Raw genomic sequence first — 227,563 nt, 5'->3', positions numbered from 1 at the left:
CCGGGTGGCTGGTCGGCGTCCTGGACGCCCGCGACCGGCTGGCGGCGCTCCGGTTCCCCGTGCAGCTCGGCGGGGCCGGGGGGACGCTGTCCGGCCTGGTCGAGCTGGCCGGTCGGGCGGCGGGGGAGGACCCGGCCGCCCGAGCGCGGCTGGCCCGCGACGTCCGGCAGCGGTTCGCCGACGCGCTCGGGCTCGAGGCGGTCGCCCCCTGGCACACCACCCGCGGCCCGGTCACCGCCCTCGGCGACGCCGCGGTGGCGGCCACGGACGCCTGGGGCCGGATCGCCCGCGACGTCCTCGTGCTGACCCGGCCGGAGGTGGGCGAGCTCGCCCTCGCCGCGACCGGCGGCTCCTCGACGATGCCGCAGAAGGCCAACCCCACCCTCGCGGTGCTCGTGCGGCGCACGGCCCTCGTCGCCCCCGGGCTCGCCGCCACGCTGCACCTCGCCGCGGCCGACCAGGTCGACGAGCGCGCGGACGGCGCCTGGCACGCGGAGTGGGCCACCCTCGCCGACCTGCTGCGGCGCACCGTCGTCGCGGGCGCCGAGGCCACCGCGCTCCTCGAGGCCCTCGAGGTGCGCGCGGACGTGATGGCCGAGCGCGCCCTCGGCGCCGCCGACGCCCTCACCGCCGAGCAGCGCGGCCTGGCCGGCGTCGCCGGGCACGAGCCCGTCGGGCCCTACCTCGGCCTGGCCGAGGACCTCGTGGACGAGGTCCTGCGCCGGGCCCATCGCCCCACCCCCTGACCAGCAGCCCCCTGACCAGCAGCCCCGCACCCCGATCGAAGGAGCACCCGTGCCCGTCACCGCCGTCCGCCTCGGAGGCCGCCCCGACCTGCCGCTGATGGTCCTCGTGCCGTCGCTCGGCACCTCCGTGACCGCCCTGTGGGGGCAGGCCGCGCGCCTGCTCGCGGACGACTTCCAGCTGGTCGGCATCGACCTGCCGGGGCACGGGCACGACCGCAGCGCGCCGACCGGGCTCACGATGGCCGACCTGGCCGCCGACGTCCTGGCCACCGTCGACCGGGTGACCGACAGCCTCCAGCCGGTGCCCTTCCACTACGCGGGCGACTCCGTCGGCGGCGCGATCGGCCTCCAGCTGCTCCTCGACGCGCCCTCGCGGGTGCTGTCGGCCTCGCTGCTGTGCACCGGCGCCCGCATCGGCACCGAGGAGTCGTGGCGCGAGCGGATGGTCACGGTCACCGCGTCGGGCACCCCGGCCATGGTCGCCGGATCCTCGCAGCGCTGGTTCGGCCCCGGCTTCCTCGAGCGTGAGCCGGAGGTCGGCGGGGCGCTGCTGCACTCGCTCTCCGACGCCGGCGACGCCGGGTACGTCGCCGTGTGCGAGGCGCTGGCGACGTTCGACGTCCGCGACCGCCTCGACGAGATCGCCGCGCCGGTGCTGGCGGTGGCCGGCAGCGAGGACGTGGCGACGCCCGTGGCCGGGCTCGACCAGATCGCCGAGGGCGTGCAGGACGGTCGGCTCGTCGTCCTGGACGGCGTGGGCCACCTGGCCCCGGTCGAGGCCGTCGAGGAGACGGCCCGGCTCGTGCGGGCGCACGCGCTCGGCGAGCCGCTCGACGCCCCTGAGCCCGACGCCCCGGAGCCGGCCGCCCCGGCCGCGGGCGACGACCTCACCCGCGCCGACGTGCGCGCCGCCGGCATGCAGGTCCGGCGCGCGGTGCTCGGCGACGCCCACGTCGACCGGGCCGTGGCCGCCACCACCGACCTCACCGCGGACTTCCAGTCCCTCATCACCGAGTACGCCTGGGGCAGCATCTGGACCCGCCCGGGCCTGGACCGGCGCTCCCGCTCGCTCATCACGCTCACGGCCCTCGTCGCGCGGGGGCACCACGAGGAGCTCGCCATGCACGTGCGGGCCGCCCGCACCAACGGCCTGACCGTGGACGAGATCAAGGAGTGCCTGCTGCAGACGGCGATCTACTGCGGCGTCCCGGACGCGAACACGGCGTTCCGGATCGCCCAGCAGGTGCTCGCCGACGAGCTCGGCTGAGCCGGGCCCGGCAGGGCCCGGCAGGGCCGGTGACGCGAGCCGGCTGACGGTGGTGTGACGAGCCGGTCGTCGATCCACAGGGTCCGCTCGCCGTCCTCTCAGCGCGCGTGGCGGACGACTCCGCACGGTGGTCCCATGACCGATCGAGGAGACCGGCCGTCCGACGCCACCACGTCCCGCACGCCCCGCACGCCCCCCGCACCCGCCGCCCCGCCGGCGCGCCTGCTGCGCGCCCGCGCCGCCGTGGCGGTGGCGACCGCCCTCACGGCGGTGTCGCTCGCCCTGGCCTCCAGCCCGGCCGAGGCGGCGCCGGGGCCGACCTCCGGCCACTCCCAGTCCGCCGATGCCTCCGCGGCCGACGCGGGCGTCACCCTGTCGCCGCGCACCCCGTTGTCGCCCACCTCCCCGGCCTCGCCGGCGCACGTCACGGTCGCGGCGGTGCGGCTCGACGGGTCCTCCGAGGTGCTGACCGAGAGCGCCGCCGACGCCACCGAGGACGCTGCCCGCGCCGGTGGTCGAGGGGGGCGGGCCCGGCGCGCGGCCCGGCGGGCGGCCACCCTCGTGGGCACCTGGTGGCGGACGGCGGCCGACCACCTCGACCACGTGCTCCTGCTCGCGGCGCTCGAGACCCCGGCGCCCGTGACCGTCGCCCTCGACGCGGTGCACGTCGCGACCGCGCGGGCCTCCGTGCGGGCCGCCGGTCTGGTGGCGCGCCTGGCGGGGGTCAGGAGCGAGTCGGGCTCGTCGGCGCCGTCGTCGCCGTCGTCGTCGGGGCCGGGCCCGGGCCGACCAGGCCGGCCCACATGAGCTCGGCGCAGCCCTCGAGCAGCGCGGGTGGGGCCTCCCCGTGCCACAGGAGGGCCCCGAGGTACGAGCCGAGCAGCAGGGTGACGACGGCGTCGGGGTCGACGTCGGCGCGCACGGTCCCGTCCTCCCGGTCGGCGTCGACGAGCCGGCGCAGGGCGTCCGCCCACCCGACGAGGACGCCGCGGACGGCGGCGGTGTACGCCGGGTCCTCGTCTCGCAGCAGACCCGCGACCCCGCCCGGCCCGAGCACGTCGCGCAGCTGGCGCCAGCACTCCTCCAGCGCCGCGCGGACCCGCTGCCGCACGTCGCCCTCGGGGGAGGCGTCCCAGGCGACGATCGCCCGGCCCAGGGTCGAGGAGAGCAGGGCGGATCGGTCCGGGTGCCGGCGGTACAGCGTGGTCTTCGCGACGCCCGCGCGCGCAGCGACCGCCTCCATCGTCACCGCGGCGGGCCCCTGCTCGCGGAGCAGACCCAGCACGGCCTCGTCGATCCTGCGCTGCCGCTCGAGGCGCGCGGGCGTGGACGGGGCGGGGGCGGAACGAGCCCCCGGCGTGGTCGTGCTCACGGCCACCTCCGGAATCGATACGGCAATCGTAGCGTTTCTACCATCAACCGTGCCGCTCCGTCGGCACCACCCTCAGGAGGCTCCACCATGTCAGACGTCGTTACCTGGACGCTGTGGCTGACGCTCGTCACCGTCGTCATCGGCACGCTCCTCATCCTGGGCATGGGTCAGTCCGCTGACCTGCTGCCCTTCCACCCGCTCTACAAGCAGCGCCCCGACCACGAGGCCTGGCTCGAGCAGCGCGCGGCCCGCGTGTCGGCGGGCGAGGCGCACGACCGCGAGCTCGACGCGCGGATCGAGGGCTGGGCCCGCTCCCGGGCGGACCACGCCGACCGGAGCCGTGCGCACCATGCCTGACGGCAGCATCCTCGTCATCGGCGGCGCCTCCGGCTTCGGTCGGGCCGTCGCCCGCCACCTCGCCCGCGAGGGGCGTGCCGTGCACGTCACCAGTCGCGACGAGAAGAAGGCCGCGTCGGTCGCCGCCGACCTCGCCGAGGAGACCGGCACCTTCGTGGCCGGTCACGCGGTCGACGTCATGGACGCCGACGCCCTCGCCGACCTCCTCGGCACCGTGGCGGCGGAGGGCCCGCTGGCCCACGTCGTCTCCACCGCCGGCGGCGCGTCGGCCGGCGGCTTCCTCGACGGCTCCCTCGACGACGTCCTCGGGCCCGTGCGCGACAAGTTCGAGGCGGGCCTGCGGCTGGCGCGGGCCGCCGCACCCCTGCTCGCCGAGGGCGGGAGCCTCACCCTGACCGCCGGCGCAGGGGGCAAGCCGCACCAGGCGGCCGGGGCGGTCCTGGGCAACGCCGACCTGCGCATGCTCGTCCAGGGGCTCGCCGTCGAGCTGGCCCCGCGCGTCCGCGTCAACGCCGTCGCGCCCGGGTGGACCGTCACGCCGCTGTGGCGCGACCTCGACCCCGCGGACGTCGAGGCCACCCGCCGGGCGATCTCGGCGCAGGTGCCGCTCGGCCGCACCGCGACCGTCGAGGAGGTCGCCGCAGCGTTCCTCTTCCTCCTCGGCAACGGCTTCGTCACCGGCCAGACCCTCACCGTGGACGGTGGCTGGGAGCTGGTCTGAGCCGTCGTCCCCGGACGCCGCTCAGGAGCGCCGCGCGTGGCTCGCGCGGCGCTCCTGCGCGTCCGCGGCCAGGCTCGCGACGACGCCGACCAGTCGCTCGGGCCCGAACGGCTTGTGCAGGACGACGTCGGCCCCGGCGTCCCGGAAGCGCCCGGCGAGCCCCGGGTCGGTGTCGCCGGTGAGGGCCACCACCCCGGGGCGGGTCGGGCCGTGCAGCCCCGGGCAGGCGCCCAGCAGCGCGAGCCCGGTGGTGTCTGGCAGGCCCTGGTCGAGTATGACGACCGCCACCTCGGCGTCCTGCGCCAGCCGTGCCTGCGCCGCCGCGCCGGTGCCCGCCTCGAGCACCTCGAGCCCGTGGCGCTCGAGCAGGATCGCCAGGAGGTGCCGCAGCTGCACGTCGTCCTCGACGACGAGCACGCGCGCGGCACCCGGCGGGGGCTCCGGAACGCGTCCGGGGACACGGCCAGGGGCGCGATCGGGGGATCGACTCACGGGAGTGGCCTCGCAGGGGGGAGCGACGGTGGGGGGGAAGCGCGGCGCCAGAAGGTGGGGGCGGGGCGGGCGCGCGTGGGGCCCATGGTGCGTCTGCGGCCCGAGTAAAGTAAAGACGACGCGAGGGCGACGTCGTTCTCGGCGGACAGGACGGGTCCCGAATTCTGCGCGCAGAACCGCGGGGCGCGGCCTTCCCATCCGGTGAGACGATGACGTGGACCACACGTGCCCTGCGGGGTGTGATGTGAGGCACGAGGACCGGGCCGTGCCGTGCCCGGCTCGTGCACGTGTCGACCCGGGCCGAGCCCGGCGGGAAGTGAGGGGTGGCCCATGGCCAGCGACGAGGTCCGGAACGAGGCGGCGCAGGCGCTGCTGGAGGCGGAGTCCACCGGCAAGCCGGTCCCGCCGCTCACGGAGACCTACGAGGGGCTGACCCTCGACGACGCCTACGCGATCCAGCTCGCCCAGGTGCGCACCCGGCTCGACCGCGGCGAGCGCGTCCGCGGGCACAAGGTCGGGCTCACGTCCCTGGCGATGCAGCGGATGCTCGGCGTCGACCAGCCCGACTTCGGGCACCTGTGGGAGTCCATGTTCCACCTCGAGCACGCGGCGATCCCGGCGTCCACCTGGATCGCGCCCCGCGTCGAGCCGGAGATCGCCTTCGTGCTCAAGCGCCCGCTCGCCGGCCCCGGGGTCACCCTGGCCGAGGTCGTGGCGGCGGTCGACTACGTCGTGCCGGCGCTCGAGATCATCGACAGCCGGATCGAGGACTGGCGCATCGGCCTCCTCGACACCGTCGCCGACAACGCCTCCTCCGGGGGCGTGGTGCTCGGCTCCAAGCCCACGCGGCTCGAGGACGTCGACCTCCGGCTCGTCGGCTGCGTGCTGCGCAACCGCGGGGTCGTCCAGGCCAGCGGCACCGGTGCCGCCGTGCTGGGCTCCTCCATCAGCTCCCTGGTCTGGCTGGCGAACACCGTCGGCCGCTGGGGGACCGTGCTCGAGGCGGGCCACGTGATCCTGCCCGGCTCGGTGACCGCCGCCATCCCCGTGGCTCCCGGGGACACCGTGACCGCCCAGTTCGGCGGCCCCCTGGGCGGCGTGACCGCCCGCTTCACCGCCTGACCCATCGCACGCCGCTCGACCCGCTCGACCCGCACGCCGACACCCGCCGGCCCGGTCCCGCGCGCCCTCCTGCAGGGCTCGTGGCAACCGGGCAGGGGCGGGTCCGGGGCGTGCCCGGACACAGTCCGCTCGTGGCCGCCTCACAGTCCTGTGAGGAACGGATGAACGCTCCCACGAAGCGGGAAAGTGGCCTGGCACACAGTGCGGAGGTTCCAGTGTGATACCGGCCACAGACATCCCGACGCGACGGCGCGTCGGCTGATCAGAAGAGGACCGCGATGCCCTCCACCACCGCTTCCACCCGGGTCCGCCGCTCGCTGGCCCTGGCGCTGACGTTCGGCCTGGCCGCCTCCGCCGCCGCGTGCGGCGACCTCGGCGGGGCCGACACCGCCTCCGACAGCACGACCATCAAGGTCGGCTTCGTGACGCCCCTGACCGGCAACCTCGCCGCCTTCGGTGCCCCCGACGAGTGGGTCGTCGACCAGATGCAGTCCTACTTCGACGAGAACCCGATCTCGGCCGGCGGGACCGACTACGACGTCCAGATCATCGTCAAGGACTCCCAGTCCGACCCGACCCGCGCCGCCGAGGTCGCCGGCGAGCTGATCAACACCGACGGCGTCGACGTCGTCATGGCCCACGCCACGCCCGACACCACCGTCCCGGTCTCCGACCAGTGCGAGGCGAACTCCACGCCCTGCATCACCGACGACACCCCGTGGCAGCCCTGGTACTACGGCCGCGGCGGCACGGACGACCAGGGCTTCGACTGGACCTACCACTTCTTCTGGGGCCTCGAGGACGTCGCCTCGACCTACGAGAACATGTGGGACCAGGTCGACACGAACAAGAAGGTCGCGGCCCTGTGGCCGAACGACGCCGACGGCCAGGCCTGGTCCGCCGCGTTCCCCGACCTGGTCAAGGACGGCGGCTACACCCTGGACGACCCGGGCCTCTTCGAGTCCGGCACCCAGGACTACTCCGCGCAGATCGCCCAGTTCAAGAAGAACGGCGACGACATCCTCCTCGCCTGCGTGACCCCGCCGGACTTCGCCGCCTTCTGGCAGCAGGCCCAGCAGCAGGGCTACACCCCGAAGGTCGCCACGGTCGCCCGGGCCATCGAGTTCCCGGCCGCCGTCGACGCCCTCGGCGACGGCGCCGACGGCCTGGCCACCGAGGTCTGGTGGGCCCCGCAGTACGACACCACCTCGACCCTCCTCGGCCAGAGCTCGCAGGAGTTCGCCGACGCCTACGAGGCCGACACCGGCAACCAGTGGTCGATGCCGCTGGGCTTCTCCGAGGCCCTGTTCGAGGTCCTCGCCGCCGCCGTCGAGGAGGCCGGCAGCAACGACAAGCAGGCCATCGTGGACGCGCTCTCCACCCTGAGCACCGACACGCTCGTCGGCCCGGTCGACTTCACCTCGGGCCCCGTGCCGAACGTCGCCAAGACCCCGCTGGCCGGCGGCCAGTGGAGCCCGGCCACCGACGGTGACTTCACCAACCAGCTCACCATCGTGGCCAACAACGACGCCCCGCAGGTCGCCGTCGAGGCCCAGCTGGCGGCGCTGAAGTGAGCGCGCACCTGGAGGTCAACGGCCTCTCCAAGTCCTTCGGCTCCGTCGTCGTCGCCGACGGCCTCTCCTTCTCGGTCGCCCCGGGGGAGGCCCTGGGCATCGTCGGCCCCAACGGCGCCGGCAAGTCGACGCTGCTGTCGATGATCACCGGGGTGCTCGCCCCGGACGCGGGGGAGGTCGTCCTCGACGGGCACGACCTGACCCGCTCGTCGGCCGCGAGCCGGACCAAGCGCGGGGTGGCCCGCAGCTTCCAGGTGCCCCGCCCCTTCACGGACATGACGGTCTTCGAGAACGTCTACGCGGGGGCCGCCTTCGGTGGCGGCCTCCGCGGCCAGGCCGGCTACGACGCGGCCCGCTCCGCGCTGGAGCGCACCGGCCTGATCCACCTCTCCAACGAGCTCGCCGGCTCGCTGCGCCTGCTCGACCGCAAGCGCCTCGAGCTGGCCCGCGCGCTGGCCACCGGCCCGCGTCTGCTGCTGCTCGACGAGATCGCCGGTGGCCTCTCGGACTCCGAGCTGCCGCCGCTCATCGAGCTCATCGCCGCCCTCAAGGCCGAGGGCATCACGATCGTGTGGATCGAGCACATCGTCCACGCGCTCACCGCGGTCACCGACCGCCTGCTGTGCCTCGCCGGCGGTCACGTGCTCGCCGACGGTCCCGCCGAGGAGGTGCTGGCCCACCCCGACGTCGTCGAGGTCTACCTGGGCAGCACCGTGGAGATGGAGGAGGCGTCGTGAGCCTGCTCGAGATCACCGACCTGCGTGCCCGCTACGGCGAGTTCCAGGCCCTGTCCGGCGTCAGCCTCTCCATGGAGGAGGGCGGCGTCCTGGCCGTCGTCGGGGCCAACGGCGCCGGCAAGACCACGCTGCTCAAGACCATCGCCGGCATCGTGCCGGTCGCGGGCGGCTCGGTCGTCTTCGACGGCCACGACCTGGCCCCGCTCGCCGCGCACCAGCGGACGCGGCTGGGGATCGCGGTCACGCCCGAGGGCCGCCGCCTGTTCCCGAACATGACGGTCGAGGAGAACCTGCTCGTCGGCGGCCACACCCGCCGCCCGGGCGTGTGGGGCCTCGAGCGCCTCTACGACACCTTCGGCGTCGTCGGCGACATCCGGGCCCGACTCGGCCGGCACCTCTCGGGCGGTCAGCAGCAGGCGGTCGCCATCTGCCGGGCGCTCATGAGCAACCCGAAGCTGCTCATGCTCGACGAGGTCTCGCTCGGTCTCGCCCCGGTCGTGGTCGACCAGATCTACGCCACCCTGCCGACCATCACCGAGCAGGGCACCACCGTCCTCCTCGTCGAGCAGGACGCCGGCCACGCGCTGGCCGCCAGCGACCACGTCGTCTGCCTGCTCGAGGGCCGCACGGTGCTCTCCGGGCCCAGCGACCAGGTGTCGCGGGCCGACCTGGCCAGCGCCTACTTCGGTCTCGCGCCCAGCCACTGACCCGGCCACTGACCCGGCCACTGACCCAGGCACTGACCCGGCCACCGGGTCACCACGCCCCCGGCGCTCTCCCCGGCGCCCCGGGCCCACCACATCGTCCCCACCCGGCCCCGGCCGGACCCGTACCGCCAAGGAGACCACCACCATGGACTGGGTGAACGCCCTCGCGCAGGGCGCCCTGCTGGGAGGCTTCTACGCGCTCCTGGCCGCAGGCCTGTCGCTGATGTTCGGCGTCATGCGCATCGTCAACCTCGCCCACGGCCTCCTGGCGGTGGCGGGCGCCTACGTCGGCGTCGTCGTCGTCGAGGACGCCGGCCTCCCGCTGTGGGTGGCCCTCGTGGTCGCCCCGCTCGTGCTCGCGGGCTTCGGCTACCTGCTCCAGCGCGGCTTCCTCAACCGGGCCGTCGACCTGGGCGGCCTCGTGCCGGTGCTCGTCACCTTCGGCGTCGCGGTCATCCTCACCAACCTGCTGCAGGAGTGGTTCACGGCCGACTCGCAGTCGCTGCGCTCCGGCTCCTTCGGCACCGCGAGCGTGCAGCTGGCCGACGGGCTCTCGATCGGTCTGCTCCCGGCGGTGACCGGGCTGGCCGGCGTCCTCGTGGTGGCGGCGCTGCAGTGGTTCCTGGCCCGCACCCGCAGCGGCCGGGCGATGCGCGCGGCCTCCGACGACCCCGAGGTCGCGCGGCTCATGGGCATCAACGAGAAGCACGTCTACGCGCTGGCCACCGCCATCGCGCTGGCGACCGTCGGCCTGGCCGGCGTCTTCCTGGGGATGCGCACGCAGTTCACGCCGGGCTACGGCGACCTCGTCCTCATCTTCGCCTTCGAGGCGGTCATCATCGGCGGCCTCGGGTCGCTGTGGGGCACGCTGCTGGGCGGGCTCGTGCTGGGCGTGACCCAGTCGCTCGGGTCGCAGATCGACCCGGCCTACGGGTTCCTCATCGGCCACCTGGTCTTCCTCGCCGTCCTCGCCGTGCGCCCCGCCGGCCTGCTCCCGAAGGTGGCCGTGGCATGAGCGCGCAGACCCCCGCCCAGCAGTCCGCCACGGAGCCCACCCCGAAGCCCACCGCGGGGTCCACCGCGGCCGCGGCCCCCGAGAAGGGCGGCGCCCACGCGGCGCCGAGCGACACCCCGACCGTGCGCGCCCGCGTCCGCCGGGCCTCCCTGTCCAGCTGGATCGGCGCCGCGGTGATGCTCGCCGTCCTGGCCGTGCTCGCGATGGGGCCGTACGTCTTCGACCGCGGCCTCCAGCAGCGCCTGGTCCTGCTCTTCGCCCTCGTCGTGATGGGCACCGCCTGGAACCTGCTCGCCGGCTACGGCGGCATGGTCTCGATCGGCCAGCAGGCCTTCGTCGGCCTCGGCGCCTACGGCCTGGTCTACTTCGGCGACGTCCTGGGGCTGAGCCCGTTCGTCGCCATCGTGGTGGGCGTCCTCGTGGCCGGCCTGGTCTCGATCCCGATCAGCTGGCTCACCTTCCGGCTCGTCGGCGGGTACTTCGCGATCGGCACCTGGGTCGTGGCCGAGGTGCTGCGCCTGGTGGTCGCCCAGACCGACGCCGTGGGCGGCGGCGCGGGCTTCACCGTCCGCTCCTTCGGCGGCCTGGACGCCGTCTACCGCATCGCCTTCGTCTACTGGTTCGGCCTCGCCGGCGCCGTGGTGATGGTGGCGGCCACCTACCTCCTCATGCGTTCGCGCCTCGGCCTGGGCTTCACCGCGATCCGCGACGACGCGGTGGCCGCGGCCTCGCTCGGCGTGCGGGTCACGCTCTCCAAGCGGATCGTCTACGTGGTCGCGGCCATGGGCGCGGCGTTCGGCGGCGGCCTCACCGCCGCGAACACGCTGCGCGTGCAGCCGGACTCGGCGTTCTCGATCTCCTTCACCGTGGCGATGATCTTCGTGGTCGTCATCGGCGGCATCGGCAGCATCGAGGGCCCCATCGTCGGCGCGATCGTCTACTGGGTGCTCCAGGACCAGCTGGCCCAGCTCGGCTCCTGGTACCTGGTCATCCTCGGCGCCATCGTCATCGCGGTGACGCTCTACGCCCCGCGCGGCCTGTGGGGCCTCGTCTCGCGCGGCGGTCGCCTGCGCCCGTTCCCGGTCGGCTACCGGCTCCTGGACCTGCCCTCCGCACCCAGCCGCACCACCGCCGCGGCGGGTGCCGCTGCTCCCGACACCCCTGAGAGGAACTGACGTGAACGAGCTCTACGAGGCCCCCGAGGTCGCCAGCAAGATGCTGGTCGCGGTCATGGGCCTCATCGAGACCGCGGACCTGACCCAGCGCCAGCACCTGGTGCTGCCGATGGACGACCCGCACCGCTTCGACTGGGACATCATCCCGCGGCCGGAGCACACGGGCCTGTCGCTGCACGACCTGACCCGCAGCCAGAAGATCCTGGTCTGGGACATCATCGCCGCGGCCCTCCCGGTGCGGACCTTCACCCAGTCCACCCAGGTCCCGCAGCTCGAGCACGTGCTGCGCGACTACGAGGCGGACTTCCTCGGGCGCGCGCTGGGCGCCTGGCGCGACCCGCACAACTACTACGTGACGATCTTCGGCCGCCCCGGCTTCGAGGACACGTGGGCCTTCCGCTTCTACGGCCACCACCTGGGCATCAACCTCACGGTGGTCAAGGAGCGGTGGATCCTCGCCACCCCGTCGGCCATGGGCCAGCAGCCCGTCAACTACGACGGCACCAACAAGCCCCTGCACGACGAGGAGTCCGCGGCCTTCCGCGTGCTCGGCTCGCTCACCGAGGAGCAGCGCACCCGCGCCATCGTGCACCCGGTCGCGCCGGCCGACTTCGTCACCCGCTACGTGCCGCGCATCGGCTCGGTGGAGTACCCGGACGTCCGCGACCTCGGCATGCCGCAGTACCGGCTCACGGACAAGGACCGGCACGCGCTGCGCCTGGTCAAGGACAACCCCACCGGCATCACCGGCGACGAGCTGACGCCCGAGGCGCAGGCCGACCTGCTCTACGTCGTCGACAAGTTCCTCGAGCGCTTCCCGGCCCCCATCGCCAAGAAGCTCCAGGACGACGTCCGCGCCGCCGGCCTGGACACGGTCTGGTTCACGTGGGCCGGCGACGAGCACCCCGGCACCCCGCACTACTTCCGGGTGCAGACCCCGCGCTTCCTCATGGAGCTGGTCAACGCCATCGCGGACGGCGACCACATCCACTCCGTGCTGCGCGACTTCGAGAACGACCTGGGCGGGGAGATCCTGCTGGCCGAGCACCCGGACGCGATGCCCGACCGGCTGCCCTGGGAGTCGCAGGGGGACACCCGCAAGGTCTCCAGCGCCGACCTCGACCCGCAGCTCGAGCTCTGAGGCGGGTCGCTGCCCCGGCACCGCCCGTCCGCACGCGTCTCGTGGTGAGCGCGTGCTGACGGGCTTCCTCGACTCGGCGCCGCTCGTCCAGGGGACGGACGGCGGCGACGAGGCGCGCACCGGGCCCGCCGCGGCGGGCGACGCCGTGGGGACGGCGCTGGCGCGTGCCCTGGTGCGCGCCGAGCGCCTCGACGCCCTCGGCGCGCACCGGGTCTGGTTCACCGAGCTGCACGCCGGTCGACCCGGCGACGGCGACGCCGCCTCCAGCGACCCGCTGCTGCTGGCGGCGCTCGCCGCGCAGCGCACCACGCGGGTGCGGCTGGGGGCCGGCGGCGTGATGAGCCGCAACCACAGCCCCTTCCTGGTCGCCGAGCGGGCGCGGCTGGTGGCCGCGCTGGCCCCCGGCCGGGTCGACCTCGGCCTGGGCAGCGCCTCCGGCGGCGACGACCGCACCGACGCGTGGATCAGGCGCACCCCGGTGCCGTACGAGTCCTTCGCCGACGACGTCCGCGAGACGCTCGGCTTCCTCGACGCCTCCTCCGCCGGCGTCGCGGGGTCGGGGGTCGAGCCGGTGCTGCTCGTCGGCTCGCGGGCCGGCGGGGAGCTCGCCGGACGCCTCGGCCTCCCGGTCGCCCTGGCCGGGCACGTCGCGCCGGACGGCGTCCCGGCCGCCGTCCGGGCCTACCGCGAGTCCTTCCGGCCCCGACCCGGCGGGCCGGCCGCACCGCACGTCGTGGCGTGCCTGCCGGTGCTCGTCGCGGAGTGCGACGAGGCCGCCCGGCACCGCTTCCGCAGCGTGCAGCGGCGCGCGCTGGACCGGGTGCGGCACGGCGGACGCCCGCTCGTGGCCTGCGAGGACGCCGTGCTCGACTGGTCCGCGGCCGAGCGCTACCGGGCCGAGGGGCAGCTCGCGGCCGCCGTCACCGGCTCGCCGGCGACCGTGGCCGCGGCGCTGCGCGAGGTGCTCGCCGCGTGGGGCGCCGACGAGCTGCTCGCCGTCACCGACCTGCCGTGCGCGGAGCACGTGGACGAGTCCGACCGACTGCTCCTGGAGCTCACCGCGGGGTGGTGAGGCCCTGCTCCTCGGCGTCGCCCCGGACCTCGCTCCGTTCCTCGCTCCGGGTGTCCCGCTCCGGGGCCACGAGCCGCTGGCCGACGCCGGTCGCGGCCGCCCGCAGCTCCTGCACGAGGCCGCCGAGGCGCGCGTCCACCTCGCCCGTGGAGCCGGCGACGGAGATCGCGCACACGACGGGGCCGTTCTGCGCCCGCACGGGGACGGCCACGGACGAGAGGCCCTCGACGCTCTCGTCGCGCGCGCGGGCCCAGCCGTCGCGCCGGACCCTCTCCAGGCACGCGGCCCACTCCTCGGGCCCGGTCACGGAGGAGTCGGTCGCCGGGGCGAGGCCGGCGCGCTCGGCGGCCGCCGCGACCCTCGGGTCGAAGGCGGCCAGGGCCTTGCCGACCGCGGTGAGGTGGGCGGGCACCCGGCGGGCGCTCGCGCCGAGGATCGGGAGCGCGGACGCCCCGTGCAGCCGCTCCACGAAGACGACGTGGGCGCCGTCGGCGACCGCGAGGTGCACGGTGAGCCCGGTGCGGGCGTGCAGCCGCTCGAGCAGGGGGAGCGCGGCGCGGTGCAGGGGCTCCCGGTCCCGGGCGACCTGCCCGAGCTCGTACATGCGCAGCCCGAGCCGGTAGCGGCCGGTCACGCTCGAGCGGACCAGCAGGCCGGACTCGGCCAGCGTGCTCAGGGTGCGGTGCGCGGTCGACTTGGCCACCCCCAGCCGCCGGGCGACCTCGCTGACCCCGAGGTCCTCGGCGCCGAGGAACGCGACCAGGACCTCGGCGGCGGTGCTGACCGACTGGAGTGCGCCCGGGCGCACCCGGTCGGCGCGCTCGGTCGGCGGACTCGTCATGGCTCCAGTGTGACGCCCGACACGCGTCGGCGCCTCCCTCGATCCCATGAACCGGGAGACGACGAGGGCCCCGCGACGACGGTGTCGCGGGGCCCGTGGCCGGCCCGTCGCAGTGCGTGACTGCGGGCCGGGCTGGTGGGAGGCGGAGCCGGGGTACGGCTCAGGTGTAGACGGTGGTGAAGCGGTCGTTGATCTCGCGGGCGTGGTAGTAGATCCCGCGGGCGATGTGGTCCGGCGTCCAGGTGATGAGCGGACGGTCCGGGTAGGCCATGGCGCCGCCCGCGAAGACCTCGTTGCGGTTGCCGGCCGGGTCGAAGAAGTACACCGTCGAGCCGCGGGTGATGCCGTGCTTGGTGGGGCCCATGTCGATCGGCACGTCGTCCATCGTGAACAGGTCGGCGGCGTGGCCGATGGCGTTCCAGTCCTCCAGCTTGAAGGCGAAGTGGTGGAGCTTGCCCTCGGGGCCCTCGATGCAGGCGATCGAGTGGTACTGGTTGCCCGTCGTCATCCACGAGGCGATGGTCTTGGCGTCGTCGTCGAAGGACGAGGCGAAGCGCTCGGTCGTGTACATGTCGAAGACGTGGTGGAAGAACCGCTCCAGCAGGCCCGGGTCCTGGGTCGCGATGAGCGCGTGGTCGAGGCCGGGGACGCCGACGCCGCGCAGGTGCCGCGGGAAGCGCTCGGGGTTGTGGGTGCCGACCTCCATGCCGACCGCGGTCGCCTGGCTGTAGACCTCCATCACGTGGGTGGAGGGCGCGATGATCCGGATGCCGTCGCCGATCTCCGGGTTCTCGCCGCGCGACATCCGCTCGACGCTGCAGCCGAACTCCCAGGCCTTCTTCTCGATCTCCTCGATGTCCTCGTCGCGCTGCACCTTCCAGCCGAACTTCGCGGCGCCGACGCCGCCCTCCTCGAGCACGACCGAGTGGTGGTCCCACTCGTCCCAGCCCTTGTAGTAGACCTTCCCGGGCTCCTCGAGGACCGGGTACAGGCCGAGGGTCTCCTCGTAGTGCTGGCGGGCCGCCGCCAGGTCGGTGACCCGGGTGTGGACGTAACCCATGCGCATGATTCCCATGTCATGCCCCCTTCTGGTTGGTGCCGGCCCCGGCGTCCGCCGCGATCCGGGTCGAGCTCTGCTGGTGGTGCTGCTGCTGGTGGTGGTGCTCGTGGTGCTGGTGCGGTGCCGGCGGGCGCCGGCGGGCGTGCTCGTGCTCCTCGCGGAGCCGGAGGAGCCAGGACGCGGCGGGCGGCGCGTCGTCGCGCAGCGCGACGGTCGTGTCGCGCAGCGGCACCGCGCGGCAGGAGAGGCACACGCCGGCGTCCTTCTCCTCCTCGCTGAGGACGCTGGGGGCGACGACGGCCTCGTAGGCCACCTCGCCCTCGAGCAGGTCGACCTTGCAGATCCCGCAGCCGCCGCGGCGGCAGCCGACCCGCTGGGCCTGCCCCGCGCGGGCGAGGGCCCGCAGGATCGTCTCGCCCTCGCGCACCTCGACCGGCACGCCGTCAGGGCTCATCCGCACCGCGGTCATCGCGGCGTCCGGTCGATCTGCATGACCACGGCCTTGGGCTCGGTGAAGAACTCGCGGCTGAAGGTGCCGCCCTCGCGCCCGATGCCCGAGTCGCCGACGCCGCCGAACGGCGCCCGCAGGTCGCGGACGAAGAAGCAGTTGACCCAGACCGTCCCGACGTGGAGCCCGTCAGCGACGCGGTGGGCGCGACTGAGGTCCTCGGTGAAGACCTGGGCGTCCAGCCCGTAGCGGCTGGCGTTGGCGGTCTCGAGGACCTCCGCCTCGGAGTCGAACGGCTCGACGACGGCGACGGGGCCGAAGATCTCCTCGCACACGTGCGGGGCGGTCGGCGGCAGGTCGACCAGCACGGTCGGGCGCACGAACCAGCCCTCGCCGAGGCCGCCGGTGAGGAGCCGTCCGCCGTGCTCGCCGACGCTCTCCACGTAGCCCGCGACCTTGCTGAAGTGCTCCTGCGAGGCGACGGGCCCGAACTCGGTGGCGGGGTCGGCGGGGTCGCCGACGACGAGCGCCTCGGCGGCCGCCACGAAGCGCTCGAGGAACTCGTCGTAGACCTCGCGCTGGACCAGGATGCGGCTGCCGGAGAGGCAGATCTGCCCGGCGTTGCGGAAGATCGACTGCACCGACCAGGCCACCGCGTTGTCGAGGTCGGCGTCGGCGAAGACGATGTTGCAGTTCTTCCCGCCCAGCTCGAGGCTCACCGGGGTGAGGTTCGCCGAGGCGGCCCGGGCGATGGCGCGGCCGGTGCCGGTCTCGCCGGTGAAGGTGATCCGGTCGACGCGGGGGTCGGTGGTGAGGGCCTCGCCGACGGACGCCGGGCCGTAGCCGTGCACGACGTTGAGGACGCCCTGCGGGATGCCCGCCTCCAGCGCGAGCCGGGCGAGGATGGTGGCGGACGCCGGGGTGTCCTCGGCAGGCTTGAGGACGACCGTGTTGCCCCAGGCCAGCGCCGGGGCGACCTTCCAGGTCTCCAGCATGAGCGGGAAGTTCCAGGGCGCGATCGCGACGACGACGCCGGCGGGGCCGAAGGTCGTGTACGCGTGGTGGCCGGAGTCCATCGGCAGCGCCTCCGCCGCGGCGAGGCGGGCGTGGTCGGCGAAGAAGCGGAAGTTGTGGCCGGCGCGGGCCACGTCGTGCCGGGCCTGCTCGAGCGGCTTGCCCATGTCGTGGGAGTCGGCGAGCGCGAGCTCCTCCTCGTGCGCCTCCAGGAGGTCGGCGAGCCGGTGCAGGAGCCGCCCGCGCTCGACGTAGCCCATCCGCGGCCACGGCCCCTCGTCGAAGGCCCGGCGGGCGGCGGTCACGGCGTCGTGGGCGTCCTCGACCCCGCCGAGCGCCACCTCCGCCCACGGCTGCCGGCTGTAGGGGTCGACGGTGGTGAAGCGCGCGCCGTCGCGCGACTCCGTCTCCTTGCCGTCGATGACGTGGCCGAGGAACGGCAGCTCAGGGTGCTGCTGGGTGCTCATGAGGACTCCTGCCTGCGGGACGGCCCCGGACGGGCTGCCGGGTGGCCCGGTCTCACCGGGACAGCCAGAACGCTAGGAATCGTGTGAGCCCGGTCACCCGGATCGTTCCGTCACGAGGAACGCCGCAGGTGAGCCGATGACCTAGGTCCCGGGCGCGGGGGACGTCACGTCCGCGGGCGCCGGGCCGGGAGGGTCGGCGGCCTCTCGTGCGGTGGGAGGACACCGGGTCGTTGGTCCCGGGCGTGGGCGCGAGGGGAGCGGGGCCGCGGGGCGCCGTCGGGCCCCGGGAACGCCGCAGGGGAGGCCGGTCGGGACGGGCCCGACCGACCTCCCCTGCGGAGGTGGTGTCGCTGTGTGGTGCTGCTGGGTGGTGCGGCTCAGTCCTGCGGGTCGGACTTGAGCGTGGTGCCCACGGCCCAGCGGGTGGGCGGCACCTCGTGGACGCAGACGCGGACGCTGCTCAGCGGCGCGCCCAGGGTCTCCGAGACGGTCTTCGCGATCTCCCGGATGGCGTGCTGGACGGTCTCCTCGTCGCGTCCCTCGACGATCCGCAGCTCGACGAACGGCACGTCACACCCCCGCGATGGAGATCGAGCCGAGGGTGGTGAACTCGGCGGTGATGACGGAGCCGGGGTGCAGGAACTCCGCGTCGGTCATGCCGCCGGTGAGGACGACCTGGCCGGCCTCGATCGCGAGGCCGCGCTCGGCCAGCGCGTTGGCGGCCAGCGCCAGGGCGGCGGCCGGGTGGCCCTGGACGGCCGCGCCGGTCGCGGTGGCGGTGACGGCGCCGTCCACCGAGAGCGTGATGCCCTCGAGCACGAGGTCGAGCTCGTCGGGGCCGACCGAGTAGGGCGAGACGACGTACCGGGCGCTGGAGGCGTTGTCGGCGATGACGTCGGGCAGGGCGAAGGAGAAGTCCCGGTACCGGCTGTCGATCACCTCGAGGCCGGCGTGCACGCGGTCGACGGCCGCGAGGGCCTCGCGCACGGTCACGTTCGGGCCCTCGAGGCGCTTGCCCATGACGAAGACGATCTCGGGCTCCACGCGCGGGTGGATGAGCGAGTCGACCGGCAGGGGCTCCTCCGGGGCGATCTCCATGGCGTCGGTGAGCCAGGCGGTGAGCGGGGCGGTGATGCCCATGCGCTTCTGCTTGGCCGCCGAGGTGAGGCCCAGCTTCACGCCGACCAGTCGCTCCCCGGCGTCCTGCTTCTTCGCCAGGTAGAGGTCCTGCGCGGCGTACGCGAGCTCGATGTCGAGGCCCTCGCGCTCGTCGGTGAGGCGGCCGCCGTCGCGGCGCTCGGCCTCCCGGGCGAGCAGCTCGACGGCCACCGACTCGGTGTCCCAGGTGGTGGTGGTCATCAGCGGACCCCCGCCCCGGCCAGGTCTCCCATGTCCTTCTCCTCTGCCAGCTGCAGTGCGATGTCGATGATCATGTCCTCCTGGCCGCCCACGTAGCCGGCCTCGCCGACCCGCTCCAGGATCGCGTGCGCCGGGACGCCGTAGCGCTCCGAGGCCCGCTCGGCGTGGAGCAGGAAGCTGGAGTAGACGCCGGCGTAGCCCTGGGTGATCGACGAGCGGTCCATCCACGGCAGGCGCGGGATGAACGGCTTGACGACGTCCTGGGCTGCGGCGAGCACCCTGCTGGTGTCCACCCCGGTGTCGATGCCCATCTTCTCGAACGTCGCGGCGAGCACCTCGGTGGGGGAGTTGCCCGCGCCGGCGCCGAGGGCGCAGAGCGCGCCGTCGATCTGCCGGGCGCCCGCCTGGTATGCGAGGACGGAGTTGGCGACGCCGAGGGAGAGGTTCTGGTGGCCGTGGAAGCCGACCTGCGCCTCGGTGCCGATCTCGTCGATGACCGCCTGGATGCGCTGCTGGGCGTCGGTGAGCACCATGGCGCCGGCGGAGTCGACGACGTAGACGCACTGGGCGCCGGAGTCGACCATCGTGCGGGCCTGGGCGGCGAGCCCGGCGGGGTCGAGGCGGTGGCTCAGCATGAGGAAGCCGACCGTCTCCATGCCGAGGTCGCGGGCCGCCGCGAAGTGCTGCGCGGCGATGTCGGCCTCGGTGCAGTGCGTGGCGATGCGCGCGACCTGCGCGCCCGCGCCGTGGGCCTGCTTCAGGTCGTGGACCGTGCCCAGGCCGGGCAGCAGCAGGACGGCGATCCGCGCCTGCGTCGCCTCGTCGACCGCGGCCTTGATCAGGTCGATCTCGGAGACCCGGCTGAAGCCGTAGTTGAAGGACGAGCCGCCGAGGCCGTCGCCGTGGGCCACCTCGATGACCTGGACGCCGGCGGTGTCGAGCGCGCTGACGACCGCGCGCACCTGGCCCTCGGTGAACTGGTGCGCCATGGCGTGGGAGCCGTCGCGCAGGGTGGAGTCGGTGATCCGCAGGCCGGCGTCGGCGCCGACGGGCAGCTCGGTGGTGGTCTCGGGGCTGGTCTCGGGGCTGGTCATGCGATCGCTCCTTCGCTGACGGCGCCGAAGCGGGACTCGGCGATGAGCTCGCCGACGCGGACGGCGGCGGCGGTGATGATGTCGAGGTTGCCGGCGTAGTCGGGCAGGTAGTCGCCACGACCGCGGACCTCGAGGAAGACGGAGACGCGGCCGTTGCCGTGCCAGACGTCACGGGCGGTGTCGAACTGCGGGTCGGCCCGCAGGTGGTAGCCGGGCACGTACTCCTGGACGCGCGCGACCATCTCGTGGATGGCGGCGGTGACCCGGTCCTGCACGTCGCCGGCCTCGGCGGCCTCCGGCGGGACGGAGCAGAAGACGGTGTCGCGCATCATCATGGGCGGCTCGACCGGGTTGAGGATGATGATCGCCTTGCCCTGCTTGGCGCCGCCGACCTTCTCGATCGCCTCGGAGGTGGTCTCGGTGAACTCGTCGATGTTGGCGCGGGTGCCGGGGCCGGCGGAGCGGGAGGCGATGGAGGCGACGATCTCGGCGTAGTCGACGTCCACCACGGAGCTCACGGCGCTCACGATCGGGACGGTGGCCTGGCCGCCGCAGGTGATCATGTTGACGTTGTCCGCCGACTTGTTGAACTCGAGGTTCACCGGCGGGCACACGTAGGGGCCGATGGCGGCGGGGGTGAGGTCCACCGCGACGATGCCGGCGGCCGCGTACTTGGGGGCGTTGGCCGCGTGCGCCTTGGCCGAGGTGGCCTCGAAGACGATGGCGGGCTTCTCGTCCTGGGCGAGCAGCCAGTCGACGCCCTCGGCGCTCGACGCCAGGCCCATGCGGGCGGCGCGGGCCAGGCCGTCGCTCTTCGGGTCGACGCCCACCATGTAGCGCGGCTTCAGCACCTCGCTGCGGCGGATCATCTTGAACATCAGGTCCGTGCCGATGTTGCCGGGCCCGACGATGGCGACGGGGACCGGGCTGGTCGTGGTCATGGGAGTCCTCCTGCGGTGCGCGCAGGTGCTGCCGCACCCGCGCCGGTCCGCCCCGCCGGTGGCGGCCCGGGAGGGCACGCGCGGGGCTGGTTGCACTGTGTGGGTTCGGTCACGCATGCTTCAACGCATGTCTCCCGCAGCACGAGAAACCTCGGACGCCTACCTGGAGCGCTGCCTGGCGGTCCTCGAGGCCTTCGACGCCCGGCACCGCGAGCTCACGGTCGGTCAGCTCAGCGACCGCTCGGGCCTGCCGACGTCCACCACCTACCGGCTCGTGACGACGCTCGAGCGGATGGGCCTGGTCGAGCGGCGCGAGGGGTACGTCTCGCTGGGGATGCGGCTGTTCGAGCTCGGCCAGGTGGCGGCCCGGCGCAGCACGCTGCGCGACGTGGCGCTGCCCTACATCGCCGACCTGCGGGCGGCCACCCGGCAGACGGTCCACCTAGCCGTGCTCGACGGCTACGAGGTCGTCTACCTGGAGATCGTCCGCGCGGAGGACGGGCCGGTCATGCCGTCCCGCGTGGGTGGCCGCCTGCCCGCGTGGGCGACGGCGGTGGGCAAGTCCCTCCTGGCCACGATGACGGTGGACGAGGTGGACGCCCTGCTGCCCGACGAGCTCACGCCGGTGGGGCCCTCGACGATCACCGACCGTGACGAGCTGCACAAGCACCTGGCGCGCGTGCGGCGCAACGGGATCGCGCTGGAGGAGCAGGAGTCCGGCCGCGGGATCGTCTGTGCTGCCTCCGCCGTGGTGGGTCCGGACGGGCGCGCGGTGGGCGCCGTCTCGGCGTCGGGCTGGGTGCGGCGGATGGACCTGCGGCGCATCGCGCCGGCCGTCCACACGTGCGCGCTCGGCATCTCCCGGCAGGTGGGAAAGGTGCGACTGCCGAACTGACCTGTCCTCTCGCGGCCTGAGAGCGGGTTCTCGTCGGGCGAGAACCAATTCCGCCCCTGTGGGGGGCGAAGGTCGGTCGCGGGGTGGCTCAGGCGGCCAGCGCGGGGGCGCTCGCGGCGACCGTCACGGTGAGGGCCTCGCCGAGGTCGTCGACGGTCCAGAGCCGGACGCTCGGGTGGCCGGCGGCGTCGCGGTCGTCGAGGTCCTCGACGACGGCGGCGAGCAGGTCGAGGTCGACCTGGGAGGCGGCGGCCTCGTGCGGCTGGACGGCGGCGGGGCGGGCGGGCGAGGTGCTGGAACCGATGCTCATGACCTGTAGGTTTCCGCCGTTGCCTGGGAGCCGGGTGTGAGGCTGCACAGGGCTCGGGAAGAGTCGTGGCCCTCCGTCGCCGGGTCCGTGGGCAGGTCCGTCGGCCCGTCCGTCGGCGCGTGGCGCAGGGCCAGGACCGCGAGGGCGGCCGCCGCCAGCTGGAGCGCCAGCCGCTCCGGGGTCGCGAGCAGGACCCCGGTCACCGGCCCCAGGACGTCGGGCAGCCCGGTGGCCCGGGCGACGACCCAGCTCGCGGCGACCACGCCCACGACGACGGCGAGCGCCACCGTGGCGGCGCGGGAGCGCGCCAGGACGAGCAGCGGTCCGAGCACCAGCGCGAGCGCCAGGAGCTGGGCGGCCTCGAGGCCCAGGTTGAAGGTGAGGAGCGGGACGAGGAGGTCGGTGCCCCGCAGGTCCAGCTCGCCGAGCGCGCCCGCGAAGCCGAGGCCGTGCACGAGGCCGAAGGCAGCGGTGAGCGCGAGCTCCCAGCGCCAGGCGAGCACCGGCCGGACGGCGTGGACGGCGGTGAGCAGGATCGTGACGGCGATGGCCGTCTCGACCCAGCGGCTGGGCAGGTCGACGACGCCGGTGGCCGCGAGGGCGAGGCTGACCGAGTGGCCCAGGGTGAACGTGAGCGTGAGCAGGGCGAGTCGCCCGGCCGTCGTCCGCCAGGACGGGCGTCCGCCCGCCGCACCGGTGGCGCCGGTCCGCTGCCGGGCCACGCCGAGGGCGAGCAGGCAGAGCAGGAGGAGGTGGTCGGCGCCGCTGCGGAAGTGCGCGAAGCCGACGCCCAGCATGCTCGTGGACGTCGCCTCCGGGAGCGTGACGCTCAGGTCGGTGCTGGGGGAGGTCTGGGTGAGGGTGGCGACCAGGCTGGTGGTGCCGTCCGTGCCGACGGCCCCCACGTAGACGTCGTGGGTGACGATCACGTCGGTGATCAGGCCCCAGGTGAGCACCAGGTCGGTGAGCTCGTCTCCGCCGGCGCCGGTGCTGGGCCGGGCGACGAGGACGACGCGCGCGGCGTCCGAGCCCTCGACGGAGGCGCCGGTGACACCGGTGGCGCGCAGCGTCCAGGACACGCCGTCGGCGGCGCGCAGGGTGACGCGCGCCAGCAGCAGGTCGGTGATCGCGTCCCCGTCGAGGAGGAGCGCCCGGTCGAGGCCGTCGGCGGCCGCGGCCTGCGCGAAGGTCGTGCCGTAGGCGAGGTCCAGGCGGTCCAGCGGCACCCGCGCGACGAGCCGGACCACGGGCGCCGTCGCGGTGCTGGCCGCGCCCAGCCGGGCCACGACCATCGTCGGGGCGGCGCCGTGCGCGGAGGCGGCCGAGGTGCCTGCGAGACCGGGCCCCAGGGCGCCCAGGAGGGCCAGGAGCCCGGCGGTCAGGAGGCCGGCCGCCCACCGGGCGGTGCCGGCGCGCGGGGGCGCCGGCACCGCCGGGGTGGAGCTGCTGCTCGGGGCAGGGCTCACGAACCGGTGCCCGTCCCGTAGTCGATCTCCTTGTCGCGGTAGATCGTGTGCAGGTGGATGCCGGAGGAGCCCGGGTTGTCCACGTTCGCCCACTCGATCCAGACGCGGGGACCGTCGATGCGCAGGTAGGAGCCGCTCGTGTCGACGTCGGTGGAGGAGGCCCAGGCCACGTACGTCTCGTCGAGCTGCGACTCGTAGAGGTCGAGCAGCGGCTGGGCGAGCTCGTCGTCGTAGTCGGAGACGTAGCCCTCGATCACGGACCACACCAGTGCCTGCTGGTCGTCGGTGAGGTCGCCGTAGGCGACGCCCTCGGTGTCGGGGTAGCCGGTGTCGACCTGCGGACCCATCACGAGGCCGTCGTAGGTGCCGTCGAGCTCGGCGGCGGCGAGGGTGTCGTCGTCCATCGAGGTGAAGAGGCCGAAGAAGTCGTCGGACAGGTCGCCCATCGCCTCCACGGTGCTGCCGTCCTCGTCGGTGTACTCGATCGGCTGCACGCCCTTGAAGTACGGGGTGACCGAGAGGGCGCCGCCGCCCATGCTCACCATGACGCCCAGGTGGTGGCCGCCGAACTGGAGCGCCCAGGCGTCGTCGCTGGAGGGGTCGCCGTAGAAGGCGATGTGGTAGTTCTGGTCGCCGTAGGTGGTGTCGTCGTCACCCGAGGACAGGGTGTCCTCCGCGCCCTGCTGGGCGACGAAGTAGCTGACGCCCTGGTCGGACAGGACCGTCTCGAGGACCGCGATCGCGGCCGCCTGCTGCTCGTCGGTGAGGTCGCCCATGCGCAGGCCGACGCGGCCGTTGAAGAGGCCGTCGGGGAAGTTCGACCAGCTGCACTCCTTGGTGGAGAGGTCGGCGAAGTCCTGGGTCAGGCTGGTGACCTGGTCGTCGTCGAGGAGGGCCTCGAAGGCGGTGGCCGCGTCGACGGCGTCCGAGACGACCTGCGTGGTGTCGCCGTCCGGGGTCGAGGTGGAGACGGTGCCGTTGTCGTCGGCGTCGCAGCTGGTGCTGCCCATGCCGCCGCCCATGCCGCCGCCCATGCCGCCGTCGCCGCGGTCGTCGGGGCGCCCGTCGGTGGAGGAGGACGCGTCGGCGCTGGTGTCGTCGCTGCTGTCGGAGCCGCAGCCGGTGAGGGCCGCGAAGGCCAGCAGGCCGGCGGCGGCACCGGCTGCCACGCGGCTGTGGAGGGTGCTGCGGCGCAGCACCCGGGGGAACGTGTCGGCCATGGGAAGAGCTCTCCTGGTCACAGTGGGTCGAGGCCCGCTCAGGGAGCGGGTCGACGGCCCCGCGTTCCGGGGGTGCCCGCACCCTCACGGGCCGGGCTGTGCGAAACCTGTGAGAGACCCTGCTGGTCGCTCAGGAAACTCTTAGACAACATCTGTCGATGAGTGGTGGCCGCGCTGCCGTCTCCTCGTGGACAGGCTGCCGATCGGCCGGACCGGGCGTCGCGTGAGGGAACCGCGGCGTCCGGGGAAGGGGGCCCGGCCGCCCGGGGAGGGGCGGCCGGGCCGGGTCGTGCTGAGGAGGAAGGTTCAGTGCCGCGACACTGCGGCGAGGGCGAAGGCGTGCGCGACGCTGGTCTGCTGCGTCGTGTCGTCCTCGAGGAGGTTGCGAACGGTGCCGGGAGCCGAGGGCCGGCTGGACTGGTTGCTCATGTCAATGAGAGTGCCCACGCGACCTGAGAACACCCTGTGGGATCGCCGCGAAATCGGCTCAGGCGCCGAGCACGCCCGCCGCGGCCCGGTGCCCGCTCACGAGGGCCCCCTGGATCGACGGGGTGTCGCGGTGGTCCCCGCACCACCACAGGCCCGGGCCGGCCTCCACGGCCCGCGCCGCGGCCAGCGGCGGACGGTGCGCGGGCAGGGCGGCCGGGATGCGGTGCCGGCCCACCAGCACGAGGCGGTGGTGGTCGACGTCCAGGAGGCGGGCCGCGTGCCGACGCAGGTCGGCCTCGGCGGCGTCCAGGTCGAGGGAGGAGCCGGCGACGAGACCGGTGCCCGGTGGCGCGTAGGTCGGGGCCGCCGCGGAGACGAGGGCGGCGTTGACGAGCGGTCCCTCGGGTCGCGTGCGGCCGTCGACGTGCAGCAGCCGGGCCCGGCCGGCCGGCACGTCCGGCTCCGGCAGCGCCCACCACGCGGTCACGACGCCGCGGACCTCCGGGGCGGGCAGCCCCAGGAGCCGTGCGCTCGCCCCCGGCCCGGCGGCGAGGACGACGTCCCGGGCGCGCAGGGTGCCACCGGGGGTGCGGACGGCGCGCAGGCCGTCCGGTCCCGGGGCGTCCACCCGGTCCACCGGGCGGCCGAGCACGACCGGGCGGGCGAGCCGGGCGGCCAGCTGCTCGGGGAGCGCCTGCATGCCGGCGCGGGGGAGGCCCGGCGTCCCGGCCAGGAAGCTGGAGACGAGCAGTCGCGCCAGGTGGGCGGAGGACTCCCCGCGGTCGTCGAGCAGGACGCCGGCCAGGAACCGCTCGACGAGCGTGCGCCACGGGCCGCTCACGCCGGCGGCGTCGAGGGAGGCGGTCAGGGAGGCGTCGGGGCGTCGGTCGAGCCGTCGGCGCAGCGGCTCGTGCAGGCCGCCGGCGCCGCGTCCGGGCGAGGGCAGCGTGGGGGCCCACCAGCGGGCGAGCGCCGCGAGCGGGGGACGCCGGTGCACGGCCGCGGCGGCGGTGGCGCCCAGCAGCCCCGGCTCACGCCAGGGCAGGCCGATCCGGTGGCGCCCCTCGGCGTCCGCTGCGACCACCCCGGCCGCGAACGGCTGGAGCCCGAGGGCGTCGAGGTCGACCCAGCGGCGCACCGCGGGGTAGGCGGGGTTGAGCAGCTGGAAGCCACGGTCGAGGAGGAAGGCGTCCACGTGCTCGGTGCGGACCCGCCCGCCCACGGCGGACGCGGCCTCCAGGACGAGGACGTCGCGGCCCGCCGCCTCGAGCTCCCGGGCCGCCTGCAGGCAGGCCAGGCCGGCGCCGACGACCACGACGTCGTGCTCGTCCCCGTCGCTGGGCTGGTTCACCGGACCTCCTGGGCTCGTGGCACGACGTCGGCGCGGCGCGTCCGACCCCCATCGTGATCGGCCTCCCGGCCCGCCGGGACACCCCGCGGGTCGGCGGGCCGGCAGGGGAGGACCTGGGCGAGAGGGAGCGTCAGGCCGCGCGGACCCACGTGCCGGTGCGCAGCCGCCGGGTCACGAGGTGGGTGCCGACCCCGAGGAAGGACGCGACCACGATCGCCATGGTCAGCCCGGTCGTGTGCGCGGCCACCCACGGGACGTCCCCGAGGAAGTAGCCGACGGTCATGATCCCGCCGACCCAGACCACGCCGCCGACCACGTTCCAGGCCAGGAAGCGTCCGGACCCCATCCCCAGGGAGCCGGCCACGATCGGGACGAACGTTCGGGCGACGGGCACGAACCGGGCGAGCAGGACCGCGACGTGGCCGTGCCGCTCGAGCAGCAGCCGGGCCCGCTCGGTGTGGCCCGTCGACCACACCCGGCCCCGTGGCCGGAACACCATGGGACCCACGCGCCGCCCCAGCCGGAACCCCACCTGGTCGCCGGCGACGGCCGCGACGAGCGTGAGCACCAGGACCGGCACGAACGGCAGGGGGATGACCCCGCTGGACAGGTAGAGACCGCCCGCGAAGAGCATGGCCCCGCCCGGCAGGAAGAACGCCGGGGCCAGCCCCGTCTCCGCGAAGACGACCGCGACCAGCAGGGCCGCGCCCCACGCGCCCAGGCCGGCCATGAGCGGGACGAAGATCATCGTCATGTCTCGAACCTAGGTCGCGGGGCGGCGGTCCTCCAGGGACCTCGGGAGGGGAGGGGCAGCGGTCGACGTCAGGCCGTGGCCGCCCGCGGCAGGATCACGGGCTCGCCCGGCACCGCCGGCAGGTCGAGCAGGACGCGGGCGCCGGGTCCGCCCACCGCCAGACCCGGCTCGGGGGCCACCGGCGGCTCCGGCGCGAGGCTGCACCGCAGCGTCCCCCCGTGCCGCTCGACGACGGTGCGGCACACGGTGAGCGCCGGCGACGGCTCGCCGCCCTGGCCGGGGCCCGTCTGCCAGGACAGCGGCACGCCGGTGCCGTTGTCGGTCACGGTGAGGTGCACGCGGTCGCCGACGAACGTGCCGGCCACGCGGACCACCGGCCGCACGTCGGGCGCCACGTTGTCCGCGGCGGAGCGCAGGAGGTGGCGCAGGAGCTGCTGGAGCATGTCCGGGTCGGCGAGGACGGCGGGGACGTGCTCGTCCACGACCACGAGCGCCTCGGGCGCGTACCGCGCCGCGACCGCGGGGACGAGGCCCTCCTCGCCGCCGAGCTCGACGCGCCGCGGGGCCGGCACCCGGGCCATGGCCCCGGCGTCGGCGAGCAGGTCGTCGATCACCTGCTCCAGCCGCCCCAGCGCGTCCTCGGCGCGCACGAGCGAGCGGCGGGCGCGGGTCTCCGCCTCGCAGTCCTCCACGAGCTGGGTGCCGGCGACGTCCACCCAGCTGCGGGTCTCCGCGAGCGGACGCCGGAGCTCGCCGGCGGCGGTGCGCATGGCGCGCTCCCGGTCGGCGCACGCCCGGGACTGGTCGCTGAGGTCGGCGATCGCGACGACGAGCCGGCGCTCGGCGCCCCCGTCGACGCGGTGGGCGCGGACCCGGACCACCGAGGTGGTGCCGTCGGCGTGGTGGAGCAGGAGGTCGCTGGGCCCGGAGCTGCCCAGCTCCCACGCGCGCCGCAGCACGTCCTCGGAGGGGCGCAGGCGCCGGCCGTCGAGCTGGGTGAGGGCGGAGGAGAGGGCGCGGGCGTCGCGGTCGCAGTCGCGCAGCAGGGCCCGGGCGGCCTGGTTGGCCACGTCGATGCGGTGGTCGGCGTCCACGGTGAGGACGGCGTCGCGCAGCGAGGCGGTGGCGCCCAGGAACGCGGTGCGCAGGGCCCGCCGGTCGGCGGCCCACACGTGCTCGCGCAGGGCGAGGTCGCGCAGCCGCTGGCCGAGCAGGGCCGCGGCGACGGGACCGATGACGCACAGCATGACGAGGGCGTCGACGAGCCCGAAGCGTCCGGGCCCGGGGGCGCCGCCGAGGTCGGTGAGGCCGAGCCCCACCGTGCAGGCGGTCGCGCCCAGCGTCCCGATCGCGAGGCCCGCGCCGCGGCCGACGCCGAGCAGCGCGGCGCACACGGCCAGCGCCGGTGGGAGGACGACGAGGAGGACCGGCGCCGGCAGCAGGACCAGCAGGCAGCCGACGGTCGCCCCGGCGAGGGCCGCGACCGCGGCCGCGTCCAGGAGCTGACGCCTGGCCATCCGCCGGTCGCCGAGGCGGCCTGCGGCGCCGGCGAGCGCGATGCCGGGCGCCACGACGGCGGCGGTGGCGACGGCGTGGTGCAGGCTCCACAGCGCCGTGCCGGCCACGGCTGCCAGGAGACCGGGGCCGCCGTGGTCGCCCTGCGCCGGGGCGGTGGCGGCCGCGACGGCCAGGCTGGTGGCCGCACCCGCGACGGCCCCGCCGGTCACGGCGCGCAGGGCCCGCAGCACGGCCCCGATGTCCGCGCCGAGCAGACCGGGAGCTCCCGAGCGGCGCTCGAGGACCTCGAGCAGGGTGAGGGTGACCAGGAGCTGGACGAGCGCGCCCGGCAGGTACGCGAGGACCCAGAGCCAGGGGAGCCCGAAGCCCAGCGTCAGCGCGACCGTGGTGAGGGCCGTGCTCGCGAGCCCGAGGGGCAGGGCACCCGAGGGACGCAGCGCGAGCCAGAGGACGGCCAGGCCGGTACCGAGGGACGGCGCGACGACGGCCGCGTCGCGGTCCTGCGCAAGGAGGAACGGCAGCCCGACGACGATCGCCTGGGCGAGGACGAACCCGGCGTCCGCGGCCGGGCTCCAGCGGCTCGTCCGCGTGCCGGGTGCTCCGCCCGCCCCGGGAGGCCGGGGGGCTGCCGGGGACGGACGGGAGGCCTGGGGTGGCGGGGTGTGCGGCGGTGGGGTGCGCAGAGCAGTCATGGCGGGGGTGCTCCTGGGGGTGCGGAGCGGCCCGAGCAGCTCCGAGTGGGTGTGGGGTGGTGCGTCGCTCCGGACGGGGACCAGGGGGAGATCCTCGCCCGCGGGGGTGAGCAACGAACGTGGTTTTACTCTGCGGCGGCCTCCGTGAAAGAGGTCTGCGCGTTCCCGCCGCTGTCATGAAGATGCGATGAAGGTGGCCGCGGCTGGTCACGCGGGTCGGCGGACGTGGCACGGGCTGCCGCGGGCAGGTCGAGGACGAAGGTGGTGCCCGGTCCGCCGGTGCCGGCGAGCCCCGCCGCGGGGTCCGCCTCCTCGCAGCGGATGGTGCCGCCGTGGCGCTCGACGATGGTCCGGCAGATCGAGAGCCCGAGGCCGGAGCCGGTCACGCCCAGGTGCCCGTGGACCCGCGTGAGCCGGTCGAAGACGGTGTCGCGCAGGTCGGCGGGCACCCCGATGCCGTTGTCCGTGATCCGCACCAGCACGCGGTCGCCGTCCAGCGACCCGCTCACGTGCACCCGGGGCGCGCGGCCGGCGGCGGCGTACTTCACCGCGTTGCCCAGCAGGTTGCCGAACAGCTGGAGGAGCAGCTCGGGGTCGGCCTCGACGCACGGGAGCGGCCCCACGACGAGCTCGGCGTCGGGGGCCTGGAGCTCGTGGGCGCGCAGCAGCGGGCCGTCGGGGGCGGCGAGGTCGGTCGGGGTGCAGCGCAGCCGCCCGTCCTCGGCCGTCGCCTGCTCCAGGAGGCCGCTCACGAGGGCGATCATCCGGTCCAGGGCCGCGGCCGTGGCGTCGAGCGACTCCGAGACGTCCTGCGGGTCGACCGCCTCGCCGGCCTGGAGCTGGTGCTGGGTGAAGCCGATCCAGCTGCGCGCCGCGGCGACGGGGCTGCGCAGGTCGTGCGCGGCCCGGGCGGCGAAGTCGGTGAGGGCCTCGCGGCCGGCCCGCTCGTCGGTGACGTCGCGGAAGACGACGAGGACGCGTCGCCGGCCGCCCCAGGACTCGGAGGCGCGCAGCGGTGCGGCGGTGACGGCGAGCACGAGGTCGCGCGGTCGGCTGCCCGTCGTCCGCACCACCACGTCCTGGCTGTGGCGCCGGCCCTCGAGGGCGTCCGAGAGCGGGAGGCGGGTGGCGCAGCCGTCCTCGCAGCCGTCGAGGTCGGTCGTGGCGAGCAGGAGGGTGGCGACCTCGTTGGCGGTGACGAGCGTGCCGTCCTCCTCGAAGACGGCGAGGCCCTCGCTCATGGCGGCGGTGGTGCGGTCGAAGAGCTCGAGGCGCTCGGCCCGCTCGTGGTCGCGCTGGACGACCTCGTCGAGCAGGCCCGAGCGCTGCTCGTTGACCACCGCGGTGGAGAGCACCGAGCTGATGAGGGTGAGGAGGAAGATCTGGAGCCCCAGGACCACGGCGGCCGGGCTGTTGCTCGGCTCGGCCAGCGCCGAGGCGCCGGCCGCGGTGAGCCCGATGGCGGCGCCGGAGACGCCCAGGACGTGCAGGGCGCTGAACACCGAGGAGTACCGGGACGCCACCCAGATGGCCGGGGGGATCGCCAGGAAGATGTAGGCGTCCTCGGGCAGCAGCATGACGGCGTAGCTGATGACGGAGGCGATGACCAGCGGCAGCCGCTCCAGGGCCGGCCGTCGGTGGATCTTCAGCACCTCGCCCAGGAGCGTCCTGCCCTGCCGGTGCTCGACCCACAGGAAGACGCCGATGAAGCCGACGGTGCTGAGCCCGACGGCCTGCCGGCCCCACCAGGCGACGATCTCCAGCGGGGTGAACGAGGTGCCCAGCGCGGTCGCGCCGCCGGTGGCCAGGAGCGTGCCGACCGCGGAGCCGACGACGATGGCGAGGACGACGCGGCGCAGGTCGGTGCGCGCGTAGGGCAGCTGGACACCCCGACCCGTCGCGAGGAGGACGACGACGACGAGCTGGGTGGTGTCGGCGACGGCCATGAGGGCGGCGAAGGCGGGGTCGCCGGTGGCGAGCGCGCCGACCCCGAAGGTGACCAGTCCGGAGGTCGCGATCGCCGCGCGGGCGGCGGCGCGGCTGCGGCGGGTCAGGACCCAGAGCAGGGCCGCTCCTGCGGCCGGCCACGTCGCGGCGAGGTGCCCTCCGGCGGGGACGGAACGCAGCCCTGCGAGCACGAGCAGGCCCAGGACGGCGGCCGCCAGCACGAAGCCGGCGACGGCGCGGCCGCGCTGCGGTGCTCCGGTCACAGGGGTCCTCTCCTAGCCGCCCCCCGACAGGCCGCCAGTCAATCACGACGTGCGCTGCGCGCACAGGGTTTGTGCAGGCCTCCGGACGCCGGTTGTCAACGGTTGCGCTGCTCTGATCGGCTGGACGACAGGCGTCCTGAGGCGAGCGGTGCACGAGTGTTCCCGGGTCCGTGGTTCCTCCGCGACCGGGACCTTGGTCGCGACCCGACCCGGCCACCGTCCCCGTTCCGCCCCGACACCTGTCCCGAGTCGCCCGGAGCGAGGAATATCCGGGGTGGGGGATGGGTCGTCCCTCGTGCGGGCCGTCGTCCCGCGGCCACAGCGAGAGGGCGCCGGGCACAGGGCACCGGGCCGAGCAGGAGGAGAGCAGCCGTGAAGGTCGTCATCGTCGGGGGAGTCGCCGGGGGCATGTCCACGGCGGCGCGGCTGCGTCGGTTGCGGGAGGACGCCGAGATCGTCGTGCTCGAGCGCAGCGGCTACGTCTCGTTCGCCAACTGCGGCCTGCCCTACCACCTCTCCGGCACCATCGCCGACCGCGACGACCTCCTGCTGCAGACCCCGGAGACCCTCCGGGCCCGGTTCGGGATCGACGTCCGCGTCCGGCACGAGGTGACCGCCGTCGACACCGCCGCCCGCACGGTGACCGTCACCGACCTGAGCACCGGCGCGGTCGGCACCGAGACCTACGACCACCTGGTCCTCTCCCCGGGGGCGGCGCCGTTCGTGCCGGACGTCCCGGGCCGCGAGCGCGGCCACACGCTGCGCACCGTCGAGGACCTCGACGCCCTGGTCGAGGCCGTGGCGCACGCCCGCTCCGCCGTCGTCCTCGGCGCCGGGTTCATCGGGCTCGAGGCCGCGGAGAACCTCCGGGAGCGGGGGCTCGACGTCACGGTCGTCGAGCTCGCGGACCAGGTGATGGCGCCCCTCGACCCGGAGATGGCGCTCCGCGTCGCCGACGAGCTCGAGGCCCACGGCGTGCGCCTCGAGCTCGGCACCAGCCTGGCCTCCCTGGAGGAGTGCAGCGTGACCCTCGCCGACGGGCGCAGCGTGGACGCCGACCTCGTGCTGTTCGCGGTGGGCGTCCGCCCCGACACCACGCTGGCGCGGGCCGCGGGCCTCGCGATCGGCCCCCGTGGGGGCATCGCCGTGGACGACCAGCAGCGCACCTCCGACCGGCGCGTCTTCGCCGTCGGGGACGTCGCCGAGAAGACCGACGCCGTCGACGGCGGCGCCGCGCTCGTGCCGCTGGCCAACCTGGCCAACCGTCACGGCCGCCGGGTCGCCGACACCCTCGCGGGCCGCACGGTGCGCTCGGGCGCCAGCGTCTCGACCGCGATCGTCAGGGTCTTCGGGCTCACCGTCGCCATGAGCGGCTGGAGCGAGAAGCGGGCGCGGGCGGCCGGCGTCGACGTCGGCGTCGTGCACACCCACCCGGCCTCCCACGCCGGGTACTACCCGGGCGCGCAGCCGATGACGTTGAAGGTCGTCCACCGGCGCGACGGCCGGCTCCTCGGCGTCCAGGCCGTCGGTCACGAAGGCGTCGACAAGCGGGTGGACGTCATCGCCACCGCCCTGCAGGCCGGGCTGCACGTGGACGAGCTCGCCGACCTCGAGCTGGCCTACGCCCCGCCGTTCGGCTCCGCGAAGGACCCGGTCAACGTCGTCGGGTACGTCGCCGAGAACCGCCTCGCCGGCCTCGACGACGCGATCCAGTGGCACGAGGTCGCGGAGGCCGTCGGCGCCGGGGCCACCCTGCTCGACGTCCGCACCCCCGAGGAGTTCGCCGCCGGGCACCTGCCGGGCGCGCTCAACGTGCCGCTGGACGGGCTGCGCCGGCAGGTCGGGGCCCTGCCCGCGGGCGAGCTCGTCGTCTACTGCGGGGTCGGCCAGCGCGCGCACGTCGCCGACCGCCTCCTGCGCCAGCACGGGCGCCGGGTGCGCAACCTGGACGGCGGGTGGCAGACCTGGTCCACGTCGCCGGCGGGCCGGGCCGCCGCGGCCGGGGCGCCCGCCGTCGGGCGGGGCTGACGGGCCGGGTCAGGGCTCACCCGCACGGGGTGAGATCCCCGCGCGGCCCTGCCCCCTCGGGGTGCTGCGCCACTAGCGTCGCCGGTGTCGCGGGCGCGCTCGCGCCCGCGCGTGACCTCGAGGGGGAAGCGCCATGATCCGTCTGCTCATCCGTCTGGCCGTGTTCATCGGCTCGTCCGCGGTCGGCCTCGTGGTGGCCGCCCTGATCCTCGACCAGATGACCCTCGGGGTCGAGGGCTTCATCCTGGCCGTCCTGGTGTTCTCCGTGGCCCAGGCGCTGCTCAGCCCCTTCGTGAGCCGGCTCGCCGAGCGGAACGCCGAGGTGCTCATGGGCGGGGCGGGGATCATCTCCACGCTGCTGGCCCTCATCGTCACGACGATGCTCACCAGCTCGCTCTCGATCAGCGGCATCGGCACCTGGGTGGCCGCGATGGTGATCGTCTGGCTCGCCACCGCGCTCGCGACGCTGTTCCTGCCGATCCTGTTCCTCAAGGCCCGCCGCAGCGCCCGCCACCGCGACAGCGAGACCGCCGGTGACCGCGCGGGCCGCGCGGCCCTCGACGACGTCCAGCTGCCGGACCGCGACCGCGGCTGACGGCCCGGCGGCCGGACGCCCTGTCGAAGCCGCTCAGCCCAGGCGGGGGACGACGAGTCGCGCGCCGAGGCCGGGGCCGGTGTGGAGACGCGCCGAGCCCTCCTGGTGCGCGGCCCAGACGCGGCACTCCCCGCCCTCCCACTGCCCGGGCGTGGACCACGACTGGACGACCAGCCGCAGCGTCTCGCCGGCGCGGAACGTCGTCCCGGACGGCATCAGCGGGATGGTGACGTCGGTGATCTCGCCGGGCGTGAGCGGCGCGTCGGTGGACAGGTCGAGCACGGGCCGCCAGGCGGTCGAGCGGGCCTCGTCCAGTGTCCGCTTGGAGGCGCGGAGCCAGCCCCGCGTCACGGGTCCGTTCGCGTTGCCGCCGGAGGCGCTGTAGAAGTACACCTCGTCGCCCTGGGCGTCCAGCTTCTCCACACCCACGAACAGGTCGACGTCCGTGGTGCCCACCGCCTCGACGGCGAGGTGGAGGACCATGTGGCCCACGAGGTCGGTGTCCTCGGTGAAGGTCAGGTCGAAGACCGCGCGGTTGTCGGTGTCGTCGACCGGGGCGGGCGCGATGGTCACGGCGGCCGGGGTGCTCGGCTCGGCGGCGGCGAGCAGGCCCTCGCGGGCGTCCAGGTGCCAGGTCTCGTAGACCGTCTCGGGCAGCGGCCACTCCTGCGCGGTGAGGACCTTGTGCACGTCGCGGCTCTCGTTGACCTCCAGGCGGACCCGGGGCTGGTCGGTGAAGGCGGTCTCGTCGTCCTTGAGGAAGCGGTCCAGGAACGCCTTCTGCAGGGCCAGCTCGGGCGCGCCGTAGTAGGCGCCCCACTTCTGCCGGCGGTGGTTGTAGAGCCACTTGTGCTCGCTCTGCATCCGCCCGAACGCGTGGAAGGTGTCCCAGCTGTGCAGCTCCTGGTCGGAGAAGCTGGCGCAGACGAGGGCCGGCACCGAGATGCGCGAGACGTCGTAGGCCCAGTCGAACAGCGCCGGCTCCGGGCCCTGGGCCTCGGGGTTGACGTTGGGGCCGATCCACACGTGGCCGAGCCACTCGGGGAAGGCGACCTCGGGGATGCCGCCGTAGCCGCCCGCGGGGCCGCTCTCGTTGATGCCCTCCCACGGGATGATGGCCTTGAGCTGCGGCGGGGCGGGGTCCATGGCCGCCATCCACTGGACGGCGCACAGCGCCGAGACGCCGCTCATGCCGACCTTCCCGGTCGACCACTCCTGCTCCTCGACCCACGCCATCACGTCGCGCCAGCGCTCCTCGATGCCGAGGCCGGAGGACGGGTTGGAGTCGGAGCGGCCGAGGCCGGGGTGGTCCACCAGCAGCACCGCGTAGCCCTCGGGCACCCAGTAGCCCGGGTCCGGGGCCTCGAACGGCGTGTGGTCGGAGACGGTCACCTGGCCGAGGTAGAAGCCACCGCCGGGGACGTTGCCCTCGGGCGCGTCGCGGAAGTGGTCCCACTGCCCGTAGTCGTCCTTGCCGTAGGGGGTGGACGTCGCGAGGACCGGGACCACCGAGCCGTCGGCCGGGCGGAAGACCGTCGCGGCCAGCACCACGCCGTCGCGCATCGTGATGCGGGCCTCCTCGACCAGCACGCTCTCGGGCAGCGGCGTGCGCACCAGGTCGAACGGGTGGTCCTCGAGGAAGTGCGCCTCGCCCTCCGGCGGGAGCGGCGGGCGGCTCCAGCCGGGTGCCCGGGTGGAGGTCGTGTCCTGCGTCATCGGGTTCTCGCTTTCCGCTGTGTCGTGGGCGGCCCGGACGACGGGCCGGCCGGGTCGCCGCCGTCCTCCTCGGACGTGACGCGCGTCACCGACGAGGACACGGTGCAGGGTGAGCCGGGGCCGGGGCAGCCGGTCTGCGCAGGCCCCACAGACGGTGTGCGCAGACGGTGTGCGCAGGTGCCCGGGTCAGCCTCAGGGGCGGCGGCTCCGGCGCCCCGACTCCAGGGTGGCGGCTGGGTACTCCTTGAACCGCTCGCGGTAGGCCTGCGCGAACCGGCTCGGGTTGCTGAAGCCCCAGTAGGCGGCGATCTCCGAGACGGTGCCGGTGCCCTCGGCGAGGTCGTCGTGGACGCGGTCGAGGCGGACCTGCCGGACCAGCTGCATCGGCGAGAGGCCGAAGCGCTCCTGGAAGGCGTACTGGAGGCTCCGGGCGCTCGTCCCGGCGATCGCGGCGAGGTCGGCGACCGTGTAGGGACGGTCCGGCTCGTGCTCGATCTGCTCCACGACCCGGTCCAGCGCGCGGTGCGGTGCCGGCTGCGTCCTGCCTGCGTGGAGCTCGTCGGCGTAGGAGTGCGCCTGCGACAGCAGCAGCCCGGAGATGAGCGCCCGCTCGAGGAGCTCCACGTGGCGGCGCTCGGGCCCCTCGGCGGCCGAGCCCCCGATCGCGGCGAGCAGCGCGTTGAGCAGGCTGAGCCAGCGCGCGCCCGCGCCGGAGTCGACCGGCATCGCGAGCCGGAAGGAGATCGGGGTGACCACCGGGCGCCCCAGCATCGCGCCCAGCTCCTCCTCCACGCGGGTGCGGGCGAGCTTGATCGACAGCTGCGCGGCGTCGGCCTCCCAGTCGGGCAGCGAGGTGTGCCGGTCCGGGCTGAAGACGGTCGCGACCCGGGGCGAGGCCACCGCCGTCTGGTCGCCGCAGCGGGAGACGACGCGGCCGTCGAGCGCCACGTTCACGTGGTAGGCGGCCAGGTCCCCGGGGTCGACGCTCGCCCGCGTCCCGGGCCGCACGTAGCCGATCGTGGTCAGGGGCAGGTGGGCGGCGGCGATGCGCGGCCCCTTGGTGCCCGGGCGGGCCTCCAGGGCGGTGATCGTGGCCGGGTAGAAGTGGCCGTTGAGGGTGTCGCGGAACAGGTCGAAGTCCGGGCGGGCGACCTCGTTCGGCCCGTCCAGGAAGACGTTGCGGGGCAGGGTCAGGAGGGCCCCGGACTGCTCCGGGCCGGCCTCGTTCGTCACGTCCCCGCTCCTCTCGTGGTCGGGTGCCCGATCACCCCTCGGGACCGGCCGCCACCAGGGCCGTGTGTCCCACGTCACGCAGAACTATGCACCAGCCCCGCAAGTACTGCGCCCCTGTCCAGGGCCTGCGTGGTGCGTGTCGGACTGTGTGTGTGTCGGGCTGTGCGTGTTGTGGCTGCCCCGCTGCGTGAAGCGTCTCCTCGCCGGGGCGGGGGCTGCCTAGCGTCCCTGCCTGACGTGACGCCGGTCACGAGCGAGCGAGGATGTCGGATGGTGTCGACGGTGCAGGTGGAGCGGACGGACGCGGACGTGGTGGTCGTCGGGTACGGCCCGGTGGGACGCCTGCTGGCCCTCCTGCTCGGGCGGGCCGGGCGCTCCGTCGTGGTGGTCGAGCGACAGCCGGCCGCCTACCCGCTGCCCCGCGCCGTCCACTTCGACGACGAGGTGGGCCGCATCCTCCAGTCCGTCGGGCTGCCGCCCACGGCGCTCACCGACTGCGTCGGCGCCTACGACGACCTGTACGAGTGGCGGGCCGCCGACCACGAGCCGCTCCTGCGGCTGGACTGGCGCGGGCTCGGCCCCTCGGGCTGGCACGTCAGCCACTTCTTCCACCAGCCCGGCGTCGAGCGCGCGCTGGACGCCCAGGTCGAGGGCCTCGAGCCGGTGCAGGTGCTGCGCGGGTGGCGGGCCGTCTCCCACGTCCAGGACGACGAGGGGGTGACCGTGCGGCTGGAGTCCGCCGACGGGGGTGCCCGCGAGGTGCGGGCCGCCTACCTGGTCGGGGCGGACGGGGCCAACAGCGTCGTGCGCTCGTGGATCGGCTCGCAGGTCACCGACCTCGGGTACTTCCGCGAGTGGCTCGTGGTCGACCTCGTGCTGGACGCGGACGCCGACACGTCCCTGTTCACCCCGCCGGCGTGGCAGCTGTGCGACCCCGAGCGACCCACCACCCTCGTCCCCGGCGGCCCCGGGCGACGCCGCTTCGAGTTCATGCGCCGACCCGGCGAGGACCTCGACGAGCTCGCGCAGGAGGCCACGGCCTGGCGGCTGCTGGAGCCGTGGGGGGTCGGGCCGGAGCAGGCGGTCCTGGAGCGGCACGCCGTGTACACCTTCCAGGCCCGGTGGTGCGACACCTGGCGCGCCGGCCGGCTGCTCCTGGCGGGGGACTCCGCGCACCTCATGCCGCCCTTCGCGGGGCAGGGCATGTGCTCCGGCCTGCGGGACGCCGTCGCGCTGGCGTGGCGTCTCGACCTGGTGCTGGGTGGCCTCGCCGACGACCAGGTGCTCGACAGCTACGGGCCGGAGCGCTCGGAGCACGTGCGGCACTTCATTGAGGGCTCGATGGCGCTCGGCGAGGTCATCTGCCTCTCCGACGCCGACGCCGCGGCCGCCCGGGACGTCGCCATGCGCGCCGACCTCGCGGCCGGGGTCGAGCAGCCGCCCCGTCCGCTGCCCCGGCTCGGCCGCGGCCTGAGCCGCGCGGACGCGGGCGGTGGGCTCCTCTCCCTGCAGGCGGAGGTGGTCGGGATCGGCGCGGACGGGGCCGAGGTGAGCGGCCTCCTGGACGACGTCGTGGGGGCCGGCGGGCTGCTGCTCCTCGGCGACCCGGCCCTGCGCAGCGCGCTCGCCCCCGCCGACACGGCCCTGCTGGACTCGCTGGGCTGGCGCGTCGTGGCGCTCGGCGACGAGCCCGGCGAGGGCGTCGTCGTCGACAGCACAGGCACCTACCGCGACTGGTTCGCCGGCCTCGGGGCGGTCGCCGTGCTCGTCCGGCCCGACCTCTACGTCCTCGGCAGCGCCACGGACGCTGCCGACCTCACGGCCCTGCTCGAGCACCTGCGCTCGGCGCTGCGCGCGCCGGCGGTGTCGGCCCGGTGATGCCTGCCGCCGGCGTCGGGCCGGCCGCGCTGCGCCACGCCGCCGAGAACCTGCTCGTGGGCTACCTGCGCGCCGTCGACGAGGCCGACCTCGACGGGGTGCTCGCGGTCCTGGGCGACGCCCGCGTCGACTTCGCCGGGGAGGCGCTGACCGGGGCCGAGCGTATCGGGGAGGCCTACCGGACGGCGTTCGCCGCCAGTGGCCCGACCTGCCACCTGCTGCACCCGGGCGAGGTGCACCTGACCGCCGCCGGTGGCCCCGGCTCCGTCGCGTTCCGCTTCCTGGCGCCCTACCAGCGATGGTCGCTGGCGGGGGAGGCGCCGGTGCTGACCACGCTGGGCCGCTACCACGTCGAGCTGACCTGGGCGGACGGCGCGGCGCGCGTCGACTCGCTGCGGGTGGAGCGGCACTGGCCGCGCGGTTGAGGGCCTGCTCAGACCTCCCGCACCCGACCGTCCTCCACGTGACCGTCCTCCAGGTGGAGGCGGCGACGGGCGTACCCCTGAGGAGGGAGATCGAGGCTGGATTCTCGCGTTCGGCAGATCCTGACCCGGCCCCGGTGTCACGCTGCCCGGACCAGGAGGTGGGACCGGAGGTGGGACCGTGACGGAGTGGATCGTGCGGCGGTGGGCCCGTTACGGGCACGAACGCCTGTGCGCGGAGACGCCCGGCGGCACCGCGCTCGGCCACTACGACGTGAAGACGGGGCGCTTCCACTCCGACGACCTCACGCACCTGCCGCTGCTGGAGCGTGCCATCGCGGATCACCTCGCGGGTCGGGCGGTGAGCCTCGGGGGCACCGCGGCTCCGGAGGGTGAGATGCCGGGTCCGCAGCCCGTTACCGGATCGACGGAGGCCCCGCGCGCCGAGGCCCCGCGCGCGGAGGCCCCGCGCGCGGAGGAGTCGCGCGAGGAGGAGTCGCCGGAGTGGGTCGACCTCAGCGGTACGGCGCCGGGCAGTGCCGCTCGCGAGCAGGCCCTCGCGGCTCGCCGGGCCCAGGGACGGTTCGTCGGCTTCCTCGCGCGCCTGCTCGGCGTCCGCACCGAGGAGCGGGCGTGGCGGATCGGGACCCAGGGTGAGGAGGCCGTCGCCGCCCAGCTCGCGAGGCTCGGGCCCGAGTGGCGAGTCCTGCACGCGGTCAGGGTCGGAGACCGAGGCGCCGACATCGACCACGTCGTGATCGGTCCGGCCGGGGTGTTCACGATCAACGCCAAGCACCACCCGGACGCACGCGTGTGGGTGGGAGGCGAGGTGTTCATGGTGGACGGTCGGCGGGTGCCCTACGTCCGCAACAGCCGGCACGAGGCCCGCCGGGCTGCCCGTCTGCTGACCGAGCGGGTGGGCTTCCCCGTCGCCGCCGTCGGAGTCATCGCGGTGATGGGTGCTCGTAGGGGCTTCACCGTGAAGCGGCAGCCCGAGGACGGTCTCGTCGTCGTGGTGACCCGCAAGCGAGTGAGCCAGTACCTGCGCACCCTCCCGTCGACCCTCACCGCCCGCGAGGTCGAGGCGATCCACGAGGTGGCGCGGCGGTCGACGACCTGGCGGTAGCCGGAGCAGGCGTGTCAGCAGGCGGGTCGGGGGCGACGTCCGCCGATCGCGCTGTGGGCCGTGCTCAGACCTCCCGCACCGCCGGGGCCGGGTCAGGCGCCGGTCAGGTGCGTTCGGCGGCTCGGGCGCGAGCGCGCTGGACCAGAGCGTTGACCTTGCGACGAGCCTCCCGGGTCGCCTTCTCGATCGCAGCGCGGCGCTGCTGGCCGTCCCACGCCCACTTGGCCCACCACTCCGCGCGCTTCTCCGCCTTCCAGTGCGCCGCTCCGCGCGCGCGGTGCCGCGCGGAGTGGCGGGCCTCGCTCTTCGCGGTCTGCTCGGCGATGAGGTTGGCGTACTTCACCGCGTTCGCGTACGCGCACTCGTACGCGGCCTCCTGCACCGGGGCGTCGCACACCGCTGTCACGATCGCGGTCGACGACTTGGTCCGGGTCATGGTCGCCTTCGCCGACCGGGTCGCGGAGACGTACCAGATCTCCCACGAGTGCGCGACGAACACTCGTTCGCGGCCGTTGATCCGCACGACGCGCCGGACCCGCTCCTTGGCGACCCCGCGCTTGGAGGTCCTGGTGACCGCCACGGTCCGGGTGGCGGTGGCGGTGAACTTCTTCGTCGCGCCGATCGTGACCGCCACCGAGACGCTCGTGGTGTCGTCGGGGTCCAGCGGGTCGGTGCCGCCGTCGACCTCGACGCCGTCATCGGCGCCGTCGCCGTCGGTGTCGGCGACCAGCGGGTCGGTGCCGTAGAGGTAGACCTCGTCGCCGTCGGAGAGCCCGTCGCCGTCGGTGTCGGGGTCCAGCGGGTCGGTGCCGTACACGGCCTCGTCCTCATCGGAGAGCCCGTCGCCGTCGGTGTCATCCCCCGCCTCTGTCTCGCTCGCCTGCACGGCCGACTGGCTGGCACGAGCGCCGGTCCCACCGCCGGAGGAGGAGCCCGCGGCGGTGGTCCTCACCCGCAGCACCTCGACCCCCTCGTTGGTCTGCGACGACGCCGAGGTGGTCACCTTCACGTTCGCGATGTCGACCAGGTGACCCTCCACCGCCTTCGGCGAGCTCGTCGCCATCGCCGGAGAAGCCAGGAAGACCGACCCCGCGACAGCGAGGCCCAGCACGGCCAGCGGAGTGACGCGACGACGGACAGGAGCAGACAGCGCCGCGGGTCCTTCGAGCAGTTCCCCTGCAGGGAGATCGGGCGTTTCCTCCGCACAGTGGACGCAGAGCGCGGCGGCGGACGGCTTCACGGCACCGGTCCATCGAGCGCGCTGACTGGTGGGCTGGCTGCTGCGCCGAACGTGGAGGTCCATTTCGTGCTGCATCATCGCCGACATCGGCACCTCCCCGTGGGCGACTGAGCAAAGCCCGCCTGAAGCGGACTGGACCGCTCCGAGACCAATCTCGGAGGCATTCGGTAGAAGAATCGGATCGTCAGGGCCGAGCTGCGACGCGATTGGCGACACTCGGGCCGGGTTCGCCCGGCTGGCGGCTGGGACAGCTGGTGGGGCCAGGCCATTGGCACGCCTCGATTCGCTGGCGGCGGGCGAGGGGTCGTGTGCCCGGTCCTGCCCCTCGGGGCACGCGTGAGCGGCCGCAGCCGTCGAACGCGCTGCGGTCTTTGGGCGCTGAGGCTGAGTGCTCATGCATCCTCGGTGCCCGAAGTGCGCGCTAGCGCTCCCCGACCTCCCGCACCCGACCGTCCTCCACGTGGAGGCGGCGGTCGAGCCGGACGGAGGACAGCAGACGGCGGTCGTGGGAGACGAGCAGCAGTGCGCCGTCGTAGGCGGCCAGGGCCTCCTCGAGCTGCTCGATGGCGGGCAGGTCGAGGTGGTTGGTGGGCTCGTCGAGCACGAGCAGGTTGACGCCGCGGGCCTGGAGGAGCGCGAGGGCGGCTCGGGTGCGCTCGCCGGGGGAGAGCCGGCCGACGAGGCTGGCGACGTGGTCGGCCTTGAGCCCGAACTTGGCCAGGAGGGTGCGGCAGTCCGCGGGGGAGAGGTCGGGCAGGGCCAGCTCGACGGCGCGTCCCAGCGTCTCGTCGTCCGGGAGGCCGGTGCGGGCCTGGTCGACCTCGCCGATGGCCACCGAGGCACCCAGGGACGCCGTGCCGGAGGACGGTTCCTCACGGCCGAGCAGCAGCCGCAGGAGCGTGGTCTTGCCGGCGCCGTTGGGCCCGGTGATGCCCACCCGCTCGCGCGCGTCCACCTGCATCGACACGGGGCCGAGGGTGAAGTCCCCGTGCCGGACGACGGCCTCGTTGAGCGTGGCCACCACGGACGACGAGCGCGGGGCCGCGGCGATGGAGAACTGGAGCTGCCACTCCTTGCGCGGCTCGGCGACCTCGTCGAGGCGGGCGATCCGCGACTCCATCTGCCGGACCTTCTGCGCCTGCTTCTCGCTCGACTCCGACTGGGCACGGCGGCGGATCTTGTCGTTGTCGGGCGACTTCCTCATCGCGTTGCGCACGCCCTGGCTGCTCCACTCGCGCATGGTGCGGGAGCGTGAGACGAGCTCGGCCTTCTTCTCGGCGAACTCCTCGTAGGCCTCGCGGGCGTGCCGCTTGATCACGGCGCGCTCCTCGAGGAACGACTCGTAGCCGCCGTCGTAGACCCGGACCTCGTTCTGCGGCAGGTCGAGCTCGACGACCCGCGTCACGACGCGGGCGAGGAACTCGCGGTCGTGCGAGACCAGGACGACGCCCGTCCGCAGGCCCTGCACGAACGTCTCGAGCCGCTCGAGACCGCCGAGGTCGAGGTCGTTGGTCGGCTCGTCCAGCAGGACGACGTCGAAGCGGCTGAGCAGGAGGGACGCCAGCGCGGCCCGTGCCGCCTGGCCGCCGGACAGCGAGGTCATGAGGGCGTCGGCGCCCACGTCCAGACCGAGGTCGGCGAGCACCGGGCCGATCCGGTCGTCGAGGTCGGCCGCCCCCGTCGCCATCCAGTGGTCGAAGGCGACCGCGTACGCGTCCTCCGCCCCCTCCTCGCCGCTGCCCAGGGCGTTCGCGGTCTCCTCCATCGCGGTCGTGGCCGCGGCGGCCCCGGTGCGGCGGGCGACGTAGCCGGCGATCGTCTCGCCCGCGACGCGCTCGTGCTCCTGCGGCAGCCAGCCGACGAAGGCGTCGGACGGCGCGGTGCTCACGGTGCCGCCGAGCGGTCGGTCGACCCCCGCGAGCAGCCGCAGCAGCGTCGACTTGCCCGCCCCGTTGGCGCCCACCACGCCGACCACGTCACCCGGGGCGACCGTGAGGTCGAGCCCCTCGAAGAGCGTGCGGTGGTCGTGGCCACCGCTGAGGTCCTTGGCGACGAGGGTGGCGGACACGGTGTGATCGTACGGCGGTGCGGCGTGCTGGTTCGCAGCGCTGGTCTGCAGCGCGGGGCTGCGCACCGGGTCTCGGGTGGGGCTCTTGGCGGTTGCGGCTGGGCGGTCGCGGCTTGGTGGTTGCGGCTGGGCGGTTGCGGCTGGGTGGTTGCGGCTGGGTGTGGGAGAGCCGCGCAGCGTGCTCCAGGAGGACCGAAGACCTGCCAGCGGATGAGCCCGCGGCCGTTGCCGCTGGTCAGGGCGGTGGCCCCGGGCCAGCTGTTGCGTTCGGTCCTCGTGGGCACGAGGACCGAACGGCGGCGGCGGGGCGGGCGGCTCGGCCGGCGTGCCCCGCAGCGTGCTCCAGGAGGACCGAACAGCTGCCAGCGGGTGAGCTCGCAGTCGTCGCCGCAGGTCAGCGAGCTGCCCCCGGGCCGGCTGGTGCGTTCGGTCCTCGTGGGCGCGAGGACCGAACGGCGGAGGCAGGGCGGGCGTCCTGCCCGCGGGTCTGGTGGGACGGGTGGGGGTGGGCGGCGGTGCCGGCCCGGCTGGTGTGCCGCCGCAGCGTGCTCCAGGAGGACCGAACACCTGCCAGCGGATGAGCTCGCAGTCGTCGCCGCAGGTCAGTGAGCTCCCCCCTGGCCGGCCGGTGCGGTCGGTCCTCGTGGGCACGAGGACCGAAGCGCCACAGCCGCCTGAGGAACAACCACCCGCCAGGAGCACCGCACCGGCGCCAGCAACCACCAGCCACGCGCACCGAACCCGCTCAGCCACCAGCCACGAGAAACGCACACCCGGCCCGTACGGTGGCGGGCGTGCCGAACCGCCTCGCGAGCGCGACCAGCCCCTACCTCCTCCAGCACGCGGACAACCCCGTGGACTGGTGGGAGTGGGGCGAGGACGCGTTCGCTGAGGCGAGGCGCCTCAACAAACCGGTCCTGCTCAGCGTCGGGTACGCCGCGTGCCACTGGTGCCACGTCATGGCGCACGAGTCCTTCGAGGACGACGCGACGGCCGCCTACCTCAACGCCCACTACGTGGCGATCAAGGTCGACCGCGAGGAGCGGCCGGACGTCGACGCCGTCTACATGAACGCCACCACCGCCATGACCGGCCAGGGCGGGTGGCCGATGACCTGCGTCCTCGACCACGAGGGCAGCCCCTTCTTCGCCGGCACCTACTTCCCCGACGAGCCGCGGCACGGCATGCCGTCCTTCCGGCAGGTCCTCGAGGGCCTCGCGGACGCGTGGGAGAACCGGCGCGACGAGGTCGGCCGGGTCGCGGCGAACCTGCGCGAGCACCTGTCGGCCGAGGGCTCGCTGGCGTCCGCACCCCTGGGGGCCGCGGAGGTCGCGGCTGCGGTGCGCACCCTGTCGGGCCAGCACGACGACGTCCGCGGCGGCTTCGGCGGCGCCCCCAAGTTCCCGCCGTCGATGGTGCTCGAGCTGCTGCGGAGGGTCGCGCTCCAGGACACGCCGGAGTCGGCGCGCGCCGCGCAGATGCTCACCGCGTCCGTCGAGGCGATGGCCCGCGGCGGCATGTACGACCAGCTGGCGGGCGGTTTCGCCCGGTACTCCGTGGACGACGCGTGGGTCGTGCCGCACTTCGAGAAGATGCTCTACGACAACGCCCAGCTGCTCGGCCTCTACGCCCGCCTGGGCACCCCGCTGGGCGACCGCGTCGCCGCCGAGACCGCCGACTGGCTGCTCGCCGAACTGCGCACCCCCGAGGGCGGGTTCGCCTCCGCGCTCGACGCCGACACCGAGGGCGAGGAGGGTCGCTACTACGTCTGGACGCCCGCCCAGCTCGTCGAGGTCCTCGGCGAGGAAGACGGACGCTGGGCCGCCGGCGTCCTGGGCGTGACCGAGCGCGGCACGTTCGAGCACGGCGCCTCGGTCCTCCAGCGGCGCACGGACCCGACGGGACCCGACGACCCGGCACGGCTGGCCCGGGTCCGCTCGGCGCTGCGCGAGGCGCGGGAGCAGCGGGTCCGCCCCGCCCGCGACGACAAGGTCGTCGCCGCCTGGAACGGCCTGGCCATCGCCTCCCTCGTGGACGCGGCCTCCCTGCTGGGCCGCCCCGACCTGCTCGAGGCGGCGCTGGACGCCGGACGGCTGCTGGCCGACGTCCACCTGGCCGACGGGCGCCTGCTGCGCGTGAGCCGGGACGGCGTGGCCGGCCGCCACGCGGGCGTGCTGGAGGACCTGGGGTGCGTGGCGGGCGGGTTCCTCGCGCTGGCCGGGGCGACCGCCGACCCCGTGTGGCTGCGCCGCGCGCTCGGGCTGCTGGACGACGCGCTGGCCCGGTTCCGCGCGGAGGACGGTGGCTTCCTCGACACGCCGTCCGACGCGTCCGACCTGCTCACCCGCCCCCGCGACCCGTCGGACAACGCGAGCCCCTCGGGGCTGAGCGCGATCGTGCACGCGCTGCTGGCGGCGCACGCCCTCACCGGCGAGGAGCGGTGGCTGGGTGCGGCCCAGGAGGCGCTGGGCACGGTGGCCGGCCTGGCGGTGCGGTCCCCCCGGTTCGCCGGGTGGTCGCTGGCGGCCGCCGCGGCCGCGCGCCCGGGGCTGCCGGAGGTGGCCGTGGTCGGTCCGGCGGGGGAGGAGCGGGACGCGCTCGAGCGGGTGGCGCGCCGGCTGCCGGGCGCGGTCGTGGTCGTCGCCGACCCCGCCGAGGAGCGGACGACGGAGGCGGTGGGAGCCGGACTGATCCTGCTGGAGGGACGGGTGGCCCTGGACGGTCGGGCGACCGCCTACGCCTGCCGGGGCTTCGTCTGCCAGCGTCCTTCCAGTGATCCAGACCACCTGAGACAACTATTCAGCCTCATGTGACCGCCGTTACAAGATCGTTGCTGAGAAACCTTGACGTTTCCTGAGTGCAAGCGCTTGCCTACTCCTTACGCACAGCCATCTCGGCGGAGCAACGGAGCGCCGCCGGCTGACGACGAAGGGGACCAGCATGCGTTCACGGAAGGTGCGGCACGCTTCTGCCGCGGTCCTGGCGGTGGCAGCCCTGGCGCTCGCCTCCTGCGCCAGTGACGACACCTCCAGCAGCGAGAGCAACTCCGCCGGCGGCACCTGGCCGGGTGACGGCAACTCCGACTGCGCCGGCCTCGAGCAGCTCGCCGACTTCGGCGACCTGACCGGCACCACGGTCAGCATCTACACCTCGATCCTCCCGCCCGAGCAGGAGGCCCACGAGAAGTCCTACGAGCTCTTCACCGAGTGCACCGGTGCCGAGGTCGACTACGAGGGCTCGGACCAGTTCGAGACCCAGCTCGTCGTCCGCCTGAAGGCGGGCAACGCCCCCGACATCGCCTACATCCCGCAGCCCGGCCTCCTCAAGACGGTCGTCGGCAGCGGCCTGGCCGTGGCGGCCCCGCAGGCCGTCTCCGACAACGTCGACGAGTTCTTCGGCGAGGACTGGAAGGGCTACGGCACCGTCGACGGCACCTTCTACGCGGCCCCGCTGGGCGCGAACGTGAAGTCGTTCGTCTGGTACTCCCCGAAGATGTTCGCCAAGAACGGCTGGGAGGTCCCGGAGACCTGGGACGACATGCTCGCCCTCTCCGACGAGATCGCCGCCACCGGCATCAAGCCCTGGTGCGCCGGCATCGAGTCCGGCGAGGCCACCGGCTGGCCGGCCACCGACTGGCTCGAGGACGCCGTCCTGCGCGAGCAGGGTGCGGACTACTACGACCAGTGGGTCAACCACGAGGTGCCGTTCAACGACTCCGGCGTCGCGGACTCCCTCGACCTCGTCGGCAACATCCTCAAGAACGACAAGTACGTCAACGGTGGCTTCGGTGACGTCGACTCCATCGCCACCACCGCGTTCCAGGACGGCGGCCTGCCGATCCTCAAGGGCCAGTGCGCCATGCACCGCCAGGCCTCGTTCTACGCCGCGCAGTGGCCCGAGGGCACCGACGTGAGCGAGAACGGCGACGCCTTCGCCTTCTACCTGCCGACCACCAACGAGGACAACGGCAAGCCCGTCCTCGGCGGCGGCGAGTTCGTGGCGGCCTTCTCCGACCGCGCCGAGGTCCAGGCCTTCCAGACCTACCTCTCCACGGACGTCTGGGCGAACCAGAAGGCCATCGCCACGCCGGGCGGCGGCTGGGTCAGCGCCAACACCGGTCTCGACATCGACAACCTGACGAGCCCGATCGACCAGCTCTCCGCGTCGATCCTCCAGGACCCCGAGGCGGTCTTCCGCTTCGACGGTTCCGACCAGATGCCCAGCGCCGTCGGCGCCGGCACCTTCTGGAAGGAGATGACCGCCTGGATCACCGGCGAGAGCACCTCCGACGCGCTCGACAACATCGAGAGCTCCTGGCCGAGCTCCTGATCCTCCTCGTGGCGTCGGGGCGGGCGCGGACGCGTCCCGCCCCGGCGCCACGGCCGTTGGGCCGGGGGGACCCGGCACCACTCGTACGTGTGCCAACAGAACGGGGAGGACTGTGACAACACCCGAGAAGCTCATCCAGATGGTCATCGCCGTCGCGCTGTTCTTCGGCGTGATGGCCGTGATCCTGCTGCTCACCCAGGGGCTCCGCTCCCGCCGCGGCGAGCGCGTGCAGGCGGCCGCCTTCGTCGGCCCGGCCCTGCTGCTGATCTGCGTCGGCCTGCTCTACCCGGCGGTGCTGACGGTGTGGCAGTCGTTCCAGGGCGGCTCCACCTTCACCCAGGAGTTCGTGGGCCTGGACAACTACAAGACGCTCTTCACCAACAAGCAGGAGCTCCAGGTGCTCCGCAACACCCTGTTCTGGGTGGTGCTGACGCCGCTGGTCTCCACCGGCATCGGGCTGGTCTACGCCGTGCTCGTCGACCGGTCGCGGTTCGAGAAGTTCGCCAAGGCCCTGCTCTTCCTGCCGATGGCGATCTCGATGGTCGGCGCGTCGATCATCTGGAAGTTCGTCTACGACTACAAGCAGACGGCCCCGGGCGTCGACCAGCTCGGTCTCGCCAACCAGATGCTGGAGTGGATCGGCCTCGACGCCTACAACTTCCTGCTCAAGCAGCCGTGGAACACGTTCTTCCTGATCGTGATCCTCATCTGGATCCAGGCCGGGTTCGCGATGACGATCCTCTCGGCCTCGATCAAGGCCATCCCGGACGACATCGTCGAGGCCGCCAGGCTCGACGGGGTCGGGGGGATGAAGATGTTCCGCTACATCACCGTGCCGAGCATCCGGCCCTCGCTCATCGTGGTGCTGACGACGATCACCATCGCGACGCTGAAGGTCTTCGACATCGTCCAGACGGCGACCGGCGGCAACTTCGGGACCAGCGTGCTGGCTTATGAGTTCTACCGACAGAACTTCGTCTCCGGCAACCAGGGCCTGGCCACCGCCATCGCCGTGGTGATCTTCCTGCTGATCACGCCGGTGGTCGTCTACAACACCCGTCAGATGCGGAAGCTGGAGGCGCGATGACCGCCGTGCTGCCCGACGCCGAGAAGCCGGCCACGCCGGCCGGCCCGAAGCCCAAGTCGGCCTCCACCGCCGCGAAGGAGGGCCTCACCGGCCACGTCGCGTCGGCGGTCGCCCTCGTGATCGCGATCGTGTGGACCGTCCCCACGTTCGGTCTGCTGGTGAGCTCGTTCCGGCCCGAGGCCGACGTGAAGAGCAACGGGTGGTGGAACTTCTTCACCGACCCGAACGTCACGCTCGACAACTACCGCGAGGTGCTCAGCGGCGGTTCGGGCGGGACGGGGCTGGGCGAGAACCTGATCAACTCGATCGTCATCACCATCCCGGCGGTCCTCATCCCGATCAGCCTCGCGACCCTCGCCGCCTACGCCTTCGCGTGGATGGACTTCAAGGGTCGGGACACGATCTTCGTGGCGGTCTTCGCCCTGCAGATCGTGCCGATCCAGGTCACCCTGGTCCCGCTGCTCCAGCTCTACGTCGACCCGCCGTTCAACCTCATGCCTCTGGCCGGCAGGGACGCCCCGGCGGGCGGCCTCTACGAGCTGTGGCTCTCCCACACGATCTTCGCCCTGCCGCTGGCGATCTTCCTGCTGCACAACTTCATGCGGGAGATCCCGGGCGAGCTGATCGAGTCCGCGCGGGTGGACGGCGCGGGGCACGTCCAGATCTTCACCCGGATCATGCTGCCGCTGATGGCCCCGGCCATCGCCGCGTTCGGCATCTTCCAGTTCCTCTGGGTGTGGAACGACCTGCTGGTCGCGCTGGTCTTCAGCTCGCCCGAGGTCACCCCGCTGCCGCAGCGCCTCGTGCTGCTGGTCGGCGAGCGCGGTCAGGACTGGCAGCTGCTCGCCTCCGGCGCGTTCGTGTCGCTCATCATCCCGCTGATCGTGTTCATCGCGCTCCAGCGCTACTTCGTCCGCGGGCTGCTCGCGGGCAGCGTCAAGGGCTGAGCGGGGGCGCCGTCGGCGCCGCCCCAGCCACACGGCACCCGTGGTGCCGGACCGGAAGCCCCGGTCCGGCACCGACGGGTGGCCGTCAACCGCTCACGCGCGCAGCGCCGCGGCCTGCTCCGCCACCCAGTGGTAGGAGGCCTTCGGCGTGCGCGTCTGGTCCCGGGAGTCGATGTGGACGAGCCCGAAGGTCTTCGTGTACCCCTCAGCCCACTCGAAGTTGTCGAGCAGGGTCCACACCACGTACGCGCGCACGTCGGCGCCCGAGGCGCGCGCCGCCACGGTGGCGGCGAGGTGGTCGCGCAGGTAGCCGATGCGGTCCTGGTCGTCCACGCGTCCGTCGGTGACGGCGGTGTCGGCCATCGCGGCACCGTTCTCCATGACGAGCACGGGCAGCCCCGTCCGCTCGGCGGTCGTCACCAGCAGCTCCTCGAGACCGCTCGCGTCGATCTCCCAGCCGATGTCGGTGACGGGCTCGCGGACCACCAGGTCGAAGGGCGGGACGCCGGGGTAGGCGCCGCCCTCCGGGTGGCCACCCTCGTTGGCGGCGCCGGTGGCCGGGGTGGGGCGGACGGGCGTGTAGTAGTTGATCCCGATCCAGTCCGCGGAACCCAGGATGGCCGCCAGGTCGCCCTCGCGGACGAGCTCGGGGTCGCCCAGCTCCGGGGCCACCGCGAGCAGTCCCTCGTCGTACGCGCCGTCGACCAGCGGGTCGAGCCACACGCGGTTGCGCAGCGCGTCGACGCCGTCGGTCACCGCGTCGGCCTCGGGGGTGCCGGTGGTCTCCGGCCAGATCGGCGCCAGGTTGAGCACGATGCCGACGTCCGCGGGGCCGTTCGCGCGCACGCGCTCGGCGGCCAGGGCGTGGCCCAGCATGAGGTGGTGGGCGGCCCGGTGGGCGGCGCCGCCCTCGGAGCGTCCGGGAGCGTGGACGCCGGCGGCGTAGCCGAGGTAGCCGGCGCACCAGGGCTCGTTGAGGGTCGCCCAGGTGCCGACCCGGTCGCCCAGGCGTCCCGCCACGACCTCGGCGTAGTCGGCGAACGCCTCGGCGGTCTCGCGCACCAGCCAGCCGCCCGCGTCCTCGAGGGGCTGCGGGAGGTCCCAGTGGTAGAGGGTCGCGGTGGGCTTGAGGCCGCGCTCGAGGAGGGCGTCCACGAGCCGGTCGTAGTAGTCGAGGCCGCGCTGCTCGACGGCGCCGGTGCCCGCGGGGACGACGCGCGGCCAGGCGATCGAGAAGCGGTACCAGTCGACCCCGAGTCCGGCCACCAGGTCGGCGTCCTCGAGGTAGCGGTGGTAGCTGTCGCAGGCGACCTCGCCGGAGCTGCCGTCGCGGACGGCACCGGGCCTCGCGGTGAAGGTGTCCCAGATCGAGGGGCCCCGGCCGTCCTCGGCGATGGCGCCCTCCACCTGGTAGGAGGCGGTGGCGGTGCCGAGCTCGAGCCGCGAGCCGTCGGCCAGCCGCACGGGCAGGGAGAGGGGGGTCTGCGGAGTGCTCATGGTCACAACCTAGGTGTCCACGATGCGTCGGGTCACTCCTGCCGCGCCCGGGTGCCGTCACCATGCCGCCAACGGCAGGCGACGGGGCAGGCCACACGGCCGCGCCCACGTCGCGTCCGCGGAGCCGGGGACGCCGGGGGAGCCGGGAGGTGCGCGCGATGACGAGCATCGACGACGTCGCCCGCGAGTGCGGTGTCTCCACCGCCACGGTCTCCCGCGCACTGCGCGGCCTCCCGCGGGTCTCCGAGGACACCCGGGCGCGCGTCCTCGAGGCGGCCGTCAAGCTCGGCTACGTGCCCTCGCCGCACGCGGTGGGCCTGGCCAGCGGCGGCCGCACCCGCACCGTCGCCGTGGTCGTCCCGTTCGTGACCCGCTGGTACTTCTCCACCATCCTCCTCGGCGCCGAGCAGGAGCTGCGGCGCCACGACCACGACCTCGCCCTCTACAACCTCGGCGGCGACCCCCAGGCCCGCGAGCGGGTGCTGGGCTCCGAGCTGCTCACCAAGCGCGTGGACGCGCTGATCATCGTCGGCATCGAGCCCACCGCCACCGAGCAGCGCCGGCTCGCCCGCCCGGGGCGCACGGTGGTCACCGTCGGCCTGCGGGTGCCGCACTGGCCGAGCGTGAGCATCGACGACGAGGACGTCGCGGTGCAGGCCACGCGCCACCTGCTCGAGCTCGGGCACACCCGGATCGCCTACGTCGGCGGGCTCAAGGACGAGGGCCTCGACTTCACCACCCCGCGGCTGCGTCTGCGCGGCTACCGGCGGGCGCTGAGCGAGGCCGGGCTCGCCCACGACCCGCGGCTCGAGGTGGACGGTGGGTTCACCAGCGAGGGCGGCATCCACGCCTGGGACGAGCTGGCCGCGCTGGACGAGCCGCCGACGGCCGTGTTCGCGGCCTCCGACGAGATGGCCATCGGCGTGCTGCACCGGGCGCGGGAGCGCGGGCTGTCGGTGCCGGGGGACCTCTCGGTGATCGGTATCGACGACCACGAGATGTCCCGGTTCATGGACCTCACGACGCTGCGCCAGCCCGTCGTCCAGCAGGGCCGGATCGCAGCCCGGCAGGCGCTGCACCTGCTCTCCGCGAGCATCGACGACGACGTGCCCGAGCACGTGAGCGTGCCGACCGAGCTGGTCGTGCGCGGCACCACCGGCCCGCGGCGTCCCTGAGGGGGGCGTCAGGAGCCGCGGAGCAGCCGGTCGCCCAGGTCGGTGCGCTGGTAGAGGACGTGGCGCCCGTGCCGGGCGGAGGCGAGGAGCCCCGCGGCCCGCAGCGCGCGCAGGTGCTGGTTGACCGCCGAGGTCGTCACCCCGGAGCGCAGCGCCAGCTCCGAGGACGAGGCGGGCTCGGCGAGCGCGACGAGGAGCTCGGTCCGCGCGTGGCCCAGCAGCGCCGCCAGCTCGGGGTGCTCGCCCTCGTCCAGCTGGCGCGCCCGCTCGCCCTCCCACAGCGTCCCCACGCCCCGCGCGGGGTACATGATGAGCGGCTCCTCGTCCTTGCCGAGCGGGAAGGTGACCCGCACGAGGAACGTGCTGGGGGCGAGCGTCAGGCCGCGGCCGGACGTCGCGCGGGTCGCGTCGCGGCGCATGCTGAGCCGGACCTGCACGAGGTCGCCCTCGAGCCGGACCTGCGGGCTGAGGTCGTCGAACACCGCCGCGAGCCCGCCGTGCGCGAGCCTGCGGCCGCGGTGGACCACGTCGGCGTCGAGCACCGTGCGCAGGCGCGGCCACCAGGGCTCCAGGCAGACCCGGGCGTACTCGGCGAGGGCGGCCACGATGCGGTCGCGCACGACCCGGGGCTCGCCACGCAGCGCAGGCGGGAGTCCGTCGCGGTGGACCTCGGCGAGGTCCTCCGCGACCACCGCGGGGTCGACGTGGGCCAGCGCCTCGAGCTGCTCGTCGAGGCGGGTGAGCGGTGAGGCGGGGTGCGGGGTGATGAAGTCCGGCAGCGAGAGGCGCTCGTTGACCAGCCCGAGGAGCACCTCTTCGTCCAGGCCCTGGCGCAGCGGCGCCGTCCGCTGGAGCCACGGCAGGTGCAGCGGGTAGAGCCCGGGCTCGTGCCACGTGCGCAGCGACAGCGCGGCCTCGCCCAGCGGGGAGACCGCGAACCGGACCGAGGCCAGGTCGGTGCCGTCGAGCCGGTAGGTGAGCATGAAGCAGGACGCTACATCGGTGGCGGGTTCTCCGCGGTGCTGTCAGACAGGGAGCGTGAACCGACCTGCCCCCGCGCGGCTCCTCGCCGGGCCCCTCCACCGGCTGATGCCCGGCCTCGTCGGCGAGCCCGTGGAGCGCGCCCTCAGCCTGGCCACCGCCTCGTGGGCCCTGGCGAACGGGCTGTTCTACAGCGTCAGCGCCCTGTACTTCACCCAGGTCGTGGGCCTGTCCGCCGCGACGGTCGGGTGGGGCCTGTCGGTCGCGGGCGGTGTCGGCGTCCTGTGCTCGTTGGCGGGCGGACGGCTCGCCGACCGCGTCCCCGCCGACCGCATCCTCCAGGCCGCCGGCGTCGTCCAGGCGCTCGCGCTGCTGGCCTACGCCGCGGCCGACGGCCCCTGGTCCTTCGTGCTCATCGCCTGCCTGGTCTCGGGCGCGCGCAGCGTCCAGGGCTCGGCGAAGCAGGCGCTGCTCGCGCAGTGGTTCACCGGACGCGACCGGGTGGCCGTGCGCGCCCGGATGCACGTCGTCACCAACGTCGCCATCGGGCTCGGCACCGTGCTGGCGGGCGGGGCCCTCCTCGTCGGGACGCCGGCCGCCTACCGCGCCACGATCCTGCTGGTCGGGGCGCTGGCGCTGCTGGCCGTCGCCCCGCTCGTGGGCCTGCGGCGGCGCGAGCCCCGGCTGCTCGGGGTGCTCGGCGGGCGGGCCGCCGACGTGCCCGCCGAAGCCCCCGCCGCCCGGCGCGGTCCCTCGCCGCTGCGCGACCGCACCTACCTCGCGGTCGTGCTGCTGACCTCGCTCATGGCGCTGCAGTTCGGCCTGCAGAGCGTGGTCGTGCCGCTGTGGATCGCGGAGCGCACCAGCGCGCCGCACGTGATGGTCTCGGCGGTGCTGGTGGTCAACACCGTGCTCGTCGCGCTCACCCAGGTGCGCGTCTCGGCGGGCACCGAGGACGTCCGGGTCTCAGCCCGGGCCGTGCGCCGGGCCGGCTGGCTGCTGCTCGCCGCCTGCCTGGTGTTCCCGCTCTCCGGGATCGGCGACCTGCCGGTCACCGCGGTCGTGGCGGTGCTGCTGCTGGCCGCCGTCATCGCCACCCTCGGCGAGGTGTGGGGCGAGGCGGGTGCCTGGGGGCTCACCTTCGAGCTGGCCGACCCGCGTGCGGCCGGCGCCTACCAGGGTGTGAGCCAGACCGGCTACGCGCTGGCCTCGATGCTCGCGCCCGGCCTGCTCACCAGCGTGGTGCTGGGGCACGGCGCGCCCGGCTGGGCCGTCGTCGGGCTCGGGTTCGCGCTGGCGGGGTCGGCGGCCGTCGTCCTGGCGGACCGTGCGGCGCCGCGGGCACGACGCCTGCGCGAGGCGGTGACGGCCTCGTGATCCGGGTGCTCACCGACGAGTGGTGGATGCGCTGGGTGACCGGGGAGCTGGAGGTCTCGGCGCTCGGCCTGCGGGGTGGATCAGTGCAGGGTTCAGAGCAGGGTTCAGCGCAGGGCGTACGTGGCCAGGGAGACGCCGACGTAGTGGCTGACGAAGGCCAGCACGGTGAAGCTGTGGAAGACCTCGTGGAACCCGAACCAGCGGGGCGAGGGGTTCGGGCGCTTCACGCCGTAGACGACGCCGCCGATCGTGTAGAGCGCGCCGCCGGTGCAGATGAGCACGAAGACGGCGATGCCGATCCCCAGGCCGAGGTTCACCGCGCCGTTGAAGAAGCCGGGCAGGAAGAAGATCGCGGCCCAGCCCAGGGCGATGTAGATCGGCGTGTACAGCCAGCGCGGCGCGTGGCTCCAGAAGATGCGGAACGCCACGCCCAGCACGGCGCCGCCCCACACCACTGAGAGCAGGACGGTGCGCTGCGTGCCCTCCAGGAGGATGAGCGCGAAGGGCGTGTAGGTGCCCGCGATGAGCACGAAGATGTTGGAGTGGTCGAAGCGGCGCAGGAACGCCCAGACCCGGGGCGACCAGGTGCCCGTGTGGTAGATCGCCGACACGCTGAACAGGATCAGCGCCGAGCCGGTGAACACGGCGGAGCCGACCTTCGTGAGGGTGTCGGGGGAGAGCGCGATGAGCACGATGCCGGCCGCCAGGGTCAGCGGGGCGATGCCCAGGTGCAGCCAGCCGCGCAGGCGCGGCTTGATCTCGGCCTTGATGCCCGAGAGCGAGCCCTGGAGCGAGTCGACTCCGGCGCGGACGGACGGCAGGGGGGAGTTCATATTCCAAACGTAGCGGCCTGGTGCACGTCGTCCAGCGCCTTCGGCGCGTCTCCGGTCACATGAGTTACCCACGAGTAGGTATCCGGGACCGGCCTTCCTCGCACCGGGAGACGCGTGTGGCCCTACTCTTGCTGCTCGTGGGTCAGGTCAGGCGTGCGCTGCGACGGGTGCTCTACCCGATGTACGAGGCGCGGCTCGTGCGTCACCTCCCGGACAACCTCCCGCGCCACATCGGCGTGATGCTGGACGGCAACCGCCGCTGGGCCAAGGCCGTCGGCCAGTCCACGGCGCACGGCCACCGGGCCGGGGCGGCCAACATCGAGCCGCTGCTCGGCTGGTGCGACGAGGTCGGCATCGAGGTCGTCACGCTGTGGCTGCTGTCCACCGACAACCTCAACCGGCCGGCCGCCGAGCTCGAGCCGCTGCTGGAGATCATCGCCGACGCCGTCGACTCCCTCGCCGACACCGGCAGGTGGCGGCTCAACCCCGTGGGCGCCGTCGACCTGCTGCCCGACGCCCTGGCCGAGCGGCTCAAGGGCGCGGCCGAGGCGACCCGCGACGTCGACGGGATGCTCGTCAACGTCGCTGTCGGCTACGGCGGGCGCCAGGAGATCGCGGACGCCGTGCGCTCGCTGCTCGCCGAGGGCGCCCGGCGCGGCGCCAGCCTGGAGGACCTGGCGCGCGAGGTCGACATCGACGCCATCTCCTCCCACCTCTACACGCGCGGCCAGCCCGACCCGGACCTCGTGATCCGGACGTCGGGGGAGCAGCGCCTCGGCGGCTTCCTGCTGTGGCAGTCGGCGACCTCGGAGTTCTACTTCTGCGAGGCCTACTGGCCGGACTTCCGGCGGGTGGACTTCCTCCGGGCGATCCGCAGCTACGCGCTGCGCGAGCGCCGCTTCGGGTCCTGACGCCGGAGATCGTCCGTTCGTCGTCGCGGGCGTGTCTGCCGGGTCACGCGCGGCCCGGTCTCGTGTCGGGCGCGTAAACAATCGCGGAAGCGTCCGGTACCGGACCCGCGTGTCGCCACGGAGAAGGGCCTCGCGGGGCTAATTTCCCGGCATCGGCAGGTGGGGAAGCCTGCCGAACCTGGAGGCCCGATCGTGATCACTCGCGACTGCACCGCACGGCAGGCGGACACGCCCTGCCGCGCGATCGGAGGCGGGCACTCCCGCTTTCGGGCATCCCGGTCCAACCGTGTGAGCTAGGGCCGGGGCGGAGAGTGCCTGCGTCGGTCCACTGAGGGGTAAACCGTGCCGGACCAGGCCATGCAGTCGCAGCAGTCCCCCCGCCCGACCACCGCCACCGAGGCGGCCGACGGCACCGCGACGAGCACCCGCAGCACCCGACGACCTCGCCGGCGCAAGCCGAGCGTCCGCACCTACGTGCTGGACACGAGCGTGCTCCTCGCCGACCCGGCGGCCATCCGCCGGTTCGCCGAGCACGAGGTCGTCCTGCCCGTCGTCGTCATCACCGAGCTCGAGGGCAAGCGTCACCACCCCGAGCTGGGCTTCTTCGCCCGTGCCGCGCTGCGCATGCTCGACGAGCTGCGCGTGGAGCACGGCCGGCTGGACACCCCCGTGCCCGTCGGCGACGAGGGCGGCTCGGTCCGGGTCGAGCTCAACCACATCGACCCCACCTGCCTGCCGTCCGGCTTCCGCCTCGGCGACAACGACACCCGCATCCTGGCCGTCGCGAAGAACCTCGCCTCCGAGGGCGCGGACGTCACGCTGGTCTCCAAGGACATGCCGCTGCGCATCAAGGCCTCCGCCGTGGGCCTGGACGCGGAGGAGTACCGGGCCGAGGCGATCTCGGAGTCCGACACCGGCTACTCGGGCATGAGCGAGCTCGACGTCGCCGCCACCGTCCTCGACGACCTCTACGACTCCGGCGTGGCCGACCTGGACGAGGCGCGCGACCTGCCGTGCCACCAGGGCCTGCGGCTGATGTCGGACCGGGGCAGCGCGCTGGCCCGCGTCGGCGCGGACAAGCGGGTGCACCTGGTGCGGGGCGACCGGGAGGCGTTCGGCATCCACGGACGCAGCGCCGAGCAGCGGATCGCGCTGGAGCACCTGCTCGACCCCGAGATCGGCATCGTCTCCCTCGGCGGGCGCGCCGGCACCGGGAAGTCGGCGATGGCGCTGTGCGCCGGGCTCGAGGCGGTCCTCGAGCGTCGTCAGCACTCCAAGGTCGTCATCTTCCGCCCGCTGTTCGCCGTCGGTGGCCAGGAGCTCGGCTACCTGCCCGGCTCGGAGTCGGAGAAGATGTCGCCCTGGGCGCAGGCCGTCTTCGACACCCTCTCGGCCATGACCACCCCGGACGTCATCGACGAGATCGTCGACCGGGGGATGCTCGAGGTCCTGCCGCTCACCCACATCCGCGGGCGCTCGCTGCACGACGCGTTCGTGATCGTGGACGAGGCGCAGTCGCTGGAGCGCAACGTGCTGCTCACCGTCCTGTCCCGGATGGGGGCCAACTCGAAGGTCGTCCTCACCCATGACGTCGCCCAGCGTGACAACCTGCGCGTCGGCCGGCACGACGGCGTGGTGGCCGTCATCGACAAGCTCAAGGGGCACCCGCTGTTCGCCCACGTCACCCTCACCCGTTCCGAGCGCTCGCCCATCGCGGCGCTCGTCACGGAGATGCTGGAGAACGTCACGCTCTGAGCCGGCTCCGGCGCCACTGACCGGGAGCCCCCGCACCGCGACGACTTGCGCAGACGTCGTGGGCGGGGGCTCCTCGCTGTGTCTGGGGGCGGCTGTTGCGTTCGGTCCTCGTGGCGACGAGGACCGAACCCCGCCCGAGCTGCGGGTCTCGTTGTGTTTGCGCTGCTCAGGAGGCTGTCTTCGGGGCGGCTGCTGCGTTCGGTCCTCGTGGCGACGAGGACCGAATGATTCCGGCCGGCTGCGGGCGCGTGCTGGGCGGGCTGGGGGCGGCCGGGTGGGCGCTGTGTGCGGTCCGGCGTGCTCCGTGAGGACCGAACCCCGGCCCAGCTGCGGCTCTCGTTGTGTTTGCGCTGGTCAGGCGGCTGTGTGCGGTGCGGCTGCTGCGTTCGGTCCTCGTGGCGACGAGGACCGAACGCTCGCGGCCGGCTGTGGGCGCGTGCTGGGCGAGTTGCGGCCGACTATCGGGGTGCGCGTGCGGTCGGGCGTGCTCCGTGAGGACCGAACGCCGGCCCAGCTGCGGCTCGCCCCGCGTTTGCGCTGCTCAGGCGGCTGCCTCCACCCCGGCTGTTGCGTTCGGTCCTCGTGCCCACGAGGACCGAACGCCCCAGCCGGCACCGGGGCACTCGCAGCCCGCCGCAGCAACACCGGCCGAGCCGCGGCAGCACCACCGGCCGAGCCGCGGCAGCACCACCGGCCGAGCGCCGGCGGCACCACCGGCCGAGCGCCGGCGGCGCCCCGGCCGAGCGGCCGGGCGCCACCGGCCGCACCAACGACAGCGCCACTGCCAGAACCACCGCCGCGACGACACGTAGGCAGCAGGGGGAGGGTGAACAGGGTCGTGCCAGCGCGAGCAAGGTCGTGCCAGCACGACACCCGATCGGGGTGAAAGTCGGCATCGGGGGCAGTCTCGTGTGACGTGTGTGATTACTGAGGCGTATGGGTCGTTGAACGTGAAAGTTCTGCACAAGGAACCCGTGTTCGGTTTGTCTGGCCACCGGCCGTCATGCATGGTGGCTCACGGACGGGTCACGTCAACGCTTGCTCTGAGACCGCCCCCGACCGCATCCCTGTACTGCCCGAGCACGAGGTGGACGCCCCCGCGCCGCCCCTGACCCTTACCCGGACCCGCCCTTGTCTAAGCACCGCCAGCCCGGCCGCCGCCGTCGCACCCCCGACGCGCCGGCGACCCCGCAGCCCGTCGCCACCGCGAAGCACGCGGCCCGGCACGCTGCGCCGCGGACGCCGTCGCCGCTCGCCCAGGCGCCCAAGCTCGCCGTGCGGACCACCGTCGTGGTCTCCGCGCTGGCGGTGGGTGCCACCGGCACGGTCGTGGCGGGTGGCGTGGTCGTGGGCGAGGCCGCTCCGACGGCGGTCGCGGACTCGGCGGACTCGGCCATCTCGCTCACGGCGGCGGACCTGCTCACCGGGGTCGAGGCCACCACGGCGGCCGAGACCGACACCGACCGGGAGACCGTCTCGCGCAGCGCCGACCGACGCGACGCGACGGACCAGACGAAGGTGGCCCTGCTCTCCGCGGACGGCGAGGCCGTCACGAAGTCGGAGGACTCCTCCGACGACGACCCGCGCGAGATCGCCGAGGCCATGCTCTCCAGCTACGGCTGGGACTCCTCGCAGTTCACCTGCCTGGACTCGCTGTGGACCAAGGAGTCGGGCTGGCAGGTCGACGCCGACAACCCGACGTCCAGCGCCTACGGCATCCCGCAGGCCCTGCCCGGCGACAAGATGGCCACGGTCGGCGCCGACTGGCAGACCAACCCGGTCACCCAGATCACCTGGGGCCTGAACTACATCCAGGCCAGCTACGGCAGCCCCTGCTCCGCCTGGGCGCACAGCCAGGCCTACAACTGGTACTGAGCCGACAGGCTCCGCCGCGTCGGACGCGTCACAGACGCCTCCGGCCGTCCCTGGCAGCATCCGGGACATGACCGACCAGGACACCTCCGCCCCGTTCGAGTGCGAGATCGCCGCCCGGGTGCGTGACGTCAACCTCGAGGGCCACGCCGACAACGTCGAGCTCGTCCGGGTCCTCGACGAGGCGCGGTTCCGCTTCCTGCGGTTCGCCCCGCTCGTCTCCGCCGACGGCGTGCCGTTCACCGGCGTCATGGCCGCGGCCCCGGGGCACGTCACCGAGCTCGTGGCGGCCCACCACGTGGAGTACCGCGCCGAGGTGCCGCTGGACCCGAACCGGCCCTACCTCGTCTCGCTGCGGGTCAGCCGCGTCGGCGGTTCCTCGCTGGACGTCGGGCTCGAGCTGCGGCTGGCCCCCGACGCGGACCCGTGCGTGCTCGCCGAGACGACCGTCGTCCTGCTCGACACCACCACCGGCCGCCCGTGGGCGATGGACGACGACCTCCGCGCCGTCCTGTCCGCCTACGCCGGGACGCCGGTGCCGCTCCGGGGGCGCTGAGCCGCCCGGTCGCCCCTGCGGGCGCTCACGGGTGGGTCATCGACTCCACGTCGAGGGCGGTGTCGAGCTCGTCGATGGTGAGGACGCCGCGGTCGACGAAACCCATCGCCACGACGGTGTCGCGGATCGTCGCACCGTCCGCGAGGGCCTTCTTCGCCACCGCCGCGGCGTCCTCGTAGCCGAGGTGCTTGTTGAGCGGGGTGACGACGCTGGGGGAGGACTCGGCGTAGGCGCGCATCCGGTCGGCGTTCGCGGTGATGCCGTCGACGCAGCGGGTCGCCAGGAGACGCGAGGACGCTGCCAGCAGCCGCGCGGACTCCAGGACGTTGCGGGCCAGCACCGGCATCGCGACGTTGAGCTCGAAGGCGCCGCTGGCCCCGGCCGCCGTGACGGCCGCGTCGTTGCCGATCACCTGGAAGCAGACCATGAGCGTGGCCTCCGGCAGCACCGGGTTCACCTTGCCCGGCATGATGCTCGACCCGGGCTGGAGGTCGGGCAGGTGGATCTCGGCCAGGCCCGTCGTGGGGCCCGACGACATCCAGCGCAGGTCGTTGCAGATCTTGGTCAGCCCGACGGCGATCGTGCGCAGCACCCCGGAGAGCTCGACGAGCGAGTCCCGGGTGCCCTGCGCCTCGAAGTGGTTGCGGGCCTCGGTGAACGGCTGGCCGGTGCGCTCGCCGAGCACCTCGATCACGCGCGCGGCGAACCCGCGCGGGGTGTTGATGCCGGTGCCGACCGCGGTCCCGCCCAGCGGCAGCTCGCGCACCCGCGGCAGCACGGACCCGAGCCGCTCGGCCGCGTACCGCACCGTGGCGGCGTAGCCGGAGAACTCCTGCCCGAGCGTCACCGGGGTGGCGTCCATGAGGTGCGTGCGGCCGGACTTCACCAGCCCGGCGAACTCCTCCGCCTTCGCCTCCAGGCTCGTCGCGAGGACGTCGAGGGCGGGCAGCAGCTGCTCGGTCACCGTGACGGCGGCGGCCACGTGGATCGCGGTGGGGAAGGTGTCGTTGCTCGACTGGCTGGCGTTGACGTGGTCGTTGGGGTGCACCTCGACCCCGGCGCGCAGCGCCAGCGACGCGATCACCTCGTTGGCGTTCATGTTGGACGAGGTCCCCGAACCGGTCTGGAAGACGTCGATGGGGAACGCGGCGTCGTGGTCCCCGGCGGCCACGGCGCCCGCGGCGTCCTGGATCGCGGCGCCGGCCTCGGGGGTGAGGACGCCGAGCTCGACGTTGACCCGGGCAGCGGCGGCCTTCACGTGCCCGATGGCGTGGATCAGCGCCGGCTCGATCGGCGTGCCGGAGATCGGGAAGTTCTCGACCGCACGCTGGGTCTGGGCCCGCCACAGGGCGTCCCGCGGGACGAGGACCTCGCCCATGCTGTCGTGCTCTGTCCGGAACCCGCCGTCGCCGCTGTCCATACAGGTATCGACGCCTGACGACCGCGTGACATTCCGTGCCCGGGCCCCCGGAGGGGTGGGCGGGCCGACGCGGAGGCGGGATACCGGGGTGCCATGCCCACACCCCAGGAACGCGACGAGATGCTCGCCGAGCAGCGCACGGACGCCGAGGCCGACGGCCAGGTCTCCGAGGTCGGCGCCCTCGACCCCGCCGACGCCGACACCCCGATCAGCGACGACCAGTCCGTCGCCGGACAGCCCGACGGCGAGTCGGGAACGGTGGACGAGGGCCCGACCGGGCCCAACTCCCGAGCCGGCTCCGACAGGAACTAGAGCCGATAGGAACCAGAGCCGACAGGAGCCGGCGTCGGGTCCTACTCCTTCGAGCGGACCCGGATGCCGGTGAGCGGCACGGTCACGGCGCCGGAGGGGTCGGTGAAGAAGTCGTTGCCCTTGTCGTCCACGACGATGAACGCGGGGAAGTCCTCGACCTCGATCTTCCACACCGCCTCCATGCCGAGCTCGGGGTACTCCAGGACCTCGACGGACTTGATGCAGTCCTGCGCCAGCCGGGCGGCCGGGCCGCCGATGGAGCCGAGGTAGAAGCCGCCGAACTCCTCGCACGCCTCGGTGACCTGCTTGGAGCGGTTGCCCTTGGCGAGCATCACCATCGAGCCGCCGGCGGCCTGGAAGGACTTCACGTAGGAGTCCATCCGCCCGGCGGTGGTCGGGCCGAACGAGCCGGACGCGTAGCCCTCGGGCGTCTTGGCCGGGCCGGCGTAGTAGACGGCGTGGTCCTTCAGGTACTGCGGCATGTCCTCGCCGGCGTCCAGTCGCTCCTGGATCTTGGCGTGGGCGATGTCGCGGGCCACCACCAGCGGGCCGGTGAGCGAGAGGCGCGTCTTCACCGGGTGCGCGGAGAGGGTCTCGAGGATCTCCGACATCGGCCGGTTGAGGTCGATGCGCACCACGTCGGCGTCGTCCGCGGGCTGGGTGGTGCCGGTGGCCGGGAGGTACTTGGCGGGGTCGGTCTCGAGCTGCTCGAGGAACACGCCCTCGGCCGTGATCTTGCCCAGCGCCTGGCGGTCGGCGGAGCAGGAGACCGCGATCGCGACGGGGCAGGAGGCGCCGTGGCGGGGCAGGCGGACCACGCGGACGTCGTGGCAGAAGTACTTGCCACCGAACTGCGCGCCGATGCCGAAGTCCTGCGTCAGCTTGAAGACCTCCTCCTCGAGCTCGAGGTCGCGGAAGCCATGGGCGTCCATCGAGCCGGAGGTCGGCAGGTTGTCGAGGTAGTGCGCCGAGGCGTACTTCGCGGTCTTGAGGGCGAACTCCGCGCTCGTGCCGCCGATGACCACCGCCAGGTGGTACGGCGGGCAGGCGGCGGTGCCGAGCGAGCGCAGCTTCTCGTCGAGGAACTGCAGCATCCGCTTGGGGTTGAGGATCGCCTTCGTCTCCTGGAAGAGGAACGACTTGTTGGCCGAGCCGCCGCCCTTCGCCATGAAGAGGAACTTGTACTCCGGGCTCTTCCCGTCCTTCGCCGGCGTCGAGTAGAGCTCGATCTGGGCCGGCAGGTTCGAGCCGGTGTTCTTCTCCTGGTACGTCGTGATCGGCGCGAGCTGGGAGTAGCGCAGGTTCAGCTTCGTGTAGGCGTCGTACACGCCCTTGCTGACCCACTCCGCGTCGTCCGCGCCGGTGAGCACGCCCTCGGCCTTCTTGCCCATCACGATCGCCGTGCCCGTGTCCTGGCACATGGGCAGGACGCCGCCGGCGGAGATGTTGACGTTCTTGAGCAGGTCGAGCGCGACGAAGCGGTCGTTGCCGGACGCCTCGGGGTCGTCGAGGATCTTGCGCAACTGCGCGAGGTGGGTCGGTCGCAGGAAGTGCGCGATGTCGTGCATCGCCTCCGCCGTGAGGCGCTGGATCGCCTCCGGGTCGACCTTGAGGAAGGTCTGCCCGTCGACCTCGACGGTGCTGACCCCCTCGGTCGTGATCAGCCGGTAGGGCGTGTCGTCCTTGCCGGTCGGGAGCAGGTCGGAGTAACGGAACTCAGCGTCGGCCACGATCAGCCACGATAGTCCTCGTCGCGGTGGGTGCGGTGGCGTGGGTCTCACGTCTCGACCAGCACCTGCCTGCGCGCGGCGCTCGGAGTTCCTAGGGTGGACGCATGGAGCAGCCGCCCGAGGTCCCCACCGAGCCCGTACGGGACGCCGCGGCGCACCTGCGCGTCGGCGATGCCGAGCGGCACGAGGTCGCCGAGCACCTGCGGCAGGCCGCGGGGGAGGGGCGCCTCGACCTGGACGAGCTGGAGCAGCGGCTGGAGGCCTGCTTCGCCGCCCGGACCTACGGCGAGCTCACCGAGCTGGTGGTGGACCTGCCGCCGCTGGGCGCGTCGCTGCCGGCTGTCCTGCCGCCCGCGGTGCCGGCCCCGGCCGGGACCGCCGACGCGTGGCCCTCCACCGAGGTGCGGCAGCGCTCCGGCTCGCTGGTGATGTTCTCCGGCCTCGAGCGCCGCGGCACCTGGACGCCCGCCCTGCGCACCACCGTCGTCGCCGTCTGGGGTGGCGCGGAGATCGACCTCCGCGAGGCCCGGTGGCCCAGCGACCGGCTCGAGATCAGCGCCCACGCGGTGATGGGCGGGGTGCACGTCGTGGTCGGCCCCGAGGTCGACGTCGTGATGGAGGGGATGGGCGTCATGGGCGCGCACGCCGGCCCGCGCAGCGGCCCGGTGGACGTGCCCGGTCGGCCCCGAAGGACGCTCCGGGTCTCCGGGTTCGCGCTGTGGGGAGCGGTGCAGGTCGAGCGCAAGCCCCTGCGAGCCGAGCCCGGCCCCGGGCAGCGCCGGCCGCGCTGACCTGCCCGGAGCGTCCGGGATCGTGCCCGTTCCCCGCCCGAGGACGCCGCGCCGTCCCCGATGAGGGGTGCGGACTCGGGCCGCGCGGTCTAGGGTGTGGCCTGCGCCACGTGAGTGGCGTCACTCCCTTTACGACGGATCGTCCGGCACGTGCCTGCCGGTGAAGGAGCAATTTGTCATGGCATCTGTGCGTTTCGAGAAGGCCCAGCGCTGGTACCCCGGTGCGGACAGCCCCGCTGTCCCCGGGATCGACCTGGAGATCAACGACGGCGAGTTCATGGTGCTCGTCGGCCCCTCCGGCTGCGGCAAGTCCACGACCCTCCGCATGCTCGCGGGCCTGGAGGAGGTGAACTCCGGACGCATCCTCATCGGCGACCGGGAGATCACCCACACCCCGCCCAAGGACCGCGACATCGCGATGGTCTTCCAGAACTACGCCCTGTACCCCCACATGACCGTGGCCGAGAACATGGGTTTCGCCCTGAAGATGGCCAAGGTGCCCACCGAGGAGCGCACCAAGCGCGTCGAGGAGGCCGCCAAGATGCTGGGCCTCACCGAGTTCCTCGGCCGCAAGCCGAAGGCCCTCTCCGGTGGTCAGCGCCAGCGCGTCGCCATGGGCCGCGCGATCGTCCGCCAGCCGCAGGTCTTCTGCATGGACGAGCCGCTGTCGAACCTGGACGCCAAGATGCGCGTGCAGACCCGTACGGACATCGCCAAGCTCCAGGCCGACCTGGGCATCACCACCGTCTACGTCACCCACGACCAGGTCGAGGCCATGACGATGGGCGACCGCGTGGCCGTCATGAAGCTGGGCGAGCTCCAGCAGTGCGACACCCCGCTGAAGCTCTACGACAAGCCGGCCAACCTCTTCGTGGCGGGCTTCATCGGCTCCCCGCAGATGAACCTGATCGAGGCCGTCGCCAAGGACGGGACCGCCTACATCGGCGACTACGCCGTGCCGGTCGACCCCGCCGCCGAGAAGAAGATGAACGGCGAGATCACCATCGGCGTCCGTCCCGAGAACTGGCGCATCGTCGGCCCCGGCGAGGGCATGCCGCTGAAGATCACCGTCGTCGAGGAGCTCGGCGCCGACAACTACCTCTACGGCACCAGCGACGTCCCCGGTGTCCCGAGCACGGTCATCGTGCGGATCTCTGGTCGTGACCACGCCCGCAAGGGCGAGACCATCCACGTCACCACCGACCCGCACCACGTGCACGTCTTCGACACGACCACCGGCGCGCGCCTCTCCGACTGAGCTGACCAGCCTGGTTCGACGCCACCCGGTCGTCGTGACGCACGAGGGCCCGGAGCCGCACGGCTCCGGGCCCTCGTGACGTTCCCGGGGCGGGTAGGCCCCGGCCCCGTCGGTTCAGGCCGGGTGCGGGGCGTCGGCCCGGTCGGCGGTCCGGCGCAGCGCGTCGACGACGAAGCCGAAGAGGGGCAGGGGGACGTCGTGCCCGACCCCCTCCACGAGCACGAGCTCGGCGCCGGGCACGGCGCCGGCGGTGGCGCGGCCGCCGGAGACGTGCACCATCTTGTCGGCGAGGCCGTGGACGACGGTCGTGGGCAGGCAGAGCCGGCGGAGCTCGGGCTCGCGGTTCGGCGCCTGGAGCACGGCGATCATCTGGCGCACCGTGCCGGCCCGGTTCACGCCGTGGTCCCAGGTGTCCTCGGCCCGGCGGGCCAGCGCGTCGTCGTCGAGGCGGTAGGCGGGGGAGCCGGTCAGCCGCCACGTCCGCACGCTCTGGCGGACGTAGGAGGCGCGGTCGGCGTCCGAGGTGCTGCGATCGGCGCGGGTGTCGGTGAGCAGCGGCAGGAGCAGCGAGGGGTGCTGCCAGCCGACGCCGCGGCGGCCGGTGGTCGACATGATGGACGCCAGGCTCCAGACCCGCTCGGGGGCGTCGATGGCGACGCGCTGGGCGATCATGCCGCCCATCGAGATGCCCGCCACGTGGGCCGCCGGCAGGTCGAGGTGGTCGAGCAGGGCCACGGCGTCCGCGGCCATGTCGCCGAGCGTGTAGGGCGCCCTGGTGGGCAGTCCGAGGAAGGCGCGGACGACGTCGGAGCGGCGGGCGGGGGCGTCGACCGCGGAGGAGCGGCCGGTGTCGCGGTTGTCGAAGCGGACGACGAAGAAGCCGCGCCGGGCGAGCATCCGGCACATCCGCTCGTCCCACCAGGTCATGGGGGCTCCGAGGCCCATGACCAGCAGCAGCGGCTCGCCGGTGCGCTCCCCGAAGGTCTGGTAGCACAGCTCGAGGCCGTCGCGGATCGGCGCCATCGCCGGGCCCGAGGTGGGGACGTCGTCGGCCGGGTGGCCGTCGGGGTCCAGCGCGGGGGAGTCCAGCGCGGAGGAGCCCAGCCCGGAGGAGCCCAGCCCGGAGGGGGCCGCGGGGGCGGACGCTGCTGTCGGCGGCGGCACGGGGCCGGGGGAGACCATGCCCACCAGTGAACCCGAGGTCTCCGCGGGCGGATCTTCACAAACGTTTTCTGTGGGCCACCTCACAGGGGGAGGTGGACGGCCGTACTGTAGGAATGTGACCCACGCCTCATCACTGCTGCTGCCGGAGGGCTTCGCCCGCCCCGGTGTCACGGCGGTGCTGCGCGAGCGTCACCTGCTGCGCGAGGGCGCGCACGCCGTCGCCGGCGAGGTCGGCGCCCACGCCCGCGAGCGGGCCACCCGGCTCCCGCTGGCCCGGCGCTGGGCCCCCACGCAGGACGGCGGCGACGACCCCGTCCTCCTCGTGCCCGGGTTCCTGTGCGGCGACTACACCCTGCTGCCCCTGCACCGCTCGCTGCGGCGCGCGGGCTGGCGCACCTACCGCTCCGGGATCGCGGCGAACGTCGGCTGCACCGCCGAGATGGCCACCCTCGTCGAGCGTCGCCTCGAGGACGTCGCGGAGCGCACCGGCTCCCGCGTCCAGCTGGTCGGCCACAGCCTCGGCGGGATGCTGGCCCGCGGCGTCGCGGCCGCCCGTCCCGACCTCGTCTCCGGCCTCACGACCCTGGGCAGCCCCGTGCTGGCGCCCGGTGCCCACCACCTGGCGCTCAGCGTGTCGATCGCCGCGCTGGTGGGGCTCAACGCCGCGGGCGTGGAGACCGTGATGGGCCACGACTGCGTGCGCGGGGCCTGCGCCGAGTCGTCGTTCGAGGACTCGCGGGCAGCCCTGGCCGCGGACGTCCCGCACACCTGCGTCTACAGCCGCGGAGACGGCATCGTCGCCTGGCAGGCCTGCATCGACCCCGAGGCGCACGCCGCGGTCGAGGTCGAGGGCACCCACCTCGGGATGGGCGTGAGCCCCCTGGTCGCCGGCGTGGTGCGCGAGGCGCTGGCCCGGCACCGCACCCTGGTCGAGGACGCGCCGCTGGCCGACGTCCTCCCCTTCGAGCAGACGGCCTGACCCCGGCCCGATCCCGACCCTGAGACGGCCGGAGCCCCGGCCCCGCTGGCGGGGGTCGGGGCTCCGGAGCGCGCCCTGGAGGGCGGGCTGGGCTGGCTGGACGAGGACTCAACGCTGCCCAGCGGTCTGTCCGTTCGGTCCTCGTAGCCACGAGGACCCAACCCGAACACCGGCCCCGCAGCACCACGCTGACCTGCACCGATGCGCAGACCCACCGCCCCGAGGGCCGTTCGGTCCTCGTGGGCACGAGGACCGAACGGTGCCGACTCAGTTGGAGGGCTCAGCCCTGGAAGTCGAAGTCGATCGCCGAGTAGGCGGCCAGCTTGGCGAGCTGGTGCTGCGACTCGATCTGGCGGATCGTGCCCGAGCGCGAGCGCATGACCAGCGACTGGGTGGAGACCCCGCCGGGGAAGTAGCGGACGCCGCGGAGGAGCTCGCCGTCGGTGATGCCGGTGGCGACGAAGAAGCAGTCGTCGCCGGTGACGAGGGTGTCGGTGTCGAGCACCTGGTCGAGGTCCAGCCCGGCCTCGAGCGCCTTCTCGCGCTCCTCGAGGTCCTTGGGGCGGAGCTTGCCCTGGATCGTGCCGCCCATGGCCTTCATCGCGCAGGCGGTGATGACGCCCTCCGGGGTGCCGCCGATGCCGAGCAGCAGGTCGACGGAGGAGTCGGGGCGGCAGGTGAGGATGGAGCCCGCGACGTCACCGTCGGAGATGAACTTGATCATCGCGCCGGTCGCGCGGATCTTCTCGGCGAGCTGGTCGTGGCGGGGGCGGTCGAGGACGCAGACCGTGACGTCCTTGGGCGTCTTGCCCTTGGCCTTGGCGACCGCGTGGATGTTGTCTTCCACGGAGGCGCGGATGTCGACGACGCCCGCGGCCTCGGGGCCGGTGACGAGCTTGTCCATGTAGAAGACGGCGGACGGGTCGTACATCGAGCCGCGCGGGGCGACGGCGAGCACGGAGACGGCGTTGGTCATGCCCTTCGCGCACAGCGTGGTGCCGTCGATCGGGTCGACGGCGACGTCGCACTCGGGGCCGCTGCCGTCGCCGACGTGCTCGCCGTTGAACAGCATGGGGGCGTTGTCCTTCTCGCCCTCGCCGATGACGACGACGCCGTCCATGGCGACGGTGGAGATGAGTACCCGCATGGCGTTGACGGCCACGCCGTCCGCGCCGTTCTTGTCACCGCGGCCGACCCAGCGGCCGGCGGCCATGGCGGCCGCCTCGGTGACCCGCACCAGCTCCAGGGCGAGGTTGCGGTCGGGGGACTCGGGGGCGACAGTCAAGGTGGCCGGCTCGGTCATGGCCGCATGGTAGCCGCGGTGACGGCGGTCTCCTTGACACTGAGCCAGATCTCACTCCCGGCTGAGACGAGCAGCCGCTCCGCACTGGTCGGCGTCACGTCCGCGAGCAGGCTCGCGCCGTCGGTGGTCTCGACCAGTACGCGGACCACCCCGCCGGTGCGGGTCACGCCCCGCACGGTGCCCCGCCAGCGCAGCCGCGCCGACGAGCGCGGCTCCTCGGGGTCGAGGACCACAGCCGAGGGCGGGAACGTGAGGACCTCGCCCTCCCCGGTGCCGTCGGCGGCCGAGGGGCGGTGGACGACGTTGAGCCCGACGAGCCGCCCGACGTGCTCGCTCGTGGGCGCGGCCGCGACGGCGTGCGGCTCGCCCGTCTGCACGACCCGGCCGGCCTCGAGGACCACGACGGTGTCGGCCAGCGTGAGCGCGTCCACGGGGTCGTGGGTGACGAGCAGGGTGACCGTGCCGCGCTCGGCCGCCGCCCGCGCCAGGTGGCTGACGAGCTCGCCGCGCAGCGCGGCCGCGACCGTGACGTCCAGCCCCGCGAACGGCTCGTCGAGGAGGAGCAGGTCCGGCGCGGTGACCAGCGCCCGGGCCACGGCCACCCGCCGGGCCTGGCCGCCCGAGAGCTGCGCGGGGCGGCGGTCGGCCAGGTGGCCCACCCCGAGGCGCGCGAGCCAGTCGGCCGCCTCCGCCCGGGCGCGGCGGCGCGGCACGCCGCGGGCGCGCGGTCCGAACGCGACGTTCTCCAGCGCGGAGAGGTGGCCGAAGAGGCCGGCGTCCTGGGGGACGAGGCCGACGCGGCGCTCGGGCACCGTGAGCCGGGTGAGGTCGCGGCCGGCGACGCGCAGCGTGCCGTCAGCGGGGACCGTGCCGGCCAGGGCGCCCAGGAGCGAGGACTTGCCGGCGCCGTTGGGTCCGACCACCGCCACGACGCTGCCCGCAGCCACGTCCAGGCGGGCCGTGACGCGCCCCGGCACCGTCAGGTCGGCGGCCAGGCCCGCGGCGCTGGTGTCGGCGCTGGTGCTGGTGCTGCCGCCGGTGCCGCCGGTGTCGTCCGTCGGGGCGGTCATCGCCCGCCCCCGCGCAGCGGGTCGAGCCAGCGGTGCCGCAGCCCGGCCAGCACGGCCACGGACACGGCCAGCAGCACCAGGGCGAGGGCCTTCGCGTCGTCCGCGTCGGCCTGGAGCGCGACGTAGATGAGCGAGGGCATCGTCTGGGTGGTGCCGGGGAAGTTGCCGGCGAAGGTGATGGTGGCGCCGAACTCGCCCAGGCTGCGGGCCCAGGCCAGGACGCTGCCGGCGACGATCCCCGGCAGCGCCAGCGGCAGCAGGACGCGCCGGAACGCGTACCAGCGCGACGCGCCCAGCGTCGCCGCGACCGCGTCGTGCTGCTCGCCCGCGGCGCGCAGCGCGGCCTCGACGCTGAGCACGTAGAACGGCAGCGAGCAGAAGACGTGCGCCACCACGACCCCGGCGGTCGTGTACGGCAGCGTGATCCCGGTGAGCTCGCGCAGCGGCTCGCCGACGAGGCCGGTGCGGCCGAACGCGCTGGCCAGCGCCACGCCGGCGACGACCGGGGGCAGCACCAGCGGGACCGTCACCAGGGCCCGCAGGACCGCGAGCCCCGGCGCCTGGACGCGTGCCAGCACCCACGCCAGCGGGGTGCCGAGGAGCAGGCAGGCCACGACGGTGACCAGCGACGTCCCGATCGACAGGGCGAGCGCCTGCGCCACCGCGGAGGAGGCGAGGCGCTCGCCCATCGTCGACCAGGGGGCGGACGCGACGAGCGCCACGAGCGGCACGACCACCAGCGCCGAGGCGAGGACCGCCGGCACCAGCAGGACGACGGGCGGGCGGCCCAGCCGCACGGGCGCGGTCACGCGGGTCAGCCCTGCGGCGCGGAGAAGCCGGCGTCGGCGAGGACCTTCTGCCCCTCGGCCGACATGACGAGCTCGATGAACTTGCGGGCCAGCGTCGGGTGCTCGGACTGGGTGAGCGGCGCGATCGGGTAGGAGGTCACGTGGTCCTCGGCGCCCGGCACCGTGAAGGTCTGCACCGCGTCGCCGGCGGCCGCCGCGTCGGTGACGTAGACGAACCCGGCGTCCGCCTCGTCGCTGGTCACCTTCTGCAGCACCGACTTCACGTCCACCTCGAGGCTGGCGGGCTGGGAGGTGACGCCCTCCTCCTTCGAGATCGCGGCCCACAGGGAGCCGCAGGGTGCGGTCTCGACACAGGCCACGTAGGTGGCGTCGCCGTCCACGGCGTCGGCGAAGTCGGTGATGCCGGCCGGGTTGTCGGCCGGCACGACCATCGTCAGCGTGTTGCTGGCGAAGATCTCCGGGGCGTCGTCGAGGGCGTCGGTGGCCGAGTCCATCGTGGTGGTGTCGGCGGTGGCGAGGAGGTCGGCCGGGGCGCCGTCGAGCGCCTGCGAGGCGAGCGTGGCGGAGGAGTCGAACGAGAGCGTCACGTGGACGTCCGGGTGGGCCTTCTCGAAGTCGTCGGCGAGGGTCGTGAAGGACTCGGTCAGGGAGGCCGCCGCGAGGATCGTGAGGTCGACCTGGCCGCTGCTGCTGTCGGTGCTGCTGTCGGTGCTGCCGCTCGCGTCCGTGGAGCTCGAGCCGGAGCTGCACGCCGCGAGGCCGGTGAGGGCGAGGGCGAGGCAGGCGGCCCCGGCGACGCGGCGGAGCCGGGCGGCGGTGCGGGCGGTGCGGGCGGTGCGGGCGGTGCTGGGCAGGGGGGAGCGGGGGTTCACGGGGTCTCCACGGTGACGTTGGTGGACTTGACGCTCGCGACGACGCGCGAGCCGGGGGCGAGGCCGAGCTCGGTGGCGGCCTCGGTCGACATGAGCGAGACGAGCCGGTAGGGCCCGCACGCCATGTCGACCTGCGCCATGACGGTGTCCGCCACGACGCGCAGGACGATGCCGGGCAGCCGGTTGCGGGCGCTGACCTGGGCGGTCCTGGTCAGGTCCGGGTCCGGTCGCTCCAGCAGCCCGCCGGCGAGCTCGGCGAGGTCGGGGCCGTCGATGACCAGGCGGCCCGCCTCGCGGCGGGAGGCGACGCGGCCCGCCTCGACCCACCTGCGGACGGTGTCGTCGCTGACGCCGAGCACGGTGGCTGCCTCCGCAATTGCGTAGTGGGTCACCCGGGCAGTGTGCCGCATGTGCGGCACCGGTGTCGCTCCAACGCCGCGGCCGGGGCCGAGTGTGGTGCGTCGCGCACCATCGGGGACCATGGGGGACGTGAACGACCAGGCGACGCAGCCCGAGCCGGACGGGGCCGACCCGGCCACCTCAGCGAGCCCGCAGGAGCCCGGTGCCATGGGCATCCCGGCCGGCCGTCCCGGGCGCTACAAGCGCTCGACCAACGGGCTGGTCGCCTCCATGGTGGTGCTGGTCGTGGTGGTCGTCGCGGCCTGGCAGGCGTTCGGGCTGTTCCGCACGGAGCCGACCGTCACGGGCTCGGACGTCTCCTACAGCGACGTCGTCGGCTCGTTCGCCTACGCCGACGGGACCTGGGTCTACCCCTCCGCGCTGCCCGACGGCTGGCGCCTCAACGCCGACCCGCTCGTCCCGACCGCCGAGGGACTGCTCGACATCGCGATGCTCACGAGCAACGACACGTTCGTGGGCGTGCACGTGGAGGACGAGGACGTCGAGGACCTGCTCGAGACGCTGGTCGACACCGCCGCGCACGAGCAGGGCACCTGGACGCTGCCCGACGCGCCCGCCGGCGTCCCCTCCACCTGGAAGGTCTGGACGGACGAGGGCGGGGACACCGCCTACACCGCCACGATCGGCACCGGCGGCCGGAAGAAGACCGTCGTCGTCTACGGCTCGGCCTCCACCGAGGACCTGCAGCAGGTGCTGGGGCTGCTCGTCGCCTCCTCTTCGGCCTCGGCGTCCTGAGGCCCGGCCCTCCGGGGGGCTCAGCCCTCGGAGTCGGCCTCCAGCACTGCCTCGAGCCGCGCCCGGGCGCCGTCGAGCCAGCCCTGGCAGGCCGTGGCGAGGCGCTCGCCGCGCTCCCAGAGGGCCAGGGACTCCTCCAGCGTCGTGCCGCCGGCCTCGAGTCGCCGCACGGTCTCCACGAGCTCCTCGCGGGCCTGCTCGTAGGTGAGGTCGCCCAGGCCCGGCTCGGTCGTCTTCTTCTCAGCCATCGGTGTCCTCGTCCTGTTCGTGCTGCTGGTCGGTGCGCCCGCTCGCGGGCTCGGTGCCGGTGACCTCGGCGTGCACCCGGCCGTCGGCGACCCGCACCGACACCCGGCCGCCCGCGGCCACCTCGTCGATCGTGGACACGACGTGCCCCTCGGCGTCCTGGAGGACGGCGTAGCCGCGCCGCAGCGTCTCCAGCGGGGAGAGGGCGCGGGCCCGCGCCCGGTGGTGGTCGATCTCGTCGGCGGCGCGGTCGAGCCGGTGGGAGAGGCTCCGCCGGGCGCGCTCGCGCAGGGCGTCGAGCTCGGCGGTGCGGTCGTCCAGGAGGCTGCGGGGGTCGGCGAGGACGGGGCGGGAGCGCAGGGAGTCCAGCGTGTGCTGCTCGCGCTCGACCCGGCCGACGAGCAGCGTCCGGAGCCGCTCGCGGGCCCAGCGGACGCCGGAGAGCTCCTCCGCGACGTTCGGCACGACCCTCTTGGCCGCGTCCGTGGGCGTGGAGGCGCGGACGTCGGCCACGAGGTCGAGGAGCGGGGTGTCGGGCTCGTGGCCGATGGCGGAGACGACCGGCGTGCGCAGCGCGTGGACGGTGCGGATGATGCCCTCGTCGGAGAAGGGCAGCAGGTCCTCCACCGAGCCGCCGCCGCGGGCGACGACGATGACGTCGACCTCCGGGTGCGCCTCGAGCCGGCGCAGCGCCTCGATCACCTCGCCGGCGCAGCGGGTGCCCTGCATGGTGGCGTGGGCGACCTCGAACGCGACGGCAGGCCAGCGGCGGCGGGCGTTCTCCAGGACGTCGCGCTCGGCGGCGCTGTTGGGCGCGGTGACCAGGCCGACGCGGGTGGGCAGGAACGGGAGGCTGCGCTTGCGGGCCTGGTCGAAGAGGCCCTCGGCGGCGAGCAGCTGGCGGCGCCGCTCGAGCCGCGCGAGCAGCTCGCCCAGCCCGACCATCCGGATCTCCCGGGCGAACAGCGAGAGCGTGCCGCGCGGGGCGTAGTAGGTCGGCTTGGCGTTGACGATGACGCTGGCGCCCTCGACCAGCGGCGGGTTGAGGCTGTCGAAGGTGACCCGCGTGCAGGTCACGCTCACCGAGACGTCCGCCACCGAGTCACGCAGCGTGAGGAAGACGGTGCCCACCCCGGGGCGGCGGCTCACCTGCGCCACCTGGCCCTCGACCCAGACCGCGCCCAGACGGTCGATGTAGCCCGAGATGAGGTTGGCGATCTGCCGCACGGGCGCGGGCGCGCCGGGGGAGGTCTCCAGGGGCATGACGGCGAGGTTAGAGGACCCCACCGACAGCCCCCTACGATGGCGCCATGAGCACCGACATGGGGATGCCGCCGGTCCTGTCGCCCGAGGAGGCGGAGAAGCAGGTCCTGCTCGCCGCGCCGCGCGGCTACTGCGCGGGCGTCGACCGCGCCGTCGTCACCGTCGAGCAGGCGCTCGACCTCTACGGCCCGCCCGTGTACGTGCGCAAGCAGATCGTCCACAACAAGCACGTCGTGGCCGAGCTCGAGAAGCGCGGCGCGATCTTCGTGGAGGAGATCCCGGAGGTGCCCGAGGGCGCCACGGTGGTGTTCTCCGCGCACGGCGTGAGCCCCGAGGTGCACCGCGAGTCCGCCGAGCGGAACCTCAAGACCATCGACGCGACCTGCCCGCTGGTGACGAAGGTGCACCACGAGGCCAAGCGGTTCGCGAACGAGGACTACGACATCCTCCTCATCGGCCACGCGGGCCACGAGGAGGTCGAGGGCACCGCCGGTGAGGCGCCCGAGCACATCCAGCTGGTGGAGGGCCCCGAGGACGTCGCGAACGTCGTCGTGCGCGACCCCGCCAAGGTGGCGTGGCTGTCCCAGACGACGCTGTCCGTCGACGAGACCCTCGCGACCGTCGACGCGATCCGTGAGCGCTTCCCGCTGCTGCTCGACCCGCCCAGCGACGACATCTGCTACGCCACGCAGAACCGCCAGCTGGCCGTGAAGGAGATCGCCAAGGACTCCGACCTCGTCATCGTCGTCGGCTCCGGCAACTCCTCGAACTCCGTGCGGCTCGTCGAGGTCGCCCTCGAGGCCGGCGCCGGCTCGTCCTACCGCGTCGACGACGCCTCCGAGATCGACGAGGCCTGGCTGGCCGGCGTCTCCACCGTCTCGGTCACCTCCGGCGCGTCCGTGCCCGAGGAGCTCGTCCAGGGCGTCCTCGCGTTCCTCGCCGAGCGTGGCTACCCCGACGCCCGCGCCGTCCACTCCGCCGAGGAGTCCCTGGTCTTCGCGCTCCCCAAGGAGCTGCGCCGCGACCTCAAGGCCGCCCGCATCGCTGCCGAGGGCTGACGCTCTTTCGGCGGCTGGTTCGGCCGCGGGGCGGCTGGGCTGGCTGGGTGGCGGTGTGTGAGCAACCGTCTGGCTTGGTGATGACGTTGCTGGGGCACCGCTGATCGCGGGGCGGTTGGGTGGCGGTGTGTGAGCAACCGTCCGGCCCGGCGATCACGTTGGTGGGCCACCGCCGGTCGCCCGCCCGGGACGTCATCCGTACCGGCCCTGGATCGCGCCGCGACGCATGACGTCCGCACCCCCCCGACGAGCAGCACCCACCGGCGCCGGTTGGGGGAGGCCCCGGGGATACGCTGCTGGGCGTGGCACGTTTCGTCGATCTTCACCCCGAGAACCCGCAGGCACGGATGGTCCGCCAGGTCGTGGAGGCGATCAAGGACGAGGACGCGCTGATCGCCTACCCGACCGACTCCGGCTACGCGCTCGGCTGCCGGCTGGGCAACCGGGACGGTCGCGACCGCATCCTCAAGATCCGCGGCCTCGACGACCGCCACCACTTCACGCTGCTGTGCGCCGACTTCGGCCAGCTCGGGCAGCTGGTGCACGTCGACAACGCCGCGTTCCGGGCGATCCGGGCGTGCACGCCGGGCCCCTACACCTTCATCCTCCCGGGCACCCCGGAGGTGCCGCGGCGGCTGCTGCACCCGAAGAAGAAGACGGTCGGCGTGCGCATCCCGGACCACGTCGCGACCCAGGCGATCCTGGCCGAGCTGGGTGAGCCCCTGCTGTCGTCGACGCTGATCCTGCCGGGCGAGGAGGAGCCCCGCACGATCGGCTGGGACGTCAAGGAGGAGCTCGACCACGTCGTCGACATCGTCATCGAGGCCGGGGAGACCCCGGCGGTGCCGACCACGGTCGTCGACTGGTCCGAGGGCTACCCCGAGGTGACGCGCCTCGGTGCAGGCGACGCCTCGCGGTTCGAGTAGCCCACGGGGGCGGGTCGGCCCGCCGGGCGCTGGACGGTGACCGGCCGGACGCCCGGGCGCGTCGTGCCCGCCTGCGATCGAGCGACAGGGGCGGGCCGCGGCGACGGGTGCGCCGACGACTGCGGCTTCGGGTGGGCGTGGGCCTTGCGGACCCGGTCCCGCATCCACAGCACCCCGAACGCCAGGCCGTAGCCGAGGACGAGCGGGAACGCGTGCAGGCCGAGACCGCTGGCCACCGCCTGCACGAGCCCGTCGTCGGCGGTGGTGACGATGCCGGGGTCGGTCCAGGCGGCGACGAGCAGCAGCCCGGTCATGAGCCAGGGCGGGACGATCCCGGCGACGAACGAGTCGCTCGGCCGCACCATGAGCGCGATGCCGACGCACGAGAGCACGTAGACGGAGTCGAAGAGCAGGCCCAGGCCGCTGGTGAAGCCCGCGTCGATCGCGAGCGCACCGAGCGTGGCGGCCGTCGCTGCGCCGGCCACGAGCCAGCCGGGGTACCGGCCCTCCTCCCACACGGTCCGTGCGGTCATGGCGAGCTCCTCCGCGGCGCGCACGCCGCTCTGCGTGGGGTGCGGCGGCCCGGGGCGGACCGCCTCCTAGCCCACGCTAGGGCGGGGCCGCGCCTCCTCGTCGGCGCCGCGCCGCTCGACCGCGTGCAGGTCGACGGAACGCGGGGAGCCCAGCGGCTCGTCGGCCACGCCCTGCTCCTCGAAGCGGCGCGCGGCCACGAGCACCCGGGACTCCAGCGAGCCGACGGCCGCGTTGTAGTGCCCCACGGCGGCGTTGAGGGAGCGGCCGACCGAGTCCAGGTGCCCGCCGAGCGTGCCCAGCCGGCGGTGCAGCTCGCGCCCCAGACGGTGGACCTCCCGGGTCTGCTCGGCCAGCGCCTCGTGCCGCCAGCCCTGCGCGACGGTGCGCAGCAGGGCGATGAGCGTCGTGGGGGAGGCGAGCACGACCTGCTTGGCGGCGGCGTGCTCGAGCAGGGTCGGGTCGGCCTCCAGCGCCGCGGCCAGCACCGACTCCGCGGGCAGGAACAGGACGACGAACTCGGGCGCTGAGTCGAGCGCCTCCCAGTAGGACTTCGAGGCCAGCTGGTCGACGTGGGTCCGCACCTGCCGGCCGTGCCGCCTCAGGTGGGCCGCGCGCTCGTCGTCCTCGTCGCTGGAGGTGGCGTCGAGGTAGGCCTCCAGCGAGACCTTCGCGTCGACGACGACCTGGCGCCCACCGACGAGGTGGACCACGAGGTCGGGGCGCAGCGCGCCGTCGGCGAGCCGGACCTGCTCGGAGAAGTCCACCCGGTCCACCAGGCCGGCGAGCTCGACGGCCCGCCGCAGGTGCAGCTCGCCCCAGCGTCCACGCACCTGCGGCTTGCGCAGGGCGGTGGCCAGCGAGGACGTCTCACGGCGGAGCAGGTCGGTGGTGTGGCGCATGTCGAGCACCTGCTGGTGCAGCTGACCCTGCCAGGAGGCGCGGGCGTGCTCGAGGTCTCGCAGCTGGTCGCCCAGCCGGTCGAGGCCCTCCTTGACGACCGCCGAGTCCTCCACGCGCGCGGTCAGCGAGGCGACGACGGCGTCGGAGGGGGCTCCGCTGCCCCGCGCGCGGGCCCACGACCAGCCCAGCAGCACGCCGAGCAGCACCCCGACGAGCAGGGTGGCGGCGAGGATCAACAGGCTGGCGACGTCCATGCCCCCACCATGACCGAGACCACCGACAGCCCGCGGTCAGGCGCGCGGCCGCGCGGCCGACACAGCCCGCACAACCCGCACAACCCCCACAGCCTGCACGGCTCGCCCCCGGGAGCCCCTGGGAGCCCCCGGAAGCCCGCGGGCTCAGTCGGCCAGGTCCACGACCACGGGCGCGTGGTCGGACGGCGCGCCGGGGAAGACGGTCGGGTCCCGCTCCTCGCGGTCCACGAACGCACCCGTCACCCGCGAGGCGAACGACTCCGAGCCGAGCACGAAGTCGATCCGCATGCCGCGGTTCCGCTCGAAGCGCTGCCGGTAGTAGTCCCAGTAGGTGTAGGTCGCCGGGTCGAGGGTGTGGGGGCGGACGACGTCGGTCCAGCCGTCCTCGAGGAACGCCGAGAAGGCGGCGCGCTCGGGCGGGGTGACGTGGGTGTCCTTGGCGAACGCGGCGATGTCGAAGACGTCGCTGTCCAGGGGCGCGACGTTCCAGTCGCCGACGAGCGCGGTGGGCTCGCCGGCCCAGGCCTGCGCGGCGGTGCGCAGGCGGGCCAGCCAGTCCAGCTTGTAGTGGTAGTGCTCGTCGTCCGGCTTGCGCCCGTTGGGGACGTAGAGCGACCACACCCGCACGCCTCCGCAGACCGCGCCCAGGGCGCGCGCCTCGACCACGGGATCGGCACCGCCCTTGCCGAAGGCGGGCTGCTCGGCGAAGTGCTCGGTGACCTGCTCCAGGCCGACGCGGCTGATGATCGCCACGCCGTTCCACTGGTCGTAGCCCGAGGCCGCGACCTCGTAGCCCTTCGCCTCCAGCCCCATGACGGGCAGCTGCTCGGGCTTGGCCTTGGTCTCCTGCACGGCCAGCACGTCGACGTCGTGGCGCTCGAGGAAGGCCTCGACACGGTCGATCCGGGTGCGCAGGGAGTTGACGTTCCAGGTGGCGATCCGCACGAGTCCACCCTAGGGACCCGCCCGCTACGGCAGGATTGCGGCCCATGGCCACCTCACCGCTCCCGCCCGGCGGGCACGTGGTGGTGTGCGGCCTGCACGACGAGGGCCTCACGCTCGTCCAGCAGCTCACGCGCGTGGGCGTCCCGGCGATCGTCGTCGAGCAGCACCCCGACCCCCGCCTCCTCGCCGCGCTCGACCGGCTCGGCACCCCGCACCTGCGCGCCGACCCCCGCCTCCCGGCCACGTTGGAGGCCGCGGGGCTGCGCACCTGCACCGCCCTGGTCTGCGTGGAGTCCGACGACGTGCGGACGCTGGCCACCGCCCTGCTCGCGCGCGAGCTGCGGCCCGACCTCCAGGTGGTGGTGCAGCTGCGCAACGCCGCGGTCGGGCGCGCGCTGGAGGGGATCGGGGTCTCCGTCCTGGACGTCGCCCGGCTCGCCGTCCCCTCGATCGTGGCCGCGTGCCTGGGCACCGGGCGCCGCGAGCTGCGCCTGCCCGGCCTCGACCTCGTGGTCGCCGAGGGCACCTGCGTGCGCCCCGGCACCCTGCGCGGGCAGTTCGGCGACCTGGCGCCCATCGCGCTGGTGCACGCAGACGGCACCCGCGAGATCAGCCCCAGCCGCGCCACCGAGGTAGTGCCGGGCGACCGCGCCGTCGTCGTCGGCACCCACGCCGACCTCGACCGCGTCGGCCTCGGCGAGCAGCCCTCGCGCGCGAGCGAGCGGCCCGTCTTCGTCGGCGCCCGGGCGCCGCGGCCGCGTCGCGACCAGCGGGCGTGGTGGGTGGACGTCGTGCGCGCGCTCGACCGGCGCATCCCGCTCGTCGTCGGGGCGCTGGCGTCCATCGCGGGCCTGTCCGTCGTCGTCCTCGGCCTCGGCTACCGCGAGGCCGACGGCACGCGGATGTCCCCGCTCGACGCCCTCTACTTCACCGTCGAGACGATGGCCACCGTCGGCTACGGCGACTTCTCCTTCCGCGAGCAGGACCCCTGGCTGCGGTTCTGGGCCATCGGGCTGATGGCGCTGGGGGCCACCACGGTCGCGATCTTCTTCGCCCTCGTCACGAACGCGCTGGTCACCCGGCAGATCGAGACCACGCTCGGCCGCCGTCGGATCACCGGGATGCGCGAGCACGTGGTGGTCGTCGGGCTCGGGTCGATGGGTCTCGGCGTCGTCCGGGGGCTCCTGGACGCCGGGGTGCCGGCCGTCGTGGTCGAGGCCGACCCCGACAACCGCCTGCTGGGCGAGGTCCGCTCGCTCGGCGTCCCCGTCCTGGTGGCCGACGCGACCCTGCCCGACACCTGGTCCGAGGTGCACCTGGACACCGCGCGGGCGGTGGCGGTCATGACGTCGGAGGACCTGGTCAACCTCGAGGCCGGCCTGGCCGCCCGCGACCTGCTGGGCGACCGGCTCGGTGCCGTGCCCGTCGTCCTGCGCCTCTTCGACCAGAGCATGGTGCGCACCGTCGCCGGCGGGTTCGGCTTCCGCGACACCCGCTCGCCCGCCGTCCTCGCCGCCCCCTGGTTCGTGGGGGAGGCGCTCGGACTGCAGGTCGTCGACACCTTCTACGTGGGCTCAGAGCCGATGCTGGTCGCCCGCATGGCCGTGAGCGACGCGCTGGTCGGGCTGCGGATGCGCGAGCTCGGGGCCGACATCCGCGTCGTGGCGCTCGTGCGCCGCGGCGGCGAGGTCGTGAGCCGGCCGGGCCGCGACACCTGTTTCGAGCCGGGGGACGCCGCCTACCTGGTGGGCCCGGACGAGGAGCTGCTCACGCTGCTCCGTGCCGACGAGGGGGGACGATGAGAAGGACCGTGCAGGTCATGCTGGTGGTGGCCATCGTGATCGACGTGGCGTACTGGACGACGTGGGCGCTGGCCCGCGACGTCCTCGCCAGCTCGCACCGCGAGGCCTACTACGAGTTCGAGAACGCGTTCCCGCTGGCCGACCTCTGGCTCGCCGTCGCGTGCGCGGGCGCCCTGGTGGCGGTGACCCGCGGCTCGGTGCGGGCGCCGCTGTGGCTGACGGCGGCGGGGGCGGCCGGGCTGTACCTGTTCGGGATGGACTTCCTCTACGACGTGGAGCACGGGATCTTCCTCAGCGGCGGCGGGGGAGTCGTGGAGGCCGTCATCGTCGCGCTCACCCTCGTCTTCTCGCTCACGATGCTCGTGCACGGGTGGCGCGAGGACGGCCGGGCCCGGGAACGGGATTCGCAGGCGTCCCTCGCCGACGCCTAGACTCGCGCCCCGTGGCTCTCACCATCGGGATCGTCGGCCTGCCCAACGCGGGCAAGTCCACCCTCTTCAACGCGCTGACCAAGAACGACGTGCTCGCGGCGAACTACCCGTTCGCGACGATCGAGCCGAACGTCGGCGTCGTCGGCGTGCCGGACGCCCGGCTCCCCAAGCTGGCCGAGATCTTCGGGTCCGAGAAGATCCTCCCGGCGACGGTGGAGTTCGTGGACATCGCGGGCATCGTCCGCGGCGCCTCCCAGGGCGAGGGCTTGGGCAACAAGTTCCTCAGCCACATCCGGGAGTCCGCGGCGATCTGCCAGGTCACCCGCGTGTTCCGGGACGAGGACGTCACCCACGTGGACGGCGAGGTGAACCCGGGCAACGACATCTCGACGATCCAGACCGAGCTGATCCTGGCCGACCTGGAGACCGTCGAGCGCGCCGTCGTCCGCCTTGAGAAGGAGTCGCGCAAGGTCAAGGACCTCGTCGCGAACCTCGAGGCCGCGAAGGAGGCGAAGGAGGCGCTCGAGGCGGGCACCCCGATCATCGCCACCTCGATCGACCGCTCGCTGCTGCGCGAGCTCTCGCTGCTCACCGCCAAGCCGTTCATCTACGTCTTCAACTGCGACTCCGACGAGCTCGGCGACGAGGACCTCAAGGCGAGGATGCGCGAGATCGTCGCGCCGGCCGAGGCCATCTTCCTGGACGCCAAGTTCGAGGCCGAGCTCGCCGAGCTGGACGACGAGGAGGCCGCCGAGTTCCTCGCGGACGCCGGCATCTCCGAGCCCGGCCTCGAGGTGCTCGCGCGCGTCGGCTTCGCCACCCTCGGCCTGCAGACCTACCTGACCGCCGGCCCCAAGGAGACGCGGGCCTGGACGATCAAGCAGGGCGACACCGCCCCCGAGGCCGCGGGAGTCATCCACACCGACTTCCAGAAGGGCTTCATCAAGGCCGAGATCGTCTCCTTCGACGACCTCGTCGCCGCCGGCACCATGGTGAAGGCCAAGGAGGCCGGCAAGGTGCGCATGGAGGGCAAGGAGTACGTCATGCACGACGGCGACGTGGTGGAGTTCCGCTTCAACGTCTGAGTCCGGCACGGCACCTAGCCCCCACCCGGCTGGCGGTGTGGGGGCTGTCGTGTTGCGCCGCTTGTGGCGTTCCTGCCCTGGACGCCTGGTGCGCGGGGGAGGAACCCTCCGTGAGATCTCGGACCCTTCCCACGCTGGTGGCTGCCGCCGCGCTGCTCGTGCCCCTCGCCCTGGCCGGCTGTTCCTCGAACAGTGAGTCGACCGACGCCACGAGCGTCTCGCCCTGCCTGCCGGACGACGTGAGCGACGAGGCCGCGGGGCCGGCCGTCGACGACGAGGAGTTCTGGTCCTGGTGGGCGCCTCGCGCTCGGTCGCGGAGGATGGGGACGTGCGCCAGGCGCGGGCGCTGCGCGGCGTCCTGGAGCCACTGACCGCGCAGCAGGTCGGTGCCTTCCACCGGACGTTCGTGCGGATGAGCAGGGCGCTCGCCACACAGCAGGTGGCCGAGGCTGCGGACGCGACCTGCCTGCCGAGCGTCGGGCTCGGCGACGACCTCTTCAGCGACTTCCGCAGCTGGCTGATCGGGCAGGGCGAGGACGCGTACGCGGCCGTGCTTGCCGACCCGGACGCCCTGGCCGACCTGCCCGGCGTCCGTCGGGGCTGCGGCATGGGCCAGCCGTTCGGGGCGGCCGCGTACGTCGAGTACGCCGAGAAGGCAGGGCGGTCCGCAGCGAGGAGGCTGCCTGCGCTGGAGACGATCGGGGTCCGCTGACAGGGCGCGCGGCGGGCGCTGCCGCGTCCGCAGGCGCCGCGACGGGCTCACAGGTGAGGTCGACGGCGCCGTCGTCCACAGGCGACCGTGAGGCAGTCCAGTTGAGTCCCCGATAGTGGTGTAGCGCGGTCGCTGAGATCGTCGCCGGCGTGGAGCCGGAAACGGACGCGGCCACCGCGTGATCCTTCGAGTCAACCTTCCACAGAATTCTCGAGGACCATCGCGATGACCGCTCCACACATTGTCGACCCTGCAGGCCTTCTCGGCGACGCCCTCGCCGAAGCCAGCCCCGATCTGATGCGCTCGCTGCTGCAGAACGTGATCAACGCTCTGCTGTCCGCGGACGCCGACGCGGTCGTGGGCGCCGAGTACGGACGCCCCGCGCCGGGCCGCACCAGCCAGCGCAACGGCTACCGTCACCGCGACCTCGACACCCGCGTCGGCACCATCGACGTCGCGATCCCCAAGCTACGCAAGGGCACCTACTTCCCCGAATGGCTCCTGGAGCGCCGGAAGCGAGCCGAGTCCGCGCTGATCACCGTGGTCGCCGACTGCTACCTCGCCGGCGTGAGCACCCGGCGGATGGACAAGCTGGTCAAGACCCTCGGGATCGACTCCTGTCCTGCCTGTGGGTCTGCCTGGAGGAGCACTCGCGACCGGCATCGAGCAGGACGACGCCGTCACCTACGTCGGGTCCGACTCCGACGTGGACGTAGTGGTGAAGGCCTCAAGCGACGGAGACGCACAGCTGCTCGCGGTACTGAACTCGCCCGAGTCATCGACCTCGCTGGAGTTCCCGGTCGGTGATTCCGACACCACGCTTACCGAGAACGAGGACGGCTCAGTCTCGGTCACCCGGCCGGTCACCCTCGACGACGGAACAACCGTCCCTGTCAACGTCGGCGAGATCCTGGCGCCTTGGTCTGTTGACGCCAACGGCGCCCCCGTCGCGACCAACTACTCCATTCGCGGCAACACGCTGGTCCAGCACATCTATCCCTCCAGTGACACCGCGTACCCCATCGTCGCTGACCCCAGCGTGAAGGTGACCCTTTTCGGGGTCTACATCCACTGGTCCCAGTCCGACGCGCTCAAGATTGCCAAGGCGACAAGCGCAGGACTAGCTGCCGCGGCGGCTACCCTCTGCGAAGGCATCACCGCGACCGTCGGAACAGTGGTCTGCGTTGCAGCAGTGGCCGCCGTATGGACATTCATCGACGACCTGACCCAGGCGGCCGTCAAGTCGGCCTACAGTGAGGGACTGCGATTGACGACGCGCGTGGCGCCGTTTACGTACACGTACTGGGAGAAGGCGTGACCGCCAAAGCCGCACTCAACACCAAGGCCCGAATCCACTTCATCTGGACCGCCATCTTCTCGGTAATCGTCACCACCACCATCGTCCGAGAGCAAGGCGTTTCCGCCAGTTCCTGGCTGGAAGCGCTCTTCGTTGTGGCTGTGGTGGTGGCAGTCAGCGTGGCAGGCTATTTCCTACACCCGAAGATGCGGCCACCACGCTGACGGTCGGACCGTGTCTGCTGTGGTTCGGGCCTGGGCCTGTACCACAGCAGACACAGGGAAATTTCCGCCAGTTCTCGCGCCCGCCGACATCAATGACCGATACCCGTCTCTTAAGGGCGGCGCAGATCGGTGCCTCGTCGCCGCGTGCCGGCGCAGTTCGCCGCTCGAGGCGGCTGACGGATGGGCCATCGCTGCTGGTCCTCGACCAGCACAGACGGACCTCTCTATCCTGAGGACATGTCGGCCAGCGAAGTGACCCCGGAGAGCGTGGCTCTCCGAGGCTTGGTCGACGCACGTCGAGCGGAGCTCGACGTGCTGCTGGCCAAGTACTCGGCAACACGCCCGCGACTCTTCGGTTCTGTCGCGCGCGGCACGGCGCACGAGGGCAGTGACATCGACATCCTCGTGGACATGGACGCCGCAGATGGCAACCTCCTCATGCGGGCCTCGGGCTTGATGGAGGAGGTCAGGGCGCTGTTCGGGCGCGACGACATCGACGTCTTCCCGGAACAGCTGCTGAAGCGGCAGGTCGGCAGTCACTGATCGAGGAGGCTGTCGCTTTGTGAGCCGGAGCGTGGCGCAGCGGATCGCCGACATTCTCGAAGCGGTCGAGCGGTGCCGGCGGTACGTGCCGGCCTTGGAGGGTGGCGATCCCGACATCGTCGACATGGCCGAAGATGCGATCGAACGCAACCTGCAGATCATCGGCGAAGTCGCCAACCATCTGTCTGCCGAGGTGGTGGACGCGCACCCCGAGATCGCGTGGCCGCAGATCCGTGGATTCCGCAACATCCTCGTCCACCGGTACTTCGGCGTCGAGGTCGACGTGATCCGGGACGTGCTGGACAACTTTCTGCCGCCCCTCGCCGACGCCGTCCACGCAGCACATCGAACCAGCGGCGGACGCGACGGACTAGAGCGGGCAGGCCGGCACTGCACCATCCGCATCAACGACCAGTGGCGCCTCTGCTTCGTGTGGACTGCCGCCGGCCCCGAGAACGTCCAGGTCGTCGACTACCACCGAGGCGAACATGAGTCAGAAGATCGCGCCGATCCACCCTGGCGAGGTCCTCCTCGAGGACGTCATCGAGGGCTTCGGGCTCAGCCAGAACAAGCTGGCCGTGGCGCTGGGCGTGCCGCCCCGACGGATCAACGAGATCGTCCTCGGCAAGCGTCGGATCTCTGCGGACACCGCGCTCCGCCTCGGGCGGTACTTCGGCGTGGAGAGCGAGTTCTGGCTGAACCTCCAGTCGCGCTACGACCTCGAGGTCGAGCGCGACGCGATGCGCGACCAGCTCGAGGCGATCACGCCGATCCGGCCCGACCTGTGCTCCAGACTGAGCGCGTGAGCGACTCCCCGACCCCCGTCGTCCTGACCGGCCTCCTCCTCTGTCGCGACGCGGACGAGGCCCGCACGGTCGAGGAGCACCTGCCCACGCACGTGGCACTGACCCGCGCCGAGGCGGGCTGCCTCTCGTTCCAGGTGGTGCCCTCGGCGGAGCCGTGGGTCTGGGAGGTCTCGGAGCGCTTCGTGGACGCCGATGCCTTCCGCGCCCACCAGGCGCGGGTCGCCGCCAGCGAGTGGGGCGCCGCGACCGCGGGCATCGAGCGGCGCTACGAGGTCGAGGGCCTCGAGGGCTGAGTCTGTCGCGCTGTCGGTGCCCGACCCCATGATGGCCGCATGACGACCTACTCGGGCAAGGAATTCGAGGGCGCGACCTTCGTGGGCGCCAGCCTGCGCGGCGCGACCGTGCGCTTCTCCGACCTCACGGGCGTGAAGATCCGGGAGTCCGACGTGGGCGGCCTCGAGATCGACAGCCACGACCTCTTCTTCGGCTCGCTGCTGGTGAACGGGGTGGACGTCGTCCCGCTGGTCGCCGCCGAGCTCAACCGGCGATTCCCCGGCCGTGAGCTGCAGAACGCCCGGACCCCCCAGGGCCTGCGCGAGGCGTGGGTGGCGGTCCAGGGGGCGTGGGCCTCGCTGGTCTCCTCGACCCCGCGCGAGGTGTGGGACACCCAGGTGGACGACGAGTGGTCGCTCGCCCAGACGCTGCGGCACCTCGTCCTGGCCACCGACGCCTGGCTGGGGCGGGGCGTGCACCGCGAGCGCGAGCCGTGGCACCCGATCGGCCAGATCTTCACCGGCGCCGACGAGATGGGCTTCGACGTCTCGATCTTCAGGGAGCCGACCGGCCACGAGGAGATCCTTGCGGTCCGCGCGGAGCGTCAGCAGCAGGTCACCGACTTCCTCGCGTCCGCCACGCCCGAGCTGCTCGAGGAGGAGCGCGACAACCCGTGGGACGAGGACGGCACCGGCGAGTGGCACCCGTCCGTCGGCGACTGCGTCCGGGTGATCCTGGAGGAGGAGTGGGCGCACCTGCGGTACGTCACCCGGGACCTCGCGACGTTGCGGGGGAGCGGGGAGGGCTGAGCGGCCCTCAGGCCCGCGTGCAGGTCGCGGCCGGTTCGTGCCATTCCCGCTGGGCGGCGCGGCGGCTAGGGTCGCGGCGTGGTCAGCGCGATCGGGCGTCTCCTCGACGAGCTCTCGTGGGAGGGGAACGCCCGGAAGTACCGAGGCGGCGGTGTCGGCCTCGAGAACGTCCTGACGACCGAGGTGTTCCAAGCGTTGGACCTTCTCCCGAGAACTGCCTTCCTGGGGCGCGTCCTCGGCGCCGCCAGCCCTGTCTCGGCGGGGGCCACGGCAGCGATCGCTGAGGCGGTCGAGCAGATCGAAGGTGCGGACGTCGACGTGTTGGCCGGGGACGCCACCGCCGCCGACGATCGGGTGAAGGTCCAGCCGGACGCACTCATCGAGTCGTCGTCGAGCTATGTGCTCGTCGAGGCGAAGCGAGCCCGCGGCGGGTCCTTCCAGCCCGAGCAGCTCGCCCGTGAGCTCCTCGTCGCTTCGCACCAGGGGGCGGGGCGGGTCCCGCTGTTGCTTCTGGTGCTCGGTGAGGAACCACCGATCATGGTCAAGGGGCACGGTCGGCTGTCGATCGAGGACGCCGTTCGAGTCGGCCAGGAGTCGATCGAGGCGCGGCTCGGCATCTCGTGCGCCGCGGTGCTCGAGGACGCGTCGATCGCTCATCTGACCTGGGAGCGAATCGCACGGGAGACCGGCGCTGCCGCCGACGGTCTCGCAGCGGGAGACCCGTCTCTGGCCGCCGCGGTGAGACGGCTGGCGGGGACCGTCATCGATGCCGTCTCCCTCCACCGCTGAGGGTCGGCAGCCGTCGCGGCTGCGTGGGTCGTCGCCTGTTCGAGGTCGAGCTCAGCCCTCGGCCGGCTCGGTGGCCGCCAGGCTGCGGGTGATCGCCACCTGGCGGGTCCAGAACTCCCGCTCGTCCCGCTTCTTGCGCCGCATCCACACGGTCAGCTCGAGGTTGCACTTGCTCGCGTTGCACGAGCGGCAGGCGGGCACCACGTTCTCGACCGTGTAGCGACCGCCGCGCGAGATCGGCAGCATGCAGTCCTTCTGGAGCGCGCCGTCGTCGGCGCCGCCGCAGTAGGCGCAGCCGCCCCACGCCTCGCGCAGCGCCGTCCACTCGGCCGCCGTGAGGTCGTTGACCACCTGCGCCTTCCGCTTCGCCCGCCGCCGCGAGTAGCGGGCGCTGCGGGTGCGGGAGGGCATGCCCGTCAGGCTAGTGGGCGTGGTGCGGGACGTCGCGGTGGACGCGGCCGCGGTCTGGCGGTCGGCCTCGGGGTGATCGGCGGTTGGCTGGCCGGCCGGCCGTGGGTGGCGGGGACGTCATCCATCTGGGTGCGTTGTAGGGCCTGTTGTAGGGCCGGTTCGCATGACCTCCGGGAGGCGGGGGCCACTGGCGGTGGCGGAGCAACCGTCCAGAGCACGAGACCGGTTGCTGGGGCACCGCCAGTCGGGCGGCGGGGGATCGGCGGTGGCGGAGCAACCGGCCAGAGCACCAGACACGTTGCTGAGACACCGCCCACTCGGCGGGCGGGGGACTGGCGGTGGCGGGGCAACCGGCCGCGGTGCCGGAGAGGTTGCTGGGACACCGCCCAGTCGGCAGGCGGGGCATCGGCGGTGGCGGAGCAACCGACCAGAGCATCAGACAGGTTGCTGAGACACCGCCCACGCGGCCGGCTGGGCACCGGCGGTGGCAGAGCAACCGACCAGGCCGCCGGGACGTTCCTGGCACACCGCCGGTCGTCGGCGGGACAGATCATCCATTGCGACCCGGAAAGTCCGGTGGCGATACTCGACGCCGCTCCGGGAAGGGGGAGGTGCGGTGTTCGAGGCAGAGTCCGGTCGTCTGCAGGTCCTCCCGCTCCGGAGGACGCCGGGCCGAGGCACGCCCGCACACACCACGCCTCCTCGCACGAGCGAGCCGCCCCGCAGCAGCGAGCCGCCCCGCAGCACAGACAGCCCCCGCAGCACCGACGGCCCCCGCCCGAGCGACACGCAGGGTCCGGGCGACACACCCCAGCAGGACCTCGCGGACGAGCTCCAGCAGGCGACGGAGGTCATCCGGCTCCAGCAGTCGCTCGCCTCGGCACTCACGCAGGACGACCCGGAGGCGGCGATCCTCCGCACGCTGGCCAGGGGGCTCGACGTCCACGCGGCGCTGCTCAGCCCCACGGGCACGGTCCGGCGCACGTCGGGCAGCACGTTCGACTGGAGCCAGGTCGGGCTCGGCGACGTCCCGCGGTTCGTGGGGCGGACGGTCCCGACCCTGTTCGGCCCGTGCAGCCTCAGCCAGCACGCCCCGGGAATGCCGGTCGTCGCGATGATCGGCGCCGGCTACGTCCGCTCCTCGCCCCTGGCCCGCCCGCTCGGACGGTTCGCCGCCGCGCTCCTGGCCGGCCGACTCCGCGTCGACGCCGACCGCCGCGCCCGCGAGGCCGCCGCCTGCGCCGCCCTCTTCGAGCTCGCGCTGGAGCCGATGGAGCGCGTCGAGGGCCGGGTGGTCGCCTCGCAGCTCGCCGGCCACGGCTTCGAGCCGGCCACGGGGCTCACCGTCCTCGCCGCCCGCGCCCGTCGCTCCGACATGCGCGTCGAGGACGTCCGGGCCGACGTCGCAGCCTTCCTCGAGGGGCAGGCGGCCCCGCACGCCACCCTCGTGCGCGAGGACGTCGTCCTGGCGCTCGTGCCGCTGGCGGCGGTGAGCGAGCAAGCCACGTTGCGCCGGCTCACGCGGGCGAGCTCGGTGCGGGTCGGCGTGGGGCGGCACTGCACGACCCTGGAGCAGGTCCGGCGCGCCGCCGACGACGCGCTGCTGTGCGTCCGGCTGGAGTCCGACGACACGGTGACCACCTACGACGACCTCGACCTCGTCACCACGCTGCTCAGCGAGATCCCGATGGACAGCCTGGCCCCGAAGGTCGAGCGCTGGCGGGCGTTCCTGGCGGAGAACGAGTCGCTGCGCGAGACGCTGGTGGCCTACCTCGACAACGACCTCAACGTCGGCAGGACGGCGCAGGTGCTGGGGCTGCACCCCAACTCGGTGCGCTACCGCCTCACGCGCTGCGAGGAGATGCTCCAGATGGAGCTGCGCCGCTCGGCCACGATCATGGTGCTGCACCTCGTGCTGGCGGACTCCCTCCAGGAGTGACACGCCGGCCGCCCGGCGCTGGCCCAGCGGCCGTGCCCACCGGCCGCCCGGCGCCGACCGCAGGAGCCGCCCCATCGGGCAGTGTCCGAGTCCAAACACCCGCCCCTCTTCTGGCCGAACTCCAGTTGCTGCTCACAGCGGCGGGCAGAACGCTGGACGCACCGGCGCGCCGGGACCTCCGCGCCGCGCCGACGTCCGAGTTCGAGGAGCAGTGGTGAGCAAGCCAGCACGTTTCAAGGGGCAGTGGCTGACGGCCGAGAGCGGGGGCTTCGCCTGGGCGCAGCGCATCTACAACTCGCGGCTCGTGGCGTCCCCCCGGGTGATCGCCCGCTGCGGCGGCGTCAACGACGTCCGGTCGGCCCTGGCCTACGCCCGGGAGAACGGGCTGGAGGTGGCGGTCCGCAGCGGCGGGCACAGCCAGCTCGGCTTCTCGTCGGTCGACGACGCGATGATCATCGACATGCGCCCGATCAGCTGGGTGCGGCTCGACCCCTCCCGGACCTCCGCCTGGGTCGGCGGCGGCGCGCTGGCGCGCGACATCGCGGCCGAGACGCTGCCCTTCGGCGTCGCCGCGGTCACCGGCACCCTGCCCAGCGTCGGCATCGCCGGCCTGTCGCTCGGCACCGGCCAGGGCCACCTGTCGAACCGCTACGGCTTCTCCTGCGACAACATCCTGGCCGCCGAGATGGTCCTCGCCGACGGCACCGTCACCACCGTCACCGCGGAGTCCGACCCCGACCTGTTCTGGGCCATCCGCGGCGCGGGCGCCAACTTCGGCATCGTCACTGCCCTCCAGGTGCGCCTGCACCCGGTCCCCGAGCAGATCCTGGGCGGCCAGGTCGTCATCCGGCCGACCGACGTCCGCGAGGCCGCCCAGTGGGTCTACGACCACATGGACGGCTCGCCCGACCAGCCGTGCGCGAGCTGGTTCCGCGACGACGAGGGCCCGCTGGTCGCCCTCCAGCCCTGCCACCACGGCCCGTTCGACGAGGCCGAGAAGGCCGTCGACGCCTTCCGGGGGCTCGGCGAGGTCCTCGAGGACGACGTCCGGCTGCTCACCTACCGCGAGCTCGACGACCAGATGGTCGCGAACGAGGAGAACCGCGTCGCCGGCGCCGGCGAGGACTCGGGCGAGGACACCGAGAACGTGTGGTGGATGGCCCACGACCGCCGCGAGCGGTGGGAGTTCCTCACGTTCACCGACGACGAGAAGGCGCTGGACCTGTTCGCCGAGGCTGTGCTCGAGCGCGGCGAGGAGGACTCCGAGCTGGCCTCGCACCGCTCCTTCGAGTGGTGGTGGACCCAGCCGCGGGAGGCCCCCGAGCCCCCCAGCGCGCAGCCGCACGACCCCAGCAAGGCGGGCCTGGGCTTCTGCCCGACCGCGAGCTGGACCGAGGCCGCCGACGACGAGGCCCACATCTCCTGGGTCGACGGCATCGCGGCGCGCTTCCGCGAGGCCGGCGTCATCGGCGAGGCCGCGGACGCCATCAACCACATGGGCACCTCCGACCAGGCCCGGATCGAGGCCGTCTACGGCAGCGAGGCCTACGCCCGCCTCGGCGCGATCAAGCACCGCGTGGACCCGGAGAACGTCTTCCGGCACAACATGAACATCCCCCCGGTGGCGCCGTCGTGAGCGGGCCGCTGGAGGGCCGCGTCGCCCTCGTGACGGGTGGCGCCACCGGCGTCGGGGCGGCCATCGCCGCCCGCCTGGCCGCGGACGGCGCCATCGTCGTGGCGGCCTCGCGGAGCGCCGCCGAGAAGCCCGCGGTCGCGGGCGTCGAGCGGGTCGCCGCCGACGTCACGAGCGAGGACGACGTGCAGCGACTCGTCCCCGATGTCGTGGCGCGCCACGGCCGCCTGGACGTCGTCGTCAACAACGCCGCCGCGGTGCCCTACGCCCCGCTGGAGGAGACGACGCTGGCCGACTGGGAGGCCGCGCTGGGCACCAACCTGCTCGGGCCGTTCCTCCTCGCCCGGGCCGCGATGACCCACCTGCGTGCCGTGGGCGGCGGGTCGATCATCAACATCGCCACCACGGACGCCGGCGCGGCCCACCCGGGCCTCGCGGCCTACGGCGCCTCGAAGGCGGGCCTGCTCTCGCTCACCAAGGCGATCGCCGTCGAGGGCGGGCCGGACAACATCCGCTGCGTCGCGGTCTCCCCGAGCTACGTGACGACCCAGGCGCTGCTGGACTACTTCGACTCGATGCCCGACCCGGTCGCGGGCCGCAGCGAGGCCGAGGCCCTGCACCCGCTCGGGCGCCTCGCCGCGCCCGAGGAGGTCGCGGCGGCCGTCGCCTGGCTCGCGAGCCCGGGGGCGTCCTTCGTCAACGGTCAGGAGATCGTGCTGGACGGCGGCATGTCGGTGCAGGCCCCGCACTGACCCAGCAGCACCAGCAGCACGAACAGCACCAGCAACACGAAGAGGTGGCCTCCCCGCGGGGAGGCCACCTCTTCGTCGTTCCGGGGGCGGGCCAGGCGTCAGCCGAGCGGCGCGAACCGCGCGCCGAACCGGTCGGCGAGCTGCGCGCCGACCTGGTCGAGCGAGCGCTGCGACTCCGCAGCGTAGACGGCCTCGGGCGCGGCGATCTGCGTGCCGACCACGTCGGAGAGCCAGTCGACGTCGCGGTCCTGGCCGTCCACGGACTCGTCCACCGAGCCGGCGCCGGTGAGGTTGGAGGCGAAGATGCCGGCGGCCGAGCGGGGGAGGAAGTCCTCGTAGACGATCGGGGCGGTCTCCACGACGCCGGTGTCGACCAGCGTCCAGAGGTCCCCGCTCTCCACGGCGCGGCGCTGCGCGTCGTCCAGGTGCTCCAGGCCCGTGTCGTGGGCGGTGAAGAAGCCCAGGCCGGAGCGGAAGAGCTCGTGCTCGGTGACGGGCAGGTGCTCGCGCCAGACCTGCGGCGCCACCGCGGCCCGCGCCTCGCCCTCGAGCCCGGCGGAGCGGGTGCCGACCTCGGCCACCATCTGCTCGTAGAGCTCGCGGCCGGTGGTGGTGAGGGCGATCCCGCGCGCCTCGACCTCGCCGAAGCGGACCCGCAGGGTGCCCTGGGTGATGCTCCCGTCGGCCTCGCGGAAGGTCCGCTGCTCGTCGAGGGCGCGGAAGGACGTCTGCCGCAGCAGGACGTCGGGGCCCTCCCAGGCCGGGGGACCCTGGATCGCGTCGATCATCGTGATGCCCCGCGCCTGCATGGAGGTGTAGAGGTCGTCGATGTCGAGCACGCGGGGCGTGAGGTGGTTGATGTGCGTCGACCCGACGCCGCCGATGTCGGCCGCGACGTCCGAGATCCGGGCGAGCTCCTGGTACCAGGCGCGGTCGATGGGCTCGGAGGTGAGCGAGAAGGACTCGGCCGCCAGGTCCAGGAACCGGGCCGCGTCCGCCTCGTCGAGCCCGCCCTCGGCGCTGGCGCGGTCGGCCAGCTCGAGCAGGGCGGGGGAGAACAGGGACCGGGCGCCGATGAAGGCGCGCAGGCGCTCCTCGAGGTCGGCGTCGAAGAAGCGCCGGTCCTCCGGCACGAGCATCGAGGTGAAGACCCGGAAGGGGTTGATGGCGAGCTCGTCGCGGTCCAGCGGCCGGAAGGCGGTGGAGACCACCGGGATGGGACGCGGGTGGGCGTCGCGCAGGTCGTAGAACCCGCACGGGTGCATGCCCAGCGCCGCGAAGACCCGCGCCACCTGGGCCATCTCGGCCGGGGAACCGACACGGATGGCGCCGTGCCGCTCGGCGGTGACCCGCTCGATGCTGCCCAGGCGGGTGGCGTCCTGCCCGGAGCGCTCCACGGCGCGGCGGTTCACCTCCTGGGAGACCTCGACGAGCGTGGTGTAGGCGGGCACCTCGGTGCCGTAGAGGACGGAGAGGCGCGCCGCGAAGCGGGCGCGCAGCTCGGTGGTGGTGACGGTGGTGGCAGTCATCTCAGGAGACCTTCCGCTCGGGTGCGACCTGCCCGCGCAGGCGCATGGCCGCCAGCACCCTGTCCTGGGCGATCTGGAGGGCGGCCTCGTGGGGCGTCCGGCCTGTGCGCCGGCTCGCGGCGACGACGGTGGCGGTGTTGGCGCGCATCTTCGTCGAGATCATGTCGAGGACGACCGCCGGGTCCACCGGGAAGGCGGAGTAGCGGGCGTCCATCGAGTGGGCGGCGGCGATGATGCCGCCGGCGTTGGCGATGAAGTCGGGGACGACGACGATCCCGCGCTCGTGCAGGATGCGCAGCGCCTCGGGGGTGGTCGGCATGTTCGCGCCCTCGACGACGATCCGGGCGGTGGTCGTGGACGCCAGCTCGGCGCCGATCACGTCCTGCCTGGCCGCCGGCACGAGGACGTCCGCGGGCGCCCGGAGCGCCAGGTCGACGTGACCGGCCCCGCCGTACTCGAGCACGCAGTCGTCGCCCAGCTCCGCCCGCAGCGCCGTCAGGCGAGCGACGTCGATGCCGCCCTCGTCGACGACGGCGCCGCGGGAGGTGGACACGGCCACCACGGTGGCGCCCAGCTCCACCATGCGCTGGGCGGTGGCCTGCCCGACGGCTCCGAAACCCTGGACGGCGACGGTGGCGCCCTTGGTCTCGAGCCCCAGCTCGGCGGCCGCGGCGTCGGCCGCCTCGGCGACGCCGTGCCCGGTCACGCCGAGCTGGTCGTACGGGAGCCCGCCGAGCTCGCGGGGCAGGCCGGTGGCCGCCCCACGGTCGCCGAGCTCGTCCAGGAAGATCGCGGCGTCCGCCTCCGAGAGCCCCATGTCGAGGCCGAAGGCGTACTCGCTGGGCACCTCGTTGCGCAGGGCCCGCGCGAACGCCCGGAGGATGCCCTCCTTGTCGGGCGAGGACGGGTCGCCGAGGATGCCGGCCTTGGCGCCACCGTGGAAGAGGTCCACGGCGGCCCACTTCCAGGTCATGGTCCGGGCCAGCCGGGCCACCTCGCCGAGGGTGAGGTCGGGCGCCATCCGCGTCCCGCCCTTGCCCATCCCGCGGGCGGTGTTGTCGATGACGAGGACGCCGCGCATCCCCGTGCGTCGGTCGGAGACGCAGACGATCTTCTCGGGACCCCACTGGTCCATCAGGTCGAACAGCTCCACGGTCTTGCTCTTCCTCTCGGCCCGGGCCGAGCGCCGGCGGGCGGACGGGGCACCCGGCCCCGTCCACCCGTGCCGGTGCTCAGACGGTGAAGTCGACGCCCTGGGCGAGGGGGAGCTCACCGGAGTAGTTGACGGTGTTGGTGGCGCGGCGCATGTAGGCGCGCCACGCGTCGGAGCCGGACTCGCGGCCGCCGCCGGTCTCCTTCTCGCCACCGAAGGCGCCGCCGATCTCGGCGCCCGAGGTGCCGATGTTGACGTTGACGATGCCGCAGTCGGAGCCCTCGGCGGAGACGAAGAGCTCGGCCTCGGCCTGGTCCTGGGTGAAGACGCTGGAGGAGAGGCCCTGCGGGACGGCGTTGTTGAGCTCGATGGCGTCGCGGAAGTCCTCGTAGCCGAAGACGTAGAGCAGCGGCGCGAAGGTCTCCTGCTCGACGATCGGGGTCTGGCCGGGCATCCGGACGATGGCCGGACGGGCGTAGTAGGCGCCCGGGGCGGCGTCGACGAGCTCGCGCCCGCCGCCGCCGACGACCTTGCCGCCCTCCTCGCAGGCCTGCGCGACGGCGGCCTCCATGGCCGCGAACGCCTTGCCGTGGATGAGCGGCCCGACGAGGGTGCCCTCCTCCATCGGGTTGCCCACGGGGAGGCGGCCGAACGCCTCGGCGAGGCGCTCGGTGAGCTCGTCGATGACGGAGGTGTGGGCGATGACGCGGCGCATCGTGGTGCAGCGCTGGCCGGCGGTGCCGGCGGCAGCGAAGACGATGCCGCGGACGGCGAGGTCCAGGTCGGCGGTCTCGGAGACGATCGCGGCGTTGTTGCCGCCGAGCTCGAGCAGCGAGCGGCCGAAGCGGTCGGCCACGAGCGGGCCGACGGCCTTGCCCATGCGGGTCGAGCCGGTGGCCGACAGCAGGGCGACGAGCTTGTTCTCGACGAGCGCCTGGCCGACCTCGGGCCCGCCCAGCAGCACCTGCGAGAGACCGGCGGGGGCGCCCTGCTCGGCGATGGCCTGCTGCAGGATGCTCTGGCAGGCCAGCGAGATGAGCGGGGTGAGCTCGGAGGGCTTCCACACCACCGGGTCGCCGCAGACCAGGGCGATGGCGGTGTTCCAGGACCACACGGCGGCGGGGAAGTTGAAGGCGGAGATGACGCCGACGACGCCGAGCGGGTGGTAGGTCTCCATGAGGCGGTGACCGGGACGCTCGGACGGCATGGTGCGGCCGTTGAGCTGGCGGGAGAGACCGACCGCGAAGTCGCAGATGTCGATCATCTCCTGGATCTCACCGCGCGCCTCGGAGGTGATCTTGCCGACCTCGAGGCTGATGAGGGTGGCCAGGTCGTCCTTGTGCTCGGTGAGCAGCTCGCCGAAGCGCTTGACCAGCGCGCCGCGGGCCGGGGCGGGCACCGCGCGCCAGGTCAGGAAGGCCTCGCGGGCCTCGGCGACGGCGGTCTCGACGGCGTCCGCGTCGACCCAGGCCAGGGAGCTGAGGACCTCGCCGTTGACGGGGGAGACGATCTCGTGGGTGCCCTGGTGGGCGGCGAGGTCGACGCCGAGGCGGGCGGCGGTCTCCTCGGCGAGCGTGCGCAGGTCGGAGGCGGACGGGAGGGTGGCCATGGTGGGGCTCCTTGAAGGTGGCGGTGCTGGTGCTGGTGGTGGTGCTGGTGCTGCGAGGCGGCAGCGAGGAGTGGGTCGAGGGGTGGCGCGGGGCGCGCGTCAGACGATGTTGAGCTCGGGGCGGATGCCGCCGACGCCGGCGGCCGCGGGGGCGAAGCGGTCGGTCGTCATGCCGCTCACGTCGACGACCGGCGGACGGCCGAGGTAGAGGTCGCGCATGACCTCGCCGACGGCGGGGCCCTGGAGGAACCCGTGGCCGGAGAAGCCGGCGGCGTAGAGGAACCGGGAGACCCCGGCGGCCTCGCCGATGACGGCGTTGTGGTCGGGGGTGACCTCGTAGAGGCCGGCCCAGCCGCTGGCGATGCCGAACTCGCCGATCTCGGGGGCACGCCGCTCGATGGCGTCGGCGAGCCCGGGCAGCCAGTCGTCGGAGCGCTGGAGCTTGAAGCCGGGCGTCTCGTCGGGGTCCGACATGCCGAGCAGGAGGGCGTTGCCCTCGTTGTGGAAGTAGAAGGTGGTGCTGAAGTCGATCGTGAACGGCGTGCGCGGGTCGAGGTTCGGGATCTGCTCGGTGACCACGATCTGGCGACGCACGGGCTCGATCGGCAGGTCGACGCCGACCATCTCGCCGAGGGCCTTGGACCACGCGCCGGCGGTGCACACGACGGTGTCGGTGGCGATGGTGCCGGCCGGCGTGCGCACGCCGGTGATCGTGGACCCGTCGCTCTCGATGCCCTCGACGGGGGTGTTGCGCAGGAGGGTCGCGCCGGCCCGGCGGGCGGCGCCGGCGTAGCCGAGGACGACGGACTCCGGCGTGCAGTGGCCGTCGTTGGGCGACCAGGCGGCACCCAGCAGGCCCTCGGGGTTGATGTAGGGGCTCAGGCGCATCGCCTCGGCCACGTCGATCATCCGGCTCGGGACGCCCATCGAGTTCTGCAGGGCCACGTTGGCCTCGAACGCGGCGACGTGCGCCGGGTCGTCCAGGAGGAAGAGGTAGCCGACCTGGTGCAGGTCGATCTCCTGGCCGAAGTCCTCGCGGAAGCGCTCGAAGGTGCGCAGGCTGCGCTGGCCGAGCTCGATGTTGACGGCGTCGGAGAAGTTGGCGCGGACGCCGCCGGCGGCCTTCGAGGTGGAGCCGGAGCCGAACTCGTCCTTCTCGAGGAGGACGACGTCGCGGACGCCCGCCCGGGCCAGGTGGTAGGCGGTGCTGAGACCCATGATCCCGCCGCCGATGATGACGACGGAGGCTCGGGTGGGGAGGGCGGCTGTCGGCACGGGGCGAACCCTTTCGTCGGGGTGGGTCGGTCGTCGGGGAGCGGCCGCTCCCTCAGGGTCGGAGCGGTCGACGAGCAGCCTGGACCCGGGCCAGCCTTTGGAACAAGCGAATGATTCTGCGCTCAAAGGTTCAGCATCGCTAAAGTGTTTCCGTGGCGACGACCAGCGGACGGCTCAACTTCTCCCAGCTCGCGACCCTGGCCGAGTTCGGCCGGCTCGGGACGCTGGCCGCCGTGGCCGAGGCCCTCGGCTACACCCCGGGCGCCGTCTCCCAGCAGATGAGCGCCCTGGAGCGGTCCGTCGGGCGGCCGCTGGTCGAGCGATCGGGTCGCCAGCTCGTCCTCACCGACGCCGGCCACGTCCTCGTCGCGCACGCCGAGAGCCTCATCGAGGCGGAGCGCGCGGCCCGCCTCGCGGTCGCGGCCCTCGGCTCGGACGTCGCGGGCCCGCTGCGCGTCGGGACGTGGGGCAGCATGGCCGCGACCCTCCTCGCCCCGGTCGTGGCCGAGCTGGGCCGGCGCCACCCGGAGGTGACGGTGCGCTCCAAGGAGGTCGACCTGGACGAGGCGGCCTCCGAGGTGCGTCGCGGCACCGTGGACGTGGCCTTCGGGCTGGACTACCCCAGCTACCCGCTGCCCCCCGAGCGCGGCATCGACTTCCTCGAGCTGCTGGAGGAGCCGTTCGCCGTGGTGCTCGCCCGGCGCCCCGAGGGGCTGCCCGCGGGGCGCGAGGTGCGCGCGGCCGACCTCGCCGACCTCGGCTGGATCCTCCCGCCGGCCACCAGCCACTTCGGGGCCGCCCTGCGGGTCGGGTTCCGCCGGCGGGGCCTGGAGCCGCGCGTCGTCCACGAGGTCACCGACACGGCGGCCTCGCTGCTGCTCGCGGCCGGCGGGCTCGGCGCCACGGTGATGACCCCGCTCATGCGCCGCCTCACCCCGGCCACGGAGCTGGAGGTGCTCCACGTGGCCGACCCGCTGACCCGCCGGATCGTCCTGCTGGCGCCCTCGGACCGGACCCAGCGGACCGTGACGTCCTTCGTGGAGGTGGTCTCCTCGGTGGTGCGCTCGCTCACCACCCCCGGGGCCGACGCGGGCCCCGGCCCGACGCCGTGACGAGCCCGAGGCGCTCGATCCGGCCCGGGGGTCGGGCCCTTGGACGAACTCAAAAGCGGGCGGGCCAACTCCTCGTTGTCGCCCATGACCGCCGCCGCGCCTCTCGACTGTGATGGCTGCACGACGCCGGCCCGGCCGCGCGCCGACCGTCATCCACAAGGAGAGAGAAGACCATGGCTATCCCCACCTTCAACGTCAACGACGTCCGCTTCACGCAGTGGGCCGCCGACGGCACCCCGCTGGGTGACGACTTCGAGGTCGAGGGCGTGAGCGAGGGCAAGCGCGTCGGCATGTGGCAGCTCGGCGTCACCACGTTCACCTACACGTTCCAGGTCGACAACATCTTCCACGTCCTCGAGGGCGAGATCGAGCTCGAGATCGAGGGCCTGGGCAAGGACACCTTCGGCCCCGGCGACGTCTTCTACGGCCCCGAGGGTGCCTGGTGCCGCTGGACCAACAAGAAGCCGATGCGCGCCTTCTTCGTCATCGTCGGCGACGAGGCCAAGCTCAAGAAGATCACCGCCGGCGACGTCCCGAACGTCCTCACCGTCGAGGCCTGAGCCTGCTGCTCCCCGCCGTCCGCCCCGGACGCCGTGGGTCCCGTGCCGCCCCGCGGCCGGCCCACCCGGCGTCCGGGGCGTTCGCGCGGGTGCCCCCTGTCGCGCGGGTCACACGAAGTCGCAGGTCAGGGACGCTGTTCGAGGTCAACCCCGGTCACGGAGGTCAGGACCTTCCGGGACGATGGTCCTCGGTACCGCCCGCAAGGGTTGTGGACCGCTCCCGCCGGTAGAACGATCCAAGCATGGCCGAGGACGCCGTCACCACACCGCCGCTGGACCCGCCCACCACGCCCCGGAGGGAGGTGGGGGTGACCGAGCTGGTGCTGCGAGACGCGCACCAGAGCCTCATGGCCACGCGCATGGCCCTGGAGGACATGGTCGAGGCCTGCGCCGACATCGACGCGGCCGGCTACTGGTCCGTGGAGTGCTGGGGCGGCGCCACGTTCGACGCCTGCATCAGGTTCCTCAACGAGGACCCGTGGGCCCGCCTGCGCACCTTCCGCGAGCTCATGCCGAACAGCCGCCTGCAGATGCTGCTGCGGGGCCAGAACCTCCTGGGCTACCGGCACTACCAGGACGAGGTCGTCAACCGCTTCGTGGAGAAGTCGGCCGAGAACGGCATGGACGTCTACCGCGTCTTCGACGCCCTCAACGACGTGCGCAACGTGCGCCAGGCGATCGAGGCGGTCCGCCGCGTGGGCAAGCACGCCCAGGGCACGATCTGCTACACCGAGAGCCCGCTGCACACGGTCGAGGGCTACGTCGAGCAGGCCCACCAGCTCATGGAGCTCGGCTGCGACTCGCTGTGCATCAAGGACATGGCGGCCCTCCTGCGGCCGCAGCCCGCCTACGACATCGTCAAGGCGATCAAGGACGGTGTGGGCCAGGACGTCCGCATCCACGTCCACTGCCACGCGACCACCGGCGTGACGCTGGTGAGCCTGATGAAGGCCATCGAGGCGGGCGCGGACGTCGTGGACACCGCCATCTCGTCGCTCTCGATGGGCCCGGGGCACAACCCGACGGAGTCCCTCGTCGAGATGCTCGCGGGGACGCCCTACACGACGAACCTGGACGACGAGCGGCTCGGCCGGATCAAGGACCACTTCGCCGCCGTCCGGCCGCGCTACACCGAGTTCATGTCGGCCATCACCGGCGTGGAGACGGACATCTTCTCCAGCCAGATCCCCGGCGGGATGATCTCGAACATGGAGAGCCAGCTGCGCCAGCAGGGCGCGGGCGACCGGCTCAAGGAGGTCCTCGAGGAGGTTCCGCGGGTCCGCCAGGCCGCGGGCTACCCGCCGCTGGTGACCCCGTCGAGCCAGATCGTCGGGACGCAGGCCGTCTTCAACGTCCTCATGGGCCCCTACAAGGTGCTCACGGCCGAGTTCGCCGACCTCATGCTCGGCTACTACGGCGCCACGCTCGGCGAGCGGAACCCGAAGATCGTCGAGCTCGCGAAGGCGCAGACGAAGAAGGAGCCGATCACGGTCCGGCCGGCCGACCTGCTCGAGCCCGAGTGGGACGAGCTGGTCGAGAAGGCGGCCGGGCTGGCCGGCTCGGACGGCAGCGACGAGGACGTCCTCACCACCGCGATGTTCCCCGGTGTGGCGCCCACGTTCTTCGCCGAGCGCGACGCCGGCCCGCGCAACGTCGGCCGCGACCCGGCCGAGCTCGCCGCCGAGAAGCTGGCGCAGCAGGCCGGCGGCGAGGCCCAGGCCCCGGTCAACTACTCCGTGACCCTCGACGGCAAGGCCCACCAGGTCGCCGTCCAGCGGGTCTGACGAAAGGGAAGGCAGGCATGACCACCACGTCCCAGCCCCTCCCCGCTGAGGCCACCATGGCCGAGCGCACCGACGACCTGCGCGCCCAGCGCGCGGCCGTCGAGCTCGGCGGGGGCGAGCAGCGGCTGGAGAAGCAGCACCAGCAGGGCAAGCTCACCGCGCGCGAGCGCGTCGACGCGCTGCTGGACCCGGGCACCTTCCAGGAGACCGGGATGTTCGCCCGGCACCGCTCGACCTACTTCGGCCTCGACAAGGTCGAGATGGCCGCGGACGGCGTCGTCACCGGCGCCGGCGCGGTGCTCGGCCGGCCCGTCCACGTCGCCAGCCAGGACTTCACGGTCGCCGGCGGCAGCGCGGGCGAGGTGCACTCCGACAAGGTCGTGGCGATGATGAAGGCGAGCCTGTCGACCGGCACGCCCTTCGTCTTCATCAACGACTCCGGCGGCGCCCGCGTCCAGGAGGGCATCGGCTCGCTGGCCGGCTACGGCCGCGTCTTCTACAGCAACGTCCTGCTCTCCGGCGTCGTGCCGCAGATCGCGATCATCTCCGGCCCCTGCGCCGGCGGCGCGGCCTACTCCCCGGCGCTCACGGACTTCATCATCCAGACGCGCAAGGCCCACATGTTCATCACGGGCCCCAACGTCATCGCGCAGGTGACGGGCGAGAAGGTCACCTCGGACGACCTGGGTGGCGCGGACGCGCACATGGCCCTCTCGGGGGTCACCCACTTCGTCGCGGACGACGACGAGCAGGCGATCCTCATCGCCAAGAAGCTGCTCAGCTTCCTGCCGCAGAACAACACCGAGGACCCGCCGGTCGTCGACCCCGACGACGTCATCGAGCCGGACCCGGGGATGCTCGACATCGTCCCGGTCTCCGCGAAGAAGGGCTACGACGTCCGCGAGGTCATCGCCCACCTCGTCGACCGCGGCGACTTCCTCGAGGTCCAGGCCGGCTACGCCGGCAACATCGTCGTCGGGTTCGGGCGCATCACCGGCCGCACGGTGGGCGTCGTGGCCAACCAGCCGACCGTCATGTCCGGCGTCCTCGACATCAACGCCTCCGACAAGGGCTCGGCGTTCGTCCGCTTCTGCAACGCCTTCAACATCCCGCTGGTCACCCTCGTCGACGTCCCCGGGTTCCTGCCCGGCGTCGCCCAGGAGCACAACGGGATCATCCGGCACGGCGCGAAGCTGCTCTACGCCTACTCCGCCGCCACCGTCCCGAAGATCACCGTCGTGCTGCGCAAGGCCTACGGCGGCGCGTACGTCGCCATGTGCTCGAAGGACCTGGGCGCGGACAAGGTGTTCGCCTGGCCGAGCGCGGAGATCGCGGTGATGGGCGCCGAGGGCGCCGCCGAGATCGTCTTCCGCCGCGAGATCGCGGCGGCCGACGACCCCGCGGCCAAGCGCGCCGAGCTCATCGAGGAGTACCGCTCGACGTTCTCCACGCCGTACGTGGCCGCCTCCCGCGGCCTCGTGGACGACATCATCGACCCCGCCGAGACACGGGCCCAGGTCTCGCGGGCCCTGGAGGTGCTGGCCGCCAAGCGCGACGTCCGGCCCGCCAAGAAGCACGGACTGGGGCCGACGTGAGCACCCCGACGCCGGCCGTCACCGAGCAGCTCGCCTCGCTGCTCGCGCAGGTCCACGCCCTCGGCGCACGCGTCGAGCGGCTCGAGGCCGAGCTCGCGGAGACGCGGACCCTCATCCCGCCGCCCGAGGTGCCGCCGGAGGTCGTGCTCGCGATCTCGGCGGCGGTGGCCGAGTTCCTCGGCCACCGGGCCAAGGTCAAGCAGGTGCACTACCGGACCGGTGCCGCGTGGGCCCAGCAGGGCCGCGCCATGGTGCACGGCCACCGGATCATGCACGGGGTGCGTTGAGCGTGCCCGCCACCCAGCGCCCGGCCCTGCCGGAGCAGCAGCCAGGAAGGAGCCGGTCATGCGGCTGAAGGTCACCGTCGACGGGGTCGCCTACGACGTCGAGGTGGAGGTGGAGGACGAGCCCCAGCCGACCATGGGCGCGGTGTTCATGGCGGGCGGCTCGTTCAACGCCCCCGCCGCCGCGACGCCGCCGCCGGCGCCGGTCGGCGGCTCCGGCGAGGGCGTGAAGGCCCCGCTGTCCGGCGCGGTCGCCCGCGTCCTCGTCGAGGTCGGGCAGGAGATCGAGCCCGGCGACGTCCTCGTCGTCCTCGAGGCGATGAAGATGGAGACCGAGATCACCGCGCCCGCCGCGGGCACGGTCGCCGGGGTCCTCGTGAAGCAGGGCGACGCGGTGAGCGGCGGACAGGTGCTCGTCGAGATGGCCTGACCGCCCGGACCGCCCTCACTGGCAGGGCCCACGGGGCCGACAGGTACGGACCTCCCCCCTGTGGGGGAGGGCCCGGGGAGGACACTGGGGTGCCGGTGCACATCCGCGCCGGCACCGCCGCCCGCAGTTCCCGGGGCCAGGGCTCCAGGAGGCCTGCGTGGAGGAAGCCGGGCACACCGTCTCCGACCGTTCGAGACGGGACGCGCAGCTGACGTCGTTCGCGCAGCTCGCCACCTCCTTCCTCGGCGTGGACGGCGCCCGCGTGCAGGTGCACGACGGGCGCGTCGAGGCCGCCGGGGTCGCGGGACCGGACGGGGCCCCGCCGGTGTGGCGCGAGGAGCTCGCGTCGGTCACCTGCTCCGCCGCCCAGGCCCTGGGCACCGTGCGGGTCGACGACGCGGCCGGCGTGGTCGTCCGCGCCTACCTGGGCGTGCCGCTGCGCGCGGCCGACGGCTCCGCCCTCGGCACCCTCTGCGTCTTCTCGGCCACCCCGCGCCGCTGGACGGACGAGGACCTGGCGCGCGTCGAGCAGCTCACCGGCCCCTTCGCCGCCGAGCTCGAGCTCGGCCTGCTGCGCACCGACTTCGAGGCCCAGCGCGTGCGCTTCCAGCTCGCCGTCGACGCCGCCCAGATCGGCGCGTTCGACTGGGACCTGGTGACCGGCGACCTGCACTGGGACGACCGCCTGCTGGAGCTCTTCGGCCTCACCCGCGCCGAGTTCGGCGCCACCATCAACGCCTTCAACGACGCGCTCCACCCCGACGACCTGCCGCGGGTCACCGCCGCGCTCGACCACGCGATCGCCACCTGCGGGGAGTACGTCGCGGAGTACCGCGTGCTCCTGCGCAACGGCGCGGTGCGCTGGCTCGCCGCCCGCGGGCGGGCCCTGGGCGACGAGCAGGGGCGGACGGTCCGCCTGCTGGGCGCCGCCTACGACGTCACCGCCGCCGCCGAGGGCGAGGCCCGCGTCGCCCGCGTGCTGGAGGCCATGCCGACCGCCTACTTCCACCTCGACCGGGACTGGCGGTTCAGCCACGTCAACCCCGAGGCCGAGAAGCTGCTCGCACGCCCGCGCACCGAGCTCCTGGGTGGGGTGGTCTGGGACCTCTTCCCGGAGTCCGTCGACTCCGACTTCGAGCGCAGCTACCGACGCGCCGTCGGGACCGGGGAGCCGGTCGCGTTCGACGCCTACTACCCCTTCCCCCTCGACGCCTGGTACGAGGTGCGGGCCTGGCCCGACCCCGACGGCCTGAGCGTCTTCTTCCACGACGTCACCGCCCGCCACGAGGCCCAGCAGGTCCTGGACGCCGCGGCCCGTCGCGCCGCGTTCCTCGCGGACGTCACCACGACCCTCTCCGAGACGCTCGACCGGCAGGAGGCGGTCGGCTCGCTCGCCAGCCTGGTCGCCCACGAGCTGGGGGACTGGTGCCTGGTCTCGGTGGTCGAGCGCCCCGCGCACGCCGAGGCGCGCCACCCCGAGCGACCGGGCGAGTGGCGCAGCCGCGTCCGCGACGTCGGCTGGTGGCACGCGGACGCGGCCCGCCGCCCCGACCTCGACACCTACGCCGCCTCGCGGATCGAGTCGCTCTCCGACGCCTCCTTCCTCGCGCGGGCGCTGCGCGAGGAGCGGCCCGTGGTCGTCCAGGACGACGCGGGCGGCCGGATCTCCGCGCTGCTCGAGCCCGGCCCGGCCCGTGAGGCGTTCCTGCGCCTGCGTCCCGGTTCCGTCGCCGTCATCCCGCTGCCGGGCCGCGAGCGGGTCGTCGGCCTGCTCACCGTCTTCCGCGCCCCGGAGCGCGGCGGCTTCGAGGACGAGGACCTCCGCCTGCTCGACGACCTCGCGGAACGCGCCGGCCTGGCGCTGGACAACGTGCGGCTCTACGCCGAGCAGCGCGAGCTGGCCGAGGGCCTCCAGCGCAGCCTGCTCACCGACCCGCCGCAGCCGGCCGGCACCCGGATGGCCGTGCGCTACCTGCCCGCGGCGGCCGCGGCCCAGGTGGGCGGCGACTGGTACGACGCGTTCGTGCTCGAGGGCACCGACCCGCACCTGGTCATCGGCGACGTCGTCGGCCACGACACCGACGCGGCGGCCGCGATGGGCCAGCTGCGCGGCCTGCTGCGCGGCGTCGCGGTCCAGGGCGAGGCCTCGCCCGCCGGGCTGCTCCGCGCGGTCGACCGGGCCATCGAGGTCCTGGACCTGGGGACGATGGCGTCCGCGGTCGTGGCCCGGGTGGAGCGGCGCCCCGACGGCGGGCGCGACCTCGTCTGGAGCAACGCCGGCCACCCGCCGCCGGTGGCCGTCACGGGCGGCGGCGCCCGCCTGCTGGAGGAGGCCGAGCGCGGCACCTGGCTCGGTCTCGACGCCGAGGTGGCCCGCACCGAGGCGCGGACGACCCTGCCCCCGGGCTCCACGGTCCTGCTCTACACCGACGGCCTGGTGGAGCGCCGCGGCGAGGCCATCGACGTCGGCCTCGAGCGGCTGCGTGCCTGCGTGGAGCGGCTCACCGCCGCCGGCCCCGACCTCGACACGTTGCTCGACCGGCTGCTGGCCGAGCTGGTCCCCGAGCGCGGGGAGGACGACGTCGCCGTCGTCGCGGTGCGCCTCGACGGGCCCTGATCCGACGGGCCCTGAGCCGACGGGCCCTGAGCCGACGGGCCCTGATCCGACGGGCCCGCCTCAGCAGGCGTCGAGCATCGAGGTGAGCGCGGCGCGCTCGGAGGCGTCGACGGTGAGGTCGTACTCGGACTTCACCGCGACCCAGCGCCGCGCGTAGGTGCACTGGTAGGCGGCGCGCGGCCGCCAGGCCGCCGGGTCGTCGTCGCTCTTGGCCGCGTTCGTGGGGCCGTCCGAGGCGAGCAGCACGCCGAGGTCGTTGGCGTAGCGCTCCCGGCGCGCGTCGGACCACGAGGACGCTCCGGACACCCACGCCTCGGCCAGCGGGACGACGTGGTCGATCTGGATCGCCTGCGCCTGCGCGGGGTCCTTGAGGTCGGTGAAGGCCAGCCGCTTCCCGGTGTACGGGTCGACCCACCGCCCGGCCAGCACGTCGTGGTCGCAGGCGCCCTGCTGCGCGGTCGTCGTGGAGCCGGGCACGGCGTCGCGCAGCAGCACGTCGTCGCGCTGGTTGCACCCGTTGCCGTCGGTGTCCTTCCACGCCTCGCCGAAGGCGTCGCGGTCGTAGCCCAGCTCGTAGGAGGCGACGCGCGGGCCCGTCGTCAGGTCGGCGAGCAGCCGCGTCGCGCGGGCCGCCGAGACCACGCCGGCACCCGCGCTCACGCCCCCGCCCGAGCCCGAGCCCGAGCCCGAGCCAGAACCCCGCTCGTCCCGCCCGATCCCGTCCATCACGAACGGCACGGCCACGAGGAGGACCAGCACGGGGAGCAGGGTGCCCAGGCGCAGACGCATGGGCGCAGGCTAGGCGGGAGCGCCGACATGGCGGGCCGGATGTGCGAGTTCCGCGCCGACGGGCACGAACGCCCCTAGGCTCGCCCGCGTGATCAAGTACCTGGGCTCCAAGCGGGCCCTGGTCCCCGTCCTCGGCGACCTGGCCGAGGGCGTGGGCGCCCGGACGGCGATCGACCTGTTCACGGGGACGACACGGGTGGCCCAGGAGCTCAAGCGCCGCGGCCTGGGGGTCACCGCCGCGGACGTCGCGACCTACAGCCAGGTGCTGAGCGACTGCTACGTCGCCACCGACGCCCGCGAGGTCGACGAGGTCGCGCTCGCCGCTGCGCTGGAGCACCTCGCCTCGCTGCCGGGCGAGCGGGGCTACTTCACCGAGACGTTCTGCGAGGCGTCCCGCTTCCTCCAGCCCCACAACGGGCGCCGGGTGGACGCCGTGCGCAACGCCCTGGAGCGGGAGTACCGCGACTCCCCGCTCTTCCCGGTCCTCCTCACGAGCCTGCTGCTGGCCGCGGACCGGGTCGACTCCACGACCGGCCTCCAGATGGCCTACCTCAAGCAGTGGGCGCCGCGCTCGTTCCGCGACCTCGACCTGCGCCGGCCCGAGCTGCTGCCCGGCCCCGGCCGGACGGTGGCGGGCGACGTCATGACCACGGTGGACGACCTGGGCCCGGCCGACCTCGCCTACCTCGACCCGCCCTACAACCAGCACCGGTACTTCACGAACTACCACGTGTGGGAGACCCTCGTGCGCTGGGACGCCCCCGAGCCCTACGGCGTGGCGTGCAAGCGCGCCGACGCGCGCGACCCCGCCACCAAGAGCGTCTTCAACGTGAAGCGGCAGATGCCGGGCGCCCTGGCCAGCGTGCTGGAGCGGCTGAGCGCCGAGGTCGTCGTCCTGTCCTACAACGACGAGTCGTGGCTCACCAGCGAGCAGATGACCACGGCCCTGCTCGACGCCGGGCACGAGGACGTCCGCCTGCTGGCGTTCGACTCCAAGCGCTACGTGGGCGCGCAGATCGGCATCTTCAGCCCGGCGGGCGAGAAGGTCGGACGCGTCTCGCACCTGCGCAACACCGAGTACGTGTTCGTCGCCGGCCCGACCGAGCGGGTCGAGGCCGGGGTCGCCGCGGTGCGGGCGCGCCAGCCCCAGGAGGCCGCCGGCTGAGCACGGCTAGGCTGCGCCTCGTGCCCATGCCCAAGCGTGTCGACGTCGACGACTTCATGGCCCACCTGGACGACGTCCAGCGGCCGTTCCTCGAGCGCCTGCGCGCCCTGAGCCTGGCGGCCGACCCGGACGTCGTCGAGACCGTGCACTGGAACCAGCCGGCCTACCTCAAGGACGGCGTGCGCCAGTGGGTGCTCCAGGCGTACAAGAAGCACTGCTCGCTGCGGTTCCCGCCGCACCAGTTCGCCGCGCACCGCGCCGAGGTGGAGGCCGCCGGGTTCGAGGCCGGCGAGGGGTTCCTCAAGCTGCCCTACGACGGCGAGCTGCCCGAGGACCTGTGCGCCCGGCTCATCGGCTACCGGCTGGACGACTTCGCCGCCACCGGCTCGACCTGGAACGGCTGAGCCGCCCCGCCGCCCCGTCAGGAGCGGACGAGGGGCACCTGGCGCTCGAGCCGCCACCGCATCGCCCGCGGGGCCAGCGCGGCCAGGGAGAGCCCGACGAAGGTGCTGATCATCTTGTCGGCCACCGAGACGATGAGGTTCGCGATCGCCAGCGCCACGTCCAGGCGCGGGACGCGCTCGTAGACGGCCTCGATCACGAAGTCCGTGCCGGGCTGCATCCCGGAGTGGAAGAAGATGAGCAGGATCGGCACCGCCTGGGCCGAGCACAGGACGGCGACGACCAGGCTGAGTCCGAGGAGCCGGGGCAGCGTCCGCCCCCAGCCCCAGCGGTGGATGCCGAAGCCCCAGACCAGTCCGCCCAGGACGTTGACGCCCGCGAAGGCGAGCGAGACCCAGTCCAGGGAGTCCTCGATCGAGAGCACCCCGGCCACGTTCATGGCGGCGCCGACCGCGGCGCCTCGCCAGGGCCCCAGGAGCATCGCCGCGGTCGCGGTGCCGACCATGTCGAGGTGGAGCGGCAGGTGGGAGACGGTGGTGAGGTAGCGCCCCATCAGGTCGATGAGCAGGCACAGCACCATCGCCACCAGGATCTGCCAGACCGGCACGAAGGGAGGCTTCTCGTCGAGGAGCGCCGCGGGCTCGGCGGGCGCGAGGGGTGCGGTGGACGCAGCGGGCGCAGCGATAGGGACGGCGCCGTGCTCCTCGGTGGCCACGGAGCCGGGCTCCCGCTCGACCGCCTCCCGCGCGCCGGCCGCCTCGGCGTGGGGCGCGGCCGCCGGCTCGGTCGGCGGCAGCGTCCTGCCGCTGGAGCGCTGGAGGGACTCCAGCACCCAGCCGTCCACGACCTCGGTGTCGGCGCCGAGCGCACGGGCGATCTCCCGCACCAGCGGGAGGTTGATCCGGGTCCGACCGGTCTTGAAGCAGTCGAAGACGGTGCTGCGGGCCACGCGGGAGGCCGCCGGGGAGGCACCGTCGGCGAGCCGCTGCTCGCTCACCAGGCGCGCGATCTCCGCGTACGACGGATCGCCCTGTCGTCGCCTGAGCTCACCGAGCCCCTGCGCGACCTCGTCCCACTTGCCGGCGGGCTGCTCGCCCGTGGCGTCCTCACTCATCCTGGTCCCCATGCTCGTGTCCGACGGCGCGACGAGAGCATCGGCGGGACGGGGGAGCGACGCCCGCCGAGACTCGTGCGTCGGGGCGGACGTTATCCCACGTCAGGTGTGCAGGACGGGTCCCGGGTCGGCTCAGGCGACAGGTGATGCGAAGCGGTCTGGAACGCCCCTCGCCCCTCAGGGTGGGAGAACGGTCGTCCTGGCACTTCCGGCCACGGGGCGCCGCCGTCTGGGGTACGGCGGGCAGGATGGCCCGGTGAGGATCACCCAGCTCCCGGGCCTGCTGCGCCTGCCCGCCGTCCAGCTCGTCCAGGCCCTGCTCGCCCAGCGCAGGCTCGGGGCGCCGCAGCCTGCCACCACGGTCGCCGCCGCGGCGGTCGCGGTGCCCTCGCTGGCGCTCGGCGGGGCCGCGCTCGCAGGCTTCCGCCGCGCGGGCACCACCTGGCACCCCGAGGACCCTTCGGCGGCCGAGCACCTCGTGACGGACGGCGTCAACGCGCTCACCCGCAACCCCATGTACGTCGGCCTCGCCGGGCTCCTGCTCGCGCACGCGGTGCACCGCCGCTCGCTGCGGGCGCTCCTGCCCGCCGTGGCCTTCGTGGTCTCCCTCGACCGGGGGCAGGTGCGTCGGGAGGAGGCGGCGCTGGCCGAGCGGTTCGGCGCCGACTGGGACGCCTACGCCGCGGCCGTGCCGCGGTGGTGCGACGGGCGCACCCTCGCCGCCGCCCGAGGGCTGCTGGGGCGCTGAGCGTGCCCCGGAGCACATCGGGAGCCGGTCTGCACGAACTCTGCACAGGGCTGGGACGAAGGTCCCACAGCCTTGGGACCCGAACGGCCTGCGGGAACCGCTCGTAGGGGTGAGAATGGCGGGGTCGGCGCAGGTCCCCCTGACACCGCGGCGACTCCCCCCCCTGAACGGCCGGCTCCCTCCGGTCGTCGTCCCCCCTCTGGAGGTTGTTCTCGTGGCTCGGATCCTGATCGCGGAGGACGACCCCGATCTCTGCCTGCTCCTGCGGCTCGTCGTCGGTCGTGCAGGCCACGACGTCGTCAGCGTCGAGGACGGGCTGGCGGCCCTCACGGCCATCCGCGAGGGCGGCCTCGACCTCGTGGTGCTGGACAACCAGATGCCCAAGCTCACCGGCCTCGAGGTCCTCGCGGCCTGTGCCGAGCTGCAGGCGGAGGAGCGGCCGCTCTTCCTCATGCTGACGGCGCTGGCCACCCGCAAGGACATCCGGGCCGCCTACGTGGCCGGGGTGGACGACTTCCTGGCCAAGCCGTTCTCCCGCGAGGAGCTCGTGGACCGCATCCAGCAGCTGCTCGACGAGAAGTCCCTCGAGGGCTCGCTGGCCGCGAGCCCGGGTCGCCCCCTGGGCGGGGGTCTCTGACCCACGCCCCGGTGATCCGGGCGCGACCTCAGCGGGCCGCGCGCCGCTCGACCGCGCCCCGGTCGGCCCGCCCGGTGCCGTCCCCGTCGCCGTCCAGCCCGACCCGGCGGCCGTGGACGTCGACCCCGCCCTGGAGCCCCGCGGTGCGCAGCCGCCTGGCCGAGTCGACGGCCGGGCTGCTCCGCTTGGGCTCGAGGCTGCTCAGGGACGCGAAGCGCGGGTTGGCGACCTCGTCCCCGGGCGAGAGCAGGTGCTCGACGCCGCTGCCCCACATCAGGTTGCGACCGCCGCCGAGGAGGCTGCCCAGCCCGTCGAGGCCCAGGGCGTAGCCGATCCGGGCCTGGGAGACGAGGACGTTGTCCTCCAGCGCCAGCACCCGCTTGGTGCAGACGCCGCCGCACCAGAAGGCCTGGCTGCCGGTCCCGGTGAGGCGGGCGGTGTTGTGCACCGCCAGCGTCCCGCGCACCGGCCCGAACGCGTCGCCCACCCCACGGGTGATGACGAACCCCGCGTTCTCCAGGTTCGAGGTGACCAGGTTGTAGGCGAGCACGGTGTCCCGCGTCCCGGCCTTGCCGAGCTCGATGAAGGTGAGGTCGCCGCGCGCGATGTTGTGGTGGATGCGGGTCCCGACGGCGCCGTAGACCTCCACGGCCGAGCCGTCGGTGCCGTAGTCGTCGCTGGGCGCGACCTGGCCCGCGATGGTGTTCCACGCGATGGTCGCGTCGTCGCCCAGCACCTCGACGCCGTAGGCGCCGTAGTCGTCGTCGGCCCCCGGGGTGTCGGGGGCCATGCGCTGGTTGCGCACGAGGCTGGAGCGCAGCACCGAGGCGCCGGTGGCGGTCTCGCCGATGGAGACGCCGGCGACGTTCTTGGTGGCGTGCACCCGCAGCAGCGTCACGTCGGTGCCCGAGAGCCCGAAGCCGGCGTAGTCGCAGCCCCGGGCGGAGAGGTCCTGCACCCGGACGTGGGAGCCGCTGACCTGCACGCACGCCCCGTCGCGGACGACGGGCCGGGCACCGGAGCCGTAGGCGCGCACCACGAGGGGCCGGGACGCCGTGCCGGACGCCGTGACCGCCAGCGTGCCCGTCCAGGAGCCCCCGCGACGCAGCGCGAGGGCGTCGCCGGGCCCGAGGTCGCCGTCGGCGAGGGCCGCGGAGGCGCGGTCGAGCGTGGCCCAGGCCGTGCCGGGGCTGGTGCCGGAGGCGGTGTCGTCGCCGGCGGGGGAGACGTAGTAGGTGGTGGCGGTGCTGCGGGCGGTGCTGCTCGTGCTGCTGGTGGTGCCGCTCGACGTCTGCACGGTGGCTGCCGTGGCCTGGCCCGGGGGCGTGGTGAGGCCGGACACGGCGGCGAGGGCGAGCGCGCCCGTCAGCAGGCGTGCGAGCCCCCGCACCACCGACCGCGCGGGGCGGTGAGGGGTCGTGCGGGCGCGGGGGTGGGGCACGGTCGCTCCTGGCGAGTCCTCGGACGTCGCCCCCCTGGTGCGGTCGGCTGGCTGTCGACCTGGCCCACAACATAGGGGAGGGGGTATCTAGACCGCAGCGGAACGCCAGAACCCTTCACGGGCGCTCCACAGTCGTGGACCGTTGGTCCCGGACCGCACGGGGTCCGGAATGATGGCCCCGTGACCCGTCTCCACGCCGTCCCGCCCGCGACCATGCACCTCGTGCTCATGCTCGTGCTCACGTTCACCACCGGCATCGTCGACGCCGTCGGCTACCTCGGCCTCGACCGCGTGTTCACGGGCAACATGACGGGCAACGTGGTCGTCCTCGGCATGGCGCTCACCGGCGCCGACGACCTGCCCGTGGTCGGCCCGGTCCTGGCGCTGCTCGGCTTCATGGGCGGCGCGGCGCTCGGCGGGCGGGTGCTCAAGCGGGCCGGCGAGCCGTGGTCGCGCGTCACCGGCGTGCTCTTCGGGACGGTCGCCGTGCTGTGCATCGGGCTGGCCGTCGTCCTGCTCGTGGTGGGGGAGGCGCCCGACCCGTCCGTCGGCCTCCCGGTCACCACCGTGCTCGGCCTGGCGATGGGGCTCCAGGCGGCCACCGCCCGGTTCATCGCGGTCAAGGACGTCACCACGGTCGTCGTCACCTCCACCATCACCGGTCTCGCGGCCGACTCGCTGCTGGGCTCGGGCAAGGCCAAGGCCTCCGGCGGCGGCTCCGGTCGTCGCCTCTGGGCCGTCGTCGCGATCCTCGCGGGCGCCTCCGTCGGGGCCGCGCTGCTGCGCTGGCACACGGGCGCGGGGCTGCTGCTGGCCGGCGTCCTCATCGCCCTGGTCACCGTCGTCGGGCACCTGCACGCGGACGGCCGGCGCGCCGCCGGCGAGCCCGTCACCGCCTGAGGAGGGCGCCGACATGACCCTGGCGAGCCGCGTGGCCCAGCGCGAGGGGGAGCTGCTCCTCTTCGCCCTCACCCCGCCCCGCACCACCACCGACCCCGAGCGCGCCCAGGAGATCGCCGACCTCACCCGCGAGCGGCTCTCCCCGCTCGACCTCGACGGCCTGGTGCTCTACGACATCGACGACGAGAGCGACCGCAACCCTGCGGAGCGCCCGTTCCCGTTCCTGCCGACGATGGACCCCGCGCAGTTCAGCAGCCGGCACCTGGCCGGGTGGGACCTGCCGGTCGTCGTCTACCGCGCCGTCGGCAAGTACGAGGAGGACGACCTGCGCACCTGGCTCGGGGCGCAGGACGCCGAGGACGTCCTCACCGTCTTCGTCGGCGCCTCCTCGAAGGACAAGCGGACGGCGACCTCCCTGGCACGTGCCCAGGAGCTGCGCGCGCAGACCCGCCCGGACCTGCTGCTGGGCGGCGTGGCGATCGCCGAGCGGCACACGCGCCGCGGCACCGAGCACGAGCGGCTCCTGGCCAAGCAGGAGGCCGGCTGCTCCTTCTTCGTCACCCAGGTCGTCTACGACGTCAACGCGGCCAAGAACCTCGTCTCCGACTACCACTACGCCTGCCTCGAGCGGGGCGTCGAGCCGGTGCCGCTGGTCTTCACCTTCTCCGTGTGCGGCTCGCTGCGCACGCTGGAGTTCCTCGGCTGGCTCGGCGTCGACGTGCCGCAGTGGATCCGCAACGACCTGCGCCACGCCCTCGACACCCTCGAGGCGTCCTACCAGCACGCGCTGGGCGCGGCCCGCGAGCTCATCGCCTTCTGCCGGCACCTGGGGGTGCCGTTCGGCGTCAACGTGGAGAGCGTCTCGATCCGCCGCGCGGAGATCGAGGCCTCCGTCGAGCTCGCCCGGCAGCTGGCGGGCGAGCTGCGGCGCTGACCCGTCAGCCCTGATCGCCTCGGCTCAGTAGTGCGTCCGGTCGTCCTTGGACAGCCAGGCGTGGAAGGGGTCGAAGGACTCGGCGACGCCCACGAGGTCCACCGGGGTCGGCCAGGTCGCGCGGTCGGAGGCGAAGAGCTCGTAGAAGGCCCGGTCGTCGAAGCCGCCGCGCGCGGCGTCGTCGCGGTCGGCCGCGTAGACGACCCGGTCGACCCGCGCCCACAGGGCCGCGGCCAGGCACAGCGGGCACGGCTCGCACGAGGTGTAGAGGGTGCACCCGGCCAGGGAGAAGTCGTCCAGCACGGTGCAGGCGCGGCGGATCGCCGTCACCTCGGCGTGGGCGGTGGGGTCGAGGTCGCGGGTCACGCGGTTCTGACCGGTGGCCACCACCTCGCCGTCGCGCACGATCAGCGCGCCGAAGGGGCCGCCGCCGTCGGCCACGTTGGCCACCGCGAGGTCGACCGCCGTCCGCAGGAACGGGTGGTCGGGGTGCGCGAGGGTCACGGGGTCTCCTGGGGCTGGTCCTGGGCTTGTTCCTGCGTCGCCTGCCGGGCGAGCCGCCACACACGGTCGCGGCTCATCGGCAGGGCGTACGGGCGGGTGCCCAGGGCGTCCCGGACGGCGTTGGCGACCGCGGGCGCGACGGGGTTGTAGGGCGCCTCCGACATCGACTTCGCGCCCAGCGGGCCGATCGAGTCGTAGGTGTCGGCGAACAGCACCTGGGTGCGGGGCACGTCGGCGAGCTGCGGGACGCGGTAGTTGCGGAAGGTGCGGGTGGTGGCCACGCCGTCCTCGACCCGGACCTCCTCCAGCAGCGCCGAGCCGAAGCCCTGCGCCACCCCGCCCTCGACCTGCCCGCGCAGCTGCTCGGGGTTGAGCACGGTCCCGGCGTCCGCGGCGTGCACGGAGCGGAGGACGCGCACCTGGCCCGTCGGGCGGTGCACGGCGACCCGCACGCCGTGGACGTTGTAGGCGGCCGAGCGGACCGCGCCGTGGTCGGAGGCGCGCGCCGTCAGCGGGACGCCGGGCGCGGCGCTCTCGCCGGCCGCGAGCCGGGCCGCCAGGGCCCGCGCGGCCCGCAGCACGGCCGCACCGGCCACGACCGAGCCGGTCGAGCCGTACGCGCCGGTGTCGTGCCCGACGGCGTCGGTGTCGCCGGCGTGCAGCCGGACCTGGGAGGGCGCCAGCGGCAGGACGTCGCGCAGCCCCTCCACCACGAGCTGGGTGTGCACGGTGGCGGTGCCGTTGCCGAACTCGGCGGTGCCGACCCGCACGAGCACGGTGCCGTCGTCGTGGAGCTCCACCGCGGCGTCCGCGTGGTGCCCGCGCGGGGGGATGGTGGCGATCATCGAGGCGGCCATGCCCTCGCCGACCGCCCACTCCTCGGCGGGGGCGTGCGGGTCGTCCGGGACGTCGCCGGGCCCGCCCTCGCCGGGGGCGGCCAGCGCGTCCTGGACGAGGTCGAGGCACTGCGGCAGGCCGTCGGTGCCGTGCACGAGGTCGCCGCTGGAGGGGCCGGTCACCACGAAGTCGTCGCCGGGGCGCACGACGTTGCGCCGGCGCAGCTCGAAGGGGTCGAGGCCGACCTCGCGGGCCAGCTCGTCGAGGGCGCACTCGATGGCGAAGATGACCTGGCCGAGCCCGTAGCCGCGGAACGCGCCCGAGGGCACCTGGTGGGTGTAGACCGCCTCCGCGTCGACCCGCTTGCTCGCGCAGCGGTAGAGGGCCACCGACTCGTGCGTGGCGTGGAACATGACGCCGGGGCCGTGGTTGCCGTAGGCGCCGGTGTCGGAGAGGACGTCGACGGCCATGGCGGTGAGCACCCCGTTGGCGTCCGCGCCCAGCTCGACGGCCACCCGCATGGGGTGCCGCACCGGCGTGTGGGCGAACTGCTGCTCGCGGGTGAGCTCCCACTGCACGGGGGCGTAGGTGCCCTGCTCGGCCAGCCGCAGCACCGCCAGGCCCACGAGGTCCTCGACGAGCATCTCCTGCTTGCCGCCGAAGCCGCCGCCGACCCGGGCGGTGCGCACCCGCACCTGCGACTGCGCCAGCCCGAGGACGTGGGCGAGCTCGTCGCGGACGAGGAACGGCACCTGGGTGGAGGTGCGCAGCTGGAGGCGACCGCCGTCGGCCAGGGGGGCGTCGAGCCAGCCGCGGGCGCCGTGGGTCTCCAGGGCGGTGTGGTCGACCCGGGCGGTCTGCCAGCGCCCCGCCACGCGGTGCGCGGCGGCCGCGAGGCCCGCCTCGACGTCCCCGACCTCGCTGTGCAGCTGCGCGACGACGTTGCGGTCGGGCTCGCTGATCCGGCTGACCTCGGCGTCCTTGTCGCCGTGCACGAGCGGCGCCCCGGGGGTGCGGGCCTCCTCGGGGTCCAGGACGGCGGGCAGCGGCTCGTACTCGACCTCGACGAGCCGGCACGCGGCCTCGGCGGTCGCCAGGTCGTCGGCCACGACGGCGGCGACCCGCTGGCCCACGAACCGCACCACGTCGTCGAGCACGCGGGTGTCGTCGGGGTCGTCGAGGCGGTTGTCGTGGCGTCCGGTGGAGAAGAGGACGTCGGGCGCGTCGGCGTGTGTGAGCACGAGCCGGACCCCGGGCAGCGCCGCCGCGGCGGTCGTCTCGATCCGGGTGACCCGCGCGTGCGGGTGGGGGCTGGTGACCACCGCGAGGTGCAGCGTCGCCGCCTGCTCGGCGGGCTCGACGTCCATCGTGTACCGCTCCGCGCCGGTGACGACCCGCTGCGCCGCGGGCGGCGGCACGCAGGCGCCCACCCCGGCGCCGACCTCGTCGCCGGAGCCGGCGTTGCGCACGCCGCCGATGGCGTCGCGGATCGACCGGTAGCCGGTGCAGCGGCACAGGTTGCCCTTGAAGACGCGGTCGACGTCGGCGTCCGGCACCGGGCCCTCGGCGGTGGCGGCGGCCGTGGTGACGACGAACCCCGCGGTGCAGAAGCCGCACTGGAAGCCCTGCGCCTCGGCGAAGGCCTGCTGCGCGGGGTGGAGCCCGCCGTCGGGGCCGCTCAGGCCCGCCAGCGTGGTGACCGCGGTGCCCTCGGCCCGCGGGGCGGGCACGAGGCAGGAGTGCCGCGCCTGGCCGTCGACGAGCACGGTGCAGGCGCCGCAGTCGCCGGCGTCGCAGCCCTTCTTCACGTCCACCGCGCCCTGCTCGCGCAGGAGGGTGCGCAGGCACTGGCCGGGGCGGGGCTCGGCCTCGACCGGCGTCCCGTTGAGCTCGAACCTCACGCCTGCGGCTCCTCTCCGGACGTGCTCGCGGCCTGGGGGCCCGCCGCGACCTCCGCGCGCACCTGCGCGACGAACCGGGTGGCCACGGCCTCGCGCCAGTCGGGCGCGCCGTGGGCGTCGTCGTGCCAGGCGGTGACGACGTCGGCGGGCTCCTCGCCGTCCTCCAGGACGACGGGGGCCGGCGTGGCGCCGGTGATGCTCACCCGGGTGCCGGTCGCGGTGCGCACCGCCACGACGAGCACGCCGGAGCGCCCGCGGGCGGCCAGCGAGGCGTGCCGGACCGCGCCGAGCGGCGTGCGCGTCGTGAGCGTCCCGCCGCCGGGCAGCGCGACCTCGGCGGCCGGGCCGGCCAGCGAGGAGGCGGGGACGTCGAAGGCCCGGACGACCTCGCCACGGGCCAGCGAGGTGGTGAGGACACCGCGCACGAGCGAGGAGACGGGCTCGCGCCGCTCCCCGCCGTCCGGACCCCAGACCACGGCCTCGGCGCCGAGCGCGGAGAGCAGCCCGGTCATGGCCCCGGCCGGCAGGGCCATGCAGACGTTCCCGCCGACGGTGGCGACCTGCTGGATCTTGAACGACATGAGCAGCCCGTCGGTGGCCTCGGCCCACACCTGGCCGGGCAGCGCCCGCACCCGGGCGATGGGGCAGGTCGCGGCGATCCGCAGCCCGCCGCCCGGCAGCGGCTCGAGGTCCGTCCAGCCCAGGGCGGTGAGGTCGACGACCCCGGTCACGTCCGGCTGCTGCTCGGAGTAGAGCCAGGTGCCGCCGGCGAGGAACGTCTCCCCGTCGGCCAGCGCGAGGTCGGCGCGCTCCGTGGCGCGCCGGAAGGTGGTGACGGTGCCGAGGTCCATGACGGGGTCGTCCTCTAGAGGGTGCCCTGCTCGGTCTCGCCGAGCCGGTCGTAGGTGTGGCTGATGGAGGTGACGCGCTCCTGCGCGTCGGGGCCCAGGAGCGTGAGCACGGCGTCGGCGAGGACGCTCACCATGCTCATCGCCGGGGCGTAGGAGTCGAAGGCGAGGACGCTGGAGAGCGGGCACTCCAGCCACACGCGGGCCACCGCGGCGTGGTCGACGGCCGAGGGGTCGGCCACGAGCACGACGTCCGCCCCGGTGGCGGCGCCCTCGCGCAGCACGGAGGCGAAGGCGGCGGGCCGGCGGCGGAACCCGACGAGCACGAGGACGTCGCCGGGGCCGAGGTCGGCCAGCTCCTCGCCCAGCACCTGGCCGGGCAGGGGCGCGAGCCGCACGTCGCCGCGGGCGTGGGCCAGCTGCTGGCGCAGGTGCAGCGCGACCGGGTGGGAGTTGCGCCAGCCGACGACCATGACGCGCCGGGCGGCGGCCACCAGCCGCGCGGCCTCGGGCAGCGCGGGGGACTCCACGGCGCGGCGCAGCGCCTCCGCCTCCCGCTCGAGGTGGGCGCCCAGGTCGGCGCTGCCCTCGCTGCGCCGCGGCTCGCCGGCCGAGGCGCGCAGCCCGCGCAGGTGCTCGCGGACCTCGTCGAAGTCGGTGAAGCCGAGGCTGCGGAACAGCCGGCTCATCGTCGCCTTGGAGACGCCCGCGAGGTCGGCCAGCTCGGCGGCCCGGTAGGTGGCCAGGTCGTCGAGGTGGGTGAGCAGGGTGGACGCGGCCCGGCGCTCCTGCGGCGAGAGCCGCGGCAGACAGGCCTGGATGCGGTGGTCGATCGGGCCCGTCAGGGGCTCGCCGGTGAGGTCGTCCAGGGTGCTCATCCGGCCTCCGCCCGCTCGGTCCGCTCGGTGCGCTCGGTCCGCTCCGCGTAGTCCCGGGCGACCTCGAGGACGGCCGCCTCGAACGCGTCGAGCCCCGCCGCGACGTCCACCTCGCGCACCTGCTCGCCCGGGTGGTGGCTGATGCCGTCGAAGCAGCGGAGGAAGAGCATCCCGACCTCGGTCACGTTGGCGACGGCCATGGCGTCGTGCCCGGCGCGGCTCCACAGGCCCATGGGCTCGGTGTCGCCGGTGGTGGCGATGCCGGCGACCACCGCGTCGGTGAGCCAGCCCGCGCACGGGACGGCCGGGGCGCTGTGGGTCTCGGCGACCTCCAGGCGCAGGCCGCGCTCGGCGCACAGCTCCTGGGCCTCGGCGAGCATGAGCTCCCACATCTCGTCGCGCTCGGGGTCGGTGGCGGCCCGCAGGTCCAGCGACAGGTCGACGCGGCCGGGGATGACGTTGACGCCGCCCGGGTGCACCGAGAGCCGGCCCACCGTGGCGATGCAGGTGCTCACGCGGGCCCGGCGCTCGATCGCGGTGACGATCTCGGACGCGCCGACCAGCGCGTCCTTGCGGCGCTCGTAGGGGGTACCGCCGGCGTGCCGGGCCTCGCCGTGGACGACGAGGTGGAACCGGCGCGCGCCGGCGATGGTGGTGACGTACCCGAGGCTGGCGTCGGCCGCCTCCAGGTGCGGGCCCTGCTCGATGTGGGCCTCGAGGTAGCCGACGAGGGTCGCCGGGTCGCGGCCGGCGTCGCCGACCCGTCGGGGGTCGAGGCCGAAGTCGAGGAAGGCCTGGTGCAGCGAGACGCCGTTGGCGTCGCGCAGGTCCCACCAGTCCGGGTCCCAGGTGCGCGACCACGCCTGGCTGCCGAGCAGGGCCTTGCCGAACCGGGTGCCCTCCTCGTCCGAGAAGCCGACGAGCTCGAGGGCGAACGGCAGCTCGCTCGCGCGGCCGTCGGCGGTGAGCCGCTGCGCGACCGCGATCGCCATGACGACGCCGAGCATCCCGTCGTAGGAGCCGGCGTCGGTGACGGTGTCGAGGTGGCTGCCGAGCACGAGGGCGGGCAGGCCGGGCTCGCGGCCCTCGAGGCGGCCGTTGAGGTTGCCCGCCGCGTCCACCCAGGTGCGCAGGCCTGCCGCCTCCATCCAGCCCGCGGCCAGCTCGTTGGCGCTGCGGTGCTGGGGGGAGAGGTAGACCCGCTCCAGCGCGTCGGGGAGCGAGGAGTGGCGGTCCAGCTCGTCGCAGCGGGCGAGGACGCCGGCGGCGGTCGTGGGGTCGGTGCTCATCCCGCGTACACCTCCCGCGCGGCGGCCACGCCGGCGCCGGGGACGACGCTCGCCCCGCCGGCGCGCAGGACCTGCTCGAGGCACGCGAGGGTGGTGAGGACGGCGTCGGTGCGGGCGTTCCAGCCCATCGTCCCGATCCGCCAGACCCGGCCGTGCAGCGGCCCGAAGGAGGTGCCGATCTCGATGCCGAAGTCGGTGAGCATCGCGCCGCGGGCGGCGTCGCCGTCGATCCCGTCGGGGATCTCGACGGCCACCACGTTGTGCATCTTGTGGGCGACGTCCCCGAAGACCGACAGGCCGAGCCCGCGGACGCCGGCGAGCATCGCCTCGCCGTGCAGCCGGTGCCGCTCGACGGCGGCGTCCAGGCCCTCCTCGACCAGCAGCCGCGCGCACTCGCGGGCGCCGTAGAGCATGGTGGTGGCCTCGGTGTGGTGGTTGAGCCGGCGGGGGCCCCAGTAGTCCATGACCTGGGCGAGGTCGAGGTAGTTCGAGGCGATCGTGGCGGTGGTGCGGCCGGCCTCGGCGTCGTCGTCCCCGGCCTCGCGGATGCCGGCCTCGACGCGCTTGCGGGAGGCGATCAGGGCCGCGGCGGCGTCCGAGATCGTGATGGGCGCGCTGCCCGACGGGCCGCCCAGGCACTTCTGCAGCCCGGCGGTGGCGACGTCGATGCCCCAGGCGTCGGTCTCGAAGGGGTTGCCGCCGAGGCTGGCGGTGGCGTCGACGTAGAGGAGCGTGTCGTGGCGGCGGCACACCTCGCCGATTTCGGCGAGCGGCTGGCACATGGTGGTGGAGGTGTCGCCCTGGACGACGGCGACCAGCTTCGGCCGGACCCGGACCACGGCCTCCTCGACGAGCTCGGCGGGCACGACCTCGCCCCACGGGACCTCGACGGTGTGGACCTCGGCCCGGCAGCGCTCGGCGATCTCCACCAGGAGGTGGCCGAAGCGGCCGAAGACGGGGACGAGCACGCGGTCGCCCGGCTCGAGGAGGCTCACCAGAGCGGCCTCGATGCCGGCGCGGGAGGTGCCGTCGACCAGGAACGTCTGCTCGTTGTCGGTGCGGAACACCTGGCGGTACAGACCCATGGTCTCGGTCATCGTGGCGGTCATCCACGGGTCGTACTGGCCGACGAGCTGGGCCGACATGGCGCGCAGCACCCGGGGGTCCGCGGTGATGGGCCCGGGGCCCATGAGCAGCCGGGGCGGGGGAGCGAGAGGTGGTGCCACGGTCATGGGCACACCCTATGAAACGAATGTTTCTGCCAGGTCACGCAGGTTCACGCGCCTGTTTCGGATGGCTCGCTGAAACGCGAGCCCGGTCACGGACGGACGAGCATCCGCCCCGCGGTGCCCGGGTCGGCCGGGTCGAGCACCCGCCCGGCGAGCACTGTGGCGGTGACGCTGCCCGGCAGCGTGAGCCCGTCGTAGGCCGAGATGGGGTTGCGGTGCGCCAGGCCCGCGGCGCTCACCGCGAGCGGGGTCGCCTCGTCGTAGACCGCCAGGTCGGCGTCCGCGCCCACGGCGATCCGGCCCTTGGCGCCCAGGCCCGCGAGGTCGGCGGTGTTGCGCGACATCCACGCCGAGACCTTCTCCAGCCCGATCCCGCGGCGCCGCGCCTCGGCGGCCACCGCGGTGAAGCCGACCTGGAGCCCGGCGATGCCGCCCCAGGCCAGCTGGAGGTCGCCGTCCCCGGCGAGCTTCACCTCGGCGGTCGCAGGGGAGTGGTCGGAGACGACGAGGTCGATGATCCCCTCGCCCAGCGCCTGCCAGAGCGCGTCGCGGTTGCCCTCGTCGCGGATGGGCGGGCAGCACTTGAACTGCGGGGAGGCGTCCGGGATGCCCTCGGCGGCGAAGGTGAGGTAGTGCGGGCAGGTCTCGACCGTCACCCGCAGGCCCTCGGCGCGGGCGTCGGCGAGCAGGTCGATCGCGCGGGCGCTGGAGAGGTGCAGGACGTGGACGCGGCCGCCGGTCTCGCGTGCGCCCTCGACCACCTGGCGGATGGCGGCGGTCTCGGCCTCGTCCGGCCGGGAGAGCAGGAAGTCGGAGTAGGCGCGGCTCGGCGGCGCCGGGGACGCCTCGAGGACGCCGGCGTCCTCGGCGTGGACGATCATCAGCCCGTCGAACGAGGCGATCTCGGCCAGCGCCTTCGTGAACTGCGCCGGGTCCAGCGGCGGGAACTCGTCGACGCCCGAGGGCGCGAGGAAGCACTTGAAGCCGAAGACGCCCGCCTCCCACAGCGGCAGGAGGTCGGGGACGTTGCCCGGCACCGCGCCGCCCCAGAAGCCGACGTCCATCGCGAGCTTGCCCGCCGCCGCGGCCTGCTTGGCGCGCAGGTGCTCGACGGTCGTCGTGGGCGGGATCGAGTTGAGCGGCATGTCGACCAGCGTGGTGACGCCGCCGAGCGCCGCGGCCCGGGTGGCGGTGGCGAAGCCCTCCCACTCGGTGCGGCCGGGCTCGTTGACGTGGACGTGGGTGTCGACCACGCCCGGCAGCACGACCGCGGTGTCGGCCACGTGCAGCACCTCGGCGTCGCCGGGCAGGGCGTGGTCCAGCGGCTCCACGCCGGTGATCGTGCCGCCGGCGAGCAGCAGCGTGGCGGGGCGGACGCCCTCGGGCGTGAGGACGCGGCGGGCGCGGACGGCGTCGGGGGTCATCGGTCTCTCCTGGTCCGCCGGGCTCAGCTGCCGCGGTAGGTCGTGTAGGCGAACGGGCTCAGCAGCAGCGCCACGTGGAAGTGCGGCTGGGCGTCGGTGACCTCGAAGGCCAGCGCGACGTGGGGGAAGAACGTGTCGCGGTCCTGGGCGGCGAACCACGCGCCGGTGGCGAAGCGCAGCTCGTGGACGCCGAGGCCGACCGGGTCGGCGAAGCGGAACCGGCCGTCGTCGTCGGTGGTGGCGGTGGCGACCTCGGCGCCGTCGGGGCCGGTCAGGGTGACGGCCAGGCCGGGGGCCGGGCGGCCCAGGGCGGCGTCCAGGACGTGGGTGGAGAGGGTGGGCACGCGCGTCACCCTTCCACGTCGTCGGTCACCAGGGCGGCCAGCCGCAGGACGGCGATCTCCCCGAGCTGCTGCTTGACCACGGCGCGCTCGGTGGCGTCGTCGTGGCCCAGGCGCTCCTCGAGCAGCGCCAGCATCTCCTCGGCGCTGCGGCCGGCGGCGCGGACGAGGTAGATGCGGTCGAAGCGCTCCTCGTAACGCCTGTTCCCGTCGGCGAGCCGGGCCGCGGTCTCGTCGTCCTGGCTGACGCCGGCCTGCTCGCTGCGGCTCATCGCGGCGCTCGCGCCTGAGCCGGCGTGGCGCTCGCCGATGCGCGGGTGGTCGGCCAGCGCGGCCTCGACCTCGGCGTCGCTCCAGGACGCCGCCTGCGCCCGTGCCGCCGTGAGCAGGGCGTGGAGGTCCGGCCAGGGCCGCCCGGCGGCGAGCGCCTCGGCCCAGGAGTCGATCTTCACGCAGGGGGCCAGCAGCGCGCGGGCGTCGTCGTCGCTCAGGGCGTTGAGGTCGTGCAGGAGCAACGGGCACCACGTTCTGCTCGGGGGTCCAGGTCTGCCCCGGCGTGGGGAGCGCGCCGGGAGTCGTGACCCTACGGTCCCGGCGTTACGGCGTCCGAAACACCTGTTTCACCCGCGTTACGGTCGTGCGGGCCGTCCCCGGCCCCGTCGCCGGTTCCGGCGGGGCTCAGTCGGAGAGCGACTCCGCGAGCTCCAGCAGCTGGCGGTCGCGGCCGGGCGCGGCGACCAGGCAGACCCCGCAGGGCGTGCCCGAGCGCGTCGTGAGCGGCAGCGAGACGGCGGGCAGCCCGCCGATCCCGGCCACGCAGGTGAGCCGCATCGTGGCGTCCCGGACGGCCTGGAGCCCGGCGCCGGGCCGGGGCGCCGTGGAGGACGACGACGGCAGCACGAGGATGCGCTCGCCGACCAGGTCCCGGATGCGGCCGCGGGCCTCCTGGACCGTGTCGTAGGCGGCGTCCGCGCTCGCCTTCGTGATCGCCGCGGCGTTCTCGAACCGGCCGCGGACGTCGGGGCCGAGAGTGTCCATCCGCTCGGCCAGCCAGTGGCCGTGGACGCCCCACGCCTCCCAGCCCTGCCAGGTCTGGAACGCCCGCAGCCACGCGCCGAGCTGCCCCAGCGGCCAGCCCTCGCGGACCACGAGGCCGACGTCGCTCAGCCAGCCCTCGATCGCGGCCCGGACGTCCGGGTCGGCGAGGTTGAGCAGGCCCGGGACGACGACGAGCTCGGTGGAGCCGGTGGCGGTGTCCTGGGGGAGCAGCACCTCGCCGACGCGGCGCAGGAGGCCGGCGTCCCGCGTCATCCAGCCGACGGTGTCGAAGCTCGGCGCCAGCGGCAGCAGGCCGCGCACCGAGACGGCGCCGTGGGAGGTGCGGATGCCCGCGAGGCCCTGGTAGGACGACGGGACGCGGATCGAGCCGCCCGTGTCGGTGCCCAGGCCGATGGTGGCCTGGCCGAGCGCGACGGCGGTGGCGGAGCCGGAGCTGGAGCCGCCCGGCACGCGTCGCGGGGCGCGCGGGTTCGGCGGGGTGCCGTAGTGGTGGTTGGTGCCGGCGAGGGAGTAGGCGAACTCGTCCGTGCGCGTGATGCCCTTGAGGGCGGCGCCGGCCTCCACCAGCCGCTCGACCGCCTCGGCGTCGCGGCGCTCGACGGCCGCGGCGGACTCCCAGGCGGGGTTGCCGGCGCCGACGACCTGGCCGGCCACGGCGTAGAGGTCCTTGACGGCGACGGTCTCTCCGGCCAGCGGGCCGCCGGCGCGGCTGCCCGGCACCAGGGGGTCGCCGACGACCCGCCAGGTGCGGGTGTCCAGGGCGGGGGCGGGGACCGAGACGTGGGCGGCGGTCACCTTCCAGCCGTCGGGCGTGAGGGCCCAGAGCTGGGTCTGCTGGCCGCGTCCGCCCCGGGCCAGCTCGGTGACGGCGACGACGAGCGCGTGGTGGGAGTCGGTGACCTGGACGTGGGTCTGCACGATCCGGCGCTGCGGCGCGCCCCCGCGACCGGAGCGGAACGCGCCGATCTGGTCGTGGCCGACGAGCAGGCCCTCGGCGTCCCCGCGCAGGGTGGCCTCGCCGGGGGCGAAGAGCCGGTCGAGGGCCTCGAGGTCGTTGCTCATGAGCGCCCGCTCGTAGGCCCAGAAGGCGTCGACGAGGCCGGGCGGGACGGGCAGGGGCGTGCCCGTGCCGACCCCGCTGCCGTTCATCGGGTCACCCCGGCGAAGTCGGCCTTGCGGATGGAGGCGTGGCAGCCCTTCACGAGGTCGACCACCTGGGAGATCTCGAAGTCGGTGGCCGCCGAGAGGTAGGCGTAGGCCAGGCTCGGGTCCATGCCGTAGCGGGCACCCAGCAGCGAGATGGCCTGCCGCACGCACGCCTGGAGGGCCAGGTCGAGGTCGGGGTCCATGCCGGTGGGGATGAGCAGGTCGGTGGTCTCGGCCAGCGGGCCGACCACCTCGCCGAACCGCGCGACGGCCTCCTCGGCCGGCACGACGTCGAGCCTCACGGTGAGCCGCAGGGACGCCTCGAGCGCCGTGAGGCTGACCTCGCCGTCGCCCTGCGCGAAGTGCGGGTCGCCCGCGTAGAACAGCGCGTCGGCGACCTGGACGGGCAGGTACAGCGTGGCGCCCGCCGTGAGGAGCTTGATGTCGATGTTGCCCCCGTGCGCGCCGGGCGGCACCGAGTGCGGCCGCTCGGGGCCGGTGACGGCGACGCCGAGGATGCCGGGGAAGGGGGCGAGCGGGAACCGGACGACCGGGTCGCCGCCCGGCACCAGCGGGAGCGCGGCGTGCTGCTCGTCGTCGGTGAGGTGGGCGAAGGCGCTGTAGACCTCGCCGCTCAGCGGGTACTCCCCGGGCAGGGCCCCGCGACCGTGCCGGTTGGAGATCACCCCGTAGGGCACGCGGGGGAGCGTCTCGACGACGGTGACGGCCAGCAGGTCGCCCGGCCGGGCGCCGGTGACGGCCACCGGGCGGCTCACCACGTGCGGGCCGTCGACCCCGAAGGTGCGGGGGTGGTCGGAGGCGGCGAGCGCGACCGCGTCGTCCAGGACGTCGAGGTCCTCGCCGCCGTGGGCGGTGAAGAAGGCGCGCGGGTCGCGGCCCTGGTCCTCGAGGATGCCCTCGTGGCTGATCGTGTCGAGGGTGACCTCGGTGCCCGGGTCGACCCGCAGCACGGGCTCGTCGGTCTCGCAGGGCAGGCGGCCCCACAGGACGTGGTCCGGCGTCGAGGGCAGGTACGTGCCCCGCGTCGGGCCCGTGCCCGGCTGCAGCGTCTCCATGGCCGCTCAGCCTACGGACACGCCCGGCCGGTGGGGCGGCTCCCTCGCCGCGTGCGGGGGCTGGACGTGCTGGTGAACCTCGCCACGAAGAAGTTACTGTCCAGTACGTGAGCCACGTCTTCGATGCCCAGACCGCCGTCACGCCGCTGGAGGGGACGGCCGCGGGCGCGGCGAGCGGCCGCTACTCGGCCTCCCTGACCGACGACTGGCGCGTGGGCGGCGGGGTCAACGGCGGGTTCCAGCTCGGGGTGGTCGGGGCCGCGCTGCGCGCCCACCTGCCGGCCCACCCCGACCCGGTGACGCTCACCGCCCACTACCTCTCCGCGGGGGAGGGCGGCCCGGCGGAGGTCGAGGTGGACGTCGAGCGGGCCGGTCGACTCGCCACGGTCAGCGCGCGGCTGACCCAGGGCGGGACGACCCGCATCGCCGCGATCGGCACCTACGGCGACCTCGCCGCGGCCGCCGCGGCGGCACCCGCGGAGCGACTCACCGCGGAGCCGCCGAGCCTGCCCGCGCCCGAGCGCTGCATCGGCCCCGAGCAGACCCCGCCCGAGGTGCTCGCGATGGCGCCGATGATGTCCCAGCTGGAGATGCGCTTCGACCCGGCCTGCGCCGGGTTCGCGGTCGGCGCCCCGTCCGGTCAGGGCAGGCTCTCGGCGTGGGTGCGGTTCGCGGACGGACGCGAGCCCGACGCCCTCTCGCTGCTCACCGCCCTCGACGTCCTGCCGCCCGTCACCTTCGACCTCGGGATGCCCGGCTGGGCGCCCACCCTCTCGCTCACCGCGCACGTGCGTCGGCGGCCGGCGCCGGGGTGGCTGCTGCTCACCCAGGCCACCCGCAACCTCGCCGGCGGGATGTTCGAGGAGGACTGCGAGGTGTGGGACTCCGCCGGTCACCTCGTCGCGCAGGCTCGGCAGCTGGCGCTGGTGCCGCGCGGCTGAGGCGGCCTGTCGGCGGGTCGGGTCTTGGGCTGGTGCGGGCTCAGCCGGCGACCCGCACCAGCCAGCGGCGGTGCGGGTGCTCGGTGACGCACCACAGCCGGCCCGCGGCGTCCCGGGTGAGGTCCTCCGGGCCCATGGGGAGCGCCCAGCGGCGGGGCCTCAGCGCCGAGGCCGGCGCCGTGCCCGCCGTGCCGACCCTGCCGACCCTGCCGAGCCACAGCGTCCCGGGGACCCAGGGGCCGTGGGAGGTGGAGACCGCGCAGGCGCCGTCCTCGGCCAGCGCGGCGCCCTGCATGCCGGCGGGGCCGGCGGTGAGCACGCGCGCGGGGCCGGTGGTCGCCCCGTCGTCCAGGACGACCCGCGCCAGGCGGCGGGAGTCGGCGCCCCGGGCGTACTCGCCGAGGACCACGCCGTCGGCGGTGGCCTCGAGGAACGAGACACGGAGGACGGAGCCGTCGGCGTCGGTGATGGGCCCCGAGGTGCGGCGGACCTGCCAGGTGAGATCGGGGCCGCTGTCAGCGTGAGGGCTGTCTGCGTGGAGGTCGTCGGCGTGGAGGTCGTCGGCGTGGAGGGAGGCGAAGCCGGCCTTCGTCCCGGCGACGTGGAGCCAGGGCCCGGTGACCGCGAGCCCGCCCGCGTGCAGCCCGAGCGGTGCGCCGTCGGCGTCCACGACGGTGACGTGGGCGTAGCGCCCCGCCGCGGGGTCGGCGACGCTCACCCGCACCCCGCCGCCCTTGCGGTACCAGGAGACGAGGACCCGCCCCGAGGGCAGCGCGGCGACGCCCTGCGGCCACCAGGCGGGGTCGCGTCGGTCGTCGGCCTCCCACGTCCACGCGGCCCGTACCGACAGGCCGGGCGCGAGGGTGCGGCGCAGACGGCGGGTGAGCGGGACGGCGGCCACGGCGGCGTCCAGGGTGATGCCCGGCGTGGCGGGGTCGGTGGTCATGGGACCGTCCTACCCCTTCCGGGCACTCGGCAGTCGGGCCCGGTCGGGCCCGTCTACCGAGCGGTCCTCTGGTGGGTCCCCGGACTCGGTAGTTGAGCCCGGCTGGGCCCGTCTACCGAGCGGGGCGTGGGTGGGTCGTGGCGCTCGGTAGTTGAGCCCGGCTGGGCCCGTCTACTGAGTGGACCTCTGGTGGGTCCCCGCACTCGGTAGTTGAGCCCGGCCGGGCCCCACTGCCGAGTGGGCCCCTACCGTTGTCCCCGTGACCGAGCAGACCCCCGCCCGCCTCGTGGTCGGGGCCGCGCTCGTCCGGGGCGCGCGGGTGCTGGCGGCGCGGCGCACGAGTCCGCCGGAGGCCGCCGGCCGCTGGGAGCTCCCGGGCGGCAAGGTGGAGCCGGGCGAGCCGCCCGCGGACGCGCTGGAGCGCGAGATCCGCGAGGAGCTGGGCTGCGACGTCGAGGTGGTCGGCTGGCTGACGGGGAGCTCGCGGGTCCGGGAGGCCACGGACGCCGGTCCGGCGCTCGACCTGCGCGCCGCGCTGGTGCGGCTGGTCGACGGCGAGCCCGAGCCGTCCGAGGAGCCCGGCGGCCACGACAGACTCGTCTGGCTGGCGGCCGAGGAGCTCGACGACGTCGACTGGCTCGAGCCCGACCGGCCCTTCCTCCCCGAGCTGCGCCACCATCTCGCCCGCGCCGCCGCCGACCTGCGCCGCGCCGTCCTCTTCGAGGAGGACGACGCCCTCGCGGTGCGCCGCCGGCTGTCCGAGGACGGCTTCGACGCCGTGCTGGTGCGCGAGCGCCTGGCCGGCGAGGACGACGACGAGGACCACCCCTGGGCCGTGCTCACCGACGCCCCCGCCTTCGTGGTCGAGCTCCTGCTCGACGAGCACGACGGCTGGCTCGACCAGGGCGGTCAGGAGACGGGCGGTCCGGCCGGCGGCCCGACCGGCGGCCCGGCCGGGGAACAGGCGGCCACGCGTCCGGGTTGGGCCCCTCAGGCGCCGCCCGAGCTCCCCACCGCCCCGCGCAGGATCAAGCGGCCCGACGCCCAGCAGGACCCCTCCGCGTACACCCACGATTCCTAGGATCGATCCGCATGACGGCAGACCTCTCCCAGCACCGCCTCCTCCTCGTCCACGCCCACCCGGACGACGAGACGATCGGCAACGGCGCCACCATGGCGCGCTACGTCGCCGAGGGCCGCCAGGTCACGATGGTCACCTGCACGGCCGGCGAGATGGGCGAGATCCTCGTGCCCGAGCTCGAGCACCTCGCCGCCGACCGCGAGGACAAGCTCGGCGAGCACCGCCGCGGCGAGATCGCCGACGCGATGGCCGCCCTGGGCGTGACCGACCACCGCTGGCTCGGCGGGTTCGGGCGCTTCCGCGACTCCGGCATGAAGTGGCACGCCGACGGCTACGCCATCCCGGCCGACGACATCCACGAGAACGCGTTCTGGCAGGCCGACCTCACCACGGCCGCTGACGAGCTCGTGCGGATCATCCGCGAGGTCCGCCCCCACGTCCTCGTCACCTACGACCAGTTCGGGGGCTACGGCCACCCCGACCACGTCCAGGCCCACCGCGTCGCCACCTACGGCGCCGCGCTGGCCGCGGTGCCCTCCTACAAGCCCGAGCTCGGCGCGGCCTGGGACATCCCCAAGCACTACTGGAACGCGATGAGCGAGTCCCGGATGCGCGAGGGCATGCGGCAGCTGCGCGACGCCGGCGAGGAGGTCGAGTTCTTCGGCGGCGACCCGGACGGCCCGCTGCCTCCGATCGTCGTCGCCGACGAGCACCTCGCGGCCGTGGTCGACGGCTCCGGGCACGTCGCGGCCAAGCTCGACGCGATGCGCGCCTACCCCACGCAGATCCAGGTGGACGGGCCGTTCTTCGCGCTCTCCAACAACCTGGGTGACCGCGTGTGGGCCGAGGAGTTCTACCGCCTCGCCAAGGGCAGCCGGGGCCCGGTCGGCGAGCACGGTCTCGAGACCGACCTGTTCGCCGGGCTGGACATCGAGGCGCTGGACGCCGCCCAGGGCTCGGCCCGGGCCTGACGGTGCCTGCCCTGCCAGGCTCGGCGAGGACGCTGCTGGGCGTCCTGTGCGTGCCCGCGCTGCTGCTCCTCGGCGGGCTGACGGGCGCCTGCGCCGTCCTGGTGCACCGCGAGTGGTGGATGTTCGGCCTCTCGACGGCCGCCCTCGTGCTCACCCAGCTCGCCCTGCCCCGAGGACTGTCCACCCGGTTCGTGCACACGGTCGGGTTCGTGCTCGTCGTGTGGCTGGGCAGTCGCCAGCAGGCCGACGGCGGCTTCCTGGTCAGCGCCGACGCCCACGGCCTGGCCCTCTACGGCCAGGCCCTGCTGGCGATCCTGCTGGCGGTGGCCACGCTGCCGTCCCCGTCGCGCGGGTCCCGCTCGGCGCCCGGGTCGGACGACTCGGCGCCCGGTGGAGTGGACGACGGGACCGCCGGGGCGTCCCTTACGTAAACTCCCCGCGTGACGAAGAGCCCTGACGCCGAGAACGGCGCCGAGCCCGCAGAGCCCACCGAGCCCACCGAGCCCGCAGAGCCCACCGAGGCCGCCGAGGCCGCCGAGGCCGCCGAGGCCGCCGAGGCCGCCGAGCCCGCCGAGGCGACGGAGTCCCTGGACCCGGTGGAGCCCACCGAGGCCGCTGAGCCCGCCGAACCAGGCGAGCCCGCCGACAAGGCCGGCAGCGGCCCCGGCTGGAAGGTCATGCTGCTGACGGTCGCGGGACTGGTGGTGCTGCTGGGCGGCGGGTACGCCGTCGCCGCCCTGGCGGCCGGCGACCGGCTGCCACGCGGCGCCAGCATCGAGGGCATCGACGTCGGCGGGCTGGTGCCCGACGCCGCGGTGGCCGCGCTGCAGTCCGGGATGTCCGACTCCGCGCAGGCGCCGATCGAGGTGACGGTCGGGGACACGACCGAGGTCTACGTCCCGGCCGAGCTCGGCCTCGGCATCGACTACGACGCCTCGGTCGCGCAGGCCGGCGGCGGACGCTCGTTCGACCCGCGCCGCGTCTGGGCCTGGTACACGGGCGGCTCGGACACCGACGCCGTCGTCACCCTGGACGAGGCCGACATGACCGCCACGCTGGCGGACCTCGCCGACGAGGTCGCCCAGCCGGCGGTCGACGGCGCCGTCCGCTTCCGGGACGGTCAGGCGGTCGCGGTGGCGGCCACGAACGGCCAGGGCCTGGACACCGCGGCCGCGGCCGACGCGCTCTCCGCCGCCTACCTCGCCGAGGACGCGGTGACCCTGCCCGTCACCGAGGTGGAGCCCGACATCACCGACGACGACGTCGCCGAGGCCATGGCCGGCTTCGCGGCCACGGCCACCTCCGCGCCGGTCACCCTCACCTTCGGCGGGAACCCGGTGGAGCTCTCCGTCGACGAGATCACCACGGCGGTGCGGATGGTCGCGGACGACGGCGAGCTCGTCGGGGCGGTGCGCCGCCCCGTCCTCGTGGCCCTCGTCGACGACGCGACGGGTGACGCCGACGAGCCGGTGGACGCGACCTTCCGACTGGACAAGAACGGCGACCCGCAGGTCGTCCCGGCCAAGCCGGGGGTCGAGTACCGCCCGCTGCACGTGCGCAACGCGTTCCTCGCCGCCGTCAGCAGCGACACCGACCGCACCGCCAAGGTGCGGGCCAAGGTGGCGCAGCCGGAGCTCACCACGGCCGACGCGAAGGCCCTGGGCGTGGTGGAGGAGGTCTCGACCTTCACCACCTACTGGCCGCACGCCGACTACCGCAACACCAACATCGGCCGCGCCGCGGAGCTCGTCGACGGCACGCTGCTGATGCCCGGCGAGACGTTCTCGATGAACGACACCGTGGGGGAGCGGACCGTGGAGAACGGGTTCACCGACGGCTTCATCATCTCCAACGGCGTCCTGGTGCAGGACCTCGGCGGCGGTGTCTCGCAGATGGCCACCACCCTGTTCAACGCGATGTTCTTCGCGGGCCTGGAGGACGTGGAGCACAAGCCGCACTCGTTCTACATCGACCGCTACCCGGTCGGCCGGGAGGCCACGGTGGCCTGGGGCTCGCTCGACCTGCGGTTCCGCAACGACACCAAGCACGGCGTGTGGATCCGGGCCTCGATCACGCCCAGCACGGTCTCCTCGTCCGGCTCGGTGACGGTGACGATGTACTCGACGAAGACGTGGGACATCACCACCTCGGAGTCCTCGCGCTACGACTACACCGCGCCCACGACCCGCACGCTCAACACCGCGAACTGCTACGCCTACACGGGCAACTCGGGCTTCACCATCGACGTCTACCGCTACTTCCGCCGGCCGGGCCAGGAGGAGCTCAAGCGCACCGAGACGTTCCACACCGTCTACACGCCGGAGGACTCCGTGGTCTGCGGCTCGGGTTCGGACGACGACGCGTGACGGTCCTGCTGCACCTGCGGGCCTGCGTCCCGCCCGACCTCACCGACGCGGTCGTCGAGGCCCTCGAGTGCCACGAGTGGGTCTCGGACCTCGTGGTGCTGCGCGGGGTGGTCCGGTCGCCGACCGGTGACCTTGTCGAGTGCGACCTGGCCCGGGAGAAGAGCAGCGAGGTCCTGGAGGAGCTCGACCGCCTGGGCGTGAACGACGAGGGCAGCATCCTGCTCCTCGAGCCGATCTCGACCCCGTCGCGTCGCGCCGAGCAGATGGAGGAGGCCGCGCCCGGCCACCCGGAGGACGCGGTGCTCTGGGACTCGGTGGAGTCAGCCGCCGAGTCGGGCGTCGTGCCGACCGTGAACTACCACGTCTTCCTGCTGCTGGCCGTGGTGCTGGCGGCCGTCGCGGTCGTCACCGACTCCGCGGTGCTGGTGGTCGGCGCCATGGTGGTGGGGCCGGAGTTCGCCGCCGTCGCCGCCGTCTGCGCCGCGGTCGTGCTGCGCCGCTGGCGGCTGGTGGCGCAGGGCCTGGAGCTGCTGGTCATCTCGTTCGCGGCCTCGGTGGTCCTCGTGACGGCGATGGCCCTGCTCGCCCGCTGGGCCGGCCTCCTCACGGTCGCGGACGTGACCCGCTCGCACCCGAACACGAACTTCATCTGGCACCCGGACGGTTGGTCGCTCGTCGTCGCGCTCGTGGCGGGCGCGGCCGGCGTGCTGGCGCTGGCCATCGAGAAGACGTCCACCATGGTCGGCGTCTTCATCAGCGTCACCACCGTCCCCGCCGCCGGCAATCTCGCGCTGAGCGCCGCGTTCTGGGAGACCTCCGAGATGCTCGGCTCGCTGGAGCAGCTCGGCACCAACCTCGCCGGCATGATCGTGGCCGGTACCGCCGTGCTCCTGGTGCAGCGGCGATGGTGGCCGCAGATCGTCGTGCTCAGCGAGCGCTGGTTCCGGCGGCTGCGGTACGCGGGCTCGCGCTAGCCCCGGGCTGGCCCAGCGGCGTCCGGCCGCCGCAGGTACCGCGTCCCGTGGTGGACCTCGAGGCCGCACCGCTCGTACAGCGCACGCGCGGGGTCGTTGTCGCTCTCGACGTGCAGCCACACGAACCGCGCGCCCCGCTCGGCCCCCCACTCCAGGAGGGCGTCCAGGACGTCGCCGCCCAGGCCCTGGCGGCGGTGCTCGACCCGGACCTTGAGGCCGTGCAGGCCCAGCCAGTCCTCCGCGAGCACGGCGCGGCCCTCGCCGAGCCGGCCCCCGGCGTCCGCGACGACCGCCTCGGCGCGGGCCACACCGCCCCGCCCCGGGCTCGGCTCGAGGAGGGCGGACGGCGTGAGCACGGCACGGTCGCCGCCGAGCCCGCGCCGCGCGCGGCGCACCTGGGAGAGGGACGCGGCCCGGAACTCGGCGTCCCCGCCCTCGACGACCTCCCAGCCGGCGGCGCGCAGGGCGTCCTCGACCTCCGAGCCCCGCTCGACCTGCACCAGCGCCGGTCGCTCGCGCTCGGCGTACCAGGCGGCGACACGGTCCGCCGCCTCGTCCAGGCCCACGCCCGGGGAGCCCATGGCCAGCGCCGAGTTGGCCCGCTTCAGCGGCCGCCCCACGGGGGCGGGGTCGCTGCGCAGGACCCACTCGCCGAGCGGCTCGGTCTCGACGTGCCCGAACATCGCCAGGCAGTGCCGCTCGGCCTCCCGCGCGCTCACCCGCGCCAGCACCGAGGCCCGCGGCGGGACGGGCTTGCCGGAGACGACGTCGGCGAGGGCGATGCGGACGTTGTCGCCGCCGGCGTCCGGCGCCACGAGCAGGCTGTCGGCGTCCCACGCCAGGCAGGTGCCGAGGAGGTCGGTGGTCGCCTCGGCGCCGCTCGGGCCGGTCTCGCCGCGGAGCCGACGGCGGACGACGACACGCTGGCCGACGACGTGCGGCCCCAGGTAGGGGGACGAGACAGGTGTCGAGGGGTGGTCTTCCGCGGGATCGGGCACGCCGGGATACTAGGGTGGCGTGGTTGGTGCCGACCGCTCGGTGAGAGGGTGGCCGACCCGTGCCGACCATGTCCCACCCCACTCAGGAGGAGTCCGGTGACCTACGTCATCTCCCAGCCGTGCGTCGACGTCAAGGACAAGGCGTGCGTGGACGAGTGCCCCGTCGACTGCATCTACGAGGGCAAGCGGATGCTCTACATCCACCCCGACGAGTGCGTCGACTGCGGTGCCTGTGAGCCCGTCTGCCCCGTCGAGGCGATCTTCTACGAGGACGACGTGCCGGCCGAGCACAAGGACTACTACGACGCCAACGTGACGTTCTTCGACGACCTGGGCTCCCCGGGCGGCGCCTCGAAGACCGGCGCGATCGACAAGGACGCCGCGCTCATCGAGGCGCTCCCCCCGCAGAACCAGGGCTGAGCCCGCATCTTCCACAGGAGCTCGTCCTGACCAGCACGTCCGCGACCGCGGCCCCGCTCGTGCGGGGCCGCGCGTCCGTCTCCAGCCGCCTGCCCGACTTCCCGTGGGACGGCCTGCGCGCCCACGCGGAGAAGGCCCGTTCGCACCCGGGCGGGATCGTCGACCTCTCCGTCGGCACGCCCGTGGACCCCACGCCGGACGTCGCGGCCGAGGCCCTCGCGGCGGCCACCCAGTGGTCGGGCTACCCGACCACCGTCGGCCTGGCCTCGACCCGGCAGGCGTGCCTGGACTGGATGGAGCGCCGGCTCGGCGTCACCGGCCTCGGGCTCGACCAGGTGCTGCCGACCGTCGGCTCCAAGGAGCTCGTCGCCCAGCTCGCGCTGCACCTTGGCGTCGGCCCCGGTGACACGGTGGTCTTCCCCGAGCTGGCCTACCCGACCTACGAGGTCGGTGCCGTGCTGGCTGGCGCCACCCCGCTGGCCACCGACTCCACCACCGCGCTCGGCCCGCAGGCCCCGGCGCTCCTGTGGCTCAACAGCCCGTCGAACCCGACCGGTCGCGTGCTGCCCAAGGAGCACCTCAAGAAGGTCGTCGACTGGGCCCGCGAGCGCGGCACCGTGGTCGTCTCGGACGAGTGCTACGTCGAGTGCGCGTGGGAGGCCGAGCCCGTCTCCGTCCTGCACCCGGACGTCTGCGGCGGCTCGCACGAGGGCCTGCTGGCGCTGCACTCGCTCTCGAAGCGCTCCAACCTCGCCGGCTACCGGTGCTCGTTCGTCGCCGGAGACCCCGTGCTGGTCGGCGAGCTCCTCGCCGTCCGCAAGAACCTGGGCCTGATCATGCCCGGCCCGATGCAGGAGGCCATGAAGGCCGCCCTGGACGACGACGCCCACGCGATCGAGCAGCACGCCCGGTACGCGGCCCGGCGGGCCAAGCTGCGCGCGGCGCTCGAGGCGTCCGGCTTCCGCGTGGACCACTCCGAGGCGTCCCTCTACCTCTGGTCGACCCGCGTGGTCGACGGGGTCGAGCAGGACGCGTGGGAGACCGTCGCGTGGCTGGCCGAGCGCGGCATCCTCGTCGCCCCCGGCACGTTCTACGGCGCCGCCGGCTCCACCCACGTCCGCGTGGCGTTCACCGCGACCGACGAGCGGGTCGACGCGGCCGTGGAGCGGCTCACCTCGGCCTGAGCAGGTTCTCCCGGTTCCGCTTTCTGGGCTTCCTGCAGGTCAGGGGGCTTGTCGTTGGGATGTCCTAGGTTCCTGGACATGGCCTGGACGACGCAGGCGGCGCACACGGACGCCGCACCGCCGCCGCCCGACACCCCGGACGGGGTGCTGGCGGCGACGGAGGCGTGCGTCCGCGCCCGGCGGGCCGCCGAGGTCTCCGACCTGGAGCTCGCCCTGGCCTGGGCCGACCTGCACGCCGGCGACCCGGCGCTCGACCCCGGGCGCTCGACGTGGGACCGCGGCGGCGACCGGCTGGTCGAGCTCGGTGGGGAGGGCTGCCCGATGGTGCGGGAGCTGTCGCTGCCCGAGCTGGCCGTCGCGCGCCGCACCCACGTGCTCTCCACCCGGGCGTTCCTGGCCGACGCGCTGGACCTGCGCCACCGGCTGCCCGCCTGCTGGGCCGTCGTCCGGCGCGGGGAGTGCGAGCCGTGGGTGGCCCGCAAGGTGGCCTCGATGTCGCGCGGGCTGTCCCGGAGGGCGGTGGAGGTCGTGGACCTGCGCGTGGCCCAGGCACTGGCGGGCGAGGGCCCGAGCCGGGTACTGACCGTCGCGGAGGCTGCCGTGATCGCCGCCGACCCCGCCGCCCACGCGGCGCGGGTCGAGGCCCAGCTGCGGCGCCGCGGTGTCTGGCTCACGCGCACCGACGAGCACGGCTTCCGGTCCGTCATCGCCCGCGTCGAGGCCGGCGACGCCGTGTGGGTGGACGCCCTCGTGGAGCGGGTCGCCGACGCGCTGGCCGCGCGGCCCGACCTGCTGCCGCCGGACCTGCCGAGGACCGTGGCCCGGGAGGAGCTGCGGGCCATCGCCTTCGGCTGGCTGGCGCACCCCGAGAGGGTGGCTGCGCTGCTGGCCGAGGAGGCTGTGAGCGAGGAGGAGGCACCGGTCGACGACGCGGTGCGGACGCCGTCGCACCGCAACCGGGTGGTGCTCTACGTCCACCTCTCCGACACCGTGCTGACCGGCTCGACCCGCTGCCCCGCGCGGGCGGAGGGCCTGGGGCCGCTGCTGCTGGAGCAGCTGCGGCGGCTGGTCGGGCACGCGCGGGTCACCGTGCGGCCGGTGCTGGACCTGGGCGAGTGGCAGAACGTCAACGCCTACGAGCACCCGATGAGCGTGCGGGAGCGGGTGCACCTGCGCTCGCCGGGCTGCGTCTTCCCGCACTCCACGACGATGGGGCGAGGGCCGACCGGCGGGCTGGACCTCGACCACCCGGTCCCGTGGGACCCGGGCGGTCCACCCGGTCAGACCGGCGACCTCCAGGCAGCACCGCTGAGCCGCACGTCCCACCGGGCCAAGACCCATGCCGGCTTCCGGTGCGTGCAGCTGAGCGAGGACGAGTACGCGTGGCGCACCCCGCACGGACTGTGCCGACTGGTCACGCCCGACGGCACCACCGACCTCAGCGAGTGGCAGTTCGACGCGCTCGCCGCCGGCGCCTGCGCCTGACCCGCCCGGCCTAGCTGACCCGCCGGGCCCGGCTGACCCGCCTACTCGAAGACGTCGACGTGGACGTGGTCGCGGTGCAGCAGGACCCGGCGGGTGGCCGCATCGGCGTCCCCGGTGTCGATGTCGTAGTCGCGCCAGCCCTCGGAGTCGCGGCGGGCGGTCCAGATCTTGGCGTCGTAGATGACGGTGGCGATGCCGAGGCGGTCGGCCTGGGCGACGAGGTAGGACGCGACCGCCCAGCCGTGGGCCCGGTTCGCCTTCGTGACCGGACGGAAGAACACGTCCACGGCGCGGCCCTGGTAGTGCGCGGAGTCCTCCGAGTGCCCGCTGGAGACCCCGCCCGGCTCGAACCCACCGAGGGAGAGATCGTCGCCGAAGACGGCGAGGAGCTCGCGGCGGACCCGGTCGGCCCGCTTCGTCAGCCCCGTGGCCAGCAGCTTCGTGGGGCCCGCGGACGGCTCGGAGGAGGTCACGCAGGTGAATCCGGCCTTCGACCAGCCGGTGAGGGCCGAGGCCAGCACGCGGGCGTCGGCCTCGTGGTCGGCGTAGGCGTCGGGGAAGGCGGAGCGCTGCACGGCCTGGGCGGCCTCGGTGACGGGCATGTCCTGCCAGCCGTCGACCTGCTCCAGGGCGTCGTAGAAGGCGTTGGTGGCGTAGGCCGGGTTCTGCACCTCTGCCTCGGTGCCCCAGCCCTGGGACGGGCGCTGCTGGAAGAGGCCGAGGGAGTCCCGGTCGCCCGTGGTGAGGTTGTAGAGCTTCGACTCCTGGTAGGCGGTGGCCAGGGCGATGGTGGCGGCCCGGGCGGGGAGCCCGCGCTCCACGGAGATGGCGGCGATGAGGGCCGCGTTCTGCGCCTGCTCGAGGGTGAGCGTCACGCTGTCGTCACCGGCGGTGGCGACGCACTCGGGGGTGGCGAGGAACGGGTTGACGACGTGGCTGATGAAGGAGCGGACCCCCAGGGTCGCCACCACGGCGAGGAGGCCGAGGGCCACCACGGCCACGATCAGCTTCCTCATGCGGGCCATGGTCCGGGTCGGACCAGGGCGGGCGCCAATCGGCTGCCCGCCCCGGCCCTGAGCCGGTGCGTCAGCCGGCGTCAGTTGGCGTGCAGGTCCGCGTTGAGGGCGATGCCCTCGCCCTTCCACGCGACGGCCTCGACGCCACCGGTGAGGGAGTTGCGGCGGAACAGGACGTTCGAGGCGCCCGCGAGCTCGAGGGCCTTGACGGTGCGCGGCTCGGCGCCGGCCTCCTTGACGGTGAGCTTGGTGCCGGCGGTGACGTAGAGGCCGGCCTCGACCACGCAGTCGTCGCCGAGCGGGATGCCCAGGCCGGCGTTGGCGCCGAGGAGGCAGCGCTCGCCGATCGAGATGACCTGCTTGCCGCCGCCGGAGAGCGTCCCCATGATCGAGGCGCCGCCGCCGACGTCGGAGCCGTCGCCGACCACGACGCCCGCGGAGATGCGGCCCTCGACCATCGAGGCGCCGAGCGTGCCGGCGTTGAAGTTCACGAAGCCCTCGTGCATGACGGTGGTGCCCTCGGCCAGGTGGGCGCCGAGGCGGACGCGGTCGGCGTCGGCGATCCGGACGCCGGTGGGCATCACGTAGTCGACCATCCGCGGGAACTTGTCGACGCCGAAGACGGTGACGGAGCCGTGCTTGGCGCGCAGGCGGGCGCGGGTGAGCTCGAAGCCCTCGACGGAGCAGGGGCCGGCGGAGGTCCACACGACGTTGGTGAGCTTGCCGAAGATGCCGTCGAGGTTCTGGCCGTGCGGGGCCACGAGGCGGTGCGAGAGCAGGTGCAGGCGCAGCCACACGTCGGCGGTGTCGGTGGGGGCCGCGGCGAGGTCGGCGATCTCGACGGTGACGACGTCGCGGCGCACCCGTCGGGCGTCGTCCGCGCCGGTCAGCTCGGTGAGCTCGGCGGGCACCTGGGCGTCCGCGGGCATGGCGCCCAGGCGGGGCTCGGGGAACCAGACGTCGAGGACGGTGCCGTCCTCGGTGCGGGTGGCCAGGCCGTGGCCCCAGGCGCTCGTGGTGGTCTCGGTCGCGTTCTGCTCGGTCACGGGGGTCAAGCCTAGGCGGCCCGGCCGACAGGGCGGCGCGGCGCCCGCCCCGCGGTCCGGCGCAGGGTCCGGCCCCGAGTCCGCCGCAGGGTCCACGAGCCCCACCCAGGGGTACAGATGTGCTCACAGTTCTTGCACAGTTCTTGCCCTCGGCGCACCTTGGCGGACGCCCCCGGGGGCTTTACCCTCGTGGTCACGGGGCCGCTGGGGGGTGGCTCCACGAACGTGGGCCGGGCGGGACCGGCCGGGGGAGTCGACGTGATCTCGGGAGTCACCACCGACTCCCGGAAGACCCTGCTGGTGGGTCGCAACCGGGAGCTGGCCAGGATCGAGGCCGCCGCACGCGAGGGGCGGCCCGTGCTGGTGCGCGGCCGCGCCGGCGGGGGCGTCACGTCCGTGCTGCGCGAGGTCTCGCGCCGCCTGGGCGTCGCCGGCCGCAGCCCGGCCACCGGTGCGGGGTCGCCGTGGGTGCCCGAGGAGGCCCCCGAGCAGGTCCTCGCGGACGCCGGCGGCCTGCTGCCGCCCTCCATCCGCCGCGGCAACAACCTCGTCGTGGACGACGCGGACCGCTGCACCCCCGAGGAGCTCCAGCGGCTCGCGGACGTCGCGCGGCTCTCCGGCGTCTCGCTCGTGCTCGGCGCCCACGAGGACGTCCCCCTGGTGTCCGAGGACCCGGCTGCGACCGTGCTCGACCTGCCCGGGCTCGGCCGCGACGCGGTCGCCCACATGGCCTCGGCCGCGCTCGGCGAGGCGCTGGAGCCGGGCGGTGGCCCGGTCTCGTGCCTGCACCGCGCGAGCGTCGGCAACCCGGGTCGCCTGGCGGCCCTGCTGGACCTGCCGGAGATCGAGCCGCTCGTCCACCTCGCCAAGGAGGTGCCGGACCCGGCGACCCTGGCCCCCGCCTTCGCCGCCGTGCTGGAGAGCGCCGTGATGGCCCGCGTCGACCGGCTCTCGCCCGACGGCCGCACCGCGCTGGCCGTCGTGCTCGTCGCCGGGCCGCACGCCCCGCTCGCGCTGGTGATCAGCGCCGTGGGCCGGGACGGCCTCGACGAGGCCATCGCCTGTGGGCTGCTGCACGTGGAGCCCGGTCAGGTGCCGGAGCTCAAGCACGGCGCGGTCGGCCGGCTGCTCGCGCACCGGCTGCCCTGGCAGCTGCGCGCCGAGGCCGAGCGGCGCCTCGGGGTGGCCGCCGAGCGGGCCGGGGTCGCGCTGGCCCCGGGGCCGTCGACGCTGCCGGCCTGATCCGCCGGCCTGAGCTCTAGACCCCCGTCCGCCCGTCCAGGCACTCGCGCAGCAGGTCGGCATGGGCGACCTCCCGCTCCCAGGCGGCCCAGGCATCGGCCACGCACGCGGACGTCGGCTCCACCCCGTCGAAGTCCAGGTCGGGCTGCTCCTCGGTGCGGTAGAGCCGCGGGAGGTCCTCGTGGCCCTCGACGCAGCGCCGGGCCCAGTGGTGCTCGACCCGGGCCAGGTGGCGCACCAGCCCCAGCAGCGACATCGACGAGGGCGGCACGGACCGCGTGGCGAGCTGGGCGGGGGAGAGCTCCGCGCACTTCAGCCGCAGCGTCAGCCGGTAGTGGGCGAGGTAGCCCAGGACGGTCGGCTTCTCGCCGCGCTCCTGGGGCAGGGCCTGTCGGGGGTCGTCCTCGGGCGGGAGCCACAGTCCGGTCATGCGTCCCACCCCACCCCGGCGGGCGGGGCGCGCGCAATCCCGTTTACCCCTGGCGGGGTCGCGTGGCTACCATCGACCCCACAGGCGTTCGAGCCGTCATCAGCGGCGAGCCTCCGGAAGAACAGCGGGTCGCGTGCCCGCCCAGTAGAACCGGACGGGTGGGCCCGTCACAGCCGAGAACGAGCGGCCGCTCCCAGCAGCACCGGGGTGGCAAGCGAGGTGGTACCGCGGGGTCCCGCGCCGAGCACGGCGGGTGGACGTCGTCCTCGTGAGGCAGGACCCACGACACCCACCCGCACCTCCCAGGAGCTCACCTCATGGCGACCTACCCCAAGGTCTCGACCGCCGGCGACGCAGACGGCTCCGCCGGCGTCCCCTCCTCCCCGCGCTTCCCGGGCATCGAGGAGAAGGTGCTCGCCTACTGGGAGGCCGACGGGACGTTCCGCGCCTCCGTGGAGGCCCGCGACCCCGGCGCCGACGGCAGCAACGAGTTCGTCTTCTACGACGGCCCGCCCTTCGCCAACGGCCTGCCGCACTACGGCCACCTCCTCACCGGCTACGTGAAGGACCTGGTGCCGCGCTACCAGACGATGCGCGGCAAGCGGGTCGAGCGCCGCTTCGGCTGGGACACCCACGGCCTGCCCGCCGAGCTCGAGGCGATGCGCCTCAACGGCATCAAGACCACCGACGAGATCGTCGAGCTGGGCATCGAGAAGTTCAACGCCGCCTGCCGCGAGTCCGTCATGAAGTACACCGGCGAGTGGCGCGAGTACGTCACCCGACAGGCGCGCTGGGTCGACTTCGACAACGACTACCGGACCATGAACCCCGAGTACATGGAGTCGGTCATCTGGGCGTTCAAGTCCCTGCACGACAAGGGCCTGGTCTACGAGGGCTTCCGCGTGCTGCCGTACTGCTGGCAGGACGAGACGCCGCTGTCGAACCACGAGCTGCGGATGGACGACGACGTCTACCAGAACCGGCAGGACCCGGCGGTCACCGTCGGCCTGCAGCTGCACTCCACCGGCGAGGACGAGGTGCTCGACGGCGCCCACCTGCTCGTGTGGACCACCACGCCGTGGACCCTCCCCAGCCACCTGGCCGTCATGGTCGGCACCGAGATCGACTACGTCGTGGTCGAGGCCGGGGTGCCCGGCACCGACGTCACCGCCAAGTACGTCATCGCGGAGGCCCGCCTGGGCTCCTACAAGAAGGAGCTCTTCCCGGACGCCGAGGAGCCGACCGTCCTCGGTCGCTACACCGGCGCCCAGCTGCTCGGCCGGACCTACGAGCCGCCGTTCTCCTACTACGCGGGCCACGAGAACGCGTTCCGGGTCGTGGCCGCCGACGACGCCGTGACCACCACCGACGGTGTGGGCCTCGTCCACACCGCCGGCGCGTTCGGTGAGGTCGACAAGGAGGTCACCGACCGCGAGGGCATCGAGGCCGTCATGCCGGTCGGCAAGGACGGCCGGTTCACCGCGCCCGTCCTCGACTACGCCGGGATGCTCGTCTTCGACGCCAACCCGCACGTCATCGACCACCTCAAGGCCGCCACCCGTGCCCTCGGTGGGGCCTCCGGCGAGACCGGCGCCGTCACGCCCGGCACCATCCTGCTGCGCCGCGAGACCTACGACCACAGCTACCCGCACTGCTGGCGCTGCCGCCAGCCGCTGATCTACAAGGGCGTCTCGTCCTGGTTCGTCTCGGTCACGGCGATCAAGGACCAGATGCTGGCCAACAACCAGCAGATCAACTGGGTGCCGAACCACATCCAGGACGGCCAGTTCGGCAAGTGGCTGGCCAACGCCCGCGACTGGTCGATCACCCGCAACCGCTTCTGGGGCTCCCCGGTGCCGGTGTGGAAGTCGGACGACCCGGCCTACCCGCGCCTGGACGTCTACGGCTCCTTCGCCGAGCTCGAGGCCGACTTCGGCGAGCTCCCGCGCGACGCCGACGGCAACCCGGACCTGCACCGGCCGTTCGTCGACCAGCTCACCCGGCCCAACCCCGACGACCCGACCGGCAAGAGCACGATGCGCCGCGTCACCGACGTGCTGGACGTGTGGTTCGACTCGGGCTCGATGAGCTACGCCCAGGTGCACTACCCGTTCGAGAACGCCGACTGGTTCGACGGCACCTCGGCCACGAAGGGCCACTTCCCGGCGGACTTCATCGTCGAGTACATCGGCCAGACCCGCGGCTGGTTCTACACGCTGCACATCCTGGCCACGGCGCTGTTCGGCAAGCCGGCGTTCAGCAACTGCATCAGCCACGGCATCGTCCTGGGCAGCGACGGCAACAAGATGAGCAAGTCGCTGCGCAACTACCCGGACGTCTCGGAGGTCTTCGACCGGGACGGCGCGGACGCGATGCGCTGGTTCCTCATGTCGAGCCCGATCCTGCGCGGCGGCAACCTCATCGTCACCGAGCAGGGCATCCGCGACTCGGTGCGCCAGGTCCTCATGCCGCTGTGGAGCAGCTGGTACTTCTTCACCCTCTACGCCAACGCCGCGAACGGCGGCGCGGGGCACGAGGCGAGTGCGTCGACGGCGTCCACGGACCCGCTCGACCGGTACCTGCTGGCCAAGTGCCGCGACCTCGTGGCCGAGACGACCGAGGCGATGGACACCTACGCCGTCTCGGAGGCGTGCGACGCGGTGCGGTCGTTCCTCGACGTCCTCACGAACTGGTACATCCGGCGCAGCCGCGACCGGTTCTGGGACGACGACACGGCCGCGTTCGACACCCTCTACACCGCCCTGGAGACGGTGTGCCGGGTCGCGGCGCCGCTCATGCCGCTGGTGACCGAGGAGGTCTGGCGCGGGCTGACCGGCGGCCGGTCCGTGCACCTCACCGACTTCCCGTCGGTGGAGGACCTGCCGGCCGACGACGGCCTGGTCGCCGCGATGGACACCGTCCGCGAGGTCTGCTCGGCCACCTCGGCGCTGCGCAAGGCCGCCGGCCACCGCACGCGCCTGCCGCTCTCCTCGCTGGTCGTCGTCGTGCCGGACCCGAGCGCGCTCGCGGACTTCACCGGCATCGTCGCCGACGAGGTGAACGTGAAGGAGGTCCGCCTGCTCGCCGCGGACGCCGACGAGGCGGCCGCGTACGGCGTGGAGCAGCGCCTCAGCGTCAACGCGCGGGCGGCCGGCCCGCGCCTGGGCAAGCAGGTGCAGCAGGCGATCAAGGGCTCGAAGTCGGGCGACTGGTCCGTGGACGCCGAGGGCGTCGTCACGGCCGGCGGCATTGCGCTGGTCGAGGGCGAGTACAGCCTCGAGACCGTCGCGGGCTCGGCGGACGAGGGCGTCGCGGTCGGCGTGCTGCCGGCCGGCGGCTTCGTCGTCCTCGACACCACGGTGACCGAGGCTCTGGCCGCCGAGGGCCTGGCGCGCGACCTGGTGCGGGCGGTCCAGCAGGCGCGCCGCGACGCGGGCCTGGACGTCTCGGACCGGATCGCCCTCACGGTCTCGGGCGGCGCGGCGGTGCAGGCGGCCGCCACGGCGCACGCCGACCTGCTCACCAGCGAGACGCTCGCGACGTCCTTCGAGGTCGCCGCCGAGGCCCCCGCGGGCTCCGGCGAGGTCACCGTGGGCGACGGCGAGACCGCCGGCGTCCTCGTGGCCAAGGCCTGAGGCCTTCGCGAGGACGCCGGCGGGCGCTCACCCCACGCTCACCCCACCTGGACCAGGCGGGGGCGGAGGCTGTCGACGACGGTGCCTCCCAGCCCCCGCCACCAGCGGCCCTCGAGGCCGGCGGGCGGGGCGGTGAGCATCGCCGCCGACGGCCCGGAGGCGCGGGTGGGGACGGGTGCCTCGCCCAGGGCGCTCTCCGGGGTCGCGACGAGCCAGAGGGCCTCGACCGCGCGCTCGCGGACGGGGTCGTGGCTGGTCACGGCGAGCTCGTGCAGCAGGTCGCAGGCCGCCGGGCCGTAGGGGCTGCTGGCCACGAGCCACCCGGCCACGCGCCGACGCTGGCTGGAGACGTGGAACAGCGTCTCGGTGAGCAGCCGCTGGAGCATGGCGTCGTTCTCCGCCGCGTACGGGCTGGGCGTGGCCGCCTGGACGTCGGTGGCGAGGCGCCGCGTGAGCGCCCGGCCGACCTCCACCGGCATCAGCATCCGCGTCTCGCGACCGGCCAGGGCCCACGTGCGCATCCAGTGGGTGCGGACGGGCTCGAGCGCCTTGCTGAACGACTCGGTGGGCAGCGCCGCGAGCAGGTTCAGCAGCTCGGGGGAGCCCGCCACCCGCTCGTCGAGCAGCCCGCGGAGGGCGTGCTGCTCGGCGACCTTGAGCCCGACCAGGTCGAGCTGCTCGCGGGCCACGAGGTCGGCCACGACGTCCATGGCCGCCCCGGCGATGGCCGGGCGGCCGTCGTCCAGGAGGCGGGTGACGAGGCGGCCGGCGGCGGGGTCCGGGACGAGGGTCAGCAGCGAGAGCAGCGGACCGACCGAGCCGCAGTCGGCCGCCGTGACCCAGATGCCCAGCGAGTGCATGACGTGGCGGCGGCTCACCGGCGAGGTGACCAGGGTGGCCAGCGCCTCGTAGCGCAGGGCCTGGTCGAGCCCGCGGGTGCGGACCGTCTCCTCGACGAGCCGCAGGCACAGCGCCCGCCAGTCGTCGTCACGCAGGAAGACGAAGTCGAACCGCTCGAGCTCGAGCGAGAGCGCCAGCCAGTCGCTGCCGGTGATCTCGTCGGTGGCCAGGACGCCCTCGATGAGCTGGCCCGCGACGTCCGGCCGGGGCTCCCCGCCCTGGTGTCGGACCTCGGGGTGCCCGTGGGCGCCCTCGTGCCGCCGGAGCAGGCGGGTGAGCCCCCGCAGCGCCAGGGGCGGCGTGGACAGGATCGACTCGTACGCGCCGAGCAGCCGGTCCGAGACCGGCAGCTGGCCCGACTCCCACCGCGACATGCGGCTGAGGTCGGCCGGCACGCCGAGGTCCACCACGGCCTGCGTGAAGGCTCCTCGTTCGGCCACGGCACCGTCCGGGTGGAGGCTCCGTGACGCGGCGAGCAGCCACGCGGACCGCGTGGTGGCGTCGATCCCCACCGAGGTGAGGGGTGTGTGGTCGTCCGGCATCTGGGGAGGGCGGCCGCGGCGGCGCTTCTGCTGCGGCTTGTCCTGCCCCTGGCCGGCTCGTCTTTGAGCTGGTCCGGCGGCGGGCTCCTGGGGGGAGCCCGACGCCTGATGGCGAGGTGGATGCACGGTTGTTCTCACGGTCGATTCTTCTGGTCGCGATCGTGTCGATCGAGGGCCGTGACAACGACGAATACCGAATTTTCGGGTTCGCCGCCGTACAGAGCTTGTCCTCGAACTGCGGTGTCGGTGCTGGTCCCAGGACCGTCACCGCAGGTTCTTTCTGCCATGTTCCGAGTTGCCTGACGTTGGTTGTTGCCAAAGTAAAGGGGATCAGCACAAAGCGCTCGGTGTTCCTGAGATCTTCTTTACGTTCCATGCCGTCCCCGGGTGACCAGACCCGAGGACGGCCGCCCTTCGTGATCGTGCGTTCACTCGCCACGGGACAGCTAGGGACGGCGTTCTGATCCCCAGTTCAGAAGGGTTCTCATTCCATGAACAGCAGCGGCATCAAGCGGGGTCTCGCGGTTTCCGCGATCTCCGCCCTCGCGGTGGCGGGCGTCCCGTTCATCGCTTCCCCCGCCTCGGCGGCCTCCGGCGACTCTCTGACGTTCACGTCGGCCGGCCCCGTCCGTAACGGCGGCTCCGTCGGCGCGAAGATCTCGTTCAAGTACACGGGCGACGTCACGGACGGCACCTTCATGGTGATCGGCAGTGACCTGACCTCCGACGCCGACACCCCCACCCAGACCATCGGTACCCCGGGCGCCGTCACCGTGGACCCCGCTACCAAGACGGGCTACGTGTTCGTCCCGGTGACCACCTCTGCTGACGGCGCTAGCTACAGCTTCGCCATCTACGAGGACGAGGGCACGGCCGGTGTCCAGGCCAACGAGGCGCGCATGGTCGTGTCGGGCACCACCTCCGGTGTGCCGGCCAGCGTCGTCATCTCCCCGGACACCCAGACCGCTCCGGCGGGGACCTACACCGACGACTACACGGTCACCCTCAAGGACTCGAGCGGTCGCGTGACGCAGCTCGACGACGACGGGTCACTGACCCCCGAGGAGCTGGACATCTCGTCCGACGTGAACGTCGTTCTTTCGGAGGACACCTTCGTCGCAGACGACATGCCCGTCGGCACCGCGACGTTCCAGGCGAAGAGCCTCACCTCCGGGTCCCACACGCTGACGGCCGAGACCGCCTACCTCGACACCGACGTGTCGGACACGGCCCTGCTCAACGTGCTGGCGGCTGCGTCCGGCATCGACGAGAGCATGGTCGACTTCGTCACGGGCGCTGACAACTGGGACGGCTACGGCGACGGCACCTTCACCGGTCCCGGTGGCGGCGTCCTCGTGCGCTCGGACCAGACCTCGATCCAGCTGGCCATCAAGTCGCCCGCCAATGCCGGCAAGACGGTGAGTCTGACCGCCGACGGCGGTCTGAACGACGTCACCTTCGGTGGCGCGCAGACCAAGACGTACGTGACGACGCTCGACGCCAACGGCATGGGGACCATCACCATCACCCCGGACGCGGCCTCGATCGACGACGGCAGCACGATCGACCTTGACGGTGCCGGCATCAGCACCACCGTCACCTTCGAGGACGTCGCGGTCACCGAGGCGGAGGCGAATGCCACCACCTACATCTCGGCCTACGGCGGGACCGTCTCCCCGACCGTGACGGTCCTCGACCAGTTCGGTGACCCGGTCACCGGCGTGTACGTCACCGCCGAGCGCACCGGTGGTGCCAACACGGGCGCGGTCACGTCGCGGATGGCCGTGAACGCCGCCGGGCAGGTGACGTTCTCACTGGCCGACACCAAGGCGACCGCGGCGAGCCACGTGACCGACAACCTGTCGTTCCACGTGTACGCCGGCATGCTCGGCTCGTCCATCGCGGACTTCCCGAACGTGGCCACCATCGTCTACACCGCGGACGGCAACGGTGAGGACTTCTCGCTCACCGTCAACGGCACGGACCCGAGCACCCCGACGTACGACCCGGCCACGGTCTTCGCCTACCCGCTCGCGGACGCTGAGATCAACGGCACCTACGGTGCCGAGTCCATCGCTCTGGCCATGTCGGGTGGTACCTCCGGCTCGCCGGTGACCGTGTCCGTGGACGGCGACGCCCTGGTGCTGAAGTCCGGTGACACCTCGCTCTCGGACGGTGCCTCGGAGCAGTCGGGTTCGATGGGTGACAGCTTCACCATTGTCGGGACCAAGGTCGGCACGGCCACCGTCACCGTCACCTCCGCCGGGGTCACCAAGACCGCCGTGGTGACCATCAAGTCCGCCGGTGACGAGGACGTGGCCCGCAACGTCACCCTCACCGCCCCGGCCAAGGCCGAGGCCGGCGACTACGCGACCTTCACCGCGACGGTGACGGACGCGTTCGGCAACCCGATCGAGGGCTTCGAGGAGACCGACCTCAACCCGATCGTGACCGGCGCTGCCGAGTACGTCACCGACTCCGACGAGACCGACGCCGACGGCAACGTCTCGATCCGGGTGAAGATCGACAGCGACGCCACGAGTTCCTCGATGGTGGGCATGTCCGTCACCGGTGACGACCTGGGCAACAGCAACCAGTTCGGCGCCGCGGCGGACCGTGAGCTCGCCAGCAGCACCACCGACGACGCGGTCGGCCTCACCGAGTCGATGGACACGGCGACCGCTTCGGTCACCGACGTCGTCAACATCGCGGAGCTCGAGCAGGCCGTGGCCGACGCTCAGGCCGCCGTGACGGTTGCGGAGAACGACCTCGAGGCCGCGAAGGCCGAGCGTGACGTCGCCAAGGTGACGTTCCAGGAGGCCGTGGCCAAGGTGAAGCGCCAGAAGGCAGCGGTCACGACCGCTGAGCACAAGCTCGCCAAGGCCAAGAAGACCGGCAACAAGATGAAGATCCGCCGGGCTCGCCGCGTGCTGCAGCGCAAGGAGAACCTGCTCGAGAACGCGATCAGCCAGCGCAAGATCGCCTTCAAGAAGCTGGTCGCCGCCCGCATCGTCGTGAAGAACGCCACCGCGACGCTCGAGTCGGCCCAGGCCGACCTCGACGCCGCCCAGGCCGCTCTCGACGAGGCCAACGCCGGGTGAGCTGAGCCGGTCCGGCGGGAGGGGCCCGATCCCTCCCGCCGGCCGGCTCACCGCGACAGCCACGTCGCACCCATGACCGTGGCCCGTCCGCTACGCGCGGGCGGGCCACGTCCGGGAGGAGTCCCGCCTCCCCCTCTGCTCCACGGGGCAGGGACACGGACGCGGTCCGGGCCATTCTCTCTTGCCGCTGCATGAGAATGGTCCGGACCGCTTGTCGCAGAGTAGACGCACTTGTCCGGGTTCACCTGCCAACCACGACGATCAGCGACGTCAGCCCCCGACCGGTCTGCACGGCCTCCGCCGCGCAGACCGTCGTCCTTTCGAAGCGGCGCCACGCCGCACCGCACGAGTGACCCGAGCCCGAGGCTGGTTGACTGAGCCCATGATCGGCACCCCGACACCGACGGCGGCCCCCGCCGTCCCGGACGCCCCCGCGCTGGACCTCACCGGCGACATCGTGGCCCTCACTCAAGCGCTGGTGGACATCGAGTCCGTCAGCCGCGACGAGGGGCGCATCGCGGACGCCGTCGAGGCGGCGCTGCGTGCGGTGCCGCACCTCGAGGTCACCCGCATCGGCCACAACGTCCTGGCCCGCACCGAGCTGGGCCGCGGCGAGCGGGTGGTCATCGCCGGCCACCTCGACACGGTGCCGGTCAACGGGAACTTCCCCGGCCGCCTCGACGAGGAGGCCGGCATCCTGCACGGCCTCGGGTCGTGCGACATGAAGGGCGGCGACGCCGTCCTGCTCAAGATGGCGGCCACGATCGCCGAGCCGGTCCGCGACGTCACCTACGTGCTGTACGAGGCCGAGGAGATCGAGGCCGAGCACAACGGCCTGCGCAAGCTCGTCGAGGCCCGGCCCGAGCTGCTGGCCGCCGACTTCGCGATCCTCATGGAGCCCTCCAACGCCTCCGTCGAGGCCGGCTGCCAGGGCACGCTGCGCGTCGAGGTCCGCACCCGCGGCGAGCGGGCGCACTCGGCCCGCTCCTGGAAGGGCGTCAACGCCATCCACGGCGCCGCTGACGTCCTCGCCCGCCTCGTCGCCTACACGCCGCGCAAGCCCGTCATCGACGGCCTCGAGTACCACGAGGGCCTCAACGCGGTGCGGGTCAGCGGGGGAGTGGCCGGCAACGTCGTCCCCGACGAGTGCGTCGTCACCGTCAACTACCGCTTCGCCCCGGACCGCTCCACGCAGGAGGCGGAGGCGTTCGTGCGCGAGTTCTTCGACGGCTACGAGGTGACGCTCACCGACCTCGCCCCCGGGGCCCTCCCGGGCCTGGACCGGCCCGCCGCCCGCGCCTTCGTCGAGGCCATCGGCGGCGAGGTGGCACCGAAGTTCGGCTGGACGGACGTCGCCCGCTTCACCGGCCTCGGCATCCCGGCCGTCAACTACGGCCCCGGCGACCCGCTCTTCGCGCACAAGGCCGACGAGCACGTGCCCGTCGAGCACCTGCGCCGCTGCGAGGACGCGCTGCGGGGGTGGCTGACCGGTGAGTGACCAGCTCAGCGGCCCCGACGGCCCGGCCCCGCGCCGGCGTCCCGCACCGCTCTCCTCGGCCCGCGCCCAGCACCGCGCGCAGGCGCGCACCCCCGGCACCACCGACCAGCGGCTGCTGGCCGCGTCCCAGCTCGACACCCACACCGACCTGTGGCGCGTGCTGAAGATCCAGGCGGAGTTCGTCGAGGGCTTCGGCCAGCTCGCCGACCTCGGGCCCACCATCGCCGTCTTCGGGTCCGCCAGGACGCCGGAGAGCGACCCCTCCTACGCGGCCGGTCTCGAGGTGGGCCGGCGCCTCGCGGAGGAGGGCTTCACGGTGCTCACCGGCGGCGGTCCCGGCGCGATGGAGGCCGCCAACCGCGGCGCCAGCGACGCGGGCGGCCTCAGCGTCGGCCTCGGCATCGAGCTGCCGTGGGAGACCGGGATGAACGAGTACGTCGACCACGGCGTCAACTTCCGCTACTTCTTCGTGCGCAAGACGATGTTCCTCAAGTACGCGCAGGGCTTCGTCGTGCTCCCCGGTGGCCTGGGGACGCTCGACGAGCTGTTCGAGGCCCTCACCCTCGCCCAGACCGGCAAGGTCACCCGCTTCCCGATCGTGCTGCTCGGGACACAGTTCTGGGGCGGCCTGGTGGACTGGCTGAAGGAGACCGTGCTGACGTCGGGCAAGATCTCCGCGTCCGACGTGGAGATGATGACGGTGACCGACGACGTCGAGCTCGCCGTCTCGATGATGCTGGAGGCCCGAGGGTCGTGATGCGCCGATGATGTGGTTCCTGGCGGCCCTGGCCGTGCTCGCCATGGGTGGCGTGGCCCTGCTCGCCGCCGGCAAGGGCGCGCCGCTCGCGCCGGCCTTCGACGACCGCCCCGACGCCGTCCTCCCCACCGGTGAGATCACCGGCGACGACCTGCGCCGCGTGCGGTTCACCCTCGCCTTCCGGGGCTACCGGATGAGCGAGGTGGACGCCGTCCTCGACCGCCTCGCGCAGGAGCGGGACGACGCCGTGGCAGCTCTGGCCGCCGCCGCGCCTGCGGAGCCCGTCGTGGAGCCTGCCGAGGAGCCCGCCGAGGCGCCCGCTGAGGAGCCCGTCGAGGAGCCCGTCGACGCGCAGGGCCACCCGGACGCGCACCCGGAGGGCGACTCCCCGACCTCACCCCTTCAGGGGGGATAGGGCACACTCTCGGCGTGCTCCTGCTCGCCGTCGTCGTCCTCACCGCGTTCATCGCGCTGGTGGTGCTGGTGACCCGTCTCCGCCTGCGGGGCCGCAGTGCCGCCACCTGGTGGCTGCTCGTACACACGGTGCTGGGGCTGCTCGGCGTGGTGCTCTGGCTCGCGTTCGTGCTGCTCTCGGCCGACACGCTTCCCTACCGAGACCTGGTCGGGATCGTGGCCGTCGGCTGCTTCTGGTTCACCAGCCTCGCGGGGCTCATGCTCCTGTCCCGCAAGCGTCGCGTCGGGGCCACCCGGAGGTCGGGCGGACGCCGGGCCGAGCGCCGCACCGAGGGCAGGGCCCTGGCGATCTTCGGGCACGTCGGCGTGCTCCTCGCCTCCGGTGCCCTCACGGTGACCTACGCTCTGGCCCTGGTCTGAGACCTCGCCGGCGGCCCCGGGCCGCGGCTCGGACCGGCCGCGAAGAGACCTGGAGGACCGATGCTGCTCGGAGCACGCCGCACCCCCGCCCAGCCCATCAGCCAGCCCATCAGCCAGCCCATGACCCCGTTCATGACCCTCGTGACCGTGCTGGTCACGGGGCTCGCCCTGCTGGCGCCGCTCGGCGGCGGGACGGCCTCGGCCGCTGACTCGGCCGACACCGCCGCCCGCGGGAAGAAGAACCCGGCGGTGGTGGCCCGACGCAAGATCGGTGAGTCCGTCCAGGGCCGGGCGATCATGGCGTACCACCTGGGCGAACCGGCCCGCGCCGGCGTCCCGAAGGTCGTCGTGATCTCGACGATGCACGGCAACGAGGACGACACCCGGGTGATCCTTCGGTCGCTGGTGACGGGCGACCCGGTCGTCGGGGTCGACCTGTGGGTCATCCCCGTCTACAACCCCGACGGGCTGGCCGCCGGCACCCGCAAGAACGCCCACGGGGTCGACCTCAACCGCAACTGGCCGTACCGCTGGACGGACCTGGACGGCAACTACGAGTCCGGCAGCGGCCCGGCCAGCGAGCCCGAGACCAAGGCCGTGATGGCGTTCCTGAAGAAGGTGCAGCCGCAGCGGCTCCTCTCCTTCCACCAGCCCCTCTACGGCGTCGACACCGACACCAAGAAGCCCGCCTACGCCAAGCGGGTGGCGCGCGTGCTGAAGCTGCCCCGCAAGACGTTCAACTGCGGCGGCGTGTGCCACGGGACCATGACCTCCTGGTACAACCACCGCTTCGACGGCGCGGCGCTCACCGCCGAGTACGGCGACGCGCCGAACCACCGGTTCCTCGCGACGAAGGTCGCCCGGCGCGTCCTGAAGATCTTCGGCGGCTCCTACGGGGGCCTGGAGTGGGGCAGCGACGCCACCGACGCGACGGCCTGAGGCCCCTGCGGGCGGCCCCTGCCAGGAAGCCCCGACGCGCCGCTCCTGTGCGGGGCGTGCCCGCTCGGGCGGCGCATAGGGGATAATGGCTCGGCGGCGAGGCTGCCGTAGGCCGGGAGACCCCGGCCGAGCACTCGATCAGCGCGATGAGGAAGAGGTGCGGAGATGGCGGCGATGAAGCCGCGGACGGGCGACGGTCCGCTGGAGGTCACCAAGGAGGGACGAGGCATCGTGATGCGCGTCCCGCTCGAGGGTGGTGGCCGACTCGTCGTGGAGCTGAACGCGGACGAGGCCGGCGCCCTGGGCGAGGCCCTGAAGAACGTCGTCGGCTGACGCGTCCTCTGCATGATTCCTGAGGTCCCTGAGCTCCCCACCCAGGTGACGCCTCCGGTCGTCGTCCTCGCCCCGGCCTCCGTGCTGGGCGTGGACGACGCCGAGGTGATCGCCCTCCCGGTCTTCCCGGGGGTCCCGCCCACCACCAACCAGGCCGACGAGGACGCCGCGGACGGCGAGAAGCCCGTCCCGCTGCTCGGCCCCGGTGCCGAGGCGGTCGCCGACGCCCTCGGGCTCGACCTGCTCGGCGTGCTCGAGGCCGAGCGGGCCACCGGCGCGGTCGGCGAGGTCGTCCGCGTGCCCGTGCCCGGCGGCTCGACCGCCCAGCCGGCCCTGCGGCGCGTGCTGCTCGTCGGCATGGGCGACGGCAGCCCCACGGCCGCCCGCCGCGCGGCCGCCACCCTGGCCCGCGTCACCCGCGACGGCGGCCCCGTCGCGACCACCCTGGCCGCCGCCGTCGACGACGAGGGCCTCCAGGCCGTCACGGTCGGCCTCGTGCTGGCGTCCTTCGCGTTCACCTGGCGCTCCGGGGCCGCCCCGTTCGCGCCCCCGCCGAAGGTCGTCCTGGCCGAGTGCGCCGCCGAGCGGCAGCCCGCCCTCGACCGGGCGCTCGCGCTCGCGGACGCCGGCTGGACGGCGCGCTTCCTCGCGACCGTCCCCTCCAACCTCAAGAACCCCGCCTGGCTGGCCGCGCAGGCCGAGGCCGTCGCCGAGGCCGCGGGCCTCGACTGCGAGGTCTGGGACGAGCACCGCCTCGCCGCCGAGGGCTTCGGCGGCATCATCGGCGTCGGGCAGGGCTCCGCCACCCCGCCGCGGATGATCCGGCTCGACTACGCGCCCCCGGGTGCCACCCGGCGCACCCCCACCGTCGTCCTCGTCGGCAAGGGCATCACGTTCGACTCCGGCGGTCTCTCCATCAAGCCCGGCGAGGGCATGGTCGCGATGAAGCGCGACATGACCGGCGGCGCCGTCGTGCTCGCCACGATGGCCGCCCTCGAGGCGGTCGGCTGCCCGGTCAAGGTCGTCGGGCTCATCGCCGCGGCCGAGAACGCCGTCGGCGGCGCGAGCATGCGCCCCGGCGACGTGCTGAGCCACTACGGCGGCCGCACCACCGAGGTCACCAACACCGACGCCGAAGGTCGCCTCGTCATGGCGGACGCGCTCGCGTACGCCGTCGAGAAGATCCGCCCGGCCGCGATGCTCGACGTCGCCACGCTGACGGGTGCCATGAAGCTCGCGCTCGGCCTGCGCACCGGCGGCTTCTTCGCCTCGGACGACGCGCTGGCCGACCTCGTCCAGGGCGCCGCCGCGTCCGCGGGCGAGCCCCTGTGGCGGATGCCGCTGGGCGACACCTACGTGGACAAGCTCCGCTCGACCGTGGCCGACGCCGACAACGCCGGCGGGGGGCCGGGCGCCATCACCGCGGCGCTGTTCCTCCAGCCGTTCACCGGCGGCCTGCCGTGGGCCCACCTCGACATCGCGTCGGTGGGCGACTCGCCCTCGGAGAACCACGAGTGGACCACCGGGCCCACCGGCTGGGGCGCCCGCACGCTCCTCACCTGGCTGGGCTCGGACGACCCGCTCGCCGGCGTCGGCGCCTGACGCGGTGGTCGGCCGGGCATGAACGGGCTGACGGTCCGCTGGTCCCTGGCCGGCCTCGACGACCCCGACGCCACCGCGCGCGACCTGGCCGCCCTCGTGGCGGGCAGCTCGCACGCCCGGTTCACCGGCATGGCCGGGCTGCGGCACGCCACCTGGCGGCTGCGGCCCGGCGCCTGGTTCGAGGCCGACCTCGTGTTCGTGGATGACGCGGCCCGTGCCGCGTTCCAGACCGACCTCGAGGCCCGGGCGGCTGACTCGCCCGGCTCGCGCCTCGTCGGCCGGCCGCCCGAGGTCGTCGAGGCGTGCCTCGTCCTTGCGGTCGCCGAGGGCTGGGACGGCTTCGAGGCCGCGGCGTCGGTCGAGCGGCCCTAGGTGTTCAGGGCCGACTGATCACGACTGGCTGGTCACGGCTGGAGCCGCGCGCACAGCAGGCCGTCGCCCACCGGCAGCAGGAGCGGCAGGAGCCGCTCGTCCTCGCGCACGCGCTGACCGAGGTCGCGCAGCGTGGTGGTGAGGGTGTCGCGCTGCGCCGGGTCGGGCACGCGGCCGCCGGCGAGGGCGTCGACCAGGATCACCACGCCGCCGGGGCGCAGCAGGCGCAGCGCCTCGTCGAGGTAGGCGTCGGACTCGTGCGGGTCGGCGTCGCACAGCACGAGGTCGTAGTGGCTGTCGGTGAGTCGGGGGAGGACCTCGAGCGCGGCGCCGGCGATGGTGCGGGCCCGCTGGGCCGGCACCCCGGCGTCCGTGAAGCCCAGGCGGGCCTGGCGCTGGTGCTCGGCCTCGATGTCCACGGTGGTGAGGACGCCGTCCGGGCGCATGCCCCGCAGCAGCCACAGGCCCGAGACGCCGGTGCCGGTGCCGATCTCGACGACGGCGCGGGAGTCCAGCGCGGCCGCGACGAAGCGCAGGGCGGCGCCCGTGCCGGGGCCGACAGACCGCACGCCCATCTCCTCGGCGCGCGACCGGGCGGCGGCGAGGACCTCGTCCTCGGCGACGAACTGCTCGGTGAAGGCCTGGGCGGCGGGCGTGCTGATGGCGGGCTCCTGGGAGGCAGGGAGGTGAGCGGGAGGGCTGTGGGGCCGCTGAGGCGTCCCGACAGGTGAGTCAAACCTATACCGACGGGAACTTCCCCGGGCCCTCCGGCGTTGGCACCCTTGAACGAACCGCGCAGGATGCCGGGGACGACACCTACGAGGATCAGCACAGGATCCTCTCAGGACGCCCTCCTAGCGTGGCCCCCGAGACGGGGCGGACCACCCGCCCCGGGACCGGCACCGAGGAGCACGATGAGCGTCGAGACCGCGACCGGCACCGAGCAGGTGCAGGACGTCGACCGAGCGCAGGACTCCGCCGTGCCCAGCTGGGACGAGATCGTCGAGCAGCACTCCGACCGCGTCTACCGGCTGGCGTACCGGCTCACGGGCAACCGCCCCGATGCCGAGGACCTCACGCAGGAGGTGTTCGTCCGCGTCTTCCGCTCGCTGGACACCTACACCCCCGGCACGTTCGAGGGCTGGCTGCACCGCATCACCACCAACCTCTTCCTCGACGGCGCCCGCCGCAAGCAGCGCATCCGCTTCGACGCGCTCTCCGACGAGCGGGCCGACCGCCTCACCAGCAGCGCGCCCGCGCCCGACGCCGCCTTCGCCGACCAGCAGTTCGACGACGACGTCGAGGCCGCCCTCGCGACCCTGCCGCCGGACTTCCGCGCCGCCGTCGTCCTCTGCGACGTCGAGGGCCTCACCTACGAGGAGATCGCGGAGATCCTCGGCGCCAAGCTCGGCACCGTGCGCTCCCGCATCCACCGCGGCCGCTCCATGCTGCGCTCCGCGCTGGCCCACCGCGCCCCGCGCGCCGGCCGCCTGCGCTACTCCGGCCCCCGCCTGGGCCCCGTCACCGCCTCGCTCGCCGCACCCCTCACCGGCAAGCAGCCGGTCCTGCGGGTCGGCTCGTGATCGGCGGCCACCTGGGCAACCGCGCCGGCGCCCTGCTCGACGGGCAGCTGCCCCCGGCCGAGGCCGAGCGGTGGTGGGCCCACGTGCAGGGCTGCCACGGCTGCCGTGACCTCGTCGAGCGTGAGGGCTGGGTCAAGGACCGGCTCTCCGGGCTCTCCACGCGCAGCGGCTGCCAGGGCGGCGCCCCCGACTCCCTCAAGGGCCTGCTCAAGGGGGGCCCGGACGCCGAGCGCGGGCACGGCCTGGCCGGCCACCCCTCCGGCGACATGCTGCTGGCGATGACCACCCGGCCGCCGCGCCCCTGGAAGCACGTCGGGATCGCCGCGGGCGTCGGCGGTGCCGCCGGTGCCGCGGTCTTCGGGTTCGCCGCCGCCACCATCGGCTTCGGCGGCGCGGCGCCCGTCCCGGCGTCCTCGATCACGCAGCCGGTGAGCCAGACGTCCTCCGCCGTCCCCACGCCCGCCGCGTCGGCGGCGACCTCGGGGCCGTCCTCCTCCGCCTCGTCGTCGGCCGCGGTGCCCGCCCTGCGCGGGACCCGCCGCGTCACGACCCCGCCGGTCGAGGTCAGCGACGACGACGGCTGACCGCCCGATCCGCCATGATGGCGGCCGTGAGCGACGAGCAGCCCGGCCCTGACACGCCCCACCCCGCGACGCCTCCTGTGGACGGCCGCCCCTCCTGGGTGCCGCCCTCCCACCAGCCGGCGCCGCCGCTCTCCGCGCGGCCGGCGCCGTACGGGCCGGGGGACGCCGCCGGTGCGTCGCACCCGGTCCCGCCGAACCTCTACGGCCAGCCGGTGCCCGCGGGCGAGCCGCCCACGGACGCTCCCGCCGCCGACCGGTCGCCCCGCCGCGGCCCGTCGGTCGGCACCTGGGCCACCACGGTGGTCGTGGCGCTGGCGGTCGGCCTCGTGGGCGGGGTGCTCGGTGCGTCCCTCGTGCGCGGGACCGGCGGCGGCCTGCCCAGCGTCGACGTCGTCACCGCCGCGCCGGTGAAGGCGGAGGACGGCAGCGTGGCCGCGGTGGCCGCAGCGCTGCTCGGCTCGACGGTGCAGATCGTCGCCACGGACGGCGAGGGCTCGGGCGGCACCGGCTCCGGGTTCGTCCTGGACGAGGAGGGGCACGTCGTCACCAACAACCACGTGGTCGCCGACTCCGTCGACGCCGGCCGGATCGTCGTGGTCGACTCCGAGGGCGAGCGCTACCCGGCCGAGCTCGTCGGGCGCAGCGCCGTCTACGACCTCGCGGTGCTGCGCGTGCCGGACATCGCCGGGCAGCTCACCCCGGCCAGCCTCGGCGCCTCGGCGGCGCTGCAGGTGGGGGAGACCGTCGTGGCGATCGGCTCGCCGCTGGGGCTGAGCAGCACCGTGACGTCCGGCATCGTCTCGGCCCTGGGCCGCCCGGTCACCGTCGGCGGCGGGACGGACGCGTCGTCCTACATCAACGCGGTGCAGACGGACGCGGCGATCAACCCCGGCAACTCCGGCGGGCCGCTGGTCAACCTGCTGGGCCAGGTCGTCGGCGTGAACTCCGCCATCGCCACGGCCGGGGGCTCGCTCACGGGCTCCTCGGGCAGCATCGGGGTCGGGTTCGCGATCCCCGTCGAGCAGGTCCGGGTGACCGTGGACGAGATCCTGCGGACCGGCGAGGCGCGCTACCCCGTCATCGGCGCCGAGGTGGAGACCAACAACGCCACCGGCGCCGGGGCCCGGCTGCAGACGGTGGGCGACGGCAGCCCCGCGGAGGCCGCCGGCCTCGAGGCGGGCGACCTCGTCACGCACGTCGACGACGTGCGGGTCACCGACGGCATCTCCCTCATCGTCGCCATCCGCACCCACCAGCCCGGGGACACCATCACGCTCACCTACCGGCGCGACGGGGTCGAGGACGACGCCGACGTGGTGCTGGACGGGCAGGTCGGCTGAGCCGCGGCCGTCAGACCTCGGGCCGCTCGGCCTCGACGAACGGGTGCTCGTCGACGAACGTCCGCGTCTCGTCGTACATCCGTTGGATGAACTGCTCGAGCTGCGCGGACTCCACGCGCCACTGGCCCCGCCCGCCGATCTTGATCGCCGGCAGCTCGCCGCGCCGCACCAGCGCGTAGACCTGCGCGCTGGAGGTGTTGAGCACCTCGGCGACGTCGGCCAGGGTGAGGAAGCGGGGGCTGGCGGGCATGGGCCCATGGTGGCATCCGCGCGGCCCCGCCGCCCGCACCGCCGGGCCGTCTGTGGACAACGTCCTCCCAGGGTGCGCCCCTCTGTGGATGACAGGTGTTGGCTGACGATCGCGGGGAAGGCTGCGCGCCGTGGCCCTCCTGACGCACGACCGTGAGCACCCCGCGCCCGAGCCCGCGGGCCCGATCGGCACGCCATCCGCGACCCGGGTGCGCCAGACCGGGTGGCGCGACCCGCGCCTCTGGATCGGCGTGGCGATCGTCGCCGCGTCCGTGGTGCTGGGCGCGCGGGTGATGGCCGGGGCCGACGACACCGTCACCGTGTGGTCCGCGGGTGCCGATCTCCCGGCGGGCACCACGCTGGACGCCTCCGACCTCGTGGCCACCCAGGTGCACTTCGCCGACGAGGCCGACCTCGGCGCCTACCTCACCGCCGCCGACGCGGTGCCCGAGGGCGCCGTGCTGCTGCGCGAGGTGGACGCCGGCGAGCTCCTGCCCCGCTCGGCGCTGGGCGAGGGGCTGCCGGACGACGTGGTCGACCTCGCCGTCCCCGTGCCGGTCGAGCAGGTGCCCGGCAGCGTCGCCGTCGGGTCGGTCGTCGACGTCCAGCTGCTGCCCGGGCCGGGCGGGCTGCCCGTCGGCGCCGCCCGCGCGGGCTGGGAGGCCGGGCAGCCGGTGCTCGCCCAGGCGCTCGTCGTCGAGGTCGGGGACGCGGCGTCCGCGACGTCCGGCACGGTGCGTCGGCTCGTGCTCGAGGTCGACGCGGACGAGGCGGAGCAGTGGTACCGCGTGCGCTCGGCCTTCCCCGACCCCGTCGTCTCCGTGGCGGTGCACCCGTGAGCCCCCGCGTCGTCCTGGTGGCCGCGGCGGGCGCGGCCTGGGAGGACCGGCTGCTCGCCGACCTCGACGAGCGCCCCGACCTCGTCGTGCTCAAGCGCTGCATGGACGTGGAGGACCTGCTCGCCTCGGCGGTCTCCGGCCAGGCGGACGCCGCGGTGCTCCCGCTGGACGCCCACGGCCTCGACGCCGCGGCCGTCGCCGTGCTGGTGCGGCACGGGCTCCGGGTCGTCGCCGTCGTGCCCTCCACTCTCGCCCCGGACGTCGCGCGGCTGCGCGCCGCCCGCGTCGGGCTGCGGGCGCTCGTCCCGGAGCAGGCGCTCGAGGGGGTGCCCGATGCGCTGGCCGCCGATGCGCTGGTGTCCGATGCGCTGGTCGAGGACGAGCCGCCGGGGCGGGCGAACGGCCCCGCGGCTGGTGGCGTGCCGGACGCGGGCGGCTGGGACGGCTGGGGAGCCGACGGCACGGGCGCGACGCCGGCCGGCGCGCGCGGCCGCGTGGTCGCCGTGTGGGGCCCGGCGGGCGCCCCCGGGCGCAGCACCGTCGCCGCGACCCTCGCCGGGGTGGTCGCGGCCCGCGGCAGCCGGACCCTGCTCGTCGACGCCGACCCGTGGGGCGGCTCGCTCGCCCAGCAGCTCGGCGTCCTCGACGAGGTCTCGGGGCTGCTCGCGGTGACCCGGCTGGCCGCCGGCGGCACGCTCCAGCGGCGCTGGCCGAGCGCCGCGCGCGACCTCGGTGGCGGGCTGTCCGTGCTCACCGGCCTCCCGCGGCCCGACCGCTGGGCCGAGGTGCGGCCCGGGGTGCTCGAGGAGCTCCTCGACGCGGCCGCCGGCGCGGGAGACGTCGTGGTCGACACCGGCTTCAGCCTCGAGGACGACCCGGGCGCCGAGCTTGCGGGTCGCGGCGGCCGCAACGGCACCACGCTGGCCGCGCTGGAGTCGGCCGACGAGGTGGTCGTCGTCGGCACCACCGACCCCGTCGGCCTGGCCAGGCTGGCGCGCGGGCTGGTCGACCTGGCCGAGCTGCTGCCCGGCGTCCGACCGCACGTGGCGCTCAACCGGGCGCGGCCGTCCCTGGGGTGGTCGCGCGAGGAGCTCGCGGACGTCGTGGGCGGGTTCGGCCGGCACGCCTCCCTCCACCTCCTGCCCGCCGACGTCGAGGCGGTGGACCGCGCCGCCGTCGCCGGGCGGGGTCTGGCCGAGCAGCCGGAGTGCGCCTTCACCCGGGCCGTCACGGTCCTCGCGGACGACGTCCTGCCGGCCGGGTCGCCGACCGCGCCCGTACCGGGGGCGGGCCCCCGCGTCCTCCCCGGGGTCCTGCGTCGGGGCCGCCCGCGCGCGGCCGCAGGGCGGCGCCGCGCCCGCTGAGCCGCCCCGGCCGTGTGCCTCAGGCCGTGAGCAGCAGCGTCAGCCCGCCGACGGTGAACGCCAGCATGGCCACCAGCATCGGCACCTGGCCCCGGACGGCCCGGGCGCGCGGCAGCAGCCCGACGGCCCGCTCGTGCGCGGCGACCACGCCGAGCAGGTGGCCGCCGACCACGGCGACGACCTGGACGTCCGCGACGAGCGTCGGGTGGTAGCTCAGCCAGTAGCTGACGGTGAGGCCGCCGGTGCCGAGCCAGTCCGCGCCGACGCCGAGCGGGTCGGAGACGAGGACGAGGGTGCTCTGCCCGACGATCCACCAGTACGTGAGGTAGTGGGCGAGCAGGTACCCGGCGACCACCGGCACGATCGTGGGCGCGAACAGGACGGGCAGGTCGCGGCGGCGGGTGCGCGCCGGCACCGGGGTGAGCATCGAGGCAGCGGCGAGCACCGCGCCCACGACGAGGCAGAAGGCGACGAGGGCCACCGAGTCGGCGACCACCGGGCCCGCCGACCAGGACGTGACGAGCGCGCTGCCCTGGGTGAAGCCGAGCCAGGTGGGGGAGTCGGAGAAGGAGTCGTAGGCGGTCGAGCCCAGCAGCACCGCGACCACCGCGACGAGCCCGGGGCCGGTCGGCAGGGTCGTGAGGTGCGCCAGCGGCGAGGCCACGAGCAGGCGCCCGTCGCGCACCAGCCACGGCGAGAGGTGCGCGAGGAGGTCGGAGAAGACCTCCATCGGGTCCGCGGACGCCAGGAAGCGGGTGCCGCCGACCACCCCGCCCAGCACGAGGACGACGACGTACCCGGTGCACCACAGCCGCACGGGCACCAGCTCGGTGCTGTGGGGGTGCACGAGCTCGAGGAAGGCGAAGGAGAGCAGCCCGAGGGCGGCCGGCCAGCGGCCGACCCAGGCGGGGAGGTCGACGAGGCCGCGCTCGGGGTCGGTGCCGGCCAGCCGGGAGAACGCCTCGACGAGCGTGCGCAGCGGGCTCACCGCGCGCCAGACGGGCCCCAGCGCCAGCGAGGCGAGCGGCACGCCGACCCACCACCAGACGTAGACCATCCCGAAGAGCGGGTTGGCCAGCGTGTCCGGCCCGCCGAAGGCGGCGAGCGCGGCCCACGCCAGCGTCAGCAGGCCCAGCCCGCGCAGCACCCACCAGCGGGCCGGTGACGCGGCCAGAGCCGCGAACGGCCGCGGGGCCGGCGTCCCCACCCTCGAGGGCCGCCACCGCGGCTCGCGCCACGCGACCGCCAGCACCACGAACGAGACGACGAGCGCCACGACCGCGCCGGTGACGGCCAGGCCGACGGGGACCGGCAGGTCCTGCGCGCCGCCGATGCCGTGCGCCTGGATCTCGACGCCGGCCTCGGAGGTGGGGGAGGTGAGAGAAGCCAGGGCTGCCAGGGGTGCGAGGGAGGTCAGGGTGCTCACCGCACCTCGAGCTGGACGATCACCTGGTCGAGCGCGTGGGACTCGATCTCCACCAGCCCGGGCACGGTGATGACGAGCCGCTGCTCGGAGGTGCCGGCGGGGTAGTCGACCTCCTGGGCGGGGGAGGAGTGGACGTGCAGCGAGCCCGCGGAGTCCGCGTCGATGGCGAGGACGACGGTCTGGCCGGCCCCGACCTCGACCCGCTCGCCGCTGGGGTCGACCGAGTCGTCCGTGATCCGCACGTCGATCACCACCGGGTCGGCGTCGGAGGCGTCGGAGCCCGCCTGCTCGGCGCTGCCGCCGCAGGCGGCGAGCGCGGGCAGCAGGAGGCACGCGAGGGCCGCGGCGAGGAGCCGTCGGGGCGGCGCCGGGCGCCGGGCTGGTGCGGGGGTGGGCATCCGGGCGGAGGGCTCCCTCGTGATCGGCTCGCGCGGTGGACCGCCGGGGTGGGCGGGCTCTGACAGAATCGCACGCACCGACCCCTCCGACGGCGCCGACCCGGCACCCGGAGCCGGGGTGCGGACGGCAGGCGGCAGGGAGGACGAGCGTGACGGACAGACTGCGGGCGCGCGACGTCGCCCTGCTCGTCGAGGAGACCGCCTCCACCCCGCACCACCACGCGACCGTGCAGGTCGTGGAGCCCGGCGAGGGCGGCTTCGACTACGACCGGATGCTCGCGCTCGTCTCGGAGCGGATCAGCTTCGTGCCCCGCTACCGGCAGAAGGTGCAGTGGGTGCCGGGGTGGCTCGCCAACCCGGCGTGGGTCGACGACCCGCACTTCGACCTCGGCTACCACGTGCGCCGCAGCGCCGTGCCCCGTCCTGGCACGCAGGACCAGCTGCGCGACCTGGTGGCCCGCATCGTCTCCCGGCCCCTGGACCGCTCGCGGCCGCTGTGGGAGTTCTACGTCGTCGAGGGCCTCGAGGACGGTCGGGTGGCGCTCCTGTCGAAGTCGCACCAGGCGATGGTGGACGGCGTGACGACCGTCGACCTCGGCCAGGTGCTGCTCGACAGCGACCCCGAGCCGCGCGACCTCGGCGGCGACGAGTGGCGCCCCGAGCGCCGGCCCAGCGCGATGACGCTGGTGCGCGAGGCCGTCCGCGACAACCTCAGCGACCCGCGGACGCTGGCGCAGACGGCCCAGTCGCGGGCCGACTCCGCGGTCCGCACGGTCGAGGGCACCCTCCAGCGAGGGGGCCGCCTCCTGGACGCCGTGATCGCCGGCCGGCCGGACCGGGACAGCGCCATCAGCGGCCGCCACTCCGCGCAGCGCCGGGTGGTGCCGGTCTTCACCGACCTCGCCGACTACCGCGCGGTGCGCGAGACCCACGGCGGCACGGTCAACGACGTCGTCCTGGCGACCGTCACCGGCGGGCTGCGGGCGTGGCTGATGACGCGCCACCAGTCGCTCGGCGGCCTGCGCCGGGTGCGGGCCCTGGCGCCGATGTCGGTGATCGACGAGGAGATGGAGGCGACGATCCTCGGGTCGCAGATCGCCCCGCACTACGTCGACCTGCCGGTGGGCGAGCCGAGCCCCGTCGTCCGGCTCCACCAGGTCTCCTACTCCTTCACCGCCCACCACGAGACGGGCCGCGGGGTCTCCGCCGAGCGCCTGGCCGGCCTGTCCGGTTTCGCGCCGACGACCGTGCACGCCGTGGCAGGGCGCGTGGCCGCGGGCGAGCCCCGACGCGGCTTCCAGCTCGCCGTCACCAACGTGCCGGGCCCGCAGACGCCGCTGTACGCCGCCGGCTCCCGGATGGTCTCGACCTACCCCGTGCCGCCGCTGCTGCCCGGCCACCTGCTGGCCATCGGCGTCACCTCCTACGACGGGGAGGTCGCCTACGGCATCACCGCCGACCGCGACCGGGTGCCCGACGCCGACGTGCTCGGGCAGTGCCTCACCGAGGCCCTCGCCGAGCTCGTCGACACCGTCTCCGGCCAGCGCCCGCGGGCGCCGCGGGGCAGGCGGCCGAGCAAGAAGAAGCAGCCGTCCGGGCCCGCGGGTGGGCCGAGGACGAGGACGTGAACGTGAGCAGGAGGAACAGTCGATGAGCGTGCGGGTCTACGTGCCGGGCAGCTACGCGCTGCTGGCGGGGTGGTTCGCGCAGGGCCAGGTGCCCACCGCGGACGGCGTGAGCGCCGTCGACGACGGCGAGGAGTCGGAGTACGCCGCCCTCATGGGTGCCGCCGACGCCTCGGCCGAGCTGGCGGGGGAGGACCGGCGCCGAGTGGTCGTCGTCGCCGAGGTCCGGGCCGAGGGGGACGTCGCGGCGCTCTCCCAGGTCGCGGCCGTGCACGTCGACACCGAGCCGTTCGAGGACGTCGACGACGAGCTGCTCTGGTTCGCCACGCAGGAGGTCGAACACCTGCTCGGCTGAGCGGACTGGTGGCTCAGGCTGGTTCCGGGCTGGTTCCGGGCCGCGCCGGGTGACAGATGTCTGGTTCCCGGGTGGTGAGCCCGTGACGTCCGTCTGATGTGTGCGGGAGGTCCGCGGCCTACGGTGGGGGAGCAAGCCGCACCCACGAAGGAGGACCGCCATGGACGCCATCAGCTTTCCCCCGGCTCCGCTCAACGAGCCGAACCTGACGTACGCCCCCGGCAGCCCGGAGCGCGCCGCGCTCGCGGCCGCCATCGACGAGCTCCAGGCCTCGACCCCGCGTGACCTGCCCGCCTACATCGGTGGCGAGTGGCGCATGGGCGGCGGCGCCGAGATCTCCGTCGTGCAGCCGCACGCGCACGCCAAGCGGCTCGGCACCCTGCGCAACGCCACCAAGGACGACGCCCAGGCGGCCGTCGACGCCGCGCTGGCCGCGGCCCCGGCCTGGCGCGACATGCCCTTCGACGAGCGCTGCGCGATCCTGCTCAAGGCCGCCGACCTGCTCGCCGGCCCGTGGCGGCAGAAGCTCAACGCCGCCACCGTGCTCGGCCAGTCGAAGACCGCCTTCCAGGCCGAGATCGACTCCGCCTGCGAGCTCATCGACTTCTGGCGCTACAACGTCCACTACGCCAAGCAGATCCTCACCGACCAGCCGATCGCGAACAGCCCGGGCATCTGGAACCGCACGGACCACCGTCCGCTCGAGGGCTTCGTCTACGCGATCACGCCGTTCAACTTCACGGCCATCGCCGGCAACCTGCCCACCGCCCCCGCGCTCATGGGCAACACCGTGGTGTGGAAGCCGAGCCCCACCCAGCAGCTCGCCGCCTCGCTCACCATGGAGCTGCTCGAGGAGGCCGGCATGCCCGCCGGCGTCATCAACATGCTCCCCGGCGACGGCCTGGACGTCTCCGAGGTCGTGCTCGCGCACCCCGACCTGGCCGGCATCCACTTCACCGGCTCCACCGCCACGTTCCAGCACCTGTGGAAGCAGGTCGGCGAGAACCTCACCGGCTACCGCTCCTACCCGCGGATCGTCGGCGAGACCGGCGGCAAGGACTTCATCGTCGCCCACCCCTCGGCCCAGCCGGACGTGCTGCGCACCGCGATGATCCGCGGCGCGTTCGAGTTCTCCGGCCAGAAGTGCTCCGCGGCGTCCCGCGCCTACGTGCCGGCCTCGACCTGGGCGGTCATGAAGGACTCCCTCGTCGCCGAGGTCGAGGGCATCACCATGGGCGACCCGACCGACCTCACCAGCTTCATGGGCGCCGTCATCGACGACCGCGCCTTCGCCAAGCACGAGGCCGCCATCGCCCGGGCGCGCGCCACCGAGGGCCTCGAGGTCGTCGCGGGCGGTCAGACGGACGACTCGGTCGGCTACTTCGTCCGGCCGACCGTCATCACTGTGGACGACCCGGCCGACGAGATCTTCTCCACCGAGTACTTCGGGCCGATCCTCGCCGTCCACGTCTACGACGACTCCGTCGAGGGCGCGTTCGAGGCGATCGTGACGCAGCTGGAGTCGGTGGCCCCCTACGCCCTGACCGGCGCCGTCATCAGCCAGGACCGGGCGGCCATCGCCTGGGCGAGCGAGGCGCTGCGGTTCGCCGCGGGCAACTTCTACGTCAACGACAAGCCCACCGGCGCCGTCGTCGGCCAGCAGCCCTTCGGCGGCGGCCGCGCCTCCGGCACCAACGACAAGGCTGGCGCCGCCGTGAACCTCCTGCGCTGGACGAGCCCGCGCTCCATCAAGGAGACGTTCGTGCCGCCGACGGACTACCGCTACCCCTACATGGGCTGACGGTCACGCCGGCGACGGCGAGCAGCACGACGACGGCCCGGCCTCGGGCGATCCCCGGGGCCGGGCCGTCGTCACGTGGCTGCGTCAGCGGGCGGCTCAGGCGAGGCGCTCGTTGCCCACCTTCTCCTCGACCCGCAGGGCCTTGAGGAGCATGTCGCCGATCAGCTTCTCCACCTTGCCGCCGACCAGCGGGATGCGGACGGTGACCTCGAGCTCGACGTGCTGGACCACGCTGTCGCCGTCCTCGGTGAGGGTGGCGGTGCCCGTCATCTCGCCCGGCTTCCCGGGGATGACCACCTCGACGTCGGCGACGCCGCCGCGCCAGGTCTCGGTGCGCACGATGGTGATCTCCTCGCCCACGAGCTTCGTGGCGAAGGAGGGCAGGCCGGTCGCGGGCTGCACCTGCTCGACGCGGACGACGGTCGTCGAGCCGTCCTCGCTGACCTCGACGTCGTGGCGCAGGACCTTCTGCCGGGTCGCGACCTCCTCGCGGAACCCGGGGTCCAGGAGGAGCGCGCGGACGGTGTCGGTGTCGCCCGCGTAGGTGAGAGCGTGGGAGAGGTGGGTGCTCATGGGCCCATCCTGCCCGGCGTGGTGGCCGTGCCGGTGCGCGCGACACGGCTGTGACGGTTGTGACGGGATCGTGCGTGCGATCCGGCTGCCGGTACGGGAAGATTGAAGCGTCAATCTTGTTGAGGTGAACATGAAGAAGATCGGGTTCCTGTCCTTCGGGCACTGGACGCCGTCGCCGCACAGCCAGACGCGGTCGGCGTCGGACGCCCTGCTCCAGTCCGTCGAGCTCGCGGTCGCCGCCGAGGAGCTCGGCGTCGACGGCGCCTACTACCGGGTGCACCACTTCGCCCGCCAGCTGGCCTCGCCGTTCCCGCTGCTCGCCGCCGCCGGCGCCCGCACCAGCCGCATCGAGCTGGGCACCGGCGTCATCGACATGCGCTACGAGAACCCGCTCTACATGGCCGAGGACGCCGGCGCCGCCGACCTCCTGGCCGGTGAGCGGCTCCAGCTCGGCATCTCCCGGGGCAGCCCGGAGCAGGTGGTCGACGGCTACCGGTACTTCGGCTACGAGCCGTCCCCGGGCGAGGACCACGCCGACATGGCGCGCCAGCACACGGACGTGTTCCTCCAGGTGCTCTCGGGCCAGGGCTTCGCCGAGCCGAACCCGCGGCCGATGTTCCCCAACCCGCCCGGCAAGCTGCGGATCGAGCCGCACAGCCCCGGCCTGCGCCAGCGCATCTGGTGGGGCGCCGGCACGCGCGCGACCGCCGAGTGGACCGCCCAGAAGGGCATGAACCTGATGAGCTCCACGCTGCTGTCGGAGGACACCGGCGTGCCGTTCCACGCCCTCCAGGCGGAGCAGATCGAGCGCTTCCGCAAGGCCTGGGCGGACGCCGGGCACGACTGGGCGCCGCGCGTCTCGGTCAGCCGCAGCATCTTCCCGATCGTCACCGCCGAGGACGCGGCCTACTTCGGCCAGGGCTCCTCGAACGACCAGGTGGGGATGCTCGAGGGGGTCAAGGCGCGGTTCGGCAAGTCCTACGCGGCCGAGCCCGACAAGCTCATCGAGGAGCTGCGGGAGGACGAGGCCATCGCCTCGGCCGACACGCTGCTGCTCACCGTCCCCAACCAGCTGGGCGTGGAGTACAACGCCCACGTCCTGGAGTCGCTGCTCACCCACGTCGCCCCGGCCCTCGGCTGGCGCTGACCCCGCTCCACGCCGCCCCTCCACCGGGCCCCTCCGGGCCCCGGGGCGGTGACAGTCCCTGACGAACGGACCGCTTTTCCGCAGGAAAGGGCGTCCGTTCGTCAGGGACTACTTCTTTGCCGCCAGCGCCCCCACCAGCGCCGTCAGGCAAGAGACGGGCAAGAGGTGGTGGAGACAAGGGCAAGACCGGCGCGCTGGTGTTGGCGGCGTCGGTGGTGGCCCCTAGTGTCGGTGGCGTGTCAACGGCGACGCATACCTCAGACCTGGGCAAGTCCGACCTGATCGCGAGGGCCACCGAGCTGGCCTGCGCGGGCAAGGGGACGGGCGGGCCACCGCACGAGCTCGTGGGAGCCCTCCTCGCGGCGTACTTCCGCTACGTCGCGCCCGAGGACCTCACCGGCAGGGCCGACTGCGACGTGTTCGGCGCGCTGGCCAGCCACTACCGGCTGGCCTCCAAGCGCGAGACCGGCACGGCGCGCGTCCGCGTCCTCTCCCCGACGCTGGCCGAGCAGGGCTGGTCGGCGGGCGGCCACACGGTGGTCGAGGTCGTCACGGACGACATGCCCTTCCTCGTCGACTCCGTGACGATGGAGCTCTCGCGTCGGCTGCACGACGTCCACCTCGTGGTGCACCCGCACTTCGACGTGCGCCGCGACGAGTCCGGCGCCCTGCTGGAGGTCCGGCCCGTCACCGACAGCGGCAGCAGCCCCGAGGAGGGCTGGCTGCGCGAGTCGTGGATGCACGTGGAGATCGACCGGGTGCCCGACGACGGCGCGTCCAGCGGACTCGTCCCGGCCCTGGTCGCCGACCTGGAGCGGGTGCTGCGCGACGTCCGCGTGGCCGTGGAGGACTGGACGCCGGCCCGCGCCCGCGCCCGCGAGATCGCCGGCGCGCTGCGGGAGACCCCGCCGGCGGGCCTGCCCGCGGACGAGGTCCGCCAGGCCGCCGAGCTGCTCGACTGGCTCGCCTCCGACCACTTCACCTTCCTCGGCGCGCGGGACTACGTGCTCGAGGTCCAGGACGGCGAGGACGTGCTGCGCGCGGTCGCCGGCAGCGGCCTCGGCATCCTGCGCTCCACCGACGAGACCAGCCACTCCTTCGCCCGGCTCCCGGAGCCGGTGCGGGCCAAGGCGCGGGAGAAGCGCGTCCTGGTGCTGGCCAAGGCCAACTCGCGCGCCACCGTGCACCGCCCCGCCTACCTCGACTACGTGGGCGTGAAGACGTTCGACGCCGACGGCAACGTCACCGGCGAGCGCCGCTTCCTCGGCCTCTTCGCCTCCAGCGCCTACGCCGAGTCGCTGCTCCGCGTGCCGCTGCTGAAGGAGAAGGCCGCCGAGGTGCTGGCCCGCAGCGGGTTCGACCCGAGCTCGTACGCGGGTCGGGCGCTGATGGACACCCTCGAGACCTACCCGCGCGACGAGCTGTTCCACACCGACGTCGCCGAGCTGGCCGGCATGGCCACCGCGGCGATGCACGCCCGCGAGCGCCGCTCGGTGCGGGCCATCACCCGCGCCGACACCTACGGCCGCTACGTCTCGGTGCTCGTCTACCTGCCGCGCGACCGGTACAACACGGCCGTCCGCGAGAAGTTCAGCCAGATCCTGCTGGACCAGCTGGGCGGCACCTCGGTGGAGTTCACCGTGCGCATCCACGAGTCGACGACGGCCCGGGTGCACTTCGTCGTCCACCTGCCGCAGGGCGAGGCCGACCCGACGGTGACCGGCACGCTCCGCGTCCTCGACCCGGCCGAGCTGGAGCGTCGGCTCGTCGACGCCTCGCGCTCGTGGCGCGACGACTTCACCGCCGCCGTCCTCGCCGAGCACGGCGAGAACGCGGGCACCGAGCTCGTCCGCCGCTTCGGGGACGCGTTCCCCGAGGCGTACAAGGAGGACTTCTCCCCGCGGACGGCGGCGGTCGACCTCGGTCGGCTCGAGGCCGTCCGCGAGGCCAACGAGGCCGCCGGCGTGGACGAGGGCCTCGACCTCGCCCTCTACGAGCGGCTGGACGCCGGCCGGGGCGAGGTGCGCCTCAAGGTGTTCCGCGTCGGCCCGGCGCTCTCGCTGTCCCGCGTGCTGCCGATGCTCGCCTCCCTCGGCGTCGAGGTGGTGGACGAGCGCCCCTACGAGCTCGACCACCTGGACCGTCCGACCTACGTCTACGAGTTCGGCCTGCACTACGGCCGCGAGCTCCCCGAGAAGGCCAAGACCCTCGTGGTCGACGCGCTCCGGGCGATCTGGGACCGGCGGGCCGAGACCGACGGCTTCAACCGCCTCGTCCTGGCCGCCGGCCTGACGTGGCGCGAGGTCGCCGTGCTGCGCGCCTACGCCAAGTACATGCGCCAGGGCGGCTCGCCGTTCGGCTCCGACACCATCCAGGAGGCGCTGGCGGTCAACGTCGACATCACCCGCCTGCTGGTGCGCCTCTTCGCCAGCCGCTTCGACCCCGAGGGCGGGGACAACGCGGCCCAGCGCCGGCACGCGGGCGCCACGATGGCCGCCCACGTGGAGCGGGCGCTGGACGACGTGGCCAGCCTCGACCACGACCGCATCCTGCGCTCGTACCTGACCCACGTGCAGGCGACGCTGCGCACGAACTACTTCCAGGCGGACGCCGACGGGCAGCCCAAGAGCTACCTCTCGCTCAAGCTGGAGCCGAAGTCGATCCCGGACCTCCCGCAGCCGCGGCCGAAGTTCGAGATCTTCGTGTACTCCCCGCGCGTGGAGGGCGTGCACCTGCGGTTCGGCTCGGTCGCCCGCGGAGGCCTGCGCTGGTCGGACCGGCGCGACGACTTCCGCACCGAGATCCTGGGTCTGGTGAAGGCGCAGATGGTGAAGAACACCGTGATCGTGCCCGTGGGCGCGAAGGGCGGCTTCTACGCCAAGGACCTCCCGGACCCGACCGTGGACCGCGACGCCTGGCTGGAGGAGGGGAAGGCGGCCTACCGCACCTTCATCTCCGGCCTGCTCGACATCACCGACAACCTGGTGGACGGCCGCACCGTGCCGCCGCGGTCGGTGGTGCGCCACGACGGCGACGACTCCTACCTGGTGGTCGCGGCCGACAAGGGCACGGCGACCTTCTCCGACATCGCCAACGCGGTGGCGCAGGACTACGGCTTCTGGCTGGGCGACGCGTTCGCCTCGGGCGGATCGGTCGGCTACGACCACAAGGCCATGGGCATCACCGCCCGCGGCGCGTGGGTCTCGGTCCAGCGGCACTTCCGCGAGCGCGGCATCGACTGCCAGCGGCAGGACTTCACCTGCGTCGGCGTCGGTGACATGAGCGGCGACGTGTTCGGCAACGGGATGCTCCTGTCCGAGCACACGCGCCTGGTGGCCGCGTTCGACCACCGGGACGTCTTCCTCGACCCGCACCCCGACGCGGCCGTCTCCTACGCCGAGCGCAAGCGGCTCTTCGAGCTGCCCCGCTCGTCCTGGCGCGACTACGACGCGGCGCTCATCTCCGAGGGCGGCGGCGTCTTCAGCCGGCAGGCGAAGTCGATCCCGATCTCGGCGCAGGTGCGCGAGGTGCTCGACCTGGCCGACGACGTCACCCACCTGCCCCCGAACGACCTCATGCGGGCGATCCTGGCCGCACCGGTGGACCTGCTGTGGAACGGCGGCATCGGCACGTACGTGAAGTCCTCGACCGAGTCCCACGCCGACGCCGGCGACAAGGCCAACGACGCCATCCGCGTCGACGGCCGCGACGTCCGCGCCGCGATCGTGGGGGAGGGCGGCAACCTGGGCCTGACCCAGGCCGGCCGCATCGAGTACGCCCGCGCCGGCGGTCGGATCAACACCGACTTCATCGACAACTCCGCGGGCGTGGACACCTCCGACCACGAGGTGAACATCAAGATCCTGCTCGACCGCGTCGTGCGGGCCGGCGACCTCACCGGCAAGCAGCGCAACCAGCTGCTGGCGTCCATGACGGACGAGGTGGCGGCGCTCGTCCTGCGCGACAACCGCGAGCAGAACCTGGCCCTGGCCAACTCCCTGTGGGGCGCGCCGGCGCTGGTCAACGTCCACGAGGACCAGATGCTCCGGCTCGAGGACGACGGGGTGCTCTCGCGCGAGGTGGAGGGCCTGCCCACCACCGCCGAGGTGCAGCGTCGCGCCGAGAACGGCGAGGGGCTCACCGCGCCCGAGCTGTCGGTGCTGCTGGCCTGGACGAAGATCGTCATCGCCGAGGAGCTCCTGGCCTCCGGCGTGGCCGACGAGGAGTACCTGCTCCGCGGCCTGCCCGGCTACTTCCCCTCCGCGATGCGGGAGAAGTTCTCCGACGCCATCGACGGCCACCCGCTGCGCCGCGAGATCGTCGTGACCCAGGTGGTCAACGAGGTCGTCAACGCCGCCGGCATCACCTTCGCCCACCGGCTCACCGCCGAGGCGGGCGCCACGGTGCCCGAGCTCGTCGTCGCCATGCTCGTGGCCGAGGAGATCGTGGGGGCCCGCTGCCTGGTGGCGGGGGTACGCGACCTCGACTTCGTCGTGGACGCCGGCCTGCAGACCCGCCTGCGGATCGAGCTGCGCACGCTGGTCGAGCGCTGCACGCGCTGGCTCGTGGGGCAGCACCTCATCAACGACGGCGCCGGCGCCGAGGAGGTCGTGGCCCGGCTCTCGGAGCCGGTCGGCGCGACCCTGGCCGCCCTGCCCGAGCTCGTCACCGGTCGCGTGCGCACCGCGTGCGAGGAGAACCGGGCGCGACTCCTGGAGTCTGGCGTCCCGGAGGAGCTGGCCCGCTCGCTGTCCGTGCTGGGCCCGGCCGCGGCCGTCCCGGCCCTCGTCGAGCTCGCGCTCGCCGAGGAGCGAGACCCCGCCGAGGTGACCCGCGTCTGGTTCGCCCTCGCGGAGCGGCTCGGCCTGTCGTCGCTCGAGCAGCGCATCCAGGCCCTCCCGCGCCACGACCGGTGGCAGTCGATGGCCCGCGCCGCGCTGCGCGAGGACCTGGCCGGCGTCCACCTGCACCTCACCTCGCAGGTCCTGGCGGCCTCCGAGCCGGGCGCCGACGCGGACACCCGCGTGGACGCGTGGCGGGCAGGCCGGGAGTCCATCGTCGACCGGGCGGCCTCGACCGTCGCCCAGCTGTGCGCCGAGGAGGGCGCCGACCTGGCGCGGCTCTCGGTCGGGCTGCGGACGGTGCGCTCCCTCACGGCGTCGCGCTGACGCCACCCCTGGTTCCCGCCCCGGGACGGTCGGCTCTGGCCGTCCCGGGGCGGGAAGTCACGTCCGGGCGGGAGGACGCTGACCCGGCGATGTAGGGATGTGCTTCATCCGTCGCGCCTGTCGGCGCCGCCGCCTACAGTCGATGACGATGGCAACCTCCTCCTCGCGTGCCCTGACCGGGCCCGACCCCGACGTCCAACCGCCCGCCGGCGTGCACTCGCTCTGGCGGCTGCGCGGGTACCTGTACCCCTACCGCTGGCAGCTGCTCTTCATGCTGCTGGCCGCGCTGGCCGGGGTCGGCCTGTCCCTGGCGATCCCGCTGGTCACCGCCGCGATCATCGACGGCCCGGTGACCGACGGGGAGATCGGCATGCTGCCGGCGCTGGCTGCACTGGCGCTCGCGCTCGGCGTGCTCGAGGCAGTGCTGATCTTCGCGCGCCGCTGGGTGCAGAACAAGGCCGTCCTCGGCCTCGAGACCACCCTGCGCGGCGACCTCTACGCGCGGCTCCAGCAGCTGCCGATGAGCTTCCACACCCGCTGGCAGTCCGGGCAGCTGCTCTCGCGCGCGACCACGGACCTGAGCCTCATCCGCCGGTTCTCCGGCTTCGGGATGCTCTTCCTGCTCACCAACATCGTCCAGCTCGTCGTCACCTGCGTGATCCTGCTGCTCATGTACTGGCCGCTCGGGCTGGTCGTGGCGGCGGTGTCGGTGCCGATCATCTGGCTCTCCATGCGCTTCGAGAAGTCCTACGTGGTCGTCTCCCGGCAGGTGCAGGACGAGCAGGGCGACCTCGCGACCCGGGCCGAGGAGGCCGCCGTCGCGATCCGCGTCATCAAGTCCTTCGGCCGCAGCGAGCACGTGTCGGCGCAGTACGAGCGGGCGGCCGAGCAGCTGCGCGCGACGTCCATGCGCAAGGTGCGGATGTCGGCGACCTTCTGGACGTTCCTCGAGGGCATCCCGAACCTCGCCGTCGTCGTGGTCCTGGCCCTCGGCGCGTGGGGCGTGGGCACCGACCGGCTCACCCCGGGGCAGCTCGTCGCCTTCATCACCCTCATGCTCAGCCTGGTCTGGCCGGTCTCCTCCCTCGGCGTCATCCTCGCGATGGCCCAGGAGTCGATGACCGCCTCGGCCCGCATCCTGGAGATCTTCGACACCGAGCCCGCGATCGTCGGCGGCACCCGCACCATCGAGCGGCCGCGGGGCCACCTGCGGTTCGAGGGCGTGCGGTTCGCGTTCCCCGACGAGCCCGGGGAGGACGTCCTCAAGGGCGTCGACCTCGAGCTCGCGCCGGGGGAGACCGTCGCGCTCGTCGGCGCGACCGGCGCGGGCAAGACGCTGCTCACCGCCCTCGTGCCCCGCCTGTGGGACGTCACGGGCGGCCGGGTCACGCTGGACGGCGTCGACGTGCGCGACCTCGACCTCACCCACCTGCGCACGCTGGTCGCGACGGCGTTCGAGGACCCGACGCTGTTCTCCATGAGCGCCCGCGAGAACCTCACCCTCGGCCGCGCCGACGCCACCGAGGCGGAGATCGAGGAGGCGCTCGAGGTCGCCCAGGCCCAGTTCGTCCACGACCTGCCCTGGGGGCTCGACACCCGCATCGGCGAGCAGGGCATGTCGCTGTCGGGCGGTCAGCGCCAGCGGCTCGCCCTGGCCCGGGCGGTGCTGGCCCGGCCGAGCGTCATCGTCCTCGACGACACGCTCTCGGCCCTCGACGTCCACACCGAGACCCTGGTCGAGGCGGCGCTGCGCCGCGTCCTGGCCGACACCACCGGCCTGATCGTCGCCCACCGTGCCTCCACGGTCCTGCTGGCCGACCGGGTCGCGCTGCTGCAGGACGGCGTCATCACCCACGTCGGCGACCACCGCGAGCTGCTCGCCACGGTCCCCGCCTACCGCGACCTGCTGGCCGCGGAGGACGAGCGCGCCGAGGAGATGAGCGCATGAGCACCCCCACCGGCACTCGCACCGGCGCGCCCACCGACGCCCCCACGGAAGCCCAGCAGCGCACCCGCGCCTGGCGCGGCGAGGCGGACGTCGACCGCGACGAGGCCGCGGAGCGGATGACCTCCGGCACGCTCGGCGGCGGCGCCCGGCGCCTGCTCGTCGAGCTCCTGCGCCCGCACGCCCGGCTGCTGTGGCTGCTCACCGGGGCCGTCGTCATCGAGAACGCCGCGCGCCTGGCGATCCCGTACCTGGTCAAGGAGGGCATCGACGTCGGCATCCCGCCGATCACGCAGGACGGCGACGTCCGACCGCTCCTCGGGATCGTCGGGGTCGTCCTCGTGGCCACCGTGGTGCAGGCGGTGAGCCGGAACCGGTTCCTGGTCCTCCAGGGCCGGGTCGGCCAGGACGTCCTCTACCAGCTGCGGCGCCGCGTGTTCCGGCACTTCCAGGCGCTCAGCCCGGCGTTCCACGACACCTACACCTCGGGCCGCGTCATCTCCCGCCAGACCTCCGACGTCGAGGCGATCTACGAGATGCTCGAGACCGGCTTCGACGGGCTGGTGAAGGCCGCGCTCACGCTGTTCGGCACGGCCGGCATCCTGCTCTACCTGGACGTGAAGCTCGGGCTGGTCTCGCTGCTCTCGTTCCCGTGCCTGGTGCTGCTCACCAACTGGTTCCGCAAGGCCTCGGCCCGCTCCTACCGGGTGACGCGGGAGAAGGTCGCGCTCGTGATCGTCCACTTCGTGGAGTCCATGGGCGGCATCCGCGCCGTCCAGGCGTTCCGCCGCGAGCCGCGCAACCAGGAGATCTTCGACGACGTCAACGACCAGTACCGGGTCGCCAACCTCGGGGCCTTCCGCCTCGTCACCTGGTTCATGCCCGGCACCCGGCTCATCGGCAACGTCACCATCGCCGTCGTCCTCGGCTACGGCGGCTACCTGGCCTACACGGGCGAGGTGACCGTCGGCGTCCTGGCCGCGTTCCTGCTCTACCTGCGCCAGTTCTTCGAGCCGATGATGGACATCAGCCAGTTCTACAACACCTTCCAGTCGGCCTCGGCGGCCCTGGAGAAGCTGGCCGGCGTGCTCGACCAGGAGCCGGGCGTCCCGGAGCCGGAGCACCCGCGGGCCCTGCCGGACGCGCGCGGTGAGCTGCACTTCGACGGCGTCGGGTTCTCCTACGTGGAGGGTCGCCCGGTCATCCCCGACCTCGAGCTCACGCTGCCCGCGGGGCAGACCGTCGCGGTCGTCGGCACCACCGGCGCCGGCAAGACGACGCTGGCCAAGCTCGCCACCCGGTTCTACGACCCGACCGCCGGCGCCGTCCGGCTCGACGGCGTCGACGTGCGCGAGCTCGACTCCGACACGCTGCGCCGGCACGTCGTGATGGTGACCCAGGAGAACTACCTCTTCTCCGGGTCGATCGCCGACAACATCCGGTTCGGCCGGCCCGAGGCCACGATGGAGGAGGTCGTCGCCGCCACGAAGGCGCTGGGCGCGCACGACTTCATCTCCGCGATGCCCGAGGGCTACGACACGGACGTCGCCAACCAGGGCGGCCGGCTCTCGGCCGGCCAGCGGCAGCTGGTCGCGTTCGCGCGGGCGTTCCTGGCGGACCCGGCGGTGCTCATCCTCGACGAGGCGACCTCGTCGCTCGACATCCCCTCGGAGCGGCTGGTCCAGAAGGCGCTGCGCACCGTGCTCGCGGGCCGGACGGCCATCATCATCGCCCACCGGCTCTCCACCGTGGAGATCGCCGACCGGGTGCTGGTGATGGAGCACGGCCGGGTCGTCGAGGACGGCTCGCCGGCCGACCTGGTGGCCTCCGGCGAGGGCCGGTACGCCTCGCTGCACGACGCGTGGGAGGCGTCGCTGGCCTGATCGTCGGCCTGGTCGTCGGGCGGCCGGCGGTTCACTCCTCGACGGGGGAGAGGACGACGACGTCGGAGTCGGTGCGCAGGGTGACCTGCGTGCCGACCACCTCGACGGTGGGGGAGCCGGTGAGCAGGTCGCTCAGCCACACGTCGGCGTCGAACGGGCGGCCCGGGCAGGCCATCTCGGTGCCACCCACCGGGCCGACGCTCAGCACGTCGTCCTCGACGCTCGCGTCGGCGAACAGGGTGTTGCAGCCGGCGCTGCCGGAGACGCTGCCGGTCCCGTCGGCGGTGTCGAAGGTGAGCCGCACGTCGGCGTCCGCGGGGGCGACGTCGCTGTCGACGCGCGTGGCGACCAGGGGCTGACCGAGCACCGGCCCGAAGGGGGCCATCGGGTCGGGCCCCAGCCCGCCGTCGGTCTCGCCCTGGACGCAGGCGGTCAGGGTGCCCGTCAGGACGAGGGCCAGGGCCCCGGCCAGGAGGACGGGGCGGACGACGGCGGCAGGTCGACTCATGCGGGTGGGACGCGACCGGGTCCGGTCGGGTTCCCTGGTCCAGCCCCCTGGCGACCCCCTCCCGCAACGGGTGACCCGTCAGTAGCCTGCGGAGCATGACGCAGCGCCAGGTCCCCTCCGACGTCCTCGTGCACGAGACGGGCGGGTGGAGCGCGGTCCGCACCCGCGAGGCCGTCGTCTCCGGTGAGGTGAGCGCGCTGGCGGTCACCGAGGCGGCGCTGGTGCGCGCGGTCGCGGCCGGGCCGCTCAACGCGGTGAGCGTCCTGCTCGCGGAGGAGGCACGTGAAGAGGCCGCCGCGCGGGACGCGGCGCTGGCTGCGGGGGAGACCCCCGGCCCGCTGCACGGCGTGCCCGTCGTCATCAAGGAGGAGATCGACACCGCCGGCCAGGTCACCACGTTCGGCGGCGACGGCAACAGCACGCCCGTCGGCGCCGACGCCGAGGTCGTCCGGCGGCTGCGCGCCGCCGGCGCCGTCGTGCTCGCGCGCAGCACGATGCCCGAGTTCGGGGCGTGGCCCTTCACCGAGTCGGTCTCGCGCGGGATCACCCGCAACCCCTGGAACCACCACCGCACCCCCGGCGGCTCGTCGGGCGGCACGGCGGCGCTGGTAGCCGCCGGCGTCGTGCCGGTCGGGATGGGCGGGGACGGCGGCGGGTCGATCCGCATCCCGTCGGCCGCCTGCGGCCTCTTCGGGCTCAAGCCCCAGCGCGGGCGGGTCACCACCGCCCCGCACCCGCACCTGTGGTGGGCGCTGGGCACGGCCGGGCCGCTCGCGCGGACGGTCGCCGACAGCGCCCTCGTCTACGACGTGGTGCGCGGCTCCACGGACGTCGACCGGTTCCGCGCCGGCGAGGCCGGCTCGTTCGTCGAGGCCGCCGCCCGCGAGCCGGGCCGGCTGCGGATCGGCTGGTCCACCGCGCCCGTCACGCGCGGGGTGAAGCCGGACGCCTGCCACGTCCGCGCCGTCACCGAGACCGCGGCCCTGCTGGCCGACCTGGGTCACGACGTCCGCGAGGTCGACCCCGACTACCCCGACCCGACCGCCGCGTTCATCCCGCAGTTCTTCGGCGGCATCCGCGCGGAGGCCGCCGCGGTCGAGCACCCCGAGCGGCTCGAGCGCCGCACCCGGGCCACGGTCCGGCTCGGCGCCTGGGTGCGCCCCGGCGTCCTGGAGTGGGCGATCCGGCAGGGCGAGCGCGTCGGGCGCCAGGCCAACAGGGTCTTCGCGGACGTCGACGTCCTGCTCACCCCCACCACCGCGCACCGGCCCGTCGAGATCGGCGTGCTCGACGGGCTCGGCCCGTTGCGCGCCACCCTGGCCTCGATGCCGTCCATCGCCTACGCGGCGCTGTGGAACGTGGCCGGCAACCCGGCCGCCAGCGTCCCGGCCGGGCTCGGCCCGGACGGGCTGCCGCTCGCCGTCCAGCTCGTCGGCCGCACGGACGACGAGCCGACCCTGCTCTCGCTGGCCGCCCAGCTCGAGCGGGTGCGCCCGTGGCCGGTGCTCAGCCCAGCGACTGCATGACCTTGAAGGGCACCCCGAGCGGGTCGACGAGGCTGCCGATCCGCCCGTAGGGGGTGTCCTCGGCGGGCTGCGACTCGCTGCCGCCGAGCTCGAGCGCCCGGGCGACGGTCTCGTCGGTGCTCTCCACCAGGAGGTAGAACTGCCAGCTCGCCTGGCCGGCGGAGAGGAAGCCCGAGGCGTCCATGATCCCGGCGGAGGCCTCGGCGTCCTTGCCGTGCGTGGTGTAGCGGAAGTCCGGGGTGTCGGACATCGTGTGCGTCGGCCAGTCCAGGACGTCGCGGTAGAAGGCGACGCTCGCGTCGTAGTCGGTGCTCAGCGTCTCGAACCAGCCGGGCGCCCCGACCTCGGCGAACCGGGCGAAGCCGGCGAACTCGATCGGCTGCCACAGGCCGACGACGGCGCCGGCGGGGTCGGCGAGCACGGCGAAGCGGCCGAGGTCCGCGACGGTGCCCGGGGGCACGAGCACGGTGCCGCCGCCGTCGGGCACGCGGGCGACGGTCGCCTCGACGTCCTCGACGGCCAGGTAGGTGTTCCAGGCGCTCGGGGCGCCGCTGCCGTCGTCGGGCATGACGCCCGCGATCGGCGTGCCGTCCAGGAACAGCATGCGGTAGCCGCCGAACTCGCTGCTGGACTCCCCGACGGTCCAGCCGAGCAGGTCGGCGTAGAACCGGCACGCGGCGTCGGCGTCGGTGGTGAACAGCTCGATCCAGGTCGGCTGGCCGGGGGTGGGTGCGGTGCGCTCCATCAGCTTGCTTCCTTCTTCGCCGCGGTCTTCTTGGCCGTGGACTTCCTCGCGGTGGTCTTCGAGGCGGCCGCCTTCTTCGTGGCCGTCTTCTTCGCCGCGGACTTCGTGGCGGTGGACTTCGTAGTGGCCTTCGCGGCCTTCTTCGTGGTCGACCGCCCGGCGCCCGACTTCTCATCGGTGTCCTCGGCCTCGCCCGACGTGTCGTCGTCGGTGGTCTCCCCGCGGGCCTGCTTCGCGGCGTCGACGGAGCGCTGGAGGGCGGCCAGCAGGTCGACCACCTCGCCGGAGGTGCGGGTGGACGTCTCGGTGCGCTGCACCTCCCCGCCCTCGATCTTGGCCCTCACCACGGCCTCGACGGCCTCGGCGTAGTCGTCGGAGAACTCCTCGGGGTGGAAGTCGCCGGCGAGGGTCTCGACCAGCATCCGGGCCATCTGCACCTCGGCGTCCTTCACCTCCCCGGTCTCGACGGAGAAGTCGGGGGTGCGGATCTCGTCGGGCCACATCATCGTCTGCAGCACGATGACGTCGCCGGCGTCCGTCTCCCGCACCCGCAGCACGGCGGTGGTGGTGCGCTGGCGCAGCGCCACCGTCACCACGGCCACCCGGTCGGACTCCCGCAGCGCCTCGCGCAGCAGCGCGTACGGCTTCGCTCCGGTCTTCTCCGGCTCGAGGTAGTAGGACTTCTCCAGCAGCAGCGGGTCGATCTGGTCGCTGGGCACGAACTTCTCGACCGCGATCTCGCGGGAGGACGTGACGGGCAGGTCGGCCAGGTCGTCGTCGGTGAGGACGACCATCTCGCCGTCCTCGGTCTCGTAGCCCTTGGCGATCTCGGAGTAGGCGACCTCCTCGCCGTCCAGCGAGCACAGGCGCTGGTAGCGGATGCGACCGCCGTCCTTCGCGTGCACCTGGCGGAAGGAGACGTCGTGGCTCTCCGTCGCCGAGTACAGCTTCACGGGCACGCTGACCAGCCCGAAGGACACCGCGCCCTTCCAGATCGCTCGCATGCCCGCTCCTCCGATCGGCGTGCCCCGTGGACCGGGGACCCGTGCAGTCTGACCGGTCGCGGCCGCCGAAGTCATCGACCCCCCGGTGGAAGGGTGTGCCGCCGGGGTGCGGGGAGCCCGCGGGGCCGGGGTGCACGATGTCCCGGTGATCCCGTTCCTGCCGATGCTCGCCACGAAGGCCGACCCGCTGCCGCGGGGCGCCGACTGGCTGCACGAGGTGAAGTGGGACGGCGTGCGCACCATCGCGCAGGCCACCGCCGGGCTCGGGGACGCCGGGGTGGCGACCTGGACGCGCAACGGCAACGCGTCCACGACCGCCTGGCCGGACGTGGCCGCGGTCGGCCCGGACGCCGACGTCGTCGTCGACGGCGAGGTGATCGCCCTCAACGCCCGCGGGCTGCCCGACTTCCGGGTGCTCCAGGAGCGGATGCACGTGCGCCGGGCCGCGACCGCGGCCCGCCTGGCCGCCGACCTCCCGGCCACCTTCATGGTCTTCGACCTGCTGCGCCTCGAGGGCCGCGACCTCCTCGAGGAGCCGCTGGAGGAACGCCGGGCCCTGCTCGCGCAGGTGCTCGACGGCTCCGGCTGGCAGGTCCCGGCCTCCTACGACGACGGCGAGATGCTGCTCGAGGCGACCCGCACCCAGGGCCTCGAGGGGGTCGTCGCCAAGCGCCGCGGCAGCCGCTACCGCCCCGGCGAGCGCAGCCCCCACTGGCGCAAGCTCGCCCACCGGCACCGGGGCAGCTACGTGGTGGGCGGGTGGCGCCCGCAGGAGGGCGGGACGCAGCTCGCGGCCCTGCTCGTGGGTGAGCGGACGCCGGACGGACTCGCCTACCGTGGCCGGGTGGGGAGCGGCATCGGACCTCGGGCCAGCCGCCGGCTCACCGAGCTGGTGGCCGGGCTGACGCGCGCCGCGAGCCCCTTCGACGACGAGGTGCCGCGCGCCGACGCCGCGGGCACCACGTGGCTCGAGCCCACGCTCGTGGTGGACGTCGAGACCCACGGCTCCGGCCACGACAGGCTGCGACAGCCCTCGCTCGTCGCGGTCCGCACCGACCTGACCCCGGACGAGATCTGATGATGACTGCACGCACCCCCCGACGCTCCTCCCGGACTCCCCTCCTCCCCGTGCTCGTCACGGGGCTGCTGCTCACGCTGGTGCCCGCGCTCCCGGCCTCGGCGGTCGGCACCGCCACGGCCGCCACCACCGCGACCGCGGGCAGCACCCAGGCCCGCACCACCCGCCGGGTGATCCACCTCGGCGGGGTGAAGGTGCGCATCCGCAAGGCCACCGACCAGGTCGTCACCGTGAACCGCCGCAGCGGCTACCACGCGACCGTGACGCTCTGGCGCCGCACCGACGACGGCTGGAAGCGGGTGATGTCGGCGCGCGACGGGCGGATCGGCTACGGCGGGCTCGCCGCGCCCCGCAAGCGCGTCCAGGGCACCGGCACCACGCCGATCGGCACCTACCGGCTGCCCTTCGCCTTCGGCACGCACGCGAAGCGCAAGGCCTGGCACCTGACGTACCGGCGGATCAAGGGCGGCGACTACTGGGTGCAGGACAACCGCTCCGACTACTACAACCGCTACCGCAACAAGTCCCAGGGCGGCTTCCGCTGGTGGCTCGACTCCAGCAGCCCCAACGCCTCGGAGCGGCTGGCCGACTACCCGGTGCAGTACGAGTACGCCGTCGTCATCGGCTACAACCCGTTCCAGGTCCGCCACCGCGGCGCCGGGATCTTCCTGCACGTCAACGGTGACGGCGCGACCGCCGGCTGCGTGAGCGCCCCGCGCTGGTTCCTGCGCAAGGCCCTGGCCCGGCTGCGTCCGGGCAAGACCCCGCTCATCGCGATCGGTGCCTGAGTGAGCCCCGCGGGCGAGGAGGTGCTGGTCGAGGTCGACGGCCGCCGGCTGCGGATCTCGAACCTCGACAAGGTCCTCTACCCGCGCACCGGCACCACCAAGGGCGAGGTGCTGCACTACTACGCCACCATCGCGCCGGTGCTGCTGCCGCACCTCGCCGGCCGCGCGATCACCCGCATCCGCTGGCCGCACGGCGTCGGCGACGGCTCCTTCTACGAGAAGAACGCGCCCCAGGGCACGCCGCCCTGGGTCCGGGTCGTGGAGGTGCCGACCAGCGGCACGCGGGGGGAGTCGCGGCACGGCGACGTCCTGCGCATGCCGGTGGTCGACGACCTGGCCACGCTCACCTGGCTGGCCAACCTCGCGGCCCTCGAGCTCCACGCCCACCAGTGGCAGGTCGGACGCTCCGGGCGGCCGCGCCGGGCCGACCGGCTGGTCGTGGACCTCGACCCGGGCGAGGACGTCGGCCTGCAGCAGTGCTGCGAGGTCGCGCTGGCGGTGCGGGCGCTGCTGGCCGGCGAGGAGGTGGACGGCGAGCGGCTCGACGGCCTCGCGGACGAGCCGCTGGACGTCGTCCCCGTGCTCTCCGGCAGCAAGGGCCTGCACCTGTACGCGCCGCTCTCGCCGCGCCGCCCCAGCGAGGAGACCTCGGCGCTGGCCCAGCGGCTCGCGGAGGCGCTGGCGCGGGCCCGGCCGCGGGCGGTGACGGCGACGATGACGAAGTCGCGGCGGGTCGGGCGGGTGTTCCTGGACTGGTCGCAGAACGCGGCCTCGAAGACGACGGTGAGCCCCTACTCGCTGCGCGGCCGGGAGCGTCCGACGGTGGCCGCGCCGGTGACGTGGGCGGAGGTCGAGGCGGGGGCGCAGGACCCGTTCGGCCTCGAGCAGCTGCCGTTCACCGCGGTGCTGGAGCGGGTGGCCGAGCACGGCGACCTGGCCGCCGTCCTGCTGCCCGACCGGACCGCCTGAAACACCTGTTACCGAACCGTGGAGCACGGGTGCCCACGACGTTCCGCGGCTGTGCCGGGCCGCCTCCTAGCGTGGTCGTACCGGCCGACGGAGGCCGGTGCAGGAGGTGGAACCCATGACCACGATGCCGGTGAACAACCCGGTCGTCACCGCGCGGCAGCTCAAGCTGCTCGCCGTCCCCGCGGCCGTCGTCGCGGCGTTCGCGCTGGCCATCTGGTTCTCCGGGACGCCGCTGGTGTCCCCGTCCTCCCCGGCGAGCGCCGTCGACCTGACCACGGACGGCTCCACCGCCGTCCTCACCGTCTCCACCCTCCTGCCGGGGGAGTCCATGTCGCGGGCCGTCACCCTCACCAACGCCACCGACCGCGACACCGAGCTCTGGCTGACCGAGGACGCCGACGCCGCGGCGCAGGGCGACCTCTGGCTCGACATCCGCCGGGACGGCACCCAGGTCTACGCCGGCCCGTTCGGGGCCATGGCGGACTTCACCACCGACCAGGGCACCCTGCGCGCGCACGACGACGCGACCTTCACCTTCACCGTCTCGCTGCCCGAGGACGCCGACGCGATCGTGGACGGCGACCAGCCTGCCGTCGCCACCTACACGCTGGCCACGGGCAGCTGAGCGGGCAGGCCGGGCACCGCCCGACACCCGTGGGAGTACCTGACCTCACCTGATCGAGGGGAGCCCGCCGGACACGGAGTGGGACACACTTCCTGTGGTACCGCCCTGAGAGCCGGTCCGTACCTCTATGCTCTGACGCATGGCTCAGCGCGTGCTCGTGGTCGAGGACGAGGAAGACATCGCCTTCCCCCTCGTCCGCACCCTGGAGCGCGAGGGCTACGACGTGTCGTGGGTGGACTCCGGTGAGCGGGCGCTCGCCGACCTCAACGGGGTCGCGGCGGACGTCGTGATCCTCGACCTGGGGCTCCCCGACATGGACGGCCTCGAGGTCTGCCGCCGCGCCCGCGAGAGCGGCTTCGGCGGCGCCATCATGATCTGCACGACCCGCGCCGCCGAGCTCGACCGCGTGGTCGGCCTCGACTACGGCGCCGACGACTACCTGGCCAAGCCGTTCGGCCTCGCCGAGCTCCAGGCCCGCGTCCGCGCGCTGCTGCGTCGCACCAACACGGGGTTCGCCCAGGTGGCCGCCGAGGACCCGAACGGCCTGCGCATCGACGTCGCCGCCCGCCGGGTCTACGCCGGGCAGCAGGAGGTGCCGCTGACCGGCAAGGAGTTCGAGGTGCTCAACATCCTCGCCTCCCACCGCGACAAGGTGGTCTCCCGCGGCCGGCTCATGGCCGACGTGTGGGACGAGAACTGGTACGGCTCCACCAAGACCCTCGACGTCACCATCGGGCGGTTGCGGCAGAAGCTGGAGTCCGTCGGGGTGACGGACAAGGTCGTCGCCGTGCGCGGCGTCGGCTTCCGGCTCGAGGCCGGGCAGGTCGAGGCCGGCGCCTGAGCGCTCTGCCGGTCTTCTGGCTGGGCTCCTCGCTGGGCTGACGGGGTGGTGCCCCGCAGGTCCCGGCCGTCGCTAGGGTCGTCCTCGTGACCACGAAGGACGGCGGCAGCGACCGCTCCACCCGGCCCGTCGAGACCTGGCTGACCGACATGGACGGCGTGCTCGTCCACGAGGAGGAGCCGATCCCCGGCGCGGCCGAGTTCATCGAGAAGCTCAAGAGCTCGGACGTGAGCTTCATGGTGCTCACCAACAACTCGATCTTCACCCCGCGCGACCTGCGGGCCCGCCTCCTCGGCAGCGGCATCGACGTGCCCGAGGACGCGATCTGGACCTCCGCGCTGGCCACCGCGCAGTTCCTCCACGACCAGCGCCCGGGCGGGACGGCGTACGTGGTCGGCGAGGCCGGGCTCACCACCGCGCTGCACGAGATCGGCTACGTCATCACCGACCGCGACCCGGACTACGTGGTCCTCGGCGAGACCCGCACCTACTCCTTCGAGGCGATCACGAAGGCGATCCGGCTGCTGGAGAACGGGGCGCGCTTCATCGCCACCAACCCCGACCCGTCCGGCCCGAGCAAGGAGGGCAAGCTGCCCGCCACCGGCTCGGTGGCCGCGCTCATCTCCACCGCCACCGGGCGTCAGCCGTACTACGTCGGCAAGCCGAACCCGCTGATGATGCGCTCGGCCCTCAACCGCCTCGACGCGCACTCCGAGACCACCGTGATGGTGGGCGACCGGATGGACACCGACGTGAAGGCCGGCCTGGAGTCGGGCCTACGGACCGTCCTCGTGCTCACCGGCTCGACGTCGAAGGAGGAGGTGGACCTGCACCCGTACGGGCCCACCCGCGTCCACGACTCCGTGGCCGACCTCGTCGACCTCGTCGGCAAGGAGTTCCCCACCGACTGAGGTCGACCGGCTGAACCCGACTGGCCGACCCGACTGGCCGGGCCCGGCTCAGCCGACCTGCGTCGGCTCCTCGGCCAGCAGCTCGCGCACCCGCGGGATGACCTCGGTGCCGTAGAGCCGGATGGACTCCATCCGCTGCTCGTGCGGCAGGGCGCCGACGGAGTACTTCAGCTGGAACCGGGAGAGCCCCAGCGTCCGGCAGGCCCACGCGATCTTCTGCGCGACCGTCTCGGGGGAGCCGACGAACATCGCGCCGGTGGGGGAAGCGCCCTGCTCGAACGCGATCCGGGAGTAGGGGCCCCAGCCGCGCTCGCGGCCGAGCCGCTCGTAGAGGTCCTTCTGGTGGGGGAAGAGCTGCTCGCGGGCCTGCTCGTCGGTGGCGGCGACGTGGCCGGGGGAGTGCATGCCGATGGGGAGCAGTGCCTGGCCCGACTCGGTCAGCGCGCGGCGGTAGAGGTCGGCGAACGGCGCGAACTGGCCCGGCGAGCCGCCGATGACGGCGAGGACGAGCGGGAGCCCGAAGGACGCGGCGCGGACGACGGACTGCGGCGAGCCGCCGACGGCCAGCCACGCCGGCACGCCCTGCTCGGTGCGGGGGTGCACGGTCTGCTGGGAGAGCGACGCGCGCTTGGTGCCGGACCAGGTGACCGGCTGCTCGGCCTGGAGGGCGGTGAAGAGCTCGACCTTCTCGGCGAACAGCGTGTCGTAGTCGTCCAGGTCGTAGCCGAAGAGCGGGAAGGACTCGATGAACGAGCCGCGGCCCAGCTGCACCTCGGCCCGGCCGTTCGAGAGGGCCTGGAGGGTGGCGAAGCGCTGGTAGACGCGGACCGGGTCGTCGGAGGAGAGCACGGTGACGCCGGTGCCGAGGCGGAGCCGCTCGGTCTGGCCGGCCACGGCGGCGAGGACGACGTCCGGGGCGCTGATGGCGTAGTCGGGGCGGTGGTGCTCGCCCAGGCCGAGGTAGTCGACGCCGACCGAGTCGGCCAGCACGCCCTCGGCCACGGTCTCGCGGATCGCGTCGGCCTGGTGCTGCGGGCTGCCGTCGGCGAGCCGGCCGACGTCGCCGAAGGTGTCCAGCCCGAGGGTCGGGTGCGCGGTGGAGCCGAGGACTGACAGGTCGAGAGATCCGTTCACATTCAACAATCTACCGGGTGGGTCGCGTGCCGCGTCCACCCGCGCGATGGTCCGCTGCCCGACGGCCGGGGTTCGGGGGACGTTCACCGCTCGTTCCGCGCCGCCCCGTTGGCTGCCACGGGCCCCGCACGAGGCGGGGTCGGCCCCTGCCGACGAGCACGGGTGGGACGGACAGGGCAGGACATGAGGGGACCGAGGGTGGAGCACAGAGCACGCGTCGCGCTGGCGGCGATCGCCGGCGTCCTGGTCGCACCGCTCGCGGGGGTCGCGCTGCCGGCCTCCGCGGCGACGGCGGCCGGGTCGCTGGTCATCAACGAGGTGGAGTCCTCGGGCGGCGACCCGGGGGACTGGATCGAGCTGTACAACACCGGCGACGAGGCGGTCGACGCCTCGGGCCTGGTGCTGCGCGACAACGACGACAGCCACGCCTACGTGATCGACGCGGGCGCCACCGTCGAGGCCGGGGCGTACCTGGCCCTCGACGTCGACGCGTCCTTCGGGCTCGGCGGCAGCGACTCCGCGCGGCTCTTCGACACCGACGGCACGACGCTGATCGACTCCTACACCTGGACGACGCAAGCCACGACCACCTACGGCCGCTGCCCCGACGGCACCGGCGACTTCGCCACCACCGCGGCGTCCACGAAGGGCGCGGCGAACGACTGCGCGGGTGACACGGGTGACACGGGCGGCACGGGCGGCACCGGGGACACGGGCAGCACCGGCGGCTCCTCCACCGTGGTGCTCAACGAGGTCGAGTCCAACGGCGACACCACCGACTGGGTGGAGCTCTACAACACCGGCACCGAGGCCGTGGACGTCTCCGGGTGGGGCGTGCTCGACAACGACAGCTCCCACACCCCGCTGACCCTCCCGGCCGGGACCACGCTGGCCGCGGGTGAGTTCTACGCCGTCGACATGACCGACTTCGGCCTGGGCGGCGCCGACTCCGCCACGCTCTACGAGGCCGACCTCACCACCGTCGTCGACACCTACAGCTGGACGGCGCACGCCACGACCACCTACGGCCGCTGCCCCGACGGCACCGGCGAGTGGGTCACCACCGCGGCGTCCACGAAGGGCGCGGCGAACGACTGCGTGCAGCCGCTGGTGATCAACGAGGTGGAGTCCTCGGGCGGCGACCCGGGCGACTGGATCGAGCTGCGGAACAACACCGACGCCGCCCTCGACATCTCCGGCTACGTCCTCAAGGACTCCGACGACACGCACGCCTTCGTCGTCCCCGACGCCACCACGATCGACGCGGGCGGCTACTACGTGGCCGAGGTCGACGCCTCCTTCGGGCTGGGCAGCAGCGACTCGGCGCGGCTCTTCGAGGCGGACGGCACCACGCTCGTGGACTCCTACACGTGGACGGCGCACGCCGACACGACCTACGGCCGCTGCCCCGACGGCACCGGGGACTTCGCCACCACCGCGGCGTCCACGAAGGGCGCCGCGAACCTCTGCGAGGGCGACCTCGTGACCCGCGCCTGGCCCGGCGGCACCGACGTGACCGCCGTAGACGACGCCGACCTGGTCACCACCAACCTGTCCGGTCTCGCCTACGAGGCGAGCGGCACGAGCGAGCCCGGCACCCTCTGGGCCGTGCAGAACGGGCCCGGCACGCTGTTCCGGCTCGAGCAGGCGGACGACGGGCAGTGGCTCGCCGCCGACGGCGACTGGGCCTCCGGCGTGACGCTGCACTACGCCGACGGCACCGGCAACGTGGACGCCGAGGGCGTGGCGATCGCGGACGGCTCCGCCGACGGCGGCGTCTACGTCTCCACCGAGCGGGACAACGACGCCTCGAGCGTCTCGCGGCCGTCGGTGCTGCGCTACGACGTGAGTGCCGGCGGCACCACGCTGGACGCCACCACCGAGTGGAACCTGGCCGGCGACCTGCCCACGCTGGGCGCCAACTCCGGGCTCGAGGGCATCGCCTGGCTGCCGGACGCCGACCTGGTCGCGGCCGGCTTCGTGGACGCCACCACCGGCGAGGCCTACGACCCGGCCGACTACCCGGGGCACGGCGACGGCCTGTTCGCCGTCGGCGTCGAGGGCACCGGCGGCGTCTACGTCTACGCGCTGGCCGAGGACGGCAGCTACACCCGCGTGGCCGACTTCGCCTCCGGCTTCGACGGGGTCATGGACCTCGACTACGACGGGGCCTCCCAGACGCTCTACGTGGTCTGCGACGACGCCTGCGAGGGCGTGATCGGCGAGTTCGCGATCGCGAGCGAGGGCGACGACGCCGGCACGTTCGTGGCGGACGTCTACGACGAGCGCCCGGCGGGCATGGCGAACCTGGCCAACGAGGGGTTCACGGTGGCCGCCGCGGCCGAGTGCGCGGACGGCCTCAAGCCGGCGTTCTGGGCCGACGACTCCGACACCGACGGCTACTCGCTGCGCGAGGGCACGGTCGAGTGCGACACCGAGCCCGCGGCCGTCGTCGACCCGACGATCTCCGCGAGCGTCTCGCCCGCGGTGCCCGCGAGCGGCTGGTACACCGGTCCGGTCACGGTGTCGTTCACGTGCGTCGAGGGCTCGGCGGCGCTCGTCGACGCCTGCCCGGAGGACGTCGTGCTCGACGAGGACGGGGCGGACCAGAGCGTCACGGCCAGCATCGAGGCGACCGACGGCGGCACCGCGACGGTGACCTCCGAGCCGGTCTCGATCGACGCGACCGCCCCCGTCGTCCGGCTCACGAAGGTGGCCGCCGGGCAGACCTACCGCGGTGTCCGCACGCCGTCGTGCGTCGCCTCCGACGCGACGTCCGGGCTCGCCGGGGAGTGCGAGGTCACCGTGCGCGAGGGCAGCAACGGGTGGCGCGTGGCCACCGCGAGCGCCACGGACGTCGCGGGCAACACCGCCTCGGTCTCGCGCCGCTACCGCGTGCTCACCGCGTTCGTGCGCGGGGCCTCCCAGGCAGGTGCTGGGTCCGGTGCTGGGTCGGCGTTCCGCGTCGGGCGGGGCGACCGGGCGACCCTGGTGGTGTGGGTTCCGGTCGGACGCTCCGCACCGACCCTGCTCGCCGCCACCCGGGCGGGATCGCCGCACGCGGCCCTGGGCCGGATGGGTGCCACGGGGACGGCGCAGGACGGCTGGGCCGAGTACGAGGCCGTCGTCCGCCTGCCCTCGGCCAAGGCGGGCACGACCTGGCGCTACGGCGTGCGGTCCGGGGGCGACGTGAGCCTGCTCGCGGTGCGCCTCACGCGCTGACGCTCCGTTCCCGGGGTCGCTCCTGGGTGGGCCCGCGCGGTGACCCCTCTGGTCACCGCGCGGGCTCCCAGGGGGTGAGAGGGGGGACGGGTGAGGCGTGTCTGGCTAGGTTGGTGCCTGTGAGCAGCGTCGCCCCGGTCGTGTCCGTCGTCGGCAGCCTCAACGCGGACAGGGTCCTGCGGGTGGAGGCGCTCCCGCGCGCGGGGGAGACCCTCACCGCGCTGCGCACCCGCACGCTGCCCGGCGGGAAGGGCGCGAACCAGGCGGTGGCGCTGGCCAGGCTGGGCTGCCACGTCCGGATGCTCGGCGCGGTGGGCACCGACCCGGACGGCGCGCTGCTGCGCGGCGCGCTGCGGGCGGAGGGCATCGACATCCAGGGCCTCCAGGAGGTCGGCGGGCCCAGCGGCGGCGCGACCGTCCTCGTGGACCAGAGCGGCGAGAACCTCATCGTCGTCACGCCCGGCGCCAACGCCCGCGTGGACGCCGGGGAGGTGCTCGGACGCATGGCCGGCAGCGGCCCGGTGGACGTGCTGCTCCTCCAGCTCGAGGTGCCTCTCGACGTCGTCGCCCAGGTGGCGCAGGAGGCCCGCGGGATGGCCCAGCGGATCGTCCTCAACGCGGCGCCCGCCATGCCGCTCGACGCCTCGCTGCTCGGCCTGGTCGACGTCCTCGTGGTCAACGAGCACGAGGCCCGGATCATGACGGGCCTGGCCGACCCCACCCGCGCCGTCACCCGCCTCGCCGCCCAGGTGCGCGAGCTCGCCGTCGTCACCCTCGGCAGCCGCGGCGGGCTCTACGCCGGCGCCGCCACTGGCCGGTTTGCTGCGGCCAGCGCGGACGCCGTCGTCGACTCCACCGGCGCCGGCGACTGCTTCGTCGCGGCCCTCTGCGACGGCCTCGCCCGCTGCGCCGACTCCGCTGCGGACCTGCCCGGCGTCCTCGAGCGCGCCGCCCGCGCCGCCGCCCTCGCCGTCACCCGCGAGGGCGCCCAGCCCGCCATGCCCACGCGGGTCGAGGTGGACGCGTAGGGGCCGCTCGTTCTGGCCGCCGGGCCTTCCGGCTGGTGGGCCTGCCGGCTGGTGGGCGGTGGATGAGCAACCTGTTCTGGGCCCGGATCGGTTGCTGGCGCACCGCTGGTCGGCCGGCCGCGGGGTGGCGGTGGCTGAGCAACCGAGCTGGGGCGTCGGCAGGTTGCTGGCACACCGCTGGTGCCAGATCTGCAGGGTGGCGGTGGCTGAGCAACCTTGCCGAGCCGCGGAAGGGTTGCTGGCGCACCGCTGATCGGCCGCCCGCCGGCCGGCCGCGGAGTGGCGGTGTCTGAGCAACCTCGCCGGGTCGCGGGCAGGTTGCTGACGCACCGCCCACCCAGCAGCACCTCGGTACACGCCCGTACGCGCCCGTACCCAGGCCTGGGGAAGAACGTTTCGTGCCCTTTCCGTCGGGTACGTGTGGCGGTCACGATGTCCTTCTCGCCTTGACGGGCGGGTTGGGACGACTCCACTCGGGACGGAGCCGGGATGACTGCATTGCCTGCCACCTCACCGGTGACACAGAACGTGCCACACGCGCCGGGTCGCTCGGGGCTCGGCGCGGGTGACCTCGCGCTGGTCGAGGACCTGGACGCCGCGCTGCGGTCGTTGGTGCGCCGTGAGGGTGTGGATCCGCAGTCGGAGGTGCCGACGGTGCGGCGGTTGGCGACGTCGGTGGTGCGCGAGCACGACGACCGGGCGCTGACGGGTGCGGTGGCGGCGGTGGTCGACGCCGAGGCGCTGGTGAGTGAGCTGGTGGCGCGGGTGGCGGGGTTCGGTCCGCTGCAGCCGCTGCTGGACGACCCCGAGATAGAAGAGGTGTGGATCAACGAGCCCTCGCGGGTGTTCGTGGCGCGCAGCGGCCGCCACGAGCTGACCAACCTCCGGCTGACGCGGACCCAGGTCGACGAGCTGGTGGAGCGGATGCTGAAGAGCTCGGGCCGGCGGATAGATCTATCCCGCCCGTTCGTCGACGCGATGCTGCCCGACGGGCATCGGCTGCACGTCGTCCTGGAGGGCATCAGCAGGGGCTTCAGCGCGGTCAACGTCCGCAAGTTCGTGCTGCGTGCCGCGCGCACCTCCGACCTCGTGGAGCTGGGCAGCCTCACGCCGCAGGCAGCGGCGTTCCTGGAGGCCTCCGTGCGTGCTGGTCTCAACATCCTCGTCGCCGGAGGGACGCAGGCAGGCAAGACGACCATGTTGAACGCGTTGGCCGCCGCGATCCCGGGCGGTGAACGGGTGATCACGGCCGAGGAGGTCTTCGAGCTGCGCTTCGCGCACCCGGACTGGGTGGCGATGCAGACCCGCCAGGCCGGGCTGGAGGGCACGGGCGAGGTGACGCTGCGCGACCTGGTGAAGGAGGCGCTGCGGATGCGGCCGAACCGGTTGATCGTCGGTGAGGTGCGGGCGTCGGAGTGTCTCGACCTCGTCCTGGCGCTCAACGCCGGTCTGCCGGGCATGTGCACCCTGCACGCGAACTCGGCCAGGGAGGCGCTGCTGAAGATGTGCACGCTCCCGCTCCTGGCCGGGGAGAACATCTCGAGCCGGTTCGTGGTGCCGACGGTGGCGACGTCGGTCGACCTCGTGGTCCACCTCGGGCTCGACCCGCGGGGCAGGCGACAGGTCGAGGAGATCGTGGCCGTGCCCGGACGCGTGGAGGGCGACGTCATCGAGACCGAGCCCGTCTTCGTCCGCCGCGGCGGCGAGCTGGTGCGGGCTCACGGAACCCCGCCTCGGCCGGAGCGGTTCGAGCGGGTGCGGATCGACGTCCACGCCCTGCTCGCCGGGGGCTCGGAGGGCGTGTCGTGATCGGGGCGCTCGTCGGGCTCGGTGTCGGGCTGGGGCTGCTGCTGGTGTGGTCGGCGTTCGCGGTCCCGCGTCGCCCGCGCACCCGGCGCGACGGCCCTGGGCGGACCGCCCGGATGCTCGCCTCGGCCGGGCTGCGCGAGGTCTCGCCCTCCGGCTTCGTCGCCCTGTGCGCCGGTTCGGGACTCGTGGCGGCGCTCGTCGTCCTCGTGGTCACCGCGACCCCGCCGGTGGCGCTGGCCTTTGGTGCCCTGTCCGCCTACCTGCCCGTCGCGCTCGTCAACGGCCGGGCCGCCCGCCGTCAGCGGGAGCTGGCCGAGGTGTGGCCGGAGGCGGTCGACGACCTCTCCTCCGCGGTCCGTGCGGGCATGTCGCTGCCCGACGCGCTGGGCGCGCTCGGGATCCGCGGACCGGAGGCTTTGCGCCCGGCCTTCCGCGCCTTCGCGCTGGACTACCAGGTGTCGGGACGCTTCGGCGACTGCCTGGACCGGCTCAAGGACGACCTCGCCGACCCTGTCGGCGACCGTGTCGTCGAGGGCCTGCGCGTTGCCCGCGAGGTGGGCGGGGGCGACCTCGGTCGCCTGCTGCGCAACCTCTCGACGTTCCTGCGCGAGGACGCCCGGACGCGCTCCGAGCTGGAGTCCCGCCAGGCCTGGACGGTGAACGGGGCTCGCCTGGCGGTGGCGGCGCCCTGGCTGGTGCTGCTGTCCATGAGCGGCAACGCGCAGCTGATGGCGCGCTACGGCACCGCGGCCGGGGCCGTCGTGCTGGCGATCGGGGCCGGTGCCTGCATCCTCGCCTACCGCGTGATGATGCGGGTGGGTCGGCTGCCGCGAGAGCGGAGGATCCTCGCGTGAGCGCGCCGCCCGCCCTCACCGGTGCCGTCCTCGGCGGCGCGGCCGCCCTGGGTCTGCTCCTCGTGGTGGCACGGCTGCGCGTCGTGCGGCGGCCCCAGCTCGCGATCCGGGTGCTGCCCTACGTGCGGGACCTGCCGCAGGTCGGGAGGACGCCGCTGGCCGGCGTCCCCGCGTCCAGGACGTCGGCCGTGGTAGGTGTGTTCGGGCCGCCGGTGCGCCGCGCCGCCGCGCTGGTCGAGCGCATCCTCGGCGGCGCCACCTCGGTCCGCCGCCGGCTGGAGCGGGCCGGCCTCGAGCCGGACGTGCACGGCTTCCGCGTCGAGCAGGTCGTGTGGGGCCTGGCCGCCTTCGCGCTCGCGGCCGCGTTCGGTCTGCTGCGCGCGATGTCCGACCCGGGCTCGGCGCTCGGCAGCGCCGTGGTCTGCCTCGCCGCGCTGGCGGGCGGCGTCCTGGGGCGGGACTGGTGGCTCGGCCAGCAGGTCCTGCGCCGCGAACGGCTCATCCTCGCCGAGCTGCCGACGCTCTCGGAGCTGCTCTCGCTCGCCGTGGCCGCGGGGGAGAGCCCGGTGGGGGCGTTGGACCGGGTCGTCCGCCGCTCGGACGGCGCCCTCTCGACCGAGCTGGCCGGGGTCCTCGCCGGGGTCCGCACCGGAGAGCCGGTCGCGCACGCCTTCGACCGCCTGGCCGCTCGCACCGGGCTGCCCGCCGTCGCCCGGTTCGCCCAGGGCATCGCCACGGCCGTCGAGCGGGGCACCCCGCTCGCCGACGTCCTGCACGCCCAGGCCGCGGACGTCCGCGAGGCCGGGCGCCGTGACCTCATCGAGTCCGCGGCCCGGCGCGAGGTGGCGATGATGGTGCCGGTCGTCTTCCTGGTGCTCCCCGTGACCGTCCTCTTCGCGTTCTGGCCTGGCGCCGTCGGCCTGGACCTCGCCGTGCCGTGAGCGGGCCTCGAGCCCGCGCCGTCCACGCCCCCTCACGGGGGCACCTCTCGGGAAAGGAAGCACCCATGACCGTCCGCACCCTCCTCCGCCTCCAGGTGGTCGCAGCCCAGCTGCTCGCAGTCGCGGCGCCGCACCGGCCCGCCGACGGGCCGGCCCACGACGACCGCGGGGACGTCCCCGGCTGGGTCATGGTGACGGTGATGACCGCCGGCCTGGTCGGGCTCATCACCGCCGTCGCGGGCCCGCAGCTGACCCAGATGGTGAGTGCGGCGCTGGCCTCGGTGCAGTGAGCGGGCGCCGACGAGGCAGCGACGACCGGGGTTCCGCGGTCGTCGACTTCGTCCTCGTCCTGCTCGTGGTGGTGCCGCTGTTCCTCGGCATCCTCCAGCTTGCGCTGACGCTGTTCGTCCGGAACACGCTCGCCTCGGCCGCGTCCGACGGGGCCCGGTACGGCGCCGCGCTCGGCCGCGGACCCGGCGACGCCGTCGCCCGGACGAGGGAGCAGGCCACCAGCGTGCTGCCGGGGCGCTACGCCCAGGACGTGACCGCCGCCGTGGAGGACGTCGACGGCGTCCCGACGGTCGTGGTGTCGGTCCGCGCGGAGGTGCCTGCCCTGGGCCTCGGCGGACCCTCCGTCACCTTCGAGGTGAGCGGGCACGCCGTGCAGGAGTCGGCGCCGTGACCGGCCGGGGGGACCCGCGGGACCGTGACGACCGGGGCAGCGCCCTGGTGGAGCTGTCGTGGCTGGTGATCCTGCTGCTGGTGCCGCTCCTCTGGGCCCTGCTGGGGGTCTTCGAGGTCCAGCGTGGCGCGTTCGCGACGGAGTCGGCCGCCCGGGCCGCGGCACGCGCGTACGTCCTCGCCCCGGACGACGCCTCGGGGGCCACGGCCGCGCGGGCGGCGGCGGTCTCGGCGCTGGCGGACCAGGGCGTCGAGTCCGCGGCGGATGTCTCGGTCTCCTGCGGTTCGTTCACCGACTGCCACTCCGGCACCGCGGTGGTCACGGTGGAGGTGAGCACGTCGGTGGACCTGCCGTTCCCGGACGTGCTGGGCGCGATCAGCCCCACGTTCGCCCTGCATGCCTCCCACGCCGTGCCGGTCGGTCGCTACCAGGAGGTGAGCGGATGACCGCGCGCGTAGCCCCGCCACGCGATCAGGACGAGCAAGGCTCCACCACCGTCCTCGTACTAGGGCTGGTCGTGGTGCTGCTGGGGGCCTTCGCGCTCGTCACCGACGCGAGCGCGGCCTACCTCCAGCGCTCGGGGCTCTCGACCCTCGCGGACGGGGCCGCGCTCTATGGCGCCGACGCCGGAGCCGCGGGCACCGGCCTGTACACCGAGGGGCTGCCCGCGGGCGCGCTGCCCGTCGACGAGGCGGCCGCCCGGGCCGGCGTCCAGGCGTACCTGGAGCAGGTGGGGGCGCAGCGGGACTACCCCGGCCTCAGCGCGCGGGTCACGGTGGACGTGACCGCCGGGACGGTGGACGTCGAGCTGACCGCACCCCTCGACCTGCCGCTCACGGTTCCCGGGGCCGCGAGCAGGACCACGGTGACGGCGGACGGGTCCGCCGCGACCACCCTCGACGCAGACTGAGGACCGCCCCGGAGATCCTGACAGGCTGTCAAGACCCTTTGGAGAACTCGTGATTCCCGAAAGACGGACACCACTGTCCGTCATCTGCACGAAACATCGTCAGGTGTCGCGTAAAGGTGGCCCGTCCGATAATGAAGTGAGCGGGCTCACAATGGTCGGTTGGGTGGCCGTCTGACCTGCGATTTCGCCAGGACGACCAGGAAGAGGGACGCCGGTCCGGACGTGAAGACCGCATAAGAACCCGGCCCGGGGTTTGGCAACCACCCGATCGGGATGCCTACCGTCGAAGCACGAACACACACCAGTGACACCGGTCCACGGGCGACGCCGAGTCCTTGCCCCGCCTGTCGACCGTCCAGTATCCCGGCCCACTCTCGCGGCCGGCCGAGCATCACCAGGGCAGGAGTGGGGGACCCACCTTCGCGGTCCCGATGAACCGGGCTACCGCTCGGGGTGAAGCCGTGCATGCACGGCCGGGCACCTTTCCGCCCGAACCCGACAGCTCACCTCACAGGCGTGGAAGGGACAGCCTGTTGATGACTCCTGCCATGCCCCCGGCCGTGCGCGGCCTCGGACGTGCTCTTACCCGCCTCACCGTCGCCCTGGCGCTGACCGCGGGCCTCTTCGCCACCTCCTCGGTGGTCACCACCCACGAGGGCGGCGCCGACTCGGCGTCCGCCATGACGGCCCACCGCCGCACCGTGCTCCGGCACAAGGTGAAGCGCGGCGTGCACATCGCCGTGAACCAGAAGGGCGACCCGTACCAGTACGGCTCCGCCGGGCCGAACCGCTTCGACTGCTCGGGCCTCATGTACTACGCCTTCCGCAAGGCCGGCTTCAGCAACATGCCCCGCACCTCCAGCGAGCAGGCCCGGTTCACCGACCGGATCAAGCGCTCGAACATGAAGCGCGGCGACCTCATCTTCTTCTACAACTCCTCCGGCGTGTACCACGTCGGGATCTTCGCCGGCTGGAGCAACGGGCGTCGCCTCGTCCTCCACTCGCCGAACAGCAACGGTCACGTCCGCACGCAGCGGATGTGGACGAACAAGTGGTACGGCGGCACCCTGCGCCGACGCTGACCCGCTGCGGCCCGCGCCGCAGTCGCACGAGCCACGAGGCCCCGCCACGCACCGCGTCGCGGGGCCTTGTCGCGTCCGCGTCCGCGTCGCCCTTGTCTCCGGGAAGAGCCGGGTAGGGCCCGGAAGCGCCGACTAGGGTGCTGGACCGAACCGACTCGGAGGTCGTCATGCTCGCTCCCGTTCGTCTACTCCTGGCCGCCGCGCTGGCCCTGCCGCTCGCAGCGATCGCCGGCCCGGCGGCCCCGGCCGCGGCCGGTGGCACCGGCACCCTCGGGCTCCCGCTCACCGTTACCGACGCCCACAACGACTGGGAGGTGGGGGAGGGGGCCGGGTCCCTCACCCGCGCCCAGAAGGCCAGCATCGACCTGTTCCGGGTCCGGCTCACCGGCGTCGACTCCGGTGCCAAGGTGCGGTTCGTCTTCGTGCTCAAGAAGCTCACGCGGTCCGGGGACTTCGACCAGATCGTGCAGGTCAGGCTGCGGCCGCGGAAGGGCAGTGCCTGGAGCGCTGCGGTCGACCTCAGCGTCCAGGACCCCACGGACGTGGCCGCCACCTACGAGGAGGGCTCGACCCTGCGCTACTGCAGCCCGCGCGCGCACCGCGACCGGTCGGCCGGCCTCGTCCGCGTGGACGTGCCGGTGCGCTGCCTGCCCACGGCCCCCGCCCGCGTGCGGGTGCTCACGGCCACCGGCCACTGGGGCAGCGACGCGTTCCCGTACTCCACCGACACCATGAAGGTCCCCGGGCTGGTGAGCCTTCGGTGAGGCGCCGCGCCGCGGGAGTCCTGGCGACGCTGGCCCTGCTCGCCGGCGGCCTGACGGGTGGGCTCACCCTCGTCGCGCCGCCCGCGGGCGCGGCCGTCGGCGACCACTACGAGCAGGTCGCCCGGCAGCGCACCAACCACGCCCGCACCTCCCGCGGGCGGGTCGCGCTGAAGAAGCAGGCGTGCGTCCAGCGCAAGGCCGAGAAGCAGGCCCGGAAGATGGCCCGCACCGGCACGCTCGAGCACCAGGACCTCGGGCCGGTCATGGACGACTGCGGGCTCACCGACGCCGGGGAGAACATCGCCTACGGCTACGCCAACGGGCGGGCCGTCGTCCGCGCCTGGATGCACTCGCCGGGCCACCGGGCGAACATCCTCAACAAGCGGTTCCGCCTCCTCGGCATGGCCGCGGTCAAGGACGACGACGGCACCTGGTGGGCCTGCCAGGTGTTCGGTCGGACGTAGCCGACCGACACGCCCGCCGGGCACCGCCGCACCGGGAGTAGGCCGTCCTGGGCCCGACCCGTAGTCTTGACGCTTGTGGCAGGCCCCGACTTCGACAGCGAGATCAAGCAGCTCCAGGCGACGATGCACACCATCGAGCAGGTGCTGGACATCGACAAGATGAAGGCGGACATCGCCGACCTCCAGGAGCAGGTGGCCGCACCCGACCTGTGGGACGACCAGGCGAACGCCACCCGCGTCACCGGCAGCCTGTCCGACCTGCAGGGTCAGGTCGAGCGCTTCGAGAAGCTGAGCAGCCGCATCGAGGACCTCGCCGTCCTCGTGGAGCTCGCCGTCGAGGCCGAGGACGCCGACTCCATGGAGGAGGCCGAGCGCGAGCTGCCCCGCGTCAAGACCGCGGTCGAGAGCCTCGAGGTCCGCACGCTGCTCTCCGGCGAGTACGACTCCCGCGAGGCGATCGTGACGATCCGCTCGGGCGCCGGCGGCGTCGACGCGGCCGACTTCGCCGAGATGCTCATGCGCATGTACACGCGCTGGGCCGAGCGCAACAAGTACTCCGTCGAGGTCTTCGACATCTCCTACGCCGAGGAGGCGGGCATCAAGTCCGCCGAGTTCGCGATCCACGCGCCCTACGCCTACGGCACCCTCTCGGTCGAGGTCGGCACGCACCGGCTCGTCCGGATCAGCCCCTTCGACAACCAGGGCCGCCGCCAGACGTCCTTCGCCGCCGTCGAGGTCGTGCCCCAGCTCGAGCAGACCGACGAGATCGAGGTCGACGAGAACGACGTCCGCACCGACGTCTTCCGCTCCGGCGGCCCGGGCGGCCAGTCGGTCAACACCACCGACTCGGCGGTGCGCCTCACGCACATCCCGACCGGCATCGTCGTCTCCTGCCAGAACGAGAAGTCGCAGCTGCAGAACAAGGCCGCCGCGATGATCGTCCTCAAGGCCAAGCTCCTCGCGAAGAAGAAGGCCGAGGAGGCCGCGCTCAAGAAGGACCTCAAGGGCGACGTCGCCGCCTCGTGGGGCGACCAGATGCGCAACTACGTCCTCAACCCGTACCAGATCGTCAAGGACCTGCGCACCGGCTACGAGACCGGCAACCCGCAGCCCGTCTTCGACGGCGAGATCGACGGCTTCCTCGAGGCCGGCATCCGCTGGCGCCGCGGCACCGCCAAGGCGGACGCCTGACGGCTCGCGTCGGCGCCTGACGCCCGGGTCTGACTCCGGGGCGTCAGGCCTCAGCGCGCCCGGACGACGTTCGAGCGGGCCGACCAGGCCGAGCTGCCCTCGTCGTTGACGGCGCGCACCTGGAACCGCCACCGCCCCTTCGCCAGCGAGAGCCGCACGGACGTCCGGACGCCGAGCGCGAGGGTGCCCCGGCCGACGACCCGGCCCGACGCGTCCAGCTTCAGCCCCCGCACCAGGTAGCCGGTGAGGTCGCTGCCGCCGTCGTCGGTGGGTGCGCTCCAGCGGACGGTCGCGGTGACCGCGCCCCCGCGGGCCCCCGACGACGCCTTCCCGATGGCCGGCCGGCCCGGGGCGGTGGGGTCGGAGCCGCCCGAGCCCGCGCTCTGGGTGGTCACCTGCGCCGTCACCTCGGACGACTCGCCGACCGCGTTCACCGCCCGCACGCCGAGCGTGTGGGTCGTGCCGGCGACCAGCCCGTCCGTCGTCCAGGACGTGCCGGTGACGGTGTCGACATCGGTGCCGTCCAGGCTCACGACGTAGCCCGTGATGGCGCTGCCGCCGTCGTCCGCGGGGGCCGTCCAGGTCAGCGTGGCGCTGGTGGCCGTGGTGCTCGTCGAGGTGATCGTGGGGGAGCCGGGCGCGACCGCGTCGGCGTCGCAGCCGCTCACCGACAGCGTGTACTGCCCGAGCGAGCCGTAGTCGCCGTAGCCGCTCGCGTCCCAGGAACCGCTGCCCACGCCGTCCAGCGAGGCGTACAGGGGCTCGTCGGGGGCAGTGAAGGTGGCCGAGGCGGAGAGCCCGGAGGCGGTGATGCCGTCGCCGACCGCCGAGGTCGGGTCCGAGAACGCCACCTGCGTGCCGTCGGCGGTGCTGACGGTGAGCGCCACGTCGAGGTCGGGGCTGGTAGCGACGGTGTCGGCGGAGACCGTCACGCTGCCCGTGCAGGTCCCCAGCGCGTAGACGTCCACGTCGTCCTGGGTGCCGATGACGCCCTCGGCCGGCAGCGACGCGCTCGAGGCGGTCGCGATCGTGTCGCCCGCGTCGTCCGCCCGCAGCGGTGCGCCGCTGGCGGCGATGATCGCGACGTCGTCCTCGGTGTTGGTGGCGCTCGGGTACTCGCCCGCGCTCCACTGCACCAGGGGGTGCCAGGTCGAGCCCATGATGGGGCCCCAGATGCCCTGGCCGGAGTAGTAGGCGCTGGTGCCCTTGCCGTCGTGGGAGAGCCCGAGGTTGTGCCCCACCTCGTGGGCGACGGTGCCGGTGATCGTCTCCACGTCGTCGTAGTAGCTCGTGAACGCCCAGGCCGGCTGGTAGTAGCCGCTGTCCGCCTCGTCGAAGACGTCGACGTAGGCGACGCCGGTGCACGAGCTGTACCCGCCGCAGCCGACCTGGTGGGCGTCGGTGTCGTCGCTGACGATCGCCAGCGCGCCGTAGTACTGGTCGCCAGACGAGGTGCGGACGAGCGCGGCGCGGCCCGGGTCCTCGGTGGTGACGTCGACCTGGAACGGCGCGTAGTCCTCCGCCACCTGCTGCCAGACCTGCTGGATCAGCGCCCGCTCGCCGGCGGTGAAGGTCGTGTAGTCGTCGTCGTAGGAGAACCCCGAGACCGCGGTGGTCTTGAGGCCCGAGTTGTTCCACGCGGTGCCGGTGACGGTGGCGCCGTCGAAGTCGATGTAGATGGTCCGCTTGGCGCCCGGCAGCGAGTGCAGGGTGAAGGTGTCGGCGCTCGGGTAGAGCAGGTCGGCGGCGGTCATCGCGGCCGAGGCGGCCGTCCGGTCGGCCGCGAGGGTGTCGCGGTAGAAGACGTGTCCGTCGGTGTCGACCCACGCCGTGTCGTCCGTGCGCAGCGTCGAGCGCAGGTCGGCGGCGGTCATCCCGTTGAGGTCGGCGGCGTCCGCGAGGTCGTCGCCGAGCAGGCGGACGGCGCGGGCACCCCGTGCGGCGGAGTCCAGGACGCCGTCCAGCGACCCGTCGGTGGCGGGCGAGGAGGCCCGGGCCGGGCCGGCGGCGCCCGCGGGGCCACCGGGGACGGCGAGCAGCAGCCCGGCCACCAGCGAGCCGACCAGCGGGGCGGCCGACCGGGTGGCCAGCCGGGTGGCCAGCCGGGTGCTCAGGAGGGCGCGACGACGACGTGTGGGGGGCACCCGACGACGGTAGGGGCCGCGCGCCCCGGCAGTCCCGGGATCGGCGCGGCCTTCATCGAAACTTGCCCTGGCGTCCAGCGACGCCTGTCAAGGGCGCGTGGGTCGCTGGGTCAGTCGCTGGCGGCGGCGAGCGCCACGGCGGTGCACCAGGCGCTGGAGCGGTCCAGCAGGGTCGCGGCGGAGACGTCCTCGGCGGCCGAGACGGTGCAGGTCAGCCAGCCGTCGCCGAGCAGGCCCGCGACCGCGACCGCCCGGCCGGCGTCCGAGGTGCACACGGCGGTGGCCCCGACCGAGCCGAGCTGCTCGGCGTCACCCCGGGTGGAGCAGCGCACGGTGTCGCTGGCCAGGGAGTCCGCGAGCCCGTCGGCGAGCGTGGTGGCGCGGGCGTCGTCCACGGGCGGGGCGTAGACCCAGGCCTGCGCGTTGACGGTCCCGGACGCCGTCCAGCGGCACCCGTACTCGTGGGCGACGTCGCGCACCCCGTCGTCCAGGCCCTGGCTGAGGCGGACAGTGTCACCGTCGGCCCACGCGCGCACCGTGGGGACCGTGCCGCGGGCCCGACGGCCGAGGGCGGCGAGCACCGCGTCGTCGGGCACGAGGTCGCAGAAGGCGGCGCGCTGCACCGCGAGGTCGGGGTAGACGCCCTCGAGGCCCGTGAGGGTGCTGGGGCTCGGGACCAGGTCGGAGGCCGACAGGGAGGACGACGGCGTCGCGCTGCTGGTGCCGCCGGCGTCGTCGGAGCCGCTGGTGCAGGCGGTGAGGGCGACGAGGGCCGTCACAGCCACCAGGACGTCGAGCACGGGGCGGCGGAGCATGTGAGGGAGGGTACGAGAACGCGCCACGGCCGCGATGCCCAGCCTTCCTGGGGGACCCGCGTAACCTCCTTCGGGTGATCCGCTTCGAGAAGGTCTCCAAGTCCTACCCGGGGGGCGGTGCCGCCGCGCTCGACCAGGTGTCGATCGACGTCGAGAAGGGCGAGTTCGTCTTCCTGGTCGGTGCCTCCGGCTCCGGCAAGTCCACCGCCCTGCGCCTGGTGCTGCGCGAGATGCGCCCCACCGAGGGTCGCGTCTACGTGGCCGGCAAGGAGATCAACCGGCTCGCGAGCTGGAAGGTCCCGCGCCTGCGCCGCCAGATCGGCACGGTGTTCCAGGACTTCCGCCTGCTGCAGAACAAGACCGTCGCCGAGAACGTGGCCTTCGCCCTGCAGGTGACCGGCTACTCGCCGAAGGAGATCCGCGGCCGCGTCCCCGAGACCCTCGAGATGGTGGGCCTGGACGGCAAGGCCGACCGGATGCCCGACGAGCTCTCCGGCGGTGAGCAGCAGCGCGTCGCCATCGCCCGCGCGTTCGTGACGCGGCCGATGATCCTGGTCGCCGACGAGCCCACCGGCAACCTCGACCCGTCCACGACCGTCGGGATCATGAAGCTGCTGGACCGGATCAACCGGACCGGCACCACCGTCCTCATGGCGACCCACGACCACGGGATCGTCGACCAGATGCGCAAGCGCGTCATCGAGCTGGAGCACGGCAAGGTCGTCCGCGACCAGGACCGCGGCGTCTACGGCTTCCAGCACTGACCCGCGCCCCGCCCTCCCACACACCTCCGCCCCACCCGCGCAGAACCGAAAGGCCCTCCTGCCGCCATGCGCTACGTCCTCTCCAACCTCGGCCAGGGGCTGCGTCGCAACCTCTCGATGCACCTCGCCGTGGTCCTCACGCTCTTCGTCTCCCTCACGCTCGTCGGCATCGGCCTGCTCGTGCACGCGCAGGCCCAGAAGGTCGTCGACCAGTGGGGGTCGGAGCTCCAGATCACCGTCTGGCTCTGCCGCGACGACGACTCCAACGCCAAGTGCCTCGGCGCGGTGACGAAGGCGGAGAAGCAGGAGATCGAGAAGGTCCTCGACTCCAGCGCCCAGGTCGACAGCTACGAGTACGAGTCGAAGGCCGAGGCCTTCGAGAAGGTCAAGGCCCTCTACGGCGCCTCCGAGGCCGACCGCTTCGAGGGCCCCAACGCGATCCTCACCGAGGACGACATGGCCGAGTCCATCTGGATCACGCTCAAGGACCCGGACCAGTACGAGGCGGTGACGAGCGCCGTCACGGGCCTGGACGGGGTGTCCAGCGTCCGCGACCAGCGCGACACCATCGCCCCGCTGCTCAAGGTCATGGACGCCATGCAGATCGGCTCCATCGGCGTGGCGGCCTTCCTCGTCCTCGCGGCCCTCCTGCTGGTCGCCAACACGATCCGCCTCACCGCCTTCGCGCGCCGCAAGGAGATCGCGATCATGCGGCTCGTGGGCGCCTCGAGCGCCTACATCGCGCTGCCGTTCCTCCTGGAGGCCCTGGTCACGGCCCTGGTCTCGGTCGGGCTGGCCGTCGGCACGCTGGGCGGGTTCATGTACTTCGGCGTGATGGACAAGTTCACCCAGTACCTCGGGTTCATCCCGTGGATCGACTGGTCGGACTGGGCGGTGGCCGCGATCGCGGTCGCGATCCTGGGCCCGGTGCTCAGCCTCGTCCCGACACTCCTGCTCACGTCGAAATACCTCAAAGTCTGACTACGGACGCGTACCGTCGCTGCCGATCCGTCACACGAGCCCCACGCGACCCAGCCGTCCTTCGGCCGGGCCACGCCGGAGGGCGGATCGATCGAGAACCTCCCCGCTCCACCCACGCGACAAGGCAGGACAACGGTGCGTCCCTTCCCCCACGCACGGCGGCAGCGCCTGGCCTCGGCCCTCACGGCCGGAGCCCTGGCGCTGGGGCTCGTCGCGTCCGGGGCCCTGGGTGACGAGGTCGCCACGGCGACCGGCGAGGTCGCCTCGGCGGCGTCCGTCGGTGGGGTCGCGGCGGCCGACAGCGACAAGCTGAAGAAGAAGAAGTCCGGCGTCAAGAAGAAGATCCGGACCGTCCAGGGCGACCTCGACGACGCCAGCGCCGGCCTGCGCGCGGCCATCGCGAAGGTGCAGAGCGCCCGGTCGGCGCTCGCCGACGCCCGCTCCGAGCTCGCGGTCGTCCGGACGAAGCTGGACGCTGCCCGCGAGCGCGACGCCCTCATGCAGGACCGGCTGGAGGCCGCCGAGGAGCGGCTCGCCGCGGCCCGGGAGGCGCTCGCCGATGGGCAGGACTCGCTCGCCGACCAGGAGCAGGCCGTCAAGGACTCGATCGTCGACGGCTACCAGGACGGCCCCGCCGAGCTCGCGGCGATCTCCGAGCTCCTCACCGACGGCACCACCGACGACCTCACCCAGCAGCAGATCGCCTCGGACGCGATCGTCGACCACCAGGCCCGCCTCTACGACCAGCTCGACGCCTCGACGGTGCTCCTCGCCGTCCAGGAGGGCCAGGTCTCGGAGGCCAAGGAGGCCGTGGAGGTCCAGCGTGAGGCCGCGGCCGACCACCTCTCCACCGTCCGGTCGCTCGAGGCTCAGGCCGAGGACGCCCGCGACACGGTGGCCGCCACGCTCGCCACGCGGGTCGCGGCGAAGCAGAAGGCCGTGCGGATCAAGGCGCGCGACGTCCGGACGCTGAAGAAGCTCAAGGCCAAGGAGAGCTCGCTCCAGGCCCGGATCGAGCGGGCCGCGCAGCGCTCCGGCCGGTCGGTCACGGCGAAGGCGTCCGGCTACCTCACCCGGCCCGTGCCCGGCGTCGTCACCTCGCCGTACGGCTGGCGCATCCACCCGATCTACGGCTACTGGGGCCTGCACGACGGCACCGACTTCTCCGTCTACTGCGGCGAGCCGATGGTGGCCGCGGGCTCCGGCACGGTCATCGCGAAGTACTGGTCGGACGTCTACGGCCACCGGCTCTACATCTCGCTGGGCACCGTCAACGGCAAGTCCCTCACCATCGTCTACAACCACGCCGAGGGCTACCGGGTGAACGTGGGCGACTACGTCGAGCGCGGCCAGGTCGTCGGCCGGGCCGGCACCACCGGCTGGTCCACCGGCTGCCACCTCCACTTCACGGTGCTCGTCAACGGCACCGCCGTCGACCCGATGAACTGGATCGGCTGACCCTTATCCGTTCGTCGGCCGGGCTCTGGCTGCGGAGCCTGCCACCGGGGGATGTGAATCCGGTTGACCGGATTTGGGAGGATGGACCCATGGCCAGGGAGCAGGGGCGCAAGATGATCGCGCAGAACAAGAAGGCGCGACACGACTACGCCATCGAGGACACCTACGAGGCCGGCCTGGTGCTCATGGGGACCGAGGTGAAGTCCCTGCGCGAGGGGCGCGCCTCCCTGGTCGACGGGTTCATCGACATCGATCGCGGCGAGGCCTGGCTGCACGGCGTGCACATCCCGGAGTACCTCCAGGGCACCTGGACGAACCACGCCGCGCGCCGCAAGCGCAAGCTCCTGCTGCACAAGGCCGAGATCGAGAAGATCGAGCGCCGGGTGGCGGAGAAGGGCCTCACCGTCGTCCCGCTCAGCCTGTACTTCCTCAACGGCCGCGCCAAGATCGAGATCGCCACCGCGCGAGGCAAGAAGAGCTGGGACAAGCGCCAGGCCATCGCCGAGCGCACCGCCAAGCGCGAGACCGAGATCGCCGTCGGGCGCCGGGCCAAGGGGTACAAGGACTGAGCCTCTCCTGGAGGTTTTACCCGCGGGTGACCGTGACGCGACGTCCGGGCAGCGTCGGGTTTGCGACCATGTCGGGCGTGGACGCCGAGCAGACCTGGAGCGCCGTCGCGCGCGAGCGGCGGCACGTCGCGGACGTCGTGGAGCGGCTGAGCCCGGCCGAGTGGGACACCCCGTCGCTGTGCGGGCGCTGGACCGTCGGCCAGGTCGCCGTGCACCTCACCGTGCCGCTCACGCACTCCCTCGGCGACGTCCTGGGGGCCATGGCCCGGCGGTGGTTCAGCTACGACAGGGCGATGGACCACCTGGTCCGCCAGGAGGAGGCCACGCTGGACGCCGAGCGTGGACCCGGCGTCGTCGCCACCCGGCTCCGCGAGGGCTGCGGCAAGCGCTTCGCCCCACCCGGGCTCGGCCCCGTCGCGCCGCTCACGGACCTGCGCATCCACCTGCACGACATGGCGGTGCCCCTGGGGCTGGAGGACGCCTCCGACCCGGCCGCCTGGCCCGCCGTCCTCGACTTCCTCGTCAGCCCCGCCGCCCGCCTCGGCTTCTTCACCCGGCCCAAGCGACCGTCGGTGACCCTCGTGGCGACGGACCTCGACTGGACCCACGGGCAGGGCCCCCGGGTCGAGGGCCCCGCCGCACGGCTGGGCCTCGCGCTCGCCGGACGCTCCCGCGGGCTCGACCCGTGCGAGGGCCCCGGCGTCCCGCTGCTGCGGGAGTGGATCGCGCGCTGAGGCCGGCTCCCGGCGGTGGGGCCGCGGTGGTCCGGCCCGGAACAAACGGGTGGACGCCGGCCGTTACACTGGGCACGCACAACTCAAGAGGGGCTGATCGGTTTCGACTGGGGACGCTGTCTCCAGGGGAAGCGGGTCGAGAAGCCAGCGTCATCTCGTAAACGTCGCTGGAAACCAATAACTGCCAACGCTAAGCGCAGTTCCTTCGCTCTCGCCGCCTGAGCGGTGATCGAAGCGTCAGACCGGGCATCCGTCTCCGTCCCGGACCCTGGCGTCGACTAGGAGACTTGCTGTTCAGCTGCTGTCAGGGCGGCTGACCGGGACTCAAACCTGACTGAGCCTGTCGGTGACGTGTCCGTGCGAGCACCGGGGCTGAGAACACGAACAGCACGGACTGCACCCGGAGAAGACCTGGTACACCGCCACAGGACGCGGGTTCGATTCCCGCCAGCTCCACCACGAGGTCTCCGTGGATTGATCGCGGATCCCTCGTAGATCGCCGGCCGGCCGCAAGGCCGGACAGCCCTCTTGATCGAGAGCCGCCCCGAGCCCGGGGCGGCTCTCGGCTTGTGTGGGTTCCGCATTCCGGCCGGTGGGGGGACGCTCTCGCTCAGGTGGCGGGTTTGACCCATCGACGCCACTCGTCCTGCGGCGTGTAGCCCGCGGACCTCCACAAAGCGGCTCCGAGATCGTTCTCATCGAGGACCATCGCGCAGAACCGCTCCGCCCCCAGGCCGCGGAGCCGCTCTTCGGCCAGCGCCAGCATCCGCCGACCAAGACCGCGACCGCGCCAGTGAGGCGCGACGGCGAGCCGATAGAGATTCGCACGCCAGCCGTCCCATCCGCTCACGATGGTGGCCACGATCAAGCCGTCGACCTCAGCGACAAGAATCGCCTCGGGGTCATGATCCAGTAGCTGAGTGATGAGATCTGGTCGATCATCCGGGCGCGATCCGTTCTCGCCGGCCTCCGCCCAGAACTCCATCAGCGCGTCGACGTCGGCCTTCGTTGCGTTCCGCGTGCTGATCTCACCCACGGTGGCGAGCCTTGCACACAGTGGGCAGCCGCCTTCGTCGGATTGTGTGGCCGAGGGCGCCGTCAACGTCGCGGACGTGCTCCCGGAGGCCCCTCGACATCGCCATCAGGGACACGAGGGTCCCGGTTGGAGGGCTTCGGGCCTTGTCAGGTGGACGCGAGCTTCTTCACGACGAACTGGTTGAGGCTCAGGCCGTCCTCTGCGGCGTGCATGACGAGCTGCCGGTGCAGTCCTTCGCCGATGCGGACGTTGAACGTGCCGGAGTACGTCCGCTCCGAGAAGGGGACGGGGATCGCCTCGCCGTTCTCCTCCATGTCGGCGACCACGTCACCGAGGGCCGCCTCCAGTCCCTGGAGTGCCTCGAGCTGGGTCGGCGCGAGCCACGACATCGAGGGGAACTCCACGCAGGTGGCGACGAACTCGGCGTCCTCGGCCGACCACGTGACGCGGTAGCTGTAGTGGGACACGTCCACCTGTGGTGGGGTCTGCATCAGAGGGCCTCCTTCTTGTCGATGGCCTTGAGGACTTGGCGTACCTGGTAGGCCTTGGCCTTGCCTTTGTCACTCTGGATGTTCGGGCTCAGACGAGCTCACAGCAACCCAGCAGCGGAATCTCGAGCACGCGATCGAGCACGCACTGACCAGGATCGCGTGAATCCCGTGTAGTTCGACCGGATACTTGATTCTCACCTGCTCAAGCACTCGTCCGAGACGACAGCCGTCCCGTTCAGGGGCGGCTGTCGTGCTTCCACTCTTCCCGGCTCAGCCGCCGACCCCGTGCGCCGATGGGGAGGACGTGGACATCCGGCCCATCGTGACACCGATCGTGCCACCGGCCCCGACGGCGAGCGCCGCCCCGACGCCCGTCTACGGCCGCATGCGCAGGCTCGCCGACGCGATCGACGACCCGGACAGCACGCTCGGCCAGCGGCAGCGCTGGCGCAGCGAGTACACCGAGCTGTCCGGTCAGCTCGTCGGCACGGTGGGGGCGAGGACGGCGGCCGGGGCCGAGGTCCTGGAGCGGTCCACGCGGCTGGCGCAGCCCAGGGACGGGCGGGTGCCGCACGTCCCGGAGCGCGAGACGTCCCGCGCCACGTCCGACGCCGGCGGTCCCACGGGCCTCCCTGCGGCCCGCGCCGGCAGGCTCGACGACTACCTCTGACGACCAGCCCCGGCCACCAGCCCTGACGACCGGCCCCGCCGCGTCAGTCCCCGAGCACCCGCCGCAGGTAGTCGTTGGCGAGCACCCGGTCGGGGTCGAGCCGGTCGCGCAGCGCCTGGAAGTCCCCGAGCCGGGGGTGCACGCGGGCGAGCGACTCGGCGTCCTGGAAGTGGATCTTGCCCCAGTGCGGCCGGCCCTCGAACTCCCGCATGAGCGCGTCGACGGCCCGGAAGTAGGGCAGGTGGTCCTCCTTCCAGTACCGGTGCACGGCCACGTAGGCGGAGTCGCGCTGGTAGGCGGTCGAGAGCCAGACGTCGTCGGCCGCGGCCACCCGCAGCTCGACGGGGAAGCTGATCCGCCAGCCCTCCCGCTCGACCAGGTCGCGCAGGGCGCGGACGACCTCCGGGAGCGCCTCGCGCGGCACCGCGTACTCGCACTCGCGGAACCGCACGTCCCGCGGGCTCGTGAACACGGCGTAGGACCGGTCCGTGTAGGTCTTCTCGCCCAGCACCTTCGTGGCCAGCCGGTTGAGGGGGAGCGTGGTGGCGGGCGCCAGGCGCGCGACCTCGCTCATCACCACGAGCGCCCCGTTCTGGACGACGCGCTGGTCGACCCAGCGGCCGAGGGCACCCGGCGGCGTGTACGGCGTGTCCAGCGGCAGCCGGGTGTTGATCTTCGTCTGGACCCGGTCGGTGCCCGGCCACCAGTAGCACTCGGCGTGGTCGGGGGCGGTGAACCAGCCCGCGTCGTCCAGCACCTCGTCGAGCCCGGCGGAGGACTCGTGCGCCCGCAGGAGGAACGCCGGCACGCACTGGACGGTGACGTCGACGAGCACGCCCAGTGCCCCCAGGCCCAGGCGGACGGCGGGCAGCAGCTCGGCGTTCTCCTCCTCCGAGACCGTGAGCAGCTCGCCGGCCCCGGTCACGAGGGTGACGCCGACCAGCTGCGTGGCCAGCCCGCCGAAGCGCGCCCCGGTGCCGTGCGTGCCGGTGGAGGTGGCGCCGGCGATGGTCTGCCGGTCGATGTCGCCCATGTTCTCCAGGGCGAGTCCGTGGGGGGCCAGCAGCGCGGGCAGCTCGTGCAGGTGGGTGCCGGCGCCGAGCCGCACCCGGCCCCGCTCGGCGTCCACCTCGAGGACCCCACTGAGGGCGCCGACGTCCACCTGGATGCCGTCGGTGGCGGCGATCGCCGTGAAGGAGTGGCCGGCCCCGACGGGCTTGAGGGTGGCGCCGCGCTCGCGGGCGGCGACCACGAGGTCGACGACCTCCTCGGGGGAGCGCGGCCGGGCGACTGAGGTCGGGCTGGCGCCCTCGACCCGGGCCCAGTTCTGCCAGGTGTGGGTGGGGTGCGTGGTGGGTGTGGCGTGCGTGCTCACAGGAAGGCCTTCCCCTCGCCGCGGTAGGTGGGCAGGACGTCGCCGGCGCGCAGCCCGCCGGTGCCGTCGGGCTCGAGCAGGACCAGGTCGGCGAGGTGTTCGGCCAGCTCGCCGGCCTTGGTGTGGCGCAGCCAGACCCGGTCGCCGACGGCCAGGCCGCGGGCCGCCTCGCCGCGCAGCGGGGTCTGGACCTCGCCGGCGCCCTCGCGGGCCAGGTACTCCAGGCCCTGGGGCCACACGACCTGCGGCTGCCGGTCGGCGCCGGGCGGGCCGGAGGCGATCCAGCCGCCGCCCAGCAGGGTCACGAGGTCGGCGTCCGGGCCGCTGGGGCGCCGCACCACGGGCAGGGCGAACGCCGCCGCCGGGGCGGGGGAGAAGTGGTCGTAGGTGTCGAAGAGGTGGGGACCGAAGAGGCCCGACCCGGCCGCGACCTCGGTGACCGAGGCGTCGGCGTGGGTCGACTCGATCGAGCCGGTCCCGCCGCCGTTGACGAACTCCAGCGGGGCCACCGCGCGCACGGCCGCCACGGTCGCGCCGCGGCGCTCGGCCAGCTCGGCCGCCGAGGCCCGCTGGATCGCCCGCACGACGTCCCCGCGCCCCCGGCCGGCGTTCCCGAGCCCGGCGATCTGCCCCTCGTAGGCCATGAGCCCGACCAGCGTGAAGCCGGGACGCTCCACGACCGCGCGGGCCAGGCGCTGCACCTCGTGCGGCTCGCGCAGGGGCGAGCGCCGGGTGCCGACGTGGCCGAGCAGCGGGTGGCGGTAGGCGGCGTCCAGCTCGAGGCAGACGCGGACGTCGGCGCGGGCGGACGGCGGGACGGCCGCGTCGACCAGGTCGAGCTGCGCCACGTCGTCCACCATGATCGTGACCGCGGCGGCGAGCCGCTCGTCGCCGGCGAGGCGACGCAGCGCCCGGCGCGAGGCGGTGGGGTAGCCGACGACGACGTCGTCGCTGGTGCCCGACGCGGCGAGCCAGAGGGCCTCCTCGAGGGTGTAGGCCAGCACGCCGGCGTAGCCCGGCAGGGCCAGCACGGCCTCCAGCGCCCCGCGCACGCGCAGGCTCTTGCTCGCGACCCGGATCGGGAGGCCGTCGGCGCGGCGGAGCAGGTCGTGGGCGTTCCAGCGCAGGGCGTCGACGCTGAGGACGCCGAGGGGCGCGTCGAGGTGGCGGGTCGCCCCGGTCAGCGCCGGCCACCAGGTGGCGGGGTCGAGCCAGGGACGGCCGGGCTCGCCCGTGGACGGCAGGGACAGGTCGAGCATCAGCGGACGCTCCTCACGAAGAGGGTGGTGGCACCGCCGAGCAGGGCGGTGAGGGCGGAGACGAGGAAGAGGCCCGAGAACCCGCCGAAGGCGACGACGAGGCCGGCGCCCACGAGGGGCCCGAACGCCTGCGGGCCGGCGGTGGCGACGTTCATGATCCCGAGGTCCTTGCCGCGGGTCGCGGGGTCCGGCAGCACCTGGGTGGCCAGCGCCTGGTCGACGGAGAGGAACGAGCCGTAGCCCGCGCCGAGCAGCGCCCCGCCGACGACGGCCGCGGGGAACGTGGGCGCCACGACCAGCAGGACGCCGGCGACCGCCTGGAGCAGCGCCGCGACGACGACGAAGGGGCGTCGCCGGCCGGTGCGGTCCGAGGCGCGCCCGAGCCAGACCGAGGCGACGATGACGAAGAGCATGTAGACGACCGAGAGCAGCAGGAGGTCGTCCTCGGCGTGCGGTCGGCGCAGCCCGTACTCCAGGTAGTACAGGAGCAGCGTGGTGGCGATGGCGTTGCCGAGGTTGACCAGGAGCCGGCCGGCGAGGACCCAGCCGAAGTCCGGGTGCTCCCGCGGGTCCACCCACAGCGCGGTCACCACCTCGCGCCAGGAGAACGCGGGGCGCTCGTGGCCGGTGGACGGCGGGTCGGGCAACGAGACCAGGAACGGCAGGACGAGCACGAGCAGCGCGACCGCCGAGAACACGTACCCGCCGAGCTGGCCCCAGCCGGCGACGGTCACGACGGCGAGGCCCACGATGATGCCGAGCGCCTGCGGGGCCGAGACCAGGCCCGAGGCGAGCCCCCGCTGGTCGACCGGCACCTGGTCGGAGATGGCCGCCGTGAGCACCGCCGTGACGATGCAGAAGCCGACCAGGGCGACCACCCAGCCGACGCCCACCGTCACGACGTCGTGCGCGGCGCTCAGGCCCAGCAGGCCGGCGGCGAAGACGAGGCTGCCCACCGCGATCCAGGGGCGGCGGCGACCGAACCGGCTGCGGGTGCGGTCCGAGGCGGTGCCGGCCAGCGGGTAGGCCGCCAGCGCGAAGACTCCGGCGATCCCGGAGATGACGCCGTAGGCGACCACGGAGTCCACCCACCCGGTCGCCGACGTGGCGTCGGTGCCCAGGACGTCGTCCACCTGGAGGGGGAGGAGGAGCTGGATCGGGGTCAGCTGCGCCAGCCACACGCCCAGCCAGGCCAGCGCGAAGGTGGTGAGCCAGCGGCGGCCGACGCGCGTGGTCGGCTCGGCGAGCAGGTCGGGGGTGGCGGTCACGGGCGCTCCGGGGGCTCGACGAGGTGGGCGAGGACGGCGGCGGCGGCGTGCTCGGCGAGGCGCTCGGCGGCGGCCTCGGGGTCGGGGGTGGCGGGTGCCTCGGAGCCGGCAGGTGTCTCGGGGTCGGCAGGTGTCTCGGGGTCGGCAGGTGTCTCGGGGTCGGGGGTGCCCCGGTCGACCAGCCAGGCGAGGGTGAGCCCGTCGGTGAGCGCGACGACCAGCCGGGCCAGCTCCTCGACGGGGGCGTCCCACGTGACGCCGAAGCGGTCGGCGACGTGGGTGAGGACCTCGGCGGCCAACGCGCGGTAGGCGGCGTACTGACGCGGCGCCAGGCCGGCCAGCGCCGGGGAGCGCTGGGCGTGGAGCGTCAGCTCGAGCATCCCCTGCTCGCGCCCGGGATCGGCCATGACGAGCCGCAGGTAGCCGCGCAGCGCGGCGCGCACGGCGTCGGCGGGTGTCTCGGCGGGGGCGTCGGCGTCCGGCTCCAGCAGCGCGCTCAGCCCCGCCTCCCGCTCGCCCGCGACCACCGAGGTGATCACCTCGGCCAGCAGCTCCTCGCGGGAGGTCCAGGCGTAGTGGAAGCTCGCCAGCGACATGCCGGCCTCCGTGACGATCCGGCGCACCGACAGCGCCTCGATGCCCTCGGCCGCCAGCACCCGCAGCGCCGCGGCGAGCAGCAGCTCGCGGCGCTCGGCGACGCTGATCCTGGCCACGGCGGGGCCTCCTGGGGCGGTCGTACCCGGTCAACTGGGACGGTCGTCCCGGTTGAGTGGGACGACTGTCCCGCACCGCGGGCGCGCCCGCAAGGGGTTCTCGCGAACCCGTGCCTCCCGGTCGGACGCGACGAACGGCCGCCCCGAGGATCTCGGAGCGGCCGTTCGGCGTGGGTGGTGCGTGATCGTGCGGCAGGGTCAGCTCGTCGGCGTCCCCGTGATGGTCAGCGCGGGGCCGTAGCCGGCCTTGTTCCTCGCCTGGAGGGTCAGCGTGTACTCGGTGCCGGCGGTGAGGAACCGCAGCAGCGCGCCCACCGAGGCCGCCGAGGGGGCGTAGACCTTCGAGCCCGTGGTCAGCTTGTAGCCCAGGATCGGCGCGTTCCCGGTGTCGTCGGGCTTGCTCCAGGTCAGGGCCAGCTGGCCGGTGCCGGGGGTGGCAGCGAACGAGGCCGGGACCCCGGGCACGGTGAGCGCCGGCATCGTCACCGACACCGTCTCGGTCGGGCCGGGCACCAGCCCGTTGACCGCCCGCACCCGGATGCTGTTGGTGCTCAGCGGCTTGAGACCGCCCACGACCATCGAGGTCGCCCGCACCGAGGCCGTCCGCCACGAGGCGCCGTTCACGGAGATCTTGTAGGCGGTGGGAGCGAGGTCGCCGTCGGTGGGCGGCGTCCACGCGACGGTAGCCGCGTCGGCGTAGAGCACGGTGGCCGTCACGTCGTTCATCGCGCCGGGCATGAGCGGCTCGAGGTTGCAGCCGGGGGCGTCGACGACGTAGCTGCCGAGCGAGCCGTAGGCGTCGTAGCCGCCGCTGGAGTAGCTGTTCTGGCCGCGCCCGGAGATCTCCACGACCAGGTCGCCCCACGGCGGCTTCCCGGAGGCGGGGGCGGGGATGGTGTAGGCGGCGGCCAGGCCCGCGGCGGTCACGCCGTCACCGGTGGTCGTCACCGTGTAGGACGAGCCGAGCCGAACGCCCTTCGTCGTGCGGACGGTGATGACGATGTCGAGGTCGGAGGCCCAGGTGGCGGGGGAGACCGTCACCGTGCTGCCGACGTCGCACGCGCCGAGGGCGAAGGCGTCCCGGTCGCGGTAGGACGTGATGGTCCCGACGTGGTCGTCGGGCAGCAGGCTGGTGTCCGCGAAGGACACGCCCGCCTCGTCGTCGCGGTAGCCGAGCATGCGGCTGAGGAGCAGGACGTCGTCCTGGCGGTTGTTCGCGCCCGGGTAGGACCCGCGGCTCCACTGGGAGACGGGCCGGTAGTAGCCGACGCCCATGATCGGGGCCCACAGGCCGGAGCCGGAGTAGTACCCCGCGGACCGGGTGCCGTCGTGGGTGAGCCCGAGGGTGTGGCCGACCTCGTGGGAGGCGGCCTCCGCCACCGACTTCGCGCTGTTGCCGGTGCCCTGCGTGAAGACCCACGCGGGCTGGTGACTGCCGCCGATCTCGGCGTAGGTGCCGACGTAGGCGACGCCGCCGCAGCTGGAGCTGCACAGGGGCCCCCACGCCGAGGACGCGCCGATGACGACGTGGATGCCGTACGCGGTGTCGTCCGCGTCGCTGCGCACGAGGCCGGCGGTGCCTGGGTCCTCGGTGGTGACGTCGACGTCGAAGGCCTCGTAGTCGGCGGCGACGGAGGCCCAGACCTCCTGGACCTTCGCGAGCTCCCCGGCGCTGAAGGACGCGCCGTCGCCGGCCGGGTCCCAGGCGGGCTGGCTGGATCCCGTCTTCGCCAGGGTCCAGGCGGTCTCGCCCAGCGTCGTGCCGTCGACGTCGAGGAAGATCGTCTTCGTCGCGCCCGGGCGGCTGTGCAGGCTGAACGTGTCGCCGGTCGGGTACAGCAGCGAGCTGCTCGAGCGGGTGAGGCTCTCGGTGCGCGTGGTCGCGGTGGCGAGGTCGCGCGGCGGGGTGCGCACGGGGTCGACCACGTAGAGGGCGCCCCGGGAGTCCAGGCGCATGGTGCTGTCCTTCTCCAGCAGGCGCGCGACCTGGGGGCGGGACAGGGTGGAGTCGGACGCGTCGATGCGACCGGCCCCGGAGGGGGAGGGGGCGGCGGCCGGGTCGTCGACCGCGGCGTCGGCGGGCAGGGCGACCCGCATCGGCCCCGCGAGCGCGAGTCCGAGGGTCGTGGCGATCAGGGCGCGTCCGCGCAGGCTCAGTGACATCCATGTCTCCTTCGTCCCTGGCCTGTTCGGCCGCGCAAACGTGTACGTAAAGGCGCCGTGAGGAAAATGTCGGGCGGTCTGGGCCGCACGCCACCCTGCGACCCCCAGGGGGAGGGAGGGCGGGCGTAGGCGCGACGTCAGGGGCGGCCGGCCGCGGGCGTCAACGGCCGGTGAACTCTGCCCACCCGCGGTGACCATCTGGTTTCGGCGCGCGGAGGGCGTCGGTGCGGCTGGTTGAGTGCACGGCAGGAGCCGCGACACGCAGAGCGCGGCACGAACGGAGGAGCGCAGCATGTTCACGTCGGTCGCAGGTCGGTCCGTCATCGTCACCGGGGCGAGCAAGGGCATCGGGAAGGGCATCGCCGCCGTCTTCGCCGCGGCCGGGGCGACGGTGACGATCACCGGGCGGGACGAGCAGGCGCTCGTCGCCACGGCCGCCGAGCTGGGCTGCGACTGGTTCGCCGCCGACACCTCGGACCCCGAGGCCTGCGCGGCCCTGGCCGCGACGGTCGTCGAGCGGCACGGCGGCATCGACGTCCTGTGTGCCAACGCCGGGATCTTTCCCTCCGCCACCCTCGCGGAGATGACGCCGGCCGACCTGGCGCACGTCATGGGCACCAACTTCAACGGCACCGTGTACGCCGTGCAGGCCTGCCTGCCCGCGCTGGCCGCCTCGGGCCACGGCCGGGTCGTCGTCACCTCCTCGATCACCGGGCCGATCACCGGCTACCCCGGCTGGTCGCACTACGGCGCTTCCAAGGCCGCGCAGCTCGGGTTCGTCCGGACGGCGGCCATCGAGCTCGCCCCGCAGGGCATCACCATCAACGCCGTGCTGCCGGGCAACATCGCCACCGAGGGCCTCCTGGGTCTCGGCGAGGAGTATCGGGCCGGCATGACCGCCGCCATCCCGCAGCGGCGCCTGGGCAGCGTCGCGGACATCGGCAACGCGGCCCTCTTCCTCGCCACGGACGAGGCGGGCTTCATCACCGGCCAGACGATCGTCGTGGACGGTGGCCAGGTGCTGCCCGAGTCGCCCGAGGCGCTCGAGGGCATCTGAGGGCACCCTGAGCCGGAGGTCACCTCTTGCGGCGGCTCACCTCCCGCGGGCGGCGGCCCGGCCGGCCCGCGTCGGTATCGTTCCCGGGCCGGGGCCGGAGGGGTCCCGAGCACGGAGCAGTGCCGAGCAGGAATGGTGGACACACATGGCTGAGACCCTGAGCGTCGAGGGCTTCGAGATCGACCTCGAGAAGGTGTACGCGGCGATGTACGCGCAGTCGAAGGAGGTCGACGGCGTCCGTGTCTTCGACGGCGCGGACGAGGCCACCAAGGGCCTCAAGGCGATCCTCAAGGAGGAGTGCGGCGTGCCCGCCGCCCCGAAGGCGAAGAAGGGCGTGACCGCCCGCAAGGCCGTCCGCGCCAAGCTGACCGAGCTGGGCTGGGCGACGCCCCAGGAGGGCTCCAAGGCCGCGTGGACGCTGACCAAGGCCCTGTGACAAGGCCCTGTGAGAAGGCCCTGTGACAAGGCCCTGTGAGCGGGCCGCCGGTGCGGCCGCTCAGGAGCGGGCGCACCGGCGCTGCCACGCCGACGGCCGGGGGCTGAGCCTCCCGGCCGCCGGGGGTCTGGGGTCGCTCAGGCCGCGGGAACACCCGGAGCCGGACGCAGGGCGAGCCCCAGCGCCAGGCCCTCGGTGAGGGCGGCGACGCGCGCGGTCGGGTCGTCGCCCGGCTCGAGCAGCTCGCGGTGCAGCAGGTTGCGGGCGGCGCCCGCCTCGCCGCTGTGCTGGCGGAAGACCGTCACGGTCCAGCCGTGGTGCTCGGACCACGGGGACACCTGCGCGGCCGCCTCGAGGCTGGAGGCCAGCGCCGAGGTGTAGACGCTCCCGTCGGGGAGCATCCGCGCCCCCGACAGCGGCCGCGCCGGGGTGGCGCGCACGATGTAGGTCCAGCCGTCACGCTCGACGCGGCGCACAGGCGCCTCGGCGCACGAGCGGGCGGGCTCCAGGAGCTCGGTCACGACACCCTCCGTCCCGGGCGCCTTGGGGTGCGCCCGATCAGCGGTCCGGGGTGCTTCCCCGGGATCTGCAGGCTACGTCCCAGGTCATGTACGGGGAGGGGTATTTGGTCCGCCGTTCACACGACCGTCACGTGAGCGGCCTCACTGATCTGGTCCGGTGTGGGCCGGAAACGACACGCGGTGTCCTACGCACGTCGCTGGTGTGCGATCCGCGTCCGGGGATGGCAGCCTGGGAGGGTGCCCCTGCGTCAACCACGCCCCGGACGGCCCGAACGGTCGGGTCGCCAGCACCGCCACACCGGTCGGGAGGCCGGACGGTTCCGCCTCACACCCGCTCGAGGAAGGCGAGACTGCGCTCGAGCAACAGCTCAGTGGCGTCAGGTGCGTAGCTGCCCAACGAGGCGTCGCTGAACAGGTGCACGTTCCCGGGGTAGGTGAAGACCTCCACCTCCGGATGCTCGGCCGCCACCTCGCGGGCCGCCGCCAGGTCGCCCTCCTCGGCGAAGAACGGGTCGGCGTCCATCCCGTGCACCTGAGCCGGGACCCCCGCCGGCCACGGCCCCGCCCACTGCGGCGAGATGAAGGCCTCGTAGAGCAGCGCTCCGCGCGCGCCGGGGCGCCGGGCCATGAGCCGCTGGGCGCTCATCACGCCGAGGGAGACCCCCGCGTAGACCAGGTCCGCCGGGAGATCGGCCGCAGCCGCGTCCACCCGCGCCCGGTACTTCTCGTCGCCGAGGGCGTCGACGTAGCCCGCGCCCTCGCTCACGTTGGAGAAGGTGTTCCCGTCGAAGAGGTCGGGGGCGTGGACCGTGTGGCCCGCGGCGCGCAGCCGGCCGGCCAGCATCTCCATCCCGGGCGTGAGCCCGCAGACGTGGTGCAGCAGCAGGATCTCGGCCATGTCGGCTCCGTTCGGTCGGTGGGTCGCGCCCGCCGGCCCGTGCGCGGCGTGCGTGTCGTGTGAACGAACCTAGGTGACGGCACCGACAGGGCCGACCTTCCCCTACCTTCGGAGGGTGCCCTCCACCCCCAGCAGGATCATCCGCCACCCGGCGCAGCTCGTGGTGGTGGCCTTCGCGGTGGCGATGATGCTCGGGACCTTCCTGCTGAGCCTGCCGGTGGCCACCGCCTCCGACACCTCCGCCGACTGGTCCACGGCGCTCTTCACGGCCACCTCGGCCCTCTGCGTCACCGGTCTGGTCGTGGTCGACACCGGCGGCTACTGGTCCGGGTTCGGGCACGTCGTGATCATGCTGCTCTTCCAGGTGGGCGGCTTCGGGATCATGACCACGGCCTCCCTCCTGGGCCTGCTCGTCTCCCGGCGGATGGGCCTGCGCACCCGGCTCACGGCGGCCGCCGAGCACCGCGCGGTCGACCTCGGCGACGTGCGCAGCGTGGTGTTCGGCGTCCTGCGGATCTCCCTGCTCACCGAGGCGCTGCTCGCGCTCGTCCTCACGCTTCGGTTCTGGCTCGGCTACGAGGAGCCGCTCCTGCGCGCCGCCTGGCTCGGCGTCTTCCACGCGGTCTCGGCGTTCAACAACGCGGGCTTCGTGCTGTTCGAGAACTCGGTGGTCGGCTTCGCCACCGACCCCTGGGTGCTGCTCCCGATCGCCGTCGGGGTGCTCGTCGGCGGGCTGGGCTTCCCGGTCATGCTCGAGCTGCGCAGGCACCTCCTGCGGCCACGGGCCTGGTCGCTGCACACCCGGCTCACGCTCACCGGCACCGCGCTGCTGCTCGTGGGTGCCACGGTCTTCCTCATCGCGAACGAGTGGCGCAACGACGCCACGCTCGGCGCCCTGCCGGTCCACGACCGGTTCCTCCCCGGCTTCTTCCACGCCGTCATGCCGCGCAGCGGCGGGTTCAACGCGCTCGAGACCGGCGAGATGCACCACGGCAGCCTGCTGGTCTCGACCGTCCTCATGTTCATCGGCGGCGGCTCGGCCAGCACGGCCGGCGGCATCAAGGTGACGACCTTCCTGCTGCTGTTCTTCGTCATCGTCGCCGAGGTCCGCGGCGAGCGCGACGTCCACGTGTTCGGACGCCGGATCGGCGACCGCGCCACCCGGCAGGCCCTCACCGTCGCGCTGCTCTCGGTCGCCGCTGCGGTGACCGGCACCGTCGTCCTCGTCGAGCTCACGAACCTGCCCACCTACCAGGTGCTCTTCGAGGCCGTCTCGGCCTTCGCCACCGTCGGCCTCTCCACCGGCATCACCCCGCTCGTCGGCGACCCCGGCGAGGTGGTGCTGGTGGCGCTCATGTTCATCGGCCGTCTCGGCCCCGTCACCCTCGTCTCGGCCCTGGCGCTGCGCGAGCGGCAGCGGCTCTACCAGCACCCGGAGGGCCGCCCCCTCATCGGGTGAGCGGCATCCCCTACGGTTCGTGGTCGTGCCCAGACTCCCGCACGTGACCTTCCGCCACCCGGCGCAGCTCGTCGTCACCGGGTTCGCGGGCACGATCGCCGTGGGCACCCTCCTGCTCCTGCTGCCCCTCTCGCGCGCCGGCGTCGGCGGCCACGCCGGGGTGCTCACCGCCCTGTTCACCGCGACCTCCGCGGTGTGCGTGACCGGCCTGGCCGTGGTCGACACCCCCGGCTACTGGTCGCCGTTCGGGCAGGTGGTGATCCTCGCCCTCATCCAGGTCGGCGGCTTCGGGATCATGACCATGGCCTCGCTGCTCGGCCTCCTCGTGTCGCGGCGGATGGGCCTGCGTACCCGGCTCAACGCCGCCGCCGAGACCAAGGCCGTGGGCCTGGGGGACGTGCGGACGGTGCTGCGCGGTGTCGCCGTGACCAGCCTCGTGGTCGAGGCGGTCACAGCGCTCGTCCTGGCCCTCCGGTTCTGGCTCCGCTACGACGAGTCCCTCGGCCGGGCCGTGTGGCTGGGGGTCTTCCACGGCGTCTCCGCGTTCAACAACGCCGGCTTCGCGCTCTGGTCCGACAGCCTCGTCGGCTTCGCCACCGACCCGTGGATCTGCCTGCCGTTGTGCGTCGCCGTCGTGCTGGGCGGCCTCGGCTTCCCCGTCATCCTCGAGCTGCTGCGCCGCTGGCGCCGACCGCGGGAGTGGTCGCTGCACACCCGGATCGTGCTCACCGCGACACCCGTCCTGCTGGTGCTCGGCGTCGTCCTCGTCCTCGGCAACGAGTGGCGCAACCCCGCGACCCTGGGCGCGCTCCCGGCCACCGACCGCTGGCTGCCGGCCCTCACCGCCTCCGTCATGGCCAGGACGGCGGGCTTCAACTCCCTCGACATCGGCAGCCTCCAGCAGGGCACCCTGCTCGGCACCATCGCCCTCATGTTCATCGGCGGCGGCTCGGCCGGCACCGCCGGCGGCATCAAGGTGACGACGTTCGTCCTGCTCTTCTTCGTGATCTGGGCCGAGGTGCGCGGCGAGGCCGACGTGCACGCCTTCGGCCGCCGCATCGGCGAGCGCGCCATGCGCCAGGCCGTGACCGTGGCGCTGCTCAGCGTGGCCGTGGTCGCCGGCAGCACCATGCTGCTCGTCGAGGTCACCGGCTTCGACACCCACCAGGTCCTCTTCGAGACCACCTCGGCCTTCGCGACGGTGGGCCTCTCGACCGGGATCACCAACCAGGTGGGCTCCTTCGGCGAGGTGGTCCTCGTCGTCCTCATGTTCGTCGGCAGACTGGGGCCCATCACCCTGGTCTCGGCCCTGGCGCTGCGTGAGCGCCAGCGGCTCTACCAGCACCCGGAAGGACGGCCGATCATTGGCTAGCTCGAAGTTCTGGAACCGCAAGGACGTCGACACCGGCGGTGTCGTGGTCATCGGCCTCGGCCGGTTCGGCCGCTCGCTGGCGCTCGAGCTCGTCGCCGAGGGCACCGAGGTGCTGGGCATCGACTCCGACGCGCGGACCGTGCAGTCCCTGGCCGGCCGGCTCACGCACGTCGTGGAGGCCGACAGCACCAACGAGGAGGCCATGCGCCAGCTCGGCGTCCAGGACTTCGACCGCGCCGTCATCGGCGTCGGCACCGACCTGGAGGCGAGCATCCTCTCGGCCTCGGTGGTGCTCACCCTCGGCGTCGAGCACGTGTGGGCGAAGGCGATCAGCCAGGCGCACGCGCGCATCCTCACGCAGGTCGGGGTGCACCACGTCGTCCGCCCCGAGCACGACATGGGCAAGCGGGTGGCGCACCTGGTCCGCGGCCGGATGATCGACTACATCGAGATCGACGACGGGTACGCCTTCGCCAAGACCCAGCCGCCGCGCCGGATGCTCGGCAAGACGCTGCTGGACTCCGACGTGCGGCGCTCCTACGGCGTCACCGTCGTCGGCGTGAAGCGCCCCGGCGAGGCGTTCACCTACGCCACGCCGGACACCGTGGTGCAGGGCGGCGACGTCATCATCGTCTCCGGCCAGCGCGAGAAGGTGGAGCGGTTCTCGGAGATGACGTGAGCCCTCGCCGCCGTCACAGCGAGGACATGAACCCCACCTTCTCCCGGGTGAACCCGGGGAAGACCGTGGCGAGGGAGGCGCTCGTGCGGGTCGCGACGACCTCGCCCAGCACCGAGCGGTAGTCGGTGGTGACCGAGACGTCCGCGTTGACGCCGGTGGCCAGGCCGGGCCAGGTGCCGTAGTACTGCCCGCCCTTCACCCCGGCGCCCGCCACGAGCATGACGTTGCCCCAGCCGTGGTCGAGGCCGCGGTTGGCGTTCTCGGCGACCCGCCGGCCGAACTCGGAGATCGTCACGAGGGTGGTGCGCGAGGCCGCGTCCCCGAGGTCGTCGAAGAAGGCGGCGATCGAGGTGGCCAGGTCGCGGGCGTTGTTGACCATCCAGCCGCTGGTCGACGAGCCGATGTCGGTGTGCATGTCCCAGTCGCCGGAGTCGACGGTGAACACCGAGGAGCCGACATCGGCGCGGATGGTGCGCGAGACCACCGCCAGCGCCTTGCCGAGCGAGCTGGTCGGGAAGGTGGCGGTGCTCGCGACGTCCTTGACCGCCTGGAACTGCGAGGCCGCGGTGAGGGCCGCCGACATGCCCGCCGCCATGGTGGCGGGGCCCGGCACCGAGCCGCGCCACGCGCGCTCGAGGGAGGCGAAGCGGCGGTCGGAGGAGTCGAGGACGGACGCGCCGCCGACCTTCACCCCGTTGACGTCGCTCACGCTCATCGTGGGCTCCGGGCCGACCATCGCCAGCGGCCGGTTGCCCACGCTCAGCCCCTGGAGCGGGCTGGTGAGCGAGTCGGCGCCGAGCAGTCGGTTCAGCCAGCCCACGCGGGCGGACGTGCCGGGGTCGGCGTCCTCGACCTCCTCCATCGCGGAGAAGTGGGAGCGGTTCGCCACCGGCAGCCCGGTCGCGTGCACCGCCGCCAGCGAGCCCGCGCTCCACAGCGGCTGCAGGGCGCTCATGGCCGGGTGGAAGCCGAACATCGCGTCGGCCATGAGCAGGCGGTCCGCCGCGATGGAGATGTTCGGGCGGGCGTCGTAGTAGGCCTGGTCGCCGTGCGGCACGACCATCGAGAGCCCGTCCGAGGCCCCGCGCAGGGAGACCACGACCAGGGCCCAGTCGTCGCCCTCCGCGGCGGCGGCGGACGCGGGCGCCCGGGTCACGACCGCGCCACCGACGGTGAGGGCGAGGCCGCCCAGCGCGGCGGTGCGCAGCACGGAGCGACGCGACGCCGCCAGGCCCGCGGCGGCGAGGTCGGGGCAGCCGCAGGGGGCGGCCGGGTGGCTGTCGGCAGGGGGGAGCGGGGAGGTCGTCATCGCGCGTAGTGCTCCGGGGAGTCGAGGAGGGCCGCCAGGACGCGGGTGAGCTGGTACCGGACGACGGAGGAGTCGGCGGTCAGGGAGGCGTCGACGTCCGTGACGCCGGCGGCGGTGGCGCACGT

The 227,563-nt window shown here is 73.8% G+C and carries 211 protein-coding genes, 1 other RNA gene, 3 pseudogenes and 1 riboswitch (2 of these 216 running past the window's edge); of the genes and pseudogenes, 130 read left to right on the top strand and 85 right to left on the bottom strand.

The window, feature by feature from the left end:
- The 3 genes from E8D37_RS11385 to E8D37_RS11375 all read left to right on the top strand — a co-directional run.
- Positions 1–746: the 3' portion of a lyase family protein gene (locus E8D37_RS11385; protein ID WP_136569884.1), read on the top strand. Its footprint begins 511 nt before the window's first position; the window shows 746 of its 1,257 coding nt (coding positions 512–1,257); the start codon falls outside the window, past its left edge; the stop codon is at positions 744–746.
- 49 nt (positions 747–795) lie between these two features.
- Entirely contained in the window at positions 796–2,013 is a 1,218-nt protein-coding gene (gene pcaC, locus E8D37_RS11380; protein WP_240770357.1) for a 4-carboxymuconolactone decarboxylase, read from the top strand.
- A gap of 135 nt (positions 2,014–2,148) precedes the next feature.
- Complete coding sequence (locus E8D37_RS11375) at positions 2,149–2,820, top strand: hypothetical protein (protein WP_136569883.1); 672 nt, start codon at positions 2,149–2,151, stop codon at positions 2,818–2,820.
- Here E8D37_RS11375 and E8D37_RS11370 read toward each other — a convergent pair.
- On the bottom strand, positions 2,738–3,385 hold the full coding sequence (locus E8D37_RS11370; protein ID WP_136569882.1) for a TetR/AcrR family transcriptional regulator: 648 nt from the start codon (positions 3,383–3,385) through the stop codon (positions 2,738–2,740). The genes E8D37_RS11375 and E8D37_RS11370 overlap by 83 nt on opposite strands.
- Before the next feature lie 87 nt (positions 3,386–3,472).
- On the opposite strand from E8D37_RS11370, the gene E8D37_RS11365 reads away from it, so the two are divergent.
- Together E8D37_RS11365 and E8D37_RS11360 are read left to right on the top strand one after the other, a co-directional pair.
- A complete protein-coding gene (locus tag E8D37_RS11365; protein WP_136569881.1) occupies positions 3,473–3,742 on the top strand; it encodes a hypothetical protein in 270 nt (89 codons plus the stop codon).
- Positions 3,735–4,463, top strand: a complete 729-nt coding sequence (locus E8D37_RS11360; RefSeq protein WP_136569880.1) for an SDR family oxidoreductase — start codon at positions 3,735–3,737, stop codon at positions 4,461–4,463. The genes E8D37_RS11365 and E8D37_RS11360 overlap by 8 nt, the downstream gene beginning before the upstream one ends.
- 21 nt (positions 4,464–4,484) lie before the next feature.
- On the opposite strand, the gene E8D37_RS19865 is transcribed toward E8D37_RS11360, so the two are convergent.
- Complete coding sequence (locus E8D37_RS19865) at positions 4,485–4,880, bottom strand: response regulator (RefSeq protein WP_168929724.1); 396 nt, start codon at positions 4,878–4,880, stop codon at positions 4,485–4,487.
- A 405-nt stretch (positions 4,881–5,285) separates the two neighbouring features.
- Between E8D37_RS19865 and E8D37_RS11350 the strand changes: the two genes are divergently transcribed.
- From E8D37_RS11350 to E8D37_RS11315, 8 genes are all read left to right on the top strand, one after another.
- Complete coding sequence (locus tag E8D37_RS11350) at positions 5,286–6,077, top strand: 2-keto-4-pentenoate hydratase (RefSeq protein WP_136569878.1); 792 nt, start codon at positions 5,286–5,288, stop codon at positions 6,075–6,077.
- Between the two features lie 278 nt (positions 6,078–6,355).
- Complete coding sequence (locus tag E8D37_RS11345; protein WP_136569877.1) at positions 6,356–7,651, top strand: ABC transporter substrate-binding protein; 1,296 nt, start codon at positions 6,356–6,358, stop codon at positions 7,649–7,651.
- A complete protein-coding gene (locus tag E8D37_RS11340; protein WP_136569876.1) occupies positions 7,648–8,388 on the top strand; it encodes an ABC transporter ATP-binding protein in 741 nt (246 codons plus the stop codon). The genes E8D37_RS11345 and E8D37_RS11340 overlap by 4 nt, the downstream gene beginning before the upstream one ends.
- The gene (locus E8D37_RS11335) at positions 8,385–9,095 is read left to right on the top strand and encodes an ABC transporter ATP-binding protein (protein WP_136569875.1); all 711 of its coding nucleotides are present in this window, start codon (positions 8,385–8,387) and stop codon (positions 9,093–9,095) included. The genes E8D37_RS11340 and E8D37_RS11335 overlap by 4 nt, the downstream gene beginning before the upstream one ends.
- Before the next feature lie 145 nt (positions 9,096–9,240).
- Positions 9,241–10,110: a branched-chain amino acid ABC transporter permease gene (locus E8D37_RS11330; RefSeq protein ID WP_136569874.1), complete on the top strand. Its 870-nt coding sequence runs from the start codon at positions 9,241–9,243 to the stop codon at positions 10,108–10,110.
- The gene (locus E8D37_RS11325) at positions 10,107–11,285 is read left to right on the top strand and encodes a branched-chain amino acid ABC transporter permease (RefSeq protein WP_136569873.1); all 1,179 of its coding nucleotides are present in this window, start codon (positions 10,107–10,109) and stop codon (positions 11,283–11,285) included. The genes E8D37_RS11330 and E8D37_RS11325 overlap by 4 nt, the downstream gene beginning before the upstream one ends.
- A gap of 1 nt (position 11,286) precedes the next feature.
- Positions 11,287–12,426: a DUF3500 domain-containing protein gene (locus E8D37_RS11320; RefSeq protein WP_136569872.1), complete on the top strand. Its 1,140-nt coding sequence runs from the start codon at positions 11,287–11,289 to the stop codon at positions 12,424–12,426.
- A gap of 52 nt (positions 12,427–12,478) precedes the next feature.
- Positions 12,479–13,498, top strand: coding sequence for an MsnO8 family LLM class oxidoreductase (locus E8D37_RS11315; protein ID WP_136569871.1), 1,020 nt, complete (start codon positions 12,479–12,481; stop codon positions 13,496–13,498).
- Here E8D37_RS11315 and E8D37_RS11310 read toward each other — a convergent pair.
- The 8 genes from E8D37_RS11310 to E8D37_RS11275 form a co-directional block, all read right to left on the bottom strand.
- On the bottom strand, positions 13,482–14,339 hold the full coding sequence (locus E8D37_RS11310; protein WP_136569870.1) for an IclR family transcriptional regulator: 858 nt from the start codon (positions 14,337–14,339) through the stop codon (positions 13,482–13,484). The two genes, E8D37_RS11315 and E8D37_RS11310, sit on opposite strands and share 17 nt — an antisense overlap.
- A gap of 160 nt (positions 14,340–14,499) precedes the next feature.
- Complete coding sequence (locus tag E8D37_RS11305; RefSeq protein ID WP_136569869.1) at positions 14,500–15,414, bottom strand: catechol 2,3-dioxygenase; 915 nt, start codon at positions 15,412–15,414, stop codon at positions 14,500–14,502.
- Between the two features lies 1 nt (position 15,415).
- Entirely contained in the window at positions 15,416–15,868 is a 453-nt protein-coding gene (locus tag E8D37_RS20115; protein ID WP_206055701.1) for a 2Fe-2S iron-sulfur cluster-binding protein, read from the bottom strand.
- Complete coding sequence (locus E8D37_RS11295; protein WP_206055700.1) at positions 15,865–17,328, bottom strand: aldehyde dehydrogenase; 1,464 nt, start codon at positions 17,326–17,328, stop codon at positions 15,865–15,867. The genes E8D37_RS20115 and E8D37_RS11295 overlap by 4 nt, the downstream gene beginning before the upstream one ends.
- Before the next feature lie 377 nt (positions 17,329–17,705).
- Entirely contained in the window at positions 17,706–17,897 is a 192-nt protein-coding gene (locus tag E8D37_RS11290; protein WP_136569868.1) for a tautomerase family protein, read from the bottom strand.
- Between the two features lies 1 nt (position 17,898).
- Positions 17,899–18,687 carry a fumarylacetoacetate hydrolase family protein gene (locus tag E8D37_RS11285; protein ID WP_136569867.1) on the bottom strand — a complete coding sequence of 263 codons (789 nt, stop codon included), beginning with the start codon at positions 18,685–18,687 and terminating at the stop codon, positions 17,899–17,901.
- The gene (dmpG, locus tag E8D37_RS11280) at positions 18,687–19,781 is read right to left on the bottom strand and encodes a 4-hydroxy-2-oxovalerate aldolase (protein WP_136569866.1); all 1,095 of its coding nucleotides are present in this window, start codon (positions 19,779–19,781) and stop codon (positions 18,687–18,689) included. Before dmpG ends, E8D37_RS11285 begins: the two co-directional genes overlap by 1 nt.
- Positions 19,778–20,722 carry an acetaldehyde dehydrogenase (acetylating) gene (locus tag E8D37_RS11275; protein ID WP_136569865.1) on the bottom strand — a complete coding sequence of 315 codons (945 nt, stop codon included), beginning with the start codon at positions 20,720–20,722 and terminating at the stop codon, positions 19,778–19,780. The genes dmpG and E8D37_RS11275 overlap by 4 nt, the downstream gene beginning before the upstream one ends.
- Positions 20,723–20,849: 127 nt before the next feature.
- Here E8D37_RS11275 and E8D37_RS11270 point away from each other — a divergent pair, with 127 nt between their 5' ends.
- The gene (locus tag E8D37_RS11270; RefSeq protein WP_136569864.1) at positions 20,850–21,617 is read left to right on the top strand and encodes an IclR family transcriptional regulator; all 768 of its coding nucleotides are present in this window, start codon (positions 20,850–20,852) and stop codon (positions 21,615–21,617) included.
- A gap of 88 nt (positions 21,618–21,705) precedes the next feature.
- Here E8D37_RS11270 and E8D37_RS11265 read toward each other — a convergent pair whose 3' ends face one another.
- From E8D37_RS11265 to E8D37_RS11235, 8 genes are all read right to left on the bottom strand, one after another.
- On the bottom strand, positions 21,706–21,927 hold the full coding sequence (locus E8D37_RS11265) for a hypothetical protein (protein WP_136569863.1): 222 nt from the start codon (positions 21,925–21,927) through the stop codon (positions 21,706–21,708).
- Positions 21,924–23,393 (bottom strand): HupE/UreJ family protein, encoded by a 1,470-nt coding sequence (locus tag E8D37_RS11260; protein ID WP_136569862.1) that lies wholly within the window; start codon positions 23,391–23,393, stop codon positions 21,924–21,926. Before E8D37_RS11260 ends, E8D37_RS11265 begins: the two co-directional genes overlap by 4 nt.
- Positions 23,390–24,613: a DUF3500 domain-containing protein gene (locus tag E8D37_RS11255; RefSeq protein WP_136569861.1), complete on the bottom strand. Its 1,224-nt coding sequence runs from the start codon at positions 24,611–24,613 to the stop codon at positions 23,390–23,392. The genes E8D37_RS11260 and E8D37_RS11255 overlap by 4 nt, the downstream gene beginning before the upstream one ends.
- 306 nt (positions 24,614–24,919) lie before the next feature.
- Entirely contained in the window at positions 24,920–25,042 is a 123-nt protein-coding gene (locus E8D37_RS20560) for a hypothetical protein (RefSeq protein WP_276606489.1), read from the bottom strand.
- A gap of 58 nt (positions 25,043–25,100) precedes the next feature.
- Complete coding sequence (locus E8D37_RS11250; RefSeq protein WP_276606488.1) at positions 25,101–26,393, bottom strand: FAD-dependent oxidoreductase; 1,293 nt, start codon at positions 26,391–26,393, stop codon at positions 25,101–25,103.
- Between the two features lie 130 nt (positions 26,394–26,523).
- Positions 26,524–27,147 carry a VTT domain-containing protein gene (locus E8D37_RS11245; RefSeq protein ID WP_136569859.1) on the bottom strand — a complete coding sequence of 208 codons (624 nt, stop codon included), beginning with the start codon at positions 27,145–27,147 and terminating at the stop codon, positions 26,524–26,526.
- 68 nt (positions 27,148–27,215) lie between these two features.
- Positions 27,216–29,357 carry an ATP-binding protein gene (locus tag E8D37_RS11240; RefSeq protein WP_136569858.1) on the bottom strand — a complete coding sequence of 714 codons (2,142 nt, stop codon included), beginning with the start codon at positions 29,355–29,357 and terminating at the stop codon, positions 27,216–27,218.
- A gap of 125 nt (positions 29,358–29,482) precedes the next feature.
- On the bottom strand, positions 29,483–31,567 hold the full coding sequence (locus tag E8D37_RS11235) for an ATP-binding protein (protein WP_136569857.1): 2,085 nt from the start codon (positions 31,565–31,567) through the stop codon (positions 29,483–29,485).
- 372 nt (positions 31,568–31,939) lie between these two features.
- Between E8D37_RS11235 and E8D37_RS11230 the strand changes: the two genes are divergently transcribed.
- Together E8D37_RS11230 and E8D37_RS11225 are read left to right on the top strand one after the other, a co-directional pair.
- Positions 31,940–33,595 (top strand): FAD-dependent oxidoreductase, encoded by a 1,656-nt coding sequence (locus tag E8D37_RS11230; protein WP_136569856.1) that lies wholly within the window; start codon positions 31,940–31,942, stop codon positions 33,593–33,595.
- Between the two features lie 133 nt (positions 33,596–33,728).
- Complete coding sequence (locus E8D37_RS11225) at positions 33,729–34,190, top strand: phage holin family protein (protein WP_136569855.1); 462 nt, start codon at positions 33,729–33,731, stop codon at positions 34,188–34,190.
- Between the two features lie 33 nt (positions 34,191–34,223).
- Here the strand turns inward: E8D37_RS11225 and E8D37_RS11220 are convergent, their stop codons facing one another.
- Both E8D37_RS11220 and E8D37_RS11215 read right to left on the bottom strand, forming a co-directional pair.
- Entirely contained in the window at positions 34,224–35,906 is a 1,683-nt protein-coding gene (locus E8D37_RS11220; RefSeq protein ID WP_136569854.1) for a CocE/NonD family hydrolase, read from the bottom strand.
- Between the two features lie 192 nt (positions 35,907–36,098).
- A complete protein-coding gene (locus E8D37_RS11215) occupies positions 36,099–37,139 on the bottom strand; it encodes an AraC family transcriptional regulator (protein ID WP_168929723.1) in 1,041 nt (346 codons plus the stop codon).
- A 273-nt stretch (positions 37,140–37,412) separates the two neighbouring features.
- Between E8D37_RS11215 and E8D37_RS11210 the strand changes: the two genes are divergently transcribed.
- The 3 genes from E8D37_RS11210 (at position 37,413) to E8D37_RS20110 (ending at position 40,565) form a co-directional block, all read left to right on the top strand.
- On the top strand, positions 37,413–39,017 hold the full coding sequence (locus tag E8D37_RS11210) for a bifunctional 3-(3-hydroxy-phenyl)propionate/3-hydroxycinnamic acid hydroxylase (RefSeq protein ID WP_206055699.1): 1,605 nt from the start codon (positions 37,413–37,415) through the stop codon (positions 39,015–39,017).
- A complete protein-coding gene (locus E8D37_RS11205) occupies positions 39,017–39,442 on the top strand; it encodes a nuclear transport factor 2 family protein (RefSeq protein WP_136569851.1) in 426 nt (141 codons plus the stop codon). Before E8D37_RS11210 ends, E8D37_RS11205 begins: the two co-directional genes overlap by 1 nt.
- A 178-nt stretch (positions 39,443–39,620) precedes the next feature.
- Entirely contained in the window at positions 39,621–40,565 is a 945-nt protein-coding gene (locus E8D37_RS20110; protein WP_206055698.1) for a nuclease-related domain-containing protein, read from the top strand.
- Positions 40,566–40,668: 103 nt separating this feature from the next.
- On the opposite strand, the gene E8D37_RS11195 is transcribed toward E8D37_RS20110, so the two are convergent.
- Positions 40,669–41,676: a thrombospondin type 3 repeat-containing protein gene (locus E8D37_RS11195; protein WP_136569850.1), complete on the bottom strand. Its 1,008-nt coding sequence runs from the start codon at positions 41,674–41,676 to the stop codon at positions 40,669–40,671.
- A gap of 550 nt (positions 41,677–42,226) precedes the next feature.
- A complete protein-coding gene (locus E8D37_RS11190; protein ID WP_136569849.1) occupies positions 42,227–43,873 on the bottom strand; it encodes an ABC-F family ATP-binding cassette domain-containing protein in 1,647 nt (548 codons plus the stop codon).
- Between the two features lie 794 nt (positions 43,874–44,667).
- Here E8D37_RS11190 and E8D37_RS11185 point away from each other — a divergent pair.
- The 4 genes from E8D37_RS11185 (at position 44,668) to E8D37_RS11170 (ending at position 50,236) form a co-directional block, all read left to right on the top strand.
- The gene (locus tag E8D37_RS11185) at positions 44,668–46,686 is read left to right on the top strand and encodes a thioredoxin domain-containing protein (RefSeq protein ID WP_136569848.1); all 2,019 of its coding nucleotides are present in this window, start codon (positions 44,668–44,670) and stop codon (positions 46,684–46,686) included.
- A 127-nt stretch (positions 46,687–46,813) separates the two neighbouring features.
- On the top strand, positions 46,814–48,202 hold the full coding sequence (locus E8D37_RS11180) for an ABC transporter substrate-binding protein (protein WP_136569847.1): 1,389 nt from the start codon (positions 46,814–46,816) through the stop codon (positions 48,200–48,202).
- Positions 48,203–48,314: 112 nt separating this feature from the next.
- Positions 48,315–49,289 carry a sugar ABC transporter permease gene (locus tag E8D37_RS11175; protein WP_206055697.1) on the top strand — a complete coding sequence of 325 codons (975 nt, stop codon included), beginning with the start codon at positions 48,315–48,317 and terminating at the stop codon, positions 49,287–49,289.
- Positions 49,286–50,236 carry a carbohydrate ABC transporter permease gene (locus E8D37_RS11170; RefSeq protein ID WP_136569846.1) on the top strand — a complete coding sequence of 317 codons (951 nt, stop codon included), beginning with the start codon at positions 49,286–49,288 and terminating at the stop codon, positions 50,234–50,236. Before E8D37_RS11175 ends, E8D37_RS11170 begins: the two co-directional genes overlap by 4 nt.
- 93 nt (positions 50,237–50,329) lie before the next feature.
- On the opposite strand, the gene E8D37_RS11165 is transcribed toward E8D37_RS11170, so the two are convergent.
- Complete coding sequence (locus tag E8D37_RS11165; RefSeq protein ID WP_136569845.1) at positions 50,330–51,733, bottom strand: GH1 family beta-glucosidase; 1,404 nt, start codon at positions 51,731–51,733, stop codon at positions 50,330–50,332.
- 158 nt (positions 51,734–51,891) lie between these two features.
- On the opposite strand from E8D37_RS11165, the gene E8D37_RS11160 reads away from it, so the two are divergent.
- On the top strand, positions 51,892–52,908 hold the full coding sequence (locus E8D37_RS11160; RefSeq protein ID WP_136569844.1) for a LacI family DNA-binding transcriptional regulator: 1,017 nt from the start codon (positions 51,892–51,894) through the stop codon (positions 52,906–52,908).
- Positions 52,909–52,916: 8 nt separating this feature from the next.
- On the opposite strand, the gene E8D37_RS11155 is transcribed toward E8D37_RS11160, so the two are convergent.
- On the bottom strand, positions 52,917–53,891 hold the full coding sequence (locus E8D37_RS11155) for a DUF5937 family protein (RefSeq protein WP_136569843.1): 975 nt from the start codon (positions 53,889–53,891) through the stop codon (positions 52,917–52,919).
- A 55-nt stretch (positions 53,892–53,946) separates the two neighbouring features.
- Between E8D37_RS11155 and E8D37_RS11150 the strand changes: the two genes are divergently transcribed.
- Positions 53,947–55,266, top strand: a complete 1,320-nt coding sequence (locus tag E8D37_RS11150) for an MFS transporter (protein WP_168929722.1) — start codon at positions 53,947–53,949, stop codon at positions 55,264–55,266.
- Positions 55,267–55,370: 104 nt separating this feature from the next.
- Here the strand turns inward: E8D37_RS11150 and E8D37_RS11145 are convergent, their stop codons facing one another.
- Positions 55,371–56,099, bottom strand: a complete 729-nt coding sequence (locus tag E8D37_RS11145) for a hemolysin III family protein (RefSeq protein ID WP_136569841.1) — start codon at positions 56,097–56,099, stop codon at positions 55,371–55,373.
- A 137-nt stretch (positions 56,100–56,236) separates the two neighbouring features.
- Between E8D37_RS11145 and E8D37_RS11140 the strand changes: the two genes are divergently transcribed.
- From E8D37_RS11140 to E8D37_RS11125, 4 genes are all read left to right on the top strand, one after another.
- Complete coding sequence (locus E8D37_RS11140) at positions 56,237–57,010, top strand: isoprenyl transferase (protein ID WP_276606485.1); 774 nt, start codon at positions 56,237–56,239, stop codon at positions 57,008–57,010.
- A 342-nt stretch (positions 57,011–57,352) separates the two neighbouring features.
- Positions 57,353–58,765 carry a PhoH family protein gene (locus E8D37_RS11135; protein ID WP_240770356.1) on the top strand — a complete coding sequence of 471 codons (1,413 nt, stop codon included), beginning with the start codon at positions 57,353–57,355 and terminating at the stop codon, positions 58,763–58,765.
- A 1,131-nt stretch (positions 58,766–59,896) separates the two neighbouring features.
- The gene (locus tag E8D37_RS11130) at positions 59,897–60,640 is read left to right on the top strand and encodes a lytic transglycosylase domain-containing protein (protein WP_206055696.1); all 744 of its coding nucleotides are present in this window, start codon (positions 59,897–59,899) and stop codon (positions 60,638–60,640) included.
- 67 nt (positions 60,641–60,707) lie between these two features.
- Entirely contained in the window at positions 60,708–61,193 is a 486-nt protein-coding gene (locus tag E8D37_RS11125) for a thioesterase family protein (protein ID WP_136569839.1), read from the top strand.
- A gap of 25 nt (positions 61,194–61,218) precedes the next feature.
- On the opposite strand, the gene E8D37_RS11120 is transcribed toward E8D37_RS11125, so the two are convergent.
- Positions 61,219–62,613, bottom strand: coding sequence for a class II fumarate hydratase (locus E8D37_RS11120; protein WP_136569838.1), 1,395 nt, complete (start codon positions 62,611–62,613; stop codon positions 61,219–61,221).
- A gap of 93 nt (positions 62,614–62,706) precedes the next feature.
- Here E8D37_RS11120 and E8D37_RS11115 point away from each other — a divergent pair, with 93 nt between their 5' ends.
- Complete coding sequence (locus tag E8D37_RS11115; RefSeq protein ID WP_136569837.1) at positions 62,707–62,925, top strand: hypothetical protein; 219 nt, start codon at positions 62,707–62,709, stop codon at positions 62,923–62,925.
- Positions 62,926–62,966: 41 nt separating this feature from the next.
- Here E8D37_RS11115 and E8D37_RS11110 read toward each other — a convergent pair whose 3' ends face one another.
- Entirely contained in the window at positions 62,967–64,655 is a 1,689-nt protein-coding gene (locus E8D37_RS11110) for a fumarate hydratase (protein ID WP_136569836.1), read from the bottom strand.
- A 104-nt stretch (positions 64,656–64,759) separates the two neighbouring features.
- On the opposite strand from E8D37_RS11110, the gene E8D37_RS11105 reads away from it, so the two are divergent.
- Both E8D37_RS11105 and ugpC read left to right on the top strand, forming a co-directional pair.
- Complete coding sequence (locus E8D37_RS11105) at positions 64,760–65,446, top strand: DUF1707 domain-containing protein (protein WP_136569835.1); 687 nt, start codon at positions 64,760–64,762, stop codon at positions 65,444–65,446.
- 178 nt (positions 65,447–65,624) lie between these two features.
- Positions 65,625–66,704 carry a sn-glycerol-3-phosphate ABC transporter ATP-binding protein UgpC gene (gene ugpC / locus E8D37_RS11100; protein ID WP_136569834.1) on the top strand — a complete coding sequence of 360 codons (1,080 nt, stop codon included), beginning with the start codon at positions 65,625–65,627 and terminating at the stop codon, positions 66,702–66,704.
- A 114-nt stretch (positions 66,705–66,818) separates the two neighbouring features.
- Here the strand turns inward: ugpC and E8D37_RS11095 are convergent, their stop codons facing one another.
- A complete protein-coding gene (locus E8D37_RS11095; protein WP_240770354.1) occupies positions 66,819–67,886 on the bottom strand; it encodes an alpha/beta fold hydrolase in 1,068 nt (355 codons plus the stop codon).
- 97 nt (positions 67,887–67,983) lie between these two features.
- On the opposite strand from E8D37_RS11095, the gene E8D37_RS11090 reads away from it, so the two are divergent.
- On the top strand, positions 67,984–68,847 hold the full coding sequence (locus E8D37_RS11090) for an alpha/beta fold hydrolase (protein ID WP_136569833.1): 864 nt from the start codon (positions 67,984–67,986) through the stop codon (positions 68,845–68,847).
- A gap of 280 nt (positions 68,848–69,127) precedes the next feature.
- Here E8D37_RS11090 and glpX read toward each other — a convergent pair whose 3' ends face one another.
- Genes glpX through E8D37_RS11065 form a run of 5 tightly spaced genes read right to left on the bottom strand, consistent with a single transcriptional unit; the run spans position 69,128 to position 73,293 of the window.
- On the bottom strand, positions 69,128–70,150 hold the full coding sequence (glpX, locus tag E8D37_RS11085; RefSeq protein WP_136569832.1) for a class II fructose-bisphosphatase: 1,023 nt from the start codon (positions 70,148–70,150) through the stop codon (positions 69,128–69,130).
- The gene (locus E8D37_RS11080) at positions 70,147–71,220 is read right to left on the bottom strand and encodes an ABC transporter ATP-binding protein (protein ID WP_136569831.1); all 1,074 of its coding nucleotides are present in this window, start codon (positions 71,218–71,220) and stop codon (positions 70,147–70,149) included. The genes glpX and E8D37_RS11080 overlap by 4 nt, the downstream gene beginning before the upstream one ends.
- Positions 71,217–72,029: a molybdate ABC transporter permease subunit gene (modB, locus tag E8D37_RS11075; protein WP_240770353.1), complete on the bottom strand. Its 813-nt coding sequence runs from the start codon at positions 72,027–72,029 to the stop codon at positions 71,217–71,219. The genes E8D37_RS11080 and modB overlap by 4 nt, the downstream gene beginning before the upstream one ends.
- A gap of 5 nt (positions 72,030–72,034) precedes the next feature.
- Positions 72,035–72,901: a molybdate ABC transporter substrate-binding protein gene (modA, locus tag E8D37_RS11070; protein ID WP_206055695.1), complete on the bottom strand. Its 867-nt coding sequence runs from the start codon at positions 72,899–72,901 to the stop codon at positions 72,035–72,037.
- Positions 72,898–73,293, bottom strand: a complete 396-nt coding sequence (locus tag E8D37_RS11065; RefSeq protein ID WP_206055694.1) for a TOBE domain-containing protein — start codon at positions 73,291–73,293, stop codon at positions 72,898–72,900. Before E8D37_RS11065 ends, modA begins: the two co-directional genes overlap by 4 nt.
- Before the next feature lie 97 nt (positions 73,294–73,390).
- Between E8D37_RS11065 and E8D37_RS11060 the strand changes: the two genes are divergently transcribed.
- On the top strand, positions 73,391–74,056 hold the full coding sequence (locus tag E8D37_RS11060) for a DUF4245 family protein (RefSeq protein WP_168929721.1): 666 nt from the start codon (positions 73,391–73,393) through the stop codon (positions 74,054–74,056).
- 20 nt (positions 74,057–74,076) lie between these two features.
- Here E8D37_RS11060 and E8D37_RS11055 read toward each other — a convergent pair whose 3' ends face one another.
- The gene (locus E8D37_RS11055; protein ID WP_136569828.1) at positions 74,077–74,304 is read right to left on the bottom strand and encodes an exodeoxyribonuclease VII small subunit; all 228 of its coding nucleotides are present in this window, start codon (positions 74,302–74,304) and stop codon (positions 74,077–74,079) included.
- Positions 74,297–75,565: an exodeoxyribonuclease VII large subunit gene (gene xseA, locus E8D37_RS11050; protein WP_136569827.1), complete on the bottom strand. Its 1,269-nt coding sequence runs from the start codon at positions 75,563–75,565 to the stop codon at positions 74,297–74,299. Before xseA ends, E8D37_RS11055 begins: the two co-directional genes overlap by 8 nt.
- Positions 75,566–75,612: 47 nt before the next feature.
- On the opposite strand from xseA, the gene E8D37_RS11045 reads away from it, so the two are divergent.
- Positions 75,613–76,623, top strand: a complete 1,011-nt coding sequence (locus E8D37_RS11045) for a 4-hydroxy-3-methylbut-2-enyl diphosphate reductase (RefSeq protein ID WP_136569826.1) — start codon at positions 75,613–75,615, stop codon at positions 76,621–76,623.
- A gap of 302 nt (positions 76,624–76,925) precedes the next feature.
- The gene (locus tag E8D37_RS11040; protein ID WP_136569825.1) at positions 76,926–77,549 is read left to right on the top strand and encodes an L-threonylcarbamoyladenylate synthase; all 624 of its coding nucleotides are present in this window, start codon (positions 76,926–76,928) and stop codon (positions 77,547–77,549) included.
- Here E8D37_RS11040 and E8D37_RS11035 read toward each other — a convergent pair.
- The 3 genes from E8D37_RS11035 to E8D37_RS11025 all read right to left on the bottom strand — a co-directional run bounded on the left by E8D37_RS11035 (position 77,498) and on the right by E8D37_RS11025 (position 80,182).
- Positions 77,498–78,082 (bottom strand): DUF6542 domain-containing protein, encoded by a 585-nt coding sequence (locus E8D37_RS11035; protein ID WP_136569824.1) that lies wholly within the window; start codon positions 78,080–78,082, stop codon positions 77,498–77,500. The two genes, E8D37_RS11040 and E8D37_RS11035, sit on opposite strands and share 52 nt — an antisense overlap.
- A gap of 66 nt (positions 78,083–78,148) precedes the next feature.
- A complete protein-coding gene (locus tag E8D37_RS11030) occupies positions 78,149–79,237 on the bottom strand; it encodes a DNA recombination protein RmuC (RefSeq protein ID WP_136569823.1) in 1,089 nt (362 codons plus the stop codon).
- A 144-nt stretch (positions 79,238–79,381) separates the two neighbouring features.
- Positions 79,382–80,182, bottom strand: a complete 801-nt coding sequence (locus E8D37_RS11025; protein WP_136569822.1) for an exodeoxyribonuclease III — start codon at positions 80,180–80,182, stop codon at positions 79,382–79,384.
- Positions 80,183–80,226: 44 nt separating this feature from the next.
- Here E8D37_RS11025 and E8D37_RS11020 point away from each other — a divergent pair, with 44 nt between their 5' ends.
- The 14 genes and pseudogenes from E8D37_RS11020 (at position 80,227) to E8D37_RS10960 (ending at position 88,953) form a co-directional block, all read left to right on the top strand.
- On the top strand, positions 80,227–81,984 hold the full coding sequence (locus E8D37_RS11020; protein WP_136569821.1) for an NAD-binding protein: 1,758 nt from the start codon (positions 80,227–80,229) through the stop codon (positions 81,982–81,984).
- Entirely contained in the window at positions 81,981–82,415 is a 435-nt protein-coding gene (locus E8D37_RS11015) for a hypothetical protein (protein ID WP_136569820.1), read from the top strand. The genes E8D37_RS11020 and E8D37_RS11015 overlap by 4 nt, the downstream gene beginning before the upstream one ends.
- A gap of 11 nt (positions 82,416–82,426) precedes the next feature.
- The gene (gene ychF / locus E8D37_RS11010) at positions 82,427–83,500 is read left to right on the top strand and encodes a redox-regulated ATPase YchF (protein ID WP_136569819.1); all 1,074 of its coding nucleotides are present in this window, start codon (positions 82,427–82,429) and stop codon (positions 83,498–83,500) included.
- Between the two features lie 110 nt (positions 83,501–83,610).
- A complete protein-coding gene (locus E8D37_RS19860) occupies positions 83,611–83,871 on the top strand; it encodes a hypothetical protein (protein WP_168929720.1) in 261 nt (86 codons plus the stop codon).
- Complete coding sequence (locus E8D37_RS11005) at positions 83,829–84,212, top strand: DUF4240 domain-containing protein (protein ID WP_168929719.1); 384 nt, start codon at positions 83,829–83,831, stop codon at positions 84,210–84,212. Before E8D37_RS19860 ends, E8D37_RS11005 begins: the two co-directional genes overlap by 43 nt.
- A 225-nt stretch (positions 84,213–84,437) precedes the next feature.
- A pseudogene (locus E8D37_RS11000) lies at positions 84,438–84,830 on the top strand (transposase); the annotation flags it as partial.
- Between the two features lie 10 nt (positions 84,831–84,840).
- Positions 84,841–85,530, top strand: coding sequence for a hypothetical protein (locus E8D37_RS10995; RefSeq protein WP_168929707.1), 690 nt, complete (start codon positions 84,841–84,843; stop codon positions 85,528–85,530).
- Complete coding sequence (locus tag E8D37_RS10990) at positions 85,527–85,733, top strand: hypothetical protein (RefSeq protein WP_136569816.1); 207 nt, start codon at positions 85,527–85,529, stop codon at positions 85,731–85,733. The genes E8D37_RS10995 and E8D37_RS10990 overlap by 4 nt, the downstream gene beginning before the upstream one ends.
- Before the next feature lie 237 nt (positions 85,734–85,970).
- Complete coding sequence (locus E8D37_RS10985) at positions 85,971–86,276, top strand: nucleotidyltransferase domain-containing protein (RefSeq protein ID WP_136569815.1); 306 nt, start codon at positions 85,971–85,973, stop codon at positions 86,274–86,276.
- A 19-nt stretch (positions 86,277–86,295) separates the two neighbouring features.
- Positions 86,296–86,601: pseudogene (locus E8D37_RS20690) on the top strand (HepT-like ribonuclease domain-containing protein); the annotation flags it as partial.
- A gap of 163 nt (positions 86,602–86,764) precedes the next feature.
- Entirely contained in the window at positions 86,765–87,082 is a 318-nt protein-coding gene (locus tag E8D37_RS10975; protein WP_136569814.1) for a HigA family addiction module antitoxin, read from the top strand.
- The gene (locus E8D37_RS10970; RefSeq protein WP_136570091.1) at positions 87,079–87,375 is read left to right on the top strand and encodes an antibiotic biosynthesis monooxygenase; all 297 of its coding nucleotides are present in this window, start codon (positions 87,079–87,081) and stop codon (positions 87,373–87,375) included. The genes E8D37_RS10975 and E8D37_RS10970 overlap by 4 nt, the downstream gene beginning before the upstream one ends.
- Before the next feature lie 39 nt (positions 87,376–87,414).
- Positions 87,415–88,164, top strand: a complete 750-nt coding sequence (locus E8D37_RS10965) for a DinB family protein (RefSeq protein ID WP_136569813.1) — start codon at positions 87,415–87,417, stop codon at positions 88,162–88,164.
- A gap of 78 nt (positions 88,165–88,242) precedes the next feature.
- Positions 88,243–88,953, top strand: coding sequence for a hypothetical protein (locus E8D37_RS10960; protein ID WP_136569812.1), 711 nt, complete (start codon positions 88,243–88,245; stop codon positions 88,951–88,953).
- Between the two features lie 51 nt (positions 88,954–89,004).
- On the opposite strand, the gene E8D37_RS10955 is transcribed toward E8D37_RS10960, so the two are convergent.
- Complete coding sequence (locus E8D37_RS10955; RefSeq protein WP_136569811.1) at positions 89,005–89,364, bottom strand: HNH endonuclease; 360 nt, start codon at positions 89,362–89,364, stop codon at positions 89,005–89,007.
- Positions 89,365–89,980: 616 nt separating this feature from the next.
- Here E8D37_RS10955 and E8D37_RS10950 point away from each other — a divergent pair.
- From E8D37_RS10950 to E8D37_RS10940, 3 genes are all read left to right on the top strand, one after another.
- The gene (locus tag E8D37_RS10950) at positions 89,981–91,303 is read left to right on the top strand and encodes a helix-turn-helix domain-containing protein (protein WP_136569810.1); all 1,323 of its coding nucleotides are present in this window, start codon (positions 89,981–89,983) and stop codon (positions 91,301–91,303) included.
- Between the two features lie 214 nt (positions 91,304–91,517).
- Positions 91,518–92,939, top strand: coding sequence for an FAD-binding oxidoreductase (locus E8D37_RS10945; protein ID WP_136569809.1), 1,422 nt, complete (start codon positions 91,518–91,520; stop codon positions 92,937–92,939).
- Positions 92,936–93,688, top strand: a complete 753-nt coding sequence (locus E8D37_RS10940) for an SDR family oxidoreductase (protein ID WP_136569808.1) — start codon at positions 92,936–92,938, stop codon at positions 93,686–93,688. The genes E8D37_RS10945 and E8D37_RS10940 overlap by 4 nt, the downstream gene beginning before the upstream one ends.
- A gap of 98 nt (positions 93,689–93,786) precedes the next feature.
- Here E8D37_RS10940 and E8D37_RS10935 read toward each other — a convergent pair whose 3' ends face one another.
- The 4 genes from E8D37_RS10935 to E8D37_RS10920 form a co-directional block, all read right to left on the bottom strand.
- Positions 93,787–95,217 carry a VOC family protein gene (locus E8D37_RS10935; RefSeq protein ID WP_136569807.1) on the bottom strand — a complete coding sequence of 477 codons (1,431 nt, stop codon included), beginning with the start codon at positions 95,215–95,217 and terminating at the stop codon, positions 93,787–93,789.
- 1 nt (position 95,218) lies between these two features.
- A complete protein-coding gene (locus E8D37_RS10930; protein ID WP_206055693.1) occupies positions 95,219–96,370 on the bottom strand; it encodes a Glu/Leu/Phe/Val dehydrogenase in 1,152 nt (383 codons plus the stop codon).
- Between the two features lie 79 nt (positions 96,371–96,449).
- Positions 96,450–97,979 carry an aldehyde dehydrogenase family protein gene (locus E8D37_RS10925; protein ID WP_136569806.1) on the bottom strand — a complete coding sequence of 510 codons (1,530 nt, stop codon included), beginning with the start codon at positions 97,977–97,979 and terminating at the stop codon, positions 96,450–96,452.
- Positions 97,980–98,078: 99 nt separating this feature from the next.
- On the bottom strand, positions 98,079–99,254 hold the full coding sequence (locus E8D37_RS10920) for an FAD-binding oxidoreductase (protein WP_240770352.1): 1,176 nt from the start codon (positions 99,252–99,254) through the stop codon (positions 98,079–98,081).
- Positions 99,255–99,406: 152 nt separating this feature from the next.
- Between E8D37_RS10920 and E8D37_RS10915 the strand changes: the two genes are divergently transcribed.
- The 7 genes from E8D37_RS10915 to E8D37_RS10885 all read left to right on the top strand — a co-directional run bounded on the left by E8D37_RS10915 (position 99,407) and on the right by E8D37_RS10885 (position 107,636).
- Entirely contained in the window at positions 99,407–100,366 is a 960-nt protein-coding gene (locus tag E8D37_RS10915) for a LysR family transcriptional regulator (protein ID WP_136569804.1), read from the top strand.
- A 173-nt stretch (positions 100,367–100,539) separates the two neighbouring features.
- Positions 100,540–100,926 carry a cupin domain-containing protein gene (locus E8D37_RS10910; protein WP_136569803.1) on the top strand — a complete coding sequence of 129 codons (387 nt, stop codon included), beginning with the start codon at positions 100,540–100,542 and terminating at the stop codon, positions 100,924–100,926.
- 242 nt (positions 100,927–101,168) lie between these two features.
- Positions 101,169–102,710, top strand: coding sequence for a methylmalonyl-CoA carboxytransferase subunit 5S (locus E8D37_RS10905; RefSeq protein ID WP_136569802.1), 1,542 nt, complete (start codon positions 101,169–101,171; stop codon positions 102,708–102,710).
- 17 nt (positions 102,711–102,727) lie between these two features.
- Entirely contained in the window at positions 102,728–104,305 is a 1,578-nt protein-coding gene (locus E8D37_RS10900) for an acyl-CoA carboxylase subunit beta (RefSeq protein ID WP_136569801.1), read from the top strand.
- Entirely contained in the window at positions 104,302–104,592 is a 291-nt protein-coding gene (locus tag E8D37_RS10895; RefSeq protein WP_136569800.1) for a hypothetical protein, read from the top strand. The genes E8D37_RS10900 and E8D37_RS10895 overlap by 4 nt, the downstream gene beginning before the upstream one ends.
- Positions 104,593–104,650: 58 nt before the next feature.
- Complete coding sequence (locus E8D37_RS10890) at positions 104,651–105,019, top strand: biotin/lipoyl-containing protein (protein WP_136569799.1); 369 nt, start codon at positions 104,651–104,653, stop codon at positions 105,017–105,019.
- 157 nt (positions 105,020–105,176) lie between these two features.
- A complete protein-coding gene (locus E8D37_RS10885) occupies positions 105,177–107,636 on the top strand; it encodes a SpoIIE family protein phosphatase (protein ID WP_136569798.1) in 2,460 nt (819 codons plus the stop codon).
- Between the two features lie 60 nt (positions 107,637–107,696).
- Here E8D37_RS10885 and E8D37_RS10880 read toward each other — a convergent pair whose 3' ends face one another.
- Positions 107,697–108,425, bottom strand: coding sequence for an HNH endonuclease family protein (locus E8D37_RS10880; RefSeq protein ID WP_136569797.1), 729 nt, complete (start codon positions 108,423–108,425; stop codon positions 107,697–107,699).
- Between the two features lie 88 nt (positions 108,426–108,513).
- Between E8D37_RS10880 and E8D37_RS10875 the strand changes: the two genes are divergently transcribed.
- The gene (locus tag E8D37_RS10875) at positions 108,514–109,590 is read left to right on the top strand and encodes a DNA adenine methylase (RefSeq protein WP_136569796.1); all 1,077 of its coding nucleotides are present in this window, start codon (positions 108,514–108,516) and stop codon (positions 109,588–109,590) included.
- A gap of 26 nt (positions 109,591–109,616) precedes the next feature.
- On the top strand, positions 109,617–109,994 hold the full coding sequence (locus tag E8D37_RS10870) for a DUF1801 domain-containing protein (protein ID WP_240770383.1): 378 nt from the start codon (positions 109,617–109,619) through the stop codon (positions 109,992–109,994).
- Between the two features lie 17 nt (positions 109,995–110,011).
- Here E8D37_RS10870 and E8D37_RS10865 read toward each other — a convergent pair whose 3' ends face one another.
- On the bottom strand, positions 110,012–111,106 hold the full coding sequence (locus tag E8D37_RS10865) for a hypothetical protein (RefSeq protein WP_136569794.1): 1,095 nt from the start codon (positions 111,104–111,106) through the stop codon (positions 110,012–110,014).
- Between the two features lie 256 nt (positions 111,107–111,362).
- On the opposite strand from E8D37_RS10865, the gene E8D37_RS10860 reads away from it, so the two are divergent.
- Positions 111,363–111,854, top strand: a complete 492-nt coding sequence (locus E8D37_RS10860) for an isoprenylcysteine carboxylmethyltransferase family protein (RefSeq protein WP_240770351.1) — start codon at positions 111,363–111,365, stop codon at positions 111,852–111,854.
- A gap of 214 nt (positions 111,855–112,068) precedes the next feature.
- On the top strand, positions 112,069–112,491 hold the full coding sequence (locus E8D37_RS10855; protein ID WP_168929718.1) for a response regulator: 423 nt from the start codon (positions 112,069–112,071) through the stop codon (positions 112,489–112,491).
- Between the two features lie 28 nt (positions 112,492–112,519).
- Here E8D37_RS10855 and E8D37_RS10850 read toward each other — a convergent pair whose 3' ends face one another.
- Positions 112,520–113,932 (bottom strand): hypothetical protein, encoded by a 1,413-nt coding sequence (locus E8D37_RS10850; protein WP_136569791.1) that lies wholly within the window; start codon positions 113,930–113,932, stop codon positions 112,520–112,522.
- Between the two features lie 180 nt (positions 113,933–114,112).
- Between E8D37_RS10850 and E8D37_RS10845 the strand changes: the two genes are divergently transcribed.
- Positions 114,113–114,832, top strand: coding sequence for a YoaK family protein (locus E8D37_RS10845; RefSeq protein WP_240770350.1), 720 nt, complete (start codon positions 114,113–114,115; stop codon positions 114,830–114,832).
- A gap of 13 nt (positions 114,833–114,845) precedes the next feature.
- Entirely contained in the window at positions 114,846–115,766 is a 921-nt protein-coding gene (locus E8D37_RS10840) for a methylenetetrahydrofolate reductase (RefSeq protein ID WP_136569790.1), read from the top strand.
- Between the two features lie 24 nt (positions 115,767–115,790).
- Here the strand turns inward: E8D37_RS10840 and E8D37_RS10835 are convergent, their stop codons facing one another.
- From E8D37_RS10835 to E8D37_RS10785, 11 genes are all read right to left on the bottom strand, one after another.
- Positions 115,791–116,270: a nucleoside deaminase gene (locus E8D37_RS10835; RefSeq protein ID WP_136569789.1), complete on the bottom strand. Its 480-nt coding sequence runs from the start codon at positions 116,268–116,270 to the stop codon at positions 115,791–115,793.
- Entirely contained in the window at positions 116,267–119,008 is a 2,742-nt protein-coding gene (locus E8D37_RS10830; RefSeq protein WP_136569788.1) for a molybdopterin-dependent oxidoreductase, read from the bottom strand. The genes E8D37_RS10835 and E8D37_RS10830 overlap by 4 nt, the downstream gene beginning before the upstream one ends.
- Positions 119,005–119,859 carry an FAD binding domain-containing protein gene (locus tag E8D37_RS10825; RefSeq protein ID WP_136569787.1) on the bottom strand — a complete coding sequence of 285 codons (855 nt, stop codon included), beginning with the start codon at positions 119,857–119,859 and terminating at the stop codon, positions 119,005–119,007. The genes E8D37_RS10830 and E8D37_RS10825 overlap by 4 nt, the downstream gene beginning before the upstream one ends.
- 14 nt (positions 119,860–119,873) lie before the next feature.
- On the bottom strand, positions 119,874–120,734 hold the full coding sequence (locus tag E8D37_RS10820) for a MurR/RpiR family transcriptional regulator (RefSeq protein ID WP_136569786.1): 861 nt from the start codon (positions 120,732–120,734) through the stop codon (positions 119,874–119,876).
- On the bottom strand, positions 120,731–122,023 hold the full coding sequence (locus tag E8D37_RS10815) for an allantoate amidohydrolase (protein WP_136569785.1): 1,293 nt from the start codon (positions 122,021–122,023) through the stop codon (positions 120,731–120,733). The genes E8D37_RS10820 and E8D37_RS10815 overlap by 4 nt, the downstream gene beginning before the upstream one ends.
- Positions 122,020–123,255: an alanine--glyoxylate aminotransferase family protein gene (locus E8D37_RS10810; RefSeq protein ID WP_240770349.1), complete on the bottom strand. Its 1,236-nt coding sequence runs from the start codon at positions 123,253–123,255 to the stop codon at positions 122,020–122,022. The genes E8D37_RS10815 and E8D37_RS10810 overlap by 4 nt, the downstream gene beginning before the upstream one ends.
- A gap of 86 nt (positions 123,256–123,341) precedes the next feature.
- Positions 123,342–124,676, bottom strand: coding sequence for an allantoinase AllB (gene allB, locus E8D37_RS10805; RefSeq protein ID WP_136569784.1), 1,335 nt, complete (start codon positions 124,674–124,676; stop codon positions 123,342–123,344).
- Between the two features lie 23 nt (positions 124,677–124,699).
- Positions 124,700–125,020 carry a hydroxyisourate hydrolase gene (gene uraH, locus E8D37_RS10800; RefSeq protein ID WP_136569783.1) on the bottom strand — a complete coding sequence of 107 codons (321 nt, stop codon included), beginning with the start codon at positions 125,018–125,020 and terminating at the stop codon, positions 124,700–124,702.
- Positions 125,021–125,025: 5 nt separating this feature from the next.
- A complete protein-coding gene (uraD, locus tag E8D37_RS10795) occupies positions 125,026–125,532 on the bottom strand; it encodes a 2-oxo-4-hydroxy-4-carboxy-5-ureidoimidazoline decarboxylase (protein WP_136569782.1) in 507 nt (168 codons plus the stop codon).
- 163 nt (positions 125,533–125,695) lie between these two features.
- Positions 125,696–127,225, bottom strand: coding sequence for an amidase (locus tag E8D37_RS10790; protein WP_136569781.1), 1,530 nt, complete (start codon positions 127,223–127,225; stop codon positions 125,696–125,698).
- Complete coding sequence (locus tag E8D37_RS10785; RefSeq protein WP_136569780.1) at positions 127,222–128,298, bottom strand: acetamidase/formamidase family protein; 1,077 nt, start codon at positions 128,296–128,298, stop codon at positions 127,222–127,224. Before E8D37_RS10785 ends, E8D37_RS10790 begins: the two co-directional genes overlap by 4 nt.
- A 107-nt stretch (positions 128,299–128,405) precedes the next feature.
- On the opposite strand from E8D37_RS10785, the gene E8D37_RS10780 reads away from it, so the two are divergent.
- On the top strand, positions 128,406–129,239 hold the full coding sequence (locus E8D37_RS10780; RefSeq protein WP_240770348.1) for a thioesterase family protein: 834 nt from the start codon (positions 128,406–128,408) through the stop codon (positions 129,237–129,239).
- A gap of 40 nt (positions 129,240–129,279) precedes the next feature.
- Here E8D37_RS10780 and E8D37_RS10775 read toward each other — a convergent pair whose 3' ends face one another.
- Positions 129,280–130,185 carry a hypothetical protein gene (locus E8D37_RS10775; protein WP_136569779.1) on the bottom strand — a complete coding sequence of 302 codons (906 nt, stop codon included), beginning with the start codon at positions 130,183–130,185 and terminating at the stop codon, positions 129,280–129,282.
- Positions 130,186–130,444: 259 nt separating this feature from the next.
- On the opposite strand from E8D37_RS10775, the gene E8D37_RS10770 reads away from it, so the two are divergent.
- From E8D37_RS10770 to E8D37_RS10750, 5 genes are read left to right on the top strand one after another with little or no spacing between them, the layout of a single operon-like run.
- A complete protein-coding gene (locus E8D37_RS10770; protein ID WP_168929717.1) occupies positions 130,445–131,266 on the top strand; it encodes a (deoxy)nucleoside triphosphate pyrophosphohydrolase in 822 nt (273 codons plus the stop codon).
- A gap of 11 nt (positions 131,267–131,277) precedes the next feature.
- On the top strand, positions 131,278–132,237 hold the full coding sequence (gene mshB, locus E8D37_RS10765) for an N-acetyl-1-D-myo-inositol-2-amino-2-deoxy-alpha-D-glucopyranoside deacetylase (RefSeq protein WP_136569778.1): 960 nt from the start codon (positions 131,278–131,280) through the stop codon (positions 132,235–132,237).
- A 2-nt stretch (positions 132,238–132,239) separates the two neighbouring features.
- A complete protein-coding gene (locus tag E8D37_RS10760) occupies positions 132,240–132,668 on the top strand; it encodes a hypothetical protein (protein ID WP_136569777.1) in 429 nt (142 codons plus the stop codon).
- A 9-nt stretch (positions 132,669–132,677) separates the two neighbouring features.
- A complete protein-coding gene (locus tag E8D37_RS10755) occupies positions 132,678–134,603 on the top strand; it encodes a VanW family protein (RefSeq protein WP_136569776.1) in 1,926 nt (641 codons plus the stop codon).
- On the top strand, positions 134,600–135,577 hold the full coding sequence (locus tag E8D37_RS10750) for a DUF389 domain-containing protein (protein WP_240770347.1): 978 nt from the start codon (positions 134,600–134,602) through the stop codon (positions 135,575–135,577). The genes E8D37_RS10755 and E8D37_RS10750 overlap by 4 nt, the downstream gene beginning before the upstream one ends.
- Here the strand turns inward: E8D37_RS10750 and E8D37_RS10745 are convergent.
- On the bottom strand, positions 135,574–136,575 hold the full coding sequence (locus E8D37_RS10745) for a GNAT family N-acetyltransferase (protein ID WP_136569775.1): 1,002 nt from the start codon (positions 136,573–136,575) through the stop codon (positions 135,574–135,576). The genes E8D37_RS10750 and E8D37_RS10745 overlap by 4 nt on opposite strands.
- Positions 136,576–136,671: 96 nt before the next feature.
- Between E8D37_RS10745 and fdxA the strand changes: the two genes are divergently transcribed.
- From fdxA to E8D37_RS10730, 3 genes are all read left to right on the top strand, one after another.
- Positions 136,672–136,995, top strand: coding sequence for a ferredoxin (gene fdxA / locus E8D37_RS10740; protein ID WP_136569774.1), 324 nt, complete (start codon positions 136,672–136,674; stop codon positions 136,993–136,995).
- Between the two features lie 59 nt (positions 136,996–137,054).
- Positions 137,055–138,179, top strand: coding sequence for a succinyldiaminopimelate transaminase (gene dapC, locus E8D37_RS10735; RefSeq protein ID WP_240770346.1), 1,125 nt, complete (start codon positions 137,055–137,057; stop codon positions 138,177–138,179).
- Positions 138,180–138,257: 78 nt separating this feature from the next.
- A complete protein-coding gene (locus E8D37_RS10730) occupies positions 138,258–139,664 on the top strand; it encodes a hypothetical protein (protein ID WP_136569773.1) in 1,407 nt (468 codons plus the stop codon).
- Between the two features lie 41 nt (positions 139,665–139,705).
- Here E8D37_RS10730 and E8D37_RS10725 read toward each other — a convergent pair whose 3' ends face one another.
- Complete coding sequence (locus E8D37_RS10725; RefSeq protein ID WP_136569772.1) at positions 139,706–140,680, bottom strand: hypothetical protein; 975 nt, start codon at positions 140,678–140,680, stop codon at positions 139,706–139,708.
- 80 nt (positions 140,681–140,760) lie between these two features.
- Positions 140,761–141,726, bottom strand: a complete 966-nt coding sequence (gene dapD, locus E8D37_RS10720; protein WP_136569771.1) for a 2,3,4,5-tetrahydropyridine-2,6-dicarboxylate N-succinyltransferase — start codon at positions 141,724–141,726, stop codon at positions 140,761–140,763.
- A gap of 258 nt (positions 141,727–141,984) precedes the next feature.
- On the opposite strand from dapD, the gene E8D37_RS10715 reads away from it, so the two are divergent.
- Positions 141,985–142,968, top strand: coding sequence for a hypothetical protein (locus tag E8D37_RS10715; protein WP_136569770.1), 984 nt, complete (start codon positions 141,985–141,987; stop codon positions 142,966–142,968).
- A gap of 16 nt (positions 142,969–142,984) precedes the next feature.
- Here E8D37_RS10715 and E8D37_RS10710 read toward each other — a convergent pair whose 3' ends face one another.
- Positions 142,985–143,398 carry a DUF664 domain-containing protein gene (locus E8D37_RS10710; RefSeq protein WP_136569769.1) on the bottom strand — a complete coding sequence of 138 codons (414 nt, stop codon included), beginning with the start codon at positions 143,396–143,398 and terminating at the stop codon, positions 142,985–142,987.
- 317 nt (positions 143,399–143,715) lie between these two features.
- Here E8D37_RS10710 and ileS point away from each other — a divergent pair, with 317 nt between their 5' ends.
- Entirely contained in the window at positions 143,716–147,033 is a 3,318-nt protein-coding gene (ileS, locus tag E8D37_RS10705; protein WP_136569768.1) for an isoleucine--tRNA ligase, read from the top strand.
- 38 nt (positions 147,034–147,071) lie between these two features.
- On the opposite strand, the gene E8D37_RS10700 is transcribed toward ileS, so the two are convergent.
- The gene (locus E8D37_RS10700; RefSeq protein ID WP_136569767.1) at positions 147,072–148,475 is read right to left on the bottom strand and encodes a hypothetical protein; all 1,404 of its coding nucleotides are present in this window, start codon (positions 148,473–148,475) and stop codon (positions 147,072–147,074) included.
- Between the two features lie 491 nt (positions 148,476–148,966).
- Between E8D37_RS10700 and E8D37_RS10695 the strand changes: the two genes are divergently transcribed.
- The 9 genes from E8D37_RS10695 (at position 148,967) to E8D37_RS10655 (ending at position 157,911) form a co-directional block, all read left to right on the top strand.
- On the top strand, positions 148,967–151,576 hold the full coding sequence (locus tag E8D37_RS10695) for a DUF1090 domain-containing protein (RefSeq protein ID WP_136569766.1): 2,610 nt from the start codon (positions 148,967–148,969) through the stop codon (positions 151,574–151,576).
- A 382-nt stretch (positions 151,577–151,958) separates the two neighbouring features.
- Entirely contained in the window at positions 151,959–153,074 is a 1,116-nt protein-coding gene (gene dapE, locus E8D37_RS10690) for a succinyl-diaminopimelate desuccinylase (protein ID WP_136569765.1), read from the top strand.
- 112 nt (positions 153,075–153,186) lie between these two features.
- Positions 153,187–153,831: a TIGR00730 family Rossman fold protein gene (locus E8D37_RS10685; RefSeq protein WP_240770382.1), complete on the top strand. Its 645-nt coding sequence runs from the start codon at positions 153,187–153,189 to the stop codon at positions 153,829–153,831.
- A 7-nt stretch (positions 153,832–153,838) separates the two neighbouring features.
- Positions 153,839–154,246 (top strand): DivIVA domain-containing protein, encoded by a 408-nt coding sequence (locus E8D37_RS20105; RefSeq protein WP_240770345.1) that lies wholly within the window; start codon positions 153,839–153,841, stop codon positions 154,244–154,246.
- 14 nt (positions 154,247–154,260) lie between these two features.
- Positions 154,261–154,665: a hypothetical protein gene (locus E8D37_RS10675; protein WP_136569763.1), complete on the top strand. Its 405-nt coding sequence runs from the start codon at positions 154,261–154,263 to the stop codon at positions 154,663–154,665.
- A 60-nt stretch (positions 154,666–154,725) separates the two neighbouring features.
- Positions 154,726–155,604: a M14 family zinc carboxypeptidase gene (locus E8D37_RS10670; RefSeq protein WP_136569762.1), complete on the top strand. Its 879-nt coding sequence runs from the start codon at positions 154,726–154,728 to the stop codon at positions 155,602–155,604.
- Positions 155,605–155,769: 165 nt separating this feature from the next.
- Complete coding sequence (locus E8D37_RS10665; protein ID WP_136569761.1) at positions 155,770–155,937, top strand: DUF3117 domain-containing protein; 168 nt, start codon at positions 155,770–155,772, stop codon at positions 155,935–155,937.
- A gap of 12 nt (positions 155,938–155,949) precedes the next feature.
- Positions 155,950–157,539: a leucyl aminopeptidase family protein gene (locus E8D37_RS10660; protein WP_136569760.1), complete on the top strand. Its 1,590-nt coding sequence runs from the start codon at positions 155,950–155,952 to the stop codon at positions 157,537–157,539.
- An 18-nt stretch (positions 157,540–157,557) separates the two neighbouring features.
- Positions 157,558–157,911, top strand: a complete 354-nt coding sequence (locus E8D37_RS10655) for a hypothetical protein (RefSeq protein ID WP_136569759.1) — start codon at positions 157,558–157,560, stop codon at positions 157,909–157,911.
- 32 nt (positions 157,912–157,943) lie between these two features.
- Here the strand turns inward: E8D37_RS10655 and E8D37_RS10650 are convergent, their stop codons facing one another.
- On the bottom strand, positions 157,944–158,486 hold the full coding sequence (locus tag E8D37_RS10650) for an O-methyltransferase (protein WP_136569758.1): 543 nt from the start codon (positions 158,484–158,486) through the stop codon (positions 157,944–157,946).
- A 339-nt stretch (positions 158,487–158,825) separates the two neighbouring features.
- Here E8D37_RS10650 and sigE point away from each other — a divergent pair, with 339 nt between their 5' ends.
- From sigE to E8D37_RS10635, 3 genes are read left to right on the top strand one after another with little or no spacing between them, the layout of a single operon-like run.
- On the top strand, positions 158,826–159,494 hold the full coding sequence (sigE, locus tag E8D37_RS10645) for an RNA polymerase sigma factor SigE (protein WP_136569757.1): 669 nt from the start codon (positions 158,826–158,828) through the stop codon (positions 159,492–159,494).
- Complete coding sequence (locus E8D37_RS10640) at positions 159,491–160,078, top strand: hypothetical protein (RefSeq protein WP_136569756.1); 588 nt, start codon at positions 159,491–159,493, stop codon at positions 160,076–160,078. Before sigE ends, E8D37_RS10640 begins: the two co-directional genes overlap by 4 nt.
- A gap of 26 nt (positions 160,079–160,104) precedes the next feature.
- A complete protein-coding gene (locus E8D37_RS10635) occupies positions 160,105–161,418 on the top strand; it encodes a trypsin-like peptidase domain-containing protein (protein ID WP_168929716.1) in 1,314 nt (437 codons plus the stop codon).
- A gap of 10 nt (positions 161,419–161,428) precedes the next feature.
- Here E8D37_RS10635 and E8D37_RS10630 read toward each other — a convergent pair whose 3' ends face one another.
- Entirely contained in the window at positions 161,429–161,668 is a 240-nt protein-coding gene (locus E8D37_RS10630) for a helix-turn-helix domain-containing protein (protein WP_136569754.1), read from the bottom strand.
- Between the two features lie 130 nt (positions 161,669–161,798).
- Between E8D37_RS10630 and E8D37_RS10625 the strand changes: the two genes are divergently transcribed.
- Positions 161,799–162,506, top strand: a complete 708-nt coding sequence (locus E8D37_RS10625; protein WP_136569753.1) for a hypothetical protein — start codon at positions 161,799–161,801, stop codon at positions 162,504–162,506.
- On the top strand, positions 162,503–163,870 hold the full coding sequence (locus E8D37_RS10620) for a hypothetical protein (protein ID WP_136569752.1): 1,368 nt from the start codon (positions 162,503–162,505) through the stop codon (positions 163,868–163,870). Before E8D37_RS10625 ends, E8D37_RS10620 begins: the two co-directional genes overlap by 4 nt.
- A 19-nt stretch (positions 163,871–163,889) precedes the next feature.
- On the opposite strand, the gene E8D37_RS10615 is transcribed toward E8D37_RS10620, so the two are convergent.
- Together E8D37_RS10615 and E8D37_RS10610 are read right to left on the bottom strand one after the other, a co-directional pair.
- Positions 163,890–165,296, bottom strand: a complete 1,407-nt coding sequence (locus tag E8D37_RS10615; RefSeq protein ID WP_240770344.1) for a hypothetical protein — start codon at positions 165,294–165,296, stop codon at positions 163,890–163,892.
- Complete coding sequence (locus E8D37_RS10610; RefSeq protein WP_136569751.1) at positions 165,293–165,694, bottom strand: hypothetical protein; 402 nt, start codon at positions 165,692–165,694, stop codon at positions 165,293–165,295. The genes E8D37_RS10615 and E8D37_RS10610 overlap by 4 nt, the downstream gene beginning before the upstream one ends.
- A 149-nt stretch (positions 165,695–165,843) precedes the next feature.
- On the opposite strand from E8D37_RS10610, the gene E8D37_RS10605 reads away from it, so the two are divergent.
- From E8D37_RS10605 to pruA, 3 genes are all read left to right on the top strand, one after another.
- The gene (locus E8D37_RS10605; RefSeq protein ID WP_136569750.1) at positions 165,844–167,322 is read left to right on the top strand and encodes a wax ester/triacylglycerol synthase family O-acyltransferase; all 1,479 of its coding nucleotides are present in this window, start codon (positions 165,844–165,846) and stop codon (positions 167,320–167,322) included.
- A 22-nt stretch (positions 167,323–167,344) separates the two neighbouring features.
- Entirely contained in the window at positions 167,345–167,674 is a 330-nt protein-coding gene (locus E8D37_RS10600) for a hypothetical protein (RefSeq protein WP_136569749.1), read from the top strand.
- A gap of 160 nt (positions 167,675–167,834) precedes the next feature.
- Positions 167,835–169,475: an L-glutamate gamma-semialdehyde dehydrogenase gene (pruA, locus tag E8D37_RS10595; RefSeq protein ID WP_136569748.1), complete on the top strand. Its 1,641-nt coding sequence runs from the start codon at positions 167,835–167,837 to the stop codon at positions 169,473–169,475.
- A 96-nt stretch (positions 169,476–169,571) separates the two neighbouring features.
- Here the strand turns inward: pruA and E8D37_RS10590 are convergent, their stop codons facing one another.
- Complete coding sequence (locus E8D37_RS10590) at positions 169,572–170,048, bottom strand: DUF2505 domain-containing protein (protein ID WP_168929715.1); 477 nt, start codon at positions 170,046–170,048, stop codon at positions 169,572–169,574.
- A 130-nt stretch (positions 170,049–170,178) separates the two neighbouring features.
- Between E8D37_RS10590 and E8D37_RS10585 the strand changes: the two genes are divergently transcribed.
- From E8D37_RS10585 to E8D37_RS10570, 4 genes are all read left to right on the top strand, one after another.
- Positions 170,179–171,195: an LLM class flavin-dependent oxidoreductase gene (locus E8D37_RS10585; protein WP_136570082.1), complete on the top strand. Its 1,017-nt coding sequence runs from the start codon at positions 170,179–170,181 to the stop codon at positions 171,193–171,195.
- A 236-nt stretch (positions 171,196–171,431) separates the two neighbouring features.
- The gene (locus E8D37_RS10580; protein WP_240770343.1) at positions 171,432–176,363 is read left to right on the top strand and encodes an NAD-glutamate dehydrogenase; all 4,932 of its coding nucleotides are present in this window, start codon (positions 171,432–171,434) and stop codon (positions 176,361–176,363) included.
- 148 nt (positions 176,364–176,511) lie between these two features.
- The gene (locus E8D37_RS10575; RefSeq protein ID WP_136569746.1) at positions 176,512–178,311 is read left to right on the top strand and encodes an ABC transporter ATP-binding protein; all 1,800 of its coding nucleotides are present in this window, start codon (positions 176,512–176,514) and stop codon (positions 178,309–178,311) included.
- Positions 178,308–180,191 carry an ABC transporter ATP-binding protein gene (locus E8D37_RS10570; protein WP_136569745.1) on the top strand — a complete coding sequence of 628 codons (1,884 nt, stop codon included), beginning with the start codon at positions 178,308–178,310 and terminating at the stop codon, positions 180,189–180,191. The genes E8D37_RS10575 and E8D37_RS10570 overlap by 4 nt, the downstream gene beginning before the upstream one ends.
- Positions 180,192–180,222: 31 nt before the next feature.
- Here E8D37_RS10570 and E8D37_RS10565 read toward each other — a convergent pair whose 3' ends face one another.
- Positions 180,223–180,699 carry an META domain-containing protein gene (locus tag E8D37_RS10565; RefSeq protein ID WP_136569744.1) on the bottom strand — a complete coding sequence of 159 codons (477 nt, stop codon included), beginning with the start codon at positions 180,697–180,699 and terminating at the stop codon, positions 180,223–180,225.
- 95 nt (positions 180,700–180,794) lie between these two features.
- On the opposite strand from E8D37_RS10565, the gene E8D37_RS10560 reads away from it, so the two are divergent.
- A complete protein-coding gene (locus E8D37_RS10560) occupies positions 180,795–182,225 on the top strand; it encodes an amidase (protein WP_136569743.1) in 1,431 nt (476 codons plus the stop codon).
- On the opposite strand, the gene E8D37_RS10555 is transcribed toward E8D37_RS10560, so the two are convergent.
- Together E8D37_RS10555 and E8D37_RS10550 are read right to left on the bottom strand one after the other, a co-directional pair.
- Positions 182,206–182,970 (bottom strand): VOC family protein, encoded by a 765-nt coding sequence (locus E8D37_RS10555; protein WP_136569742.1) that lies wholly within the window; start codon positions 182,968–182,970, stop codon positions 182,206–182,208. The two genes, E8D37_RS10560 and E8D37_RS10555, sit on opposite strands and share 20 nt — an antisense overlap.
- Positions 182,970–183,974 (bottom strand): Ku protein, encoded by a 1,005-nt coding sequence (locus E8D37_RS10550; RefSeq protein ID WP_136569741.1) that lies wholly within the window; start codon positions 183,972–183,974, stop codon positions 182,970–182,972. The genes E8D37_RS10555 and E8D37_RS10550 overlap by 1 nt, the downstream gene beginning before the upstream one ends.
- Positions 183,975–184,119: 145 nt before the next feature.
- On the opposite strand from E8D37_RS10550, the gene ligD (E8D37_RS10545) reads away from it, so the two are divergent.
- From ligD (E8D37_RS10545) to E8D37_RS10520, 6 genes are all read left to right on the top strand, one after another.
- Entirely contained in the window at positions 184,120–185,052 is a 933-nt protein-coding gene (gene ligD / locus E8D37_RS10545; RefSeq protein WP_240770342.1) for a non-homologous end-joining DNA ligase, read from the top strand.
- 2 nt (positions 185,053–185,054) lie between these two features.
- A complete protein-coding gene (locus E8D37_RS10540) occupies positions 185,055–185,840 on the top strand; it encodes a L,D-transpeptidase family protein (protein WP_136569740.1) in 786 nt (261 codons plus the stop codon).
- Entirely contained in the window at positions 185,841–186,809 is a 969-nt protein-coding gene (ligD, locus tag E8D37_RS10535; protein WP_136569739.1) for a non-homologous end-joining DNA ligase, read from the top strand.
- Between the two features lie 115 nt (positions 186,810–186,924).
- Entirely contained in the window at positions 186,925–187,434 is a 510-nt protein-coding gene (locus E8D37_RS10530) for a hypothetical protein (protein WP_136569738.1), read from the top strand.
- A 139-nt stretch (positions 187,435–187,573) separates the two neighbouring features.
- A complete protein-coding gene (locus tag E8D37_RS10525) occupies positions 187,574–188,275 on the top strand; it encodes a response regulator transcription factor (protein WP_136569737.1) in 702 nt (233 codons plus the stop codon).
- A 149-nt stretch (positions 188,276–188,424) separates the two neighbouring features.
- Positions 188,425–189,186 carry an HAD-IIA family hydrolase gene (locus E8D37_RS10520; protein ID WP_136570079.1) on the top strand — a complete coding sequence of 254 codons (762 nt, stop codon included), beginning with the start codon at positions 188,425–188,427 and terminating at the stop codon, positions 189,184–189,186.
- Between the two features lie 48 nt (positions 189,187–189,234).
- Here the strand turns inward: E8D37_RS10520 and E8D37_RS10515 are convergent, their stop codons facing one another.
- Positions 189,235–190,320 carry an LLM class flavin-dependent oxidoreductase gene (locus tag E8D37_RS10515; RefSeq protein WP_136569736.1) on the bottom strand — a complete coding sequence of 362 codons (1,086 nt, stop codon included), beginning with the start codon at positions 190,318–190,320 and terminating at the stop codon, positions 189,235–189,237.
- Between the two features lie 198 nt (positions 190,321–190,518).
- On the opposite strand from E8D37_RS10515, the gene E8D37_RS10505 reads away from it, so the two are divergent.
- From E8D37_RS10505 to prfB, 13 genes are all read left to right on the top strand, one after another.
- Positions 190,519–193,542: a lamin tail domain-containing protein gene (locus tag E8D37_RS10505; RefSeq protein WP_206055691.1), complete on the top strand. Its 3,024-nt coding sequence runs from the start codon at positions 190,519–190,521 to the stop codon at positions 193,540–193,542.
- A 119-nt stretch (positions 193,543–193,661) separates the two neighbouring features.
- On the top strand, positions 193,662–194,570 hold the full coding sequence (locus tag E8D37_RS10500) for a ribokinase (RefSeq protein ID WP_136569735.1): 909 nt from the start codon (positions 193,662–193,664) through the stop codon (positions 194,568–194,570).
- A gap of 528 nt (positions 194,571–195,098) precedes the next feature.
- Positions 195,099–196,379, top strand: a complete 1,281-nt coding sequence (locus tag E8D37_RS10495) for an ATPase, T2SS/T4P/T4SS family (protein ID WP_240770341.1) — start codon at positions 195,099–195,101, stop codon at positions 196,377–196,379.
- Complete coding sequence (locus tag E8D37_RS10490) at positions 196,376–197,233, top strand: type II secretion system F family protein (protein WP_240770340.1); 858 nt, start codon at positions 196,376–196,378, stop codon at positions 197,231–197,233. The genes E8D37_RS10495 and E8D37_RS10490 overlap by 4 nt, the downstream gene beginning before the upstream one ends.
- Entirely contained in the window at positions 197,230–198,174 is a 945-nt protein-coding gene (locus tag E8D37_RS10485) for a type II secretion system F family protein (RefSeq protein ID WP_136569733.1), read from the top strand. The genes E8D37_RS10490 and E8D37_RS10485 overlap by 4 nt, the downstream gene beginning before the upstream one ends.
- Positions 198,175–198,239: 65 nt before the next feature.
- Positions 198,240–198,464: a hypothetical protein gene (locus E8D37_RS10480; protein ID WP_240770339.1), complete on the top strand. Its 225-nt coding sequence runs from the start codon at positions 198,240–198,242 to the stop codon at positions 198,462–198,464.
- Positions 198,461–198,856, top strand: coding sequence for a TadE/TadG family type IV pilus assembly protein (locus tag E8D37_RS10475; protein ID WP_136569732.1), 396 nt, complete (start codon positions 198,461–198,463; stop codon positions 198,854–198,856). Before E8D37_RS10480 ends, E8D37_RS10475 begins: the two co-directional genes overlap by 4 nt.
- Positions 198,853–199,302, top strand: a complete 450-nt coding sequence (locus E8D37_RS10470; protein ID WP_136569731.1) for a hypothetical protein — start codon at positions 198,853–198,855, stop codon at positions 199,300–199,302. The genes E8D37_RS10475 and E8D37_RS10470 overlap by 4 nt, the downstream gene beginning before the upstream one ends.
- Entirely contained in the window at positions 199,299–199,766 is a 468-nt protein-coding gene (locus E8D37_RS10465) for a pilus assembly protein TadG-related protein (protein WP_136569730.1), read from the top strand. The genes E8D37_RS10470 and E8D37_RS10465 overlap by 4 nt, the downstream gene beginning before the upstream one ends.
- Before the next feature lie 372 nt (positions 199,767–200,138).
- A riboswitch (cyclic di-AMP (ydaO/yuaA leader) is annotated at positions 200,139–200,298 on the top strand.
- 16 nt (positions 200,299–200,314) lie between these two features.
- Entirely contained in the window at positions 200,315–200,848 is a 534-nt protein-coding gene (locus E8D37_RS10460) for a C40 family peptidase (RefSeq protein WP_168929714.1), read from the top strand.
- 167 nt (positions 200,849–201,015) lie between these two features.
- A complete protein-coding gene (locus tag E8D37_RS20100) occupies positions 201,016–201,612 on the top strand; it encodes a hypothetical protein (RefSeq protein ID WP_206055690.1) in 597 nt (198 codons plus the stop codon).
- Positions 201,609–202,076 (top strand): CAP domain-containing protein, encoded by a 468-nt coding sequence (locus tag E8D37_RS20095; RefSeq protein ID WP_206055689.1) that lies wholly within the window; start codon positions 201,609–201,611, stop codon positions 202,074–202,076. Before E8D37_RS20100 ends, E8D37_RS20095 begins: the two co-directional genes overlap by 4 nt.
- Before the next feature lie 75 nt (positions 202,077–202,151).
- Positions 202,152–203,267 (top strand): peptide chain release factor 2, encoded by a 1,116-nt coding sequence (prfB, locus tag E8D37_RS10450; RefSeq protein WP_136569727.1) that lies wholly within the window; start codon positions 202,152–202,154, stop codon positions 203,265–203,267.
- 50 nt (positions 203,268–203,317) lie between these two features.
- On the opposite strand, the gene E8D37_RS20555 is transcribed toward prfB, so the two are convergent.
- Together E8D37_RS20555 and E8D37_RS10440 are read right to left on the bottom strand one after the other, a co-directional pair.
- Positions 203,318–205,411, bottom strand: a complete 2,094-nt coding sequence (locus E8D37_RS20555; protein ID WP_136569726.1) for a fibronectin type III domain-containing protein — start codon at positions 205,409–205,411, stop codon at positions 203,318–203,320.
- Between the two features lie 110 nt (positions 205,412–205,521).
- Entirely contained in the window at positions 205,522–206,226 is a 705-nt protein-coding gene (locus tag E8D37_RS10440) for a hypothetical protein (RefSeq protein WP_136569725.1), read from the bottom strand.
- A 74-nt stretch (positions 206,227–206,300) separates the two neighbouring features.
- On the opposite strand from E8D37_RS10440, the gene ftsE reads away from it, so the two are divergent.
- The 6 genes from ftsE to ssrA all read left to right on the top strand — a co-directional run bounded on the left by ftsE (position 206,301) and on the right by ssrA (position 211,191).
- On the top strand, positions 206,301–206,990 hold the full coding sequence (gene ftsE / locus E8D37_RS10435) for a cell division ATP-binding protein FtsE (RefSeq protein ID WP_136569724.1): 690 nt from the start codon (positions 206,301–206,303) through the stop codon (positions 206,988–206,990).
- 66 nt (positions 206,991–207,056) lie between these two features.
- Positions 207,057–207,971 carry a permease-like cell division protein FtsX gene (gene ftsX / locus E8D37_RS10430; protein WP_136569723.1) on the top strand — a complete coding sequence of 305 codons (915 nt, stop codon included), beginning with the start codon at positions 207,057–207,059 and terminating at the stop codon, positions 207,969–207,971.
- 135 nt (positions 207,972–208,106) lie between these two features.
- Positions 208,107–209,429, top strand: a complete 1,323-nt coding sequence (locus tag E8D37_RS10425; RefSeq protein ID WP_136569722.1) for a peptidoglycan DD-metalloendopeptidase family protein — start codon at positions 208,107–208,109, stop codon at positions 209,427–209,429.
- Positions 209,430–209,518: 89 nt separating this feature from the next.
- Positions 209,519–209,998 (top strand): SsrA-binding protein SmpB, encoded by a 480-nt coding sequence (smpB, locus tag E8D37_RS10420; protein WP_136569721.1) that lies wholly within the window; start codon positions 209,519–209,521, stop codon positions 209,996–209,998.
- Between the two features lie 77 nt (positions 209,999–210,075).
- Positions 210,076–210,732: a maleylpyruvate isomerase family mycothiol-dependent enzyme gene (locus E8D37_RS10415; protein WP_168929713.1), complete on the top strand. Its 657-nt coding sequence runs from the start codon at positions 210,076–210,078 to the stop codon at positions 210,730–210,732.
- An 89-nt stretch (positions 210,733–210,821) separates the two neighbouring features.
- Positions 210,822–211,191, top strand: a transfer-messenger RNA (tmRNA) gene (gene ssrA, locus E8D37_RS10410).
- Between the two features lie 151 nt (positions 211,192–211,342).
- On the opposite strand, the gene E8D37_RS10405 is transcribed toward ssrA, so the two are convergent.
- Positions 211,343–211,768, bottom strand: a complete 426-nt coding sequence (locus E8D37_RS10405) for a GNAT family N-acetyltransferase (RefSeq protein ID WP_136569719.1) — start codon at positions 211,766–211,768, stop codon at positions 211,343–211,345.
- Positions 211,769–211,914: 146 nt separating this feature from the next.
- Positions 211,915–212,259 (bottom strand): type II toxin-antitoxin system HicB family antitoxin, encoded by a 345-nt coding sequence (locus E8D37_RS10400; protein WP_136569718.1) that lies wholly within the window; start codon positions 212,257–212,259, stop codon positions 211,915–211,917.
- A 304-nt stretch (positions 212,260–212,563) separates the two neighbouring features.
- On the opposite strand from E8D37_RS10400, the gene E8D37_RS10390 reads away from it, so the two are divergent.
- Positions 212,564–212,929, top strand: a complete 366-nt coding sequence (locus tag E8D37_RS10390) for a hypothetical protein (protein ID WP_136569717.1) — start codon at positions 212,564–212,566, stop codon at positions 212,927–212,929.
- 43 nt (positions 212,930–212,972) lie between these two features.
- Here E8D37_RS10390 and E8D37_RS10385 read toward each other — a convergent pair whose 3' ends face one another.
- From E8D37_RS10385 to E8D37_RS10365, 5 genes are all read right to left on the bottom strand, one after another.
- Entirely contained in the window at positions 212,973–214,304 is a 1,332-nt protein-coding gene (locus E8D37_RS10385; protein ID WP_136569716.1) for a D-arabinono-1,4-lactone oxidase, read from the bottom strand.
- Complete coding sequence (locus E8D37_RS10380; protein ID WP_136569715.1) at positions 214,301–215,563, bottom strand: alanine racemase; 1,263 nt, start codon at positions 215,561–215,563, stop codon at positions 214,301–214,303. Before E8D37_RS10380 ends, E8D37_RS10385 begins: the two co-directional genes overlap by 4 nt.
- Positions 215,563–216,831, bottom strand: coding sequence for an MFS transporter (locus E8D37_RS10375; protein WP_136569714.1), 1,269 nt, complete (start codon positions 216,829–216,831; stop codon positions 215,563–215,565). The genes E8D37_RS10380 and E8D37_RS10375 overlap by 1 nt, the downstream gene beginning before the upstream one ends.
- On the bottom strand, positions 216,828–217,544 hold the full coding sequence (locus tag E8D37_RS10370) for a TetR/AcrR family transcriptional regulator (protein ID WP_136569713.1): 717 nt from the start codon (positions 217,542–217,544) through the stop codon (positions 216,828–216,830). Before E8D37_RS10370 ends, E8D37_RS10375 begins: the two co-directional genes overlap by 4 nt.
- Before the next feature lie 198 nt (positions 217,545–217,742).
- Complete coding sequence (locus E8D37_RS10365) at positions 217,743–219,707, bottom strand: fibronectin type III domain-containing protein (RefSeq protein ID WP_168929712.1); 1,965 nt, start codon at positions 219,705–219,707, stop codon at positions 217,743–217,745.
- A 292-nt stretch (positions 219,708–219,999) separates the two neighbouring features.
- Here E8D37_RS10365 and fabG point away from each other — a divergent pair, with 292 nt between their 5' ends.
- A complete protein-coding gene (gene fabG, locus E8D37_RS10360; RefSeq protein ID WP_136569711.1) occupies positions 220,000–220,764 on the top strand; it encodes a 3-oxoacyl-ACP reductase FabG in 765 nt (254 codons plus the stop codon).
- A 145-nt stretch (positions 220,765–220,909) separates the two neighbouring features.
- A complete protein-coding gene (locus E8D37_RS10355; RefSeq protein WP_136569710.1) occupies positions 220,910–221,200 on the top strand; it encodes a hypothetical protein in 291 nt (96 codons plus the stop codon).
- Between the two features lie 137 nt (positions 221,201–221,337).
- Here the strand turns inward: E8D37_RS10355 and E8D37_RS10350 are convergent, their stop codons facing one another.
- Entirely contained in the window at positions 221,338–221,721 is a 384-nt protein-coding gene (locus E8D37_RS10350) for a hypothetical protein (RefSeq protein ID WP_136569709.1), read from the bottom strand.
- Between the two features lie 325 nt (positions 221,722–222,046).
- A pseudogene (locus tag E8D37_RS10345) lies at positions 222,047–222,628 on the bottom strand (dienelactone hydrolase family protein); the annotation flags it as partial.
- Positions 222,629–222,734: 106 nt separating this feature from the next.
- Here E8D37_RS10345 and E8D37_RS10340 point away from each other — a divergent pair.
- Genes E8D37_RS10340 through E8D37_RS10330 form a run of 3 tightly spaced genes read left to right on the top strand, consistent with a single transcriptional unit; the run spans position 222,735 to position 226,129 of the window.
- The gene (locus E8D37_RS10340; RefSeq protein WP_240770338.1) at positions 222,735–224,078 is read left to right on the top strand and encodes a potassium transporter TrkG; all 1,344 of its coding nucleotides are present in this window, start codon (positions 222,735–222,737) and stop codon (positions 224,076–224,078) included.
- Positions 224,079–224,121: 43 nt separating this feature from the next.
- Positions 224,122–225,450: a potassium transporter TrkG gene (locus E8D37_RS10335; protein ID WP_136569707.1), complete on the top strand. Its 1,329-nt coding sequence runs from the start codon at positions 224,122–224,124 to the stop codon at positions 225,448–225,450.
- Positions 225,443–226,129 (top strand): TrkA family potassium uptake protein, encoded by a 687-nt coding sequence (locus E8D37_RS10330; RefSeq protein WP_206055688.1) that lies wholly within the window; start codon positions 225,443–225,445, stop codon positions 226,127–226,129. The genes E8D37_RS10335 and E8D37_RS10330 overlap by 8 nt, the downstream gene beginning before the upstream one ends.
- A 13-nt stretch (positions 226,130–226,142) precedes the next feature.
- Here E8D37_RS10330 and E8D37_RS10325 read toward each other — a convergent pair whose 3' ends face one another.
- The gene (locus E8D37_RS10325) at positions 226,143–227,438 is read right to left on the bottom strand and encodes a DUF1501 domain-containing protein (RefSeq protein ID WP_136569706.1); all 1,296 of its coding nucleotides are present in this window, start codon (positions 227,436–227,438) and stop codon (positions 226,143–226,145) included.
- Positions 227,435–227,563 carry the final stretch of a DUF1800 domain-containing protein gene (locus E8D37_RS10320; protein WP_168929711.1) on the bottom strand. It continues 1,335 nt past the right edge of the window, so the window shows 129 of its 1,464 coding nt (coding positions 1,336–1,464); its start codon lies off the right edge, out of view — the gene reads right to left on this strand; its stop codon occupies positions 227,435–227,437. The genes E8D37_RS10325 and E8D37_RS10320 overlap by 4 nt, the downstream gene beginning before the upstream one ends.

The sequence above is a fragment of the Nocardioides sp. GY 10127 genome, from assembly GCF_004919085.1.
Taxonomy (GTDB): Bacteria; Actinomycetota; Actinomycetes; order Propionibacteriales; family Nocardioidaceae; genus Nocardioides.
The sequence above is the reverse complement of the archived record's forward strand: the minus strand, read 5'-3'. Positions and strand labels throughout refer to the sequence as shown.

Coding starts and splice junctions, on each gene's coding strand:
- E8D37_RS10365 (WP_168929712.1), bottom strand. CDS start 219,707: ATGTCACTGAGCCTGCGCGGACGCGCCCTGATCGCCACGACCCTCGGA.
- E8D37_RS10775 (WP_136569779.1), bottom strand. CDS start 130,185: ATGACCACCGACCCCGCCACGCCGGGCATCACCCTGGACGCCGCCGTG.
- E8D37_RS10530 (WP_136569738.1), top strand. CDS start 186,925: ATGACCACGATGCCGGTGAACAACCCGGTCGTCACCGCGCGGCAGCTC.
- pruA (WP_136569748.1), top strand. CDS start 167,835: ATGGACGCCATCAGCTTTCCCCCGGCTCCGCTCAACGAGCCGAACCTG.
- E8D37_RS10380 (WP_136569715.1), bottom strand. CDS start 215,563: ATGCTCGACCTGTCCCTGCCGTCCACGGGCGAGCCCGGCCGTCCCTGG.
- E8D37_RS10890 (WP_136569799.1), top strand. CDS start 104,651: ATGCGGCTGAAGGTCACCGTCGACGGGGTCGCCTACGACGTCGAGGTG.
- E8D37_RS10840 (WP_136569790.1), top strand. CDS start 114,846: ATGACCCTGGCGAGCCGCGTGGCCCAGCGCGAGGGGGAGCTGCTCCTC.
- E8D37_RS10325 (WP_136569706.1), bottom strand. CDS start 227,438: ATGACGACCTCCCCGCTCCCCCCTGCCGACAGCCACCCGGCCGCCCCC.
- fabG (WP_136569711.1), top strand. CDS start 220,000: ATGTTCACGTCGGTCGCAGGTCGGTCCGTCATCGTCACCGGGGCGAGC.
- E8D37_RS10910 (WP_136569803.1), top strand. CDS start 100,540: ATGGCTATCCCCACCTTCAACGTCAACGACGTCCGCTTCACGCAGTGG.
- E8D37_RS10565 (WP_136569744.1), bottom strand. CDS start 180,699: ATGAGTCGACCTGCCGCCGTCGTCCGCCCCGTCCTCCTGGCCGGGGCC.
- ileS (WP_136569768.1), top strand. CDS start 143,716: ATGGCGACCTACCCCAAGGTCTCGACCGCCGGCGACGCAGACGGCTCC.
- E8D37_RS10820 (WP_136569786.1), bottom strand. CDS start 120,734: ATGAGCACCCTGGACGACCTCACCGGCGAGCCCCTGACGGGCCCGATC.
- E8D37_RS10585 (WP_136570082.1), top strand. CDS start 170,179: ATGAAGAAGATCGGGTTCCTGTCCTTCGGGCACTGGACGCCGTCGCCG.
- E8D37_RS11020 (WP_136569821.1), top strand. CDS start 80,227: ATGGCCACCTCACCGCTCCCGCCCGGCGGGCACGTGGTGGTGTGCGGC.
- E8D37_RS11265 (WP_136569863.1), bottom strand. CDS start 21,927: ATGAGCATCGGTTCCAGCACCTCGCCCGCCCGCCCCGCCGCCGTCCAG.
- ugpC (WP_136569834.1), top strand. CDS start 65,625: ATGGCATCTGTGCGTTTCGAGAAGGCCCAGCGCTGGTACCCCGGTGCG.
- E8D37_RS20115 (WP_206055701.1), bottom strand. CDS start 15,868: ATGACCGCGGTGCGGATGAGCCCTGACGGCGTGCCGGTCGAGGTGCGC.
- E8D37_RS20100 (WP_206055690.1), top strand. CDS start 201,016: ATGCTCGCTCCCGTTCGTCTACTCCTGGCCGCCGCGCTGGCCCTGCCG.
- glpX (WP_136569832.1), bottom strand. CDS start 70,150: ATGACCGAGCCGGCCACCTTGACTGTCGCCCCCGAGTCCCCCGACCGC.
- E8D37_RS11365 (WP_136569881.1), top strand. CDS start 3,473: ATGTCAGACGTCGTTACCTGGACGCTGTGGCTGACGCTCGTCACCGTC.
- E8D37_RS10440 (WP_136569725.1), bottom strand. CDS start 206,226: ATGCTCCGCCGCCCCGTGCTCGACGTCCTGGTGGCTGTGACGGCCCTC.
- E8D37_RS10465 (WP_136569730.1), top strand. CDS start 199,299: ATGACCGCGCGCGTAGCCCCGCCACGCGATCAGGACGAGCAAGGCTCC.
- E8D37_RS10630 (WP_136569754.1), bottom strand. CDS start 161,668: ATGCCCGCCAGCCCCCGCTTCCTCACCCTGGCCGACGTCGCCGAGGTG.
- E8D37_RS10985 (WP_136569815.1), top strand. CDS start 85,971: ATGTCGGCCAGCGAAGTGACCCCGGAGAGCGTGGCTCTCCGAGGCTTG.
- E8D37_RS10570 (WP_136569745.1), top strand. CDS start 178,308: ATGAGCACCCCCACCGGCACTCGCACCGGCGCGCCCACCGACGCCCCC.
- allB (WP_136569784.1), bottom strand. CDS start 124,676: ATGACCCCCGACGCCGTCCGCGCCCGCCGCGTCCTCACGCCCGAGGGC.
- E8D37_RS11310 (WP_136569870.1), bottom strand. CDS start 14,339: ATGACGAGTCCGCCGACCGAGCGCGCCGACCGGGTGCGCCCGGGCGCA.
- E8D37_RS11255 (WP_136569861.1), bottom strand. CDS start 24,613: ATGGCCGACACGTTCCCCCGGGTGCTGCGCCGCAGCACCCTCCACAGC.
- E8D37_RS10520 (WP_136570079.1), top strand. CDS start 188,425: ATGGACGGCGTGCTCGTCCACGAGGAGGAGCCGATCCCCGGCGCGGCC.
- E8D37_RS10665 (WP_136569761.1), top strand. CDS start 155,770: ATGGCGGCGATGAAGCCGCGGACGGGCGACGGTCCGCTGGAGGTCACC.
- E8D37_RS10925 (WP_136569806.1), bottom strand. CDS start 97,979: ATGGCCACCCTCCCGTCCGCCTCCGACCTGCGCACGCTCGCCGAGGAG.
- E8D37_RS10590 (WP_168929715.1), bottom strand. CDS start 170,048: ATGAGCACCCACCTCTCCCACGCTCTCACCTACGCGGGCGACACCGAC.
- E8D37_RS11125 (WP_136569839.1), top strand. CDS start 60,708: ATGACCGACCAGGACACCTCCGCCCCGTTCGAGTGCGAGATCGCCGCC.
- E8D37_RS11285 (WP_136569867.1), bottom strand. CDS start 18,687: ATGACCACCACCACCTGGGACACCGAGTCGGTGGCCGTCGAGCTGCTC.
- E8D37_RS11035 (WP_136569824.1), bottom strand. CDS start 78,082: ATGACCGCACGGACCGTGTGGGAGGAGGGCCGGTACCCCGGCTGGCTC.
- E8D37_RS10610 (WP_136569751.1), bottom strand. CDS start 165,694: ATGCCCACCCCCGCACCAGCCCGGCGCCCGGCGCCGCCCCGACGGCTC.
- xseA (WP_136569827.1), bottom strand. CDS start 75,565: ATGCCCCTGGAGACCTCCCCCGGCGCGCCCGCGCCCGTGCGGCAGATC.
- E8D37_RS10555 (WP_136569742.1), bottom strand. CDS start 182,970: ATGGAGCGCACCGCACCCACCCCCGGCCAGCCGACCTGGATCGAGCTG.
- E8D37_RS10660 (WP_136569760.1), top strand. CDS start 155,950: ATGATTCCTGAGGTCCCTGAGCTCCCCACCCAGGTGACGCCTCCGGTC.
- E8D37_RS10785 (WP_136569780.1), bottom strand. CDS start 128,298: ATGGAGACGCTGCAGCCGGGCACGGGCCCGACGCGGGGCACGTACCTG.
- E8D37_RS10540 (WP_136569740.1), top strand. CDS start 185,055: ATGACTGCACGCACCCCCCGACGCTCCTCCCGGACTCCCCTCCTCCCC.
- sigE (WP_136569757.1), top strand. CDS start 158,826: ATGAGCGTCGAGACCGCGACCGGCACCGAGCAGGTGCAGGACGTCGAC.
- E8D37_RS11095 (WP_240770354.1), bottom strand. CDS start 67,886: ATGGTCTCCCCCGGCCCCGTGCCGCCGCCGACAGCAGCGTCCGCCCCC.
- E8D37_RS11220 (WP_136569854.1), bottom strand. CDS start 35,906: ATGACGCAGGACACGACCTCCACCCGGGCACCCGGCTGGAGCCGCCCG.
- E8D37_RS10880 (WP_136569797.1), bottom strand. CDS start 108,425: ATGCGTCTGCGCCTGGGCACCCTGCTCCCCGTGCTGGTCCTCCTCGTG.
- E8D37_RS10965 (WP_136569813.1), top strand. CDS start 87,415: ATGACGACCTACTCGGGCAAGGAATTCGAGGGCGCGACCTTCGTGGGC.
- E8D37_RS11305 (WP_136569869.1), bottom strand. CDS start 15,414: ATGGGAATCATGCGCATGGGTTACGTCCACACCCGGGTCACCGACCTG.
- E8D37_RS11145 (WP_136569841.1), bottom strand. CDS start 56,099: ATGAACTCCCCCCTGCCGTCCGTCCGCGCCGGAGTCGACTCGCTCCAG.
- E8D37_RS11325 (WP_136569873.1), top strand. CDS start 10,107: ATGAGCGCGCAGACCCCCGCCCAGCAGTCCGCCACGGAGCCCACCCCG.
- E8D37_RS10655 (WP_136569759.1), top strand. CDS start 157,558: ATGAACGGGCTGACGGTCCGCTGGTCCCTGGCCGGCCTCGACGACCCC.
- E8D37_RS11360 (WP_136569880.1), top strand. CDS start 3,735: ATGCCTGACGGCAGCATCCTCGTCATCGGCGGCGCCTCCGGCTTCGGT.
- E8D37_RS11180 (WP_136569847.1), top strand. CDS start 46,814: ATGCGTTCACGGAAGGTGCGGCACGCTTCTGCCGCGGTCCTGGCGGTG.
- E8D37_RS11170 (WP_136569846.1), top strand. CDS start 49,286: ATGACCGCCGTGCTGCCCGACGCCGAGAAGCCGGCCACGCCGGCCGGC.
- E8D37_RS10695 (WP_136569766.1), top strand. CDS start 148,967: ATGAACAGCAGCGGCATCAAGCGGGGTCTCGCGGTTTCCGCGATCTCC.
- E8D37_RS11240 (WP_136569858.1), bottom strand. CDS start 29,357: ATGACTGCTCTGCGCACCCCACCGCCGCACACCCCGCCACCCCAGGCC.
- E8D37_RS10955 (WP_136569811.1), bottom strand. CDS start 89,364: ATGCCCTCCCGCACCCGCAGCGCCCGCTACTCGCGGCGGCGGGCGAAG.
- E8D37_RS10810 (WP_240770349.1), bottom strand. CDS start 123,255: ATGACCGTGGCACCACCTCTCGCTCCCCCGCCCCGGCTGCTCATGGGC.
- E8D37_RS10650 (WP_136569758.1), bottom strand. CDS start 158,486: ATGGGCGTGCGGTCTGTCGGCCCCGGCACGGGCGCCGCCCTGCGCTTC.
- E8D37_RS11160 (WP_136569844.1), top strand. CDS start 51,892: ATGACGAGCATCGACGACGTCGCCCGCGAGTGCGGTGTCTCCACCGCC.
- E8D37_RS10525 (WP_136569737.1), top strand. CDS start 187,574: ATGGCTCAGCGCGTGCTCGTGGTCGAGGACGAGGAAGACATCGCCTTC.
- E8D37_RS10870 (WP_240770383.1), top strand. CDS start 109,617: ATGCCCAAGCGTGTCGACGTCGACGACTTCATGGCCCACCTGGACGAC.
- E8D37_RS11120 (WP_136569838.1), bottom strand. CDS start 62,613: ATGGACAGCGGCGACGGCGGGTTCCGGACAGAGCACGACAGCATGGGC.
- E8D37_RS10935 (WP_136569807.1), bottom strand. CDS start 95,217: ATGACTGCCACCACCGTCACCACCACCGAGCTGCGCGCCCGCTTCGCG.
- E8D37_RS20560 (WP_276606489.1), bottom strand. CDS start 25,042: ATGAGCAACCAGTCCAGCCGGCCCTCGGCTCCCGGCACCGTTCGCAAC.
- dapE (WP_136569765.1), top strand. CDS start 151,959: ATGATCGGCACCCCGACACCGACGGCGGCCCCCGCCGTCCCGGACGCC.
- E8D37_RS10730 (WP_136569773.1), top strand. CDS start 138,258: ATGGCCTGGACGACGCAGGCGGCGCACACGGACGCCGCACCGCCGCCG.
- E8D37_RS11205 (WP_136569851.1), top strand. CDS start 39,017: ATGCCTGCCGCCGGCGTCGGGCCGGCCGCGCTGCGCCACGCCGCCGAG.
- ftsX (WP_136569723.1), top strand. CDS start 207,057: ATGCGCTACGTCCTCTCCAACCTCGGCCAGGGGCTGCGTCGCAACCTC.
- E8D37_RS10560 (WP_136569743.1), top strand. CDS start 180,795: ATGACGCAGCGCCAGGTCCCCTCCGACGTCCTCGTGCACGAGACGGGC.
- E8D37_RS10725 (WP_136569772.1), bottom strand. CDS start 140,680: ATGAGGAAGCTGATCGTGGCCGTGGTGGCCCTCGGCCTCCTCGCCGTG.
- E8D37_RS10825 (WP_136569787.1), bottom strand. CDS start 119,859: ATGGACCTCGGCACCGTCACCACCTTCCGGCGCGCCACGGAGCGCGCC.
- E8D37_RS10790 (WP_136569781.1), bottom strand. CDS start 127,225: ATGAACGGCAGCGGGGTCGGCACGGGCACGCCCCTGCCCGTCCCGCCC.
- mshB (WP_136569778.1), top strand. CDS start 131,278: ATGACGGCAGACCTCTCCCAGCACCGCCTCCTCCTCGTCCACGCCCAC.
- E8D37_RS11055 (WP_136569828.1), bottom strand. CDS start 74,304: ATGGCTGAGAAGAAGACGACCGAGCCGGGCCTGGGCGACCTCACCTAC.
- E8D37_RS10670 (WP_136569762.1), top strand. CDS start 154,726: ATGCTGCTCGGAGCACGCCGCACCCCCGCCCAGCCCATCAGCCAGCCC.
- E8D37_RS11225 (WP_136569855.1), top strand. CDS start 33,729: ATGATCCGTCTGCTCATCCGTCTGGCCGTGTTCATCGGCTCGTCCGCG.
- E8D37_RS11275 (WP_136569865.1), bottom strand. CDS start 20,722: ATGACCACGACCAGCCCGGTCCCCGTCGCCATCGTCGGGCCCGGCAAC.
- E8D37_RS10400 (WP_136569718.1), bottom strand. CDS start 212,259: ATGCAGACCCCACCACAGGTGGACGTGTCCCACTACAGCTACCGCGTC.
- E8D37_RS10355 (WP_136569710.1), top strand. CDS start 220,910: ATGGCTGAGACCCTGAGCGTCGAGGGCTTCGAGATCGACCTCGAGAAG.
- E8D37_RS11155 (WP_136569843.1), bottom strand. CDS start 53,891: ATGCTCACCTACCGGCTCGACGGCACCGACCTGGCCTCGGTCCGGTTC.
- E8D37_RS11080 (WP_136569831.1), bottom strand. CDS start 71,220: ATGACCGCCCCGACGGACGACACCGGCGGCACCGGCGGCAGCACCAGC.
- E8D37_RS11165 (WP_136569845.1), bottom strand. CDS start 51,733: ATGAGCACTCCGCAGACCCCCCTCTCCCTGCCCGTGCGGCTGGCCGAC.
- E8D37_RS11105 (WP_136569835.1), top strand. CDS start 64,760: ATGGAGCAGCCGCCCGAGGTCCCCACCGAGCCCGTACGGGACGCCGCG.
- dmpG (WP_136569866.1), bottom strand. CDS start 19,781: ATGACCAGCCCCGAGACCAGCCCCGAGACCACCACCGAGCTGCCCGTC.
- E8D37_RS11330 (WP_136569874.1), top strand. CDS start 9,241: ATGGACTGGGTGAACGCCCTCGCGCAGGGCGCCCTGCTGGGAGGCTTC.
- E8D37_RS11115 (WP_136569837.1), top strand. CDS start 62,707: ATGCCCACACCCCAGGAACGCGACGAGATGCTCGCCGAGCAGCGCACG.
- E8D37_RS10480 (WP_240770339.1), top strand. CDS start 198,240: ATGACCGTCCGCACCCTCCTCCGCCTCCAGGTGGTCGCAGCCCAGCTG.
- E8D37_RS10550 (WP_136569741.1), bottom strand. CDS start 183,974: ATGCGAGCGATCTGGAAGGGCGCGGTGTCCTTCGGGCTGGTCAGCGTG.
- E8D37_RS20105 (WP_240770345.1), top strand. CDS start 153,839: ATGATGTGGTTCCTGGCGGCCCTGGCCGTGCTCGCCATGGGTGGCGTG.
- E8D37_RS11045 (WP_136569826.1), top strand. CDS start 75,613: ATGAGCACCGACATGGGGATGCCGCCGGTCCTGTCGCCCGAGGAGGCG.
- E8D37_RS10700 (WP_136569767.1), bottom strand. CDS start 148,475: ATGCCGGACGACCACACACCCCTCACCTCGGTGGGGATCGACGCCACC.
- E8D37_RS10600 (WP_136569749.1), top strand. CDS start 167,345: ATGAGCGTGCGGGTCTACGTGCCGGGCAGCTACGCGCTGCTGGCGGGG.
- E8D37_RS11345 (WP_136569877.1), top strand. CDS start 6,356: ATGCCCTCCACCACCGCTTCCACCCGGGTCCGCCGCTCGCTGGCCCTG.
- E8D37_RS11375 (WP_136569883.1), top strand. CDS start 2,149: ATGACCGATCGAGGAGACCGGCCGTCCGACGCCACCACGTCCCGCACG.
- E8D37_RS10905 (WP_136569802.1), top strand. CDS start 101,169: ATGGCCGAGGACGCCGTCACCACACCGCCGCTGGACCCGCCCACCACG.
- E8D37_RS11350 (WP_136569878.1), top strand. CDS start 5,286: ATGGCCAGCGACGAGGTCCGGAACGAGGCGGCGCAGGCGCTGCTGGAG.
- E8D37_RS10975 (WP_136569814.1), top strand. CDS start 86,765: ATGAGTCAGAAGATCGCGCCGATCCACCCTGGCGAGGTCCTCCTCGAG.
- E8D37_RS11015 (WP_136569820.1), top strand. CDS start 81,981: ATGAGAAGGACCGTGCAGGTCATGCTGGTGGTGGCCATCGTGATCGAC.
- E8D37_RS11270 (WP_136569864.1), top strand. CDS start 20,850: ATGTCTCCCGCAGCACGAGAAACCTCGGACGCCTACCTGGAGCGCTGC.
- E8D37_RS11245 (WP_136569859.1), bottom strand. CDS start 27,147: ATGACGATGATCTTCGTCCCGCTCATGGCCGGCCTGGGCGCGTGGGGC.
- smpB (WP_136569721.1), top strand. CDS start 209,519: ATGGCCAGGGAGCAGGGGCGCAAGATGATCGCGCAGAACAAGAAGGCG.
- E8D37_RS10865 (WP_136569794.1), bottom strand. CDS start 111,106: ATGAGTGAGGACGCCACGGGCGAGCAGCCCGCCGGCAAGTGGGACGAG.
- E8D37_RS10575 (WP_136569746.1), top strand. CDS start 176,512: ATGGCAACCTCCTCCTCGCGTGCCCTGACCGGGCCCGACCCCGACGTC.
- E8D37_RS10710 (WP_136569769.1), bottom strand. CDS start 143,398: ATGACCGGACTGTGGCTCCCGCCCGAGGACGACCCCCGACAGGCCCTG.
- E8D37_RS10815 (WP_136569785.1), bottom strand. CDS start 122,023: ATGAGCACCGACCCCACGACCGCCGCCGGCGTCCTCGCCCGCTGCGAC.
- E8D37_RS10460 (WP_168929714.1), top strand. CDS start 200,315: ATGCCCCCGGCCGTGCGCGGCCTCGGACGTGCTCTTACCCGCCTCACC.
- E8D37_RS11030 (WP_136569823.1), bottom strand. CDS start 79,237: ATGGACGTCGCCAGCCTGTTGATCCTCGCCGCCACCCTGCTCGTCGGG.
- E8D37_RS10900 (WP_136569801.1), top strand. CDS start 102,728: ATGACCACCACGTCCCAGCCCCTCCCCGCTGAGGCCACCATGGCCGAG.
- E8D37_RS11295 (WP_206055700.1), bottom strand. CDS start 17,328: ATGAGCACCCAGCAGCACCCTGAGCTGCCGTTCCTCGGCCACGTCATC.